The 173,266-nt window shown below is 71.4% G+C and carries 163 protein-coding genes, 4 tRNA genes, 1 pseudogene and 1 riboswitch; of the genes and pseudogenes, 90 read left to right on the top strand and 78 right to left on the bottom strand.

Going from position 1 to position 173,266, the window contains the following annotated elements:
* Positions 1-127: 127 nt before the first annotated feature.
* Positions 128-1,177: a phage portal protein gene (locus tag ACH427_RS20905; protein WP_398871145.1), complete on the top strand. Its 1,050-nt coding sequence runs from the start codon at positions 128-130 to the stop codon at positions 1,175-1,177.
* Complete coding sequence (locus ACH427_RS20900; RefSeq protein WP_398871116.1) at positions 1,174-2,013, top strand: hypothetical protein; 840 nt, start codon at positions 1,174-1,176, stop codon at positions 2,011-2,013. The genes ACH427_RS20905 and ACH427_RS20900 overlap by 4 nt, the downstream gene beginning before the upstream one ends.
* Positions 2,014-2,466: 453 nt before the next feature.
* Here the strand turns inward: ACH427_RS20900 and ACH427_RS20895 are convergent.
* A pseudogene (locus tag ACH427_RS20895) lies at positions 2,467-2,734 on the bottom strand (IS5/IS1182 family transposase); the annotation flags it as partial.
* Between the two features lie 343 nt (positions 2,735-3,077).
* Here ACH427_RS20895 and ACH427_RS20890 point away from each other — a divergent pair.
* The 25 genes from ACH427_RS20890 (at position 3,078) to ACH427_RS20770 (ending at position 25,471) form a co-directional block, all read left to right on the top strand.
* Positions 3,078-3,593: a hypothetical protein gene (locus ACH427_RS20890; protein ID WP_398871113.1), complete on the top strand. Its 516-nt coding sequence runs from the start codon at positions 3,078-3,080 to the stop codon at positions 3,591-3,593.
* Between the two features lie 12 nt (positions 3,594-3,605).
* Positions 3,606-4,577 carry a phage major capsid protein gene (locus ACH427_RS20885; RefSeq protein ID WP_398871143.1) on the top strand — a complete coding sequence of 324 codons (972 nt, stop codon included), beginning with the start codon at positions 3,606-3,608 and terminating at the stop codon, positions 4,575-4,577.
* An 80-nt stretch (positions 4,578-4,657) separates the two neighbouring features.
* Complete coding sequence (locus tag ACH427_RS20880) at positions 4,658-4,993, top strand: hypothetical protein (protein WP_311613353.1); 336 nt, start codon at positions 4,658-4,660, stop codon at positions 4,991-4,993.
* Positions 4,978-5,337: a hypothetical protein gene (locus ACH427_RS20875; RefSeq protein WP_398871111.1), complete on the top strand. Its 360-nt coding sequence runs from the start codon at positions 4,978-4,980 to the stop codon at positions 5,335-5,337. The genes ACH427_RS20880 and ACH427_RS20875 overlap by 16 nt, the downstream gene beginning before the upstream one ends.
* Before the next feature lie 36 nt (positions 5,338-5,373).
* Positions 5,374-5,688 carry an HK97 gp10 family phage protein gene (locus ACH427_RS20870; RefSeq protein WP_311613355.1) on the top strand — a complete coding sequence of 105 codons (315 nt, stop codon included), beginning with the start codon at positions 5,374-5,376 and terminating at the stop codon, positions 5,686-5,688.
* Positions 5,688-6,074, top strand: coding sequence for a hypothetical protein (locus tag ACH427_RS20865; protein ID WP_398871109.1), 387 nt, complete (start codon positions 5,688-5,690; stop codon positions 6,072-6,074). The genes ACH427_RS20870 and ACH427_RS20865 overlap by 1 nt, the downstream gene beginning before the upstream one ends.
* Before the next feature lie 63 nt (positions 6,075-6,137).
* The gene (locus ACH427_RS20860; RefSeq protein WP_311613357.1) at positions 6,138-6,737 is read left to right on the top strand and encodes a phage tail protein; all 600 of its coding nucleotides are present in this window, start codon (positions 6,138-6,140) and stop codon (positions 6,735-6,737) included.
* Between the two features lie 74 nt (positions 6,738-6,811).
* Positions 6,812-7,156 carry a hypothetical protein gene (locus ACH427_RS20855; RefSeq protein WP_311613358.1) on the top strand — a complete coding sequence of 115 codons (345 nt, stop codon included), beginning with the start codon at positions 6,812-6,814 and terminating at the stop codon, positions 7,154-7,156.
* 83 nt (positions 7,157-7,239) lie between these two features.
* Positions 7,240-7,572, top strand: a complete 333-nt coding sequence (locus tag ACH427_RS20850; protein ID WP_311613359.1) for a hypothetical protein — start codon at positions 7,240-7,242, stop codon at positions 7,570-7,572.
* Between the two features lie 45 nt (positions 7,573-7,617).
* Entirely contained in the window at positions 7,618-12,444 is a 4,827-nt protein-coding gene (locus ACH427_RS20845) for a hypothetical protein (protein WP_398871106.1), read from the top strand.
* 49 nt (positions 12,445-12,493) lie between these two features.
* Positions 12,494-14,059: a hypothetical protein gene (locus tag ACH427_RS20840; protein WP_398871104.1), complete on the top strand. Its 1,566-nt coding sequence runs from the start codon at positions 12,494-12,496 to the stop codon at positions 14,057-14,059.
* Positions 13,954-15,249, top strand: coding sequence for a siphovirus ReqiPepy6 Gp37-like family protein (locus ACH427_RS20835; RefSeq protein WP_398871102.1), 1,296 nt, complete (start codon positions 13,954-13,956; stop codon positions 15,247-15,249). The genes ACH427_RS20840 and ACH427_RS20835 overlap by 106 nt, the downstream gene beginning before the upstream one ends.
* A gap of 216 nt (positions 15,250-15,465) precedes the next feature.
* Entirely contained in the window at positions 15,466-15,915 is a 450-nt protein-coding gene (locus ACH427_RS20830) for a hypothetical protein (RefSeq protein ID WP_398871100.1), read from the top strand.
* A gap of 13 nt (positions 15,916-15,928) precedes the next feature.
* On the top strand, positions 15,929-16,891 hold the full coding sequence (locus ACH427_RS20825) for a hypothetical protein (protein WP_398871098.1): 963 nt from the start codon (positions 15,929-15,931) through the stop codon (positions 16,889-16,891).
* A 103-nt stretch (positions 16,892-16,994) separates the two neighbouring features.
* Positions 16,995-17,843, top strand: a complete 849-nt coding sequence (locus ACH427_RS20820; RefSeq protein WP_398871096.1) for a peptidoglycan-binding protein — start codon at positions 16,995-16,997, stop codon at positions 17,841-17,843.
* Complete coding sequence (locus ACH427_RS20815) at positions 17,780-19,159, top strand: DNA cytosine methyltransferase (RefSeq protein WP_398871094.1); 1,380 nt, start codon at positions 17,780-17,782, stop codon at positions 19,157-19,159. Before ACH427_RS20820 ends, ACH427_RS20815 begins: the two co-directional genes overlap by 64 nt.
* Before the next feature lie 30 nt (positions 19,160-19,189).
* A complete protein-coding gene (locus ACH427_RS20810; RefSeq protein WP_398871092.1) occupies positions 19,190-19,438 on the top strand; it encodes a hypothetical protein in 249 nt (82 codons plus the stop codon).
* The gene (locus ACH427_RS20805) at positions 19,435-19,692 is read left to right on the top strand and encodes a hypothetical protein (RefSeq protein WP_398871090.1); all 258 of its coding nucleotides are present in this window, start codon (positions 19,435-19,437) and stop codon (positions 19,690-19,692) included. The genes ACH427_RS20810 and ACH427_RS20805 overlap by 4 nt, the downstream gene beginning before the upstream one ends.
* Positions 19,693-19,826: 134 nt before the next feature.
* The gene (locus ACH427_RS20800) at positions 19,827-21,038 is read left to right on the top strand and encodes a helix-turn-helix domain-containing protein (protein WP_398871141.1); all 1,212 of its coding nucleotides are present in this window, start codon (positions 19,827-19,829) and stop codon (positions 21,036-21,038) included.
* Between the two features lie 93 nt (positions 21,039-21,131).
* Entirely contained in the window at positions 21,132-21,599 is a 468-nt protein-coding gene (locus ACH427_RS20795; RefSeq protein WP_398871088.1) for a hypothetical protein, read from the top strand.
* Positions 21,600-21,978: 379 nt separating this feature from the next.
* Positions 21,979-22,239, top strand: coding sequence for a hypothetical protein (locus tag ACH427_RS20790; RefSeq protein ID WP_398871086.1), 261 nt, complete (start codon positions 21,979-21,981; stop codon positions 22,237-22,239).
* Between the two features lie 38 nt (positions 22,240-22,277).
* Positions 22,278-22,814, top strand: coding sequence for a hypothetical protein (locus tag ACH427_RS20785; RefSeq protein ID WP_398871084.1), 537 nt, complete (start codon positions 22,278-22,280; stop codon positions 22,812-22,814).
* Positions 22,815-22,994: 180 nt separating this feature from the next.
* Complete coding sequence (locus tag ACH427_RS20780) at positions 22,995-23,156, top strand: hypothetical protein (RefSeq protein ID WP_311613370.1); 162 nt, start codon at positions 22,995-22,997, stop codon at positions 23,154-23,156.
* Positions 23,157-23,222: 66 nt separating this feature from the next.
* The gene (locus ACH427_RS20775; protein ID WP_398871082.1) at positions 23,223-24,797 is read left to right on the top strand and encodes an asparagine synthase; all 1,575 of its coding nucleotides are present in this window, start codon (positions 23,223-23,225) and stop codon (positions 24,795-24,797) included.
* Positions 24,798-24,898: 101 nt separating this feature from the next.
* The gene (locus ACH427_RS20770) at positions 24,899-25,471 is read left to right on the top strand and encodes a GNAT family N-acetyltransferase (RefSeq protein WP_398871079.1); all 573 of its coding nucleotides are present in this window, start codon (positions 24,899-24,901) and stop codon (positions 25,469-25,471) included.
* Positions 25,472-25,561: 90 nt separating this feature from the next.
* Here ACH427_RS20770 and ACH427_RS20765 read toward each other — a convergent pair whose 3' ends face one another.
* On the bottom strand, positions 25,562-25,774 hold the full coding sequence (locus ACH427_RS20765) for a GntR family transcriptional regulator (protein WP_398871077.1): 213 nt from the start codon (positions 25,772-25,774) through the stop codon (positions 25,562-25,564).
* A 227-nt stretch (positions 25,775-26,001) separates the two neighbouring features.
* Between ACH427_RS20765 and ACH427_RS20760 the strand changes: the two genes are divergently transcribed.
* The gene (locus ACH427_RS20760) at positions 26,002-26,388 is read left to right on the top strand and encodes a hypothetical protein (protein WP_398871075.1); all 387 of its coding nucleotides are present in this window, start codon (positions 26,002-26,004) and stop codon (positions 26,386-26,388) included.
* Between the two features lie 623 nt (positions 26,389-27,011).
* Here ACH427_RS20760 and ACH427_RS20755 read toward each other — a convergent pair.
* Together ACH427_RS20755 and ACH427_RS20750 are read right to left on the bottom strand one after the other, a co-directional pair.
* Positions 27,012-28,172: a cystathionine gamma-lyase gene (locus ACH427_RS20755; protein ID WP_398871073.1), complete on the bottom strand. Its 1,161-nt coding sequence runs from the start codon at positions 28,170-28,172 to the stop codon at positions 27,012-27,014.
* A gap of 77 nt (positions 28,173-28,249) precedes the next feature.
* Entirely contained in the window at positions 28,250-28,630 is a 381-nt protein-coding gene (locus tag ACH427_RS20750) for a phage holin family protein (RefSeq protein ID WP_398871071.1), read from the bottom strand.
* A 95-nt stretch (positions 28,631-28,725) separates the two neighbouring features.
* Between ACH427_RS20750 and ACH427_RS20745 the strand changes: the two genes are divergently transcribed.
* The 3 genes from ACH427_RS20745 to ACH427_RS20735 all read left to right on the top strand — a co-directional run bounded on the left by ACH427_RS20745 (position 28,726) and on the right by ACH427_RS20735 (position 30,177).
* Positions 28,726-29,043 (top strand): cupin domain-containing protein, encoded by a 318-nt coding sequence (locus tag ACH427_RS20745; protein WP_361519351.1) that lies wholly within the window; start codon positions 28,726-28,728, stop codon positions 29,041-29,043.
* A gap of 161 nt (positions 29,044-29,204) precedes the next feature.
* Entirely contained in the window at positions 29,205-29,423 is a 219-nt protein-coding gene (locus ACH427_RS20740) for a DUF5326 family protein (protein ID WP_366004562.1), read from the top strand.
* 307 nt (positions 29,424-29,730) lie between these two features.
* On the top strand, positions 29,731-30,177 hold the full coding sequence (locus ACH427_RS20735) for an SsgA family sporulation/cell division regulator (RefSeq protein WP_361519345.1): 447 nt from the start codon (positions 29,731-29,733) through the stop codon (positions 30,175-30,177).
* On the opposite strand, the gene ACH427_RS20730 is transcribed toward ACH427_RS20735, so the two are convergent.
* The 3 genes from ACH427_RS20730 to ACH427_RS20720 form a co-directional block, all read right to left on the bottom strand.
* Positions 30,174-31,742: an SPFH domain-containing protein gene (locus ACH427_RS20730; protein WP_398871067.1), complete on the bottom strand. Its 1,569-nt coding sequence runs from the start codon at positions 31,740-31,742 to the stop codon at positions 30,174-30,176. The genes ACH427_RS20735 and ACH427_RS20730 overlap by 4 nt on opposite strands.
* A gap of 146 nt (positions 31,743-31,888) precedes the next feature.
* Positions 31,889-32,089, bottom strand: a complete 201-nt coding sequence (locus ACH427_RS20725; protein WP_398871064.1) for a hypothetical protein — start codon at positions 32,087-32,089, stop codon at positions 31,889-31,891.
* A gap of 22 nt (positions 32,090-32,111) precedes the next feature.
* The gene (locus ACH427_RS20720) at positions 32,112-33,467 is read right to left on the bottom strand and encodes a YibE/F family protein (protein ID WP_398871139.1); all 1,356 of its coding nucleotides are present in this window, start codon (positions 33,465-33,467) and stop codon (positions 32,112-32,114) included.
* A gap of 53 nt (positions 33,468-33,520) precedes the next feature.
* A riboswitch (TPP riboswitch) is annotated at positions 33,521-33,661 on the top strand.
* Here ACH427_RS20720 and thiC point away from each other — a divergent pair.
* Entirely contained in the window at positions 33,655-35,412 is a 1,758-nt protein-coding gene (gene thiC / locus ACH427_RS20715) for a phosphomethylpyrimidine synthase ThiC (RefSeq protein WP_398871062.1), read from the top strand. (Overlaps the previous riboswitch by 7 nt.)
* A gap of 181 nt (positions 35,413-35,593) precedes the next feature.
* Here thiC and ACH427_RS20710 read toward each other — a convergent pair whose 3' ends face one another.
* From ACH427_RS20710 to ACH427_RS20700, 3 genes are all read right to left on the bottom strand, one after another.
* Positions 35,594-36,472, bottom strand: a complete 879-nt coding sequence (locus tag ACH427_RS20710; RefSeq protein ID WP_398871060.1) for a hypothetical protein — start codon at positions 36,470-36,472, stop codon at positions 35,594-35,596.
* A gap of 181 nt (positions 36,473-36,653) precedes the next feature.
* Positions 36,654-37,742 (bottom strand): metallophosphoesterase, encoded by a 1,089-nt coding sequence (locus ACH427_RS20705; protein ID WP_398871058.1) that lies wholly within the window; start codon positions 37,740-37,742, stop codon positions 36,654-36,656.
* Between the two features lie 276 nt (positions 37,743-38,018).
* The gene (locus ACH427_RS20700; protein WP_398871056.1) at positions 38,019-39,119 is read right to left on the bottom strand and encodes a LacI family DNA-binding transcriptional regulator; all 1,101 of its coding nucleotides are present in this window, start codon (positions 39,117-39,119) and stop codon (positions 38,019-38,021) included.
* 377 nt (positions 39,120-39,496) lie between these two features.
* Between ACH427_RS20700 and hisC the strand changes: the two genes are divergently transcribed.
* The 6 genes from hisC (at position 39,497) to ACH427_RS20670 (ending at position 50,191) form a co-directional block, all read left to right on the top strand.
* Complete coding sequence (gene hisC, locus ACH427_RS20695; protein ID WP_398871054.1) at positions 39,497-40,576, top strand: histidinol-phosphate transaminase; 1,080 nt, start codon at positions 39,497-39,499, stop codon at positions 40,574-40,576.
* A 375-nt stretch (positions 40,577-40,951) separates the two neighbouring features.
* Positions 40,952-42,532: a cytochrome ubiquinol oxidase subunit I gene (locus tag ACH427_RS20690; protein ID WP_398871052.1), complete on the top strand. Its 1,581-nt coding sequence runs from the start codon at positions 40,952-40,954 to the stop codon at positions 42,530-42,532.
* Positions 42,533-42,560: 28 nt separating this feature from the next.
* Positions 42,561-43,568 (top strand): cytochrome d ubiquinol oxidase subunit II, encoded by a 1,008-nt coding sequence (gene cydB, locus ACH427_RS20685; protein WP_398871050.1) that lies wholly within the window; start codon positions 42,561-42,563, stop codon positions 43,566-43,568.
* Between the two features lie 12 nt (positions 43,569-43,580).
* Positions 43,581-47,129: a thiol reductant ABC exporter subunit CydD gene (gene cydD, locus ACH427_RS20680; RefSeq protein WP_398871048.1), complete on the top strand. Its 3,549-nt coding sequence runs from the start codon at positions 43,581-43,583 to the stop codon at positions 47,127-47,129.
* A gap of 158 nt (positions 47,130-47,287) precedes the next feature.
* Positions 47,288-48,976: a GAF domain-containing sensor histidine kinase gene (locus ACH427_RS20675; protein ID WP_398871137.1), complete on the top strand. Its 1,689-nt coding sequence runs from the start codon at positions 47,288-47,290 to the stop codon at positions 48,974-48,976.
* 105 nt (positions 48,977-49,081) lie between these two features.
* Positions 49,082-50,191 carry a M23 family metallopeptidase gene (locus ACH427_RS20670; RefSeq protein WP_398871046.1) on the top strand — a complete coding sequence of 370 codons (1,110 nt, stop codon included), beginning with the start codon at positions 49,082-49,084 and terminating at the stop codon, positions 50,189-50,191.
* 35 nt (positions 50,192-50,226) lie between these two features.
* On the opposite strand, the gene ACH427_RS20665 is transcribed toward ACH427_RS20670, so the two are convergent.
* Positions 50,227-51,090, bottom strand: a complete 864-nt coding sequence (locus tag ACH427_RS20665) for a Cof-type HAD-IIB family hydrolase (RefSeq protein WP_398871043.1) — start codon at positions 51,088-51,090, stop codon at positions 50,227-50,229.
* 151 nt (positions 51,091-51,241) lie between these two features.
* On the opposite strand from ACH427_RS20665, the gene ACH427_RS20660 reads away from it, so the two are divergent.
* The 3 genes from ACH427_RS20660 (at position 51,242) to ACH427_RS20650 (ending at position 53,955) form a co-directional block, all read left to right on the top strand.
* Positions 51,242-52,141: an LLM class flavin-dependent oxidoreductase gene (locus ACH427_RS20660; RefSeq protein ID WP_398871041.1), complete on the top strand. Its 900-nt coding sequence runs from the start codon at positions 51,242-51,244 to the stop codon at positions 52,139-52,141.
* A 233-nt stretch (positions 52,142-52,374) separates the two neighbouring features.
* A complete protein-coding gene (gene htpX / locus ACH427_RS20655; RefSeq protein WP_398871038.1) occupies positions 52,375-53,277 on the top strand; it encodes a zinc metalloprotease HtpX in 903 nt (300 codons plus the stop codon).
* Between the two features lie 90 nt (positions 53,278-53,367).
* Positions 53,368-53,955, top strand: a complete 588-nt coding sequence (locus ACH427_RS20650) for a hypothetical protein (protein ID WP_398871035.1) — start codon at positions 53,368-53,370, stop codon at positions 53,953-53,955.
* Positions 53,956-53,962: 7 nt separating this feature from the next.
* Here ACH427_RS20650 and ACH427_RS20645 read toward each other — a convergent pair whose 3' ends face one another.
* Positions 53,963-54,490, bottom strand: coding sequence for a PadR family transcriptional regulator (locus ACH427_RS20645; protein ID WP_398871033.1), 528 nt, complete (start codon positions 54,488-54,490; stop codon positions 53,963-53,965).
* A gap of 124 nt (positions 54,491-54,614) precedes the next feature.
* On the opposite strand from ACH427_RS20645, the gene ACH427_RS20640 reads away from it, so the two are divergent.
* The gene (locus ACH427_RS20640) at positions 54,615-55,175 is read left to right on the top strand and encodes a hypothetical protein (RefSeq protein WP_398871031.1); all 561 of its coding nucleotides are present in this window, start codon (positions 54,615-54,617) and stop codon (positions 55,173-55,175) included.
* A 17-nt stretch (positions 55,176-55,192) separates the two neighbouring features.
* Here ACH427_RS20640 and ACH427_RS20635 read toward each other — a convergent pair whose 3' ends face one another.
* The 4 genes from ACH427_RS20635 to ACH427_RS20620 form a co-directional block, all read right to left on the bottom strand.
* A complete protein-coding gene (locus tag ACH427_RS20635; RefSeq protein WP_398871135.1) occupies positions 55,193-56,173 on the bottom strand; it encodes a MerR family transcriptional regulator in 981 nt (326 codons plus the stop codon).
* A gap of 122 nt (positions 56,174-56,295) precedes the next feature.
* Complete coding sequence (locus ACH427_RS20630) at positions 56,296-57,210, bottom strand: metal-dependent hydrolase (RefSeq protein ID WP_398871029.1); 915 nt, start codon at positions 57,208-57,210, stop codon at positions 56,296-56,298.
* Between the two features lie 24 nt (positions 57,211-57,234).
* Entirely contained in the window at positions 57,235-59,049 is a 1,815-nt protein-coding gene (locus ACH427_RS20625) for an SDR family oxidoreductase (protein WP_398871027.1), read from the bottom strand.
* Complete coding sequence (locus ACH427_RS20620) at positions 59,046-59,894, bottom strand: M24 family metallopeptidase (protein WP_398871025.1); 849 nt, start codon at positions 59,892-59,894, stop codon at positions 59,046-59,048. Before ACH427_RS20620 ends, ACH427_RS20625 begins: the two co-directional genes overlap by 4 nt.
* A 271-nt stretch (positions 59,895-60,165) precedes the next feature.
* Between ACH427_RS20620 and ACH427_RS20615 the strand changes: the two genes are divergently transcribed.
* From ACH427_RS20615 to ACH427_RS20600, 4 genes are read left to right on the top strand one after another with little or no spacing between them, the layout of a single operon-like run.
* Entirely contained in the window at positions 60,166-61,143 is a 978-nt protein-coding gene (locus tag ACH427_RS20615; protein ID WP_398871133.1) for an ABC transporter ATP-binding protein, read from the top strand.
* Positions 61,133-62,032, top strand: a complete 900-nt coding sequence (locus ACH427_RS20610; RefSeq protein WP_398871023.1) for an ABC transporter permease subunit — start codon at positions 61,133-61,135, stop codon at positions 62,030-62,032. Before ACH427_RS20615 ends, ACH427_RS20610 begins: the two co-directional genes overlap by 11 nt.
* Positions 62,033-62,081: 49 nt before the next feature.
* Positions 62,082-62,993: an ABC transporter ATP-binding protein gene (locus tag ACH427_RS20605; RefSeq protein ID WP_398871021.1), complete on the top strand. Its 912-nt coding sequence runs from the start codon at positions 62,082-62,084 to the stop codon at positions 62,991-62,993.
* 16 nt (positions 62,994-63,009) lie between these two features.
* Entirely contained in the window at positions 63,010-63,729 is a 720-nt protein-coding gene (locus ACH427_RS20600; protein WP_398871018.1) for an ABC transporter permease, read from the top strand.
* Between the two features lie 69 nt (positions 63,730-63,798).
* Here the strand turns inward: ACH427_RS20600 and ACH427_RS20595 are convergent, their stop codons facing one another.
* The 3 genes from ACH427_RS20595 to ACH427_RS20585 all read right to left on the bottom strand — a co-directional run bounded on the left by ACH427_RS20595 (position 63,799) and on the right by ACH427_RS20585 (position 66,868).
* Positions 63,799-64,755: an aminoglycoside phosphotransferase family protein gene (locus ACH427_RS20595; protein ID WP_398871017.1), complete on the bottom strand. Its 957-nt coding sequence runs from the start codon at positions 64,753-64,755 to the stop codon at positions 63,799-63,801.
* A gap of 61 nt (positions 64,756-64,816) precedes the next feature.
* Positions 64,817-66,103: a CynX/NimT family MFS transporter gene (locus tag ACH427_RS20590; protein ID WP_398871015.1), complete on the bottom strand. Its 1,287-nt coding sequence runs from the start codon at positions 66,101-66,103 to the stop codon at positions 64,817-64,819.
* A gap of 54 nt (positions 66,104-66,157) precedes the next feature.
* Positions 66,158-66,868 (bottom strand): FadR/GntR family transcriptional regulator, encoded by a 711-nt coding sequence (locus ACH427_RS20585; RefSeq protein ID WP_398871013.1) that lies wholly within the window; start codon positions 66,866-66,868, stop codon positions 66,158-66,160.
* A 119-nt stretch (positions 66,869-66,987) separates the two neighbouring features.
* Here ACH427_RS20585 and ACH427_RS20580 point away from each other — a divergent pair, with 119 nt between their 5' ends.
* Positions 66,988-67,665: a rhomboid-like protein gene (locus ACH427_RS20580; RefSeq protein WP_398871131.1), complete on the top strand. Its 678-nt coding sequence runs from the start codon at positions 66,988-66,990 to the stop codon at positions 67,663-67,665.
* Between the two features lie 58 nt (positions 67,666-67,723).
* Here the strand turns inward: ACH427_RS20580 and ACH427_RS20575 are convergent, their stop codons facing one another.
* The 9 genes from ACH427_RS20575 to ACH427_RS20535 all read right to left on the bottom strand — a co-directional run bounded on the left by ACH427_RS20575 (position 67,724) and on the right by ACH427_RS20535 (position 77,651).
* Positions 67,724-68,527, bottom strand: a complete 804-nt coding sequence (locus ACH427_RS20575; RefSeq protein WP_398871011.1) for an HAD family hydrolase — start codon at positions 68,525-68,527, stop codon at positions 67,724-67,726.
* A gap of 114 nt (positions 68,528-68,641) precedes the next feature.
* The gene (gene serS, locus ACH427_RS20570) at positions 68,642-69,919 is read right to left on the bottom strand and encodes a serine--tRNA ligase (RefSeq protein WP_398871009.1); all 1,278 of its coding nucleotides are present in this window, start codon (positions 69,917-69,919) and stop codon (positions 68,642-68,644) included.
* A 605-nt stretch (positions 69,920-70,524) separates the two neighbouring features.
* Positions 70,525-71,469 carry a prephenate dehydratase gene (gene pheA / locus ACH427_RS20565; RefSeq protein ID WP_398871128.1) on the bottom strand — a complete coding sequence of 315 codons (945 nt, stop codon included), beginning with the start codon at positions 71,467-71,469 and terminating at the stop codon, positions 70,525-70,527.
* A 104-nt stretch (positions 71,470-71,573) separates the two neighbouring features.
* The gene (gene efeB / locus ACH427_RS20560) at positions 71,574-72,812 is read right to left on the bottom strand and encodes an iron uptake transporter deferrochelatase/peroxidase subunit (RefSeq protein WP_398871007.1); all 1,239 of its coding nucleotides are present in this window, start codon (positions 72,810-72,812) and stop codon (positions 71,574-71,576) included.
* Positions 72,812-74,668, bottom strand: coding sequence for a FixH family protein (locus ACH427_RS20555; protein ID WP_398871005.1), 1,857 nt, complete (start codon positions 74,666-74,668; stop codon positions 72,812-72,814). Before ACH427_RS20555 ends, efeB begins: the two co-directional genes overlap by 1 nt.
* Positions 74,669-74,674: 6 nt before the next feature.
* Entirely contained in the window at positions 74,675-75,151 is a 477-nt protein-coding gene (locus tag ACH427_RS20550; RefSeq protein WP_398871003.1) for a copper chaperone PCu(A)C, read from the bottom strand.
* A complete protein-coding gene (locus ACH427_RS20545; protein WP_398871001.1) occupies positions 75,151-75,807 on the bottom strand; it encodes an SCO family protein in 657 nt (218 codons plus the stop codon). The genes ACH427_RS20550 and ACH427_RS20545 overlap by 1 nt, the downstream gene beginning before the upstream one ends.
* Positions 75,808-75,972: 165 nt before the next feature.
* Positions 75,973-76,686 carry a YcnI family protein gene (locus tag ACH427_RS20540; RefSeq protein ID WP_398870999.1) on the bottom strand — a complete coding sequence of 238 codons (714 nt, stop codon included), beginning with the start codon at positions 76,684-76,686 and terminating at the stop codon, positions 75,973-75,975.
* 170 nt (positions 76,687-76,856) lie between these two features.
* Positions 76,857-77,651 carry a hypothetical protein gene (locus ACH427_RS20535; RefSeq protein WP_398870997.1) on the bottom strand — a complete coding sequence of 265 codons (795 nt, stop codon included), beginning with the start codon at positions 77,649-77,651 and terminating at the stop codon, positions 76,857-76,859.
* A 212-nt stretch (positions 77,652-77,863) separates the two neighbouring features.
* On the opposite strand from ACH427_RS20535, the gene ACH427_RS20530 reads away from it, so the two are divergent.
* The gene (locus tag ACH427_RS20530; RefSeq protein WP_398870995.1) at positions 77,864-78,340 is read left to right on the top strand and encodes an ATP-binding protein; all 477 of its coding nucleotides are present in this window, start codon (positions 77,864-77,866) and stop codon (positions 78,338-78,340) included.
* Positions 78,341-78,438: 98 nt separating this feature from the next.
* On the top strand, positions 78,439-79,200 hold the full coding sequence (locus ACH427_RS20525) for an SDR family oxidoreductase (protein WP_398870993.1): 762 nt from the start codon (positions 78,439-78,441) through the stop codon (positions 79,198-79,200).
* Positions 79,201-79,253: 53 nt separating this feature from the next.
* Here ACH427_RS20525 and ACH427_RS20520 read toward each other — a convergent pair whose 3' ends face one another.
* The gene (locus ACH427_RS20520; protein WP_398870991.1) at positions 79,254-80,717 is read right to left on the bottom strand and encodes an aminopeptidase P family protein; all 1,464 of its coding nucleotides are present in this window, start codon (positions 80,715-80,717) and stop codon (positions 79,254-79,256) included.
* Between the two features lie 135 nt (positions 80,718-80,852).
* On the bottom strand, positions 80,853-82,403 hold the full coding sequence (locus tag ACH427_RS20515; RefSeq protein WP_398870989.1) for a SpoIIE family protein phosphatase: 1,551 nt from the start codon (positions 82,401-82,403) through the stop codon (positions 80,853-80,855).
* Between the two features lie 834 nt (positions 82,404-83,237).
* Here ACH427_RS20515 and ACH427_RS20510 point away from each other — a divergent pair.
* Together ACH427_RS20510 and ACH427_RS20505 are read left to right on the top strand one after the other, a co-directional pair.
* Positions 83,238-83,969, top strand: coding sequence for a bifunctional DNA primase/polymerase (locus ACH427_RS20510; protein WP_398870987.1), 732 nt, complete (start codon positions 83,238-83,240; stop codon positions 83,967-83,969).
* A 358-nt stretch (positions 83,970-84,327) separates the two neighbouring features.
* Entirely contained in the window at positions 84,328-84,945 is a 618-nt protein-coding gene (locus ACH427_RS20505; protein ID WP_398870985.1) for a hypothetical protein, read from the top strand.
* Positions 84,946-85,480: 535 nt separating this feature from the next.
* Here the strand turns inward: ACH427_RS20505 and ACH427_RS20500 are convergent.
* From ACH427_RS20500 to ACH427_RS20490, 3 genes are all read right to left on the bottom strand, one after another.
* Positions 85,481-86,449: a DUF5926 family protein gene (locus tag ACH427_RS20500; RefSeq protein WP_398870983.1), complete on the bottom strand. Its 969-nt coding sequence runs from the start codon at positions 86,447-86,449 to the stop codon at positions 85,481-85,483.
* A 594-nt stretch (positions 86,450-87,043) separates the two neighbouring features.
* On the bottom strand, positions 87,044-87,517 hold the full coding sequence (locus tag ACH427_RS20495) for an ATP-binding protein (protein ID WP_398871126.1): 474 nt from the start codon (positions 87,515-87,517) through the stop codon (positions 87,044-87,046).
* A gap of 181 nt (positions 87,518-87,698) precedes the next feature.
* Positions 87,699-88,523 (bottom strand): glycerophosphodiester phosphodiesterase, encoded by an 825-nt coding sequence (locus ACH427_RS20490; RefSeq protein ID WP_398870981.1) that lies wholly within the window; start codon positions 88,521-88,523, stop codon positions 87,699-87,701.
* Positions 88,524-88,763: 240 nt separating this feature from the next.
* Between ACH427_RS20490 and ACH427_RS20485 the strand changes: the two genes are divergently transcribed.
* The 3 genes from ACH427_RS20485 to ACH427_RS20475 all read left to right on the top strand — a co-directional run bounded on the left by ACH427_RS20485 (position 88,764) and on the right by ACH427_RS20475 (position 91,493).
* On the top strand, positions 88,764-90,368 hold the full coding sequence (locus ACH427_RS20485) for a S1C family serine protease (protein WP_398870979.1): 1,605 nt from the start codon (positions 88,764-88,766) through the stop codon (positions 90,366-90,368).
* A gap of 94 nt (positions 90,369-90,462) precedes the next feature.
* Positions 90,463-90,549, top strand: a tRNA-Ser gene (locus ACH427_RS20480).
* Between the two features lie 155 nt (positions 90,550-90,704).
* A complete protein-coding gene (locus ACH427_RS20475) occupies positions 90,705-91,493 on the top strand; it encodes a GntR family transcriptional regulator (RefSeq protein WP_398870977.1) in 789 nt (262 codons plus the stop codon).
* A 344-nt stretch (positions 91,494-91,837) separates the two neighbouring features.
* Here the strand turns inward: ACH427_RS20475 and ACH427_RS20470 are convergent, their stop codons facing one another.
* Positions 91,838-92,515: a hypothetical protein gene (locus ACH427_RS20470; RefSeq protein ID WP_398870975.1), complete on the bottom strand. Its 678-nt coding sequence runs from the start codon at positions 92,513-92,515 to the stop codon at positions 91,838-91,840.
* A 349-nt stretch (positions 92,516-92,864) separates the two neighbouring features.
* Between ACH427_RS20470 and ACH427_RS20465 the strand changes: the two genes are divergently transcribed.
* The 9 genes from ACH427_RS20465 to ACH427_RS20425 all read left to right on the top strand — a co-directional run bounded on the left by ACH427_RS20465 (position 92,865) and on the right by ACH427_RS20425 (position 102,250).
* Positions 92,865-93,317, top strand: a complete 453-nt coding sequence (locus ACH427_RS20465) for a hypothetical protein (protein WP_398870973.1) — start codon at positions 92,865-92,867, stop codon at positions 93,315-93,317.
* Between the two features lie 18 nt (positions 93,318-93,335).
* Positions 93,336-94,685 (top strand): DUF2993 domain-containing protein, encoded by a 1,350-nt coding sequence (locus ACH427_RS20460; RefSeq protein ID WP_398870971.1) that lies wholly within the window; start codon positions 93,336-93,338, stop codon positions 94,683-94,685.
* A gap of 1,271 nt (positions 94,686-95,956) precedes the next feature.
* The gene (locus ACH427_RS20455; RefSeq protein WP_398870969.1) at positions 95,957-96,265 is read left to right on the top strand and encodes a hypothetical protein; all 309 of its coding nucleotides are present in this window, start codon (positions 95,957-95,959) and stop codon (positions 96,263-96,265) included.
* Positions 96,266-96,443: 178 nt separating this feature from the next.
* The gene (locus ACH427_RS20450) at positions 96,444-97,364 is read left to right on the top strand and encodes a bifunctional MaoC family dehydratase N-terminal/OB-fold nucleic acid binding domain-containing protein (RefSeq protein ID WP_398870967.1); all 921 of its coding nucleotides are present in this window, start codon (positions 96,444-96,446) and stop codon (positions 97,362-97,364) included.
* Positions 97,361-97,756 carry a MaoC family dehydratase gene (locus ACH427_RS20445; protein ID WP_398870965.1) on the top strand — a complete coding sequence of 132 codons (396 nt, stop codon included), beginning with the start codon at positions 97,361-97,363 and terminating at the stop codon, positions 97,754-97,756. The genes ACH427_RS20450 and ACH427_RS20445 overlap by 4 nt, the downstream gene beginning before the upstream one ends.
* Complete coding sequence (locus ACH427_RS20440; protein ID WP_398870963.1) at positions 97,753-98,919, top strand: lipid-transfer protein; 1,167 nt, start codon at positions 97,753-97,755, stop codon at positions 98,917-98,919. Before ACH427_RS20445 ends, ACH427_RS20440 begins: the two co-directional genes overlap by 4 nt.
* 53 nt (positions 98,920-98,972) lie before the next feature.
* The gene (locus ACH427_RS20435) at positions 98,973-99,809 is read left to right on the top strand and encodes a glycoside hydrolase domain-containing protein (protein ID WP_398870961.1); all 837 of its coding nucleotides are present in this window, start codon (positions 98,973-98,975) and stop codon (positions 99,807-99,809) included.
* A 118-nt stretch (positions 99,810-99,927) separates the two neighbouring features.
* A complete protein-coding gene (locus tag ACH427_RS20430) occupies positions 99,928-100,464 on the top strand; it encodes a SigE family RNA polymerase sigma factor (protein ID WP_398870959.1) in 537 nt (178 codons plus the stop codon).
* Between the two features lie 130 nt (positions 100,465-100,594).
* Entirely contained in the window at positions 100,595-102,250 is a 1,656-nt protein-coding gene (locus ACH427_RS20425) for a long-chain fatty acid--CoA ligase (RefSeq protein ID WP_398870957.1), read from the top strand.
* Positions 102,251-102,552: 302 nt separating this feature from the next.
* Here ACH427_RS20425 and ACH427_RS20420 read toward each other — a convergent pair whose 3' ends face one another.
* Both ACH427_RS20420 and ACH427_RS20415 read right to left on the bottom strand, forming a co-directional pair.
* Positions 102,553-103,755 (bottom strand): acyl-CoA dehydrogenase family protein, encoded by a 1,203-nt coding sequence (locus tag ACH427_RS20420; protein WP_398870955.1) that lies wholly within the window; start codon positions 103,753-103,755, stop codon positions 102,553-102,555.
* 22 nt (positions 103,756-103,777) lie between these two features.
* Complete coding sequence (locus ACH427_RS20415) at positions 103,778-104,257, bottom strand: flavin reductase family protein (protein ID WP_398870953.1); 480 nt, start codon at positions 104,255-104,257, stop codon at positions 103,778-103,780.
* Positions 104,258-104,373: 116 nt separating this feature from the next.
* Here ACH427_RS20415 and ACH427_RS20410 point away from each other — a divergent pair, with 116 nt between their 5' ends.
* Positions 104,374-105,108: a FadR/GntR family transcriptional regulator gene (locus ACH427_RS20410; protein WP_398870951.1), complete on the top strand. Its 735-nt coding sequence runs from the start codon at positions 104,374-104,376 to the stop codon at positions 105,106-105,108.
* 153 nt (positions 105,109-105,261) lie between these two features.
* On the opposite strand, the gene ACH427_RS20405 is transcribed toward ACH427_RS20410, so the two are convergent.
* On the bottom strand, positions 105,262-106,119 hold the full coding sequence (locus tag ACH427_RS20405) for a class I SAM-dependent methyltransferase (RefSeq protein ID WP_398870949.1): 858 nt from the start codon (positions 106,117-106,119) through the stop codon (positions 105,262-105,264).
* A 132-nt stretch (positions 106,120-106,251) separates the two neighbouring features.
* Here ACH427_RS20405 and ACH427_RS20400 point away from each other — a divergent pair, with 132 nt between their 5' ends.
* Entirely contained in the window at positions 106,252-107,040 is a 789-nt protein-coding gene (locus ACH427_RS20400) for a helix-turn-helix transcriptional regulator (protein ID WP_398870947.1), read from the top strand.
* A gap of 590 nt (positions 107,041-107,630) precedes the next feature.
* Here ACH427_RS20400 and ACH427_RS20395 read toward each other — a convergent pair.
* The 5 genes from ACH427_RS20395 to ACH427_RS20375 form a co-directional block, all read right to left on the bottom strand.
* The gene (locus ACH427_RS20395) at positions 107,631-108,440 is read right to left on the bottom strand and encodes a hypothetical protein (protein ID WP_398870945.1); all 810 of its coding nucleotides are present in this window, start codon (positions 108,438-108,440) and stop codon (positions 107,631-107,633) included.
* 255 nt (positions 108,441-108,695) lie between these two features.
* Positions 108,696-108,944 carry a DUF397 domain-containing protein gene (locus tag ACH427_RS20390; RefSeq protein ID WP_398870943.1) on the bottom strand — a complete coding sequence of 83 codons (249 nt, stop codon included), beginning with the start codon at positions 108,942-108,944 and terminating at the stop codon, positions 108,696-108,698.
* Positions 108,941-109,756, bottom strand: coding sequence for a helix-turn-helix domain-containing protein (locus ACH427_RS20385; protein ID WP_398870941.1), 816 nt, complete (start codon positions 109,754-109,756; stop codon positions 108,941-108,943). The genes ACH427_RS20390 and ACH427_RS20385 overlap by 4 nt, the downstream gene beginning before the upstream one ends.
* A 112-nt stretch (positions 109,757-109,868) precedes the next feature.
* Positions 109,869-115,007, bottom strand: a complete 5,139-nt coding sequence (locus ACH427_RS20380; protein ID WP_398870939.1) for a PAS domain-containing protein — start codon at positions 115,005-115,007, stop codon at positions 109,869-109,871.
* Between the two features lie 222 nt (positions 115,008-115,229).
* Positions 115,230-115,673 (bottom strand): SSI family serine proteinase inhibitor, encoded by a 444-nt coding sequence (locus ACH427_RS20375; protein WP_398870937.1) that lies wholly within the window; start codon positions 115,671-115,673, stop codon positions 115,230-115,232.
* Positions 115,674-115,930: 257 nt separating this feature from the next.
* Between ACH427_RS20375 and ACH427_RS20370 the strand changes: the two genes are divergently transcribed.
* The 3 genes from ACH427_RS20370 (at position 115,931) to ACH427_RS20360 (ending at position 116,446) form a co-directional block, all read left to right on the top strand.
* Positions 115,931-116,021 (top strand) — tRNA-Ser (locus ACH427_RS20370).
* Between the two features lie 230 nt (positions 116,022-116,251).
* Positions 116,252-116,324, top strand: a tRNA-Arg gene (locus tag ACH427_RS20365).
* 48 nt (positions 116,325-116,372) lie between these two features.
* Positions 116,373-116,446: transfer RNA gene (locus ACH427_RS20360), tRNA-Met, on the top strand.
* A 55-nt stretch (positions 116,447-116,501) separates the two neighbouring features.
* Here the strand turns inward: ACH427_RS20360 and ACH427_RS20355 are convergent.
* Positions 116,502-117,383 carry a TIGR03620 family F420-dependent LLM class oxidoreductase gene (locus ACH427_RS20355; RefSeq protein WP_398870935.1) on the bottom strand — a complete coding sequence of 294 codons (882 nt, stop codon included), beginning with the start codon at positions 117,381-117,383 and terminating at the stop codon, positions 116,502-116,504.
* A 94-nt stretch (positions 117,384-117,477) separates the two neighbouring features.
* Between ACH427_RS20355 and ACH427_RS20350 the strand changes: the two genes are divergently transcribed.
* From ACH427_RS20350 to ACH427_RS20325, 6 genes are all read left to right on the top strand, one after another.
* Positions 117,478-118,221 carry a response regulator transcription factor gene (locus ACH427_RS20350; protein ID WP_398870933.1) on the top strand — a complete coding sequence of 248 codons (744 nt, stop codon included), beginning with the start codon at positions 117,478-117,480 and terminating at the stop codon, positions 118,219-118,221.
* A gap of 170 nt (positions 118,222-118,391) precedes the next feature.
* On the top strand, positions 118,392-119,852 hold the full coding sequence (locus ACH427_RS20345) for a sensor histidine kinase (RefSeq protein WP_398871124.1): 1,461 nt from the start codon (positions 118,392-118,394) through the stop codon (positions 119,850-119,852).
* 39 nt (positions 119,853-119,891) lie between these two features.
* Positions 119,892-121,154: a glycosyltransferase gene (locus ACH427_RS20340; RefSeq protein ID WP_398870931.1), complete on the top strand. Its 1,263-nt coding sequence runs from the start codon at positions 119,892-119,894 to the stop codon at positions 121,152-121,154.
* A gap of 44 nt (positions 121,155-121,198) precedes the next feature.
* Complete coding sequence (locus tag ACH427_RS20335; protein ID WP_398870929.1) at positions 121,199-123,421, top strand: ArnT family glycosyltransferase; 2,223 nt, start codon at positions 121,199-121,201, stop codon at positions 123,419-123,421.
* Positions 123,422-123,515: 94 nt separating this feature from the next.
* Positions 123,516-125,006, top strand: a complete 1,491-nt coding sequence (locus ACH427_RS20330) for an MFS transporter (protein ID WP_398871121.1) — start codon at positions 123,516-123,518, stop codon at positions 125,004-125,006.
* A gap of 288 nt (positions 125,007-125,294) precedes the next feature.
* Positions 125,295-126,050: a TetR/AcrR family transcriptional regulator gene (locus ACH427_RS20325; RefSeq protein WP_398870927.1), complete on the top strand. Its 756-nt coding sequence runs from the start codon at positions 125,295-125,297 to the stop codon at positions 126,048-126,050.
* Positions 126,051-126,238: 188 nt separating this feature from the next.
* Here ACH427_RS20325 and ACH427_RS20320 read toward each other — a convergent pair whose 3' ends face one another.
* Together ACH427_RS20320 and ACH427_RS20315 are read right to left on the bottom strand one after the other, a co-directional pair.
* Positions 126,239-127,882, bottom strand: a complete 1,644-nt coding sequence (locus ACH427_RS20320) for an MDR family MFS transporter (RefSeq protein WP_398870926.1) — start codon at positions 127,880-127,882, stop codon at positions 126,239-126,241.
* Positions 127,883-127,945: 63 nt separating this feature from the next.
* The gene (locus tag ACH427_RS20315; RefSeq protein WP_398870925.1) at positions 127,946-128,395 is read right to left on the bottom strand and encodes a MarR family winged helix-turn-helix transcriptional regulator; all 450 of its coding nucleotides are present in this window, start codon (positions 128,393-128,395) and stop codon (positions 127,946-127,948) included.
* 208 nt (positions 128,396-128,603) lie between these two features.
* On the opposite strand from ACH427_RS20315, the gene ACH427_RS20310 reads away from it, so the two are divergent.
* On the top strand, positions 128,604-128,822 hold the full coding sequence (locus ACH427_RS20310) for a hypothetical protein (protein WP_398870923.1): 219 nt from the start codon (positions 128,604-128,606) through the stop codon (positions 128,820-128,822).
* Between the two features lie 55 nt (positions 128,823-128,877).
* Here ACH427_RS20310 and ACH427_RS20305 read toward each other — a convergent pair whose 3' ends face one another.
* The 5 genes from ACH427_RS20305 to ACH427_RS20285 form a co-directional block, all read right to left on the bottom strand.
* Entirely contained in the window at positions 128,878-129,396 is a 519-nt protein-coding gene (locus ACH427_RS20305; protein WP_398870922.1) for a hypothetical protein, read from the bottom strand.
* Positions 129,397-129,499: 103 nt separating this feature from the next.
* A complete protein-coding gene (locus tag ACH427_RS20300; RefSeq protein ID WP_116212976.1) occupies positions 129,500-130,333 on the bottom strand; it encodes an RNA polymerase sigma factor SigF in 834 nt (277 codons plus the stop codon).
* 186 nt (positions 130,334-130,519) lie between these two features.
* Positions 130,520-131,446 carry an RNA polymerase sigma factor SigF gene (locus tag ACH427_RS20295; protein ID WP_398870920.1) on the bottom strand — a complete coding sequence of 309 codons (927 nt, stop codon included), beginning with the start codon at positions 131,444-131,446 and terminating at the stop codon, positions 130,520-130,522.
* A 186-nt stretch (positions 131,447-131,632) separates the two neighbouring features.
* Positions 131,633-131,926: a Dabb family protein gene (locus ACH427_RS20290; protein WP_366006963.1), complete on the bottom strand. Its 294-nt coding sequence runs from the start codon at positions 131,924-131,926 to the stop codon at positions 131,633-131,635.
* Positions 131,927-131,936: 10 nt separating this feature from the next.
* The gene (locus ACH427_RS20285; RefSeq protein WP_361532767.1) at positions 131,937-132,101 is read right to left on the bottom strand and encodes a hypothetical protein; all 165 of its coding nucleotides are present in this window, start codon (positions 132,099-132,101) and stop codon (positions 131,937-131,939) included.
* A gap of 571 nt (positions 132,102-132,672) precedes the next feature.
* On the opposite strand from ACH427_RS20285, the gene ACH427_RS20280 reads away from it, so the two are divergent.
* Entirely contained in the window at positions 132,673-133,044 is a 372-nt protein-coding gene (locus ACH427_RS20280; RefSeq protein ID WP_398870919.1) for an anti-sigma factor antagonist, read from the top strand.
* A gap of 191 nt (positions 133,045-133,235) precedes the next feature.
* Here ACH427_RS20280 and ACH427_RS20275 read toward each other — a convergent pair whose 3' ends face one another.
* From ACH427_RS20275 to ACH427_RS20250, 6 genes are all read right to left on the bottom strand, one after another.
* Positions 133,236-133,553 carry a cupin domain-containing protein gene (locus tag ACH427_RS20275; protein ID WP_398870918.1) on the bottom strand — a complete coding sequence of 106 codons (318 nt, stop codon included), beginning with the start codon at positions 133,551-133,553 and terminating at the stop codon, positions 133,236-133,238.
* Positions 133,550-133,840 carry a hypothetical protein gene (locus ACH427_RS20270; RefSeq protein ID WP_398870917.1) on the bottom strand — a complete coding sequence of 97 codons (291 nt, stop codon included), beginning with the start codon at positions 133,838-133,840 and terminating at the stop codon, positions 133,550-133,552. The genes ACH427_RS20275 and ACH427_RS20270 overlap by 4 nt, the downstream gene beginning before the upstream one ends.
* Positions 133,837-134,907: a type III polyketide synthase gene (locus tag ACH427_RS20265; protein WP_398870916.1), complete on the bottom strand. Its 1,071-nt coding sequence runs from the start codon at positions 134,905-134,907 to the stop codon at positions 133,837-133,839. The genes ACH427_RS20270 and ACH427_RS20265 overlap by 4 nt, the downstream gene beginning before the upstream one ends.
* A gap of 155 nt (positions 134,908-135,062) precedes the next feature.
* Positions 135,063-135,776 (bottom strand): SDR family oxidoreductase, encoded by a 714-nt coding sequence (locus ACH427_RS20260; RefSeq protein ID WP_398870915.1) that lies wholly within the window; start codon positions 135,774-135,776, stop codon positions 135,063-135,065.
* Positions 135,773-136,180: a 5-carboxymethyl-2-hydroxymuconate Delta-isomerase gene (locus ACH427_RS20255; protein ID WP_398870914.1), complete on the bottom strand. Its 408-nt coding sequence runs from the start codon at positions 136,178-136,180 to the stop codon at positions 135,773-135,775. The genes ACH427_RS20260 and ACH427_RS20255 overlap by 4 nt, the downstream gene beginning before the upstream one ends.
* Positions 136,181-136,422: 242 nt before the next feature.
* Positions 136,423-137,886, bottom strand: a complete 1,464-nt coding sequence (locus ACH427_RS20250) for an MFS transporter (RefSeq protein WP_398870913.1) — start codon at positions 137,884-137,886, stop codon at positions 136,423-136,425.
* A 187-nt stretch (positions 137,887-138,073) separates the two neighbouring features.
* Between ACH427_RS20250 and ACH427_RS20245 the strand changes: the two genes are divergently transcribed.
* A complete protein-coding gene (locus ACH427_RS20245; RefSeq protein ID WP_398870912.1) occupies positions 138,074-138,439 on the top strand; it encodes an ArsR/SmtB family transcription factor in 366 nt (121 codons plus the stop codon).
* On the opposite strand, the gene ACH427_RS20240 is transcribed toward ACH427_RS20245, so the two are convergent.
* From ACH427_RS20240 to ACH427_RS20180, 13 genes are all read right to left on the bottom strand, one after another.
* Entirely contained in the window at positions 138,342-139,727 is a 1,386-nt protein-coding gene (locus ACH427_RS20240; RefSeq protein WP_398870911.1) for a hypothetical protein, read from the bottom strand. The genes ACH427_RS20245 and ACH427_RS20240 overlap by 98 nt on opposite strands.
* Before the next feature lie 2 nt (positions 139,728-139,729).
* Complete coding sequence (locus tag ACH427_RS20235; protein WP_398870910.1) at positions 139,730-140,632, bottom strand: FAH family protein; 903 nt, start codon at positions 140,630-140,632, stop codon at positions 139,730-139,732.
* Between the two features lie 122 nt (positions 140,633-140,754).
* Positions 140,755-142,503 (bottom strand): thiamine pyrophosphate-binding protein, encoded by a 1,749-nt coding sequence (locus tag ACH427_RS20230; protein ID WP_398870909.1) that lies wholly within the window; start codon positions 142,501-142,503, stop codon positions 140,755-140,757.
* The gene (locus ACH427_RS20225; protein WP_398870908.1) at positions 142,500-143,684 is read right to left on the bottom strand and encodes an enolase C-terminal domain-like protein; all 1,185 of its coding nucleotides are present in this window, start codon (positions 143,682-143,684) and stop codon (positions 142,500-142,502) included. Before ACH427_RS20225 ends, ACH427_RS20230 begins: the two co-directional genes overlap by 4 nt.
* Entirely contained in the window at positions 143,677-144,555 is an 879-nt protein-coding gene (locus tag ACH427_RS20220; protein ID WP_398870907.1) for an alpha/beta hydrolase, read from the bottom strand. Before ACH427_RS20220 ends, ACH427_RS20225 begins: the two co-directional genes overlap by 8 nt.
* A gap of 18 nt (positions 144,556-144,573) precedes the next feature.
* Positions 144,574-146,238 carry a GH3 auxin-responsive promoter family protein gene (locus ACH427_RS20215; protein ID WP_398870906.1) on the bottom strand — a complete coding sequence of 555 codons (1,665 nt, stop codon included), beginning with the start codon at positions 146,236-146,238 and terminating at the stop codon, positions 144,574-144,576.
* Between the two features lie 202 nt (positions 146,239-146,440).
* Complete coding sequence (locus ACH427_RS20210; RefSeq protein WP_398871118.1) at positions 146,441-147,430, bottom strand: aldo/keto reductase; 990 nt, start codon at positions 147,428-147,430, stop codon at positions 146,441-146,443.
* Between the two features lie 184 nt (positions 147,431-147,614).
* Entirely contained in the window at positions 147,615-147,797 is a 183-nt protein-coding gene (locus ACH427_RS20205; RefSeq protein WP_398870905.1) for a hypothetical protein, read from the bottom strand.
* Positions 147,794-148,513, bottom strand: coding sequence for an OvmZ protein (locus ACH427_RS20200; protein ID WP_398870904.1), 720 nt, complete (start codon positions 148,511-148,513; stop codon positions 147,794-147,796). The genes ACH427_RS20205 and ACH427_RS20200 overlap by 4 nt, the downstream gene beginning before the upstream one ends.
* A 217-nt stretch (positions 148,514-148,730) precedes the next feature.
* Positions 148,731-149,348, bottom strand: a complete 618-nt coding sequence (locus tag ACH427_RS20195) for a TetR family transcriptional regulator (protein WP_398870903.1) — start codon at positions 149,346-149,348, stop codon at positions 148,731-148,733.
* A gap of 676 nt (positions 149,349-150,024) precedes the next feature.
* Positions 150,025-150,702: an HAD family hydrolase gene (locus tag ACH427_RS20190; protein WP_398870902.1), complete on the bottom strand. Its 678-nt coding sequence runs from the start codon at positions 150,700-150,702 to the stop codon at positions 150,025-150,027.
* Positions 150,699-151,838: an acyl-CoA dehydrogenase family protein gene (locus tag ACH427_RS20185; RefSeq protein WP_398870901.1), complete on the bottom strand. Its 1,140-nt coding sequence runs from the start codon at positions 151,836-151,838 to the stop codon at positions 150,699-150,701. The genes ACH427_RS20190 and ACH427_RS20185 overlap by 4 nt, the downstream gene beginning before the upstream one ends.
* Complete coding sequence (locus ACH427_RS20180; protein WP_398870899.1) at positions 151,832-152,914, bottom strand: ScbA/BarX family gamma-butyrolactone biosynthesis protein; 1,083 nt, start codon at positions 152,912-152,914, stop codon at positions 151,832-151,834. Before ACH427_RS20180 ends, ACH427_RS20185 begins: the two co-directional genes overlap by 7 nt.
* Positions 152,915-153,109: 195 nt before the next feature.
* Between ACH427_RS20180 and ACH427_RS20175 the strand changes: the two genes are divergently transcribed.
* Positions 153,110-153,736: a ScbR family autoregulator-binding transcription factor gene (locus ACH427_RS20175; RefSeq protein ID WP_398870898.1), complete on the top strand. Its 627-nt coding sequence runs from the start codon at positions 153,110-153,112 to the stop codon at positions 153,734-153,736.
* A gap of 604 nt (positions 153,737-154,340) precedes the next feature.
* Here ACH427_RS20175 and ACH427_RS20170 read toward each other — a convergent pair.
* Positions 154,341-155,027 carry an alpha/beta hydrolase gene (locus ACH427_RS20170; RefSeq protein ID WP_398870897.1) on the bottom strand — a complete coding sequence of 229 codons (687 nt, stop codon included), beginning with the start codon at positions 155,025-155,027 and terminating at the stop codon, positions 154,341-154,343.
* A 91-nt stretch (positions 155,028-155,118) separates the two neighbouring features.
* On the opposite strand from ACH427_RS20170, the gene ACH427_RS20165 reads away from it, so the two are divergent.
* Positions 155,119-155,742 carry a LysE family translocator gene (locus ACH427_RS20165; protein ID WP_398870896.1) on the top strand — a complete coding sequence of 208 codons (624 nt, stop codon included), beginning with the start codon at positions 155,119-155,121 and terminating at the stop codon, positions 155,740-155,742.
* A 63-nt stretch (positions 155,743-155,805) separates the two neighbouring features.
* On the opposite strand, the gene ACH427_RS20160 is transcribed toward ACH427_RS20165, so the two are convergent.
* A complete protein-coding gene (locus tag ACH427_RS20160) occupies positions 155,806-156,759 on the bottom strand; it encodes an aromatase/cyclase (protein ID WP_398870895.1) in 954 nt (317 codons plus the stop codon).
* A gap of 225 nt (positions 156,760-156,984) precedes the next feature.
* Between ACH427_RS20160 and ACH427_RS20155 the strand changes: the two genes are divergently transcribed.
* From ACH427_RS20155 to ACH427_RS20145, 3 genes are read left to right on the top strand one after another with little or no spacing between them, the layout of a single operon-like run.
* Positions 156,985-158,250 (top strand): beta-ketoacyl-[acyl-carrier-protein] synthase family protein, encoded by a 1,266-nt coding sequence (locus ACH427_RS20155; protein WP_398870893.1) that lies wholly within the window; start codon positions 156,985-156,987, stop codon positions 158,248-158,250.
* Positions 158,247-159,470: a ketosynthase chain-length factor gene (locus tag ACH427_RS20150; RefSeq protein WP_398870892.1), complete on the top strand. Its 1,224-nt coding sequence runs from the start codon at positions 158,247-158,249 to the stop codon at positions 159,468-159,470. The genes ACH427_RS20155 and ACH427_RS20150 overlap by 4 nt, the downstream gene beginning before the upstream one ends.
* Before the next feature lie 34 nt (positions 159,471-159,504).
* Entirely contained in the window at positions 159,505-159,759 is a 255-nt protein-coding gene (locus ACH427_RS20145; protein WP_398870891.1) for an acyl carrier protein, read from the top strand.
* 102 nt (positions 159,760-159,861) lie between these two features.
* On the opposite strand, the gene ACH427_RS20140 is transcribed toward ACH427_RS20145, so the two are convergent.
* A complete protein-coding gene (locus ACH427_RS20140) occupies positions 159,862-160,893 on the bottom strand; it encodes an LLM class flavin-dependent oxidoreductase (RefSeq protein ID WP_398870890.1) in 1,032 nt (343 codons plus the stop codon).
* Positions 160,894-161,096: 203 nt separating this feature from the next.
* Here ACH427_RS20140 and ACH427_RS20135 point away from each other — a divergent pair, with 203 nt between their 5' ends.
* Both ACH427_RS20135 and ACH427_RS20130 read left to right on the top strand, forming a co-directional pair.
* On the top strand, positions 161,097-161,831 hold the full coding sequence (locus ACH427_RS20135; RefSeq protein ID WP_398870889.1) for a glucose 1-dehydrogenase: 735 nt from the start codon (positions 161,097-161,099) through the stop codon (positions 161,829-161,831).
* On the top strand, positions 161,828-162,988 hold the full coding sequence (locus tag ACH427_RS20130; RefSeq protein ID WP_398870888.1) for an acyltransferase family protein: 1,161 nt from the start codon (positions 161,828-161,830) through the stop codon (positions 162,986-162,988). Before ACH427_RS20135 ends, ACH427_RS20130 begins: the two co-directional genes overlap by 4 nt.
* Positions 162,989-163,059: 71 nt before the next feature.
* Here ACH427_RS20130 and ACH427_RS20125 read toward each other — a convergent pair whose 3' ends face one another.
* Both ACH427_RS20125 and ACH427_RS20120 read right to left on the bottom strand, forming a co-directional pair.
* On the bottom strand, positions 163,060-163,554 hold the full coding sequence (locus tag ACH427_RS20125; RefSeq protein WP_398870887.1) for a cupin domain-containing protein: 495 nt from the start codon (positions 163,552-163,554) through the stop codon (positions 163,060-163,062).
* Between the two features lie 77 nt (positions 163,555-163,631).
* Positions 163,632-165,098, bottom strand: a complete 1,467-nt coding sequence (locus tag ACH427_RS20120) for an MFS transporter (protein WP_398870886.1) — start codon at positions 165,096-165,098, stop codon at positions 163,632-163,634.
* A 152-nt stretch (positions 165,099-165,250) separates the two neighbouring features.
* Here ACH427_RS20120 and ACH427_RS20115 point away from each other — a divergent pair, with 152 nt between their 5' ends.
* Positions 165,251-165,586, top strand: coding sequence for an ArsR/SmtB family transcription factor (locus tag ACH427_RS20115; RefSeq protein WP_398870885.1), 336 nt, complete (start codon positions 165,251-165,253; stop codon positions 165,584-165,586).
* A 214-nt stretch (positions 165,587-165,800) separates the two neighbouring features.
* Here ACH427_RS20115 and ACH427_RS20110 read toward each other — a convergent pair whose 3' ends face one another.
* The 3 genes from ACH427_RS20110 to fabG all read right to left on the bottom strand — a co-directional run bounded on the left by ACH427_RS20110 (position 165,801) and on the right by fabG (position 168,790).
* Complete coding sequence (locus ACH427_RS20110; protein ID WP_398870884.1) at positions 165,801-166,943, bottom strand: acyl-CoA dehydrogenase family protein; 1,143 nt, start codon at positions 166,941-166,943, stop codon at positions 165,801-165,803.
* Positions 166,944-167,021: 78 nt separating this feature from the next.
* Complete coding sequence (locus ACH427_RS20105) at positions 167,022-167,972, bottom strand: 3-hydroxyacyl-CoA dehydrogenase NAD-binding domain-containing protein (protein WP_398870883.1); 951 nt, start codon at positions 167,970-167,972, stop codon at positions 167,022-167,024.
* 32 nt (positions 167,973-168,004) lie between these two features.
* On the bottom strand, positions 168,005-168,790 hold the full coding sequence (gene fabG, locus ACH427_RS20100; protein ID WP_398870882.1) for a 3-oxoacyl-ACP reductase FabG: 786 nt from the start codon (positions 168,788-168,790) through the stop codon (positions 168,005-168,007).
* A gap of 176 nt (positions 168,791-168,966) precedes the next feature.
* On the opposite strand from fabG, the gene ACH427_RS20095 reads away from it, so the two are divergent.
* Positions 168,967-169,398, top strand: a complete 432-nt coding sequence (locus ACH427_RS20095) for a nuclear transport factor 2 family protein (RefSeq protein ID WP_398870881.1) — start codon at positions 168,967-168,969, stop codon at positions 169,396-169,398.
* 9 nt (positions 169,399-169,407) lie between these two features.
* The gene (locus tag ACH427_RS20090) at positions 169,408-170,193 is read left to right on the top strand and encodes a hypothetical protein (protein WP_398870880.1); all 786 of its coding nucleotides are present in this window, start codon (positions 169,408-169,410) and stop codon (positions 170,191-170,193) included.
* A gap of 440 nt (positions 170,194-170,633) precedes the next feature.
* On the opposite strand, the gene ACH427_RS20085 is transcribed toward ACH427_RS20090, so the two are convergent.
* On the bottom strand, positions 170,634-171,137 hold the full coding sequence (locus ACH427_RS20085) for a flavin reductase family protein (RefSeq protein ID WP_398870879.1): 504 nt from the start codon (positions 171,135-171,137) through the stop codon (positions 170,634-170,636).
* A gap of 191 nt (positions 171,138-171,328) precedes the next feature.
* Here ACH427_RS20085 and ACH427_RS20080 point away from each other — a divergent pair, with 191 nt between their 5' ends.
* The 3 genes from ACH427_RS20080 to ACH427_RS20070 all read left to right on the top strand — a co-directional run.
* The gene (locus ACH427_RS20080) at positions 171,329-172,930 is read left to right on the top strand and encodes an acyl-CoA carboxylase subunit beta (protein WP_398870878.1); all 1,602 of its coding nucleotides are present in this window, start codon (positions 171,329-171,331) and stop codon (positions 172,928-172,930) included.
* Complete coding sequence (locus ACH427_RS20075) at positions 172,927-173,139, top strand: acyl-CoA carboxylase epsilon subunit (protein WP_398870877.1); 213 nt, start codon at positions 172,927-172,929, stop codon at positions 173,137-173,139. Before ACH427_RS20080 ends, ACH427_RS20075 begins: the two co-directional genes overlap by 4 nt.
* A gap of 34 nt (positions 173,140-173,173) precedes the next feature.
* On the top strand, positions 173,174-173,266 hold a 93-nt coding region (locus ACH427_RS20070; RefSeq protein ID WP_351219746.1), incomplete at its 3' end, for a biotin carboxylase N-terminal domain-containing protein.

Below are 173,266 nucleotides of genomic sequence, written 5' to 3'. Positions count from 1 at the left end.
AGACTCCGTGAAATCCAGTACCGCAGCGAAATCATCGACGGCTGCCTCACCGGAACCGGACTCACCCTCACGACACCACACCAACAAAGTCAGTAACGACCTGGACAATGAATCCCAGTTGGCCCACGTGGACGCCCTGATCTACGGCAGGTCCTACCTGGCGGTGGGCGTGGGCGATGACGGGGCCCCGCTGCTGTCGGTGGAATCGCCGCAGCACATGAGCGTGGACTACGACGTCCGTACCCGCACCCTGCGCGCAGCCTTGCGCTTGGTGTCCGCTGGTTCCCAGCGATCGGCGACGCTCTACCTGCCCGACCAGACCGTCTACCTGGAAGGCTCCGGGACCGGCTGGTCGGTGACCGACCGCCGACCGCATCAGCTCGGCGTCGTCCCGGTCGTCCGCCTCGCCAACCGCCAGAGGACTGCCGACCGCGCAGGCTCCTCCGAGATCACCGAGGAGGTGCGCGCCCTCACCGACGCCGCGTGCCGAACTCTCCTCGGCCAAGAGGTCGCTAGAGAATTCTTTGCCGCCCCGCAACGCTACGTACTGGGCGCGTCGGAAGGCTCGTTCCAGGGGCCGGACGGCACCCAGCGGAGCGCGTGGGAGACCTACATAGGCCGCTACCTCGCGCTGGAGCGCGACGAGGACGGCGCGGTCCCCGAGGTCGGGCAGTTCCCCGCCTACGACCCGGCCGTCTACGGCCGCATCATCGACACGTACGCCCGCCTCATGGCTGGGGCGACCGCGCTACCCGCGCACATGCTCGGCTATACCACCGACAACCCCGCGTCGGCGGAGGCCATCCGCTCCTCGGAGGCCCGGTTGATCAAGAAGGCCGAGCGTCGGCAGCGGGCTTTCTCCGCCCCCTGGTCGCAGGCTATGCGCCTGGCCCTACGGCTGACCGGCGCCGAGCAGGTGCCGGTGGTCGAGGTGCAGTGGCGCGACGCCGCTACCCCCACGGTGGCCGCGCAGGCGGACGCCACGACGAAGCTGGTGTCCGCGGGCATCCTGCCGGCGGAGTCCGAGGTCACCCTTGAACGTGCCGGGATCGACCGTGCCCAGCGCCTGCGGATCGTCCACGACCGCCGCCGCGCCGCCGGGAACGCCGTACTTGAGGACCTGGCCCGCACCTTCACCACCGATGGCCCCCGGCCGGACCAGGCGGAGGCAGCGTGACGAAGGTCCGCGCCCTGGCCCTGATCCACCGGCGCCAGCAAACCGCGCTCCTACGGCTGATGCGGACCGAGTTCGACGCCGCGCGGCGACGCTACGACGCCGCACCGGCCGGCGCCCGGACCGAGCAGGCGTGGACAGCCACCCTCGCCCACCTGGTCCACCGGTTCGGCACTGCCTCCGCCTCGCTGGCCGCCGAGTCCTATGAACAGATGCGCCGCGCCGCAGGCCACCGGACCCCGTTCACCGTGCTGGTTGCCGACCCCCCGCCGCTGGCCCAGATCGCCGCCGCCCGCCGGTGGGCAGCGAACGAGGCCCGGAGGGCCGCCGACCGGGCAGAGGCGGCAGAGCGGAAGGCCGGGGCCGACGAAGCCACGGCCGCCGCCGCCCGCACCGCTCCCGACCTGCTCCGCAAAGCCCACGACCGCGAGGCCGCCGCGATGCAACGCCTAGCCGCACTGCCCGGCCGCCGCACCATCGAAAAGGCCACCCGCATGGACCCGGCCGCCCTCGGCTGGGCCCGGATCACCGAGGGCCCGTGCTGCTCGTTCTGCGCCGTCCTGATCCTGCGCGGCCCGGTCTACGCCAACCGGCAAAGCGCGGAGACCACGGTCGGCGGCGACCCGTACCACGACCGGTGCGACTGCACGGCCGAACCGGTCTTCAAAGGCCAGAGGTGGACGCCCACGCCCGAGGCCGCCGAGTGGGAAGCCCTCTACAACTCCGCCACGCGCGGCGTCTACGGCGCCGACATCCTCCGCGCCTTCCGCCGTGCCTTCGACGCCGAACACCGCCAGCGCGAGCCGGCGGACGTCACCGCCGCGCCCATGTCCACCTAAGGCGTGTCCGGCGGGTCGTGGGGATCAAGTCGCTGTCGTTGCTGGTCAAGCTAAGGCCAGGAGCTGATCGTTTCATCACACCCATTCGGATGGTGCGATGCTTGCGCACGTTGCTGCGTAGCCAAGCCTGGCGTTGTACAGCTTCCAATCGGCAGTGCATGAAAGGAAGATCGTGCAACGTCACTCTCTCCGCAGCGTAGCCGTCGCCGTTGGGACCGCCGTGCTTATCGGGCTCGCAGCCCCGGCAGCCAGCGCCAGTCCCCTTCCGTCCGAGGTCGGCTCAACCGTGTCCGGCTTGGGTCAAACTGGTGGGGAAGTCCCATCGGCGGTATCTGGCCTCCTCCAGCAGCTCCAGAAGCCCGGCAGCCCCATCGGCACGCTCCTCAACGCACTGTTCGGCTAGCCGAAGTCACTGTGGCGCGTGCTGGGCTGTCCGGCCTGCCGTCGCCGGAGTCATAGCCGGATCGCTGCCAGGGTGAGTGCGCCATGAAAGACGTAGGCCCCTTTGGCGTATCTCGTTGCCACAGCTCGGGAGCTCTTGAACGCGTTGATCGTCCGTTCGCCTCGTTCTTGCGCGCGTGCTGTGAAGGGGTGAACCTGTGGGTCGGCCGCCGTGACTGCCACGGCTCTGGCGGTTGGCCCGCTGGTTCCTGCGTTCCGGAATGGTGTGCTTGATCTGCTGGCGGCGTAGGTGCCACCGGTTGCGGCGGGAGTTCTCAGCGGGACCTTATCCATCCGGGCGAGCCCCGCCCCACCTATCCGGGCGACCGGCCCGGCCGCTACCCAGCGCACGGCTCCTACGTTCAGGGCGCGCCAATCGGTATCCGGCTACGGAGTGATCACGACTCCGCACAGGCCCTAAAAGTGTCCTGAAGATCTTGAAAATGCCCCCACCTTGCCCCAGTTCATGTCGATTGATATTTGCTGACAATCCGTGGCGCGTCGGGTGGCCAGAGCAAGATCTTCATCAGTCTTCTAATGCTGGCTGCTCCCGCTCCCCCCCCTGCTCACGAGTCCCGTCACCTCTGTGGCGGGCCTCTCGCACGCCCAGAGGTACCCCCGCGATGACTCACCCCGAACCGCCCGCCGCAGCGGAGACCGCCGACCCGCAGGAACGTTCCGCCCAGCCGTGGGAGGACCCGGCCGCCGCACGCACGGAGATCGAACGGCTTACCGCCGAACTCGCCGCCCGCGCCGCCAAGGTCGCCGAGCTGGAACCGGCCGCCGCCGAACTGCACCAGATGCGCGAGGTGGGCAAGTCCGACTCCCAGCGACTGGCCGAACGGGCCGAGGCCGCCGAACGGCTCGCCGACCAGGCCCGCGCGGAACTGGTCCGCGCGCAGGTCGCCCACGCCAAGGGCCTGACCCCCGGGCAGGCCGCACGGCTGATCGGCACGACCCGCGAGGAGCTGGAGGCGGACGCCGACGCCTTCCTGTCCGACCTAACGCCCGTCGCCGATGCGAACCCCGGCCGGCCCCTGATGCAGCCGGACCCCACTCAGGGTTCCTCCGGCCAGCGGGCAGCAGCCGACCCGGCACAGATGTTCGCCGGAATCCTCCACAACTCCCTGCACCACTAAGGACGTTCGCTCATCTCTACCGCCGTCGCCCCCATCCAGACCGGAAGCATCCCCGCCCAGCTCCTCCCCCCGGAGATCACCGGGCCGATCTTCACCAAGGCGGTGGAGAACTCGGCCGTCATGCAGCTCGCCCGTAAGGTCCCTCTGCCCCTCAATTCCTCGACCGCCATCCCCGTTCCTGGCGACGTCCCCATGGCCGACTGGGTGGACGAAGGCGGCGCGAAGCCGCTGGGTACCAGCGGTATCGGCATGCGCAAGATGCGGGGCAAGAAGGTCGCCGTCCTCGTTGCCGTGTCGCATGAGGTCGCCATGACCAACGCGGCCGGCTTGTACGAACAGCTCCAGCACGATCTACCCACCGCGCTGGGCCGCGCCTTCGACCGCGCGGCCATCCACGGCAAGACCATGAGCGGCGCACGGGGCCCGTTCGAGGACTACCTGACCGCCACCCCGAACACCATGGCCCTGGGGACAACTGCCCAGGCCAAGGGCGGCATTTACGCCGACGTGGTCACCGGCACCAAGCTTGTCGCCGCCGCCGGCCATGACACCACCGGTTTCATCGCAGACCCGCTGCTGAAGCCCGAAATGCAGCTCGCCACCGACACCACCGGCAGGCCCATCTTCGTACAGGACCCGGCCGGCCCGGGAACCGTCTCACGCGGCACCCTTATCGGCTACCCCATCGCCTACAACCGGGGCGTGGGCGGCAAGCTGGCCCGGCAGTCCACGACCACTGATACCGGCCTCCGCGCGATCGCTGGTGACTGGGACCAGGCCATTTACGGCTCGGGCATGGACATCACGATCAAGACCACCGACGTGGGCACCTACGTCGACGCGGACGGGCACGTCCATTCGGCCTTCCAGGAGAACTTGATCCTTCTGCTGGCCGAGGCACATTTCGGTTTCGCGATCGGCGATACGAGCGCCTTCGTGACCTACACCGCCCCCGGCAGCACCCCCACGCCGCCCAAGAGCTAGCGCGCGGAGCAGGCGAAAGGCGGTGATCCGTCATCGCCACCGTCACACCGCAAGACCTCGCCGACATCCTCGGCCAAGACGTGCAGGACGACCGCGCCCGGCTGATCATCGCCCAGGCCGATGCCCTGTGCCGGGCGGTCGTCACTCCGCTGCCGGAAGGCGCCGGAGCCGTCGTTCTCTCCGTCGCCGCCCGCACCTACGCAAATCCCATGGGGCTCAGCGCGGAGACGATCGGCCCGTACCAGGTGCAGCGACCTGCCAGTCAGGCCGGACTCTTCCTGACACGCGACGAACGCCGTTCCCTGCGGCTCATGGCGGGGCGGGGTGGCGCGTTCACCGTGAACCCCACTCCGGCCGACGCCGGCCCCCCACCGGGCTACCCCGGCTCCTGGGGCATGCCGTGGTGGTACGAGTGATCGCCCTACCGCCACCAGCGTTCGGCGAGGTCGTCACCGTGCTGCGGCCCGGCCCTGCCGTGCTCGACATCTACGGCAACGACACCCCCGGCAGCGACCACGAGCACCCCCTTCACGGGTGCGTCGTCGCCCCCGCGCCCGGGACCGAAACGCTCGGCGGACAGAACACGGTCACCGACCGCGTCGTGATCTACGCCCCCGCTGGCTCCGACGTCCGCCCCACCGACCGACTCCGCGTCCGCGGCGTCGTGTTCACCGTCCACGGACCAGCGGAGGTCTTCCGGTCCCCACTGACCGGCACCCACGCAGGCGTGCAGATCGCCGCCCAGTGCGTCACTGGCTGAACCCCACCCGGGCGGCCCGACGAAAGTAGAGGTGACGTGGCTGCACCGAAGGTGAAGATCAACCGGTCAGGTATCCGCCAGCTCCTCAACTCCTCCATGATCACGGCCGCATTGGTGTCGCACGCGGAGGAGATCAAGGCGGTGGCCGAAGCTACCGCCCCGGTGGACTCCGGCACCTACAAGGCGTCGTTCGAGGTGTGGGCCCGGCGCCGGATGGGCGTGCGCAAAGACCGCACGGGCGCCGTGGTGCTGAACACCGCGCGCCACGCCCGGTTCGTGGAGTATGGAGGTGACGGCGCCCCGGCACATCACATCCTTCTACGGGCCGCAACCAGCCGCCGGGACATGTGATGTGGCCGGATGCCGAAGCCGCGTTGATCGCCTGGCTCACACCACGCCTGGGCGTCCGGGTGTGCACCGACGCCCCCGCCGACCTGGACCACGCCGTCCCCCTCCTGCGCCTCCAGCGGATCGGGGGCGGCGACGACGGGTTCCGCGTCGACCTGGCCGTGGTCGATATCGACGCCTTCGCCGCAACCAGGGCCCAGGCCGCCGACTTGGCCGCCCGTACCCGTGACGCGCTCCTGGGCAACCTGCCCGGGGCTATCGCGCCGATGGCCGCCGCGGTGTTCACCGCCGCCTCTACCGTCTCCGCCCCGGCTTGGCGCGCGTGGGAGAACCCGGCCGTGACGCGGATCGGCGCCACCTACGCGATCCGCCTGCACCGGCACCCCTGAACTACCGCTGCGCCCCGCCTCCCCACCTTGGCGGCGGCCTGCCCTTTCGAAGGAAGACCCCTCTTGATTCAGATCACCCGTGCGGCCGACCTGGCCATGGTCGGCGCGAACGGCGGCGGTTGGGTCGCGCCGGAAGGCACCGCCGGCCCGATCGCCCTCGGCGTCCCCGCCGCCCCCTGGGCGGGCCTGGGCGCCATCTCCGACGACGGACTCAAATACGGCATCGACGAGGACTCGAAGGAGTTCACCCCATGGGGCGTGACCTCCGCTTTCCGTACCCAGGTCACCAAGTCGGTGCGGACTTTCGGCGTGACGATGTGGGAAACGAAGAGCCCTGTCGTCAAGAGTTTGATGTTCCGCATCCCCGCCGCTGACCTCGCCCCCGGCCCTGACGGTGTGGCCAAGTTCGCGGAGACCGCATCCCCGTCGCCCGACCGTCGGTCGTTCTACTTCATCGTGGCCGACGGCGACTCGCTCGAAGGTTTCTACGTGCCGTCGGGCGAGGTCACCGACCGGTCGGATGTCCAGTACAAAGGCGAGGACATGGTGGGCTACGAGGTGAAGATCACCGCTTACCCGGACGCGGCGAACAACACCGTGTACCACCAGTTCACGGCGAAGGCCCCGGTCGTGCCGAAGGATCTGCCGACCACCAAGAGCTGACCCGCCCCGGCGGTCCGCGCCCGCTTCTCCTTCTCACACCACCCTGGCTCAGCCGGCTGAACCTCTAAGGACCCATGACCGTGACCACGACCGCCCCGTCCACGACCAACCGCGCCACGACGGGGCAGGAGACCGACGCCACCACCGACTACGTGCCGGTGGAGCTGGCCGGCTACCCCGTGCGCGCCCTGCCCTCGCAGCGCTGGCGCGCCTCCCACCTGCGCGCCCTGAATTCCGGTGACCTCGACCGCTTCGCCGAAGGCGTGCTTCACCCTGACGACGTCGACGCCTGGTACGAGGGCGACCCGACGCAGGACGAGATCGGCGAGTGGGTCGCGCAGGTCGCCGAGACCAGCGGCGAGGCGCTGGGAAAGTCCAGTGGACGCACCAGGTCCTCGAAGAGCACGCGGAAGCGGTAGAAGCGGATCTTCGCCGCTACTACCCCGGTACGGACCTGTTGGACCTGCACAGGGGCCGTCTCACCTGGCGGCAGGTACGCGTGATGATCGAGCACCTGCCACCCGAGGCAGCGACCATGACCGCCCTGCGCAACAACGCGGCGCTGGCCGACCTCGACGCGCAGACCGAGGGCGCCGATCCGTCGCGGGGCCGCTGGTCACAGACTGATCTGCTCCTCGCGCAGACCATCGACGCGGTCAATCGCCTCACGCACTACTACGCCCTGGTCAACACCAGCGGCGGCAAGCGGCCAGACCCGCCCTCACCGGTCCCGCGTCCCGGCGTTCCCCGCACCCGAGAACACCGCCCGCGCATGAGTGATGCGGCGGCGCAGACGCTGTTGCAGATCATCAACGGCACCCCCGACCCCGCGTAACGCCCGCCTGATCGGCGGCCACTCCCGAACGTAAGGAGGGCCGCCGTGGCGATCGTCGTCGGCTCCGTCGAGGTCCAGGTCATCCCCAACACTCGGGGAATCGGCCAGCGTCTGCGGACCGCACTTGCCGAACCGGCCACGAGTGCCGGGCAGGAAGCCGGACGCCTAGCTGGCCGCGCCTTCACGCAGGCCATGACCGCCGGGGTCGGCGGCGGCGCACAGATCGGCACCACCCTCGGCCGCGACATCGCCGCCGCGCTCGTTCCCGCGATCCGCAACGCCATCCCCGACGCCGTCCGGCAGGGCGGCACCCGGGCCCGCCGCGACGCCACCCGCGAAGGCAGCGAGACCGGCGGGGCGTTCGCCCGGTCGCTGAAGACCCGGCTCGAAGCCGCGTTCCGGACGCTGCCGAAGATCACCATCGGCGCGGACACCGACGAGGCCGATGCCGATCTTCAGGCCCTGCGGGTGCGCATGGAGGCCCTGGCCGGCAAGACGGTCGGAGTCGATATCGACGCGACGGCGGCCCGTGCAGAGGCGGAGGCCCTGGAAGCCGAGCTTCTGCGCCTGGGCGCCGCACACCCGGACGTCACGGTCCGCGCGGACACCGCCGCTGCCCGTGCCCACCTTGCCGCGGTCCGCGAGGAGATCGACCGCATCACCGCCCGGCCTGGCGTCATCCGCCTGGAGACCGACGGCGGTTTCGGCGGGCGCCTGCGGGCCCAGGTCCAGGCCGCGCAGGCCGCGTTGCCCGAGATCAACATCAGCGCGGACACCGCCCCTGCCCGCGCCGAGCTGGCCGCACTGCGCGCCCAGCTCACCACGCTTGCCACGGCCCGGATCGGCATCGATGTCGACGCCGGCGCGGCCATGGCGCAGATCGACACGGTCCAGGCCCGGCTGGCCGCCCTGTCCGCGTCGGATGCGGACATCGACGTCAGGGTCGACGCCGCGCAGGCATCCGCCGCCCTCGCCGCCGTCCGCGCGCAGGCCGACGCCCTCGACGGCAAGCGCATCGACTTCGATTTCTCCCCGGCCCTCCTGGGGACGCTGGGCCTGACCCTCGCCCTGGCCGGTCTCGCCGCCGTCCCGGGCGCGGAGATCCTCGCCGGGCAGGTCGCCGGCCTCGCCGCCGCAACCGTCGTCGCCGCCTCCGGCTTCGCTGTCCTTGGTGCCGTCGCGGCTCCGGCGATCATCGGCATTGCCCAGGCCCTCCAGGCCAAGAAAGCGGCGGAGGACGCGGCTACGCAGGCCAGCGACAACGGCGCTCGAGCCGCCACCGCGGCCACCCAGCGCGCCGCCCAGCAGGAGAGTGCCGTTCGCGCGCTGGCCGCGGCCCAGCGCAACGCCGCCGACCAGATCGCCGCCGCACACCGGCAGGTCGCCCAGGCCGAAGACGGCGTCCGCCGCGCCGAACAGCAGCTCACCCGCGCCCAGGACGACGAGCGCCGCGCACAGCAGGCCCTGACCAGCGCCCGCGCGGACGCCGTCCGGCAGCTGGAGGACCTGACCGACCAGCTCGCCGACTCCGCCCTGAACGAGCGGGCGGCCACCCTGCGCTTGACGCAGGCCAAGCAGGACCTCGCCAAGGTCCGCGCCGACCCGGCTGCCTCGCAACTGGAGCGGGATCAGGCCCAACTCACCTACGACCAGGCCGTGCAGGGCCTGAAGGAACAGTCCCTCGCGCACAAGCGCCTGGAGGCCGACACCCGCAAGGCGAACGCCGCCGGCGTCGACGGCGCGGACGGGGTCCGGCGCGCACAGGACGCCGCAGCCCAGGCCCACGAACGGGTTGCCGATCAGGCCCGCGCCGTTGCTGACGCACAGGCCGGGGTCGGCGACGCCGTCCGGAATGTGGCCAAGGCCCAGGCCGCAGCGGCGGACGCCATTGCGAACGCCGAGCGGCAGGTGGCCGCCGCGCAGATGCAGACCGCCGACGCCACGTCGGCAGCCGACACTGCCGCACAGAAGTACCGCCGTGCGCTCGATGCCCTGTCGCCCTCGGCCCGCGACACCTTCGATGCCTTCGTTGCGCTGAAGAGCGCGTTCAAGGACTGGTCCGCCGCCCTTCAGCCGGAGGTGATGCCGCTTTTCACCCGCGGCCTCAACGGCGCGCGCGCATCCCTGCCCGCGTTCACGCCGCTGGTGCGGGAAGCGGCAGCCGGTACCCGGGAGCTGATGGACGCCACTGCGGCGGACTTCAAAACCCCTTTCTGGAACCGCTTTCGCGATGACCTGACGCACGCCATCCGGCCTGCCATCCGCAACACCGGGATCGCCCTCGGGTACTTCTTCAAGGGCTTTGCCGGCGCCCTGGACGCGGCCCTTCCCCACACGGAAAGCTTCACTCAGCGCCTGGTCGATCAGGCGAAACGGTTCTCTGAATGGGGAGACCGCCTCCGCGACTCACCCGGCTTCGCCGCCTTCCTCGCGCGAATTCGCGAGAACGGGCCGATAGTTGGCGGAATCCTCCGGGATATCGGCACGACGCTGGGCAACGTCTGGACGGCGATGGCGCCGATGTCCGGCGTCACGCTGCTGTTCGTCGGTGACCTTGCCCGCCTCGTCTCCCTGGTCCCGCCGGGAGTCCTGGAGGCCATCGGGGTTGCGTTGATCACTGTCAGCCTCGGCCTGCGAGCCGTCGCGCTGGCGGAATGGCTGGTCAACGGGGCTACGGCCGCGCTGGCGCTCCTCGTGCAGGCCACGCCCATCGGCTGGACGATGGACGTGATCCTGCTGGTGATCGGCGCCCTCGTCGCCTTGGGTCTGGCCGTCGTCTACCTCTGGCAGCGGTTCGGCTGGTTCCGCGACGGGGTGATGGCGGTCTGGGACGCCATCAAGGCGGCCTGCCTGGTCGCCTGGACGACGGTCATTCAGCCGGTGTTCGGCTGGATCGTCGGCATCGTGATGGGGCAGGTGGTCCCGGCCTTCATGTGGCTGTGGAACTCCACGCTGTCCCCTTTTTTTGCCTGGATATCGGTCCAGTTTTCAACTATCTGGGCGACGGTCATTCAGCCGGCGTTCTCCTGGCTCGCCGACGTCATCATGGTCCGCGTCGCGCCGGCCGTCCTGTGGCTTTGGCAAAACGCGTTCCTTCCTGCGTTTCAGATGATCGGGCAGGTTGTGTCCGCCGTCTGGTTCGGGGTGCTTCAGCCGGTCCTTCTGGCTTTGTGGTCGGTGATCGCGAACACCTTGTTCCCGATCGTTCGCGACTTCGCCGTGGTCGTTGTCTGGCCGATGTTCCAGTTGATCGGCCAGGTCATCAAAACCGTCTGGCTGGACGTGATTTGGCCGACGCTTCAGTTGTTCTGGTCCTTCATTAAGAACATCCTGTGGCCGGTCATCGTGCTTCTCTACGACGCCGTAGTGAAGCCCACCTTCGACCTGATCGGCGCCGCGATCGTCGTCGCCTGGTCCTACGTCATCAGGCCCGCGGTGGATGCCTTCGCCTGGTTCCTGAAGAACGTGCTCGGGCCCACGATTTCGTGGCTTTACAACAGCATTGTGAAACCGGTTTGGCGGTGGATTTCTGACGCCATCGTGTGGGGCTGGGAAAACGCCATCCAGCCTGCTTTCAGTGCACTGAAGGACGGAATCAGCAGCATTTCCAGCGCCTTTGCTCATGCCAAGGACGGAATTGCTGTTGCTTGGAAGAAGATCGAAGGCGCCACGAAAGATCCGATCAATTTCGTGATCGGGACCGTCTGGAACTCCGGCGTCCTCGACATCTGGAACACGCTGACCGGCTGGATTCCCGGCATCGGTGACAAGCTGAAAATGGAGAAACTCCCTCTCCTTGCTGCCGGCGGTCCGCTCCCTGTCCGCCCCGGCGTTTTCAATCAGCCGACGGCGATCGTCGGCGAGGGCAACCCTCGCTATCCGGAATACGTCATCCCGACCGATCCGCGATACCGGGCGCGCGCCCTGGGCCTCCTCCAAGCCGCAGGCACGCAGATGCTCGCCAAGGGTGGCGTTCTCGGGTCCGCCCTCGACTGGGGCAAGGAAAGCGCCGGTAAGGCGTGGGACTGGACGAGCGACAAGGCCACCAAGGCGTGGCGCGGGGTCAAGGGCGCCGCGGACATGCTGGCCAACCCCGGCCAAGCCATGGATGCCCTGCTGAAGCCGGTGCTCGGAGACCTGGACAGCCTGGACGCGGCGAAGTGGTCGCAGATGATCGGCGAGGTGTTCCGGACGCCGGTCACGGGCTTGAAGGACACCGTCACCGACTTCGTGAAGGGCTTCTTCTCCGCAGGCGGAAGCCCGCAGATGGGAGGTGACACCGGCGGTAGCGGGGTCACCCGCTGGACGCCTCAAGTGCTCCAGGCCCTGAGCATGCTCGGGCAGCCGGCCTCTTGGCTCGACACCGTCCTCCGCCGCATGAATGATGAATCGGGCGGAAACCCAGATATTGTCAATACCTGGGATATCAATTGGCAGGACGGTACCCCGTCGGTCGGATTGATGCAGGTAATTGGGCCGACCTTCGACGCGTATGCGGGGCCCTTCCGGGATGTCGGTCCGTTCTTGTATGGAACCTCCGTTAATCCCCTTGCCAATATCTATTCTGGCTTGAATTACGCGCTGCATAGATACGGGTCGCTATCCGCCCTGGATAGGCCAGGCGGCTACGACTCCGGCGGCTATCTGCCCCCGGGTCTGTCCCTCGTTTACAACGGGCTCGGCCGCCCCGAGCCCGTTTTCACCCCCGCCCAGTGGGACCTGATCGCCGACTCCAAGGGGCTCGCCCCCTCGACTGAGACCGGCCCAACCACCGGGGCGGCGCCGGTTATTCACCTGCACGCCGTCCCCGGCATCCCCACCGAGCAGCAGATCGTGTCCGCCCTGAAATTCGCGGACGCCCTGTACGCCTGACCAGTACGGCCCACGCGCCAACTACCCATGACTGAAAGGGGGTTGGTGCGTGAGCTTACTGGCCGCGCTGAATTCCCCGTCCGCGGTCGTCTCCACCGGCGTCCTCCCCGGACCGGAGCACGCCGCAGCCGACGCCCCACCCCGCGTCACTCTGACCACCGGCAACGGCCAAGAGTTCCTTCTGACTGCGGACCTGTCCCACCAAGGGGCCTGCATCGCGATCCTCCCCGGCCCCACCGGCATGGACGCCCCGCCGGTCCAGGCCACCGTCACGGAGTACGCGGGGATGGACGGCGGCCGTGTGGTGAAGACCCGCGCCGCCTCCCGCCGCCTCCAACTGCCGCTCCTGCTGTGGGCGCCCACCCGCCCGGAGCTGCTGGCGCTGAAGCGGCGATTCGTCGCCGCCCTCGTCGCCGAGCGGGGCCCGTGCGTGCTGCGGGTGGCGGAGGCCGACGGCACGGCGCGCAGCATCCGCGTCCACTACACCGGCGGCATGGAAGGAGATGAGGGCAGCGACGGCGCCGGCCTGACCTACGTCCGGTACGGGCTCCAGCTCACCGCCCCCGACCCCTATTGGCACGGAGACGAGCGGGCCGAGACCTTCCGTGTGCACGGCGCGCCTGCGTTCTTCTCCCACCCCGCCGGGTCCTGGACAGTGCTGCTGTCCGACACCATGAACAACCCCTCCGCCTGGACCGGCGGGGCCGGAACGGTCCTCAAAGACCCCCGGGTTACGGACGGCCAGTACACCCGCCTTGCCGCCGGTATCCGGGCGGAGGCGACGACCGCGGTCCCCTATGACGGGACGAGCCTGTACCGGCTGACCGCTCGGGTCCGTCGCAGCAGTGCGGCTGCCGCCGACGCACAGACATCCGTGTCGGTCGGCCTGGTCGGCCTCACCACCGCCGGAGCGCCGGTGCCCGGCGGGGCCCGCTTCATCAGCGCCGCCGACCGTCCACTCGTGGACGCCGACGGGTGGGTGGACGTCATCGGCTACGCCCGGGGACGAGGCCACGGCAACGCCTCCCCGGTGGGCAGCGGGGCCCACCCAATGGAGTTTGACCCCGGGACGGTGCCCGGCGGCACGGCCACCGTGCGAGCGGTCATCCAGGCCGACGGCGCCCCGCTGGATGTCGACCACCTCACCCTGTCCCGCCTCGACCCCGCCACCACCGGTGAGCCGCACATCAGTCCGTTCTTTCCGATGCGGATCGCGCCGAGCGTCATCGGTGACGAGGGTCTGCCGGTTCAAGCCACCACCGACGTGGACGCGTGGCCGGTATGGCGGATCACTGGTCCCCTCGGCCAGCAGGACGCAGGCCAGCCCGTCATCCCCCTACGGCTGGCCAACCGCAGCACCGGCACGGAACTGACCTTGGCCTACGGCATCCCCGCCGGCCGAACGGTCGTGATCGACACCCGCCCCGGCATCAAGGCCGTCTACCTGGAGAACCCCGACGGCACCCGCGGCGAAAACCTCTGGCCCCACCTCGTCGGCCCGGCCTCCCTGTGGCAGCTCGTCCCCGGGGAGAACGTCATCTCCCTCACCGCCACCGGCGCGTCGGAAGAGTCCGCGGTCACCCTGACCTATCAGCCACGACACCTCGGAGCCTGACCCTGCGGCGCTACCGCGTCGACGTCCGCGACGCGGCCCTCCGCCGTGTCGGACAGATCGACTCCTACACCTCCCTGGACGTGATCGTCCGCCACCTCGACGTCGGCGCCTGGACCCTCGTCCTCCCCGCCGACCACCCCCACGCCCACCTCTTCGCCACCGGCGGCCACGGGGTGATGATCTGGTCCGACGACGCTACCGAACCCCTGCTGACCGGACCCCTCACCAGCATCCGCGACAACTGGTCGGCCACCGGCGGAACGCTGACCTTCTCCGGCGTCTGCGACAACGCCGCACTTGCCACCCGCCTCGCCTTCCCCGACCCCACCCGCGCCCCCGACACCGGCAACGGCCGCTACGCCGTCGACTACTGGTCGTCCGCGGGCCCGGCCGGCGACATCATCACCCGCCTCGTCGCCGCCAACGCCGGGCCGACTGCATTGCCGGGCCGACGCGTCCCGGGCCTGGACCCCGGCCCCACCACCGGCCTCGGCGCCCCCACGAAGATCTCTCTGCGCTTCGACACCCTGTTGTCCGCGACACAGACCCTCGCCTCCACCGCCGGCCTGACCGTGCGGGTCACCCAGCCCGACCCCACCACTCCCCGGCTCGCCCTCCAGATCGGCACCACCCGCGACCTGCGCAGCATGATCCGCTTCTCACCCGGGCTGGGGAACCTGTCCTCCTACTCGTACCAGCTCACCGCGCCCCGCACGACGCGCGCCATCATCGCCGCCCAAGGGCAGGGCAAGGACCGCTTCTTCTGGCAATGGGACACCCCCGACGCCGAAGCCGAGTGGGCCCGGGTGGGGGAGACGTTCGTGGACCAGCGCGACACCGCCATCCCGGCGCGACTGGACGCCAGCGACGACCAGTTCCGGTCTCTGCGTACCTCGGCCGCCAACGCCCTCCAGCAGGGCGGAGCGCAAGCCGACCTGTCCCTCGCGCCGATCGACACCGAGCAGTGCCAGTACGGCCGCGACTACCGGACGGGCGACACGGTCACCGTCACCACCACCGCCGGCACTGACCTCGTGTACCCCGTGCGCGAGGTGCACCTGACGGACACGGCGGACGCCAGTTCCGTACAGGCCACCGTCGGCACCGAGGCCGCCACTCAAACCCCGGCCCTCTACACCCAGGTACGACGACTGTGGCAAGCCGTGCACCAGCTCAACACCCGCTATTGAAGTTTCCGTGTAGCCAGATTGCGTGTGGCATCTTAGGTGGGCATCGAGCATGCTCTGAAAAGGTAGCCCGTGGACGCAAATTCATGCAATCGACTGGCAATCGTCCTTCTCGGTTTGTCCTTCTATTGCTGCACCCCTGAGATTATCGGTAAAGAGCGCCTTGGCAGGTGGGCGACGACTGCACGGGGATGTCTTTACGCACTCGGGAGTTGTGTCGTGGCTTTCGCTGACGACCCAAGCGCCGAGAGTCCTGGATCTCTTCGTGAGTTGGCTCGGAGGGCGGCTAGCCCGCTGGCTTGGTTTGCTCTTGCTTCTCTGTGTTTGGGCGGCTTTGGGTATCTGGCGTATCGGGTGCTCCTTCTCCGAGTGCAGGCGACGGTCGACATCGCTACAGGGAAAGGCGGATGGTTTCATTTTGCTTGGACGGTGGCACTTGGAGACCTTCTCCTTAATGTTGCTGTTCTCGCCATGTTTGCGGCTCTGATCTTCGTGTTTTTTGAAGGTGTAACTTCGGCGTGCATGATCGCGCTCTTCGTTTCGAGGAAGTTGCTTCTGCTGTTGAAGACCCATGATCTGCTGCGTAAGACCCTACTAGTGATTGGTGCCGCCTTCCTCCACTTGGCTCTCGCCCTGCAATTTGCGGCAACATATGTTGCCCCCGAGTAACGGAAAGGAAAATTTGGCCGAGTACTACTTTCCCTTCGACAGCGGCGCCGGCACGACCGTCACGAGCGAGCAGTGGTCGCAGATGACGTCCATGTGGCAGACCGACGGCATCCGCGCCCCGCGTACCAGTGACCCCGCCGACCCCCTCGCCACCACGGTCACCGGCCAGGACATGACCGTCAATGTGAACCCCGGCCACGCCACTGTCCAGGGCTTCCACTACTACTCCGACGCCGAACGCCACGTCGTGATCGCCGCCAACACCGGCACTCAGCCGCGTGTCGACCGGATCACCATCCGCCTGACCCGCACTGGGCAGCGCATCTCCGTCGCCTACCTCCAGGGCACCCCGGCAGCCCAGCCCCAGCCCCCCGCGCTCAGCCAGGGGCAGGACGGCGTCTTCGACGTCCCCCTCTGCCGAGTAGCCGTGGCCCCGCAGGCCGGCGCCATCGCCCCCCGGGACATCGTGGACGAGCGGGTGTACGCCCTGACTCAGACGGTCTACGCCAACGCCGCCGCCCGCGCAGCGTCACCGGAACGGCCAGTGCCCGGAAAGCTCGCCTACCTCCAAGCCGAAGACCGCATGGAGATCTACACCAACGCCACCTGGACGCCCTTGTCCCCCGGCCCCTGGCAGCCCCTGCCCCTCCCCTCCGACGTCGCCGCGCACGGCGGTAACCCCCGATGGCGCCTGGTGAACGGCACGATCGAGTTGAGCGGGTCCGTAGAGCGCAAGGACGGCAAGGACTTCAACGTCGCTGACAGCTGGCTGCTGGCTGTCCTGCCACCGGAGGCACGGCCGAAGTACATGCGCAGCTTCATCTGCGCCACCAGCTTCAACGCGGTCAAGAACAGCAGCATCCGCATTGACGTCACGTCCGGCACCGACCCCTACCCGGGTCAGCTACAGGCCCAGGTGCAGTCACCGGTGAAGTGGATCTATTTGGACAGCATCAGGTTCGCCATCGACGCCTGATCACCACCCGGCCGGCGCGAGCCGCCCTCACCACCTACCTTCCTCCCCGCCCCGCGCCAACATCCGGCCGGGGCTTTCTCATGCCCCAACAGGAGCCATTTGCATGCCCCTTGCACTTGATGTGATCAATACAGCCCGCGATGAGGTCGGGTACCACGAAGGCCGCGAGGACGGCGACTGGAACAACATCCAGAAGTACGCGCTGGCCGTGCCGGGCCTGGAGTGGGCCCAGGGTGAGGCTTGGTGCCACACGTTCGTGAGCTGGTGCTTTCAGGAGGCCGGAGCCGTCGACCTCGCCCCTGTCACGGCCTCCTGCTGGGAGGGGGGCCAGTGGTTCCAGGACCGCGACCGCTACACCGACTACCCCGTCATCGGCGGCATCGTCTACTTCGGCGCGGGCGGCGGCTCCCACACGGGCATCGTCGTCGCGTACACGGACGACGAGATCACCACCGTGGAAGGCAACACGAACTCGAACGGGTCTGCCGAGGGTGACGGCGTCTACCTGAAGACCCGCCCCCGCCACAGCTCCTACATCCACGGCTACGGGATTCCCGACTACCCCGAGGGCGTCGTTCTGGCGGACCCCGACTGGCGGGGCCGGTCCGGCATCACCTTCTTCGGCCACGAGGCCAGTACGGATGACATCCCGGCCGGTGACGACGGGGCCGAGCACGGGCGGGACCGCGAGACCGGTCGGTTCGAGCCGTTCCCCGGTGAGCAGTGGTTCCGCGACGTGCCCGACTCGCCGATCATCACCGCCATGGGCCGACGCCTGGTCGAGGAGGGGTGCTCCGCCTACCGTGAGGGCCCCGGGCCGCAGTGGACGTCCGCCGACCGCGCAAGCTTCCGGAAGTGGCAGCGCAAGCTCGGCGACGCGCCGCACGAATGCGACGGCTGGCCCGGCCCGCTCCAGTGGGCCGCGCTGAAGGTCCCGCGCACCACCGCGTGACCACCGGCGTTCTGACCCAGCCCCTCCCGGGCTCCCCGCACCGGAGCGGGGGCCCCGCGGATGGGGCGACTGACGGGCAGGCGCTGCGGATCGGCTCCCTGTGCTCCGGATACGGCGGCCTCGACATGGCCGTGCAGGCCGTATTCGGCGGCACCGTCACATGGGTTGCAGACCCCGACCCGGGCCCCGCCCGCATCCTCGCTCACCACTACCCCGACGTTCCCAACCTCGGCGACATCACGGCTACTGACTGGACCGGGGTCGAACCGGTCGACGTGCTCGTGGGCGGCTACCCCTGCCAGCCCTTCAGCACTGCCGGCCATCGGAAAGGAGCGAATGATCCCCGGCACATCTGGCCCCACATCGCCGCCGCCCTTGGCGTTCTACGACCCCGACTCGGGGTCTTTGAAAACGTCGCAGCTCACGTTGGCATGGGCTTCGGCGACGTCCTCGCCGATCTTGCCCGCATCGGGTTCGATGCGGAGTGGACTTGTCTACGTGCGTCCGACGTGGGCGCCCCCCACCAGAGAAACCGCCTCTTCCTCCTCACCTGGCCGACCGACCCAGGCCACCCGCCACGGCACGGCCACAGGTCAGACCACACCCGGCCGTCTGCCCGCCGCCGGCGGCACGCTGACCGGTCCGGCTGCTCCGATCCGGCCGGGCGGACGTCAGCCGCGCTGTCCGACCGCTGCCGCCCTTCTCCTGCCCACCCCATCGGCTTCCGAAGCGGCCGGGGCGGGACACCAGGGACGGGCCGGTGGCATGAACCTGCGCACCGCCGTCGACCTGCTCCTCCCCACCCCCAGAGCGTCGCCGAACGAGGACCGGCAGACGCGCCGCACCCCGTCACAGGAAGCCGGCACGCACGGCCGGTCCCTGGCCGCGGAGGTCTGCACCGTGGCCGGCCCTGCCACACCGCCCCACACCAGGAACCGCACCACCACCTCGTCGGGCACGAGGATCGGCAGGCGGCACGCGGCGCAGATGCGCCAGACCCCGCCTCCGTGCTCGCGCCGGAAGAAATCTGGGGACCGTATGCCGGGGCCGTGGCCCGATGGGCCCCTGTCATCGGCCGTACCGCTCCCCGCCCAACCGACGCTATGGGACGACTGAACCCCGGCCTAGTGGAATGGATGATGGGCCTACCTCCGGGCCACGTCACTGCCGTTCCCGGCCTCTCCCGGGCCGCCCAGCTCAAAGCCTTGGGCAACGGCGTCTTGCCGCTTCAGGCCGCGACGGCCGTCGAACACCTTGCCCAACGCGCCCACGCCCGCGGCGCTCCCATTCCCGCACTGATGGACATCGACCGCTGACCCTTGCCCCCAAAGAAAGAACCACGCCGCATGACCGACGCTACCCGTCGCACCATCCGCACGACCGTTCAGACCGCGATCACCCTTGCTGCGCTCCTGCCGGTGATCGTTGACGCCGCAGGTATCCCTGCGACCCTGCCGTGGGCGGCCGGCGCCCTTGCTGTCGCCGCCGGCCTTACCCGCATCATGGCCATCCCCGGGGTGCAGGCACTCCTGCCCCGATGGCTGCGCACCGAATCGGCCGTTCCGTCGGCCCCCGTGGACAAGGGGACCGTGTGACCGACCCGACCCCATCGGATGTTGCCCTGGAACTGGAGCGGCTCCGGGGAGTCATGGAGGTGGGATTCGCGCGCGCCGATGGCGCCCTCGCCCTTCTGGTTCAGAGGAGCGACCAGACCGACCAGCGCCTGACCGACCTCGACACCCGCCTCGACGCCGTCGAACGCGGCCGATGGCCCCTGCCATCCCTCGCTGCCTTGGTCAGCATCGCTGCGGTGATCGTGTCCATCTGGCAGGCGACCACCACCCACTGAACATTGCCCCCGGTACCGGCTTCCTGCCGGTACCGGGGGCCTTTCGTCGTTGACGCTCGGTCCATGAACCCACAGGCGTGGGCCTACCATCGGAATTGACGCCGCAGAGTTCTAGCTGACTCCCCGAGGTGACCGTGAGCAACTGGGCTGACCTGACAAACGGTAAGCGAATCAAGCACCTTCGGGGCTCTGATCTGACTCAACAGGGCCTAGCTGAGGCAGCAGGCGTATCTCTTGCCCTCGTGCAGAAGGCGGAACAGGATCGCGGCGAGCTGTCCGTCGGCTCGCTCCTCAAGCTTGCCAGCGCACTGAACACCGATGTTGGCGTGATCCTCGGGCAACAAGCCCCCCGCCGCGGCATGAACGGCAGCGACCGCGCGGCACTGCGCCAATTGTCCGATGCGGTGCATGACAGTGCCCTCGGTGAGTGGGACGGCATCGATGACCCGAGCTCGGTCGAAGAACTGGGCAGGGCTCGTGACCTCGCCTGGTCCGCCTTTTGGAAGAGCGACACCGCAGCACTTAGCACCCTTGCCTCGAAGGTGCTTATGGAGGGGCACGTCAGGTACGACAGCGCAACGGGCAGGGAACGCGAGCAGGTCGGCCTCATCCTGGCTAGCACGTACCGCGTAGCCGCATCCTGCGCTAACGGATTCGGGCAGAGGGACCTCGCATTGAGCGCACTTACGTCGGCGAAGCTGCGCGCCCGGGAGGTAGACGACCCCATCATGATGGCGCTCCTTGAATCCACGCTGTCTTGGATCTACTTGCGCGGGGCCAAAACGCCCCGAGCGGTCGCCGTGGCGGAACGCGCCGCGCTGGCGATCGAGCCGTCCTTCAGGAAGGCGTCTCGCCCCCAACTACTTGCCTATGGGCGCCTGATGATCTCGGCGGCCGTGGCGGCATCGCGTCGGGAGGACGAGGCGGCAGCCGACGACTACATTTCGCAGGCTCACGCGGCAGCCGCCCGACTCGGCCGTGACGAGAAGCTGTACGGAACCGCGTTCGGGCCAACCGCGGCGAAGACGGAGGCCGTTGGAATTCACGTGGCTCTCAAGAACTACGGGCGCGCCCTCAAGCTGGCGAACGAGAAGGACATGGCTGACATCCCCCGGCAGATGTCCACGGTTGCACGGAACAGGTACAAGCTCGACGTTGCCCTCGCCCAGTGCGCTGCTGGCCTCCACGACCAGGCGGCCAGCACCTTGATCGAGGTGGGTCTCGACGCCCCCGAGTGGGTTCGGCACCAGGCTCTGCCTGGCGTCATCGGCCAGCGCATCGCGAAGGTCTCCACGGCCAAGGTTCGCCACATCAGCGAGGTCATTGGGGTTCCCTTGATCACATGAGTCATACGGAGCATATGAGTCGTCACCCACGATCTAGCAGGGTCGTACGCTCCGTCACTTCAGCTCGGCCCCACGAGCTAGCACCATGCCTGCATGGTCAGTAACCAGAGGGCCGAACCCCAGCAGCACCCGCCGTCCGCGCGCCGGACGGAAGGCGACCGCCAACGACGGCGCACACTGGCAGACGCGGCAGCCGGCCTTACGGCGAAGGTCAAACGTTTCCGGTGCGTCATCTACCTCTCGGGTGTCGAGGGCGTCGACGTCGACCTACATCGCCAGGGGTGCCAGGAAACCGCCGAGGTCCTCGGCTGGGAGGTTGCCGCGGTGATCGTGGAGAACGATCGTCGCGCCGTCCCGCCGTGGGAGCGCGAAGGGCTGATTTCCGCCCTTGGCCTCCTTCGCCGCGGCGAAGCCGGCGCGATCCTGACCGCCTGGCGCTCGATGATCTCGCCGTCGGTTGACGAGTACAAGCGGACCCTCCGCGAGATCGACGAGGACGGCGGTTTCGTGTACGCGAAGCGGCTCACCGGTCCGGAGGAAACGAACGAGGCGACACCGTGACCCTTGGACCGAGTAAGGCACGGGCCGCCCTCGTCCGCGTCGCTACCCGCGGTGCTGACGGCGTTCTCGTGGTGAGTCGAGACATAGGGGAGTCGGCGGACGGCCCGAAGGTGATTTCTCTGCCGCACTCGTCCGGCCCGTCCGGCACCACCGTCGGCAAGGAAGTGGCTGAGTGCCCGGAGTGCGCCCGCTTGATCACTGATCGAGAGGCGGCGCGTCATGGCCAGAGGTAGACGACGCGTCATCAGGGGCACAGTCGCGGGGTGCCGCACTTGCGGTGAGATCCGCGCCGTTCAGCACGAGGCTGCCCGTCAGGGAGACGTGGTCAAGATCCAGAAGGCCACCGTCGTCCGCACCTACCACGAGAGGCAGGTGCACCATGGGTGAGGAGCGTCCCACGTTCGTGGTGTCCCGGAGCGGGACCGTGAAGTGGTCCCCGAAGATCGGCGACTTGGTGACCGACACGTCGCGCGACCGCGTAGGTAAGGCCGTCGGCTCAGACGGCGACACCGTCAGCATTGCCCCGCTGGACGGCGGGGAGACATGGCGCACCACCACCTACCGCCCCGCCAACGCGAACGACCGACTCAGGGCCCGCGTCGCACTGATCAACAGAGAACGCCGAGGGTACCTGTGGTAACCCGTGCCAGATTCCGACATGTTCAGCACCAGATCACCATGCCCCCGACCACCGTGACGTACGGCGCTGACTGCCTCGGCTGCACATGGAAGATCAAGGGGCAAAGGTCGGCTGAGCCCATGCACGAGGCGTGTGTGGAGCATGGCGGCGGCAAGTCTGGACACGTGCAGTTCCGCATCCGGGCCCAGGGCATTTCCTACGTGCTCCGCAGGCCCCCGGGCGCCCGCGAGCGGCCGAAGTTGCCGAAGGTTCACGTTCCCTCGGATGCCAGTGACCGGAACGACCCCGGCGCCGGTCGCCAGGACTCGGTGGCGACGGACAGCAACGCGGATCAAGCCGCCCGCACGATCACTGTGCATCCGGAGACGGTGACGTACAGCGCGGACTGTCTGGGCTGCCAGTGGAAGATCAGGGGCGAGGAGGAGCCTGAAGCCGTGCAGGACGCCTGCATGGCGCACGCCGCCCAGGACTGGCACCGCGACTTCCGCACGGTCGTGGTGGGCTTCGCCTATGTGCTCTCGAACGGCAGCGATGTCCCCAAGGAAGCCGTCCAGGACAGGGCCAGGAACACCTAGAGCCGCCTGCCCCTCCACCGGATGCCGGGCGACGCCGATGCGTCCGCCTGGTGAAGGGGCGGGCTCCAAGACGCCCGTCCGGCCGATCCTGGGGAGTTTCGGCCGGGCGGGTGCACCACCCGCACCACCGCACGACGGTACGGGGACGTTCCCCGTACCGCATCGCGTAGGAGGAGCACAGTGGACGAATTCCTGCCCCCGCCGAAGCGGGTACGACACGCCGAAAAGCTCTTCACGACCAAGGTGCAGCGGCGGGTCCAGTCACCGGCCGAGACCCACGAGTACAAGAAGGAATCCGGCTCGTCCGACGGCGCCATGACCTACGACACCACCAAGGTGTGACCACCACACCCTGATCACCCCGGGGCACGGCCCGCGCGGTCGTGCCCCGGACCATCTGGAGGCATCGTGATCAAGCTGCGTCTTACCCCCTACGCCGCCGACACCGGCTGGTCCTGGAACGGAAGCAGGTACACCACCGCCGACCGTTCCAGCGAGGTCACCCCCTACGCCCACCCCATGGTGGAACAGCTCGCTGTCAGCGACGGCCACCGCACCCTGCTCGTCGTCCGGGAGAGGGTGGCGGGCCGTCCCCCCTGCACCCCCGCGCCCCGCGCTGTCAGCCCCAGCGAGTACGACACGTTACGGTGCCTGACCGAGCAGTGGCCGACGGACTACGTGCTGGTGGAGACCACGCCGCAGGAGCCGGTACGGGTCACGGCTGGCGCGTGCCGGACGACACCGCTCTACCTGGCTCACGACGACACCAGCCTTCACGGGTCCTGGGACATGGCCGACCTGCGCGCCCACATCACCGGACTGAACTCCCGCGAGGTGGCGCGGCTGCTGATCTACCGGCCGCGCTACAGCAGCGACACCCCGTTCCGCGGAATCCACCGGCTCACCGAACGGGCCACCGCCCACTACGGCGGCCACCTCGTTCTGCGCTACCCCGCGCCCGCCCTGCACAGCGGACCACGCGAACTTGCCCCGGACGCCGACGTCCTGGCCGCCTTCGTCGCGACCATGGACGACGCCATGGACTTGCGCCCGCTGGACCCCGCCAAGACCGTCTTCCACCTGACGGGGGGATTCGACTCCGGCACGCTGGCGACCCGAGCCGCCGAACGCTTCCCCGGACAACTGAACACGTCAGCACTCCTGATCGGCGGCCCCGGTCGCGCCCAGCAGATTCGCCGGCGCAAGGAGATGCGCGCCGCTGTTCCCTTCGCCGCCCGGGACGACCTGATCGACGCCATGAGGGACACCCCCCTCCATCCCGACTGTGATCGGGTCCGCGGTGCCCTCATCAGTCCCTACGAGGAGCCGCTTCACTACCCGTTCACCCGCATGACCAAGGTCCTGGCCGCGGCCGGCGCCCACACCGTGGTCACCGGACTCTGCGGGGACGAAATGGTGGCCCTGTCGCAGGAGGAGTACCCGCACAAGGCCATGGGCGACCTTAAGGACGTCCACCTTCTCCCGTGGATCGGTGAGCGCGCGGAAGTGGCCCTTGAGTTCGCGGATGACGGAATCGCCCCGCCGGCAGTCGTCAACTCCATGAGCCTGCTCTCTCTGGAGACCACCGCCCCGGTTCTCCTACGCGAAGGAATCTGGCCCGTCCACCCGTTCGCCGACCCCGACATGGTCCGGCTCGGCGAGTGGCTGCCGATGGACTGGCGCGAACTCAAACAGCTCCAGCGCCGACGGCTCGCCGCACTCGGGCTCAGCGAGGACGTCACCCATCCCGCGGAGCGCGAGTCCTTCGCCGAAGTCGTCCAGCACGCCCTGACGACACACGGCCGCCCCCTCTTCGCCCGCATGCTGCACGAAGGATCACCGCTCTTCGACCACGGCCTCGTCAAGCCCGACGGCCTCCGAAAGGCCGTGCGCCGACTCAGCGAAGGGACGTACCGCGAGGACGGTGACGCGCAACTCCTTCAAGTCATCGACCTCCACCTCGCCACCCGCGCGTACCTGTAATCCCCACGGGGGTTCCGCTGCCCTCCCGGTTCGGAACCCCCCACACGCAAACCCTGACCGTGGGAGGCTGCCACAGCCCCTCGAAGATGCGGAGGTCACAGATGTTCGCCATGCGCCCGGCCACGGCCGCAGACATTCCCGGAGTCGCGGCCATGATCCGGTCCCGCTCCACGTGGCTGGAAGGCCGCGGCATGCCGTCCTGGCGCGAGAGCGCCGACAACCTGGCCGCCCAAGCCGAGAACTCCCACGGTGGCATGTGGGTGCTGGAAGAGGACGCCTCGCGGATCGTCGGCTGCACCACCGTGCAGGAGCAGACTCCGCCCTGGGGATGGACGCCCGAAGAACTCGCCGAGCCCGCCCACTACCTCTTCACCACGGTGACCGATCCGGCCTACCGTGATCAGAAGCCCGGAACCCTGATCGCCCTCTGGGCAGTGGACCACGCCGCCCGCGAGGGTAAGGAGTGGGTCCGGCGCGGCTGCATGTTCCCGGGACTGGTCCGCTACTACGAGACCCAAGGGTTCGCCCTGCTGCACGAGGTGCAGCGCACCCGCAACCGCGTCTACCTCATGGCACGCCGCGCCGAACGACTGCCCGATCTGAGCGCCCTGTTCAGCGGCCATGAGGCCAGCACGCCCACCGGCCGCCCCTGCCCCAGCGGACCCGGCCACTAAGCCGCGCCCGTTGCATTTCCGCTGATCCCGTCCGCGCCCGCAAGGCGTGCGCGGACGCGGTCTTCGCCATACCCACCGAGGGCTGACGGATCACCCCTCGCCGTCGCCGGCGCGCTTAACGAACGTGCCCTTCCCCCACTCGGTCTCGACCAGCCCGCGTTCCCGAAGCTCACGCAGCGCACGGCGGGCAGTCATCCGCGCCACCCCAAAGCGTTCGACAAGCTCAGGTTCGGACGGGAGCTTGGCGCCCGGCGCGTACTTACCCGCTTCGATCTCTGCTGCGAGCGCATCGAGCACCCGCATGTAAGGGGCGCGCGGGCTGTGGGGGTCACTTGGACGCTCAGGCATAGGCAGAGCGTAGACAAACCGGCCATTGATCGAACACTTAGACAAGCAGACAGCGCGTAACGGTGGACAGGTTAGACAAGTACGGAATAGCGTCCCCCTGAAAACGAAAAGCGCCCCGAAGGACCGTTGCGACCGGTCCGACGGGGCTTAGCCGACCAGCTACGTAGGAGCTGACCAACTCAATGCGCGATCCTATCGCCCGCGCCTTCCAATGGGTGCTTCGCTTCCTGCTGCCCACCGCCGGGAAACACCGGGCCGTCGGCGGCAGGGCCACCAGGACCACCGCCTCACCCGCCCTCACGAGGAGCGCCTCGCCCCTCCCTCCGAGCCGCCCCGTCATCTGCGCACCCCGGACCCCCATCCCGGTTCACGTCCTCGCCAGGACCATGCCCATTCCACCGAGCACGCGCCCGCTCGTCCCCCTCTTCATGCAGTACTGGCAAGTGGAGCTGGAGAAGCGGGAGCGGCAGCGGCAACGATGCGTGGCCCTCGTGGCCGGCGCGATGGGCTACGACTACGAGTACACCTACGACGGAGCCCAGGCGTACCCGGCGGCGGTGACCGCATGAACGTCTACGACGAATTGTTCCCCGAGGTGCCCGTGGACCTCCCGGCCCGCTGCTGCAACTGCGGTAGAGACACTGTGGCCCCGGTGACCGTCGCCTACGTCCCGAGCGCAAGTGGTCCCGGGTACGCCCGGGTTGCCTGCCCTGACTGCGCCCCGAAAGTCGCGCCTCGGGGCGTCACAGGCCCACGCTGATCTAACTGGGAGCCAGGAACCGCCCCGTCCGGCCGTCGTGCCGGGCGGGGCTCTGCCTTGTTCGCCCACGGGTCGGCGCCAGTTGATGAGGACGACAGACGCTGTGACGACCGCCGCCCCGGACCCGTCCGCCAGCGATCGGCCATCGCGCGGGGGGACCAGATGGCAGAACGCCCCCGGCTCGGACGTGCGGAGCGGGGGCGAAGCGGGTCCTCCCCGTGGGGAGAATCTGGGGAGAATGGGGGAGCGTTTGGGGGGCGCGAGCCCCCAAAACGCAGCGATGCGGGAAACGCTCTGAAACGCTCAAAGGCGCAGGTCAGAGGCCCTTTGAGCCGCATCCCCCCAGGTCAGTCAGGGGGAGCTAGGTTCTTGAGGGGGGAGGCTTGAGCCGTCTTCCTGCGCGGGGTCAACGCGCCTTTTTCCCGGCCTGGTTCAGGAGACCGGCGGGGCCTTCTCCGCAGGGGATCCGCTCGCGGCGGCCCGGTCCAGTGCGGTCAGCACGTCATCGACGAGGTCCTCGGTGTCCTCCACCCCCACGGAGAAGCGGATGAAGCCTTCCGGTACCGCGTCACCGCCCCAGCGGCCGCGGCGCTCGGCCGTGGACCGGACGCCGCCGAAGCTCGTGGCTTCGTCGACAAGTCGCAAGGCGCCGAGGAAACGTTCCGCGTGGGGGCGGTCCGGAAGGGCGAAGGAGACGACGCAGCCGTAGCGTCCGCCGTGCATCTGGCGCGCGGCGAGCTCGTGCGCGGGGTCCGTCGGCAGGCCGGGGTGGCGGAGGCCGGTCACCTCGGGGCGGTCGCGCAGGGCCTCGGCCAGTGCGAGCGCGCTCGCGGCCTGCCGGTCGACCCGCAACTGGAGGGTGGCCAGCGAACGGTGCGCCAGCCATGCCTCCATGGGCCCGGGGATCGCCCCGGTGACCTTGCGCCACGCCCGTACGCCCGCCGCGAGCGCGGGGGCGGGCGTGGCGACGTAGCCCAGCAGGATGTCGCCGTGGCCGGTGAGCGCCTTGGTGCCGCTGGCGACGGAGAAGTCGGCGCCCAGTTCCAGCGGGCGCTGGGCGAGCGGGGTGGCGAGGGTGTTGTCGACGGCGACGAGCGCGCCCCCGCGGTGCGCGGCCTCGGCGAGGCGGCGGATGTCGCACACGTCGAGCCCCGGGTTGGACGGCGTCTCGATCCACAGCAGCCGCGCTCCTTCCAGCGCTGCCAGTTGGGCGTCGCCGCCGGTCGGCGCGGTCCGTACGGTGATGCCGAAGCCCTCCAGCCGCTCCCGCAGCGCGGGCAGCAGCTGATAGCCGTCGCCCGGCAGCACGGCGGTGTCGCCGGGGCGCAGCAGGGACAGGAGCACGGCCGAGATCGCGGCCATGCCGGAGGGGAAGACCACGGCCTCGGCCCCGCCGCCGGGGGCCTCCAGCAGGCCGATGGCGTCCTCCAGCGCGGTCCAGGTGGGGTTGGCCTCGCGGCCGTAGGTGTACGGCCCGCCGACCTCGCCCGGCAGGTGGAAGTGGGCGGCGAAGGCGGGGCCGGGGAGGGCCGGTTCGTTCGGCCGCGGCTCCGGGAGACCTGCCCGTACGACGCGGGTGCCGTCGCCTGTCATGTGTGCTCCCTCGGGTGGTGCCTCGCGCGTGCCGCGCCCGTTCCGTCGGAGGCCGGGCGCATGCGGCGCCCCGGTCCTCAGTCCTGCTCGTCCGGCAGGATCATGTGCATCGCCCATGCCACCACCGAGATGATCACGCCGCCGACCAGGGCGCTCCAGAAGCCCGCCACATGGAAGGCCAGCCCGAGCTTGCCCGCCAGCCAGGACGTCAGCAGCAGCATCAACGCGTTGATCACTAGCGTGATGAGCCCGAGGGTCAGGATGAAGAGCGGGAAGGACAGCAGCTTCACGACCGGCTTGACGATGAAGTTGACCACGCCGAAGACGAGCGCGACGAGAATGAGCGTGAGCACCTTGCGCACGGTGTTCTCACCGGACAGCGTGATGCCCTTGAGCAGCCAGATGGCGACCGCCAGGGCCGCCGCGTTGGCGATCGTCTTGACTACGAAATTCTTCATGGTGAGATCGTTGCAGACGGGATCGGCTGCCGAGGTCCCGCGCTGCGACGCACAGCGAAGCGACAGCAAGAGACGGTCAACGAGGTGGTCGAGAGATGAAGGCGTTCCGGCTGGACGAGCTCGAGGCGGAGCGGGCCGCCAACGAGGGGGCCTATCTGCAGTTCCTGCGCGAGCGGAACATGTCCGTCGGTCTCTACGCGCTGGACGCGGGGGACACCGACCCGCAGACCCCGCACGCGCAGGACGAGGTCTACATGGTCATGAGCGGGCGTGGGGCGATCACGGTGGGGAACGAGACGACCGACGTGGCGCGGGGGAGCGTGGTCTATGTGCCCGCCGGCGTGCCGCACCGGTTCCACCACATCAGCGAGGACCTGAGGGTTCTGGTGGTCTTCTCTCCGCCTGAGAGCTGAGGGGGCACCCCGGGATCCCGTAGGGGGTCGCTCAGGGACGGACGGGGGCCGCGGGGCCCCCGCGGACCCACCGGGCCGTCCTAGCATCGAGAGCGAGGCCGGGGCAGTTCCGCTCCGGCTCCACCGAAGAGCTCCACGAAGCGGAAAGCAGGGACGACGACATGGGTGAGAAGGGGATTTTCGCAGGACTCCCGTGGTGGGTGAAGTGGATCGCCGTGCCGGTCCTCGTCCTGATGGTGTTCGGCGGCCTGATCATGACCGCGCTCGGTTTCGTCATCGCGCTGCTCTTCAAGGCGCTGCTGCTGGTGGCGCTCGTCGGTGGCCTGATCTTCGTCGTCAGGAAGTTCACGTCGTCCTCGTCGTCCAAGGGCGACTGGTAAACGCGTCCCATCGGTGTGCGGGAGACAGGAGTACGTCACCCGCACCGCCCCTCGGCAACGCCTTCCGACTGTCGCCCACGGTCGGTGTTGACGATTGAGGCGATTTCTCCGCCGTGAAACGCCCGGAACGACTCCGCCCCGTAGTCGAGTCGCTACGCTCCAGAGTCATAGAGCTCGTAAGCTCACTCTCGATCTCTATCGGTATCTGAAATATCACTCCCTGTGATCCATGGATGCCGTCGAATGACGGAGCCTATGGCCATAAGGAGCCAATCCCGGCCAAAACGACGAATCGGGGCATTGGGCGATGCGTGAAACGGTTCAGGCAGAAGTAATCATGACCTTCCTCGTCTCCGAGGAGCTGTCCTTCCGGATTCCGGTCGGGCTGGTCTACGACAGCAGTGACCCTTATGCGGTGAAATTCACCTTTCACCTGCCCGGGGACGCCCCGGTGACCTGGGCGTTCGCCAGGGAGCTGCTGCTCGACGGACTCAGCCAGCCGTCCGGCGAGGGCGATGTGCACATCGCCCCCGCCTCCACCGAGCACCTCTCGGACGTCTTCATCAGACTGCAAGTGGGCTGCGAAGGGGCCCTGTTCCGGGCCGGGGCCGCGCCTCTCGTGGCGTTCCTCGACCGGACCGACCGCATCGCGCCCCTCGGCGAGGAGCGCTCGGTCGCGGACTTCGAGTACGACCTCGCGGCCGCCCTCGACAACATCCTCGCCGGCAACCCCGAGGGGCAGAACGCTGGTTAGCGGCCCGGAACGGCACCATCGTCCTTCTCGACCGGCACCCGCTCCGGGCGGGGCGCCGCGCCCTGCGGCGCGGCCGCAGGACCCCGGCCCGCCGGGCTCCCGCCGCTGTCACCCCGGGCCGTAGCGCCGTTCGCCGCCGGGCCGCCGAGGCCGTTCGCCCCCGGGCCCTCCGTGGTGCCCATGCTCGCGAGCAGCTGCCGTGCCAGGCCCAGGCCCGTGCCACCCATCGTCAGGGCCTTCGCGAAGAGGTCGGACATCCCGTCCGCCCCGTTCAACAGCACCATATGATCGACGTTTCCGAAGGCCGCCGCCCCGGCCCGCACGATCTCCGGCCAGTTCTCGGCCAGTTGCTGGGCGACCACCGCCTCCTGGTTCTCCGCCAGGGCAGCCGCCCTGGCCTTGATCGCCTCCGCCTCGGCCAGCCCCTGCGCCCTCGCCGCCTCGGCCGCCGCCAGACCCCTGGCCTGCGCGGCCGCGGCCTCGGCCTCACCGGTCGCCCGGGTCGCCGCGGCGGCCGCGGTGCCACGTGCCTTGGTGGCCTCCGCCTCCGCGCCCGCCGCCGTCTTCACCCGCGTCGCCTCGGCGGCCGCCGCCAGCTCCGTCTCCCGGGCCTTCGCCTGCGCCGCGGAGATCCGGGCGTCACGCTCCGCCTCGGCCAGCGTCCGCTTCTCGTACGCCGCCGCGTCCGCGGGCTTGCGGACGTCCGCCTGGAGCTGCTGCTCCTTGCGCTGCGCCGCGAGCTCGGCGACCCGCGTCTCCTGGACCACGACCTCCTGCTGCGCCGCGGCCTCCGCCAGCGGGCCCGCCTGCCGGGCCTTGGCCGCCGCGCTGTCCCGCTCGGCCTGATAGCCGGCCCGGAGGATCTCGCTGTCGCGCGTCGCCTCCGACATCCGGGCCGCGGCCTGCTGCTCCGCCTCCGTGGCCAGCCGGTCCGCCTCGGCCTGGGCGATCCGGGCGTCGCGGTGGACCGCCGCCGCGTGCGGCGCGGAGAGGTTCTTGATGTAGCCCGTGGGGTCCTGGATCTCATGGATCTGCAGGGAGTCGATGATCAGACCCAGCTTCTCCATCTCGGAGCCCGAGGCGGCCCGGGTCTCACCGGTCAGCCGCTCGCGGTCGCGGATCATGTCCTCGACGGTCAACCCGCCGACGATGGAGCGCAGGTGACCCGCGAAGACGTTGTGCACCCGGTCGCCCATGTGCTTCTGCTGGTCCAGGAAGCGGCGGGCCGCGTTCGCGATCGACACGAAGTCGTCGCCCACCTTGAATATCACCACGCCGTGCACCTTGAGCGGGATGCCCTGCTGGGTGACGCAATCCACGTTCAGCTCGGCCTCGTTGAGATCCAGCGACAGCTTCCGCACCACCTGCACCCCGGGCAGCACGAGCGTGCCGCGCCCGGTGACGATCCGGAAGCCCATGCCTTCCTCAAGGCCCTCGGTGCGGTGCTTGGAGCCGGAGATGACCAGCGCCTCATTGGGCTCCGCCACCCGCCACATCAGCTTGAACAGACCGATCACGACGGCGACGCCTACGACGACGACCCCCGCCACGATGCCGATGAGCATCGCTCATCCCCCCTTTGACGGCTCCTGGGTGCGGAGCCTTGTGATCGAAAGTGTGCTCCCGCGCAGGCCGGTGGTGAAGAGGACCGGGCGTCTTGGCGCTTTCTTGACGCCCGGCGCCCCGCGAACCCCCGCTCACCCCGGGTGAATCAGCCGTAGGCGGCCGCCACATAGACCGTGCGCGGCGGCTGATACTCCACGATCACCACCACCGTGCCCCGCTCCAGGCGCTCGCCCTCCTCCATCGCATACGCCAGGAACGCCTCGGCCCCGCCCCTGACCCGCACGATCACCTCGCCGACCAGCCCCGGGCCGACCGTCCCCGTCACCCTGCCCTGCTCCCCGACCACCGGCAGCTCCCCCCTCCCGCGATCACTTCGCCCGACGGCGCCTCCCGCCCCGGGACGCCCCCCGCGCCCTCGGACCGCTCTTCGCCCTCGTCTTCGTATTGTGCCGGTCGGCACTGACAACGAGCGCCGCCAGCGCGGTCGTCACCGGCACCGAGGCCACCAAGCCGATGCTGCCGACCAGCGTGCGCACGATCTCCTCCGCGACGATCTCGCTCGTCGCGACCCGCCCGATCCCGCTGTCCGCGATCGAGAACAGCAGCATCAGCGGCAGCGACGCGCCCGCGTACGCCATCACCAGCGTATTGACCACCGACGCGATGTGGTCCCGCCCGATGCGCATCCCCGAGCCGTAGAGCTTGCGCCAACTCGCGGCCGGATCCGCCTCCTTCAGCTCCCACACCGCCGACGTCTGCGTCACCGTGACGTCGTCGAGCACGCCCAGGGAGCCGATGATGATCCCGGCGAGCAGCAGGCCGCGGATCTCGATCTCCGGATAGAGGCCGTGCACCAGGCCGGTCTGGTCGTCGGTGTCGCCCGTCAGGTGCGCCCACTGCGTGAACAGCGCGCCGAGCAGCCCGATGAGCATCAGCGACGTGAGCGTGCCGACGACCGCCACGGACGTCCGCGCGTTGAGGCCATGACACATATAGAGCGCGATCAGCATGATCGCGCTGCCGCCGACCACGGCCACCAGCAGTGGGTCCGAACCGTGCAGGATCGCCGGGAGGATGAACAGCGTCAGCACCCCGAAGCTGACCACCAGGGCGACCAGCGCGAAGACCCCGCGCAGCCGGCCGACCACCACGACGGCCAGCGCGAACAGCCCGGCGAGCAGCGCCATGGGCAGCGTCCGGTCCACGTCGGTGACCGCGTACTGGAGGTTCTTGGGCGCCTTCGGCGCGTACGCCAGGACGACCTCCTGGCCCACCGTGTAGTGCCGTGAGGCGCTCGGCTGCACGAGTTCGGTGAAGGTGCGGCCCTTGTCCGGGCCCGAGGTGACCTCGATCTCCGACTTCTCGCACGGCCCCTGCGCCGCCGGCGGGCCGCCGCCGGGCTGCGGGGACTGCTGTTGCGGCGTGGCACCCGCCTTCGCGCAGTCGATCTCCTCGATCTTCACCACCCGGCCCGACCGCGTCTGCTGGTCGAGGCCGAGCCCGGAGTGCTTGTGCGGGGGCGCTCCGCCCGGCCACATCACGACCAGCCCCGCGAGCACCGCGACGGCGAAGGGGATGAGCACGGCCGCGATCACCTTGCGCAGGTGCGCGGAGACGGGCGTGGGCGGGCCGTGGCTGTGCGAGTGGCCGTGGGAGTGCCCATGGGATCTGGGTCCGGGGAGATCGGTCGGGGTCTGCGGTTCCGTGGGGGTCACGCCTCGCATCATCGCAACCCCCTCTGGTCCTCCGTACGGGGGAAGCGCTAGCGTGGTGGCACCTTTGCAATCGCGGGAGCTCGGAGCACCGGGCTGAGAGGGCGCTGAACCTCCGTACGGCTGGCACGTACGGGAATCGCTGCGTCGACCGCCGAACCTGTTACCGGGTAATGCCGGCGTAGGGAGTTCTGGTCTCATGACCTCGCAGGATGCGCGCACGTCCGAAACCGGTCCCATCGGCTGGCACAAGGACTACGTGACCGGCTCGCGGCCGGACCTCAGGGTTCCGGTGCGGCGGGTGCATCTCACCAACGGGCAGGACGTACGGCTGTACGACACCTCCGGCCCGTACACCGACCCGGCCGTCGAGACGGACGTCCGCCGTGGCCTCCGGCCGCTGCGGGAGAGCTGGATCATCGGCCGCGGTGACACCGAGGAGTACGCGGGGCGACCGATGCGCCCCGAGGACGACGGCCTCAAGCACACCTCTCCGCGCGGGGGGCTCAAGAACCTCGACGCGGTCTTCCCCGGCCGCCCGCGCCAGCCCCGCCGGGGCCGTTCCGGCGCCGCGGTGACCCAGCTCGCGTACGCCCGGCGCGGTGAGATCACCGAGGAGATGGAGTACGTGGCCCTCCGGGAGAACGTCTCCCCGGAGACCGTCCGCGAGGAGATCGCGGCCGGCCGGGCCGTGCTCCCCGCCAATGTGAACCACCCGGAGATCGAGCCGATGATCATCGGCAAGAAGTTCCTGGTCAAGGTGAACGCCAACATCGGCAATTCCGCCGTCACCTCCTCGATCGAGGAGGAGGTCGAGAAGATGACCTGGGCGACCCGCTGGGGCGCCGACACGGTCATGGACCTCTCGACCGGCCGCAACATCCACACCACCCGCGAGTGGGTGCTGCGCAACTCCCCCGTGCCGATCGGCACCGTGCCGCTCTACCAGGCCCTGGAGAAGGTCGACGGCAAGGCCGAGGAGCTCACCTGGGAGATCTACAAGGACACGGTCATCGAGCAGGCCGAGCAGGGCGTGGACTACATGACCGTCCACGCGGGCGTGCTGCTGCGCTACGTCCCGCTGACGGCGCGCCGCAAGACCGGCATCGTCTCGCGCGGCGGCTCGATCATGGCCGCCTGGTGCCTGGCGCACCACAAGGAGTCGTTCCTCTACGAGAACTTCGAGGAGCTCTGCGAGATCCTCGCCTCGTACGACGTGACGTACTCCCTCGGCGACGGCCTGCGCCCCGGCTCCATCGCGGACGCCAACGACGAGGCGCAGTTCGCCGAGCTGCGGACGCTGGGCGAGCTCAACACGATCGCCAAGCGGCACCACGTGCAGACGATGATCGAGGGCCCGGGCCATGTCCCGATGCACAAGATCAAGGAGAACATCGACCTCCAGCAGGAGATCTGCGAGGAGGCGCCGTTCTACACGCTCGGCCCGCTGACGACCGACGTCGCGCCCGCGTACGACCACATCACCTCGGGCATCGGCGCGGCGATGATCGCCTGGTGGGGCACGGCGATGCTCTGCTACGTCACGCCCAAGGAGCACCTGGGCCTGCCGGACCGCGACGACGTCAAGACCGGTGTGATCACATACAAGATCGCGGCCCACGCGGCGGACCTCGCCAAGGGGCACCCGGGCGCGCAGGAGTGGGACGACGCGCTGTCCGACGCCCGCTTCGAGTTCCGCTGGGAGGACCAGTTCAACCTGGCGCTCGACCCGGACACGGCACGCGCCTTCCACGACGAGACGCTGCCGGCGGAGCCCGCGAAGACGGCGCACTTCTGCTCGATGTGCGGGCCCAAGTTCTGCTCGATGAAGATCTCGCAGGACATCCGCCGTGAGCACGGCGGGGAGCTCGCCGTCGACCCCGAGGCGGGCATGGCGGAGAAGTCCAAGGAGTTCGCGGCGGCGGGCAACCGCGTCTATCTGCCGATCGCCGACTAGGCGTTCGCGCCGGAGCCCGGTGCTGCACCACGCCCCGTGAGGGGCGCGGGGAACCGCGCCCGCTGTCCCGCAGCGGCCGGACCGCGCTGCCGACGGAGCGCAGGGGCGGTCAGCCGCACGGTCCGAGAGGCCCCGGCCGGTGTCGGGGCCTCTCGCATGTGCCGTGCGGTGGTCCGGTGCGTCACTCCGGTCGGCTGTCCGGGCCGCCGTAGTCCGGGCTGGTGAAGTCGGGGCTGGTGTAGCGCGGGCGGAGGTGCGGGGAGGACTCGCTGTCGGGGCTGGTGAAGCCGGGGCGCGAGTATCCCAGCGTGGGGGTGCGGCTCTGGCTCTCGTGCTGCCTCGGGACGTACGAAGACGGTGAGTTGAGCGGGGCGTTGGCCAGGGCCTCGCGGAGGAAGGGCAGTATGCCGCGGTGGAGCAGCGCCTGCCGCCATGCCTCACCGGCCCGGTCGGCCTCCTCGCTCAGCCCGGCGCCCCGGGCGTCCGTCCCCTGGCCGACGCCGTTGCGCAGGGCGGTCACCACCATGCCGATCATGGCGACGAACGCACCGGCGGCGGTGAGTCCGGCGAACCACCAGCCGATGGTGATCATCGGCTGGCCGACGGACGGGTTGGAGCCGACCGTCCGCAGGACGTAGCCGACGAGGAGGAAGATCAGGGCGGCTATCCCGGCGAGCACGGGGGCCAGCACGGCGACGACCGCGCCCGCGCCCGCGCCGGAGGACTCCACGATCTCGCTGTCCGCGGGGCCGAATCCATCGGGGGCGCTTTCATCGCCGTGCGCGCCCCCGGTGCTCACGCTTTGCGGGTGCATGCTCGCGGAGAGCGCGCGCAGAGCGTCGCGCGCCCTTACGTAGTTCTGATATTCGGTGGTCGCGCACGCCGAGATGGCGGTCATGGCATTGAGCGCCATGGTGCGCAGCTGTTCCGCATTGAGCCGCTGTCCTATCGCCGCGGCCAGTTCCGGGTCATGGTCGGCGGTACGCAACGCCTGGTCGAGAACACGCTCGAATTCCGGGCGGTCCTCGGCCAGTAGGTGCGGAGCGCTGTTCATGTGCATCCCCCGATGCTCCGTAGGGCCTTCTTGCCGGCTTACACCGGGCAGTGGGCGGAAACGGAGGAGAGCCTGCTACGGATAAGCCGATGGTAGAGCGGTACCGGCGCACGGTGACAGTGTGTTTCGTGAATTGCCCCGCGCCGGTGGAACTCCCTACCTGCCCGTGGACCTACCCCCTGAACCCTCATCCACCCAGGGGAAGTTGCACCACCAGCAGTTTTCCGGCCATGGTGACCCCTCCGTCCATCGCCAGCGCGAGCCCGTCCGCGTAGAGATGCGGGCCGTCGACGGCGGGCGTGCCGCCCTCCTCGCCGTCCGCGTCCTCCGCGCCGACCTCGCCCAGGAGATACGGAATCGGACTGTGGCCGTGCACCAGACGGCGGCCGCCGTAGGTGTCCAGCAGCTCCCGTACGGCCAGCGGTCCGGCCTCGTCGCGGAAGGCGAACCGCTTGGTGAACTTCCGGAAGAGGTCCCAGCACTCGTCGGGGTCGTTGCGCTGGAGCGCCTCGGTGACGGCGTCGTTGACGGCCTCGATGGAGTCGCCGTACTCCAGATAGGCGGTGGTGTCGGAGTGCACCAGCAGGTGCCCGTCCTCCTCCGCCATGGCGTCGAGCCGCGACATCCACTGGAGGTGGTGGTCCTCCAGGCGCTCCATGTCGGTGCGCTGGCCGCCGTTGAGCAGCCAGGCCGCCTGGAAGGAGGCTGTTCCCGCACCGGAGTTGACCGGCGTGTCGGAGAACCGCTTGGCGCCGATGATCAGCAGCTCGTGGTTGCCCATGAGGGCCTTGCAGTAGCCGCCGGCCGCCGCGGCCTCGGCGGACAGCCGCATCACGAGGTCGATCACACCGACGCCGTCCGGTCCGCGGTCGGTGAAGTCGCCGAGGAACCACAGGCGGGCGTTGCCCGCGCACCAGCTGCCGTTCGCGTCGATGAGGCCCTGGGCCTCCAGCGCGGCGTGCAGCTGGTCGAGATAGCCGTGGACGTCGCCCACGACGAAGAGCGGGCCGAGGCCGGGCCGCGGGGCCGCGTGCTGCTCGGCCAGGGGCGTCAGGGCGACGGTCGGCACGTCGTCGGGGACGGGCCGGCCGATCACGGGCAGGTCGCGCTCGGTGGGGGTGTAGCCCTCCGGTGCGTCGACCGGCGGCTGCACGGGCGGGGCCGTGTGGTCGTACGGCGGCATGGGGGCATGCGGAGGGGGCGCGGCATACCCGGGGAAGGGCGGCACCGCCGCCGTGGTCCGTGCCGCGGGTCCCTGACCGGCCCCCTGAGTCATCGACCCCTCCACCATCGCGCCGCCGTGCACCTTGTGGACCTTGCCTGGTCGACGGCGGTCCGTGGTGTCGTGCGCCCATCATAGGAATGACCGTCGCGCCTTGTGACGCACCAGGGGCCGTCAATCGGGGCGGGAGGGTGCGCGCGTCGGTCATTTCTCCCCAATTGAGTCATTCGCCCCCGGGTCTCCGCGCCCCCTGCGCCCTCCGCGCGGCTTTGGCAAAGGTGTGGCAGCCCGGAAACGGCGCGTTGACCCCGAGCGGCCCCGCGGTGCCCCTCAACCCGGGGCGGGACCGCGCGGCGGGCTGACCGTGGTGCGTGGCCTGCGGCGCTGGGAGGACGTCCGGACGATCAGTTCGGTCGGTATCACCTGCTCGACCAGGTGCCCGCTGTCGAGCCCCTCGATGGCGTCGATGAGGAGCTGGACGACCGCCGTGCCGATGCGCCGGGGCTTCAGCGACAGGGTGGTGACGGGCGGCTCGGTGGCGGCGTAGACGGTGGACTCGCTGCAGCAGACGAGCAGGAGGTCGTCCGGGACGCGCAGGCCGTAGCGCCGGGCGGCGGCGAGCAGGTCCGTGCCGTTGGGGTCGAACAGGCCGTAGACGGCGTCCGGCCGGTCGGGCCGGGCGAGCAGCCGGTCGGCCGCCACGGCGCCGGCGCAGGGGTCGTGGGCGGGGTACTTCTCGTAGACCGGGTCCTGGCCCGCCCGCTCGCACCAGTGCAGGTAGGCGTGGGTGGAGAGCCGGGTGTACGTGTCGGTGGTGGTGCCCGTCAGCAGGCCGATCCGGCGGGCGCCGGCCGCCGCGAGGTGGTCGAGGATGCCGATGACGGCGGCCTCGTGGTCGTTGTCGACCCACGCCGTGACCGGGAGGCTGCCCGCGGGCCGGCCGTCGGAGACCACCGGGATGCCCTGGCGGACCAGTTCGGAGACGACCGGGTCGTGGTCGGAGGGGTCGACGACGACGGTGCCGTCGAGGGCGACGTTGGACCACACGTCGTGACGCGAGGTGGCGGGGAGGATCACCAGGGCGTAGCCGCGGGCCAGCGCGGCGGAGGTGGCGGCCCTGGCCATCTCGGCGAAGTAGGCGAATTCGGTGAAGGTGAAAGGTTCATCCCCGTACGTGGTCACCGTCAGGCCGATGAGCCCGGACTTGCCCGTGCGGAGGGTGCGGGCCGCGGCGGAGGGGCGGTAGCCCAGCCGGTCGGCGACCTCGCGGACATGGCGGCGGGTCGCGTCCGGTAGCCGGCCCTTGCCGTTGAGCGCGTCGGAGACGGTCGTGATCGAGACGCCGGCGGCGGCGGCCACGTCCCGGATGCCCGCCCGTCCCAGCCGGCGGCCGGTGGGCCGGCTCACCTGATGCTTCCCTGCTGCTGTCATGGCGAGCCGATAGTAGGGCTCGGGTAGTGCGTGGGCGGCGTGCTCCGTTTGGCTGTTGACAGGCACGTTTCTGCAAGCGCAATTCCACTCAATGACCATGGAAATACAGAGAGTTGTCCGGATCGACGGTGAACCATTGGCCTCTGGCATATCCGCCTCCGGTTATCACCCGAAGTCTCGAAGAGGTCTCAACTCACCTTCACGGGTGATGCGCGCCACGGCGCCCGCCACCGGCGTGCAGAAGTTTCGGGAGCGCTCCCCCTGCTCTGGACGCCGCCCCGGTGAATCCTCTTAAGGTGTGCAGTATTCATGTCCGCTATTCGTGTGCGGCCTGCCCGTGCGGGTGCGAGCGCACGGGATGTCGAGGAGGACCCGCGGTGACCGAGAAGACCCCGAGGCTGCGCCCCGCCCTGGACGGCGTGCCGACCTACAAGCCGGGCCGGCCCGCGGCCGCGGACGGCCCCGTGGCGTACAAGCTGTCCTCCAACGAGAACCCCTATCCGCCGCTGCCCGGCGTGCTGGAGAAGGCGGTCGACGCGGCGGGCACCATCAACCGCTACCCCGACATGGCCTGCACGGCCTTGATGGCCGAGCTCGCGGACCGCTTCTCCGTGCCGGTGACGCACCTGGCCACCGGCACCGGCTCGGTGGGCGTCGCCCAGCAGCTGGTGCAGGCCACCTCGGGGCCGGGCGACGAGGTGATCTACGCCTGGCGGTCGTTCGAGGCGTACCCGATCATCACCCAGGTCTCCGGGGCCACTCCGGTGCAGGTCCCGCTGACGGGCGACGAGGTCCACGACCTCGACGCGATGCTGGCCGCGATCACCGACCGGACCCGGCTGATCTTCGTCTGCAACCCCAACAACCCCACCGGCACCGTGGTGCGCCGGGCCGAGCTGGAGTCCTTCCTGGACCGCGTCCCCGCCGACGTGCTGGTCGTGCTCGACGAGGCGTACATCGAGTTCGTCCGTGACACGGACGTCCCCGACGGCCTCGACCTCTACCGCGACCGTCCGAACGTCTGCGTGCTGCGCACCTTCTCCAAGGCGTACGGCCTGGCCGGGCTGCGGATCGGCTTCGCCGTCGCGCACGAGCCCGTCGCGGCGGCGCTGCGCAAGACCGCCGTCCCGTTCGGCGTGAGCCACATCGCGCAGGAGGCGGCGATCGCCTCGCTGCGGAGCGAGGACGCGCTGCGGGAGCGGGTGCAGGCGCTGGTGGAGGAGCGCGCCCGGGTCGTCGACGCGCTGGCCGGGCAGGGCTGGACCGTGCCCCAGACGCAGGCCAACTTCGTCTGGCTGCGGCTGGGGGAGCGCACGGCGGAGTTCGCGGCGGCCTGCGAGCGGGCGGGCGTGGTCGTACGGCCGTTCCCGGGCGAGGGTGTCCGGGTGACGGTCGGCGAGACGGCGGCGAACGACCTCTTCCTGGAAGTCGCGGGAGCGTTCCGCAAGGAGCTGTAGAAGGCGGGGCCTTCGGGCGGGCCGGGGTGCGCGGGGAGACCGCGCACCCCGGCCCGCCGTCGTTGTGCGGCTGCCCGGCTGCCCGGCTGCCCGGCTGCCCGGCTGCCCGGCTGCCCGGCTGCCCGGCTGCCCGGCTGCCCGCGCCGCCGGTGGCCGTCCTGTCGGTCGAAGCAAGCGTTCCGGATTTGGCCGAAGAACGTCGGGTCTCCGGCTGGGGGGACCCCCTTGTCGAGCGCGAAAACCTGTGCGTCATAATTGCTTGTGAATGTGAACGCGTTCACAAGCATGCCCTTTACCTCCCGCTTTCGTTGGGGCAAAAGGGGCATATCACCGAGGCGTGAGGCGTCGGTGACGCAAGAGGCAAGGAGAGACCGCGTGAACCTCGCTTTGGCGCCGGAGACGCTGGCGCGCTGGCAATTCGGCATCACCACCGTCTACCACTTTCTCTTCGTCCCGCTCACGATCAGTCTCGCGGCGATCACCGCCGGTCTTGAGACGGCTTGGGTCCGCACCGGCAAGGACAAGTACTTCCACGCGACGAAGTTCTGGGGAAAGCTCTTCCTGATCAACATCGCGATGGGTGTCGTCACCGGCATCGTGCAGGAGTTCCAGTTCGGCATGAACTGGTCCGACTACTCGCGCTTCGTCGGTGATGTCTTCGGCGCGCCGCTCGCGATGGAGGCGCTGCTGGCCTTCTTCTTCGAGTCCACCTTCATCGGCCTGTGGATCTTCGGCTGGGACAAGCTGCCCAAGAAGATCCACTGTGCGTGCATCTGGATCGTCGCCGTCGGCACCGTGCTCTCCTCGTACTTCATCCTGGCGGCCAACTCCTGGATGCAGCACCCGGTGGGCTACGCCATAGACAAGGCGACCGGGAAGGCGCGGCTCACCGACATCTGGGCCGTGCTCACCCAGAACACCACCATGGTCGTCGTCTTCCACACGCTCACAGCTGCGTTCCTCACCGGTGGCGCCTTCATCGTCGGCATCGCCTCCTTCCACCTGTGGCGCGCCAAGCGCAGGCAGCTGCGGGGCGAGGAGCTCGGCGAGAAGCAGCGGTCACAGGTCGGGGCCATGCGGGCCTCGCTGCGCGTCGGCCTGGTGGTCGCGGTCATCGCCGGTCTGGGCACCGCCCTCAGCGGTGACAGCCTCGGCAAGGTGATGTTCGAGCAGCAGCCGATGAAGATGGCCGCCGCCGAGGCGCTGTGGGAAACCCAGGCGCCCGCGCCCTTCTCGGTCTTCGCGGTCGGCGATGTCACCAAGGGCCACAACAGCGTGGAGATAGAGGTTCCGGGAGTCCTCTCCTTCCTCGCCCACAACAACTTCTCCGAGGCCGTCCCCGGCATCAACGACGTCGCCGCGCAGGAGGCCGCGCGGTACGGCGGCAAGCCGGAGGACTACATCCCCAGCATCTTCATGACCTTCTGGGGCTTCCGGCTGATGATCGGCTTCGGGATGACCTCCTTCGTCGCCGCGCTCATCGGCCTGTGGACCACGCGCAAGAAATTCTGGCTCGACCCCGAATACCGCACGGGTGACAACGAGGTGCCGCGGCTGATGCTCACGCGCACCCGTGAGATGAGCCCCTTCTTCACCGCCTGGTCCTGGCGCATCGGCCTGCTCACCATGGGCTTCCCGCTCATCGCCAACTCCTTCGGCTGGATCTTCACCGAGATGGGCCGCCAGCCGTGGGCCGTCTACGGGCTGATGAAGACCGGCCACGCCGTCTCCCCCGGTGTCAGCCAGACCGAAGTGCTCACCTCCATGGGCGTCTTCACCCTGCTGTACGGCGTGCTGGCGGTGGTCGAGGTCAAGCTGCTCGTGAAGTACGCCAAGGCCGGGCCCGACACGGACGAGAAGCCACCCGCGGAGGACCCGAGGCTGCGCCTGCCGTCCGGGGGAGCCGGGGCGGAGCGGCCAGAGGACGCCGACAAGCCGATGACCTTCGCGTACTGACGCGGCGGCGGAACGGAGACAACGAACCATGCACCTCCACGACTTCTGGTTCCTCGTGATCGCCGTCCTGTGGACCGGCTACTTCTTCCTCGAAGGGTTCGACTTCGGCATCGGCGTCCTGACCAAGGTCCTGGCCAAGGACCGCACCGAGCGCCGGGTGCTGATCAACACCATCGGACCCGTCTGGGACGGCAACGAGGTCTGGCTGATCACCGCGGCCGGCGCGACCTTCGCCGCCTTCCCCGACTGGTACGCCACCCTGTTCAGCGGCTTCTACCTGCCCTTCCTCGCCATCCTGGTCTGCCTGATCGTGCGGGGCGTGGCCTTCGAGTACCGCCACAAGCGGACCGATGAGCGCTGGCAGCGCAACTGGGAGCACGCGATCTTCTGGTGCTCGCTGCTGCCCGCCTTCCTGTGGGGGCTCACCTTCGCCAACATCGTCCGCGGGGTGCCGATCGGCTCGGACAAGAACTTCAACGGCACGCTCCTCGACCTCTTCGGCCCGTACGCCCTGCTGGGCGGCCTCCTCACGCTCGTGCTCTTCACCTTCCACGGCGCGGTCTTCGCCGCCCTGAAGACGACGGGGGAGATCCGCCACCGGGCCAGGTCCTACGCCACCGTGTTCGGCATGACCGCGGGCGTGCTCGCCGTGGCCTTCCTCGGCTGGACGCAGGCCGAGTCGGGCAACGGGCGCAGCCTGGCCGCCCTGATCGTCGCCGTGGTCGCCCTGGGCGCGGCGCTGGTGATGAACCACGCGGGGCGCGAGGGCTGGGCGTTCGGCTTCTCCGGGGTGACGGTCGCGGCGGCCTTCGCCCTGGTCTTCCTCGCCCTCTTCCCCGACGTCATGCCGTCCTCGGTCAACCCGGCGTGGAGCCTCACCGCGGCCGAGGCCGCCTCCAGCCCGTACACACTGAAGATCATGACGTGGGTCGCGGTCCCCATGACGCCCCTGATCATCGGCTACCAGGCGTGGACCTACTGGGTCTTCCGCAAGCGGATCGGCACCCAGCACATCCCGGCACCCGCCGGCCACTAGGACGGAACGCGCATGAAGCCCGTCGATCCCCGGCTGCTCCGGTACGCCTCCGCGACCCGCCGCTTCCTGGTCGCCTCCGTCGTGCTCGGGCTGGCGGGGGCCGGCCTGGTCATCGCGCAGGCGATGCTGATCGCCGAGGTGGTGACCGGCGCCTTCCGGCACGGCCGGTCCACCGGCGACCTGGCCGCGCAGCTGGCGCTGCTGGCCGCCGTGGCCCTGGGCCGGGCGGCCGTCACCTGGCTCACTGAGCTGACCGCGCACCGCGCGAGCGCGGCCGTGAAGTCCGAGCTGCGCACGCGGCTGCTGACGCGGGCCACCGCGCTCGGGCCCGACCGGCTGGAGACGGTGCGGACCGGTGAGCTGGCCACCCTCGCCACGCGGGGGATCGACGCGCTGGACGACTACTTCGCCCGCTATCTGCCCCAGCTCGGCCTCGCGGTCGTCGTGCCGGTGGCCGTGCTCGCGCGGATCGCCACGGCGGACTGGCTCTCCGCGCTGGTCATCGTCCTCACGCTGCCGCTCATCCCCCTCTTCATGATCCTCATCGGCTGGGCGACGCAGTCCCGGATGGACAAGCAGTGGCGGCTGCTGTCCCGGCTGTCCGGCCACTTCCTCGACGTCGTCGCGGGGCTGCCCACCCTCAAGGTCTTCGGGCGGGCCAAGGCGCAGGCCGAGTCGATCCGCGCGATCACCTCCGACTACCGGCGCGCCACGCTGCGGACGCTGCGCATCGCCTTCCTCTCCTCCTTCGCGCTGGAGCTGCTGGCCACGCTCTCGGTGGCCCTGGTCGCGGTGGGCGTCGGCATGCGGCTCGTGCACGGCGAACTCGACCTGGAGACCGGGCTGATGGTGCTGGTCCTGGCTCCCGAGGCGTATCTCCCGCTGCGGCAGGTCGGCGCGCAGTACCACGCGGCGGCGGAGGGGCTGGCGGCCGCCGACCGGGTCTTCGCGGTGCTGGAGACGGAGCCGGCGCCATCCGGCACGCTGCCCGCCCCCGACGCCGGGACCGCGACCCTGACGGTCGACCGGCTGGTGGTGCGGCACGAGGGGCGGGCCGAACCCTCCCTGCCCGAGACGTCGTTCGAGGTGCGGCCGGGGGAGACGGTCGCGCTCGTGGGACCCAGCGGCGCCGGGAAGTCGACGCTGCTGAACGTCCTGCTCGGATTCGCGCGCCCGGCGGCCGGGCGGGTGCTCGTAGGCGGTACGGATCTGTCATCGCTCTCCCCCGGAAGCTGGCGGGACCAGGTGGCCTGGGTCCCGCAACGACCCCATCTCTTCGCCGGGACGGTCGCCGAGAACGTGCGACTGGCCCGGCCCGAGGCGACGGACGCGCAGGTGCGGGAGGCACTGCGCGCGGCCGGTGCGCTCGACTTCGTCTCCATGCTGCACCACGGCACTGACACCCGCCTCGGCGAGGACGGCGCCGGGCTCTCCGCCGGGCAGCGGCAACGGATCGCGCTGGCACGGGCGTTCCTCGCCGACCGGCCCGTCCTGCTCCTCGACGAGCCCACCGCGAACCTCGACGGCGAGACCGAGGCCGCCGTGGTCGAGGCCGTGCGCCGGCTCGCCGAGGGCCGGACCGTCCTGCTGGTCGTGCACCGCCCCGCGCTGCTCGCGGTCGCGGACCGCGTCATCCGCGTCGACGCCCGGCCCCTGGAGCGGCAGGCGGCCGCCCCGGCCGTCCCGCCCGCACGGACCGAGCGGCCGGGCGCGGCGGACGAGGCGGAGGCGTACGACGTGCCGGGCGAGCCCCTGCCCGTACGCGGCGGCGGAGTGCTGGCCCGGGTGCGGGGCACCGGGAAGCCGCTCCGGGCGCGGTTCGCGCTCTCGCTGCTGCTGGGCGCCCTGGCCCTCGGCAGCGCCGTCGGCCTGATGGGCGTCTCCGGCTGGCTCATCTCGCGGGCCTCCCAACAGCCGCCCGTGCTCTATCTGATGGTGGCCGTCACCGCGACCCGCGCGTTCGGAATCGGACGCGCCGTCTTCCGCTACGCCGAGCGCCTTGTCTCCCACGACGCCGCGCTGCGCGCCCTCGCGGGGCTGCGGGTGGAGGTCTACCGGCGCCTGGAGCGGCTGGCGCCCGCCGGGCTGCGGGAGACCCGCCGGGGCGATCTGCTCTCCCGGCTGGTCGCGGACGTGGACGCCCTTCAGGACTACTTCCTGCGCTGGCTGCTGCCCGTGGGCTCGGCCGTCGCCGTGGGCACCGCCTCGGTCGCCTTCACCGCGTGGCTGCTGCCGGAGGCCGGTCTGCCGCTGGCGCTCGGGCTGCTGGCCGCCGGAGTGGCCGTACCCGCGCTGACCGGCGCGTTCGCGCGGCGCGCGGAGCGGCAATTGGCGCCCGCCCGCGGCGCGTTGTCGACCGAGGTCGTCGACGTCCTGGCGGGCACGGCGGAACTGACGGTCGCGGGCGCCCTGCCCGCCCGGCTGGCGCGGCTGCGCGAGGCCGACGGACGGCTCACCGGGATCGCCCGGCGCGCCTCGGCCGCCACCGCGCTCGGCTCCGGACTCTCCGCCCTCGCCTGCGGCCTGACCGTGGCGGCCGCGGCCTGGGCGGGCGTGAGCGCGGTGCACGACGGCCGCCTGGGCGGCGTGTGGCTCGCGGTGGTGGTGCTCATGCCGCTTGCCGTGTTCGAGGCGGTGGCCGGCCTGCCGCTCGCGGTGCAGTACCGGCAGCGTGTGCGGCGGTCCGCGGAGCGGGTGTACGAGGTGCTGGACGCGCCCGTGCCCGTACGGGAAGGGACGGACGACGCCCCCGCGTCGCCGTTCCCGCTGCGGGTGACGGGGCTGGGCGCGCGGTATCCGGGGCAGTCCGGGGCTGCCCTGGAGGGGTTCGGCATGGAGCTCGTACCGGGCCGCCGGGTCGCGGTCGTGGGCCGCTCCGGGGCGGGCAAGACGACGCTCGCCCAGGTGCTGCTGCGCTTCCTGGACGCGGAGTCCGGGACGTACACCCTGGCGGGCCGGGACACCGGGCCCATGGCGGGTGACGCCGTGCGGAAGCTGGTGGGCCTGTGCGCGCAGGACGCGCACCTCTTCGACAGCTCGGTGCGCGAGAACCTGCGCCTCGCGCGCCCCGGGGCGGACGACGCCGAACTGCGGTCCGCCCTGCGGGCCGCACGGCTGCTGGAGTGGGCCGACAGCCTCCCGGAGGGGCTCGACACGCTGGTCGGCGAGCACGGGGCGCGGATGTCCGGCGGGCAGCGGCAGCGGCTCGCGCTGGCCCGCGCGCTGCTCGCCGACTTCCCCGTGATCGTGCTGGACGAGCCCGCCGAGCATCTCGACCTGGTGACGGCCGACGCGCTCACGGCAGATCTCCTGGCGGCCACCGAGGGCCGTACGACCGTGCTGATCACCCACCGGCTGGCCGGGCTGGAGGCGGTCGACGAGGTGATCGTGCTGGAGCGCGGGCGGACCGTGCAGCGGGGCGCCTACGGGGAGCTGGTGGCCGCGGACGGGCCGTTCCGGCGGATGCTGGAGCGCGAGCGCGTGGCGGACGCCTGGGGGACGTCCGGGACGGCTGGACCGGAGGGCGCGGAGGCGGTGGCGGGGGCGCTCTCCGGTCGGTGAGCGCCCCCGCTGTGGGACGGGACACCGGTTGTGGCCACTTTCCATGACAAATAGTGCTTATTAGGCTCTGCGGTATGGCAGCCACGGCAGAACCCTCCGGCCCGCAGGACCCCTCCGGCCCGGCCGGCGCGCGGGCGCCGCAGGGCGCACAGGGCCCGATGGACCCGCTGGCCATCGCCACCGAGGCCACCCGCAGCCTCCAGGGGATGTCCACCGAGCTGACCGCGCGCGTGCCGCGGCTGCTGGAGGCCATGCGGTCGGTGGGCACCGGCCCGGAGCTGCACTCCACGCTCGACCGGATCGCCGAGACAGCCGCCGAGCTGGCCGCCGCCCGCTACGCCGCCATCGGGATCATCGACGCCAGCGGGGAGGGGCTGTCCGACTTCATCACCCATGGCGTCACCGACGAACAGCGCGAGCGCATCGGGGCGCTGCCCGACGGCCATCGCGGGCTGCTGGGCGCGCTGATCCACCAGCCGGCGCCGGTGATGCTCTCCGACCTGGCGGCCGACCCGCGCTCCGCCGGCTTCCCGCCGGAACACCCGCCGATGCGCAACTTCCTGGGGGTGCCCATCCAGGTGGAGGGGGAGATCTTCGGCAATCTCTACCTCACCGAGAAGCTCGGCGGCGGGGAGTTCAGCCTCGCGGACCTCAACATGGTGAAGATCCTCGCGACCGAGGCGGGCATCGCCATCGGTAACGCGCGCGTGTACGACGAGGGCCGCCAGCGGATGCGCTGGATCGACGGTTCCGTGGCCGTGACCACGGCCCTGCTGTCCGCCGGCGACGCCGAGGACGCGCTGTCCGTCGTCGCCGAACAGGCGCGCAGGCTCGCGGACTCGGCGGCCGGCATCGTGCTCCTGCCGGACGGCGAGGGCGGGCTGGAGATGGTCGCCGTCTCCGCGGACGACCCCACCGGGCTGCTGGGCACGGTGATGCCGCCGCACAGCCCCGTGGTGTCCCATCTGCTCGCGGGCGAGCCGGTGTTCATCGACGACTCCGCCACCGACCCGCGCATGATCACCGGGGTGGCCCCGCGCTTCGGCCCGAGCATGCTGCTGCCGCTCAAGAGCGGCGACCGCGTGCTCGGCACGCTCGCGACGCCACGCGCGCGTGGCGCACGGGGATTCACCGCGGCGGAGCGCACCCTGGCCGCCCAGTTCGCCGCGCAGGCCGCCCTCGCGCTCGTCCTGGCCGAGGCGCAGCGCGACCGGGAACGGCTCGCCGTCTACGAGGACCGCGACCGGATCGCCAGGGACCTGCACGACCTGGTGATCCAGCGGCTGTTCGCCACCGGGCTGATGCTGGAGAGCGCGCAGCGCAACGCCGAGGTGCCCGACGTCCGGACGAAGGTCGGCCAGGCCGTCGACCAGCTGGACGTGACCATCCAGGAGATCCGTACGGCCATCTTCGCGCTCCAGCAGGGGCCCGCGGAGGCGCCCGCGGGGCTGCGGACGCGGGTGCTGAGGGAGCTGGGCACGGCAGCGGTGCCGCTCGGCTTCCAGCCCTCCGCGAGCTTCGTCGGACCGGTCGACGCGAAGGTCGGCGAGCTCACCGGCAAAAACCTCGTCGCCGCGCTGCGCGAGGCGCTCTCCAACGCCTTCCGGCACGCGCGGGCCTCCCGCATCGAGGTCGTCGTCGACGCCACCGCGTCCCTGCCGGACGGCCGGGACGCGGTGCGGCTCACGGTCGCCGACGACGGCGTCGGCATCCCCGAGGGCGGCCGGCGCAGCGGGCTGCGGAACCTCGCCAAGCGGGCCGAGTCGCTGGGCGGCTCCAGCGCGTACGGGCCGGGGCTGGGGCCGGACGGGGGCGGCACGCGGGTGATGTGGGAAGCGCCCTTGTAGCGGGCGCTCAGAGCCCTCCCGGCGCCCGCCTCGTGGGGCTCCCCCGTCCTCCGATCGGACCCTCACGGGGCGCGCTCGGCTGCGCCGCGGGACACGATCGCGTTCATGGGACGCCTGTACCGCCTGCTCATATCGCGCGGACCGTGGATAACCCGCGACCGCGTGCTCTGTGTGCTGTGCGCACTCTGCACGGTGGTCTGGCCGCCGTTCGGCTCCGGCTTCCCGGCGGCCGGCAGGACCCCGCACAGGATCACCCGGGTCACCTCCGAGGTGTTCCGGCTGGCGGAGGAGGCGGGGGAGGTGAAGCAGCGGTTCGAGCGGACGCGGCGCGCGGCCGGGGAGCAGAAGGCGCGGGCCGAGGAACTCGACCGGATGCTGCGGGGCCGCGAGGTCGTCACGGCGGCCCTGCGCGACGACGCCGGGGCGGCCGCCCGCGCGCAGTACCGCACCGGCGGATTCACCGTCGAGGCCGGGGCCGAGGACGTCGAGGACCCCGTCGAACTGCTGGAGCTCCAGGAGCCCGCGGTGCGCCGCAGGGCGGCGCTGGGACGGCTGCTGGACGAGGGCGGCCGCCTGACCGGGAAGCTCGCGGCCGAGAGACGGGCCCTGGCGGCCTCCCGCCCCCTGCTGGAGCAGGACAGCGCACGGCTGAAGGCCGCGCAGCACTCGCTCACGACGCGTCTCGAGGCCGCGCGCGAGACGCTGAACACCCTGTCCCAGACGTCCGTCGCGAGCGGCCGCTGCGAGCCGCTGGACGTCGAGGACGTGCGGGTCGGCGACACCGACGGACGCGCGGCGGGCGACGAGCACGAGGAGTGGACCCGGCCCGTGCTGTCGTACGAACTCTCGGCGGGTTTCGGTGGCACCGGCGCGAACTGGGCGAACGGTCACACAGGACAGGACTTCGCCGTACCGGTCGGCACACCGGTGCGCTCGGTCGGCGCGGGAACGGTGGTCTCCGCCGGGTGCGGCGGCCCCTTCGGCATGAGCCTGGTGATCCAGCACGAAGGCGGCTGGTATTCGCAGTACGCCCACCTGTCGGCGGCGCTCGTCACGCCGGGCCGGCAGGTGCGCGCGGGCCAGTGGATCGGGCTGGCGGGGACGACGGGCAACTCCACCGGCCCGCACCTGCACTTCGAGATCCGCACGACGCCCGAGTTCGGGTCGGCGGTCGACCCGGTGGAGTGGCTGAACGCCCACGGCGTGCGGGTGTAGGCGGCGACGGCACGGTGGTGCGGCCGCCGCCGGGCTCAGCGGGAGTCCAGGATCCGCTCGATGACCGCGGCGACACCGTCCTCGGTGTTGGCGGCGGTGTGGTGCGCGGTGGCGGCGAGGACGTCCGGATGGGCGTTGGCCATCGCGTACGCGGTGCCGGCCCAGTCGAGCATCTCCAGGTCGTTGGGCATGTCGCCGAACGCCACGACCTCCTCGGGCGCGATGCCGCGCTCGGCACAACACCGGGCGAGCGTACTGGCCTTGCTGATCCCGAGGCCGCTTATCTCCAGCAGGGCGGTCGGGCTGGACCGGGTGAACTCGCCGTGCGCGCCGCCCGCTTCCCGGGCGACGGCCAGGAACTCGTCGGGCTCACGCTCGGGGTGGTGGGCGAGCAGCTTGACGATGGGGTCGGTGTAGCCGGAGTCCTCGCCCAGCAGCTTCTCCGCGGGGGCGAAGACCGCCTCCGGGTCGAGGAAGAAGGGCGGGTAGGCGGGCTCGTAGTGGGTGCTCCCGGTGCGCTCCACGGCGAACGAGGTGCCCGGAGCGGCGGCACGCAGCGCGTGCACGACGGCGAGGGCAGCGGTGCGCTCCAGCGGCCGGACCTCGACGCAGCGGCCGCCGTCGTGGAGGTCGACGACGGCGGCGCCGTTGGCGCAGATCGCCAGCCCGTGGCCGTGCACGTGGTCCCGGACGACGTCCATCCACCGGGCCGGCCGTCCCGTGACGAAGAAGACCTCGATGCCCGCCGCCTCGGCCGCGGCGAGGGCCGCGACGGTGCGCTCGGAGACCGTCTTGTCGTCGCGCAGGAGGGTGCCGTCGAGGTCGGTGGCGATCAGCCGGGGGAAGGCGGCTGGGCGGTGGACCGCCGGGGTCTCGGGCTGCTCGATAGCTGAAGTCACGGCTCCATTCTCGTTCACGGACCACAGGTGTCGCACAGGCGTGCGCAAGGGTGTGCGGCCGGGCCGGCCGGGAATCCACGGCCGCCGCGTACGCCGGATCCCGTGCCGGGGGCATGGGCTTTTGTCATACCCAGCGCTTAGGCTCGGTCCCATGCGACTGAGCACCGTGATCCTTCCCGAGCGCCGCTGGTCCGAGGGCGGCCGCGAGACGTGGCAGCGAGCCGAGGAGCTGGGCTTCCACGCGGCCTACACCTACGACCACCTGTCGTGGCGTACCTTCCGGGACGGCCCGTGGTTCGGCGCGATACCGACGCTGACGGCCGCCGCGACCGTGACCTCGCGGATGCGGCTGGGCACGCTCGTCACCTCGCCCAACTTCCGGCACCCGGTGACGCTGGCCAAGGAGCTCATCTCGCTGGACGACATCTCCGGCGGGCGCGTCACGCTGGGCATCGGTGCGGGCGGTTCCGGTTTCGACGCCACCGCGCTGCTGGGGGGCGGCCGGGAGCCGTGGACCCTACGCGAGCGCGCCGACCGCTTCGCCGAGTTCGTCCCGCTGCTGGACCGGCTGCTCACCCAGGACGTCGTCTCGTACGACGGGGAGCACTACTCCGCGTCCGAGGTGCGCAACATACCGGGCTGTGTGCAGCGCCCCCGGCTGCCCTTCGCCGTGGCCGCCACCGGCCCGCGGGGACTCCGGCTCGCCGCCCGCCATGGGCAGGCGTGGGTCACCACGGGGGACCCGAAGCTGTTCGAGACGGGCACGCCGGAGCAGTCGCTGAAGGCCGTCGCCGGGCAGATCGAGCGGCTTTCAGCCGCCTGCGCCGCGATCGACCGCGACCCCGCGGGCCTTCACAAGATCATGCTCACGGGCTTCACCCCGGACCGGCCGCTGGACTCCTTCGACGCCTTCGTCGACTTCGCGGGCTCGCACGCCGAGCTGGGCATCGACGAGATCGTGGTGCACTGGCCGATCGCCGATTCGGTCTTCGCCGCCGACCTCGCGGTCTTCGAGAAGATCGCGACGGACGGGCTCGCGCAGCTCTCCTGAGGGCGGCACGGCGGGTCCGACGGGGGCCGTTCCCGTGAGGGGTACGGCGGTCCGAGGGGCCGTTCCGGTGAGGGCGCGGCGGTCCGACGGGCCCGTGGCGATCGCCGTGCTCTCTCCACCCGCTTTCTTCACCCCGCGCTTTCTTTACCCCGCGCACAACCACTGAAGGAGGAGAATCGAGGGCAGAGGCACTCACTGGGGGCGCACACCGCGCTGAGCCTTGGAGGTACCCCATGCCACGGACCCGATTCGCTCCCGACCGGGGGCTGACCACCCGCATGGTGAGCACGATGTTCTTCATCGGGCTGCTCTACGTCGTCTTCGTGGGCGTGCTGGTGGTGCTGCTGCGCGGGGCCTGGCCGATCGTCCTGATTCTCGCTGGCGGCATGTTCATCGCCCAGTTCTGGTTCAGCGACAAGATCGCCGCCTTCAGCATGGGCGCGCGCGAGGTCACCCCCCAGGAGGCGCCGGAGCTGCACGGTGCCGTCGACCGGCTGTGCGCGCTCGCGGACATGCCCAAGCCGCGGGTGGCCATCGCCGACAGCGACGTGCCCAATGCCTTCGCCACCGGGCGCAACCAGAAGAACGCCCTGGTGTGCGCGACGACCGGTCTGCTGCGCAGGCTGGAGCCCGAGGAGCTGGAGGGCGTGCTCGCCCATGAGCTCTCCCACGTCGCCCACCGCGACGTGGCCGTGATGACCATCGCGTCCTTCCTGGGCGTGCTGGCCGGGATCATCACCCGCATCGGCCTGTGGGGCGGCTTCCGCCGCGCGGGCGGCCGCGATCAGAACACCGCGCTCCTGATGGTGCTGATCCCGCTGGTCAGCGCGGTCGTCTATGCCATCAGCTTCCTGCTCACGCGGCTGCTGTCCCGCTATCGTGAGCTGTCGGCCGACCGCGCGGGCGCCCTGCTGACGGGCAGGCCCTCGGCGCTGGCGTCCGCGCTGACCAAGGTCACCGGGCAGATGGCGCAGATCCCGACGCGCGACCTGCGGCAGGCCGAGCCGTTCAACGCCTTCTATTTCGCGCCCGCCTTCTCCAAGGACAGCCTGAGCCGGCTGCTGTCCTCGCACCCGACGCTGGAGCAGCGACTGGACCAGCTCGGCCGGATCTCGGCAGAGCTCGGCCGCGCCTGAGCGCGCCGCACGCCCTTCGGGACCTCGGAGACTCCGGAACTTCCGGAAATCTCCGCAGCCTCCGGAAACTCGGGAAAAGGAGCTTCGCCTGTGGGATTCCTGGACACCATCCTCGGCCGCAGCAAGCCGGTCCGCCCGGACCTCGACCAGCTCTTCGCCCTGCCCTCCGCCGCCGTCACCCTTCAGGCCGGCGCCGGATTCACCCCGACGGGGCTGGGATCGGTGTGCTTCGCGAGCGTGGAGGGCGGGGCGTTCGGCCGGCTTCAGCAGGACGTCCGGGAGCTGCTGGACGCCGATACGGAGCGCGGCGGGGCACCCGTGGAGTTCAGCCAGGACGGCTACGGCTACACCTGGCTGCTCGCCCGGCAGCCGGCCGACGACGTGGCGGGCCTGGTGAACGACCTGCACGCCGTCAACACCCTGCTCCAGGAAGGCGGTTTCGGACCGCAGCTGCTCTGCTCGCTGCTCGGCTTCCGGGACGATGGCGGGCGTTCGCTGGCGCTCGTCTATCTCTACAAGCGCGGCACCTTCTATCCCTTCGCGCCGATGCCGGGCGGGGGCGACAAGCGGGACAACTCTCTGGAGCTGCAGGCCCGGGCGCTGCTGACGAACGACCTGCGGATCGAGGAGGACCTGGCGCGGTGGTTCCCCGTGTGGGGTGCGCCCGGCCTCGATTGACGGTGCGTCACGTCTCCTTCGCTGCCGCGATCTCGTCGGCTGCCCAGCGGGCCCACTCCTCGCGCATCGCGGTGAAACGCAGCCCGTACTCCAGGGCCAGCCGGCCGTTGACCGACAGGGGGTCGTCGCCCCAGTCGACCTTCTTCTCCAGCTCCTCCAGTGCGCCGTGCTGCCCGGCGGCGCGGTCCGCCTCGCCGAGGAGGTAGGCCGTCGCCTCCAGCGGCGTGAGGTGGTTGAGGAAGAAGACGCGCAGCAGCGCGTCGCTCCGGCGAGCCTGCTGCGGGTCCGGCTCGGTGAGCCAGCTGTGCAGCTCGGCGCGGCCCGCTTCGGTGATGGCGTACTCCTTGCGGCCGCGGGGGCCTTCCGCCGCGACCTCCAGCAGACCGCCCTTCGCGAGCTTGCCCAGCTCGCCGTAGACCTGGCTCTGGGTCGCCGGCCAGACATTGCTGAGAGAGGTCTCGAACCGCTTCATCAGGTCGTAGCCACTGGCCGGACGGTCGGCCAGCAGTCCCAGCATCGCGTGTCTCAGGCTCATGGCCTCACTCTAACTTCCACTGGTGACCGGTCAAGGCTGGACGTTCCACTACTGACATGTCATAGTTGGAACGTCGGTTGGGCGGCCAACCGGGGGGTCCACCGCATCGGCTGAGGAGAGCTCCATGAATTACCTGCGTGGCTTCATTCCCTGGATCGCGTTGGCTGTCGTCTCGTCCTGGGGCTGGCAGTGGGGCGCGGCCGTCGGGCTGGGCGCGGGTCTCCTGCTGCTGGTCAAGGACCACAAGGCGGGGGTGGCCGCCGATTCGCTGATCCTGGAGCGCAGCACAGTCCTCTTCTTCGCCGCGCTCACCACGCTGGCCTTCGCTCTCCCGCACAGCGGGCTGCGCCACTTCGTCGGGGCTCTCTCGCTGGGCTGGCTGGCCGTCACCGCCTGGGCCACGCTGGCCGTCGGACGGCCCTTCACCACGGGGACAGCCAAGCGTCAGGCGCCGCCCGAGGTCTGGGACAGCCCGGTCTTCCGCCGGATCAACGTCGTGCTCACCTCGGTGTGGGCCGGAGCCTTCGCCCTCACCGCCGCCGCCATGACCGTGGTCGCCGCCACCGGTCTCGGCAGCGAGGTGTCGATCCCGGTCCAGGTCGCCGGATTCGTCCTCCCCGCGATATTCACCGCCCGCTACCCCGACCGGGTCCGCGCCCGGCTCAGGGCGGCAGCGGCCCACTGACGGCGCGGGCGGCGGCATCAGCCGCGCGGGAGCAGGCCGTCCATCACCCGGGCCTGCACCTCGCGCTCGGCGGCGGCGGCGACAAAGTCCGCGACGTGCTCCTCCCCGACGAGCTCGCGCACGGCTTCGAGGGTGCGGGCGGGGAGCCGAAGGCTCCGGTGGGTGTGCGGCCGGGCGGCGGGGGCGGGAAGCGGCAAGGGGGCCGGTCCCGTGTTCAGGGGCTCGGCGGCCGCATCCTCCGCCGGTTCGGCGAAGGGCTCCGATCCTCCGTGCTCCTCCAGGCGGTGGCGGAGATAGCTGGTCGCCAACGAGCGCATCGCGCGGGCCAGTTCAGCGTCCACGGTCTGCTGGGCCAGCGGGCGCAGGCGGCGGACCAGCGCGGCGGCCTCGGCCGCTTCCTCGTCGGTCGGCGGGTGGTCGAAGAACGGGTGGAAGACGTGCTCGGTCGTAAAGTCCAGGAAGCGCGCGGCTATGTGCTCGACGTGGGCGCGCAGTTCGCGCAGGTGGCCGGAGATCGCGGACAGCGGCACCCCGGCGAGGTGGAGCTCGGCGGCGACGGCGAGTTCGCGAGGGCTCGGCACCACGAACTCGTCCGGCGCGTCCGCGACCGGGACCAGCACCCCGAGCCGTACGGCCTCGGAGACGGCGTCGTCGTCCTGGGCGCCGCCGAACCTCTCGTCCAGCGTCGCGCGCGTGATCCGTTCGGCCTGTTCGTCGGTCCAGGGGCCGTCGACCTCGGCGACCAGACCGAGGACCCCGCCGAGGTCACGGCCCGCGTCCCAGGCGTCCAGGAGTTCCTTGATGCTGGCGAGGGTGTAGCCGCGGTCGAGGAGACCGGCGATCCGCTGGAGCCGCGCCAGATGGGCCTCGCCGTAGACATTGGCGCGGCCGCGCCGCTCGGGCCGGGGGAGCAGCCCCCGGTCCTGATAGGCGCGGATCGTGCGGGCGGTGGCCCCGCTGTGGTGGGCGAGGTCGTCGATCCGGTACTCGACGGCCATCCGTCCCGGCGGCTCGTCGGGGTGGGGCTGTTCGAGCACCGGACCGGGGCCCGGAGCGGGCGGCACCGGTGCCGGCCCGGACTCCGGCCTTCGCATGTGCTTCGTGGTCACAGGGGCGCTCCTTACGAGATGGCCGCGCGGCCGATCGCGCCCGCCGCGGACCGTGCCGCGGGTGAGGTCGCCAGATACTCGACGGCACGGCGCAGCGACCCCTCCTGCGAGGGATGGTACGACCGCCGCAGATACCGGGGTACGGCCGAGCCGAGCTCACGCCAGCTGGGCAGCAGGCCCTTGGCCACGGCCTTGTCGTGCTCGCGCAGCGAATAGCGCAGCCGCCCCGCGAGCTGGGGGTCGTGCCGTATCAGATAGGCGGCTCCCCAGCCCCACAGGTAGAACAGCATGGGGGCGGTGAAGGCCATGCCCAGGACCCGGCGGGCATAGCGCCCGGCCTCGGCGCCGCCGCAGTGTTCGTACATGTCGAAGGCGACCGAGCGGTGTTCGACCTCCTCCGCGCCGTGCCAGCGGAGCAGGTCCAGCATGACGGGGTCGGGTCCGGCCCGGTCCAGGCCGTCCGCGTGCAGCACCCAGTTGCCCAGCACGGCGGTGAACTGCTCGATGGCGGCGATCAGCGAGAGCCGGAAGCGCAGCCACTCCCGGGCGGTCACCGGGAGGCCGAGCGGCGGCCGGTCGCCGAGCAGCGCGTCGAAGAGGAAGTCCACATGGCGGGTGTACGGGCCGGTGTCCAGGCCCTGCCGGGCGAGGTGGCCCAGCACATAGGCGTGCTGGACGCTGTGCGTGGCCTCCTGGCCCATGAATCCCTTGACGTCCTTGAGGAGTTCCGCGTCCCGCACCAGGGGCAGGGCCTCCTTGAACACCTTGACGAACCACCGCTCCCCGGCGGGCAGCAGCAGGTGCAGGACGTTGATGACGTGGGTGGCGGTGGGTTCGTCAGGGATCCAGTGCAGGGGGGTGTCGTCCCAGTCGAAGGCGACGCGGCGCGGGGCGATGGGGTGGCCGCCGCTGTGACCGTGGTTCATCTCTGCTCCTCTGCGGGCTTTCCGCTACAGCGGTGGGTCGATCCGCGCGATGGCGCGCAGCACCCGCGGTGCGAAACGGGACATGAAGCGGACGCCGTGCGCCTCGGGGGTCACGGGGACGACGGCCTGGTCGCGGAGCACGGAGCGCAGGACGGCGTCGGCGACCTTCTCCGGGGGGTAGTTGCGCCTGCCGTACGCCCGGCTGGCCTTCTCCCGGCGGCGTCGCTGCTCCTCCTCCGGGACGCCCGTGAAGCGCGCGGTCCCGGTGATGTTGGTGTTGACCAGGCCGGGACAGATCGCGGTGACCCCGATGCCCTGGCCGGCCAGTTCGGCGCGGAGGCTCTGGCTGAGCATCAGCACGGCCGCCTTGGAGGTGCTGTAGGCCGAGAGTGTCTTGAAGGGCTGGAAGGCCGCGGCGGAGGCGGTGTTGACGATGTGGCCGCCCTGCCCGCGCTCGGCCATCTGCTTGCCGAAGATCCGGCAGCCGTGGATGACGCCCCACAGATTGACGTCGAGGACCTTCCGCCAGTCCTCCGCGGAGGTGTCCAGGAAGGCCCCGGACAGCCCGATGCCGGCGTTGTTGACCAGCACGTCCACCACGCCGTACTCGGCGGCGACCTTCGCGGCCAGCTTCTCCATGGCGTGCTCGTCCGCGACGTCGGCGCACTCGCCCCATGCCTCGGGGGCGCCGATCAGCCGTGCCATCTCGGCCGTGCGCGTGGCGCCCTCCGCGTCCAGGTCGACCGCGACGACCCGCGCGCCCGCTTCCGCGAAGGCGAAGGCGGTGGCCCGGCCGATGCCGCTGGCCGCGCCGGTCACCAGCACCAGCCGGCCGCCGAACGCCTGGGCGTAGGGGCTGCCGGCCACGGCCCGCCGCACCCCGCGCGCCACCGGGCCCCGCGCCCCGGCGGCGCCCTCGGCGCCGCCCCGCTCATGGAGGGTGACGAACTCGGCGATCCAGGCCGAGAGTTGATCGGGGCGCGTCCGCGGCACCCAGTGCTTCGCGGCCAGGGTGTGCCGGACGAGGCCCGGCGCCCACTGCTCCAGGTCGTCGTAGACCCGCACCGACAGGAAGGCGTCGCCGGTCGGGGTGATCAGCTGCACCGGCGCGTGGGCGTAGGCGTCGGTGCGCGGCCTGCGCAGGCGGGGCCGGACGTTGTCGCGGTACAGCCACGCGCCGTGCGCCGCGTCGTCGGGCAGCGAGGGCGTCGGATAGCCGTCGGAGGGGACCTTCTCCGAGCGCTCCAGGATCTTCGGCCACTGCTTCATGAACGGCCCGCGCATCACCGCCTCCGGCACGGCCGGGGCGTGCAGCGCCGAGACGTACCAGGACCGGGCGCCCTGGCCGAGCAGGTGGGCCACACGGCGCGGGGTCGGCCGGGTGAGGCGCTTCCTGAACCAGAGCGCGAGGTGGTCGAGGCCCGGGCCGGAGACGGAGGTGAAGGACGCGATCCGCCCCTCCGTGCGCCGCACCGTCACGAACTCCCAGCCCTGCACGGACCCCCAGTCGTGCCCGACCACGTGCACCGGGGCGTCCGGGCTCACCGCGTCCGCGACCGCCAGGAAGTCGTCCGTGAGCTTCTCCAGCGTGAACCCGCCGCGCAGGGGCCGCGGTGCCGTGGAACGCCCGCAGCCGCGCACGTCGTACAGCACCACGTGGAAGCGGTCCCGCAGCCGCGTGGCGACCGCCGACCAGACCTCCTTGCTGTCCGGATAGCCGTGCAGCAGCACCACCGTGGGCCGCTCGGCGTCGCCCAGCTCGGCGACGCACAGCTCGATCCCGCCCGTGCGGACCCGGCGCTCCCGCGCGCCCTCGAGTCCGGTGTCGTGTCCGGTCATGCGGCCCTCTCCCCTTGCGCGCGCCGCACGTGCGGCAGATCGTCGTCGAGCCAGAAGGCGCTCTCCTCGGGATCCCGGGAGTCGGTGACCACCAGGAGCTCCTCGAACTTCACGCCGGTGCCCCGGAAGCCGATGTGGGGCTCGACCGCCCACAGGCCCGGCCGGGGCGGGTGGTCGGAGAAGCGGTGCGGGCTCCACAGCGGCGACCAGCCCTCCCGGTGCCCGCGGACGGCGTCGGAGGCCAGCCCTTTGAGCGCCTGGGTGCCGAACCCGAAGAGCCGGGGTGACCAGCGGCGCTCCCGCGCGCGGCCCACCTTGTGGGCGATGACGCCGAAGGGATACGCGCGGTGCCGGTTGGCGTAGCCGTGGCGGACCATGAGGCGGTCCACGTTCTCGTAGATCTCGCGCAGGGAGCGCCGCTCGCGCACCTCGCGCAGGATCAGCTCGCGGTACGCCGGGAGATCCGCCGTCATCCGCTCGTGCAGCGGATCGGGCCCCAGGCAGCCCGCGTAGCCGATGTCGGCGGTGAAGCCGCCGTGCACCGGGGCCATGTCGAGGATGAACGGCATCCCCGGCTCCAGCCCGCGGTCCGTCGGGAAGAACTGGAGCGGCACCCGGAACCCGACGAACGCCGTGCGGTCTCCGAACCACGCGAAGGGCAGGTGGAACCAGTCCCGCACGCCGCGCTCGCGCAGCCACTCCCGCTGCATCCGCGCCGCCTCGCGCTCGGTCACCCCCGGCCGCAGCTGTGCCGCCACCGCCTCGGCGCAGTCGTACGCGAGGCGCTGCACCTGCCTGAACCCCCGCAACTCCGCGGTGAGTTCCCGAGCCACTGCTGAGGTCATCGTCAACCGTCCGTCCCGCCTGCCGGGGCCCCCGGACAGCAGCCGGAGGAGCGTCCGCAACTTGACACTGATGAATGTGACAATGCTCCGCGGCTGCGTCAAGGGTTGTGCACGGCCTGTGGATAACTTTCGGTAACCCCTGGGCCGTGGCTCCCCTCCCTTCGGCGCCCCCGCCTCCCCTACGGGCATGTCAGACCCGAGGACTACGCGCATCCCCTCATCTGGGCTGACGACCGCTGTGGCGCGGGCCACTAACGTCGAGGGCGTGACTGTGATCGCTACCGAAAGCCTCAGCAAGCGGTTCCCCCGGGTGACCGCGCTCGACCGGCTGTCCGTCGACATCACGCCGGGCGTGACCGGCCTGGTGGGTGCCAACGGAGCCGGCAAGTCCACGCTGATCAAGATCCTGCTCGGCCTGTCCCCGGCCACCGAGGGCCGCGCCCGGGTGCTCGGCCTCGACGTGGCGACCGAGGGCGCCGCCATCCGCGAGCGGGTCGGCTATATGCCCGAGCACGACTGCCTGCCGCCGGACGTCTCGGCGACGGAGTTCGTCGTCCACATGGCGCGGATGTCCGGGCTGCCCGCGAGCGCCGCCCGTGAGCGCACCGCCGACACCCTGCGCCACGTGGGGCTCTACGAGGAGCGGTACCGCCCCATCGGCGGCTATTCGACGGGCATGAAGCAGCGGGTCAAGCTGGCCCAGGCGCTCGTCCACGACCCCCAGCTGGTGCTGCTGGACGAGCCGACCAACGGCCTCGACCCGGTCGGCCGTGACGAGATGCTCGCCCTGATCCGCCGGGTGCACTCCGACTTCGGTATCTCGGTCCTGGTCACCTCCCACCTGCTCGGCGAGCTGGAGCGCACCTGCGAGCAGGTCGTCGTCATCGACGGCGGCAAGCTGCTGCGGTCCTCCACCACCGCCGAGTTCACCCAGGCCACGGGCTCGCTCGCGGTCGAGGTCACGGACTCCGACGCGCATCCGGACGGCACGTCCGCCCTCATCGGGGCGCTGGCGGCGGCCGGGCTGACGGTCCAGCCCGTGGGCCGCGCCGCCGAGTTCGCCGCGGCCGGCTCCGGCCATGTCGTGCTGGTCGACGTCGCCGGCGACGACACCTACGACACCGTGCGCGACGCGGTGACCGATCTCGGCCTCGGCCTGGTCCGCATGGAACAGCGCAGGCACCGCATCGCGGAGGTCTTCCAGAGCGCCGACAGCGCACACGAAAGGGGCAGCTCCGATGCCGCCTGAGAGCATCACGGCGCCCGCCCAGGACGTCATCCACAACATCGGCTACCGCAACTACTCCGGGCCCCGCCTCGGCCGCGCGTACGCGCGCCGCTCGCTCTTCTCGCAGAGCCTGCGCGGCGCCTACGGCCTCGGCCGGTCGGCGAAGTCCAAGGTCCTGCCGATGACCCTGTTCGGCGTGATGTGCGTCCCCGCCGCCATCATGGTCGCCGTCGCCGTGACGACGAAGGCGACCAAACTGCCGGTGGAGTACACGCGTTACGCGATCATCCTCCAGGCCGTCATCGGCCTCTACCTCGCCGCGCAGGCCCCGCAGTCCGTCTCGCGCGACCTGCGGTTCAAGTCGATCCCGCTCTATTTCTCGCGGCCGATCGAGCGGATCGACTACGTGGTGGCCAAGTTCGCCGCGATGGCCTCCGCCCTGTTCATCCTCACCGCGGCGCCCCTGCTGATCCTCTACGTCGGCGCCCTGCTCGCCAAGCTGGACTTCACCGCGCAGACGGAGGGTTTCGTGCAAGGGCTGGTCTCCGTGGCACTGCTGTCCCTGCTCTTCGCCGGGCTCGGCCTGGTGGTCGCCGCCGTCACACCGCGCCGCGGCTTCGGCGTCGCCGCCGTCATCGCCGTGCTGACGATCTCCTACGGCGCGGTCTCCACCGTGCAGGGCATCGCGCTCGCCCGCGACAGCACCGAGGCGATCAGCTGGATGGGCCTGTTCTCGCCGATCACCATCATCGACGGGGTCCAGACGGCGTTCCTCTCGGCCACCTCCGCCTTCCCCGGCGGCAACGGCCCCGGCACCGGAACCGGTGTCGTCTACGCCGTCGTCCTGCTCGCGCTGATCGCCGGATCGTTCGGGCTGCTGCTGCGCCGCTACCGAAAGGCCGGGCTGTGACCGCCCTCCCGCCGCCCACCGCCACCCTCCGAAGGAATGGGCCGCGCCCATGACGACTCTGCACATCGACAACGTCTCCCGCTGGTTCGGCAATGTGGTCGCCGTCAACGACGTCTCCATGACCGTCGGCCCCGGCGTCACCGGTCTGCTCGGCCCCAACGGCGCCGGGAAGTCCACCCTCATCAACATGATGGGCGGCTTCCTCGCGCCCTCCACCGGCACCGTCACCCTCGACGGGAAGACCATCTGGCGCAACGAGCAGGTCTACCGCGAGATCGGCCTCGTCCCCGAGCGCGAGGCGATGTACGACTTCCTGACCGGCCTGGAGTTCGTCCGCGCCAACGCCGAGCTGCACGGCCTGGGCGCCAAGGAGGCCCAACGGGCGCTCGCCACGGTCGAGATGGAGTACGCGCAGGACCGCAGGATCGACACGTACAGCAAGGGCATGCGCCAGCGGGTGAAGATGGCCTCCGCGCTTGTCCACGAGCCGTCCGTGCTCCTCCTCGACGAGCCGTTCAACGGCATGGACCCGCGGCAGCGCATGCAACTGATGGACCTGCTGCGCCAGATGGGCGCCGAGGGCCGCACCGTGCTGTTCTCCTCCCACATCCTGGAGGAGGTCGAGCAGCTCGCCGCCCACATCGAGGTGGTCGTCGCGGGACGGCACGCGGCCTCCGGCGACTTCCGCAAGATCCGTCGGCTGATGACGGACCGGCCGCACCGCTATCTGGTGCGCTCCAGCGACGACCGGGCCCTCGCCGCCGCGCTCATCGCCGACGCGTCGACCTCGGGCATCGAGGTGGACGTCCAGGAGGGCGCGCTGCGCGTCCAGGCCGTCGACTTCGACCGCTTCACCACGCTGCTGCCGCGGCTCGCCCGCGCGCACGGTATCCGGCTCCTGACGGTCTCGCCCTCCGACGAGTCCCTGGAATCGGTCTTCTCCTATCTCGTAGCGGCCTGAAAGGAGCCCTGGCGCCATGTATCACCCGACCGTCGCCCGGCTCACCTACCGGGGGCTCCTCGGCCGCCGCCGTGCCTTCATCCTCTTCGCGCTGCCCGCGCTCCTTATCGTCATCTCCGCCGTCATCCGCGCGCTGACCGGAGCCGACGACGACACCGCGACCAACGTCCTGGGCGGCTTCGCGCTGGCCACCATGGTGCCGCTCATCGGCGTGATCGCCGGTACGGGAGCGATCGGCCCGGAGATCGACGACGGCTCGGTGATCTATCTGCTCTCCAAGCCGGTCCCGCGCCACACGGTCATCCTCACCAAGCTGATCGTCGCCATCGGCGTCACCGTGGCCTTCTCGGCGGTGCCCACCCTGATCGCGGGCTTCTTGCTGAACGGCAACAGCCGGCAGATCGCCGTGGCCTACGCGGTGGCCGCCGCGGTCGCCTCCGTCGCCTACAGCGCGATCTTCCTGCTGCTGGGTACCGTCACCCGGCACGCCGTCGTGGCGGGTCTCGTCTACGCCCTGGTGTGGGAGTCGCTCTTCGGCAGCCTCATCCCCGGCGCCCGCACGCTCAGCGTCCAGCAGTGGTCGCTCGCCCTCGCGCAGAAGATCGGCGCGGAGGGCGCAGTCAGTTCGGATGTCGGCCTGCCCGTCGCGGTCACCTTGCTGATCGCCGTCACCGCCGCGGCGACCTGGTACGCGAGCCGGAAGCTGCGCACGCTCACGCTCGCCGGCGAGGAGTGACACCCGGACGGACGAGGTAAGGGGCGGTCTCCATAGGAGACCGCCCCTTACCTCTCGCCAAGTCGCCGCCTACACGCGCCCGTCCAGCAGCGCTCGCGCCAGGTCCAGCTGCACCGGCGAGAGCGCGACGACCTCGCCGTCCTCGGCGTCCTCTATGTCCCACAAGGCGTTCTGGAGCACCCTCCCGAGCGTCCAGCGCGCCGCGCGCCGCCGGTCCAGGCCGAGCACCTCGGTCATCAGGTCGAAGCGGCGCAGGACCGCCCGTGTCACGTCACCGGTCGCGGCGAGGTCGTCCCACCGGTCGTGCATGGCGGGCAGCAGCTCGAAGCCGGGGTCGCCCACGAGCGGCTTGGGGTCGATGGCCAGCCAGGGCTCCCGGCCGGAACCGGGCAGCGGCGCCAGCACGTTGGCGTAGTGCAGGTCCCAGTGGAGCAACCGCCCTTCGCCGGGCTCGGCGGCCACCTCCCGTACGGCGGCCGCGCAGTCGGCCATCACACGGCGCTCGGCGGCGTCGGGCACGGCGGGCAGTGCGGAGGGCACTTCGGCCAGCATCGCGGCGCTGACGTCGGCCAGAGTGCGCAGCCCGGCCGGGGCGGGGGTCTTGAGCAGCCGGGCGAGCAACTCGGAGAGCGTACGGACGGCGTCCTCGGCATCCGGCACGGACAGCAGGGAGCGGTCGGCGTCCAGCCGCTCCAGCAGCATCGTGCCGGACTCCGCGTCGTGGTCGAGGAGGGCGACGGCGCCGTCGCCGCCCCAGGCGCGCAGCGCGGCCGGTTCGTCGACGCTCTCGTCGGTGACCGGCTGGAGCTTGAGCGCGGCCCGGGAGCCGTCCGCGCGGCGTACGGGCAGGACGAGCGCGACCATGCCGTGCGAGGCCGGACCGTCGAGCCGCAGCCCCCAGCGGTCCAGGAAGTCCGCCGCGAGGTCCGGCAGGGCGGCGACCCAGGCGCGCCCCACCTCTCCGTCGAAGGTGTCGTGGAAGCCGGCGAGTTCGGCGGGGACGGTGATCCGGGAAGGCACGTACATGGGTGGCGCACTCCTCGTGACAGGTGGGAGGCCCCGGGGGCCTCCCTGTCATCCCAACGTCTCAGATCTTCCGATCGCGCCCGGCTCCCAGCCCGAGACACAGCAGACCCGCGCAGACCACGAGCAGCACCGCGATCGGTACGGTCCAGCCGCCGGTCGCCTGGTGCACGGCGCCGAGGGCGAACGGGCCGACGGCGGCCAGCAGATAGCCCCAGGTCTGGGCCATGCCCGACAGCCTGGCCGCCGTGTGCGCGTCGCGGGTGCGCAGCACCATCATCGTCAGCGCGAGCCCCAGGGCGCCGCCCTGTCCCACGCCGAGCAGCGTCGCCCAGAGCCAGGCGCCGGCGACCGGCGCCACGAGCAGGCCCGCGACACCGGCCGCCATGAACACCACGACACCGGCCGCCAGCGACCGCTGGGAGCGCATCCGGCCGGCGAGCATCGGCACCACGAACGAGCCGACGGCCTGCACCAGCGTGCTGAACGCGAAGACGAGTCCGGCCTGCGCCTTGCTCATCCCGTGGTCGGTGAAGATCGTCGGCAGCCAGGCGATGATCACGTACGCCACGAGCGACTGCGAGCCCATGAACAGCGTGATCTGCCAGGCAAGCGGGATGCGGGTCAGCCGCGGTCCGTCATCGGCCGTCCGGGGCGCCGGGGCGGCCCCTGGGCGCTCCGTCGCGGCCTGGCGGGCGGCGCCACGGGCGAGGACGGCCTGCGGGGCCCACGCGGCCGCCGCGACGGCCGCCAGCACCGCCCAGGAGGCGAGTGAGCCCTGCCAGCCGCCGAGCGCGTTCTCCAGCGGCACGGCGCCGGCGGCGGAGACGGTGGCGCCGAGGATCATCGCGGTCGAGTAGAGCGCGGTCATGCCCGCCGCCCGCTCGGGGAAGTCCCGCTTGATCAGGCCGGGCATCAGGACGTTGAGCAGGGCTATCGCGGTGCCGACGAGCGCGCAGCCGACGAACAGCGCGACGACCGGCGGCGCGATGCGCAGCAGGATGCCGCCGCACAGCAGGACGAGCGCGCCGCAGAGGACGGCCTCCGTGCCCCACCGGCGGGCCAGTTTCGGCGCGAGGATCGAGCCGAGCCCCATGAAGACGAGCGGAATGGTGGTCACCAGACTGCTCGCGGTCGCCGCCAGGTGGAAGTGGTCGCCGATCTCACCGAGCAGCGGCGACACACCGGCCAGCGCGGCCCGCATGTTGAGCGAGGCCAGGACGATGCCCAGCAGGACGAGCAGGGGGTGGGCCCGCATCCGCCGGGCGGCGGCAGCGGGTGGCGCGAACTCCCCGGCGGCCACGGCGTCTTCCGTGACGGTCAGTGGTGCTTGCGACCTCGTTTCGGACATGGGGGCCTTTCCAGGGAGTGCGGTGGTACGTGAGGGGGCGTGGTGAGCGGGCGGTCAGCTCTCCGAGAGGAGCGACTCCACCGCCTGCTTCGGACGTTCGAGCAGCAGGCGGCAGGCGTGTGCCGCCGCGTCCGGGTCGCCGGAGGCGATGGCGGTCATGAGGGCGTGGTGGTCGCCGTGGAGGACGCGCGGCATCTCGCGGTCGTCGAGTGCGGTGAGCAGGGCCTCGCGCACGGAGCTGCTGAACCACGAGTAGGTGGCGGACAGCGCGCTGTTGTGGGCGGCGTCCACGACAGCCTTGTGGAACTCGATGTCGTGGTCCGCGTAGAGCTCCAGATCGCCCGAGCCGGGCTGGCCCTCGGTGTCCTCCAGGGCCTCCTGCGCGTCCAGCGCGGCACGCATCCGTTCCAGGTCGGCGGGCTCGTGCCGGAGCGCCGCGAGCCGGGCGGCCTCCGCCTCCAGGGCGATGCGCAGCTCCAGGACGTCCCGGATGCCCGCGCGCCGCACTCCGCGCATGATCTCGGCGGGGTCGGCCATGGAGACGACGAAGGTGCCCTCGCCCTGGCGGGAGCGCAGCATCCCGGCGTGCACGAGGACGCGGACGGCCTCGCGGACGGTGTTCCGTCCGACCTGGAGCTGCTCGGCGAGCGCGTGCTCGGTCGGGATGCGCTCGCCGACCTTCCACTCCCCGGCGGCGACCTGCGCGCGCAACTGATCCACGACGGTGTCCACCAGGGACTGCCGTCCCGCCGCACGCAGTGCCATTCCGCTGCTCCTCTTGCCGTTTTCCCCGACTCAACCGGTTGCCCAGTCATCCTACAACTGCGCGCGAGCGCTCTTCGGGCTACCTTCGGAGGGTGCTCCGCAGCGAACCCTGCCTCCGGATGTACGCCCGGATGTCCGCCTGGGTGCGGTCGGCGCCCGGTACCCACATCTGGCTGCTGATCATCGGCGTCACCAGCCTCGTCATCGCCGCGGCCAGCCAGGGCCTGGAGACGTTCCTCCTGCACCGCAACAGCAGCAACATCCACGAGCTGAACAAGCACCCCGTGCAGTCGCTGCTGATCAGCGGCTTCTGGATCGAGAACCCGTCGTCGTTCCTGCTCTACGTCGTGCTCTTCGAGATCTTCCACGCCAATGTCGAACGCTGGATCGGCACCCTGCGCTGGCTCGTCACGGTCACCGTCGCGCACATCGTGGCCACGCTCGTGAGCCAGGAGGTCGTGCTGCTGTCGATCCAGGAGCACGCGCTGCCCCGCTCGATGAAGCACGTTGTCGACATAGGCGTCTCGTACGGGCTGGCGGCGGCGGCCGGGCTCCTCGTCCACCGCGTGCCGCGGCCCTGGCGGTGGCCGTGTCTGGCGGGCGTGGTGCTCTTCTTCGCGGTGCCGCTGCTGACCGGCGGGACGTACACGGACTTCGGCCACGCGATCGCGCTGGCGATCGGGCTGGCGTGCGGGCCGCTGGCGCGCGGCCGCCCGCCGTGGGACTTCGCCGCGGGCCGCGAGCATCTGCGGAGGGCCTGTGAGCCTCTCCGCGGGCGGGGGACCGGCGTCAGGTGAAGCGGGAGACCGGTCAGGGTGGAGCGGGCCGGCCTCAGGCGAGGCGCGGGACGCGCCTTCAGGCGAAGAGGCGGTCCAGGACCGTCGCGATGCCGTCGTCCTCGTTGGAGTCCGTGACCTCGTCCGCCACGGATTTCAGCTCCTGGTGAGCGTTGGCCATCGCCACACCGTGTGCCGCCCAGGCGAACATCGGGACGTCGTTCGGCATGTCGCCGAAGGCGATCGTGTCCGCCGCCTTCATGCCGAGGCGGCGCGCTGCGAGCGAGAGGCCGGTGGCCTTGCTCAGGCCCAGCGGCAGCAGCTCGACTATCCCGGCGCCCGCCATGGTCACGCCCACCAGGTCACCGGCGACGGCGCGCGCGACCTCGGCGAGGCCGTCGTCGTCCAGGTCGGGGTGCTGGAGGTAGAGCTTGTTCAGCGGCGCGGCCCACAGGCCGGCCGGGTCCGTGATCGGGACGGCCGGCAGCGGGCCCTCCTGGATGCGGTAGCCGGGGCCGACCAGGACGTCGCCGTCCATGCCGTCGCGGCTGGCCGCGAGGTAGAGCGGCCCGACCTCCGCCTCGATCTTGGCGAGCGCCAGCCCGGCGAGCTGCCGGTCCAGCGTCACCGACGTCAGCAGTCTGTGCTCACCCGCGTGATAAACCTGCGCGCCCTGCCCGCACACCGCGAGCCCCTGATAGTCCAGGGAGTCGAGGATGTGCTTCGTCCACGGGACGGAGCGCCCGGTGACGATGATGTGCGAGGCGCCCGCCGCCGTCACCCGTTCGAGCGCGGCGCGGGTGCGCTCCGAGACGGTGTCGTCGGAGCGCAGCAGCGTGCCGTCGAGATCGGTCGCGATCAGGCGGTAGGGCAGCTCAGTCACGGTGTCGTCCTCGCTCTCCCCCGGACTCCGTCCGGGGGCACCCCCATCCGCCCGCGTGGCGCAGCGGTGCGGCCATCGTCGTCGTCCACGGCCCGGCGGCCACGCGTGCGCAGCTCACCGGGCGAGAGGCTCCAGGATCTCCCGGCCGCCCAGGTACGGGCGGAGCACCTCCGGCACGCGCACGGTGCCGTCGGCCTGCTGGTGGTTCTCCAGGAGCGCCACGATCGTGCGCGGGACGGCGCAGAGCGTGCCGTTGAGCGTCGCCAGCGGCTTGACGGTCTTGCCGTCGCGCATGCGCACCGACAGGCGGCGCGACTGGAACTCGTCGCAGTTGGACGTCGACGTCAGCTCGCGGTACTTCCCCTGGGTGGGGATCCACGCCTCGCAGTCGAACTTGCGCGAGGCGGACGAGCCCAGGTCACCCGTGGCGACGTCGATCACCTGATAGGGCAGCTCCAGGCTGTTCAGCCACTGCTTCTCCCACTCCAGCAGGCGCGCGTGCTCCGCCTCGGAGTCCTCCGGCGCGACGTACGAGAACATCTCGACCTTGTCGAACTGGTGGACCCGGAAGATGCCGCGGGTGTCCTTGCCGTACGTGCCGGCCTCGCGGCGGAAGCACGGCGAGAAGCCGGCGTAGCGCAGGGGCAGCTGCGACGCGTCCAGGATCTCGTCCATGTGGTACGCCGCGAGCGGCACCTCGGAGGTGCCCACCAGATAGAAGTCGTCCTTCTCCAGGTGGTAGACGTCCTGCGCGGCCTGGCCGAGGAAGCCGGTGCCCTCCATGGCGCGCGGCTTGACCAGCGCGGGGGTGAGCATCGGCGTGAAACCGGCCGCGGTGGCCTGCGCGATGGCGGCGTTGACGAGGGCGAGCTCCAGCAGCGCGCCGACGCCCGTCAGGTAGTAGAAGCGCGAGCCGGACACCTTGGCGCCGCGCTCGACGTCGATGGCGCCGAGCGCCTGGCCGAGCTCCAGGTGGTCCTTGGGCTCGAAGCCCTCGGCGGCGAAGTCGCGGGGGGTGCCGACGGTCTCCAGGACGACGAAGTCGTCCTCGCCGCCGCGCGGGACGTCCGGGTGGACGATGTTGCCGATCCGGAGCAGAAGGCGCTGCGCCTCGGCGGCGGCCTCGTCCTGCTCGGCGTCGGCGGCCTTGACGGCGGCGGACAGCTCGCCGGCCCGCTTCAGCAGCTCGGCCTTCTCGTCACCGGCGGCCTTGGGGATGAGCTTGCCGAGCGACTTCTGCTCGGAGCGGAGTTCGTCGAAGCGGACGCTGGACGACCTGCGCCGTTCGTCGGCGGAGAGCAGCGCGTCGACGACGTCGACGTCCTCTCCACGGGCGCGCTGGGAGGCGCGCACACGGTCGGGGTCCTCACGAAGCAGGCGAAGGTCAATCACCCCACCAGGCTACCGTTGCGGGCGCGATCACTCGACGCGATATTCCCCTTCGTTGCGTTTTGTCCCATTTTGGGGAGAGTGGAAAAGGCTGTGAATAACCGGGCCCGCCGCCGTGCCGGGAAATTCCAGCGCTTTTGGCGAAATGGGGCATAGAGACGGCCCGGTGGGTCGATCGGCCTTGTGGGCAGCGGGAGTTGACGGAGCTGTTGTCCACAGGAGCCGGATCCTCCGTTTTCTTTGTCCACAGGCTGTGCGCGAAATCTGTGGACACTGGAATCGAACGTTCCATCCGGGCCTCTCCGGCACCATGAATTGCCCACCCAAACCCCGCTTAGCCACTCATTCGGGTGGTATTGCCTCGCTCTAAAGGGTTGATAGCCGGTATTCGGCTGACGAACGAGGGGTGTTGGGCACACAGGGTGCGGCTTGGCGCTGTGGATGACGGGCCTGTGGTTAGAGCGATTTGTCGACCTTGGGCGACCGGATCGCGCTTCGGGACCCTCGATCTGTCGACTTATCCCCAGGGTGGGGGGATCCTGTGGATAACCCTGTGGATCATGATCTTGGGCGGCTCTGCCGAAGATCGTCGATCATACGCGGGTCGATCAGGCCCCGTCGGCGTCGAGCCCGCCGTCCGCGCACCGCGCCAGCCACTCCGCCGCCTCCAGGAACGCGCTGTCCGACGTCCCGGGCCGCGGCGCCGGCGTCGCCTCCGTGCCCGCTCGCGGATACGAGCCCAGAAAGCGCACCTTCGGGAACGTCCGCTTGAGTCCCATCAGCGCCTCGCCCACCCGGCGGTCGGTGATGTGCCCCTCGCAGTCCACCGAGAAGCAGTAGCGGCCCATGCCCTCGCCCGTCGGCCGCGACTCGATCCGCATCAGGTTCACCCCGCGCGCCGCGAACTCCTGGAGCAGCTCCAGCAGCGCGCCCGGATGGTCGTCGCCGAGCCAGACGACCAGCGACGTGCGGTCCGAGCCGGTGCGCGCCGACGGCCGCGCCGGGCGCCCGGCGAGCACGAAGCGGGTCTGCGCATTCTGCGCGTCGTGGATGTCCTTGACCAGCGGCTCCAGCCCGTACGTCGCCGCCGCGAACTCGCCCGCGAACGCCGCGTCGTAGCGCCCCTCCCGCACCAGGCGCGCGCCGTCCGCGTTGGACGCGGAGGACTCCCACACGGCGTCCGGCAGGTGCGCGGCCAGCCACTTGCGCACCTGCGGCTGTGCCACGGGGTGGCCGGTCACCGTCTTGATGCCGGCCAGCCGCGTGCCGGGGCGCACCAGCAGCGCGAAGGCGATCCGGAGCAGCACCTCGCGGTAGATCATCAGCGGCGCGCCGGTGGCGAGTTCGTCCAGGGTCGCGGTGACCCCGCCCTCCACGGAGTTCTCGATCGGCACGAGCGCCGCCGCGGCCTCGCCGTTGCGCACGGCGTCGAGCGCGGCCGGCACGGAGACCATGGGCACGAGCTCGCGCGTGGCCGCCTCCGGCAGCGTGCGCAGGGCGGCCTCGGTGAAGGTGCCCTCGGGTCCGAGATAGGTGTAGCGGCTGGCCGGCATCACGCGTGGCGCTCCTCGCGGTGGGTACGGGGCGGGCCCCGCCACACTACCCAGGTCTCCCCGGGTGCCCCTGGGGAAGCCGGGGCACCCGGCACCGCCCGGGGTCAGCCCTCCAGCAGGCGCTGTCCGACGTACTCGCCCTCCGCGCAGCCGCCCGGCACCGCGAAGAGCGCGCTCGACTCGTGGCGCAGGAAGCGCGAGAGGCCGTCGCCCCGGTCGAGCTTGCGCTGCACCGGGACGAAGCCCTTGCGCGGGTCCGCCTGCCAGGCGATGAAGAGCAGGCCCGCGTCCGGAGCGCCGTCGTCCAGGAAGCCGTCGTGGTAGGAGAACGCCCGTCTGAGCATCGCCGCGCCCCGGTTGGACTCCGGCGCGGCCACCCGGATGTGCGCGTCCCCGGCGATGGCCAGCGAGCCGTCCGCGCCGATCTTGTTGAGGTCGACCGGCGTTGTCTCCGTGCCGCCCGACAGCGGTGCCCCGTCCGACTTGCGCCGTCCGATCACCTTCTCCTGGCGCTCCAGGGACAGGTGGTCCCAGCTGTCGAGCAGCATGCGGATGCGCCGTACGACCGCGTAGGAACCGCCCGCCATCCAGTCGCCGGAGTCGTCGGGCACGAAGATCCGGGTGCCGAAGTCGGAGTCCGACGGCTTCGGATTGTTCGTACCGTCGATCTGGCCCATCAGATTGCGCCCGGTCATCGGCTTGGCGGTGGCGCCCGGTGTCCGGTTGAAGCCGTTCATCTGCCAGCGCGTCCGGGCGGTGTCCGCGGCCTGCTTCTGGATCAGCCGGAGCGCGTGGAAGGCGACGAGCGGGTCGTCGGCGCCGATCTGCACCCACAGGTCGCCGTCGCTCCGCTTGGCGTCGAGCGCGTCCCCGGTGAAGGAGGGCAGCGGTTCCAGCGCGGCGGGCCGCTTGGCGGCGAGCCCGGTCCGGTCGAAGAACGTACTGCCGAAGCCGAAGGTGACGGTCAGGGAGGAGGGGCCGGCGTCGAGCGCGACGCCCGTGTCGTCGCCCTTCGGCGCGTTGCCCGCCGTCAGGTCGGCCGCCGTCGCCGACCAGCGCCGCAGCAGCGCCGCCGCGGCCTTGCGGTCGGCGCCGGGGGCGAGGTCGAAGGCGAGGAGGTGGCCGCACGCCTGCGCGGGGTCGGCGATGCCCGCCTGATGTTTCCCGTGAAACGGGACGGACGTGGTGCCGACCCCGGTGAGGGGCGCCGGCTTGTCCCGGGCGGCCTCGGTGGCGAAGGCGCCGCCCGCGCCGCCCACGACGAGCCCGGCGGCACCCGCCGCTCCGGCGGTGCCCAGGAGCCGGCGGCGGCTCATTCCGTGCTTCTCGGTCTGTTCAGCCATCAGTTGATCTTCACGTTCCTGAGCTCCGTGATCTGGTCGATGTCGGAGGTCCGTACGGTCAGGGTGAGCTGCCACTCGCCCGCCATGGGGAGCTGGAAGGCGGTGGCCTCCCAGCGGCCGGGGGCGATGTGCTTGAGCGTGGCGCGCAGCGGGCCGATCTTCCGCTCGGTCCGCGTGAACGACACGTCCAGCTCCGGTACCTCAACGGCGCGACCGGCCGGGTCGGTCACGGTGACGCCGACGGTGTTGTTGCCGGAGCGGGCCGGGTCGATCCGGACGGTCGCCGTGCCGCGCCCGTTCGCGCCGCCGGTGTCGTAGGGGATCTTCACCTCGGCCGGGACCGCGTTCGCTGGGGACGCGCTGCGGGCCGCCTCCTTCTGCTCGGTCTCCGCGCGGCCCGGCTGGGTGCCGGTGAGCAGGGTGGTGACGGCGAGCAGGACGACGGCGACGGCGGTCTCGGCCAGGACGGAGCGCCGCAGTCCGCTGCGGCCCTCGTCCGCGTCGCGCCGCCGCTGTCCGGCCGCCTTCGCGACCGCGGCCCGCTGCCGGGCGAGCTGGGCGGCGCGCTCGGGGGAGGCGTCGCTCTTCCTGGGCGCCTTCGCCGCGGCCTTGGGCTTCCTGGGCTCCGCACGGTCGGTGAGCCGCCCCGTCCAGCGCCGCGAGAAGTACGCGGTCCCGACGAGGAGGGCCACCAGGCCGGCCTTGACCAGCAGCAGTTGCCCGTACTCCGTGCCGGTGAGCGCGCCCCAGGAGCCGACCTGGCGCCAGGACTGGTAGAGCCCGGTCGCCACCAGTACGCACACCGAGGTGAACGCGATCGTGGAGAAGCGCCGCACGGCCGCGCGCGTGATCGCCTCGCCGGTCCACAGCGTGGCCAGCAGCGCGGCCAGCCCGCCGAGCCACGCGGCGACGCCCAGCAGGTGCAGCACGTCGACCGGCATCGCGAGCCACGGCTGGAGCCCGGCCGAGGCGTGTTCGGCCATCGCCCAGGTCGCCGCCAGCCCGATGGCGACGACGGCGCCGCCGATCGCGAGCCCGTAGGCGACGTCCCGCCGCTCCCCGGGGCCGCGGTCGTCGTCCTCGCGGGTGTACGAGCCGAAGAGGACGGCGAGGAAGACGGCCGCGGCGCTCAGCAGGAGCAGCCGCGACAGCAGCGCGGCCCCCGGTTTGGTGGCCAGCACGTCGCTGATGAGCGAGAGTTCGACGACGGCGCCCGGCCCCTTGCCGGTCGTATAGGCGCCGCGCAGCAGTATCAGCGCGGCCGTGGAGACGAAGAGGGTGATCCAGCCGCCGACCGCGATCCGCTGCACGGCCCGCGAGGAGCGGCACACCCCGGCGAAGACGCAGCCGCCGACGAGCAGGATGAACCCGGCGTACGCGGCGTAGCGCCCGATGCCGTAGAGCGTGTCCACGGTCGGGTCGATCTTGGTGGTCGCCACCTTCGCCACCGTCTTCGACGGCGCGCCGATGGAGAAGGTGAACGCCCCGGCCACCGGGTGGCTGTCCGCGGAGACGGCCTGCCACGCCACGGTGTACGTGCCGTCTGCGATCCCGCTCCGCAGGCCCACGCCCGCGGTGTCGGACTTGCCGTCCACGTGCGCGGGCCTGCCCTCGTCGACGCGCGCCCCCCGCGGGTCGAGGACCCGCAGGGAGTCGGCGTTCAGCAGGACGCCCTCGGAGAAGGTGAGCCGCACGCGCTGGGGCGCGGCCGGCACCACCGATCCGTCGGCCGGGTCGGTGGCGGTCAGCGCGGCGTGCGCCGACGCGGTGGCCGCACCCGGGCCCAGCGCGCACAGCAGCGCGGCCAGCAGCATGCCGAAGAGGGCCGGCAGCCGCCCGGTGGTCAGGGTCCTCATCGCACGTCAGCCCTCGGGGCGGAACGTCGCGGACTCGACCGGCACCTGGACCTTCACCGCGCCGGAGGTGGCGAAGTGCAGCGTGAACTCGACCTTCTCGCCGACCTTGGGCTTGTGGTCGAGCTTGCCGAGCATCAGGTGCGCGCCGCCGCGGGCCAGCTTCAGCTCGCCGTTCGCGGGCACCTCCAGCTCGCCCGCGTGCTTCATCTGCGAGCCCTCGGTGGTGTGCATGGTGATGTCACCGGAGAGGGGGCTGGTGACCGAGGTGAGCCGGTCGGCCTCGCCGCCGTCGTTCTTGACGGTGAGGTACGCGGCGGCCATGTCGGTCATCGCGGGCTGCGGGAGGTAGGCACCGCTGACGGACAGGTCGGCCTTGTCGGACTTCAGGGCGTCCTTCTCCGACTGGCAGCCGGTGATCAGCAGCAGCCCCCCGGCGAGCAGGAGCGGCATGGCGGCGGCGGTGGCGACAGTGGACTTGCGCATCACGGGTTCTCCCCCTTGACGATCTTCGGGAGATCTTTGGCGTACTGGTCGGCGGTGGTTTCCGCGGTGTAGATCCAATGGGCACCGTCGTCCTTCGGCGAGAAGCCGACGACCTCGGCGCCATGGCTGACGGTGATGGAGCCGTCCTTCTCCTTCTTCGCCTTCTCCACCAGGATGCCGAGCGGCTTGGCGGCCGCCTGGATGGTGTCGAAGTCGCCGGTCAGGCCGACGATGTCCTGGCCGCCCTGGGCGTCGAGCCACTCGCGCATCCGCTTGGGGGTGTCGCGGTCGGGGTCGGTGGTGACGAAGACGATCTTCAGCTTGTCCCGGTCGGCCTGGGGCAGCTTCTTCGCGGCCGCGGCCATGTCGGAGACGACGGTCGAGCAGACGTCGGGGCAGTAGGTGTAGCCGAAGTAGAGGAGCACGGGGTGCCCCTTGGTCTCCTGGACCAGCTCGTACTTCTTGTCGGACGTGTCGGTGAGGACCAGGTCCGGCTTGGCCTTCGGGCTGTCCAGGGTGATGGCGGCGGCCTTCTTGGGGGACGCGGAGACATCGGCGACGGCCTTGTCGCCGCCGCTGTCCGAACCACCGCCACAGGCGGTGAGGGTGAGCGCGGCGGCTATCGCCAGCGCCGCACCCAGGGTCTTGGTGCGCATGGAGCTCTTCTCCAGGGGTCGGTCAGGGGTACGGGGGCGGCGCGCTGTCGGGAGCGCCGCCCCGGTGGGGCCGTGAGTCCGGTAGCGAACCTACGCAGGGCGGACGGGTCGGGTACGTCCGGGTCTGCGCGCGGTCGGGTGCTTCGTGCCCTCGCGGGCCGGGGCTCAGGCCGCGGAACGGCGGCGTCCGGCGAGCACGCCGAAGGCCACGCCCGCGACACCGACGACGATGCCGGCGATGCCGAGCGCGCGGGCCGTGGTGTCGGAGGAGCCGTCGTTCTTGTCCGCGGCGGCCTCGGCCGTCCCGCTCTTGTCGTCCTTCGTGGCTCCGCTCGCGGCGGCCTTGTCGACGAGCTTCAGCGTCGGCGCCGGGTGCTCGGCCTCCTGGCCGTTCGGCTTGGAGGGGTCGATCCAGCGGACGACCTCGTCGTCGGAGTAGGTCTGGAGTGCCTTGAAGACCAGCGCGTCGGTGTCGGTGGGCAGCTGGCCGACCGACAGCGGGAACTGCTGGAACTGGCCCGGGTCGATCTTGCCACCGCTCCAGGTGACCTTGGTGACGGCCTCGTTGACCACCCCGTCGTCCGTCTTCACCGGCTTGTCGAGCTTGGACTTCTCGACCTTGATGTCCCAGCCCGGCACGGGCTGCGGCATCACCGAGGCGAGCGGGTGCTTGGGGTCGAGGGTGAGCTCCAGCTTCACCGTCGAGGCGTTGTCCTTCTCGTTCGGCACCTTGAGGGCGATGGTGCTGTAGCCGCCCTTCTCCGCGGTGCCGGGCTGCACGCTGACGTGCGCGAAGGCGGGCCCGGCGAGCAGCAGGACGCCACCGGCGGTGAGGCCGGCGAGGACGGGGAGGCGCAGGCGAGAGGTCTTGACGTTCATGGGAACACTCCACAGGCAGGAGGGGACAAAAGGGGAGTACGGCACGCGCGCGGTCACGGTGCGACGACTCTCCCGCCTGAAATGCCGGAATTTTTCCCGGGGGTGACGGAATCCGCGCATGCCGGACAGAGGACTGCCGGAATGCCGGATCGCTGGAGCGCGTCGCGTCGTCAGGCCGCGAGGGCGAAGCGCGGCGGTCCCCGCCTGATCACGAAGTGCTGGAGCGCCGGTTCGGCCGCCGGGCGCTCATGGTCGCCGTACGCGCCCCGGACGGGCGCCGCCGGGCGGGCGGCGTCCCGGTCCCACAGCGCGCGCACGAGCGTGAACGCGGCGCGCAGCGCCCGTACGAGCGCCGCCTCCGCGACCCCGCGCGCGGAGCGCTCCGAGAGCCCGACCACCCGCCACAGCGCGACCTCGCCGCGCCGCAGCAGCCAGCCGAGCGCGAGGGCCGCCAGCAGGTGGCCGAGCAGCATCGGCAGCGAGGGCAGCAGGGCGTGCAGCGTGGACTGCGGCTCCATGGGCATGCGTTGCGGCATGGCCATCCGCGCGGGGTGCACGGCCGGGTCGAGCCCGGCGTCCGTGATGACGCGGCGCGCCTCGGCGGCCGACATCGGGTGCGGCTGGTTGCAGATCAGGCGGGCGGCGAAATTGATCACCCGGCCCTCGGAGCCCGCCTGCCGGGTCGCCGTACCGGCGCCCCGCTGGCCGAGCCCGAAGAGCGCGTGCAGCGCGAGCTGCCCGGCGGCCAGCGCGGCCGCGATGCCCGGCAGCGAACGTTCGCGTCCCGCCAGCGGCGCGACCAGCGCGAACACCACCACGAAGCCCGCGCCCAGCGTCCACAGCGGCACGCTCGCGCAGGAAGCCAGCACATGCCCGCCCGCGGACAGCAGTACACAGGCCGCGGTGAACACCGCGGCCCGGAACAGTCGCAGATCGGCGCCGGCGCGCGCGACGGGATGAGGCATGACCGCGCCATCATCCCATCGGACTTACTCCTCCCCTACGGCAGGGGGCGCTCACAGGGGGCGCATGGGCGCACGCGGGTTCGAGCGCCATACACCGATGCACCCGCCGGGCGCGTCGTCCGAATGAGCGGTCTCACACATCCGACAGGCTTACGGGTCGATGGTGGTGGCTATACGTATCGGTATATCGAGCCGCGGCCAGGAGGCTGAGCATGAGCATTTGGTGGTCACTCCATCTGCGGCGCGAGGCCGCGAGCGTTCCGCTCGCCCGGAGACTGCTGGTCGGCACGATGGAAACGGCCGGCGTCGATCCCGACATCTCCTACGACCTGTCGGTGGCGCTCAGCGAGGCGTGTGCGAACGCGGTCGAGCACGGCGGCGACTCCTCCACCGGATATCTGGTGACGGCCTTCATCGACGGCGACACCTGCCGGATCGAGGTCACCGACTCCGGGCCGGGCTTCCCGGAGCAGCCACGCCGCCACGACCGTCGCCGCCCGCGCACCGCCCAACAGGCCCCGCAGCCCGCGGCCCCCGCCCATGACGAACACGGCAGGGGCCTCTTCCTTATCGAGTCCCTGACCGACCACGTCCGGGTCCGCAATCGCCCGGGCCACCCGGGCGCGGTCGTCAGTTTCGACAAGATCCTCAAGTGGAGAGAGGACGCGGCTCTGCTCAGGGCCTCGTGAGCGCCGGGTTCCCCTCGTGTGGGCCCTGCCCACAGGCGCGTGCCGGTAGGAGCTCCTAGCGTGGCAATACCGGCAATTCACGCGTCCAGGAGAGGCCCATGCCCAGCCCCACGCGCACGCTCAAGGACAAGGTCGTCGTCATCGGTGGCGCCTCCCGGAATCTCGGCGGCCTCATCGCCAGGGAAGTCGGCAAGGACGGCGCCAAGGTCGTCGTCCACTACAACAGGCCGTCCTCGAAGGAGGCGGCCGAGAAGACCGCGGCCGACGTCGAGAAGGCGGGCGGCGAAGCGGTCGTCCACGAGGCCGACCTGACCAAGGTGGCCGAGGTCGAGGGACTCTTCGAGGTCGCCGAGGGCGCTTTCGGCAGGATCGACTGCATGGTGAACACCGCCGGCATGGTGATCAAGAAGCCGATGACGGAGGTCACGGAGGAGGAGTACGACCGCATGTTCGCGGTCAACTCCAAGGCGGCCTACTTCATGATGCGCGAGGCCGCCAAGCGGCTCCAGGACGGCGGGAAGATCGTCACCATCGTGACCTCGCTGCTCGCCGCGTACACCGGCCTGTACTCGGTCTACGCGGGCAGCAAGGCACCGGTCGAGCACTTCACGCGGGCGCTGTCGAAGGAGCTCTTCGGGCGGAACATCTCGGTCAACAACATCGCCCCCGGGCCGATGGACACCGGCTTCTTCTACCCGGCCGAGACGGACGACTCCATCGCGTACCACAAGTCCTCGGCGATGAACGGTGACCTGACCAAGATCGAGGACATCGTGCCGTACGTGAAGTTCCTGCTCACGGACGGCTGGTGGCTGAACGGCCAGACGCTCTTCATCAACGGCGGCTACACGACGCGCTGAGACGGCCGGGGCGGACCGGTTCCCCGGTCCGCCCCGGCGCCCGAAAGGGCGGACTAGAGGGCCTTCAGGCCCGCCATCCAGGTCTCGACGTCGGCGGACGTCCGCGGCAGGCCCGCGGAGAGGTTCTCGTTGCCGTCCGCCGTGACGAGGATGTCGTCCTCGATCCGGACACCGATGCCGCGGTACTCCTCCGGCACGGTCGTGTCGTCGGCCTGGAAGTAGAGGCCGGGCTCGACCGTCAGCACCATGCCGGGCTCCAGCACGCCGTCCACGTACGTCTCCGTACGGGCCACCGCGCAGTCGTGCACGTCCAGGCCGAGCATGTGCCCGGTGCCGTGCAGCGTCCAGCGGCGCTGGAGGCCGAGCTCCAGGACGCGCTCGACCGGGCCCTCGACCAGGCCCCACTCGACGAGCTTCTCGGCGAGCACCCGCTGGGCGGCGTCGTGGAAGTCGCGGTACTTCGCGCCCGGCCGCACCGCCGCGATGCCGGCCTCCTGGGCCTCGTACACCGCGTCGTAGATCTTGCGCTGGAGCGCGGTGTACGTGCCGTTGACCGGCAGCGTGCGGGTCACGTCGGCGGTGTAGAGCGTGTGGGTCTCCACCCCCGCGTCCAGGAGCAGCAGCTCGCCGGAGCGGACCGGGCCGTCGTTGCGCACCCAGTGGAGGGTGGTGGCGTGCGGGCCGGCGGCGCAGATGGAGCCGTAGCCGATGTCGTTGCCCTCGACGCGGGCGCGCAGGAAGAACGTTCCCTCGATGAAGCGCTCCGACGTGGCCTCTGCCTTGTCGAGGACCTTCACGACGTCCTCGAAGCCGCGCACGGTGGAGTCGACGGCCTTCCGCAGCTCGCCGATCTCGAAGGCGTCCTTCACGAGCCGCTGCTCGCTGATGAAGACGCGCAGCTCCTCGTCCCGCTCGGCGGTGACCTTGTCGGTGAGGGCTTCCTCGATCACGGCGTCGTGGCCGCGCACGGCGCGGACGGGGCCGGTGGCCGCGCGCAGCGCGTCGGCGAGGTCGCGCACGTCCGCGCACGGCAGGCCGTAGAGGCGCTCGGCCTCGGTGAGGCTGTGGCGGCGCCCGACCCACAGCTCGCCCATGCCGTCGAGCCAGAACTCGCCGTTCTCACGGTTGGAGCGGGGGAGCAGGTAGAGCGTGGCCTCGTGGCCCTCGGCCCCGGCCGGCTCCAGGACGAGCACGCCGTCCTGGGTCTGGTCGCCGGTGAGGTACACGTACTCCGTGGACGCGCGGAAGCTGTACTCCGTGTCGTTGGAGCGGGTCTTCAGATTGCCGGCGGGGATCACCAGGCGCTCGCCGGGGAAGCGGGCGGAGAGCTCGGCACGGCGCCGGGCGGTGTCCGGGGCCTGGGCGATCGGCTCGAGGTCACGGAGCTCGGTGTCGGCCCAGCCGGACTTCATGTTCTCGGCAAGCTCGTCGGACACGGCCGGGTACAGACCGTTCTTCCGCTGCTTGATGGGCTCGTCACCCTCGGGGTTCTCGGGCGCGGGCTGCTGCTCGGTCACTGCTCTCCTCCTCGGACGGGGCGTTTCCATCGTATGTGCGAGGAAAAGTGAGGGAGAAGGTCAGCGGCGAAGGTTTGAACGGGAAAGCGCGCGGAAGGCAGGTCGCCGACCGGGACAATCACGTACGGAACAAGATCATTCGAAGTGCGCGGCCAGCAGGACGACGTCCTCCCTGCTGTCGCTCCCGTCCGCCGCCCGGTCGGCGTCATCGGAGTCGTCCGGGGCGGGGAGCATGGTCCGCAGTACGTGCTCCGCGATCGCGTCCGGGTCGCGCAGCGCGGCCCGCGGGACGCTCGCCGCCGCCGAGCGCAGCCGGGCGAACGCCCGGTCCATCGTGTCGCCGGTGCGGTGCAGGAGGCCGTCGCTGTAGAACAGCAGCGTCTCGCCGGGAGCGGGCTCGATCTCGACGCTCGGCGCCTCCCAGCAGGCGAGCATGCCGAGCGGTGCGGACAGGGAGGTCTCGACGTACTCCACGCGGTGCTCGCCGATGATCAGTGGCGGGCAGTGCCCGGCACCGGCCAGCACGACCTTGCTGCCCCGGCTCGCCGGACGGTCGGTCCCGGCGGGCTCGCAGTAGGCGAAGAGCGCGGTGGCGGCGCGCGCGGGCTCGGTCAGCCGCAGCAGGAGTTCGAGGTCGGAGAGCACGGCGACCGGATCCTCGCCCTCCATCACGGCGTACGCCCGCAGGGAGGCCCGCAGCCGGCCCATCGCGGCGACGGCGCTGGGCCCGGAACCCGTCACTCCGCCGACTGCCAGGCCGAGCGCGCCCTCGGGCAGCGGCAGCGCGTCGTACCAGTCGCCCCCGCCGCGCGGGCCCGACCGGTGGCGCACGGCCAGCCGGACCCCGGCGATCCGGGGCAGCCTGCTGGGGAGCAGCTCCTCGCGGAGGGTGGCCACGGTGTCCCGGGCCGCGGCCAGTTCGAGATGGCGGGCGAGGTGCTCGGTGGCGTAGTCGCGGTAGAGGCCGATCAGGTGCCGCTGGCGCCCGCTGGGCTCGGCGGGCTCGTCGTAGAGCCAGACGGCCGCGCCGATGCGGCCCGCGGCCTCGGACTCCAGGGGGAGGGCGTAGCTGGCGCCGTAGCCGAGGCGGGCCGCGACCTCGCGGTGGCGGGGGGTGAGGCCCTCCTCGGCGGCGATGTCCGGGTGGGTGACGCCGGCGCGGGAACCGGCCGGCGGAAGGTCGTCGAAGAGGCGGCCGTAGGAGTCGGCGCCGGGGGCGTGCCCTTCGCGCCGGGCGGGGGTGTGGTGCGGGATGGTCTCGAGGTGGCCGAGGTCGGCGCGGCCGAGCCCGAGTCCGACGGTGGTCGGGCGGTCCTGGCCGGGCCGGAGGGTGACCAGGCCGCGGCCGGCGCCGACGAGCGAGGACCCGGCGCGCAGCACCTCGTGCAGGGCCGCGTCGAGGGTGGCGGTGCGCGCGAGCCGTTCGGTGAGCTCCTGGAGGGTGACCAGGTCGGAGATCCAGCCCGCGAGCCGGTCCTGCACGAGGGCGTTGGGCGCCGGGAGGGACAGGCCGTCCGGGTCGGCCGGGCCGTGGGGGTCGGCGGGGGCGGCGGGGCCGTCCGGTCCGGAGGGGTCCGGGGTGGCGGGATCGCCGGGAAGGGCGGCGGAGGAGGGGGAAGGAGTCTGCGAGGGAGCGGGAAGCGGAGGGTTGATTCCAGCCACTTTCGGCAGATGTGGGGTCGTCATGGCCGTCTGCCTGGGGCGGGCCGCGCGGCGATGCGGTGGCCCGGGCTCCGGAAAGCCGCGCGCGGCATCTCGTCGAACCCTCTTGACCAGCTGGTTGGCCTGTGCTTTTTCGTCAATAGCATCGCAAACCCCCTGTCGTGTTGCGCGCTATCAGTGCTCCACATGTACACGCCTGAGTAAGCCGATGTCCAGCATTGGACCGGTGGGATTGGTGGTGTCTATGGGGTTTCGAAGTTGGCCGGAAAATGGTCCCGGGGGCATGGATTTGAGGTCGACTGGCGTTGCTCGACAGCGCGTCATATCCACCCCGGTGGGTACGTACTCGGAGAAGGGCAGGGGCAGTTGGGGTCGCCCCGGAACCCCGCGGCGGACCCGAGCGTCTTCCCCGGCAAGGCCGCGCCCGCCCCCGAGGGCGTGGGGAACCTGTTGCCGCGGACGAGGGGTGCTCAAGGCTCGGCACAAAGCGCCATGGGCGCGCCACCCCCCGCCAGGTTTCACGCTCCGCCCGTGGCGTGATGCGCTGCGTTGTAGATGCAGTGACTTTTGATCCACGTGGTGTGCCGGCCTCGAAAGGGCCACGGCGTGTTGAGCAGCGCGTGAGGTCGGAGCCGTAGTGCCATGGAAGCCGGTCGCGGCCCGACGCAGTGCCACCGCAATGCCACGCAGTCCGTACGGCCCAGGCAGTCCGGCAGCTCCTCGCAGTGCCAGGCAAGTTCACGCAGTACCGATGATTCGGTCAGTTCACGCAGTTCAGGCAGTTTCACGCAGTGCGATACGACCCTTGTCTCCGACAAGGGCCCCAACTTCGGCGTTCACGGAAAGGAACGAGCGCTCATGCGCGAGATCCTCGGAAGGCGACGCAAGCTCTCGCTACGGCGGAGCGGCCGCTCCGCGGTGCTCACCGCGGCCCTGGCCTATGCCACGGAGTGGCAGTGGCCCGTGCTCCCTGGTGTGGGGCTGCGGTCCGGCGGCGGCCGCGAGCGCGAATGCGCCTGCCCGCACCCCGACTGCGCCGCCCCCGGCGCCCACCCGTTCGACCCCGGCCTGCTCGCGGCGACGACGGACGCCCGGATGGTCCGCTGGTGGTGGACGAACCGCCCCGACGCCCCCGTCGTGCTCGCCACAGGCGGGCGCGCGCCGTGCGCCGTGAGCCTGCCGGCCGTCGCGGGCGCCCGCGCGCTGGTGGCCTTCGACCGCGCGGGCGTGCGCCTCGGGCCCGTGGTCGCCACCCCCAGCCGCTGGGCGCTGCTGGTCGCGCCCTACTCCCTGGAGGTCCTCGGCGAGCTGCTCCATGAGCAGGACTGGGTGCCCGGTTCGCTGCGCTTCCACGGTGAGGGCGGCTATGTGGCGCTGCCGCCGTCGCCCACGGGGGCCGGCCGGGTGCGCTGGGAGCGGGCGCCGCAGCCCGCGGGTCCCACCGGTGGCACGGCCCGTACGCTCCGGGCGGACCGGGGGCGTGCGGCGGTGCCCGCGCGCCCATGGCTGCCGGACATCTCCACCGTCGTCGACGTCCTCGTCGCCGAGAGCGCGGGCACGCCCGGGGGCGGCAGCAAACTCGCCTACTGACCGGCCTCACAGGCCGCGGACGGAGCGAGGAGCGGCCGCCCTTCAAGGGGCCGCCGGTACGGGAAGCGGAGAGCGCGTACGGACGGGAGACGCACGCGCTCTCACTCGTAAGGGTGTAAGCCGCTCCGAGAAGTGCGGTTACCGCCGCGCGGCCGCCCGGGAGGGGCCGTCCTGCCCGCTATGTTCTGGTGAGGGCCTGCGCCGGATGTTCTGCCGGGCGCCGTCGGCCCGGCGGGGTGTGGGAAGCCGTCCCCGCGTCTTCAGCGTTCGCGGCGAGTTGCAGGTGATCCTTATGGAGCGTCGGTCCGGTGTGCCCGGAGAAGCCAGTGCGTCCCGGCAGCAGGGGGCCGGTCTTCGGATGATCGCGCTCGCCGGCGTGGTCGCCCTGGCGATCGTGCTGCCGCTGGCCGCCGCCACGGCGGGCCCGGCGGGAACGGCGAGCCCGGAGAAGGACCGCGGCCGGACCGGGAACGGCCCCGAGGGCGAGCGGGCGCGGACCGCGGCGCCGCTCACGGCCGTGGCCGGCGCCCCTGACGCCCGGGAGCCGGGGCCGGAGCCGGCGCCCGCACCGGCGGCCGACGAGAGCGAGGGCTCCGACGGGAAGGGCTCCGGCGAGGACGGCGTGCGGGACTCCACGCGCTGCGGCCCCGAACTCGCGGCGCCCGAAGGAGTGGAGGCGCAGACCTGCGTCCTGCGGCAGGGGACCGACACCTGGGCGCGCACGTACTACCGCAACGCCACAGGCGGGCCGCTGACGGCCGTACTCACCCTCATGGACCCGACGGGCCGGACGGTCGAGGTGCAGTGCCAGATGGGGCCCTCGGACGACCCTGACGGGTGCGAGACGCCGCACGGCCGGACCGTGCGTGATCCGCGGCAGCGCGACGCGTACTCGGCGGTGGCGGAGATCGCCGGAGCCGACGGGCGGATGCTGCTGCGGTCGGGCAGCAACTCGGCGGGCGGCGGGGCGGATTAGGGCCGGTCCGGGGGCCGGGGCCGCGCACTCGGGTCCCCGGCGGCCGTGGCGGCCGGCGCGTGGGCGGGGCTACTCGCGGGACCTGCGGCGGGATTCGCGGCGCCGGGCGCGCGCGGGCATGGAAACGCCCGGTCGCTGGCGACGGGGGATGCACCAGCGACCGGGCTCCTAGAACGGTAACAAGAGATCGGCCGTTCGCAAATTCGATCGCGGATTTCCGGACGTGTATTTCCGGGCAGACAGCGGGAGTTGTGACAGGAGTCACGTAAATGGCGCCGCCGACGCACCGGAATCAACCACTCCGCCGCCCGCGACGGCTTCCGTGCGGTCGATGTGTCGACCAGAGGGTGGACGGATGCGCGGAGGGGGCGCGGACGGATGACGGACCGGCGCACGCTCGTTGTCGGCGTGCCGGTGGTGCGCTCGCGTCTGCGGGCCCGGTGCCGTCGGCGGCGGGCCGCCCCGGAACGGCCGGACGGGCCCGGCCGCAGGAGCGTTCCGCGGCCGGGCCCGTCCGTGAGAGGCCGGAGCCCGGTCAGTTCAAGGTGATCTGACGGTTGGTGAGGCCGCCGCGGGCGCGCCGCTCCTCGGCCGTCAGCGGCGCGTCGTCGGCGAGCGCCGCGGCCAGCCGCTCCGCGAACGCGGCGGCCGGCTTCTCGACGTCCTCCGCGCGTACCGCGGTCGGCAGGTCCCACACCGGCACGGTCAGGCCGTGCGCGCGGAACGAGCCCACCAGGCGGGTGCCCTCGCCCAGGGAGGACGTGCCCGCGGCGTGCAGCCGGGCCAGCGCGTCCAGCAGCTTCTCCTCCGGGTGGGTCATGACCCAGCGCAGGTGGTTCTTCTCCGGGGTCTCGCACCAGTAGGCGGCGTCGACGCCGGACAGCCGGACCGTCGGGATGGCGGCGGCGTTGGCGCGGTCCAGGGAGGCCGCGACCTCACCGGTCGCGCTCTCGGCGTTCTCGACCCAGAAGTCGAAGCCCTTGTGCACGACGGGCTCGAACGGCGCCGCCGTCTCCAGCAGGTCCTGGAGGCGCGGCCCGTCCGTACCGGTGCGCTCGGCGGCCACGGGACTGCCGGGAGGTGCCGTCAGGGCGCGCTGGAGCGTGTGGGCGAGGTCGCGGCTCAGGTCGCCGGACGCGGTGTCGTTCTGGAGGCCCAGCAGGACGGCGCCGTTGTCCCGGCGGAGCGCGGGCCAGGCCATGGGCAGCACGGTGGCCAGCGTCACCGACGGCACGCCCTCCGGCAGGCCGTCCCTGAGGGTGAGCTCCACGGTCGCGGCGGGTACGAGCTCGCGCAGCGCGACCCAGTCGGCCTCGCCCGGCAGCCCCTCGAAGGGGCGTTGGACGAGCTCGGCCACCGCGTGCGCGGCCTCGCGGCCGTGGCACGCCTTGTAGCGCCGGCCCGACCCGCACGGGCAGGGCTCACGGGCACCGACGACGGGGATCGGACCGTCGACGGCCGACGGCGTGGCGGCCTTGGTCTGGGGGCGGCGCTTCTTGGCCATGGTGAGCGGGTCTCCCGTTGGGGTGCGGATATGTGCGGCGAGCCTAGCGGCAGGCCGTGCCGCGGGGCCGCCGCGCGCCGTGTCCCCGCCGGACGGGCGCGTCCGGCGCGGTACGCGTGGCTCCAGGGCCCCGGAGCGCGGGGCTCCGCGGGGCTCCGCCCGGAAGCGGCACGGCCGCGCATGGCGGAGCCGGAGGGCGGGGCGAGGCCCGCGGGATGCGACGGCGGTGTCGCGGCCGGGCGGCGTGCGACGACGGTGTCGCGGCCGGGCGGCGGAAGAGTCGCCGACGGTCTGGAGAAGTCGCCGACGGTCTGGGGACGAGCCGTCGCCGGTGCTGCGCATGAGCCGACGCCAGGGCGGAGCAACCAGGCCGTCGCCGCCAGGCCGGAGCAGCCAAGCCGGAACCGCCAGGCCGGGGAGGAAGGAGGACCGTACGCCGACGGCGCCCATGGGAAGGCGGCCAGTGTGGTGATGGGGTGCCGTGGATCCGCGGACTTCTGACGTCCGCTCCGCGGGGCACACCGGCCGTGCGCAGGCGCTTCCGAGCGCGCCCGCTCGTGACGATCGCGCTGGTCTACGCGCGTCGCATCGTCGTCATGTCAGCTCGTCGATATCCGTGAACGCCATCTCGGGTGCCAGCTCCATCCGCGTCGTGAAGCTGTCACGCGCCGACAGCCGGGCCCATACGGTCACCTCGCCACAGGCGTCCCGTACGCCCCAGTCCTGGGAGAGGGCGCTGATGATGTTCAGGCCGCGGCCCCCGCGCGCGGTCACCGAAGGTGTGGCCGGAAGTGGCCGGGTCGGGCCTCCCCCGTCCGTGACCTCGACCGTGAGCCGGCCGTGCGCGTCGAGTCTCCAGGCGGCACGTATCCCCCCGTCCTTCTCCCCGTCTCTGTCGCCGTTCTCCGGACTCAGCGGGCGCCCGTGCCGGTACGCGTTGCTGAGCAGCTCCGAAAGGATCAATACAGCGTCGTCGATGACCGAATCCGTTACCCCGCTGATGCGCAGATCCTCACGCATCCGGTGTCTTGCCTGGCCCACACCGGTTGGACCATGGGGTACGGCCATGATCGACGACGTGGGCACCTCCTGTGCCACCACCAACGCCACCCCCGAGACCTCCTTTGCCCCACGTCAGGGGATGGATGCCCCAATGGACTGGACCGGAAACCGGCCATCCCGGAGACGGTGGGGCACTCGGAGGGGTCGAACACGCACCGAACGCGCCGGTGCACTCCATGTAATGGAGCTACGGTCGGCCGAGCTGCGAAAGCACCTGTCTGGGCCGGTTCGTGATGATCGCGTCCACTCCCGCGCGGACACACAGTTCGACGTCGGCCGGGTCGTTCACCGTCCACACGTGGACCCGGTGTCCGGCGCGGTGCACCCGCGCCACGTAGCCGGGGTCCTTCCGTACGATCCGGATGCTCGGCCCCGCGATCCGTACGCCCGCGGGCAGCCGGCCGTCGCGGTGGCGCGGGGAGACGAACTGCATCAGATAGACGGTCGGGATGCTCGGGGCGCCCGCCTGCACGCGGTGCAGGGAGCGTGCCGAGAAGCTCATCACGCGCACCGGTGAGGGCTCGCCCGCGGGCGGCTCGGTGAGGCCGAAGCGGTCCAGCAGGTCGAGCAGCTTCGCCTCGACCTGGCCCGCCCAGCGGGTCGGGTGCTTGGTCTCGATGGCCAGCTCGACGCGGCGTCCGGCGTCGACGACGAGTTCGAGGAGCCGCTCCAGGGTGAGGACGGAGGTGGCGTCCAGGTCGGGCTCCTCGTCGTCCGTGGCCATGCCCTTCCACGAACCGAAGTCGAGGGTCGAGAGATCGGCCAGTTCGAGGGAGGAGACCGCGCCGCGGCCGTTGGACGTGCGGTTGACGCGGCGGTCGTGGACGCAGACCAGATGCCCGTCGGCGGTGAGGCGCACATCGCACTCCAGCGCGTCGGCACCGTCCTCGATCGCTTTGCGGTAGGCGGACAGGGTGTGTTCCGGAGCGTCCTCGGACGCTCCGCGGTGGGCGATGACGGCGAGCGGGTGGCGCTCGGGGCGGAGGTCCCGGGCCGGGTGCGCATAGGTCACCGCGTTATGGTGCCACCGCCTGGCACAATCGCGCATGCGCACCGTTTGCCTTGTTTGCCCCGGAGTAAAGGGCGACAGGTCCGGTCACAGGCTCCGCTTACGGTGGTCTGACGTGTCATGGGAAAAGCTGGCAGCAGACCGGATCCATGGCATGAGCACAGGGGCGTGCCCGTAGCCAAGGCCGGGCCCCGCGCATGACACTGATGTGCACCTGACGATGCACGTGATGAGGAGAGAGCTGTGAGCACCGAGAACGAGGGCGCTGCCGTTCCGCCTGCGCCCGGCCCGGGTACGACGCCTGCGGCGTCGGCGGCCGAGCCGGAGCGCCCCGTTCCATCCGTACCGCCGGTGCCGAGTGCTCCGCCTGCGGCCGGTGAGGGTGCGGCTCCTTCCGCTCCGGCTTCCGCTCCCTCGGCTCCTTCCGCTCCCGCTGACGCGCCCGCTCCGGCGGAGACGGCGCAGCTTCCCGCGGTCGGTGCGGGTGAGGAGAGCGCTCCCGCTCCCGCCGAGGCCGCCGCGCCTCAGCAGCAGACCGCCGCCTTCGCGCAGGCCGGTGCGCAGGGCGCGGCGCCCGGTCAGCACCAGCCCGGCGCGCAGGGCGGCTGGTACGGCGGTGGGCCCGGCCCGCAGCAGCTGTACGGCGGCGCGCCCGCGGCCCCCGGCGGCCCGACGGGCGTGTGGGGCGCGCCGGGTGCCTACCCCCCGCCGCGCAAGCGCGCGGGCGGCCTCGTCGCCGCCGTCCTGGCGGCGGCCCTCGTCGCGGGTGGCGTCGGCGGCGGCATCGGCTTCTGGGCGGCGGACCGCAACAGCGGCGAGTCGTCGACGACGCTCACCGCGTCCGGCGACCCGAAGACGGAGAGCCGTACGCCCGGTTCCGTGGCGGACATCGCGAGCAAGGCGCTGCCCAGCGTCGTCACCATCGAGGCGCAGAGCGGCGGCGGCGAGGGTGGCACGGGCACCGGCTTCGTCTACGACAAGCAGGGCCACATCCTGACGAACAACCACGTCGTCGCGTCGGCGGCGCAGGGTGGCGGCAAGCTGACGGCGACGTTCTCCAACGGCAAGCAGTACGACGCCGAGGTGGTCGGCCGCGCGCAGGGTTACGACGTGGCCGTCATCAAGCTGAAGGACCCGGCCGGGGCGGCCCTCAACCCCATCCCGCTCGGCGACTCCGACAAGACGGCGGTCGGTGACGCGACGATCGCGATCGGCGCGCCCTTCGGCCTGTCCGGCACGGTCACCACCGGCATCGTGAGCGCGAAGAAGCGGCCGGTCGCCTCCAGCGACGGCGGCGGCACGGGCAACGCCTCGTACATGAGCGCCCTCCAGACCGACGCGTCGATCAACCCGGGCAACTCCGGTGGCCCGCTGCTCAACGCCCAGGGCGCGGTCATCGGCATCAACTCCGCCATCCAGTCCGCCAACAGCGGCGGCGGCTTCGGCGGCGGCCAGCAGCAGGCGGGCAGCATCGGCCTCGGCTTCGCGATCCCGATCAAGCAGGCCAAGTATGTCGCCGACCAGCTGATCAAGACCGGCAAGCCGGTCTACCCGGTCATCTCGGCCACCCTGAACACGCGGGAGTCCGGCAACGGCGCCAAGATCGCCTCCGGCGGCGACGGCAGCGCCCCGGCCGTCACCCCGGGCGGCCCGGCCGACAAGGCGGGCCTGAAGGCCGGCGACGTGATCACCAAGCTCGACGACACGGCGATCGACAGCGGCGCCACCCTGATCAGCGAGATCTGGACCCACCGCCCCGGCGACAAGGTCACGGTCACCTACACCCGCGACGGCAAGCAGGCGACGACGGAGATCACCCTGGGCCAGCGCGAGGGCGACCGGAACTGACATCCCACGGCCATCCCACGGCCAACCGGCCCTGCACGCACCAAATGAGCAGACGGTAGGCTGTACCCGCTCCGCAGCAGGTGGGCGGGTGCGGGGAGGCTTGCCCGAGCGGCCTAAGGGAACGGTCTTGAAAACCGTCGTGGCAGCGATGTCACCGAGGGTTCAAATCCCTCAGCCTCCGCGTTTGTGGCCGTGCGGCCAGGTGGAAGGGGCGCCCCTGATTCGGGGGCGCCCCTTCGTCGTTGAGTTTCGACTCAGCTCAGCAGAGTGCCGGCGGCGCGGCGTGTGCCGTCGGCCGTATGCTGACGCCGCCCGGCGACAGATCGGTGAGCACTTATGGCGAACGCGTACGAAAAGATCGCGGACGAGCTCAGTGAGGCCATTCGTTCAGGTCGGCTTGTGCCGGGGGAGCGGCTGCCGTCGGAGGCGGCGCTCGCCGAGCGGTACGGACGGAGCGTTCCGACCATCCGGGACGCGCTCCGGCTTCTGCGGTCCGAGGGGCTGATCGAGAAGCAGCAGGGCCGCGGCAACTTCGTTCGTAAGACGCGTACGGCTGTGCTGTGCAGCAACCTCCGGTATCAGTGGGAGAAGGACCGCGCCCGCCGACCGGAATCGGAGCGGGCCGCGACCGGGGCGACGGAGCATGACACCGGCCTCGAGGTGCGCGATCTCGTTTTCCGTACGGCCTACCGTGAGGTCAAGGCGGCCAAGGAGATCGCGGATGCTTTCGGGGTGCCGGAGGGCACGGCCCTGATCGAGCGCACGTACCGGACGCGGTACGCCGCCGAGCGTGCGCCCTTCGCGCTGGTGACCTCTTATCTCGTGCGCGACACGGTGGCGGGGAATCCAGCTCTTCTGGACGTCGCCAACGAGCCCTGGCCCGGGGGCACTCAGAACCAGCTGTACACGGTCGGGATCGAACTGGCCCGCATCGAGGAGCGCGTCACCGCCCGCCCGCCGACCCCGGAAGAGGCGGACGAGCTGGAGCTGGAGCCCGGTACCGCGGTGATTCTGCTCCGGAAGACCTCGTACGACGCCGATGGCCGCGTCGTGGAGCTGTCGGACATCACACTGCCAGGCGACCGTACGGAGATAACGTTCGTTACTCCCTTGGAAATGTGGTGAGTGGCGGGAGTGTGGCGGCGGCGACTTCCGGCTGGGCCAGCTGATTTCACGCATGACCGTAGTGGATGGCGCGGAGCGCCAGGAGCGGGTGGCCCTCCGGCACCCGTTCCGCGGAAGCGGAACCGCCCCCGTACGGCGACCGGGGCATCTTCGGCAGAAGTCCAATATTTCGGTGGCTGCTCAGGTGTGGCCGCTGCTGGTCAAGCCGGCCACCTTGGGCCTGGTGGTTCCGTTCGCCCTGCACGAAGTCGGCATACGCCGTCGTCCTCGAACGCATCTGTTGTGAACAGGCCAGCCCCGTAAGGGATTTCGGGGCGGGCCTTGTCATCCGGATTGCTCCCGGATCACTTCCAGAAGACGCCCTTGCCCAGGGTGAAGGGCTCGCCCCAGTATTCGGCCGAGGTGACCTTCACCGAGGACGAGGGGGCCAGGGCCACCGCGCAGCCCTGGGCGGTCTTGCCGCCGGTGAAACCGCTCGGGAGTGCGTCGCTCTTGCACTTGTCGAAATCGCCGATGACCATGAGGTCCTGGGCTTCGGTGCCGTCGGGCAGGTGGCCCTTCATGTGGTTCACGGCGCTGTAGGACAGGTCGGTCGTGCCGGCGTTCGTGACCGAATAGCGGATGTAGTAAGGGACCTTGCCCTTCACCTGGTCGCCGAGGTTCAGCGAGGCGAGGTCGGCCGGGTCGCCCTGGTCGATCGAGGTGACGGCCAGGGAGATCTCGCCCTTTGTCGAGCCGTAGGTGAAGGGGATCTTCGCCGCCTGCCCGAGCTTGAGGTTGTCCCCGGACTTCGCGTCCGATCCGCTTCCGCCCGCGCTGCCCGTACCCGCGCTCGACGTGCCCGGCCCGGCCGTCGAGGCCGCGCCGGTGGGGGCGCCGGGCTTGGCGGCGGGAGCGGACGAAGCCGATGAGGCGGGCTGGGCGGGCTTTTCGTCGGGACCGCAGCCGGTCAGGGCGAGCGCCCCGACGGCGACGAGTCCGCTCAGTCTCCGCGCGGCCTTGACGGTGTCGACACCGTTCATCACGTGATTCCCCCGTGGATATGGATCAATGAATGGAGAGGGGGACCGTACCGGTATTCGCCAATGGACGGTTGGCGCAAAAGCGACCTCTCATCAGGCATTGCTTCTTTTTGTGTCCGAGATCACCTGCCAGGTGTTGGATTTACGGCACGGATGGGTGACAAGGCGCGCTTTTTGATGGCCATCGGGCTGGAATCCGTATGAGCCGGGCAGAGTGGCCATGACACCCAGGCGTTGGGCTCCGTCGTGCGTGGCCCCGTGGGGGGCGCCCCGCTGGTCCGGGCCGGCTCCGGCCTTTGAAGGATCTGGCCAGGGTCGCCCCGGTTGCTCGGCGTGTACAAATGGGGGCGTGACGGTCTTCTTCTGCTCGAAGTGCGGAGCCGAGCTGACGCCCGAATTGCGGGTGCTGCCGCGCGTTCCTGATGCGCACATGGACGACAGGGGTCGTGACCATAAGACCTCGCTGGCTCCTTCGACGGTGCCTCGGGGGTGCTATGCGGTCGACCCCGAGCCCTGGGCCTCTCCTTTCGAGTCGGCCAGCGGAGGCGAGCCGGTTTCCTTAGGGCTCCGGAATTCCGTGGTCGTGCATCCTGACGACGTGCGGGATTTGCGGGTGGCCGCGCCGTCCAGCGCGCACTGGGGCTGTTGCGGGCCGCGGGGCACGGACGGGCGCAACATGGTTTGCGGCTGCGGGACGCTCGTCGCCACCCTCGTCGCCGACTGCATGGGGCCGCATGAGCTGCGGCTCGACCCGGTGCGTGTGTACGCGTACCCGACGGACCATCAGTTGGCGGGAATGTGACCATAGGTCCATGCCACGTTGCCTCGTTTTTACGACGCGCTAACAGAACTCACTTGCGTTCCAGGGGCTCGCGCGTGGTGGGATGAGACGATGCGAACCCCCATACGCATGCAACCTCGCTCCCGTAATCCGTACGACGAACTCGCCGCGCTCGCCGATCCCGATCCACTTCTCGGCGAAGCGACCCAGGAGATGCCGATACCGGAGGGCGTGGCGGGGGATTCCCTGACATCTGCGCAAACCGTCCTTCCGCTGCGGATCGAGCGTGACGAGCCGTGGTCGCCGCCCGATCACCGGCGGACCGGGAAAGGGCGGCGTGCCAAGCGAAGCCGTCGGCGGCGCCGGGGGCCGTTCGCCGCTGTGCCCCGGGCCCTGAAGCTGGTGTTCGCGTTTCTCGTGTGTGCCGGATTTCTCGTGCTGGCGGACCGGTGCGCGGCGATGTACGCGGAGAAGAAGGCACAGCGGGCGCTCCAGGAACAGCTTCATCTCGTGGCGGCCCCGCAGGTGGACATCCACGGATTTCCCTTCCTCACACAGGTGCTGGACAAGCGCCTGGAGCGCGTCGACGTCACCGTGCCGCATGTCGCCGCGGACCGGGTATCGCTCGCGAAGGTCAAGGCGAGCGCACACGACATCCGGCTGACCGGCGATCTGCCGAGTGATATCCGCGGCGCGGTCGTCGGAAATCTTGACGGCGAAGTCGTGATGTCCTTCGACGACATGAATCGCGAACTCGCGGCGTCCCAGGTGAAATTCAGCCGTCGCGACGACAATTCCATCGGCGCGGACGGGCGGCTCACGATCGCCGGGCAGGAACTGCGCGTACGGGCACAGGCCCAGCTCCGGCTCGTCGACAACCGGGAACTGTCCACCGACATCGACGGCATGAGCCTCGACGTGCCCGGCATCGCCACCTACCGTCCGGGGCGCGGCCGTGGCCTGACCCTGCACCGCGAGACGGCCGAGCGCATCAGCCGGGACGCGGCGCATGTGAAGGCGCTGCTGTCGGTGCCCGCGGTGGTCGAGCGGCTCGGGGTGCCGGCGGACGTCGTCGCGGAGGCGCTGCGGGACGAGCGGAAGCTGCACGAGCTGACGGGGGCGCCCCGGTTCGTCGATCAGCTCACCCACGTCAATCTCGTCGACGTCGTGGTCGACCGCCCCTGGCTGCTCTCGAAGATCGGCATCGACCCCAAGCTCATCGACGGCCTGATCCATATGCGGCCGCCGGAGCTTTCCGATCGTCTGTCGTTCTCCTTCTCCTTGCCGAAGGAGGCGAGGGTGCTTCAGCTGCGGGGGGTGAAGGTCGAGGAGGACGGGATCCGTGTGAGCCTTTCCGGGATGGAGCTGGCCGTCGGTAAGACCGGGTAGTCCGGAACGGGGTTCGCTTTTCTATGAATCTGCTCTGATTTCGTCATGTAGGGCCGGAACTTTCCGCTTTGTGCGGCGTCCGCCTGCGGCGGGCTTTTCCCCAGCCCCGCCCCTTCCCGAAACTGGGGCGCTGCCCCAGACCCCGAACCTCGGGTCCGTTGCCGCCTGCGGCGGGAGCGCCCTGCGGGCGCGTTCTCAATCTCCCCCAGCTAACGCTGGGAGGTGCCCCCAACGGGCTGGTTGTTCCCCAGCCCCGCCCCTCCCCGGCTGCGTCTGATGTGCGGCTCCGCCGCGTGGGGGGGGGCAAGCCCCCAGACCCTCGCGGCGTTGCGTGCCCCGGAACTGGGGCTGCGCCCCTGATCCCGCAACACGGCTTCGCCGCGTTGTCCTCAGACGCCGGACGGGCTGAAAGGGGAGACCGGCGCACCTCGAAGCCGGGGGCAAGACCCCAGGCCCCGGCACCACGCTTCGCGCGGTCAACCTCAGACGCCGGACGGGCTGAAAGGGGAGACCGGCGCACCTCGAAGCCGGGGGCAAGACCCCAGGCCCCGGCACCACGCTTCGCGCGGTGAACCTCAAACGCCGGACGGGCTGAAAGAGACGCGCACTCGGGCTGGCATGAGCGCCCCGGACAGGCTGGAAGGGGCGGCGCCCCACTGCCCCGCACTTGCTCTCCGGTGGGAGGGGGTGGGGCTGGAGGGTGGGGTTCTGGAACGCGGTGCGTCGTCACGGCACTCAATGCAAAGCACGGTGCCCGCACCGCGTTCCAGGTCCCCAGCCCGGAAGGCCCACCCCCGGCACCCACCACAAACCAAGCCCGGCCGGCGATTGAGGCCACCTGAACCGCAACCACAACGCACCCGCACCAGACCACAGCGAGCCCGGCGGGGCGCTCCCGCCGCAGGCGGCAACAGACCCGCACCCCACATACAACCCGCACCTCTCGACAGGGCCCCGCCAGCCCCAGAATGAACGTTAATCCCCACCCCCCTTACGAAAAAGCCCGAATAAAAGCCGGAACGGTTCTCCCCATGGGACGCAACGGCTCCAAGGGAAGAGCGAGCTCCCTGGGACGTGCCGGACGCACGCTGAGTGGAGTGTCGGGGTTTATTCGTGAGCGGTCATGCTTGCGAGGGAATGAGAAGCGACGGGTGGTTCGCCGGGGATTCGGTGGGCACAACATCATCAGCGACGTCGGCGACATCGCTGGGCGGTCGGCCAACTGCCCGGCACTAAGCAGTAGTTCCGTTCTGCGTTCTGGAGGAATTGACATGGCAAGCACCCGCACTGCTCGCGTCCTCGCCGCTGTTGCCGCTCTCCCGATGGCCGCTCTGCTGTTCTCCGGCATCGCCTCGGCCGATGACGGCGGCCAGCTGGCGAACCGGGGATCCAACGTGGCCGCTGCCGCGATCGTGGGCAGCGGTGTCGGGCACACCAACAACGGAAACTCCACGACGGGCCTCCAGCAGGCCACGGGTTCCGGTGCCTCGAACCAGGCCGCCACGGCGAGCGTCAACAACTCCCACGACACCGCCATCCGCCAGGACAACGTCTCCGTGACCTTCTCGAAGCTCTGGTAGCCGCTGGATCGGGGCGACACCCGTGACCGGGTGAGAGTGGACAGGGTCTGGTGATGGTTGCGCGGCGGCACTCGGTGCCGCCGCGCGGCTTTTCCCCCGGACGGCCCCCGGGGCCGCGCGCCCTTGACAGTCCGAGTTTTCCTGACGGACAGTCAGAAAAACTCGGGAAGGGGAGCCGGTGGACGACCCCGAAGACCTATCTCGGCTGCTCAAGAAGCTCAAGAGCTATGAGGGCCGGCCCGCGGGCTCCGGCCGGGGCAAGGACCCGGTCAACGCCCCGATGATCAGGCACTGGTGCGAGGCCATGGGGGACGCCAACCCGGCCTACGCGGGCACCGACCCGATCGCCCCGCCCACCATGCTCCAGGCATGGACGATGGGCGGCCTGTCCGGGCCCGCCGGCCGCGCCACCGCGTACGCCGAACTGCTCGCCCTGCTCGACTCCGCCGGCTGCACGGCCGTGGTCGCCACCGACTGCGAGCAGGAGTATCTGCGCCCGCTCCGGCCGGGAGACGTGATCACATACGAAGCGGTCATCGAGTCCGTGTCGGCGCGCAAGACCACCAAGCTGGGCACGGGGCACTTCGTCACCACGCGGATGGACGTCCGGGCAGGCGGAGAGCTCGCCGGGACGCACCGCTTCCGCATCCTCAAGTACGCGCCCGCGAAGAGTGACCGCGCGAGCGCGGCCGCCCGCCCCCGCCCCGTCGTCAACAGGGACAACGCCGGTTTCTGGGACGGCGTGGCCCAGCGGAAGCTGCTCATCCAGCGGTGCGACGCCTGCGCGGTGCTGCGGTTCCCCTGGCTGCCGGGATGCGGCGGCTGCGGGTCGCCGGAGTGGACGGCCGTCGAGGCGTCCGGCGCCGGGACGGTCTTCTCGTACGTGGTCATGCACCACCCGCCGTTCCCCGCCTTCGACCCGCCCTACGCGGTCGTGCTGATCGAACTCGCCGAAGGGGTACGGATGATCAGTAACGTCACCGGAATCGCCCCGGAACGGGTGCGGATCGGGATGCCCGTCGAGCTGGAGTTCGTCCGTGTGGACGGCGGGCAGCTCCTGCCCGTATTCCGCGCGCCGGCGGCACGGGTGGCGCGATGAGAGCGGGCGACGAACTGCCTGCGCTCACCGTCCCCGTCACCCGTACGCTCGTCGTCGCGGGTGCGCTCGCCTCGCGTGACTTCGAGGACGTACACCACGACGCAGAGGCGGCGCGGGCCAAGGGCTCTCCGGACATCTTCATGAACATCCTCACCACCAATGGACTCGTGGGCCGGTTCGTCACCGACCATTTCGGGCCGGAGGCGGTCCTGCGGCGGGTTTCGATCCGCCTCGGTGTGCCCACCTATCCCGGCGATGCGCTGGTGTTGACCGGAAGGATCGTCTCCGTGAACGACCGCACCGCCGAAGTGCTCGTCGTCGGCACGAACCGGCTGGGCCCCCATGTCACCGGTACGGTCACGGTGACCCTCCCGTCCCCGGACCCCGCGTGAGCGCCCGGCACCCCGACCGCCTCGGCGGCCTGGCGGCCGTCGTCGGGATCGGGGCGACGGAGTTCTCCAAGGACTCCGGCCGCAGCGAGCTGGCCCTGGCCGCCGAGGCCGTCCGCGCGGCCCTCGCCGACGCCGGGCTCACCCCCGCCGATGTCGACGGCCTCGTCACCTTCACCATGGACACCAGCCCCGAGATCACCGTCGCCCAGGCGACCGGCATCGGGGAGCTGTCCTTCTTCTCCCGCGTCCACTACGGAGGCGGCGCCGCCTGCGCCACCGTGCAGCAGGCCGCGCTCGCCATAGCGTCCGGCGTCGCCGAGGTCGTCGTCTGCTACCGCGCCTTCAACGAGCGCTCCGGCCGCCGCTTCGGCGCCGGGGTCCAGCGGCGCGAGCCCTCCGCCGAGGGTGCCGCGCTCGGCTGGGCGCTGCCCTTCGGGCTGCTCACCCCGGCCTCCTGGGTGGCGATGGGCGCCCGCCGCTATCTGCACACGTACGCCCTGGAGCCCGAGGTCTTCGGGCATGTCGCCGTCACCGACCGGCGCCACGCCGCGACCAACCCCGCCGCGTACTTCCACGGCAGACCGATCACCCTCGCCGACCACGCCGCCTCCCGCTGGATCGCCGAGCCGCTGCGGCTGCTGGACTGCTGCCAGGAGACCGACGGCGGCCAGGCGCTCGTCGTGACCTCCACCGAGCGGGCCCGCGCGCTCCCGCACCCGCCCGCCGTGATCGTCGCCGCCGCCCAGGGCGCGGGCCGCGCGCAGGAGCAGATGACCAGCTTCTACCGCGACGACCTGGCCGGCCTGCCCGAGATGGGAGTGGTCGCGCGGCAGCTGTGGGGCAGCAGCGGGCTGTCGCCGGCGGACATCGACGTGGGCATCCTCTACGACCACTTCACTCCGTACGTCCTGATGCAGCTGGAGGAATTCGGCTTCTGCGGGCCCGGCGAGGGCGCGGCCTTCGTCGCCTCGGACGCGCTGCCCCTGAACACCCACGGCGGCCAGCTCGGCGAGGCGTATCTGCACGGCATGAACGGCATCGCGGAGGCCGTGCGCCAGCTCCGCGGCACGGCGGTGAACCAAGTGGCCGGGGCCGGGCGGGTGCTGGTCACCGCGGGCACCGGAGTTCCCACGTCCGGGCTGCTTCTCGGGGCAGACGGATGAACCGGCGGCGTGTCAGCGGACAGGCCCACCCCCGGCCCCCTTTGACTCACGTCATGGCACGAAGAAGGAAGATCATCGGATATCTCGTCGCCCTAATGGTCGCGCTGACCCAGCTGACCTCGGGTATCGCGCCTGCCGCGGCCGGGGACCGGGGCGATCCGCGCGACGAAGGAGCCAAGATCTTCAAGGGGTGGGGCATCGACGCCTGCCAGGCCCCCTCCCTGACCGCCCTGCGCGCCTGGAAGGACTCCGACTACCGCGCCGTCGGCGTCTACTACGCCGGGCGCGCCCGCGCCTGCCCCCATCAGACCTATCTCAACGCGGGCTGGCTCAGCAGCGCCAGGGGCCTGGGCTGGAAGATCCTGCCGATCTTCGTCGGTTCGCAGTCGCCCTGCGTCCGGGCGGACAACAAGAGGACCTACGGCATCGGCGACTACCCCTACGACCAGGGCCAGGACGAGGGCCAGGAGGCGGCGAACCGCGCCTCCGCGCTCGGCATCGCCCCCCGCAGCCCGCTCTACCTCGACATGGAGGCGTACGACGACGGCGACGACGAGTGCGCCGACATCACCCTCTCCTTCATCCGCGGCTGGAGCGCCACCGTCCGCGACCTCGGCTATCTGCCCGGCTTCTACAGCAGCGCGGACTCCGGCGTACGGCACATGGACCGCGCCCGGCGCAACGGCACCTCCGGGCTGCCCGACGTGATGTGGTTCGCCCGCTGGCGCACCGACCCCACGACCGACGGCGAGCCGGCGCTGGGCCGCGGCGCCTGGACCCCGCACCGCCGTATCCACCAGTACAAGGGGAACGTCACCGAGAGTCACGGTGGCCAGAAGCTCACGGTCGACCGGAATCTGGTGGACGCACCGGTGGCGATCATCGACTAGGGCAGCGTTCTCCCCCTCTGGGAGGTGGGGGCAACCCCACACATACGACCTGAGGGGGATCGCTCTTCGGCACCTCCGGCCGATCCGCGAGGTACGGGTGCGCTCCTAGCGTTGAGGCATGACAGCTTCCGCGACGCCTGTGTGCACCAGCGCCTCCACCGCCGTGTACCCGTCGTTCACCTCGTACGTACGGACACGCGGCCCGGTGCTCCAGCGCACCGCCCGCTCGCTCACCTCGAACCCGTGCGACGCCGAGGACCTGTTGCAGACGGCGCTCACCAAGACCTACCTGGCCTGGGAGCGCATCGAGGACCACCGGGCGCTCGACGGATACGTACGGCGCGCGCTGGTGAACACGCGCACCTCGCAGTGGCGCAAGCGCAAGGTCGAGGAGTTCCCGTACGAGGAACTCCCCGAGCGCGAGTCCACCGCCCTGGACCCCGCCGAGCAGCAGTCGCTGCACGATGTGATGTGGCGGGCGGTGCGCAGGCTGCCGGACCGGCAGCGGGCCATGGTCGTCCTCAGGTATTACGAGGACCTCACCGAGGTGCAGACGGCGGAGCTGCTCGGTGTCTCCGTGGGCACGGTGAAGAGCGCGGTCTCGCGCGCGCTGGGCAAGCTGCGCGAGGATCCCGAGCTCGCGTGCGCGGCCTGACCGCGGTCCGCCGGCGAGGGGGCCCGGTGTGGCCTGCGTCTTAGCAAGTGGGTAGTGACTTACCAGGAGTTACCGCAGGAGAATCAGCGGACGATCACCATTCCGCTTTTGTCCTTCGGGAGGCCCCCCGGTGCTCAGCACGATGCAGGACGTACCGCTCACCGTCACCCGCATCCTCGTCCACGGTGCGCTCGTCCACGGGGACGCCACGGTGACGACCTGGACCGGTGACGGCGAGCCGCGGCGGCGGACCTTCCGTGAGATCGGCACGCGGTCCGTGCGGCTCGCCCACGCGCTCCGGGAGGAGCTCGGGGTCGTCGGCGACCAGCGCGTCGCCACGCTGATGTGGAACAACAGCGACCACGTGGAGGCGTATCTCGCCGTCCCCGCCATGGGCGCCGTCCTCCACACGCTCAACCTCCGCCTGCCCGCCGAGCAGCTCGCCTGGATCGTCGGGCACGCCGCCGACCGCGTCGTCATCGTCAACGGCTCCCTGCTGCCGCTGCTCGCGCCGCTGCTGCCGCACCTGGACTCCGTCGAGCACATCGTCGTCTCGGGCCCGGGCGACCTGTCCCTCCTGGCGGGCTGTCGTCCTCAGGTGCACGACTACGAGCAGCTGCTCGCCGGGCACCCCGGCGACCACTTCGACTGGCCGGAGCTGGACGAGCGCCAGGCCGCCGCCCTCTGCTACACCTCGGGCACCACGGGCGAGCCCAAGGGCGTGCTCTACAGCCACCGTTCGATCTATCTGCACGCCATGGAGGTCAACGCCGCCGCCTCCTTCGGCCTGACTCCGGACGAGATCTGCCTTCCTGTGGTCCCCATGTTCCACGTGAACGCCTGGGGGCTCCCGCACGCGGCGTTCATGGCCGGTACGTCGATGCTGATGCCCGACCGCTTCCTCCAGCCGGGTCCGCTCGCCGAGATGATCGAGGCCGAGCGGCCCACGGTCTCCGCCGGCGTCCCCACCATCTGGGCGGGGCTGCTCGCCGAGCTCGACGCGCGGCCGCGCGACATGTCCTCCCTCCGCACGGTCATCAGCGGCGGGTCCGCCTGCCCGCCCGTGCTGATGCGCGGCTTCGAGGAGCGGCACGGCGTGCGGCTCGCCCAGGCGTGGGGCATGACCGAGACCTCCCCGCTGGGCTCCGTCGCCTATCCGCCTGCCGGCGTGACCGGCGAGGACGCCTGGCCGTACCGCGTCACCCAGGGCCGCCTCCCCGCCTCCGTCGAATTCCGGCTGACCGGCCCCAGCGGCGAACTGCTGCCCTGGGACGGGAAGTCCGCGGGCGAACTGGAGGTACGCGGCCCGTGGATCGCCGGTGCCTATTACGGCGGCGCCGGGGCCGAGCCTGTACGGCCCGACGACAAATTCAGTGCTGACGGGTGGTTGCGTACGGGTGATGTCGGGACGATGTCTCCCGACGGTTATCTCACGCTGACGGACCGGGCGAAGGATGTCATCAAGTCCGGTGGTGAATGGATTTCTTCGGTCGAGCTCGAGAATCACTTGATGGCCCATCCGGAGGTGGCGGAGGCGGCTGTCGTGGCCGTGCCGGATGAGAAGTGGGGGGAGCGGCCGTTGGCGGCGGTCGTTCTCCGGGACGGGTCGGAAGTCGAGTACGAGGTGCTGCGGGCGTTCCTGGGCGAGCGGGTGGCTCGGTGGCAGGTGCCGGAGCGGTGGGTGCGGGTTTCCTCTGTGCCGAAGACTTCCGTCGGGAAGTTCGACAAGAAGGTGCTTCGGCGGCTTTATGCGGAGGGGGCGTTGGAGGTGTCGGTGCTGGGGTAGTCGGGCGGGGGCGGGTGGCTGGTGCCTGCGGCGCTTTTTCCCTACCCGCCCCTTCCCGGAACTGGGGCTCGTGCCCCAGGCCCCCCGTCTGCGGGTCCGTTGCCGCCTGCGGCGGGAGCGTCCTGCGGCCGCGTCCTCAAACGCCGGACGGGCTGGATATGGCTGAGCCCAGCCAAATCCAGCCCGTCCGGCGTTTGAGGACAACGCGGCGAAGCCGTGTTGCGGGGGTCTGGGGCACGAGTCCCGGTTCGGGAAGGGGCGGGGTGGGGGAAAAGCCCGCCGCAGGCGCAGCGGGCCCCGCCTCATACGAACGGCGTGATCCCCTCCGGCACCCCCAAAAGCACCTTTCCGTAAACCTCCGCCCCCACCACCGGCGTAGCCGACGCATGCCGCCCCGCGGCAGACGCGTCGCGCCATATCCGTTGCAGCGGATTGACCGACGCGAAAGACCCGCCCCCGTGCACATGCAGCAGTGTGTCGATCGCCGACAGCACATTCGAGATCGCGTGCCCCGTATCGGCCCGCACGCGGGCCCGGGTCAACAGGTCCAGCGATTCACCGCGCTCCGCCGCCGTGTCGATGTCGGCCGCGGCCCGGTGCAGATGCAGATGAGCCGTGTCGATTTTCATGGCCGCCTCGGCGACCTGTAGCTGCACGCCCACCGACTCCGCCTGCGTCTCGTAATACGTGTAAGGGACCGGCTTGGTCGCCGCCTTCTCCACCACGAATTTCAACGCGGCCCGGCCGAAGCCGAGTTGTGCGCCGGCGAGGCCGACGACGAGGAGGGGGGAGAAGGGGGAGCGGTAGAGGCCGGTGGGGCCGTGGTCGGCGGGGACGTCGCCTTCGATCGCGTTCGGTACGGACATCACCCGGTGCTCGGGTACGAAGACGTCCTCGGCGATCAGGCAGTTGCTGGCGGTGCCCTGGAGGCCGGAGACGAACCAGGTGTCCTCCACCTCCAGGTCGGTCCGCGGGACGAGAGCCATCGCCTGGTCGGTCACCTCGCCGCTCTCGTCGGTGAGCGGCATGCCGAGGAGGGACCAGGAGGAGTGCGAAGAGCCCGAGTTGTAGTACCAGCGGCCGGACACCCGCCAGCCGCCCTCGACCTTGCGGCTGGTGGAGGTCGGGCTGAAGACGCCGGTGACCCGCGCGTCGGGGTCGGCGCCGAAGACGTCCTCCTGGGCCTGCTCGGGGAGGAGCGAGGCGAGCCAGTTGCAGGTGTTGACCACGGCGACCACCCAGCCGGTCGAGCCGTCGCCCTCGGCGGTCGCGGCCGTGACGTCGATCAGGGTGCGTACGTCGGTCTCGTATCCGCCGAAGCGCCGGGGCACGGTCAGCTTGAAGAGGCCGGCCTCCGTCAGCGCGTCGATCACTTCGTCGGTCACGCGCCGTTCCGCCTCGATCGTGGCGGCGTGCTCGCGCAGCAGCGGTTGCAGGGCGACCGCGCGCGCGACGAGTTCGTCGCGGGTGGGGGAGAGCAGCGGTCCGGTGTGCGTGGTGGTCATGTCGGGCCTCCTGAGCTGAGGGTCACCGCGCGAAGGCGGAGTGCGTGCCGAAGGTGCGGTGGCTGTAGACGAGTGGTGCGGCGGTGGCCGTACGGACGTGTACGACGCGCCCCAGAAGCAGCAGGTGATCGCCGCCCACGACCGTCGAGCCGAGCTCGCACACGAGCCAGCCCGGTGCCTCGGTGAGGCGGGGCAGCCCGTGGTCGTGCCGCCAGGGCGCCCCGGACGCGGCGAAGCGGTCGGGCAGGCGGCGGGCGAAGGTCGTGGCCAGGGCGCCCTGGCCGTGGCCGAGGACGTTCACGCCGAAGCGGCCGGTCGCGAGGATGCGTGCGAGCACGTTCGAGGAGCGGTCCAGGGCCACCGAGACCATCGCGGGGCGCAGGGACAGCGAGGTGAAGGCGCTGACCGTGACCCCGTACGGGGCTCCGTTCTGGGCGGCCGTCACGATCGTCACCGGGGCGCAGACCCCGGCCATCGCATCGCGGAAGTCCTGCTCGATCACTGCGCCTCCTTCAATCATCATGATGATTAGGATGATCATGCAGCCGGTTTACGAAAGGCGTCAAGAGGTGCGATGCTATTCGTCATAATCAATTTCGAGCTCATGGAGGAGGCGCCATGGACACCGCGGACCCCCGCGACGTCTGCCGTCGGACGTCGCGCTACGCGGGTGAGCCGCCCGCCCTGCGGCGCGACGACTGGGAGCGCTCCTCGACGAGGTCGCGCGCGGAGGTGGCCGCCGACCGCGTCGCCGAGCGCGTCGCCCGTACGAAGCCGGGGGCACGGCTCGGCACCAAGGACGAACTGCGGGCCGAATGCGGCGTGTCCGTGGGTACGTTCAACGAGTCGCTGCGCCTGCTCCAGGCCCGCGGCCTGGTGACCGTACGCCCCGGCCCCGGCGGCGGCCTCTTCGCCGCGCGGCAGCAGTCCACCGGGCGGCTGAGTGCCTGGGCCGAGTCCCTCGACGACGGCGACCCGGCGGACGCGCGGCGTATCCGCGACGCTCTCGACCCGCTGCTGGTCGAGGACGCGCTCTGGCACGCCTCGCCCGCCGATCTCGCCGTCCTGCGCATCGACCTGGCCGCACTGGCCCAGGCGGCCGGCGCCGCCGACGCGCCCGCCTTCGCCCGTGCCGACCGGCAGTTGCGCGGCCGTCTCGCGTCCTTCAGCCCCACGGCGCTGCTGCGTTCGCTGTACGACGGTCTGCTGCCGGCCGCGGAACAGGCCGAACTGGCCGTGGACGCGGAGGGTTTGCGCGCGCGGTACGAGCGGCAGGCGGCGCTCGTCGAGGCGCTCGACATCCGCGACAAGGAGCGGGCGGTGCGGTTGGCGGCCACGCCGGTTTGTGACTGATCCACCGATTCGCTTGTCCTGATCCTCGGCCACCGGTTCATCTGACGGCACGGGGCGTGGAGGGCGAGCTGTCCGACGTGATCCGGGTGCGTGAGCGGCCGATTCCCCGCGAGGCCGGCCGCGCATCCCCGTCCGGCCCGGGCTGCGGTCCTGTCACCCGGTCGCCTCGGGTTTCCATGTCATGCGTCCCGCGTGGATCACATGGCTGTTCACCGGGTCCGCGGCGGGGACGGGGCCTTCGGCGTAGCGGGTGACCAGGACCGGGCCTGTGAGGTCTTCGGTGGTGGTCAGTTTCATCGCGTGCAGCTCGGCTGCGATGTCCTCCGGGGTGAAGCAGCTGAGCCAGGGCTCGCCGAGTTCGGCCACCATTTCGGCCGCCGCCTCGCGTACGGCGCGGAGTTCGGGTGACAGCGTCGGCGGCGCCTCGCCGTAGTAGTCGAAGACCATGCGCACCGGCGCGGGGTGGTCGGCCATGGAGCGGAGTGTGGTGAGGACGGCGTCGCGTGTGAGGTACGCCGTGACGCCGAGCCAGAGGAAGAACGCCGGGCGGGTGCGGTCCAGCCCCGCCTTGGCCAGGGCGGTGGACAGGGGGTCGCGTTCGAGGTCGGCAGGGGCGTAGGTCACCGACTCGGGGATCTCGATTCCGGCCGCCGTCAGTTGTCGGCGCTTCCACGCCTGGGTGGACGGGTGGTCGACCTCGATCACCCGGAGTTCCGCGTGGGGGTTGCGGTACGCGAAGGTGTCCAGGCCCGCGCCGAGGATCACGAGCTGCCGGGTGCCGGTGGCCACGGCGGCGGCCAGCGCGTCCTCGGCGAAGCGGCTGCGGGCGGCGAGGAAGCGGAGGCCGTAGAGGTCGAGCGGGTCGTCGGGCAGCGGCGGCAGCCCGGCGGGGTCCAGGCCCAGGATCCTGGGCGCCAGCGGGTCGGTGAGGATCCGCCGGGGGTCGGTCTGGTGGCAGGCGCGGCCGTGCGCCGCGCGCATCGCGGTGCGGCTGGGCTGACCGGTTTCCATGGGGGCTCCTGATCGTGTCGGGAATCAGCTCAGGATCGGGACGGAGGGGGTTCCGGGGACAGGGCAGGGTCTGCACTGTCCCCGGTGCCGAAGGGTTTGTCTGCTGCCGTGGCCTCCGCCGAAAATGTCCGGATGGACCGCAAGATCGCGCTGCGTGAATTCCTGGTGTTCCACCGTTCGCGGTTGAGCCCCGGAGAGGTGGGGCTGCGTGTCCATGGGCCGCGGCGGGTCGCGGGTCTGCGCCGGGAGGAGGTGGCCGGCCTGGCCTCGGTCAGCGTCGACCAGTACATCCGTCTGGAGCGGGGCCGGACCGCTCTGGTCTCGGACGGGGTTGTCGACGCGGTCGCCGGCGCGCTTCGGCTCGCGCCGGGCGAGCGGCGTTATCTGCGGGCTCTTGCCGGGCGCCCGCTCCTGGCCGATGCCGGGCCCTCGGGTGGGGAGGCCGTCCGGGAGGGGGTGCAGCGTGTTCTTGACTCCCTGCGCGAGTCCCCGGCGTATCTGGTCGGCCGTAACGGCGCCATCCTGGCCTGGAACCGGGCTGCCACCCGCGTCTTCTTCGACTTTCCCCGGATTCCGGCGCGCGATCGCTCGCTCGGGCGGTTGATGTTCACCTATCCACGGGCTCGGTCGCTGTTCCTTGACTGGGAGCGTTCTGCGCGGGAGATCGTGGCTTATTTGCGGACGGAGGTGGTGGTGCGGCCTCGTGATGCGGAACTCTCTTTGCTTGTGGGTGAGTTGCTGGCTGACAGTGGGGACTTTCGGCGATTGTGGGCTTCGCAGTTCTGTTTCGATCGTGGGCGTGGGCCTTCCAGGCTGGCCTGTCCTGAGCTTGGGACTACTTTGCGGTTGGCTTCGTCGGCGTTTCAGCCGGTGGGGTCTGCGGGTGAGTGGGTGGTCGTCTATACGGCTTGTGCGGCGTAGTTGGGTGCGGGTCGTTGTGGCTGGGGTTCGGGTGGCCTCACGCGCCGGCCGGGCTTGGGGTTGGTGGGGTTCGCCGTTGTCCGGTGTGAGTCTGTTGCCGCCTGCGGCGGGGGCGCCCTGCCGGGCTCGCTGTTGTCGGGTGCGGGTTGTGTGTGGTTTCGGTTCGGGTGGCCTCAAGCGCCGGCCGGGCTTGGTTGGTGGTGGGTGCCGGGGGTGGGTCTTCCGGGCTGGGGACCTGGAACGCGGTGCGGGTGCCGTTTCGCGTATGGAGTGCCCCGAATTCGCACCGCGTTCCAGAACCCCACCCTCCAGCCCCACCCCCTCCCACCGGAGGGCACGTGCGGGACGTGTCCGCTTCAGGGTTCGCATTCAGCCCGTTGGGGGCACCTCTGGGGGAGGTAACGGACCGGTAGCCGGGGGTCTGGGGCACGCGCGCCCCAGTTTCGGGAAGGGGCGGGTAGGGGAAAAAGCCTGCCGCAGGCGCCGACCACCCGCCGCCGGGGCTCTGGGGCACGAGCCCCCCACGCGGCGGAGCCGGACGTCAGACGCAGTCGGCAAGGTCCGCGATCAGGTCAAAGCCCCGCTCGTCCCTAGCGGCGGCGGGGGATGAATGTGCTGATGCCCGCTCTGACCGCTGCCACCTGGCGGTGGAATTCCTCGTCGAACTCCTCGCCCAGCCAGCCCTCGTTCGGGCCGTCGTCGCGGCAGGCGCGGCAGCGGCCGCCCGGGAGGGCGCGGGCAGGGGCGCCGCAGCCCTCGCATTCCGTGAGGTGGGTGGGTGGTGGCGGCGCCTGGACGCGTTGTGGGGGGAGTTTCGACTTCAGGCGGGTGCGGGCCAGCGCGCCCGGGGAGTGGACTTCCGGTGGGAGGCCCGTCGTCAGGGCGCGTACGAGTTCGGATTCGGTCGCCCCTCTGGCCAGCCATTCCTCCGCCAAGGGCGTCAGTTGGGCGCATTCCGTCGCCGACAGGGCCATGCGGGGGTCCGTGCCGCCCACGGCTGCCAGGATCCTGTACGCGGGCGGCGGCGCCTCCTCCGTAGGGGTGGGTTCCGCCTCCGCCGGGACGTCGCCCCGCAGGAAGCGGCGCCACCACGACTCGTCGCGGGCGGTCCGCGAGAAGTACGTGCGGAACACCCACTGCGTACGGCCCTCCCCGACGGTCTCGCGCCTGCGGAAGAGGTGACCGGCCCTGGTCAGGGCGTTGAGTGCGGTGCGTACGGCCTGCTGGCCGTAGGCCGCGAGCTCCTTCGCGAGGGTCTTCACGTCGATCGCCGCGCCCTCGGGGAGGCGGTCGATGTACGTCGCGATCGCCGCCTCGCGGGCGGGGAGGTGCGAGAAGTCGCCCTTGCGGCGGGGGTTCTGGGCGGGTGCGGAGCGCTTGCCGTAGCCCGCAGGGGCCATGAGAGGACTAAAGTTGGCGACAGCCACGGGGATCCCTTGTCAGATCTCTGGTGGTCAGACCCCCGTTCGGTGTTGGTAGCACCGGCGGGGGTTGCTTGTTGCTGCGCACGCTACACACCCTGCGCACACCGTCGCCACTCGGCTACCTAAAGTCATACGAGTTGTGGTACGCGGGAGTTGGGAGGGTGGGTGGGTTGAGCCTTCCACCCGTTCCTTGGGTAAGTCGCTCGGGTCTCGACCCCCGTCCCCCGAAGCTCAAGCGTCGGCCGACGCGTAGGTTATGAAATCCGCCCAGGAGTTGGTGGGTATGGAGAGTTGGGGGCTGTGGGTGAGCTTCGAGTCTCGGATGCGGATGGTGCGGGCGTGGCTTGCCACTTCGACGCAGTTACCGGTCTCGTTGTCGCTGTAGCTCGACTTCCGCCAGGAGTAGGCGATTTCGACGCAATTACCGCCCCCGTGGTCATCGCTGTGGCTGGACTTGAACCAGATCAGCTGGTTGCTCAAAGTTCCTCCATCAGATTGCCGATGAACTGCCTGGAGTCTTCCTCGTTGAGAGCCTGCATGCGAAGCATCGCGAAGCGACTCGTCATCTCGCTCACTGCTTCGCCGTCACCGTTCAGCTGTGCAGTTCGCTGGCATTCGGTGTAGACGAACTGCTCCTGCTCCGAGGTCTCAAGCAGCACGAACGGGCCGGACATGCCGGGGAAGTACCCCGGTCCCATGGGCAGGATCTGGATGAACACGTTGCGCTGTTCACCTACCGCCAGCAGGTGTCGGAGCTGCTTCTTCATCACCTCAGGGCCGCCCAGCATCGTGCGCAAGGCCGCTTCGTAGATGACGAAGTTGAACAGCACGGTCGGCTCGTCGAGTCGTTTCTGCCGATTCATGCGATACGCGACGCCCGACGCGACCTGCTCCTCCGTGCGGGGAGGGATATGCGACTGGATGAGCGTCCTCGCGTATTCCTCGGTCTGCAGCAACCCCGGGATGAGGACAAGCTCGAAGGTGTGCATGGCGACGGCCTGCTGCTCCGTAGCCATGAACTCCGGCGCATGCACTTGCACCGGCTCTGGCTGAAGATACGGGCAAGCCGCCAGCAACAGACCCTGCGCCCCGCACATCTGGTCCGCGACCTCCAGGAGGCGTCGCGTCGGTTTGCGGCGGCCCTGTTCCATCGACTTGACGGTTTCCACGCCGTAGTTGGACTCCTTGGCCAAGTCCTCGCGGCTGACGCCCGCGATCGTTCGCCATGACTTGAGTTGGTCGCCGCAGTACCGCCACGACACGGGCGGGTTGGCAATGCCACGCATCAGCATTGGGGCTCACCTCACGCTACGCACCCTTATGGTCACCGCGCAGGCTAGACCTGGCCAGAGCTTCGGAGGCTCTGTACAAGAAAAAATTCGCCCGCACGGGTGCGCGAGGTGTTCAGCCCAGCTTCGAGAGGAGATCGACGATCCGGCCCTGGACCTCCGCGCTGGTGGAGCGTTCGGCGAGGAAGAGGACCGTCTCCCCGGCCGCCAGCAGGGCGAGTTGGGTGGGGTCGGTGCTGGGGGAGGTGTAGACGACGAGCGGCGTACGGCTGAGGAGGCCGTGGCCGCGCAGCCAGTCGACGATGCCGGCGCGGCGGCGGCGGACCTGCATGAGGTCCATGACGACGAGGTTGGGGCGGAGTTCGGCGGCGAGGGTGACCGCGTCGGCGTCGCCGGTCGCGCGGGCGACCTGCATGCCGCGTCGCTCCAGGGTGGCCGTCAGGGCGTCGGCGATGGCCTCGTGCTCCTCGATGAGGAGGACGCGGGAGGGGTGCATCTCGCTGTCACGGGGGGCGAGGGCCTTGAGGAGTACGGCGGGGTCGGCGCCGTACGCCGCTTCCTTCGCGGCCTGGCCCAGACCGGCCGTGACCAGCACGGGGACCTCGGCCGCGACGGCGGCCTCGCGCAGGGACTGGAGGGCGGTGCGGGTGATCGGGCCGGTGAGGGGGTCGACGAAGAGGGCAGCCGGGTAGGCGGCGATCTGCGCGTCGACCTCCTCGCGGGAGTGGACGATCACGGGGCGGTAGCCGCGCTCGGTGAGGGCGGTGCGGGTGGAGTCGTCGGGGGCGGGCCAGACGAGCAGCCGGCGGGGGTTGTCGAGGGGCTCCGGGGGGAGCTCGTCGTCCATCGGCGGGCGGGGGGTGTTGACGACCTCGACGGCGCTGTTCGGGCCGTCGAGCGGCTCGGGGCCCTCCGAACCGTCGTCCGGGGCTCCTATGGCGAAGGCGCGGCCCTGGGGGTTGCCGGGGGTCTGCGGGCGGGGGGCGGCGGCCGAGGGGGTGGGCGTCTGGCGCTCCTCCTCGGACGGGTTGCCGAGCTTGCGGCGCCTGCCGGAACCGACGGGCGTACCGCCGGGGGGCGTCTCACCGGAACCGGGGCCCTGCCCGAGCATGCGGACGTTGATGGGACGTGCGGCATCGGCCGCGCCGGGCTCCTCGGCGAGGGCCCTCCGGGCGCGGCGGCGGCCGGTGGGAGGCGTGGGCTCGGCGTCGGCTTCGGGGTGCGGTGCCGCGCTTGGCACGGTGTTCTGAGGGCTGTCCGCGCCGGCGGGCGCGGCGGCCTCGCCCGCGGCGCCCGGCGCGGGGGCACGAGGGGCGCCTGCGGCGGGTGATGCGGGGTGGCCCTGCGGGTGGTCCGCGCCGTCGGGCGCCGCGGCTGTCCCGGGGCGGCCCGCGCCGTCGGGCGCCGCGGCTGTCCCGGGGCGGCCCGCGCCGGGACCCTGGTCGTCGGCCGGGATTGCGGCGGCGTCGTGCGGGGCCGGGCCGGCGCCCTGCGCGGGGGCGGGGCTTCCGCCCGGTCGTGCGGTGCCCCGGGTGGGGTGGTTCCGCTGGGTGCCCGCGTCGTCGGGCGCCTGGGGCCGGGCGGCTTCGCCCGCGGCGGGCCCCTGGCCGGGGGCGGCGCGGAACGCGCCGGTGCCACCGGTGTTCGGGTGACCCGCGGCGTCGTAGGGCGGTGCGTCGTCGCCGGGCGCGGGCCAGCCCGCGGTGTTCCGCGCGGGGTTGCCCTGCGGGGCGCCCGCGTCGGCGGTCGCACCGCCCTGCGCGGGCCAGCCGCCGTGCGGGACGGGGGCGTTGCCGCCGGGCGCGGAGCCCGCGCCGGGGCGCTGCGCGCCGTCCGCCGCGGGCCCTTGGTTCGGGTCGCCGTCGGCGTCGTACGGTGCCACGCCGTCGCCCGGCGCGGGCCAGGTGCCGGGCGCGGGGCTCTCGCCCGGCCGGACCTGGGTGCGCGTCGCGCTCGGCGCGGGGTGGTTCCGGGGAGTGCCGTCAGGCGCGGAGCCCGCCGCCGGGCGGCCTGCGCCGCCGTGGTCGGGGTCGCCGAGGAACGCGGCCGTACCGCCCGCGTTGTCGTACGGTGCCGCGCCGTCGCCGGGCGTGGGCCAGGTGCCGGGGGCAGGGCTCTCGCCCGGCCGGACCTGGGTGCGCGTCGCGCTGCGCGCGGGGTGGTTCCGCGGGGCGTCGGCGGCCGCGCCGGTCCCCTGGGTGTCGGAGAGGAACGCGGCGGTGCCGCCCGTGTTCGGGTCGCCTGTCGCGTCGCCCGGTGCGGGCCAGTCGCCCGGCCCGCCCTGCGCGGGGGCGGTGCCCCGCGGGGGATGGTTCGGCTGGGTGCCCGCGTTGTCGGCCGCCTGGCGCCGGTCCGCGCCGGGTCCCTGGCCGGGGCCGGTGAGGAAGGCGGCGGTGCCGCCGGTGTTCGGGTTGCCCGCCGCGTTGCCCGGCGCGGGCCAGCCGCCGGGCGGGGCCGGGGTGGCCGCCGGGTTCGCGTGGCCGCCGGGGGCGGAGCCCGTGCCGCCGCCCTGCCGCGGGGCGCCTGCCGATGGCGTGTTGCCCGGTGCGGGCCAGCCGCCGGGCGGGCCGGGGGCCGGGTTGGCGCCCGGCTGGGCCGGGTCGCCTGTCTGGGACGCGTTGCCTTCGGGCGCGGAGGCGGGCCCGCGCGCGCCGCCCGTCGTGGAGCCGTGGCCGGGGTCGCCGAGGAAGGCGGCGGTGCCGCCGCCCTGCGCACCGCCCGGCGTGGCGGGATGCCCCGGAGTGCCTGCCGACGGCGCGTTGCCCGGTGCGGGCCAGGCGCCGGCCGGGCCGGGGGGCTCGCCGGGCCCGGCCGGGGCGGCCGCCGGGTGCGCGGTGCCTTCGGGCGCGGAGCCCGGCCGGCTCGCGCCGCCGGTCTGCCGCGGGGCGCCCGCCGACGGCGCGTTGCCCGGTGCGGGCCAGCCGCCGGGCGGGGCCGGGGTGCCGTCGGGTGCGGAGCCGCCTGTCGTGGGGCCGTGGTTCGGGTCGCCGAGGAACGCCGCGGTGCCGCCCGCGGGGGCGTACGGTGCCGCGCCGTCGCCCGGCCGGGCCGGGTTGGCGTCGCCGCCGGGTGCGGAGCTCGCACCGCCCGCGGTCTCATGCGGCGGGAAGGCCGCCTGCCCCTGGTGCGGGGCGCCCGCACCGCCGGGCGCGGAGGGCGCGCTGTCCGGCGCGGCCGTGGGCATGCCGCCCTGTGCCGGGAAGGGTCCCGGCCGTACGGGCTGCCCCTGATGCGCGGCGGGCGCGCTGTCCGGTGCCGCCGTGGGCGTGCCGCCCTGTGCGGGGAAGGGTCCCGGCTGCCCCTGCTGTGGGGTCGCGGCCGCGTCCGCCGGAGTGTCCTTCTTCTCCGGCGCCGACGGGCCGGCCGGAAGCGCGAACGCCGTGCGCGGGGCGTCCGGTTCCGCGGCGGTCCGGCCCGGGACCGGGCGCTCAGGGGCCTCCGTGGCCGTGCGGCGGGCGCGGCGGCCCGTCGGCTCGGGTGTGCGGTCCGCCTCCGCGGGCGGCAGGGCGAACGCCGTGCGCGGCGCCTCGGCCTCCGCGGGCCGCTGGTCCCGCCGCGCGCGCCGCCCGGTCGGCGCCGGTGCGCCCTGCTGGGGGACGAACCCGGCGCCGTCCGTCGCCGCCGCCTCCTCGTCCGCGCACGGTCGCGCCCGGCGGCGACCCGTCGGCTGGGGCTGCTCGGGTGCCTCCTCGGGCCGCTTCGGCGCGGCCGTGCCCCGGGCCCGCTGCGCGGGCACCGGCATGACGGTCGTGGCGTTCATCGCGTCCGTGACGGGCCGCTCGGGAGTGCCGGTCACCGGGCCGTTCGCGGCCGAGACCGGCACCTCCAGGACGTAGGCGTTGCCGCCCGCACCCGGCATGTCGTGGGTCTGGAGCACGCCGCCGTGGGCCCGGACGATGCCCCGCACGATCGGCCCGTGCACCGGGTCGCCCCCCGCGAAGGGGCCGCGCACCTCGATGCGTACGACCTCCCCGCGCTGTGCCGCCGCCACGACGATCGTCGAATCCCCGGAGGAGCGGGGAGGGACCGCCGCGTGCCCCGTGGCGTCGACGCCGGCCACGTCCGCGATCAGGTGCGCGAGCGCCTGGGCGAACCGCTCCGCGTCGATCTCCGCCTCGATCGCGGGCGCGTGCACCGCGAACTGCGCGCGGCCGGGACCGATCAGCTCGACCGCCCCCTCGACACCGGCCGCCACGACCTCGTCCAGCGGGACGGTCCTCCTGGCCAGCTTGGTCTCGCCCGCGTCCAGCCGCTGATAAGCCAGGACATTGTCGACAAGGGTCGACATCCGGGCGTATCCGGCCGAAAGGTGATGGAGGATCTGATTCGCCTCGGGCCAGAGCTGTCCGGCCGGGTCGTCGGCCAGCGTGCCGAGCTCGCCGCGCAGTTGTTCCAGCGGGCCCCGCAGCGAGGAGTCCAGGACGGCGAGCAGCTGGGCGTGGCGGGCGGCCAGCGCGTCGTACGGGCGGCGGTCGGTGAAGGTCATCACCGCGCCGACGAGCTGGTCACCGTCGCGCACGGGCGCGGTCGTCAGGTCGACGGGCACCGCGCGCCCGTCCTTCGCCCACAGCACCTGCCCGCGCACCCGGTGCTTGCGCCCGGAGCGCAGGGTGTCGGCGATCGGGGACTCCTCGTACGGGAAGGGCGTGCCGTCCCCGCGGGAGTGATGGACGAGCGGATGCAGCTCCTGGCCGCCGAGATCGCTGGCGCGGTAGCCGAGGATCTGCGCGGCGGAGGGGTTGACCAGGACGACCTTGCCCTCGGTGTCGACACCGACGACGCCCTCGGCCGCCGCGCGCAGGATCATCTCCGTCTGGCGCTGCTGGCGGGCGAGTTCGGCCTCGGTGTCGAGGGTGCCGGTGAGGTCGCGGACGACGAGCATCAGCAGCTCGTCACCGGTGTACGAGGAGTGGTCGGCGTACGGCGTGCGGCCGTCCTCGAGATTGGCGCTGGTCACCTCGACGGGGAACTGCGAACCGTCCGTGCGCCGGGCGACCATCCGCGTCGGCTTGGTGCGGCCGTCGTCGCTGTCGGGCAGCCGCATCGAGCCGGGGATGCGCCGCGAGTCGAAGTCCGGCAGCAGGGAGAGCAGTCCGCGCCCCACGAGACCGGTGCCGGGGACCTCGAAGGTCTCCAGCGCTATGTGGTTGGCGTTGACGACCGTGCCGTTGCAGTTGACGAGCAACAGGGCGTCGGGCAGGGCGTCGAGTATGGCTGCGAGGCGAGCAGCGCCTCGGGATGGCCTGCTGCTCACGACGACGCTTCCTCCCTGGATACCGCAACCTTGCAGACTTCGCCGGACGGGCAGCGCCTTCTCCGGCGCCCTCCTGGCGTGTCACTGGGGGGAAGTCTACGGGCTGTGGAGGCGGGCGCGACGGCGGATGACGCGTGCGGCGGGGCGTGCGGACCGGCCGCCGTCCGGTCCTCCCCGGGCCGTTGCGGGGCGTCCCGCCGCAGGCCGGACATGCCTCTTGTGTCAGTCCTCGTCGGAGACTTCCGGGTTGCCGAGGAGCTCGGAGAACTTGTTCCACCGCGCCATTTCGCACCCGTTCGTCCGGCTGAAGTCGGCGTCGACCGGCTTGCCCGCCCAGCGCCCGGAGATGTGGGCCCGCTGCGGCCCGCCGTAGATGTCCGTGCACATCTGGGTCTTGGCCACGGGTGCGAAGAGGTCCTTGCCCCAGCGCGCCTGCTTGTCGAGCTGGGCGCACGCCTCCTTGGGGCGGTGGTGCGTGCCGCCGTCGGGGTGGCAGTAGAGCTCGTAGCGCCCGTTGAGCCGGCCGGCGTCGCTGACGGACACCGTGAGGTGATCGCCGCCGTTCTCCAGCTGCGGCAGGGGGAGGGGCGCGGCCGAGACCGCGGGGGCGGCGAGCAGGGCCGGGACCAGGGCCACGGCGGTGAGGGCGACTCTGCGGAGCAGCATGCGGAACTCCAGGGGCGACGGGGGTGCGGCCGCCGGACGACCGGGCGGGCGTACGCGCCGGAAGCGCGGCCGGTGGGCCGGAGGGGCCCGAACGGGACCCTTCACCCCTCTAACGCCTGAGGGCGCAACGCGTTGCGCGCCGGGAAACATCTTTGCCCCAGCCGGTGAAAGCCCGGTACCGTAGGGAGCGATTGGTGGCCGACCGCGAGGCTGTGTCATCATCTGCAAGCACCACCCGCGCATGCGCGGGTGAGCGTGGAGGCGTCGCCTAGTCCGGTCTATGGCGCCGCACTGCTAATGCGGTTTGGGACTTAAATCCCATCGAGGGTTCAAATCCCTCCGCCTCCGCTTGTGTGTGGCCCCGGTCGTCTTCCGAGACGGCCGGGGCTTCTGCGTTTGTGGACGGCGGTTCCGGCTCTGCGGGCCGCGGCTCCGGACGGGAGGCCCTCGATGATCTTGTTTGAGGGGTGTTTTCGCAGGTCAGGCGGCAAGTGGCTAATGGATTTCGCGTCACGGCGCAGTTCATGTAATGTTGTCCACGCAACGCCGACCGGCAAGAAAAACCGCCGGGAAGCCGAGCGCTCGTAGCTTAACGGATAGAGCACTTGACTACGGATCAAGAGGTTGCAGGTTCGAATCCTGCCGAGCGCACAGCCGAGAGACCGATCTCACATTCGCTGAAATCGTTCTTTCGTCCGTCGCGGGGTGGAGCAGCTCGGTAGCTCGCTGGGCTCATAACCCAGAGGTCGCAGGTTCAAATCCTGTCCCCGCTACTAAGACCGCAGGCCCGGCACTCTTCGGAGTGCCGGGCCTGCGGCGTTTTCGGCGTCAGCCGGTCAGTGGCAGTGCCTTGGCGAGCTCGCGCCACTCCGCGAGGGGGAGCTCGCCCGCCTTGCGGCGGGCCGGGTCCAGGACGACCTGGACCGCCACGTGGTCCGCGCCCGCCTTCAGGAAGGCGTCCACGCGGGTCCGGATCGCCGAGGCGTCGCCCAGGGCGAAGACCGCGTCGAGGAGGCGGTCGCTGCCGTCGCCCTCGAAGTCCCGCTCCGTGAAGCCGAGGCGCAGCAGGTTGTTCGTGTAGTTGGGCATCGGGAGATAGAAGGCGAGATAGTCGCGGGCCGAGCGGCGGGCGCTCGCCGGGTCGTCGTCGAGGACGACCTTCAGCTCCGGGGCGAGCAGCGGGCCCGCGCCGAGCGCCGCGCGCGCCCGCGCGGTGTGCTCGGCCGTGACGAGATACGGCACGGCGCCCGCCGCCCGGTCCCGGGCCAGCCCCAGCATGCGGGGGCCGAGCGCGGCCAGCATCCGGCGGCCCGCGTGCGGCCCGTCCGGGGCGGCGTCGAGCTCGTCCAGATACGCCTTCATCGCGGAGTACGGGCGCGCGTACCCCTCGACCATGTGCCGGTGGCTGACGCCCAGACCCACGACGAACCGCTCCCGCGCGGCCGGTGCGAGCCTCGCGTACGCGGCGGCCACCCGTGCGGCCGGGTGCTGCCAGATGCTGATGATGCTGGTCCCTACGCGGACGCGGCGGGTCGCCGCCAGCAGGTGCTCCGCCTGCGAGACGGACGGGCTGCCGCCGGCCCACAGTGTGCCGTAGCCGAGCTCCTCCAACTCCGCTGCCGCCGCGCCGATTTCATCCCCTCCGGCCGGATCGTCCAGCCGTAGTTCGTTGCTCCAGACGCCGATCCTGCCGAGCCGTGGTTTCGTCATGGGCCCCACCGTACGGAAGGAGGGCCACGGATTCTCAGACGAATCACAGGAAGCCGAAAGGCACCTCTCAGCCTGCTCGCCCAGGATCCCCCGTATGACCTCGATCTCGCCTGCCGCGCGAACGGAACTGCTGCACGACGACGGAAGTGCCGTACGGGTGCTGGTCGTCGACGACGAGGCACCGCTGGCCGAACTGCTGTGCCTGGCCCTGCGCTACGAGGGCTGGGAGGTGCGGACCGCCGCCGACGGCACGGGCGCCCTGCGCGCCGCGCGTGACTTCCGGCCCGACGCCGTCGTTCTGGACGTGATGCTGCCCGACATGGACGGGCTGACCGTCCTCAGCCGCCTGCGGAGCGAACACCCCGACGTCCCCGTCCTGTTCCTCACCGCCAAGGACTCCGTCGAGGACCGCATCGCCGGCCTCACCGCCGGTGGCGACGACTACGTCACCAAGCCGTTCAGCCTGGAGGAGGTCGTCGCCCGGCTGCGCGGGCTGCTGCGGCGCGCCCGTACGGTGGCGCCGCGCGCGGACTCCGTCCTCACCGTCGGCGACCTCGTGCTGGACGAGGACAGCCATGAGGTGTCGCGGGGCGGCACGGAGATCCATCTGACGGCGACCGAGTTCGAGCTGCTGCGGTTCCTGATGCGGAACCCTCGGCGGGTGCTCAGCAAGCCGCAGATCCTGGACCGGGTGTGGTCCTATGACTTCGGGGGGCAGGCGAATGTGGTGGAGCTCTATATCTCGTATCTGCGGCGGAAGATCGACGCCGGTCGCCCGCCGATGATCCACACTCGGCGTGGGGTGGGGTATCTGATCAAGCCGGCTGTTGTGGCGTGAGGGTGGGCGCCTGGGGCGGGCTTTTTCCCCGGTCCCGCCCCTTCCCGAAACCGGGGGCAAGCCCCCGGACTTCCGGGGGGACCCCCAAGGGCGCTCCCGCCGCAGGCGGCAACGGCGGGGCAGCCGGGGGGCCGGGGCGCGTAGCCGGCAAACCCCGGCGCGTCCGGTCGCTGCGCACGCGCCTCGTCGTGTCCACCGTCGTCCTCGTCGCCGTCGTCTGCGCGGTCATCGGGACCGTCACCACCATCGTGCTGCGCAGCTATCTCTACGGGCAGCTCGACACCCAGCTCAAGGAAGTGGCTCGGAGGGCGGCCGGGCCGCCCGGCGGGCACCGGTTCGGGCCGCGTGAGGACGATCCCCTTGAGTTCCTGCGAGGCGGCGGGCAGCCGATCGGGACCGTGGGGGCCGTCACCGACGGGGGCGCCATGCGGGACGCCGCCGTCAGTGCCGCCGGGTTCCCCCGGCCCGTACTCGATCCGCTCACCGCCGAGCAGCGCGCCGCGCTCGGGCGGCTCCGGCGGGACGGGCGGCCGCATGATGTGGAGCTGCCGGGACGGGGGGACTTCCGGGCGCTGTCGGTGGTGTCGGGGGACGGCGGGATGTCGTATCTCGTCGGCATCCCCACCGCCGTCGCCCAGGACACGCTCGACACGCTCATCCTGGTGGAGGTCTGCGTCACCGCCGCCGGGCTCGTCGCGGCGGGCATCGCCGGGGCCGCCAACGTCGGGATCGCCCTGCGGCCGCTGCGCCGCGTGGCCGCCACCGCCACCCGCGTCTCCGAACTGCCCCTGCACAGTGGTGAGGTGGCGCTGCACGAGCGCGTGCCGGACGCCGAGGCGGATCCGCGTACGGAGGTCGGGCAGGTCGGCGCGGCGCTCAACAGGATGCTGGGACACGTCGGTTCGGCACTGGCCGCACGTCAGGAGAGCGAGACGCGCGTACGGCAGTTCGTCGCCGACGCCAGCCACGAGCTCCGTACGCCGCTCGCCTCCATCCGCGGCTACGCCGAGCTCACCCGCCGGGGCGGCGAGGAGACCGGGCCCGCGACCGGACACGCGCTGGGCCGCATCGAGTCCGAGGCGCACCGGATGACCGGGCTGGTCGAGGACCTGCTGCTGCTCGCGCGCCTCGACGCGGGGCGCCCGCTGGCCCACGACGCACTCGACCTGTCGCCGCTCGCCGTCGACGCCGTGAGCGACGCCCGGGCCGCCGGGCCCGGCCACAGGTGGCGCCTGGACCTGCCCGCCGAACCCGCCGAGATCCGCGGCGACCCCGCGCGCCTGCACCAGGTGCTGGTCAACCTCCTGGCCAACGCCCGTACGCACACGCCGAAGGGCACCACCGTCACCGCCCGGGTGCGCGAGGCCGGGCCGTACGCCGTGCTGGAGATCGAGGACGACGGACCCGGCATCCCCGCGGAGCTGCTCCCGCACGTCTTCGAACGGTTCGCGCGCGGCGACGCCTCGCGGTCCCGCGCGGGCGGGGGCACCGGCCTCGGGCTCGCGATCGTGCGCGCGGTCGTCGCCGCGCACGGCGGGCGGGTGAGCGTGGCCAGCGCGCCCGGCCGTACGGTCTTCACCGTCGAACTGCCCCGGCAGGCCAGGGGCATTCACAGCCCGGCCACAGGCTGACCACACGGGTGCGACAGCGGCGGCCGGAAGGGTCGGCGCATGACCCAGCCACCTCTCGGCGCGGCCCTCCCGGCGCGCGCCCCGCTGTCCGCGGAACGGGCCGTGACGGTGCTCGACGTCGTGATCCCCGTCCACAACGAAGAGGACGACCTGGAGGGCTGCGTACGCCGCCTCCACGCGCACCTCACGGAGACCTTCCCGTACGGCTTCCGGATCACCGTCGCCGACAACGCCAGCACCGACCGCACGCCCGAGGTGTCCGCCTTCCTCGACGACACCATCGAGGAGGTCACCGCCGTCCGGCTGGAGCAGAAGGGGCGCGGGCGGGCGCTGCGCACGGTGTGGACGATGTCGGACGCGCCGGTGCTCGCCTATATGGACGTCGACCTGTCCACCGACCTCAAGGCCCTGCTCCCGCTCGTCGCCCCGCTGATCTCCGGCCACTCCGACCTGGCCATCGGGTCGCGGCTGACGGGCGGTTCGCGGGTGGTGCGGGGAACGAAGCGGGAGTTCATCTCCCGGGCCTACAACCTCATCCTGCGGACCGGGCTGGCCGCCCGCTTCTCCGACGCGCAGTGCGGCTTCAAGGCGATCCGCAAGGACGTCGCCGACCGGCTGCTGCCGCTGGTCGAGGACACCGGCTGGTTCTTCGACACGGAACTGCTCGTGCTCGCCGAGCGGGCCGGCCTGCGGATCCACGAGGTGCCCGTCGACTGGATCGACGACCCCGACAGCTCCGTGCACATCATCCGCACCGCCACCGACGACCTGCGCGGCGTCTGGCGGATCGGCCGCGCGCTGGCCACCGGCACGCTGCCGCTCGACCGGCTGCGCCGCCCCTTCGGCGACGACCCGCGCGACCGCGTGGTGCCGGGCGTGCCGCGCGGGCTGGCCCGGCAGGCGGTCGGCTTCTGCCTCGTCGGGGCGGTGAGCACCTGTCTCTATCTGGCGCTGTACTCGCTCTTCCGGACGGGCATGGGGGCGCAGGGCGCGAACGCTCTGGCGCTGCTGCTCTCCGCTGTCGCCAATACGGCCGCCAATCGGCGGCTCACGTTCGGCGTGCGTGGTCGTGACCGGGCTTTCCGGCATCAGGCGCAGGGGCTTGTCGTCTTCGCCATCGGGCTGGCGCTGACCAGCGGGTCGTTGGCGGCCCTTTCCCTGGCGAGTGGTTCGCCTTCACACGGCACGGAGGTGGCCGTGCTGATCACGGCGAATCTGGCGGCCACGGCGCTCCGGTTCCTGCTGCTGCGGGCTTGGGTTTTCGCTCCGTTTTCCGATGACGTCTCTGGGAGCTCTTGTTGAGTGCCGGGTTTTTTCCCCAGTCCCGCCCCTTCCCGGCCGCATCGATGGGGGGCTCCGCCGCGTGGGGGCGCTTGCCCCAGGCCCCCGGGTGCCGGCCGGTTCGCCGCCTGCGGCGGGGGCGACTCGCGGCCGCGTCCCCACGGGCTGATATTTCAGCCCGTCCGGCGTTCGAGGACAACGCGCGAAGCGTGTCGCGGGGGTCTGGGGGCCCGCCCCCCGTTTCGGGAAGGGGCGGGGTGGGGGAAGAGGCCCGCCGCGGGCGGGGCCGCGCCGCGCTCGGCGCGCTGCTGCTCGGCACCGCCCTCCTCTACCTCTGGGATCTCAGCTCCTCCGGCTACGCCAACGCTTTCTACGCCGCCGCCGCACAAGCGGGAAGCGCCAGCTGGAAAGCGTTCTTCTTCGGCGCCTCCGACGCCGCGAGTGCCATCACCGTCGACAAGCCGCCCGCCTCGCTCTGGCCCATGGGGCTCTCCGTGCGGATCTTCGGGCTGAGTTCGTGGGCGATCCTCGTGCCCGAGGCGCTGATGGGCGTCGCGGCCGTGGGCGTGCTCCACGCGACCGTGCGCCGGTACTTCGGGCAGGCCGCCGGGCTGCTCGCGGGGGCGGCGCTGGCGGTGACGCCGGTCGCGGCGCTGATGTTCCGGTTCGACAACCCCGACGCCCTGCTCTGCCTGCTGATGGTGTGCGCGGTGGCGTGCGTGCTGCGGGCGCTGGAGACGGCCGCGACCCGCTGGCTGCTGCTCGCGGCGTTCTGCTTCGGGCTCGGCTTCCTGACCAAGACGCTCCAGGCGTGGCTGATCCTGCCGCCCCTCGCGCTGCTCTACGCGTGCTGCGCACCGGTCGCGCCGCTGCGCCGGGCGCGTCAACTGCTGCTCGCCGGGCTGGTCCTGGTGGTCTCCGGCGGGTGGTGGGTCGCGGCCGTGGAGCTGTGGCCCGCGTCCTCCCGGCCGTACATCGGCGGCTCGCAGCACAACAGCTTCCTCGAATTGACCTTCGGCTACAACGGCCTCGGGCGCATCAACGGCGACGAGACCGGCAGCGTCGGCGGCCATGGCGGTGGCGGCGCGGGCGGCGGCCGGTGGGGGGACACGGGCATCACCCGGCTCTTCGGCACGGACATGGGCGGCCAGATCGCCTGGCTGCTGCCCGCCGCGCTGGTGCTGCTGGCGGCCGGGCTGTGGCTGCTGCGGCGCCCGGTGGGCCGGGACCGCATGCGGCGGCTCGCGTTCCTCGCGTGGGGCGGCGCGCTGCTGATGACCTTCCTGATCTTCAGCTTCATGTCCGGGATCTTCCACGAGTACTACAACATCGCGCTCGCTCCCTATGTGTCCGCGCTCTTCGCGGCGGGCGCGGCCCTGCTGTGGAAGCGCGGGGCGTATCCGCTGCTGGCGCTGGTGACGGTGGGCACGGCCGGCTGGGCGTACGTCCTGCTGGACCGTACCCCGCACTGGCTGCCGTGGCTGAAGTGGGCGGTGCTCGCCGCGGGCGTCCTCGCGGGCGGCGCGCTGCTGCTCGTACGGCGCTCGGGCAAGGGGCTCGCGCGGGGTGTCGCCGTACTGGCGGCGGGAAGCGCGCTGGCCGCGCCGATCGCGTACACGCTCGACACCGTGAACACCGCGCACGGCGGGTCCCTGGTGACGGCCGGACCGGCCGTGGGCCGCGGGCACTTCGGCGGGCGCGGCGGGCATGTCACGCCGGGGAAGATGCCTGCGGGCCGGGGCGGTGGCCCGGGTGCTCCTGGCGGTCCTGGCGGCCCTGGTGGTTCCGCTCGTTCCGCGGGCAAGGAGGGCCGCGGCGGGTCCGGCAAGACGGGCGGCGGGGTGCCCGGTGGCATGCCGGGCGGCATGGGCGGTCTGCTCGGCGGCCAGAAGGTCTCCGCCGCCGCGGCCGCCGCGCTGAAGCGGGACGCCGGCGACTACACCTGGCCCGCGGCCGCCGTCGGCTCGCAGAACGCCGCGAGCTACCAACTCGCCACGCAGGTGCCGGTGATGTCCGTCGGCGGCTTCAACGGCAGCGACCCGTCACCGACGCTCCGCCAGTTCCAGGCGTATGTGAAGGCGGGGAAGGTGCACTGGTTCATCGCCTCCGGGGAGTCGCGGGGCGGCGGCCGGGGCGGCGAGCAGGGCTTCGGGCAGGGCTTCGGGCAGGGCGGCGGGCGCGGGGGTTGGGGCGGTCCCTCGGCGGAGATCTCGTCCTGGGTGGCGGCCCACTTCACGAAGGTGACGGTCGGCACGGCCACGTTCTACGACCTCACGAAGGCCCGCTGAAAAAGCCGTTGTACAGCGTAGAGGAAGTCTTGTACGGTGCACGATGTCAGCCAGTCGTACACCGTACAAGGGGGGCCGTGTGACCGCCACGACCATGAACACCACCGACGCCGCCGGGAGAAGTCCCGAACGCAATCCCGCGCGTTGGCTCATCCTCGGCGTCATCTGCCTCGCGCAGCTCACGGTCCTCCTGGACAACACGATCCTGAACGTGGCGATCCCCTCGCTCACGGAGGAACTGCACGCCAGCACCGCGGACGTGCAGTGGATGATGAACGCCTATTCGCTCGTGCAGGCCGGTCTGCTGCTCGCCGCGGGCAATGCCGCCGACCGCTACGGCCGCAAGAAGATGCTGGCCACCGGCCTCGCCCTCTTCGGGATCGGCTCGCTCGTCGCCGGGCTCGCCTCGAACACCGGGCAGCTGATCGCCGCCCGCGCGGGCATGGGCATAGGCGGGGCGCTGCTGATGACCACGACGCTCGCCGTCGTCGTCCAGGTCTTCGACGACGAGGAGCGCACCAAGGCGATCGGCCTGTGGGGCGGAGTGAGCTCGCTCGGCTTCGCCGCCGGACCGCTCATCGGCGGCGCGCTGCTCAACCACTTCTGGTGGGGCTCGATCTTCCTGATCAACCTGCCGGTCGCGCTCATCGGCCTGGTGGCCGTGCTCAAGCTCGTACCCGAGTCGAAGAACCCCTCCGGCGACCGGCCGGACCTCCTCGGCGCGCTCCTGTCCACCATCGGCATGACCGGCATCACCTTCGCGATCATCTCCGGCCCCGTGCACGGCTGGACCTCCGGACGGGTGGTGACGGCGGCCCTCGTCGGCGCGGCCGCGCTCGCCGCCTTCGCCCTGTGGGAGCGGCGCATCCCGTTCCCGATGCTGGACATGAGCTTCTTCCGCAACAGCCGGTTCGTGGGCGCCGTCGCGGGCGGCATCCTCGTGGCCTTCGGGATGGGCGGCTCCTTCTTCCTGCTCACCCAGCACCTCCAGCTCGTCCTCGGCTACGACCCGCTGGAGACGGGCCTGCGGATGACGCCGCTCGCGCTGGTGATCGTCGTCCTCAACCTCACGGGCGTCGGCGCCCGGCTGCTGCCCAAGGTGGGCACGCCCGTCGCCATCGCCGGCGGCATGGGCCTGCTCGCCCTGGGGCTCGCGTCGATCGCGGTGCTCGGTGCGCACGGCTACGGCGGGATGTTCCTGGGCCTGGTGCTGATGGGCGTCGGCATCGCGCTCTCCATGCCGGCCATGGCCAACGCGATCATGTCCGCGATCCCGCCGGAGAAGGCGGGTGTGGGGGCCGGTGTGAACGGCACGCTCCAGGAGTGCGGCAACGGGCTGGGCGTGGCGGTGCTCGGCGCCGTCCTCAACTCGCGCTTCGCGGCGCTTGTGCCCGCGGTGGCGGCGGGGGCCGGGTCCTTGCCTGCGGCTCTTTCGCGGGTGTCGTCCTCGGAGGACCGAGCGGCCGTCCAGGACGCTTTTGCCTCCGGCGTGCAGGCGAGTCAGCTGGTGGGGGCGGCGGCTGTTCTGGCGGGTGGCGTTGTGGCGGCGGTCCTGCTGCGCAGGGCTGAGCGGCAGGTGGGGTGACGGGGGGTTTCCCCCAGGGGCGGGCGGGGCCTGCGGCGCTTTTCCCAGCCCCGCCCCTTCCCGGAACCGGGGAGACCCCGGCCCCCCAGCAACACGCTCCGCGCGTTGTCCTCGATCGCCGGACGGGCTCACATCAGCCCGTCCGGCGATCGAGGACGCGGCCGGAGGGCGCTCCCGCCGCAGGCGGCAACCGGCCCGCGGACAGACCACAACATCCGCCCGCTTCACCCGTGTCGGCATGCGCCTAGCATTCGGTACGTACCACCCCGTAAAGGAAAGGGAATCGCCATGGCGAGCAGTCGAGCCGAGAGCCCGCGGGCCAGTGTTTGGTTGTCACGGAAGGCGGTTCCCAAGCGGAAGGGGGAGGGGGACGGCGCGCTCGACCTGGAGCGGATCGTGGGGGCCACGGTGCGGCTGCTGGACGCCGAGGGGCTCGCGAGGTTCTCGATGCGGCGGCTGGCCGCCGAGCTCGGGGTGACGGCCATGTCCGTCTATTGGTACGTCGACACCAAGGACGACCTCCTGGAGATCGTCCTCGACGGGATCAACGGCTCGATGGTGGTGCCCGATGTCTCCCGGGAGGACGAGGACTGGCGCGACCAACTGCGCCTCCTCGCCATGGAGTACCGCAAGATGCTCTCCAGCCACACCTGGGTCACCCAGCTGCTGGGCCGCTATCTCAACATCGGCCCGCGCTCGATGGCCTACACCAACGCCTGCCTGGCCGTCATCCGGCGCAGCGGCGTGGAGGAGGAGCGGATCACGGGCGCGCTGTCGGCCGTCTTCCAGTTCGTCTACGGCTTCTGCACGGCCGAGGGGCTGTTCAAGGAGCGCTGCAACGCCGCGGGGCTGACCGAGGACGAATACTTCAAGCAGCTGATGGCCGAGGTCTCGGAGCGCGAGGACTACGAGGAGTCGTTCAAGGACTCCGTCGACCTGATGGACTCGCAGACCACCATGACCCGGGAGCAGCGCCGCGAGGAGGACTTCGCCTACGCCCTGGAGACGGTGATCGCGGGCATCGAGGCCATGCGCGACCGCTGACCGCCCGCCGTACCGCCCGGGCGTACGGCAAAGCCCCGGTGGTGGCGCGCAGGCCGTCCCCTGCCTTTCGCGCGCGCCGCCCACCGGGGCTCATCGCCCGGGACCGTTCATGCCGTTCCGGTCCCGGCTTCCGCCGGCAGGGGCACGCCTCCGCTCAGTGCCGTGCCCCTGCCGCCGGGGTCCTTGTGTCAGCCGGCCTGCCGGGCCGGCTCGGTGTCCGCCTGCTCGGACCCGGAGGCCGCCGCCTGCGTACCGGACTTGCTCCTCAGCGCGACCTCCTTGATGAAGAGGGTCACGATGAAGGCCAGCAGCGCGCAGGGCGCCGCGTAGAGGAAGACGTCGCCGACGCCGTGCCCGTAGGCGCTCTCGAAGACCTGACGGATCGGGGCGGGCATGTCGGACAGCTTGGGGATGTCACCGCCGGAGCTGCCCTGGCCGAGCGCCGCCGCGGCCTTCGGGCCGAGCGCGGTGATGCCGTCCTTGACGTAGTCCGGGACCCGGTTGGCGAAGACCGCGCCGAGCGCCGAGACGCCGACCGCGCCGCCGAGGGAGCGGAAGAAGGTGACGACGGAGCTGGCGGCGCCGAGGTCCTTCGGGGCGACCTGGTTCTGCGCGGCGAGCACGAGGTTCTGCATCATCATGCCCATGCCGAGGCCCATCAGCGCCATGAAGATCGCCAGGTGCCAGTACGGGGTGTCGTAGCGCATCGTGCCCAGCAGGCCCAGGCCCGCGGTCAGCAGCGCGCCACCGGAGACCAGCCACGCCTTCCAGCGGCCCGTCTTGGTGATGATCTGGCCCGAGACGGTCGACGAGATGAACAGGCCGCCGATCATCGGGATCGTCATCACACCGGACATCGTCGGCGTCTTGCCGCGGGCCAGCTGGAAGTACTGCGAGAAGAACACCGTGCCGCTGAACATCGCGACACCGACGAAGAGGCTCGCGATCGAGGCGAGGGAGATCGTCTTGTTGCGGAACAGCCGCAGCGGGATGATCGGCTCGGCCGCCTTGGACTCGACGAGGACGAAGAGCGCGCCGAGCGCGATCGAGCCGCCGACCATGACGTAGGTCTGCCAGGAGATCCAGTCGTAGTTCTTGCCGGCCAGGGTCACCCAGATCAGCAGCAGGGTGACGGAGGCGCTGATGAAGAACGCGCCCAGCCAGTCGACCTTGACGTCCCGCTTCACGACCGGGAGCTTCAGGGTCTTCTGGAGCACGATCAACGCGATGATCGCGAAGGGCACACCGACGTAGAAGCACCAGCGCCAGCCGAGCCAGTCGGTGTCGGTGATGACGCCGCCGAGCAGCGGGCCGCCGACGGTCGCGACGGCGAAGGTGGCGCCGAGATAGCCGCTGTAACGCCCGCGCTCACGCGGGGAGATCATCGCGGCCATGACGATCTGCGCGAGGGCCGAGAGACCGCCGACGCCGATGCCCTGGACGACCCGGCAGGCGATCAGCGTGGCCGTGTTCTGGGAGAGGCCGGCCACGACGGAACCACCGACGTAGACGACCAGGGCTATCTGGACCAGCAGCTTCTTGCTGAAGAGGTCCGAGAGCTTGCCCCAGAGCGGGGTGGACGCGGTCATCGCCAGCAGCGACGCCGTGACGACCCAGGTCAGGGAGGACTGGCTGCCGTGCAGATCGTGAATGATCTCCGGCAGCGCGTTGGAGACGATCGTCGACGACAGGATCGCGACGAACATGCCGAGCAGCAGCCCGGACAGCGCCTCCATGATCTGGCGGTGCGTCATGGGGGCGGCGTCGGAGCCGGAGTGGCCTCCGTGCGTGGTGTGTCCGCCCCCCACACCGGCGGGTGTGGTCTTGGCCATGGAATTCCTTTACTGCCGATCAGTACGTGTGTGGGGTTCGCGCTCCGCGCTCCGCGGCGACGGCTAGGGCTGCCCGGCGCGCATCCGGCAACCGCCGAAGCTCTCGCGGAGCCGGCCCAGCAACTCGGTGAGCCGGACGACGTCCTCGTCGGGCCAGTCGCTGAGGCAGGCGGCGAGCGCCCGGGTGTAGCGGGCGGACACCTGCTCCAGCAACTCCTCCCCCCGAGGGCTGATGCTGAGCAGCCGGGAGCGCTTGTCGAGGGGGTCGGGCTGCCGCTCGAGCCAGCCGCGCTCGGCCGCGTACGCGACATGGCGGCTGGTCACCGACATGTCGATGCCCAGCAGTTCGGCGAGACGGCCCATGCGGACCTCACCGCACTGCTTGAGCAGCGCCAGCATCATCGCCGCCGACGGCGGGCACTCCGGGGGAAGCACGCGACCCAGGTCGCGCCGGACGGTGGCGACGGCCCCCAGCTGGCGGCTGAGTTCCTCGTACTGCTCCTGTGCGGCCACTCGACGGACCCCTCCACTTCAGTTGCTCAGGGCAACCATAAGAGCAGAAGTTGGTTGCTGAAGGCAAACGAAATGGGGGCTTAACGGGTAAAGGAACCTTCAAGCTCTACTAGGTGAGGTGTAAAGCGGCAGGTGGGGGAGGTGTGGGTGCGCTTTTTGCGTGGCCCGGCGCGCGAAACGGGGGGTGCCTTCGCTAGGGTCCTGGCCTATGGCCAACCCCCATCAGCACCCGCAGCAGAACCCCGAGGGCTACGACCCGGCGGGGAGCACGCAGATGTTCCGCGCGTTCGTCGACGAGTCGCCTGGCGGCGGGCGGCGGGCGGCTCCCGCGCCGGCGGCCTCCGGGTCCCGGGTGGGGGTCACGGCCGCGGTGATCATCGCGATTGTGGTGGTTGTGGCGGCGGTGGCTTGGCTGGCGCTTTCCTGAAGCCGGCGGTTGGGCGGGGGTCTTGTTCCCCGGCCCCGCCCCACCCCAGCCACAGTCAAGACGTCGTCGCCGAAAGCAGCCGGGTCTCCACCCGCATACCCCCCGGCACCCGCCGCTCATCCGCACACACAATCCACGCCCCCTCCACCCACCGCCCCGCCCCGATAGGCGCGGGGAGTGCGGAAGAAGACGGCAGGGTCGCCCGGTCGGCGCCGGTCGCGTCGAAGACATGGGTGGCGAAGCGGACCGTGCCCGTCGTGATCGGCCGGCCGCCCGTGTTTGTGAAGGTCAGCGTGACCTTGTCGCACCAGCGGCGGCCTTCTGGGTCCGGCGCGCGGTGGAGGGGGCCGACCCGGAGAGCGGGCGGGGCGGGGCGCGAAGGGGTGGGGCGCCCGGAGGGAGAGCCGCTCGGGGAGGGCGGTAGCGGGATCAGTTCCACGCCGCCCAGTGGTGGAACCGTGCCCTCCACGGGGCCGGCCGCCGTCGCGACATAGGGGTCCCGGGAGCTGCCGCCGCAGCCCGAGAGCAGAGCGGCCAGGACGGACATCGCGGAGACGATCGTCTTCCGTCGCATCGGCCCAGTCTGGCTGACGCAACGTCAGGTGTACATATCGGTGAACGGTCCCCCGTTGAACCCGTTCTCGGTCCGTATCCCGGGACATGACCCGGTCCCTGCCTCAGTCCGCGATGAGCCCCTCGCGCAGCTGCGAGAGCGTGCGCGTGAGGAGGCGGGAGACGTGCATCTGGGAGATGCCGACCTCCTCGCCGATCTGCGACTGCGTCATATTGGCGAAGAAGCGCAGCATGATGATCTGCCGTTCCCGCGGCGGCAGCTTGGCCAGGAGCGGCTTGAGGGACTCGCGGTATTCGACGCCCTCCAGCGCGCTGTCCTCGTAACCCAGCCGGTCGGCGAGGGAGCCCTCGCCGCCGTCGTCCTCGGGGGACGGCGAGTCCAGCGAGCTGGCCGTATAAGCATTGCCGACGGCGAGGCCGTCGACCACGTCGTCCTCGGACACGCCGAGGCACAGGGCCAGTTCGGGCACGGTGGGGGAGCGGTCGAGCTTCTGGGCGAGCTCGTCGCTGGCCTTGGTGAGGGCCAGGCGCAGCTCCTGGAGCCGGCGCGGCACGCGCACCGACCAACTCGTGTCCCGGAAGAACCGTTTGATCTCGCCGACGACGGTCGGCATCGCGAAGGTCGGGAACTCCACCCCCCGTTCGCAGTCGAAACGATCGATCGCCTTGATCAGGCCGATCGTGCCGACCTGGACGATGTCCTCCATCGGCTCGTTGCGGCTGCGGAAGCGGGCAGCGGCATAGCGCACCAGCGGGAGATTGAGCTCGATGAGGGTGTCGCGGACGTACGTACGCTCCGCACTGTCCCGGTCGAGCGTGGCCAGCCGCAGGAACAGCGAGCGGGAGAGGGTGCGGGTGTCGATGGCTTCGCAGTCGTCGAGCACGGCGTGCGGTGCGTCGTTGGCGAGCACCTTCGCGCTGCCCAGGTCTACGGACATGCCACCCCCTTGAGGTCGCGGACGGGTCACAGCAACTCCCTCGTACGAGGGTTCAGCCTCCACCTGAATACCGGAGGCCGGGCTGTGGCAAACGCAGTTCCAGCAGAATGTCACATGTCGGCAACACGCTGTAGCGTCAAGTCGACATATCTGCCCGCTGGCCTCAAGGGCTGTCACCCGTGAGGGTTACGCGTCGATTCGATTTGCGGAACGCAGCCGGGCGAAGCTCCGGGAGAGCAGCCGGGACACGTGCATCTGGGATACGCCCAGCTCAGCACTGATCTGGGACTGCGTCAGATTGCTGTAGTAGCGCAGCAGCAGGATGCGCTGTTCGCGCTCCGGCAGTTGGACGAGCAGGTGGCGCACGAGGTCACGGTGTTCGACCCCGGCCAGCGCCGGGTCCTCGTAGCCCAGCCGGTCCAGCAGGCCGGGCAGGCCGTCGCCCTCCTGGGCCGCCTCCAGGGAGGTGGCGTGATACGAGCGGCCGGCCTCGATGCAGGCCAGCACCTCGTCCTCGGGGATCCGCAGCCGCTCGGCGATCTCGGCGGTGGTGGGCGTCCGCCCGTGCAGCACCGTCAGGTCCTCGCTCGCGCCGTTGACCTGCACCCACAGCTCGTGCAGCCGGCGGGGGACGTGCACGGTGCGCACGTTGTCGCGGAAGTAGCGCTTGATCTCGCCGACGACGGTCGGCATCGCGAAGGTCGGGAACTGCACCCCGCGGTCGGGGTCGAACCGGTCGATGGCGTTGATCAGGCCGATCGTGCCGACCTGGACGACGTCCTCCATGGGCTCGTTGCGGCTGCGGAAGCGGGCGGCGGCGTAGCGCACCAGCGGGAGGTTCGCCTCGATCAGGGCGGCCCGTACGCGCGTGTGTTCGGGCGTGCCGGGCTGGAGGGTCACGAACTCCTTGAAGAGCACCTGGGTCAGCGCCCTGGCGTCCGCGCCGCGGCTCCTGGGGTGGTCCTCGGACTCGTCGCCGGAGTCGTCGCGGGCGGGGGCCGCCCGCTCCTCGGGAGCGGGCGGGTGCGCCTCGGGCGAGGGCCTGTGGACCTCGGCGGAGGCGGGGGGCTGGTCGCGCTGGAGGGGGGCTTCGGGGACGGTACGGGCCGACACGGTCACGCCACCCTTCACGGTCAACTCATCCGGCAAAAGCGGTCATAGCATCACAAGACATGTGCACTGTGTGCAAGCACCGCAAAGTGCCGTGTTGAGTGGCGAAAAAGGGCCCTTCGCCGAGGTCGGCGAAGGGCCCTCTGGGCCGTGCGTGGACGGGCATCCCGGCAGGTCGGCCGGGATCCCTCAGAACGGGTAGTCGGCGATCACCCATGTGGCGAATTCGCGCCACAGCGCCACGCCCGCCTGGTGCGCGGGGTGCCCGAGGTAGCGCTGGAGCGCCTCCGCGTCGTCGACGGCGGAGTTGATGGCGAAGTCGTACGCGATCGGCCGGTCCGAGACGTTCCAGCCGCACTCCCAGAACCGCAGCTCGGGAATCTCCTTGCCGAGCTCCTCGAACGCCTGCACGCCTGCGGCGACGCGCGGGTCGTCGCGCTCGACGCCCTCGTTGAGCTTGAACAGGACGAGGTGACGGATCACGGTTCTGCCCTCAGTTGATCAGCTGGGTCATAAACTCGCCGACGCTCTTGGCGGCGTCCGAGATGCCTTCGAAGCCTATCTGCACGAGTTCCGCCGACCGCGCCGGGGAGTGGATGATCGTGTACGCCACAAAAATGATGACGGCGTAGAGCGCGATCTTCTTCGCCTGTGCCACGACCCCACAGCCTCCCCTGCTGTCCCCGGTGCCCCTATGGACGCGAGAGTCTAACCGCACGTATGGGCGAAATGCTGGGCCGGTGGCCCCGGCGGAGGCGGTTCCTCACGGCACCTTTAAGGACCAAAGGCCCACCAAGGGGGGCCCTTCGGCCGCCGGGCGGGGTCGGGCGGGGGCGGAGGATGGGGGTAAGCGCGCCGGGTCTGGCAGGAATCCGGCGGGCCAGGGACATGGGCCTCACTGCGGGGTCCGGGCCGCGATTCCCCCCGACTGCGGCCCGTACTTGGAGGACCGTGTCCTCATCGGGGGGAGGCCGGCGCCGTGACCTGGCGTCGCTTCCCCCCGTCCCTTTCCTTGCCCCCCTCCCTGTGCCCTTCCCGCCCCCGGACTTCCGCGGGACGCCGCGCGCCTCTTGTGGCGCGCCGCGCGCTTCTGTTCGTTCCCGCGCGCGCCTGTGCCCCTCAATGCCCCAAGAGCTCTCACCCTTGCGACGAAGGTGAGAAGTACGTACTGCCGGGGCACCAGAAAGGCATACGGCATATGCGGCCGAGGGAGGTCGGTGAGGGGCGACATGGGCGTGGACGAACCCGCCTTCGCCATGCGGGAGCGCGTGGCGTACGGCGCCATCATCATTGAACTGCACGGAGAAATCGACATCTTGGCGGAGCAGGTGCTCGGGCCGCGCGTGGACGCGCTGACCGAGCGGTTCCGGGGTGACGTCGTCATCGATCTTCGCCGGGTCACCTTTCTGGATGCGAGCGGGTTGCGGCTGTTGCTGCGGGCGCGGCGGCGGATGCGGGACCGGGGCGGGCGGCTCCGGGTCGTCCGGGGGGTGCCTCGGGTGTGGAAGGTGTTCCGGCTTGCCGGGCTGGAGGGGGCGTTTGCCGTGGTCGACGCGTTTCCGGCCGGGGTCGGGGCGGAGGACGGGAGCGTGCCGGCCTAAGGGTGCGGTGTGTTTCCGGGCGCGGGTGGGTGTGCCGCTGCTGGGTGCGGGTGCGTGGTGCCCGCGGCGGGCTTCTCCCCGGTCCCGCCCCTTCCCGGAACCGGGGCTCCGCCCCAGACCCCGGTCCTCGAACGCCGGACGGGCCGGCTTTGCGAACCGTGGCTCGCGAAGCCGCCCGTCCGGCGTTCGGTTCAGCCGCCTCTCGTCGTCAGGCCCAGCAGGCGGACGCGTCTTTGGCGGGTGTGGAGTTCGCCTTTCGCGCCCGGGGGGATCAGGACGACCTGGCCCGCGCGGGCGTCCACCGGAGGTGATTCCTCCAGGGAGAGGGTGATGTCGCCCTCCAGGACGATCAGGGCCGTCTCGGTGCCCGGGTCCGGGGTGAGGCGGAAGCGTTCCGCTTCGCACAGCTGCCAGTGCTCGGCGTCGTCGCACCCGGCGTGCAGGACGCCGGAGGGGACCATGCGTTCCAGGATCGCCGTGGCGGAGCCGGTCGCGGGGGCGAGGATCACTGTTCGGGCCTCCTGCTCGTGACGTCCAGGGTGACTGGAATGCAACGGTCCGGATCGCGCAGCGTGAAGAGCGTGTGCGCGCCGGTCGGTATCGGCATGTCCGGCGCCGGGCACGCGGGGTCGGCGTCCACGTGGACGACCAGCTCCGTGAACGGCGCGTAGGAACCGCTCCGTTCCGCCGCCGGGACGTCCACCAGCTCCAGGCGGCGGATCGGCCCGGACAGCAGGCCGGTCATGTCGACCGCGCCCGGACCGACCAGATCCAGCACCACAGGTCCCCCGTTCATGAGCACTCCTTCTCCTCGGTGGGCCCGCACCAGGTCGCGCGGCACGCCGCGGCCGTGAAGCCGGGGCCGAAGCCGATGAGGACGCCGGTGTTCCCGGTGGCGGGCGGTTCGTCGTACGTACGGGCCAGGACGTCGAGCACGGCCACGGCGCCGAGGTTGCCGCGCTCCTTCAGGCTCTCCCAGGAGTGGCGGGTGACCTCGGGCAGGCATTCGAGGCCGGTGGCGAGGTCCATCAGGATGCGCGGGCCGCCCGTGTGGGCGACCGTGAACTGCGGCTTCCAGGCGCCCGTGTCCGCCCCGAGCCATGCGCGCAGGTGCGGCATGAGGTCGCCCACGCCCTTGAGCGCGGCCGGGGTGCTGCCGAAGTGGAAGCCCCGGTCGTCCAGCGTCATCTCGTAGCGCTCGGTGCTGTCCGGCACGACGTACTCCCAGGTGTCGTCCACCCGGAACGCCGGCCCCGCCGGCCGGGCGCCGGAGACCACGCAGGCGCCGGCCGAGTCGCCGAACAGCGCCTTGTAGATCATCGCTTCCATGCTGTCGTCGCTGTGCTGGTAGACCGAGCTGAGGATCTCCGCGGCCACGACGAGCACGCGCTTGCCCGGGTGGGCCGCGAGGAACTCGGCGGCGCGTACGAGCGCGTGGGCGCCGCCCGCGCAGCCGAGCTGGGTCATGGGGATCCGGCTGACGGTGGAGCGCAGGCCCAGGGCGTTGACGAGGTGGACGTCCAGGCCCGGGACGGCGAACGCCGTGGCGTGGGTGGTGATCAGGCAGTCGATGTCCAGCGGGCCGAGACCGCCGGTGTCGAGGGCACCGCGCGCGGCCCGCTCGGCGAGTTCGCACAGATCGGCGTAGGCGGTCGCGTTGCTCTCCCCGGACGGCCGGTCGGCGGCCACCGTGGCGAGCGGCCGGGCGAAGCGGCGGCGCTGGACCCCGGTCGAGTCCAGGACGCGCAGGATGGCCGGGAGCCGGGGGTGGTCGGGGTGCGCGCGGACGATGTCGTCCTGGATCTCCTTGAGCGTGACCTCGTGGGGTGGCAGTGCGACGACCGGGCGGTTGACATAGATCATGGCTGCTCCGTGGTGGGAAAGGCGCCGTTGGTTCTGGGGCCGTAGGTGGTTCTCCGGGCGGTGTGAGGGTGCCGGGCTCGGGTGACCCGCACGCGCCGGACGGGCTGGATCCGCACGATCCAGCCCCTCCTGGGCGCCGCGGGTGCTGGGCGGGGTCAGGCGATCGAGCCGCCGCCGTCGATGAAGAGGGTCGTGCCGGTGGTGTACGGGTTGCCCGCCGCGAAGACGACGGCCTCCGCGATGTCCTCCGGCTCGCCCACGCGCGCGACGGGCAGCCGGCCCGTCGCGGCCTCGTACATCGCCTCGCGGTTGTGCTCGGGGAGCGTGTCCCACAGCGGCGTCCTGATCAGGCCCGGCGAGACCGCGTTGACGCGCAGCGGCGCGTACTCCAGAGCCAGGCCACGGACCAGGGCCTCCAGGGCGGCGTTGATCGCGCTCTGCAGCGCCGCGGCCTTTCCTGGGCGTACGGACAGATAGCCCGTGACGAGCGTCAGCGAGCCGGAGGGCCGGACGGACAGGGCGCGGGCCAGGCGGTACGCGCCCCAGAACTTGCTGTCCATCGCGGCGTACGCGTCCTCCAGCGGGAGGGTGTCGACCCGGCCCATGGGGGTCTCCGCCGCCGAGATGACGACGTGGTCGAACTCGCCCGCCGCCGCGGCGAATTCCTCGACGGCGGCGTTGTCCGTGATGTCGAGGGACTGCCCGGTGGCGCGCTCGCCGAGCGTGGCGACCGCCGCGTCGATCTTCTCCTTCGAACGCGAGGCGACGGTCACCTCGGCGCCGAGCGCCGCGAACCGCCGGGCGGTCGCCAGGCCGACGCCCGAGCTCCCGCCGACGACGAGGACGCGCTTTCCTTGGTATTCGGTCACGGTGCGGTGCTCTCCTGTAGAGACGGGGCCTGGAATTCCAGGTCCTCGGAACGGGAACGGGAATAGCTCTCGCGGTTCAGCTCGGTGATCTGAACCGATATGTCGCAGGACGTCTCCGACATCGTCCGGTGGAAGTGCCGGCCCAGCACGCGGAGTGCTTCCTGGCTGATCCGGCGCTTCGCTTCCGCCGGCTTCCCGGCGAAGGTGCGGATGTCGAGATTGACGAATGCCTGCTCGTAGCTGCCGTCGCCGATGAAGGCGTGCAGGCGGACGGCCCTGCTCTTGAAGTCCTGGACACGGAAGCCGCCGACTTCCGAGAGCGCGGCATGCAGTTCCTTGAAGAGGCCCTCGACGTCGACCTGTTCGCGGATGTTGCCCGAGTGTTCGAGCATGAGGTGCGGCATGCGGATTCCTTTCTTGCGGGTGGTGATGCCGGCGTCCTCCTCTTTTCGATGGCCTTGGGGCATCTACCGACGGCGGTACGCCGGCATAAGTCAGAGCGGCCGTCCCTTGGCTGGGGGCGACCGCTCTGGGGTTTGTGGGGTGCGTTGGGGGTGGACGGGTTGTTTTTCCCAGCCCCGCCCCTTCCCCAGTTTCGGGGAGGGGCGGGGACGGGGAGAAAAGACCCCCCGGCCCTGCGCCGGAGTTACTCGGCCGGAACGGCCGCCGGGGCCGGGGCCGGGGCCGGGGCCGGGGCCGGGACCGCGGCGGGAACCGGAGCCGTCTTCGCCTTGACCACCCGGTGGATGCCCAAGGCACTGAGCAGGATGCACGCGACCAGCGCCGCCACCGCCCAGCCCAGCGCCGACTGGAGGCCCGAGGTGAACGTGCCGGAGTCGGCGTGGCCGACGATCAGGCCCATGACGGCCACACCGATCAGGCCGCCGAGCTGGCGGGAGGCGTTCAGGACGCCGGAGGCGATGCCGATGTTGCCGCTGTCGACCGCGGAGAGCATGGCGTTGGTCATGGCCGGGACGACCAGGCCGATGCCGAAGCCCGCCACCAGGAACTGGATGACGATCGCGAGGTAGGAGCCGGCGTGCACGGCGGGGAGGGTCGCGAGGTAGCCGACCGCGGCCAGGGTGCTGCCGGTCATCAGGACCGTGCGGGCGCCGTAGCGCCTGGCCAGCGGGCCGCAGGCCAGGTTGGCGATCATGATCGTGGCGGTCATCGGGAGGAACGCGAGGCCGGCGACGATCGGGGAGTAGCTCCAGGCGGTCTGGAAGAAGAGGCTGAAGACGAAGATCAGGCCGTAGAAGGCGAAGTTGACCAGGACGCCGATCAGCGAGGTGGAGGTGAACGCCTTACGGCTGAAGAGGTGCAGCGGCAGCATCGGGTCGCTGCTGCGCTTCTCGGCGGCGATGAAGGCGAGGGTCGCGACGACGAAGACGACCAGGGAGGTGATGACGAAGGTGGAGCCCCAGCCCTGGCCGTTGGCCTCGATGATGGCCGCGGTGAAGGTGCCCAGCGCGATGACGGCCAGCACCTGGCCGAGGAGGTCGAAGGAGCGGCGCGGGGCGTTCGCGTCCCGGACGGTGCCGGGGGCGTTGACCTGGGTCAGCCAGATGCCGGCGATCGCGATCGGGACGTTCACGAAGAAGATCGAGCGCCAGCCGAGCTGGTCGATGAGCACACCGCCGACCACGGGGCCGAGGGCGAGCGCGAGACCGCCGGCGGCGGCCCACAGGCTCACGGACTTGGCGCGCTCGGTGGGGTCCGGGAAGGACTTGTTCACGATCGACAGCGAGGACGGGACGATCATCGCGGCGCCGAGGCCCTGGATCACACGGGAGATGATCAGTGCGACCAGGGTGGTGGAGGCGCCGCAGGCGAAGGACGCGACGGCGAAGAGCGCGAAGCCCACCTGGTAGATCCGCTTCGGGTCGAAGCGGTCTCCCAGCGAACCGGTGGACAGCAGGAACGCGGCGAAGGTGAGGGTGTAGCCGTTGATCACCCACTCCAGCCCGGAGAGGCTGCCGCCGAAGTCCTTGCTCAGCGCGTCGGTCGCGACGTTGACCACGCTGACATCGAGGATGACGACGACGAACCCGAGGCAGGCCGCGAGCAGCGACAGCTTCCTTTTCGCAGTACTGGGTTCACTCTGGGACATGCCTATTCCTAAGGTCGGTTGGAAGGGTGGGGAGAAGTCGGGACCGGGGCGGGCCGGGGGAGTACCCGCCCCGGGGTCGGCGGGAGCCGGGGACGCACGACTCGAATAGACTGTTCGACGTGAGGCGAACAAGTAAACTGTACGCAGAACATCGAACACTTTGCAATCGTTCGTCAGGAAGGCCGTCATGACCAGGGAAAACGCAGCGGCAACCGCGCCGCATCGCACTCCACCTGAGCACGTCCATCCCCGGGACGTGGCCTTGGAGACCGCGCTGGCCGCGCTCTCCGACCCCGTACGGCTCACGCTCGTGCGGGAACTGGCCGGAAGTGAGGACTGGGAACGCACCTGCGGCAGCTTCGACGTGCCCGTCCGCAAGGCCGCGCTGAGCCATCACTTCGCGGTGCTGCGCTCGGCCGGGCTCATCGAGCAGCGCGACGCGGGCGCCAAGCGGATCAACCGGCTGCGTAAGGCCGAGTTCGAGGAGTGCTTCCCCGGGCTGCTCGACCTCGTCCTGCGGGACGCTGCCGTGCGACCGGGGCAGCCGGGATAGCGACGCTGCCGTACGGCGGGCGCGGCCGCGGGTCCTCCCCGGGCGTCGCGCCGGCCGCCAGGGCGACGCGCTCGCGCAGCAGCTTCGCCGTGCCCTCCGCGACGGCGCGGTCGACGCTCGGCGTGCCGTACGACAGCGCCAGCCCGAAGGCGCCCCGGAAGGTCGAAAGGTGCAGCACCACACCGTAGTTGGCGCCCGTGCGGTTGACCACCGTACGGAATCCGGTCACGCGCTCCACGTGCGCCCCCAGTGAGGCGTCGACGGGGCCCACGTTCGTGATGCAGATACCCGGTGAGCTGTCGGCCGCCGCCGCGGCCAGGGCCGCCGCGCGGATCTCCCGGTGGTCGCGGACCACCGGCCGCCAGGCGGCGTCGGCCGCGCGGAAGCCGTCACGGTACGCCTGGGCGTGGTCCTTGAAGCCCGCGCCGTCGAGCCGCAGCGGCGCCCGTACGACGCTGATGTAGCAGCCCAGGTCGGTCAGGTGCTCCGTCTCGGCGTAGCGGCGGCGCAGCGAGACAGCGGTGAAGAAGTCGACCTCGTCGCGGCCGGTGGTCAGCGCGAAGGACTCCGCGAGCGCCGTCGCGAAGAACTGATTGATCGTCAACCCACGGCGCCGACAGTACAGTCTGACCGCCTCGGACTCCGTCGGCGACAGGTCGACGGGCACGAACGCGGCGCCTCTTTCCGGCCACGGCGCGCGGACCGCGAAGGGGATCGGGGCCACGGGCGCCTCCGGGACGGCGGCCGCCTTGGGGGTGTCCGTGGCGGGCGTGCGGTACGTCAGCTCGTCGCCGTTGCGGGAGAAGGGCTCCGGCCCGGCGTTCTCGGGGGCGCCGAAGAGCTCCTCAAGCAGCACCCGCAGGGTGCCGCCGGTGGAGTGGCCGTCGGATATCGCGTGGTTGCGGGTGAAGTAGAGGTGGGTCACCCCCGCCCGCTGATCCGCCGCCGCGCGCAGCCGCCACAGGGCGCCGCCCGTCGGCAGGACGTCGTTCAGCTCCTCGCCCTGGAGGTCCTCGGGCGCGGCCCCGGCGGGCAGCGGGCCGTGGCGCAGCTGCTCCGGCTCCGGCGCGGGACCCTCGCGGAACCACAGCGAGCCGTCCCGCTCCTCGATGCGCGCCCGCAGCAGCGGCAGCCGCCGCGCCCACCGGTGGACGGCGGCGCCCAGCTCCGCGTCACCGAACAGGGCGTCGACGCTGACCCAGGTGGTGACCTGCGTGTTTCCCTTCAGCAGGCCATGGGTGTAGGCGAAGGCCGCCTCCACGTCGCTGAGTTTGCGGATGAGCTCCACGGTCACTCCACCGGCCTTTCCGAGCCGTCCCAGGTGATCACGTTGGTCAGGGTCACCCCGTGGCTCGCCACGTCGATGGTCAGCCGGTCGCCGTCGCCGATGCGGAAGCCGGCGTGGAAGCTGCTGCGGTCCGCGCCGATGAAGACGTAGTGCACGCGGCCGGGGTGGTGCAGCGGCGGATAGGAGAAGAGGTGCCGCATCATGCCGTCGAGGCGGTAGGCGAGGGCGTCGGTGCCGGTGGTGAAGCCGCCCTCCCACGCCGTGGCGCCGTCCCGCTCGACGGAGACCTTGCCGGTGACCGAGCGCGGCGGCTCGCCGGAGAAGAACCAGGGGGAGACGGCCGCGTCGCACAGCTTGGCGTACGAGAGGTGGCCGTTGTCGCGCTTGAACCGCCCGATATCCGTGAGGTCGTTGCCGAAGGTGTAGCCGACGTAGCGGGGGACGCTGTCCTCGTCGTCGACGTAGAGGAGGACCACTTCGGCCTCCTCGCACACGGCGATGGCGGCCGCGGGCACGGTCAGCGGGTCGCCGGCGACCTTGAGGGAGGTGCCGAGGCCCTTGAAGAACCAGTTGGGCTGGGGGCGCTCCCCGCCCTCACCGGCCTCGTCGGTCACCTTGACGTTGTGGGTCTGCATAAAGCCGCTGACCAGCGCGTTCCCCAGCTCGGTGGGCAGCAGCGGCGGCAGGTGGCGGACCTCGTGGCGGCGGTCGGCCGGCACGGTGACGGCCGGCTCCTCGGCGGTGACGGCGGCGGCGAACGCGGCCGGGTCGTAGCCGTGGGCCGCCAGCCCCGCGCCGAGGTCGTCACCCGACGTCCGGTAGAGGCGCAGCGGTGCTCCGTCGGCGGGCTCGTCGAAGCCGATGAGCCGCTCGCCCTGGTACGTGCATGCGAAGAACTGTGTCACGGCGGAACGCCCTCCAAGGACGTCGGTGAACTCCCGTCGGGAGCCGGTGGGTTCGGGGGAAGAAGGGGCCCGGGGCGGGCGGTGCGAAGGGGAGGCCGCCCGCCCCGGAGACGAACCGCCACTCACTCCATGAGGATCTCCACGAGCGCGGGCCTGCCATTGGCCTTGATGAACTCGACGGCCTCGCGGACGGCCGGCGCGACGTCGGCGATGGACTCGACCCGCGGCAGCGCGTGGATGTTGTACGACCGCGCCAGCGTCACGAAGTCCACCGGGTTGTCGTAGAAGCTCGTCGCGATGTGCGCGCGGTCGATGTCGCGGTCGCGGTTCCCCGCGATCCGCCGCGCGTGCTGCGTCGAGTTCAGGTACAGGCGGTTGTTCATGACGATCGTCAGCAGCGGGACCTCGTACGCGGAGAGCGTCCACAGGGCGCTGGGGGTGTAGAGGAAGTCGCCGTCGGACTGGAGGTCGATGACGATCTGCCCGTCGTCCTTGTGGGCGAGCGCGGCGCCGACCGACGCGCCGAGGCCGTAGCCGAGGCCGCCGCCGCCGTTGAGGCCGAGGTAGCTCTGCGGGCGCTCCAGCGGCCACAGCTTCTTGACCCAGCCGTCGATGGTGAGGCTGCCGGTGTTGGCCAGCACCCAGGTCTCGTCGCGGACCGCGCGGTGGATCTCGTCCACGGCGGCCGCCACATCGATGACCTCGTTGCCCTTGGCCTCCTCGGCCTGGGCGGCCCACTCAGTGCGGGCGCGCACATGCGCGGCGGAGATCCGCTTGATCCGCTCGTCCCGCCGGGCGGTGAAGGCCGGGGTGGCGAAGGCGGCGTCCTCGACGCGCTCGCGCAGGGCGGTGACGCTGCCGAACGCGTCGGCGGCGACGGCCTGGTCGACCGGCACGAACTGCTGATAGTCCGCGGCCCACTTGCTGGTCAGCAGGTCGTTGGCGCCGATGGTGACGACGTGCGCGCCGTTCGCCGGCTTCCCGTGGTCGTCGAGCTCCAGGAACGAGCCGAGCGCGCCGGCGAGGTCCTGCACCTCCAGGGCGAGCACCAGATCCGCGTCCTTGAGGAAGCCGGCGTCCGCTCCGGAGAGGTTGAGCTCATGGGTGCTGGGGAAGTTCAGCCGGTTGCCGCGGTCGATCACGGCCAGGCCGAGGGACTCGGCGAGCGCGGTCAGCGGGGCGACCGTGCGCGGGTCCTGCCCGGAGAAGTCCGTGATCAGCACGGGCAGTTCGGCGTCCCGCAGCCGCACCGCGAGGCCGTCGGCCGACAGGGCGTCCAGCGGCGGCAGCTCCGTCGCCGCCGCGGCGGACTTCGGCAGCAGCCCTACGCCGTCCTGGAGCGGCTGCTCCTGGATGTCGAAGTCCAGGGCGACGAAGACCGGGGCCCGCATCGGCGTGTTCATCAGCTTGAAGCCGCGGTAGAGCGACTCGACCGTGGCGCGCTGGCTGGTCGGCTGGTCGCACCACTTCACATAGTCCTTGACCACGGACTCGATGTTCTGCGAGGTGTGGATCCAGTCGATCCACGGCCGCCGCTTGCCCGCGTCCAGCGGGCCGTTGCCGCCGAGGACGAACAGCGGCACCCGGTCGCACCAGGCGTTGAAGATGGCCATCGAGGCGTGCAGCAGACCGACGTTGGCGTGCACGAAGACGCCCATGTGCCGGTTGCTCGCCTTGTGGTAGCCGTGGGCGATCGCGACCGCGATCTCCTCGTGGCAGGCCATGACGATCTCCGGGGCGATCTCCGCGTTGTCCTCGTGGACGAGCGAGTCGTGGACGCCGCGGAAGGACGCCCCGGGGTTGAAGGTCACGTAGTCGATGTCCTGCTGGCGCAGGAACTCGACGATCACGTCGGAGAAATACTTGCTCATGCCTCGGCCTTCGTCGCAGCCGCCAGGGGCTGCCATCGGTCGGTGTCCCCGGCGTAGCCGAGCACTGCCCACTCATGGGCGCTGTCGTCGAGAGCCATCCCGAACCCGGCGCCGCTGACGGGCGAGAGGGTGTTGGCCGCGCGGTCCACCACGGGCGGCGGGGTGACGATCATCCGCTCGAAGAAGCGGTCCGACTGGCCCGCCTCCACGGTGATCGCGTCCCGGTGCCGGAAGGCGAGCTGCCGGCCCGCGGCGATCAGCGGCCCGGTCTCGGCGACCTGGACGCCGATCTGGAAGGCGATGCCGTGCTGCCGCGCGAGGTCGATGATCTCCACCGAGTTCAGCAGGCCGCCGCACTTGGCGACGCGGATGTTGAACGCGTCCGCCGCGCCGGTGCGCACCGCCGTGCGGGCGTCCGCCAGGGAGCACAGCGACTCGTCCAGCATGATCTCCACGCCGGTGGCGAGCCGCAGGTCACGAAGCTCCGTCCACGCGCCTTTGCGCAGCGGTTCCTCGATCAGCGTCGCGCCGCAGCCGGCGAGCAGCTCGATGTGGTGGAGCGCGTCGGCGTAGGACCAGCTCATGTTGGCGTCGACCATCACCGGGACGCCGGGGCCCAGCGCCTCGCGCAGCGCGGTGACGGTCCGGGCGTCGCGCTCGATGTCGTCGGACGCCTTGACCTTCACGAAGTGGAACGGGCCGCGGGTCGCCAGGAACTCCTCCACCCCGATGCCCAGGTCGATCACCTGGGACACGGGCAGCGGGCCCCCGGCGGCCCGGCCCGGCCCGGCCGGGCGGATCATCTCGCCCACGCCGAGCCCGAGCCGGTGGCCCAGGAGATCGAGCACCGCGGTCTCCAGCAGACAGATCAGATTGTTCCCGCCGGAGATCCCGAAGGTCCGCGCGAAGCCGTCCCGCCGCAGCAGGCCGAGGAGTTCGGCGCTGTCCTCCGTGCGCAGCCGCTCCAGCAGGCGCCGCACGGGCACCCGCTGGAGCTCCGTGCGCACGCCCTCGACGGTCTCGCCGGTGACGTACGGGCGCGGGGCGCACTCGCCGAGCCCCTCCACTCCGCCGGCCGACAGCCACAGGACGAGGCTGTCGGACCGGCGGCGGCGCGCCGCGGGGTGGTCGAAGCCCACCCGCATCGGCAGCGCCACGTGGTAAAGCCGTGCCTCATCCATGGTGGTCCAGGCCCGGGATCAGGGTGAAGGTGGACGACCAGTTGACGAGGCTGGTGCGGGCCTCGGTGTAGTGCAGGTAGTGCTGGTGGGTGGGGAATTTGATGATCCCGCCGCGCCCGCCCGTCATCTCGATGAACGTCTTGTGGGCGTCGTCGAGGTCGACGATCGGGTCGGTCAGCCCGGAGACGTAGCCCACCGGCACCGGCGGCAGCTCGCGGGCCGGGTCCATATAGAGCCTCTCCAGGCCGAGGAGCGTGGCGCGGGAGCGTCTGGTGAGCTGCCGGACGGCGAGGTCGTCGTTGTCTATGTAGTGCTGGTACTTCACGTTGTCGGTGAAGTCGGAGGACTTCAGCCCCGCGTCCCACAGCTCCGTGCTCGTCTCCTTCGCCAGCGCCTCGCGCTCCTCCTCGGAGAGGGTGGCGTGCAGCTTGCCGAGCCAGGTCGAGCAGAAGACCGCGGAGTCGTAGCGGACGTCGAAGTCCTGATGGTGCATCAGGGCCGCGAGGAACGAGCCGCCCAGGCAGTGCCCGAAGAGCTGGAGGGGCACCTCCTCGCCGATGATGCAGCGCACCGTGGCCAGGGCCGCGGCGTAGTCGCCGAGCACGGTCCCGACGTCCGGGATGTCGTTGCGCTCGCCCTCGCTGATGCCGCTGCCGCGGCGGTCGAGGACGAAGAGCGCGATGTCGTTGTTCGCGTACTGCGGGCCCACCTCCCACAACCAGCCCGCATGACTCTGCAGGCCGTGGAAATAGAAGATCGCACCCTTGAGGTTCTTCGGCCGCCACAGGTGCAGCGCGAGGTCGGCGCCGTCGCGGCGCACGTGGATGATCTCCTTGCGGGTGTTCTGCGGCGGGCGCTTCAGCTCCAGCATGTGTGCCTCTCCCCGGGGTCAGTCGCCGACGATGTCGGCCACGAAGTCGATGTCCTGCTGAAACGGCTTGTACTTGTACTGGGTCGCGTTGCCGGCGGCCCGGCGGCTCTCGACGTACGCGTTGATCGCGTCGTGCGGCACGGTGATCACCTCGATGGGCCGCAGCCGCCCGCTGTCGCGCTTGGCCGCGTACTCGATGTTGATCGTGCTGAGCTCCTGGTCGATCCGCTCCGACAGCGCGGCGTCGATGCCCTTGTCGCTGCCGTGGCTCTCGACGAGGGCGACGTAGTGCGGCGGCTCGCCCCACTTGGGGCCGCACATGTACAGCCCCATGTCGAGGCCGAGGCCCTCGACACCCTGCTGGAGGGCCTGCGTCACCTGGGCCTCGGTGATCTTCTCGCCGGTGAAGGAGTGGAAGACGCCGTCACGGCGGCGGAAGTGGATCCACGGCACGCTGCCCTCGATCCGGTCGACGTGGTAGATGTCGCCGGTCCACAGCCGGTAGAGGCCGTTGCCCTGCGACATGATCAGGTGGTAGTCCTCACCCGCCTCGACCTCGTCGAACAGCAGCGTCTCGACGGCCTCGCCGCGCTCCACCAGCTCACCGAGCGGCACGCTCGCCGGGACGAACTCGTAGAACGCCTGGTTGATCGCGAGCGGCTGGCTGAGCGGGGTGTCGTCCACCGGGATGGTGGTGACGCCCTCGGTGCCGCAGCTCATGAAGGGCAGCTTGGCGACGCCGGGGAAGACCGCGTCGAGCTTGCTCTGGTAGAGCCGGGCGGATGCCGAGAGCCAGCAGCTGTAGAGCGTCAGCGAGGGCCAGACGTCCTTGAGGCTGAAGCCGGGCTTCGCCAGCACCGCTTCGAGGTGATCGGCGGCGGCGACGTCGGGCTCGCCCCACGGCTCGCCCTCCACCGTGCCCTCGCGCAGGTCGCGCACCAGGCTCTTGCCGTGCACCTCGATGAGGTCGCGCAGCGAGATCAGGGTGCTCGGGTTGATCGACGAGATGTAGTGCAGGTTCTTGCCGAGGAGGTGGCGGATGCGGTGGTACATCCGGCCCTCGTGCGTCGTCGGCGTGTCCGGGCCGAACCAGGGCGCCTCGTACCACGGCGGGTTCCAGTCCCGGGTGTTGATCTGCGGGTGCCGGTTGCTGACGGCCTGGTGCTCCACGCCGTGCACGAAGTCGCTGACGTCCTCGCGGACCGTCTGCGTGTCGAGCGTGGCGTAGGGGTGCGCCAGCAGCTCGGGGTGGTGCTCCAGATAGGTGCCCCACATCGCCTTCATCGCCGGGATGCGGTAGGTCAGCAGCCAGTGCAGCGTGTACGGGACGCGCTTCGGGGTGCCGGTCGTGCCGCTGGTCTTGAGCCAGCGCAGCACCGGGCTGCAGGTGAGGGTGCCGCCCTTGGTGCGGGTCTCGCGCTCGATGACCTCGGCGAAGTCGTCGTAGCGCATGATCGGCACCGTCCTGCGGAAGGACGTCGCGTCCTTCGCCAGGGCGTCGTAACCCCGCTCCTTCCAGTGCAGCGAGGCCGCGCTGACACCGATGATGTCGTCGAGCACGCGCTCCTGCGCCACTTGGGGGTTCTTGAGGTCCGCGAGCAGCTGCTCATGGGCCAGCCGGCACTCCTCGATGAAGCGGCCCCGGCGCGCCTTCCAGTGTTTCTGCCAATCCGATATGGACATGTCCACTTCTCTCCGCATGGGTTCGACTGGGTGAGGGAGGGTGAATCAGGGGTCCCGCCGTCGCAGCGGCCGGGCAGGGAAAGGCCGAGCACCGGCGGTGGGGGCCGCCGGTGCTCGGGGGTACGGGGGTGGGCCGCCGGATCCGGGCCGCGCGGTGCGAGTACGGCCGGGCGGGCGCCGCGCCGTCGGGGCGCCGGGCCGGTCAGCGGTCGATGAAGGCCATCATCCGCTCGTTGTAGCGGGGACCGGCCACCTGCGAGGAGGCGACGGCGTCCTCGATCTCGCGGAGCAGCTCCGCGTCGAGCCGGACGTCGGCCGCGGCGAGGTTCTGCTCCAGGTAGGTGCGGCGCTTGGTGCCCGGGATGGGCACGATGTCGTCACCCTGGTGCAGCACCCACGCGATGGCCAGCTGCGCGGGGGTGAGCTCGTGGCGGGAGGCCAGATCCTTGATCTTCGCGGCGATCGCCATGTTGTGGTCGTAGTTCTCGCCCTGGAGCCGCGGGTCGTGGCTGCGGAAGTCGTCCTCGGGGTAGTTCTCGGCACGGTCCACGCCGCCGGTGAGGAAGCCGCGGCCGAGCGGACAGAACCCGACGAGGCCGATGCCCTCGGCACGGAGCAGCGGCAGCACGCCGTCCTCCAGATTGCGCTCCCACACGGAGTATTCGCTCTGGATCACGGACAGCGGGTGCACGGCGTGGGCGCGGCGGATGGTGTTCTCACCGGCCTCGCACAGGCCCAGATAGCGGACCTTGCCCTGCGCGACCAGCTCCGCCATCGTGCCGACGACGTCCTCGATCGGGACGCCGGGGTCGACGCGGTGCTGGTAGAGGACGTCGATGTGGTCCGTCCGGAGCCGGCGCAGCGATGCCTCGACGACCTCCACTATGTGCTCCGGGCGGCTGTTCACCGGGGCGGTGGAGCCGTCCTTCATCTTCATCGGGAAGCCGAACTTGGTGGCGATGACGACCTGGTCGCGCTTGCCCACGAGGGCCTTGCCGAGCAGCTCCTCGTTGTCGAAGGGGCCGTACGCCTCGGCGGTGTCCAGCATGGTGACGCCGAGCTCCAGGGCCCGGTGGACCGTGGCGATCGACTCCTTGTCGTCGGTGGCGCCGTACCACTGGCTCATGCCCATGCAGCCGAGACCGATCTGCGCGACCTCGAGGCCCTGGCTGCCGAGCTTGCGGTGTTCCAGCAACGTGCTTCTCCGTTCGAGAGGTTGTTCTCCGGGTGGCGGTGCGTGCCGATGACGTGCGTGCCGATGACGTGCGCGGTGGTGGGGGTGCGTACGGGTACGGGGAGGGCCCCGGTGCCGTCGGGGGAGTGCGGCACCGGGGCCGGGCGGGTCCGGCCGGCGCGGGGGAGAGCCGGCCGGAGTGTCAGGGGCGCGATCCGCGTACCAGCTCGGCGAGTTCGTCGAGGTCGTACGTGGCGCGCCGGGCGGTGCCGTAGCGGGTGATGCGCCCGCGGTGGGCCCACTGGCGGATGGTGCCCTCGGTGACCCCGAGGGCGAGGGCGGCGACTTGGGTGGGGACGCGACGGGCGCGCTCCGCGGGGGTCATACCGCCGCCACCTCCTTGCGGAGGCCGCCCAGCCGGAGCCACATGCTCGGGGGAAGCGTGTGGCCGGCGGAGCAGACCAGGCCGCGCGGTGCCGCCTTGCCGCTGCCGATCGAGGAGATCGACACCGTGCCGTGGCAGCCCGCCTCGGGGCAGTCGCCTACAGGGGCCTGCTCCACGGGGGCGGGGTCGATCACCCGGCGCATGGTGCCGACGAGCAGCATGATCTCGTCGGCCGCCTCGCCGGCGGCCGGGTGGGCCGCCAGCCAGGCGAGCTGCTCGCGCAGGAACGCGGCCAGCGCCGGGACGGTGCGTGCGGGGGGTGTGGTCAGGGACCGCTCGTCGACGACGAGTTCGGCCCAGGAGACCAGGGTGCACAGGGCGCGGTCGCGGACGCTCGCGGTGTGCGGGTCGATCGGCAGGCGGAGCGTGCGGCTTCCGGAGACGCGCGGTGACATCCAGGCCCGGCCCGGCCCGCCCAGCTCGTGGTCGCTCTCGGCGTAGAGGCCGGGGAGCTCGGCGAGCTGGTCGGCCAGGCGCTCCCGGCAGGGCCCGCAGAGGCGGGAACCCGTGCCGGTGCGCCGGGTGCGGGGGCGGGGGTCGTCGTGGTCCCGGCGGCACCGGGGCGATGCGCACAGGGGGGCGGCGAAGGCGTCCCGGTCCCTGGACACCTGGGCCGGCCGGGATTCCCGTGCGGCGGGGGCCTGCGGGTTGGTCACCAGTCCCATCTCCTGTTCATCCACTGTTAAATACCCTCCCGAAGGAATGTTTTCAGCTTGTGGGTATCCGCTGGGGAGAGTCAAGGGAATTGAGCGAAGGACGCGTTCAACGTCGGGGTCCAGAAGACACAGTGGCTCGCGAAGAAGCGTGACACATGTGCCGCCTGCCGCGCAACCCCCGATTTCCGAGTGCTCGCTGATGGCGTGTCATTCCTGCTCAAGGCGCCTCTCCCCAGGAGCCCAGGGCGAGTTGGGGGTGCGGGCTGAGCAGGTCGAGGAGCATCGCCCAGTCCTCCTCCAGCGGCGAGAGGCGCTCGTCGAGCGCCGGGGCGCCGGGTGCGTAGGGCGCGCCCCAGGCGACCGCCAGGAGCAGTCGCACGATGCGGTCCGGGGTGTACGACGCGAGGATCGCCCCCTCCTCCTGGCCGCGGCGTGCGAGCGCCGCCAGGCAGTCCCTTATCTCCGCCAGCGTCCTGGCGCCCCGGTCCGAGGCGAGCCCCCCGTCCGCCAGCAACCGCAGCGCCGCCCGCATCCGTACATCCGACTCCAGCCTCCTGGCCAGGCTCAATGCCGCCGCCAACAGCGTTGCCGGCGCGGGCCGGTCGAGATCCCCCCACGTCCTGCGGATGTCGTCCCACGCGTCCGCGAAGTGCTGGAGCAGCGCGTGCGCCAGGTCCTCCTTGGACGGGAAGTGGGCGTAGAGGGCGCCCTTCGTCATGCCGATGCGGGTGGCGACCGTCTGAAGGGCGGTATTGGCGTAGCCGCGCAGGGCGAACTCCTCGGCGGCGGCGTTGAGTACATGTTCCCTGGTGCGGCGGGCGCGTTCCTGGATCACCGGGTCCTCCGTTTCTCTTCGTGGCCCCCGTGGTTGCCCAAAAGATACCCCCTGGAAGGAATGTTTTATCCTCCCCCAACGCGGAACGGGCTGGATCTTGGGGGATCCAGCCCTTAGGGGTGCGCATTTGTTTTGTGGGTGCGGGTTGTTTGTGGCTGGGGTTCAAGTGGCCTCAAGCGTCGGCCGGGCTTGGTTTGTGGTGGGTGCCGGGGGTGGGTCTTCCGGGCTGGGGACCTGGAACGCGGTGCGGTGCGGGTCTTGCGCGTTGGGTGCCGTGATGTCGCACCGCGTTCCAGAACCCCACCCTCCAGCCCCACCCCCTCCCACCGGAGGGCAACATTCGGTTGTGGGGCGCGCCGGTCTTTTTCTTCTCAGCCCGTTGGGGTGCTCATTTCAGCCCGTCCGGCGTTTGAGGACAACGCGCGAAGCGTGTTGCGGGGTCTGGGGCGCAGCCCCCCACGCGGCGGAGCCGCATATCAGGTGCAGCCGGGAAGGGGCGGGGCTGGGGAACAAACCAGCCCGTCCGGCGATTGAGGACGCGGCCGCAGGCCGCTCCCGCCGCAGGCGGCAACGAAACCCGCACGCCGCGGGGCCTGGGGCACGCGCCCACCACGCGGCGGAGCCGCACATCGGACGCAGCCGGGGAACAAGCGCCGCAGGACAACCGGCCCGCACCCTAGAGCGGGGTCAGCGAATCCAGCGGGCCCGGCTCCGACGGAAGCCGCAACCAGCCTTCGCTCCGGGCCAGTTCCGTCAGGACAGGGTCCGCGCCCACCATCGCCGCCGTGCCCACCGCGCGGAGCAACGGGAGATCGCTCGCGTGGTCGCCATAGGCGAAGCAGTCCGCAGGGGACGCGGAAGCGGATGCCATGAGCACCGCCGCCGCCTCCCCCTTCGCCTCGCCGATCATGGGGCGGACGATCTCGCCCGTGAGGACGCCGGACTCGTCGACGCGCTGCGACGCGCACAGGATGCGGTCCGCGCCCAGGTCCGCGGCGAGCGGGGCCAGGACGGGCCAGAGGGAGCCGGAGACGAGCACGATCATGTGGCCCAGGGCGCGGTGCCGTCGCAGGGCGGTGACGGCGGGGATGACGAAGGCGTGCGGGTCCGTGCGGAAGGCCGCGTACCACTCGCGGCCCGCCGTCTGGAGCTCGTGGGCCGGTACGCCCGCGAAGCGGCGGTAGTAGGCCCGGTTCAGCTCGCTCCGGTCCTTGCCCGTGAGGGCCGCCGCCTCCAGGTCACAGGTCTCGCCCGGGGGGTGGAGCGCGTCCCACCAGTCGCGGAAGAGCAGCATGCTCTTGCCGTTCAGCAGCGTCTCGTCGACGTCGAAAAAGACCACCGGCCGTACGGTCATGACCCGTTGGCCTCCTTGTCGGTATCGGGGAAGGCGGCGTCGGCGTAGGCCGCGGCGGCCGTGTCGAAGTCCAGCGTCGCGTGCGCGGCCGCGGCGGTGGCGTCGCGCCATTTCTGTTGCAGGGGGTTGCCCTCGGCGAGCGCTCCCGCGCCGGCGCAGTGGAAGAGGCGGTCCACCACCTCCGAGCACAGGGCGGCGGCCATGGCCGCGTCGCGCCTGCACTCGGCGACCACCTCGGGCGTCACCACCGCGCCGTCCGCGCGGTGGGCCACGTCCGTCAGCAGCAGCCGGGCGGCCTTGAGCTTCGCCGAGGACTCGGCGACGAGGTGCCGGGCCGCCGGGGTGAGGGCCGCGGCCCGCCCGTCGGCCCGCTTGCGGCCCGCCGTCACGGCCGTCCACAGGCTGTGGGCGGACTCCGCCGTGCCCAGCAGCGGCGCGGCGAACTGGAGCGCCGCCACCATCGGGAACGGCACGGTGTGACACCGCGCCCCGCCCGGCCGGGGGATCAGCAACTCGCCCAGGGTGAAGGTCCGGTGGGCCGGTACGGACAGCCCGTCCGCCGTGACCGTGTTGCTTCCCGTGCCGCGCAGCCCGAGCGGCCGCCAGGTGTCGAGGACGGTCACCTCGGCCCGTGGCACGGCGAAGATCCGGTGCTCGCGACCCGCCGCGCCCTCGGTCCAGCTGGCCAGCAGGACCCAGTCCGCGTGGTCGACGCCGCTGGCGTAGGCCCAGCTCCCGGTCAGCGACCAGCCGTCCGGGCCGGGCGTCGCCTCGCCCTGCGGGGGGATGACCGACGCGGCGATCCGTACGTCAGGACCGGCGCCCCACATGTCCCGCTGCCCCTGCTCGGGGAGGTAGGAGGCGAGGCGGCCGTGGCCCGCGTACAGCGCGGCGCACCACGCGGTGGAGGCGCAGGCACCGGCGACCGAGGCGGTCGCGGTGAGGAACTCGCCGAAGGTGCCCTCGTGGCCGCCCCAGCGGCGCGGTACGAAGTGCCGGGCGAAGCCGGCGTCGCGCACGGCGTCGGCCGTGGCGGAGGTCAAGTGGTGGTGCTGCTCGGCGAGGTGCGCGTCACGGCTCGCGGTCGCCGGCACCGCCGCCGGGTCGAGCCCGGCGGGCGCGGTGGGTGTCAGCACGTGACGGCCTCCCAGTCCGCGAGGAGCGTCCAGGACGGCGCGGCGCCGATGAAACGGGCGCTCGTCAGCGTCCGGTCGCCCTGCACCGCGCTGACCTCGAACCCGGCGCGTGAGGGGCCCGGTTCCCGCACGGGGCGGACAACGATGTCGATCGGGTGGTCGAGCTCGCCGAAGCAGCTGAACTGGGCCTCCAGCGACGACACCAGCCACGGCGCCAGCCGCGACACCGCGCCGTACTCCCGTACGTACGAGGCGTGGGCCGCCTGGTTCAGCGCCTCCAGCAGCACCATGCCCGGGACGTGGTCGGAGTCGTGGTCGAAGTGGACCGGGTGGGTGCGGTCCATGCGCAGCCGCCATGTGCCCTCGGGGGCGCCCGGCGCCTGGGCGAGCAGCACGTCCCGCCCCTGGCGGCGGCCGACGGCGCCGGGGCGGAGGAGGAAGGTGCCCGCCGCGGGGTTGTCCGTCGCGCACGCCGCGTCGAGCGTGGGGCGGTTGCGCATGCGCAGCGCCTCGTACGCCTCCTGGGGGAGCACGGCCCAGCGGAAGTCGGCGCGGCCGTACCAACGGCCGTGTATGTAAAGGGAGACCGACAGCTGCATGCTGAAGCGGTTCGGCCGGGTGGACGTCCGGACGCAGGTGACGTCGAGGACCACGGGCAGGGCGGCGCCCTCGTCGAACGGCAGGCCCCGGGGGACGATGTCCGCGCTGAGGTGGCTGAGCACGAAGTGCCGGCCCTCGGTGGGAATGCCGTAGAACATGTGCGAGAGATAGATGGCCGACTGCCGCATGGACTCGATCAGCAGCGTCGGGTCGCCGGCCCCGGACGGGCCCGGGAGATAGAGCAGGTGGTCGGGGGACCAGGAGGCCGCCACGAGGAAGTGGTCGTCGCCCACTTGTTCCGCGTCGGTGAGCAGTACCTGGCTGTCGGCGGCCTTGTGGACCAGACGGCGCTCGACGGTGGGAGCGAATCTGAGCCGACGGGTGCTGCCGAGAGCGTTGTTGACGATCTCCGTCGCGTCTACGGCGGTGGTGGCCGGGCGCGGTTCGGCAGCGGAAACGGTGTGAACAGCCTGCACGATTGGACTCCCCCCCTGTGGAGCGCCGACGGGTCTGGCCTCGTCGGTGCGTGCTCCGGGTACGACACTCAGTGCTTGTGCTTGATGAATCAGAAAATATACCTGCGGGAAGGTATATTGCAAGGGAGAGGTTCGGGAGTCGTCGACCGGTCCCCCGGCCGCCTCTCTCCGCCGCTCCGATCGACAGGAGAAGAAGTGACCACCAGGCAGCGCAAGACCCCCGTCCGTGCCACTGCCGACCTCAAGCAGGACCGGGCGATCCGCACCAGGGCGCAGACCCTTCACGTGGCTGCCCAGCTCTTCGCCGAACAGGGCTTCCGGGCCACGTCGATGCAGCACGTCGCCGAGCGGCTCGGGATGACGAAGGGTGCCGTCTACTTCCACTTCCCGACGAAGGAGTCGCTCGCGGTCGCCATCGTCGAGGAGCATTACGGGCGTTGGCCCATGGTGGTGAAGGAGGTGCAGGCGGAGGGCCTGAGTCCGATGCGGACCGCCGAGGAGATCCTCAACCGCGCGGCCGTCGCCTTCCGCGACGACCCCGTCATGCAGGCGGGCGCCCGACTCCAGCTCGAACGCCCGCACATCGACGCGGAGTTGCCCACTCCGTATCTGGAGTGGACCCAGCTTCTGACGTCCTTGCTGGTCACGGCGCGCTACAGCGGCGAACTGCGCCCTGGCATCGATCCTGAGGCGGGGGCTCGGGCGTTGGTGTCGGCGTTCTTCGGGATGCAGCACATTTCTGACGTGCTTGCTCATAGGGCGGACATTGTGGAGCGGTGGAATGAGGTCAGGGATCTGACGTTTTACGCGTTGCGGGCGTAGGTGGCCGGGGGTTGGTTTGTCGCCCGGTGCGGGTTCGTTGTGCTTTCGGGTGCGGGTCCGTTGTGCTTTCGGTGGGGTGCCGGGTGCGGGTTGTGTGTGGTTGCGGTTCGTGTGGCCTCAAGCGCCGGCCGGGCTGGGTTTGTGGTGGGTGCCGGGGGTGGGTCTTCCGGGCTGGGGACCTGGAACGCGGTACGGTGCGGGTCTTGCGCGTTGGGTGCCGTGATGTCGCACCGCGTTCCAGAACCCCACCCTCCAGCCCCACCCCCTCCCGCCGGAGGGCAACGTTCGGTTGTGGGGCGCGCCGGTCCTCTCTTTCAGCCCGCCCGGGGTGCTCGTTGCCGTCCGGGCGCGCCATTCTTTTTCTTCTCAGCCCGTTGGGGGCACCTCCCAGCGGTAGCTGGGGGAGTTTGAGGACGCGGCCGCAGGGCGCTCCCGCCGCAGGCGGCGAACCGGCCCGCAGGTCGGGCGGCGCCCCCCACGCGGCGGAGCCGCACATCAGACGCAGCCGGGAAGGGGCGGGGCTGGGGAACAAGCGCCGCAGGCCAACCGGGCCGCAGCCGGGGGCTGGGGCGCGTGCCCCAGTGCGGGGAGGGCGGGTGGTGAACTACCCCACCGCCGTCACGATCGCCTCGACCGTCGCCTCGCCGCCCCGGCGCGCCGCTTCCGTCCCGCTCCGGATCACCCGGCCCGCCCCCTCGTCGTACACACCGAAGAGCACGCCCGCGTGGTCCGACGCCGGTTCCCACAGCCGTACCGGCCACCCGTGCGCGGACAGCGCGGACGCGAAGGCGCGGGAGTGGTCGGCGGCTACCGCCGTGTCGTTCGTGCCGTGCACCAAGTGGACGGGGACAGGGGGCGCGCCCGGCAGGTCGGTCAGAGGGGGTGTGCCCGTCGTGCGGGCAGGGACGTCGTAGCGGCCCGCTATGCCGATCACCGCTATGGGGCGCGGGCCGGGGCCGGCCGCCAGGGCCACCGCCGCGCCCGCTCCCGCCGACCAGCCGGCCAGCACCAGGCGGGCGGGATCCGCGCCGTGGCGTGCCGCTTCCCGGTGTACGAACTCCAGGGAGTCCAGGAGGTGTTCGGGTGCGCTCCAGTCGGGGGTGAAGACCACCGCTCCCGCCGCAGCGACCGCCTCCGCGACCGGGTACAGGATTTCCCGTTCATCCGCGCCGATGCCGTGCCAGAACAGCACCGCCGGGAGCGGCGCCCGGCCGCCGTGGGCGGGTCGGTGCGCGTCGACGGCCTTGCCGAGCGATGTGCGGGTGGTGGTGCGGGTCACTTCGGTTTCCACGGTCACGAGCTCCATTTCGCGTGCGCCTCTTCGTAATCTTCTCGTGCACGCCCCCCGCGTACCGGAGGGGCGGCACGACACGGGGAGTTCCATGGTCAGCCTTCACGCGTTTCTCGGCATCGCGGCCGTCGAGCTGGGGATGGTGCTCACCCCCGGGCCGAACATGATGTATCTCGTCTCCCGGTCGGTGACCCAGGGGCGCCGGGCGGGGCTGGTCTCGCTGCTCGGGGTGGCGGCCGGGTTCTTCGTCTATCTGCTGGCCGCGGTCGCCGGGATCGCGACGCTCTTCGCGCTCGTGCCGGCTGTTTACACCACCGTGAAGCTCGCCGGCGCCGGCTATCTCGCCTATCTCGCGTGGAAGGCGCTGAAGCCCGGTGGCGTCTCGGCGTTCGACCCGCGGCCGCTGCCTCCGGACAGGCCGCTGAAGCTCTTCACGATGGGGCTGGTCACCAACCTGCTGAACCCCAAGATCGCGATTCTGTTCATCTCGGTGCTGCCGCAGTTCGTCGAGCCCGGCCATGGTTCCGTCGCCCTGCAGAGCCTGCTGCTGGGGCTGACCCTGATCACCATCGCGATCACCGTCAACGGGCTCATCGCGATGTCCGCGGGGTCCATCGCCGGGTTCCTCAAGCGGCGGCCGCGCTGGCTGCGGACGCAGCGCTACTTCATGGGCACCATGCTCGCCGGCATTTCCCTGCGGGTCGCCACCGACTGAGGCGCGTACGTGGACAGAGCCGCCTCCCTTCTCCAGGGAGGCGGCTCTGTCGTTCGTGGGGGGTCAGCTCGCCGTGCGGCGGGCCTCCGTGTGGGCGGCGGCGTGGGCGAGCGTGGCCCGGCTGTTCGCGCCGAGGGCCTGGGTGATGTAGGCGCGGGCGTCCGCCAGTGTGCTGTCCGGGCCCAACGCCTCCTTCAGCGCGGCCGGGTTGAGTACGACGGTGTGCCGGGCGGTGACGTGCGCGCCGAGCTCGTCCTCGCTGAAGGTCCAGCTGCCGCTGTGGCCGAAGAGCAGCGCCGGGGCGGCCGTCTGCTTGTAGACGATCCGCTCACCGGGGAAGCAGAGCCGGATCGACTCGGTGGTGTGCGCGGAGCCGTCCTTCGTCACGGTGTCCATGCGCAGCCGCTGGACGCCCGGCTCCGGTTCGGTGAGGTCCACCTTGCCGACGTGCGGCAGGATCTCGGGCCAGAGATCGGCGCGGTCGATGAACTCGTACGCGTCCGCGGCCGCGCCCGGCATGTCGATGACGTCCTCGAAGGCGAAGACGATGTCGTCGACGGGGTGGCCGAGCTCGGCGATGCGCGCCAGTGCGGCGAGCTCCCTGGGGCTGTTGCGGTCCAGGCCCGCGTTGATCCACTCGATGTCGGCGGGGGCGTCGTCCGCCGTCTGGAACTCGTGGACCAGGAGAACCTCCGTACGCCCGTCGGGCAGCTCCCGGAAGAGCCACTCGCCGCCCATGGACGCGATCGGCGGGCGGCTGTGGTCCTGGGCGAAGGTGACGCGCAGGGCGTCGGGGTCCAGCGTGCGGCGCGAGGTCCAGTTGCGCACCTCGTCGCCCACGACGGCCCACAGCCGGAAGCGCTCGGCCCGGTCGCCCTTCTCGATGTGCCGCACATGGACGCTCGGCCCGAAGACCGCGGGCCAGCGGGTGACGTCGGCGACCAGGTCGTACAGGACCCGGGCCGGTGCGGCGACGACGGCGGTGTGCTCGGTGCGGTGAACGCGCAGGCCCGGCATGAGGCGCCCCTTCCCCAGAGTGGAATTCACTGACGCCGCCGACTATGCGGACCCGTTCTGGAGCGCGCCTGGAGAACCGCTACCGCGGCCCGGAACTCCCGTGGCGCCGCCCCTTATCCCGCGTCCAGGTTCCCTCCAGATGGCCGCCGCAGCCTGATCAGGCCGAGCACGCGGAAGACGGGGAAAGGACCGAACCACAATGTTCTGCACATACGGAGGCCGGGGATGACCCGGCGTGTAGTGATCACCGGTATCGGTGTGCGGGCTCCCGGAGGCAACGGGACGGAGGCGTTCTGGGACCTGCTCACGGCGGGGCGCACCGCGACCCGCGACATCTCCTTCTTCGACGCCTCGCCGTTCCGCTCCCGCATCGCCGGCGAGGTGGACTTCGACGCGGTGGCCGAGGGGTTCAGCCCGCGGGAGATCCGCCGGATGGACCGCGCGACGCAGTTCGCCGTGGCCTGCGCCAAGGAGGCCCTGGCCGACAGCGGCCTGGAGACCGGCGGCCTCGACCCGCACCGGATCGGCGTCACCCTGGGCAGCGCGGTCGCCTCCGCGACCAGCCTGGAGAACGAGTACCTGGTGATGTCGGACGCGGGCAAGGAGTGGCTGGTCGACCCCGGTCACCTGTCGCCGCACATGTTCGACTACCACAGCCCCGGCATCATGCCGGCCGAGGTCGCCTGGGCCATGGGCGCCGAGGGCCCGGTGACGATGGTGTCCGACGGCTGCACCTCCGGCCTGGACTCCGTCGGTTACGCGGCGCGCCTGATCCGCGAGGGCACCGTCGACACCGTCGTGGCGGGCGCCGCGGACACGCCGATCTCGCCGATCGTCGTGGCCTGTTTCGACGCGATCAAGGCGACGACCTCGCGCAACGATGATCCGGCGCATGCTTCCCGCCCGTTCGACGGCAGCCGCAACGGCTTTGTCCTGGCGGAGGGGGCGGCGATGTTCGTGCTGGAGGAGTACGAGGCCGCCAAGGCCCGTGGGGCGCACATCTACGCGGAGATCGGCGGTTACGCGACGCGCTGCAACGCGTACCACATGACCGGTCTGAAGAAGGACGGCCGTGAGATGGCCGAGGCCATCCGGGTCGCGCTCGATGAGGCCCGCCTGGACCGTACGGCGATCGACTATGTCAACGCGCACGGTTCCGGCACCAAGCAGAACGACCGGCACGAGACGGCCGCCTTCAAGCGCAGCCTCGGGCAGCACGCCTATGAGGTACCGGTCAGCTCGATCAAGTCGATGGTGGGTCACTCGCTGGGTGCGATCGGTTCCGTCGAGATCGCGGCGTCCTTGCTGGCGATCGAGCACGGGGTCATCCCGCCCACGGCCAACCTGCACACTCCCGATCCCGAATGCGACCTGGACTACGTGCCGTTGACCGCGCGCGAGCAGCGCGTGGACACCGTCCTGACGGTGGGCAGCGGCTTCGGCGGTTTCCAGAGCGCGATGGTCCTGCACCGCCCGGAGGTAGCGGCATGAGCCAGGCGACGGTCATCACCGGAATCGCGGTCGTGGCACCCAACGGACTGGGCGCCGAGGCGTACTGGAAGGCCCTGCTCGCGGGCGGGAACGGCATCGCCGAGATCTCCCGCTTCGACGCCTCCCGCTACGCCTCGAAGCTCGCCGGAGAGATCCGCGGCTTCGACGCCAAGGAGCACCTGCCCGGCCGGCTGCTGCCGCAGACCGACGTCTCCACCCGCTACGGGCTGGTGGCGGCGGACTGGGCGCTCGCCGACGCGGGCGTGGACGCGGAGACCCTGACCGACTACGACAAGGGCGTCGTCACCTCCAACTCCCAGGGCGGGTTCGAGTTCACCCACCGCGAGTTCCAGAAGCTGTGGAGCCAGGGGCCGGAGTTCGTCAGCGTCTATGAGTCGTTCGCCTGGTTCTACGCGGTGAACACCGGCCAGATCTCCATCCGCAACACCATGCGCGGTCCCGGCGCCGCGCTCGTCGGCGAGCAGGCCGGCGGCCTGGACGCGCTCGGCCACGCGCGCCGCACGGTCCGCTCCGGCACCAAGCTGGTGCTCTCCGGCGGCATCGACTCGGCCTTCGACCCGTGGGGCTGGGCCGCGCAGCTGTCGAGCGGCCGGGTGAGCACGGTCGCCGACCCGCGCCGCGCCTTCCTGCCCTTCGACGCCGACGCCAGTGGCTATGTGCCGGGCGAGGGCGGCGCGATGCTGATTCTGGAGGACGCCGCCTCCGCCCGTGAGCGCGGCGCCGGGCAGATCTACGGCGAGCTCGCCGGCTACGCCTCCACATTCGACCCGAAGCCCGGCTCCGGACGGCCGTCCGGGCTGCGCCGCGCGGCCGAACTCGCCCTGGCCGACGCGGGCCTCGCGCCCGGCGACATCGACGTCGTCTTCGCCGACGCCTCCGGCGTCCCGGAGCTCGACCGCGACGAGGCCGCCGCGATCCGCGGGATCTTCGGCGCGGGCGGCGTGCCCGTCACGGCCCCGAAGTCGCTCACGGGCCGCATGTACGCGGGCGGCGGCCCGGCGGACGTGGTCGCGGCCCTGCTGGCCTTCCGCGACCAGGTCATCCCGCACACCGCGCACGTCACCCGGGTGCCCGAGGAGTACGGCCTCGACGTGGTGCGGGACGCGCCGCGCGACGTCCCGGTCAAGGCTGCCCTGGTGCTCGCCCGCGGCCGCTGGGGCTTCAACTCCGCGGTCGTCGTGACCCGCCCCTCCTCCTGATCATCCGGCTCCCCAGACAAGGAAGTTGATCACCATGGCATCCCTCACCTTCTCCGACCTGTTCCGCATCCTCACCGAGTGCGCCGGGGCCGACGACACCACCGCCGTGTCGGAGGACAGCCTGGACAGCACCTTCGAGGACCTGGGCTACGACTCCCTCGCCCTGATGGAGAGCGCCGCCCGGATCAAGCAGGAGTACGGCGTCGACCTCTCCGACGACGCGCTCTACGAGATCGAGACGCCGCGCGCGCTCCTCGAGCTGATCAACGGGACCCCCGTGGCCGCCTGACGGCCTCACGCGGACAGCGGAGAGCGCCCCGCCCGGATCCTTCCGGGCGGGGCGCTCTCGTACGTGGCGGAGCGCGCCGCGTGAAGCGCGCCTGCGCGAGGCTCAGCCGACGCCCGAGACCTCCAGTGCCTCCGCCGCCAGGCGCAGGATGCGCAGCCTGCCGTCGTGGTCCGTGCGCGCCGGGGAGAGCATGATGCCCAGCGTCGTCACCCCGGCCCCGGCGAACTCCCGCATCCGCGTGGCGACCCGGGACACCGGGCCGGCCATGGCCGTGCGGTCGATGAAGCCCAGCGGCACCGCCCGCGCGGCCCCGGCCCGGTCGCCCGCCGCCAGCCGCTCCGCGAAGTGCTCCATCTCCGCCTCGTATCCCATGCGGCGCGCGAGCGAGCAGTAGAAGTTGGTGGCCGGGTCGCCGATGCCGAGCATGTAGACGTAGTGGTCGCGGAGCTGGTCCACGGCCGCCTCGACGTCGTCGGCGAAGGCCGTCGGCAGGCTGGGCAGGACGTCGAAGCCCGTCATGTCCCGGCCCGCGCGCTCCCGGCCCGCCCGGATCCCGGCGACCGCCTCGGCGACGGCCTCCGGGGAGGTGAACACCCCGATCCAGCCGTCGGCGATCTCCCCGGCCAGCTTCAGGGAGCCCGCGCCCACCGCCGCGAGGTAGACCGGGATGTGCGGCCGCGGGAGTTCCGTGGTGATGTGCAGCGGGGCGCCGGTGCGGCCCGCCGCGGGCAGCCGGAAGTGCTCCCCCTCGTAGCGCAGGGGTTCGCCGCGCAGGGCCTGGCGCACGACGTCCACGTATTCGCGGGTGCGCGCCAGCGGCTTGTCGAAGGGGACGCCGTACCAGCCGTCCGAGACATCGGGGTTGGACACCCCGAGGCCGAGCCGGAACCGGCCGCCGCTGAGCGCGTCGAGCGTGGCCGCCGTCAGCGCGGCCAGGCCCGGCGGGCGGGCGGGGATCTGCATGATCCCCGAGGCGAGGCCGATGCGGCGGGTGCGGCCGGCGGCCAGACCCAGCACGCTCACGGCGTCGTTGCGGTAGCCCTCGCCGGACAACACCACGCTGTAGTCGAGCTCTTCGGCGGCGTGCGCCAGCTCGCCCGCCCCTTGATAGACCAGATTTGCCGCGAGTCGCACCGAGAACAGCCTCCGTAGCTTGCCGTGAGCCCTCTGTGAGCCCTCCGTGAGCAGGGTGCTGTGAGCCTGCGGCACCCGGCTGTATCCCCGATGGACATTTCCTGGAGCCGCGCGGCGCGGCCGCCGTGGGCGTCTGGAGGGAATCTCCAGATGGGCTGAACACAGTGAGGGGCGATCGTCAGCCCAAGGAGAGGAACGTCGGTATGGCCGACTTGTCGGGAAAGAGGGCCCTGGTCACCGCGGCGTCGCGGGGCATCGGCCGGGGCATCGCGCTGCGGCTGGCCGCGGCCGGTGCCCGGGTCGCCGTGAACTACAGGGAGAACGCCGAGGCCGCCCAGGAGGTGGTCGACGAGATCGTCCGCGGCGGGGGCGACGCCTTCGCGGTCCGCGCGGAGATCGGCGGCCGGGCCGAGGCCGAGCGGCTCTTCGCGCGGGTGCTGGAGGAGTTCGGCGGCCTGGACATCCTGGTCAACAACGCCGGTGTGCAGGGCATGGGGCCGGTCGCCGAGGTGACCGAGGAGTTCCTCGACCGCGCCGTCGACGTCAACGTCAAGGGGACCTTCCACGCCTTCCAGCAGGCCGCGCGGCACCTCGCCGACGGCGGCAGGATCATCAGCGTCTCCACCGCCTTCACCCGCTCCCTGACGCCGGGCGCCGGTGTCTACGCGGCCACCAAGGGCGCGGTCGAGCAGCTCACCAGGACCCTCTCCCAGGAGCTGGCCGGGCGGCGGATCACGGTCAACGCCGTGCTGCCGGGGATCGTCGAGACCGACGCGACGGCCCCGCTGCGCGAGCGCTTCGCGGCCATCGCCGAGGCCACCCCGCTGGGCCGGATCGGGCAGCCGGAGGACGTCGCCGGGATCGTCGCCTTCCTCGCCGGCGAGGACGCCCGCTGGATCACGGGCCAGAGCATCGCGGCGGCGGGGGGCCGGGTATGAGCGCGTCACCGAGACCGAACCCCGGTGTGCCGGACGGCGGTTCGCGGCTTCCCTCGCTCACCGGGCTGCGCTTCGTCGCCGCCGTCCTCGTCTTCTGCTACCACCTCTCGCGCGAGGCGCCGTTCGCCTCGCCGGGCGCGGACAAGTGGCTGACGGACGTCTTCGGCAAGGCCGGTTCCATCGGCGTCAGCTTCTTCTTCATCCTGAGCGGCTTCATCCTGACGTGGACCGCGAAGCCGGGGGAGCCGCTGCGGCGGTTCTGGACCCGCCGGATCGCCAAGATCTACCCCAACCACGTGGCGACCTGGGTGCTCGCGCTCGTCCTCATCCTCTGGGCCGGGCGTCCGCTGCACGCGGGCACCGCGGTGGCGAACCTCTTCCTGGTGCACTCCTGGGTGCCGTGGATGGACGTCGCCTGGAGCATGAACGATGTCAGCTGGACGCTCGCCTGCGAGCTGCTCTTCTACCTCTGCTTCCCGCTCCTGCACCGCTGGGTGGGCCGGATCCGCGAGAACCTGCTGTGGGCCGCGGCGGGCGCCGTGGCCGCGGTCGCCTTCTGCGTCCCCGCGATCGCCGGAACGCTGCCTTCCACGCCGGACTTCGGGGGCATCTCCGCCTGGCAGGTCTGGTTCGCCTACATGCTCCCGCCGGTGCGTGCCCTGGACTTCGTCCTCGGCATCGTGATGGCGCGCGTCGTGCTCTCGGGCCGGTGGATCCGGCTGCCCGTCGTGCCCGCCGCCCTGCTGGTGATCGCCGGCTGGTACCTCGCCACGGAGCTGCCCCGCGCGTACGGCTTCGCGGCCGCCACCCTCGTACCGCTGGCCCTGCTGATCCCGGCCGTCGCCACGTCGGACCTGGAGGGCACCCCGTCCCCGCTGCGCGGCCGGGCCGCGATGTGGCTGGGGGAGATCTCGTTCGCCTTCTACCTCATCCACCGGCTGGTGCTGGTCTACGGGCACCAGGCGTTCGGCCCGCGGCACACCTGGCCGATGGCGCAGGCCCTCGGTCTGGTGGCGGTCGCGCTGGTGCTGTCGGTGCTGCTCGCCTGGGCGCTGCACCAGGCCGTGGAACAGCCGGTGATGCGCCTGGTGCGCGAGAGGGAGCGGGCGCGCGCGGAGCGGACGCGGCCGGTCGAGGCCGTCGTGCCCACCGGGTGAACTGCCCTTGTCTCCTCACGCCGATGGGCGGCCGCGTCCTGTGACACGGCCGCCCATCGGCGTTCCACGGTTCAGCGGAACCGGGTCACGCTCGGCTTCGTCCGGACCGGCCGGATCTTCGGGTAGCTGATGTGGTGCCGGGCCGCCAGCGCGACCACGTCCTCCCAGGCGGGCTTGACGTCCCCGCCCTGGAGCTCGGCCAGTTCCTCGAACATCGTCTCCGCGCCGCCGGGGGTGACGTAGCAGAGCATCGTGCCGGGCTCGTCGCTGATGTTGCGGAAGCCGTGGCCGGTGCCCCGGGGCCCGTAGAGGACGGTGCCGGGGCCGGCCGTGTGGACGGTGTCGCCGAGCTGGAACTCGTAGAGCCCGCTGGTGACGTAGAACGTCTCGTCCTCGTGGTCGTGCAGGTGCAGCGGCGGGCCGCCGCCGGGCGGAGTGGTGAACTCCATGAGGGAGAACAGTCCCCCGGTGTCCGTGCCGCGGAGCAGGAACCTGCCCTGTTCCACGGCCCAGCGGACGGGTTCGACCTCGTCCCGGACGACGATCTTTCCTGGAGTGACGGTCACGGCACTTCCCTGTTCTGACGGTGGGTCGGGTGTACTGCCGCGGGACCGGGACGAGGCGGGGTCGCTCTTCTCGTCCGTCAGGCCGCGGTCTTGGCCGCCGGCCGGTCCGCCGCCTGCCCCGCGGCCTGCCGCGCGCCGCGGTCCGCGGTCAGCCGCGGCAGCAGGGCGAAGAGGACGACGAGGACGGCGCAGAGGCCGAAGGTGATCCACAGGACGCTGCGCGAGGCGTGCGCGTAGTCGGCCAGGCCGTGGCCCGAGCCGAGCGTCGTGAAGTAGACGGCGCCGAGCGCGGCGATGCCGGTGGCGCCGGAGAACTGCTGGGTGGTGGTGAGCACGCCGGAGGCGATGCCCATCTGGTGCGGGCGCACCCCGGCCAGGACGGTGCCGATCAGCGACGGCAGGACGAAGCCGAAGCCCAGGCCGACCAGGCACAGCGGGCCCATGACATAGCCGATGGTGAGGTCGGCGCCGAGCGACTGCGCCTCCAGGGCCAGCGCCAGCATGCCGAGGCCGACGATGCCGCTGCCGAAGGCCAGCGCCTTGTTCTTGTACTTGGCGATGAACGGACGTCCGTAGATGGACGACAGCATCGACAGCACGGCGAACGGCCCGAAGGCGAGGCCCGCTTCGCTCGCGCTCAGCCCGAGGCCGGACTGGAGCAGCAGGGTGGTGGAGAACATGAAGCTGCTGAACGTGGCCATGAAGGCGACGTTGATGATCAGGCCGACGCTGAACGTACGGCTGTGGAACAGGCTCAGGTCGAGCAGCGGCTGGCCGCCCTTACGGCTGAGCCTGCCCTCGTACATCAGCGTGAGGACCATGGCGGGGACCGAGGCCACCAGCGAGATCCAGGCCCAGAGCGGCCAGCCCTCCGTACGGCCGATGATCAGCGGGGCGAGCGCGAGGCCGAGGGCCAGGGAGATGCCCACGACGCCGGCCGGGTCGAGCTTCGGCCGCTTCTCGGCGCGGGTGCGGGGGAGCAGGCGGGCCGCGAAGGCGAGGGCGGCGATGCCCACCGGGACGTTGACCAGGAAGATCGGCCGCCAGGCCCAGCCGAAGAGGTTCCCGGCGATCAGCAGGCCGCCGAGCACCTGGCCCGCGACGCCGCCGAGGCCGTACATGACGCCGAGCCAGGAGAGTGCCTTGGGCCGTTCCGACTGGTCGAAGACGGCCTGGATCAGGGAGATGCCCTGGGGTGCCATGGCGGCGGCGGTGATGCCCTGGAGCAGGCGGGCGATCACGAGCTGGGTGGGCGTCTGCGCGATGCCGCACAGCAGCGAGGCGATGGTGAAGGTGCCCATGCCGAACAGGAACATGGTGCGGTAGCCGAAGATGTCCCCGAGCCGGCCGCCGGTGACCAGGCCCGCCGCGTAGGCGAAGGCGTAACCACCGATCACCAGCTCCAGCGCGGCCTGCCCGGCGTGGAGGTCTTCCTGGAGCGAGGGCGCGGCGACGTTGACGACGTTGAAGTCGAACGACGCCATGAAGGTCGCCGAGAGGATGACCGGCAGGATCAGCCACCGGCGTGGGTCTGGGGTGGTCACAGCGTCTCCATGAGTTCGAGCGGCGAGTTCGGTGCGGCGAGTTCGACGCGGGTCCGACGGAACTTCGGGTTCGATGAACTTCGAAGTGTTCGTCGTGGATCATATGGTTCGATGGATAGCGAACTCAAGGGATGCGGAACTAGGATCGAGGCATGAGCGACATGGCATTCCATCCGAAAGCCGCCGATACGACCCTGCTCCGGATCCTCCAGGCGCTGGCCGATCCGGTGCGCCTGACGACCGTGCGCTCGCTCGGGCTGAAGGACGGGGTCTCCTGCTCCGTGGTGCAGGCCGAGGCGGGGCTGACGATCGGCAAGTCGACCATGTCGCACCACCTGAAGATCCTTCGCGAGGCCGGGGTCATCTCGATCAGCCTGGAGGGGTCCCGCCGGCTGCTGCACCTGCGGCGGGCGGACCTCGACGGGCGCTTCCCCGGCCTCCTCGACGCGGTGCTGGCCCCTCAGGAGGAGGCGGTCGGCGCCGCGTGACCGGGGTTCCCCCCGGACCCCGGTCACGCGCCCGCCGGACGGACTCGGTTTTCACCCCCGACGAGTCCGTCCGGCGGTCGCGGACAACTTCGCGACGGAGCTCGGTGGCCGGGTGCGGGTCGTCCTGTTCCGCACCACCGCCGCGCGGTGGTGTCCTCAAGCACCCCCGGACGGGCTGAATGTGGCTGGTGTGCCACGCGTTCCAGCCCGTTCCCTACTCCGGCGACCCCACCGCGTCCAACGCCAGTCCCGCGAACGCCCGTGCCGCAGGCTCGAATTGGAGGACCGTGTGGCCCGCCGCCGTGTTCACGTCGCGCCAGAAGCGCTGGAACGGCGCGCTGTCCGACTGTGAGCGCGTCCCCGCGAGCGGGGTGAGGCGGTTGACCGCGCCGGCCAGCATGTCCACCGCCAGCGCGTGGTCCAGCGAGGTGCGGGCGAGGGCGCGCTCGTCGATCGCGCCGGCGTCCGCGACCGCCGCCGCCCGGCGCAGCAGGAGTTCCGCCGCGTCGATCTCGCCCGCCGTCCTGGCCAGGGCCAGTTCGGCCGCCGCCTCGCTCGTGCCGGAGACGCGGTGCCCCGGCGCGCCCGCCGCGCGCCGCCCCGCGAGCGCCGCGGAGAACTCCCGCAGCGCCCCCTTGGCCGCGCCCAGCACCGGACCGGCGAAGGACAGCGCGCTCACCGCCTTCAGCGGCACGGCGGAGGCCGCGGGCAGCGGTGCGTCGGAGCGCCCCGCCAGCAGGTCGGCCCGCGCGAAGGAGAACCCGTACGGGACGAACACGTCCGCCAGGCGCAGGCTGTCGCTGCCCGTGCCCCGCATCCCGACCGGGAACCACGTGTCCACGATCTCGTGGGCGGAGCGCGGCACCAGCAGGAAGCGCACCTCCCGGCCGCCGCCGGGGACCGGCACCGGGCAGCAGACGAGGGCCCACTCGGCGAAGTGCACCCCGCTGAGGTACGGCCACAGGCCGCTGACGCGCCAGCCGCCGTCCACCTCGCGCGCCTCGCCGCCCGGGACGAGCGCGCAGGCGATGAACGTGTCCGGGCCCGTGCCCCAGACGGCGCGCTGGCCTTCCTCCGGGAGGAAGGCGGCCATCCGGCCCAGTGAGGCGGCGATGGACGCCACCCACGCGGCGGAGGCGTCGCCTTCGGCCACGGCGGCGGTCGCCAGCAGGGAATCGGTGACGTTCCCCTCCGTACCGCCCCAGCGGGCGGGCACGAAGTGCCGGGCGAAGCCCGCCCCGACGATCGCCCGCGCCACCTCCGGTACGAGCCGGCGGCCCGCCTCCGAGGCGGCCGCGTGGGCGGCGGCGACATCCGCCACGTCCCGGGCGGCCTTCACCAACGCGCTCCCGGTCATAGGGGAACCTCCATCTGTGGAAAAGTGAACTGGAAGGGCGATCCGGCCCGTCGGGCCCCTGGGCGGCGCCCGGGGCGGCTACTTCGGGTACTTCGGGAAGCGCGCCAGCGCGTCCAGCACGGCGTTCTGCTTCGCGTCCCGGTCGGAGGCCAGCTCCGCGTACGAGCGGCTGCCGAAGTCCTCCTCGGCGGCCGTGCTCAGGGCGTCGATCGTCGCGTCGTCCATGCGCGGCCGTCCCAGCTCCCGCCAGCTCTGCTCCAGGCCGCCGCCGCGCCGGGTGAGCCACTGACGCAGGCCGCCCTCCCCGCCGCCCAGGTGGAACGCCTGGAACGGGCCGATCACCGACCAGCGCAGCCCGACCGACTGCGTGACGATCTCGTCCAGTTCGGAAACGCTGACCACGCCCTCGCGGACCAGGTGGATGCTCTCCTGGAGCAGCGCGGACTGGAGCCGGTTGGCGACGAAGCGGGTGATCGGCTTGCGCAGGACCACGGGCGTCTTGCCCACGGACCGGAAGAACTCCACGGCCTCGGCCACGGCCTCCGGCGTCGTGGCATCGCCGCCCACGATCTCCACCAGCGGCACCAGGTGCGGGGGGTTGAGCGGGTGCCCGACGACCAGCCGGCCGCGGTCGGGCATCAGGGCCCCCATCTCGTCGGCCAGCAGCGTGGAAGACGAGGACAGGAACAGGGTGTCCGCGGGCGCGGCCGCGCCGATCCGCGCGAACAGCTCCTGCTTGAGCGCGAGGTCCTCCGGGGTGTTCTCCACCACCACGGCGGCGTCCCGCACCGCGCGCTCCATGTCGGGCTCGAACTCCAGGAGTTCCATGAGCTCCCGGGGGTCCGCCCCGCCGTGCGGGAGCGTGGGCGCGAAGAGCTCGACGCCCTTCGCCACCACGTCCGGCGCGTCGGGGCGGCGGCTGTTGACCCGCACCCGTCTGCCGTGCGCCAGGAACAGGGTGATCCAGCTCAGGCCGATGGTCCCGGCCCCGATGACGGTCACCGGCCGCACCGGTGTCTCCTCCGACATGCCTTACCGCCTCTCCCGCGACCGCGCGCGGATCAGTAGTTGCCGAGCCCGCCGCAGACGTTGAGCGCCTGCGCGGTGACCGCGGCGGCGTCGTCGCTCACGAGGTACTCGACCATCGCCGCGACCTCGCGGGGCTCGACGTAACGGCCCAGCGGCACCCGGGTGGTGATCCGCCCGTGCGTCTCCTCCTCGCTCACGCCCCAGATGGAGGCGTAGTGCTCGCGCACCCGCTCGGCCATCGGCGTCTCCACGAAGCCGGGGCAGACGGCGTTGACCGTGATGCCCGTACGGGCCAGCTCCAGGCCGAGGGCCTTGGTGAAGCCGACGACGCCGTGCTTGGAGGCGGAGTACGGGGCGGCGTGCACGACGCCCTGCTTGCCGCCGGTGGAGGCGATGCTGATGATCCGGCCGCGGTCCTTGTCGAGCATGCCGCCCGTCGTCAGGACCTCCTTGGTCATCAGGAAGACGCTGTTGAGGTTGGTGTTGATGACGTCGAGCCACAGCTCGTCGGGGATCTCGGCGGTCGCGCCGCCGCCGCTGCGGCCGGCGTTGTTGACCAGGATGTCCACCGTGCCGAAGCGCTCGACGGCCGCCGCGACGAAGCCGCGGATCTCCTCGGGGCGGCTGACGTCGCACGTCACGCCGTCGACCTCGAAACCCTTGCCCCGCAGCTCCGCGACGGTCTCCTTGAGGCGGTCGTCCTGGCGGGCGCAGATGAACACGCGCGCGCCGAGGCCGGCCAGCCGCTCGGTGATCTCCAAACCGATCCCGCTCGTGGCACCGGTGACCAACGCGACGGGGCCCGCAGCCTGGCTCATATGTCTTCCCTTGCTCGTGCCGTGAAGTGACGCGCCGATCCTCGGGCGGCCGCCTCCACGAGGTATGGAGATTTCCTGGAGAGCGCGCGCCTGGAGACCGGCTCCAGACGGCCTCCAGAGCCGGGCGGAAGCGTGGCCACGGACACCCGAACGTCACGCAGCGCCAGAGGAGAGTCATGGCCGGGCAGACCGTCACCGCGGAGCTCTACGCCGAGGTACAGCATTTCTACGCACGTCAGATGCAGGCGCTCGACAACCGCGTCTTCAAGGCGTACGCGGACTCGTTCACCGAGGACGGCACCTTCCAGCACACGCCCGGCACCGAGCCCGCCCGCACCCGCGCGGGCATCAAGGCCGAACTGGAGCGCTTCCACGAGCAGTACCGGAGCGACCCCGTGCAGAAGCGGCACTACTTCAACCAGATCGTGCTGGACGCGAACCCGGACGGCACGCTGACGTCCACCGTCTACGCGCTGGTCCTGCGCACCCGCCCCGGCGCCGACCGGCCGGAGGTCTGGCCGAGCTGCGTGGTGCACGACGTGCTCGTCCGCGACGCGGAGGGCATCCTCATCAAGTCCCGGCACATCGACTACGACCAGCAGATCTGACGGCGCGTCATGTGCGATGAGGGCGGCCCGTCCGCTTACGCCGAGGAGGCTCTGCGCGCCGTGCTGCGCGCCGCCCACGAGGGCGGCGGGGCCCTGCCGCCCGGCTCCCAGGCCACGCGGAACGCCGTCTGCGGCGCCGTCGCCGACATCTGGACCGCGGGCCGCGTGCTCGCCGCCCGCGGGCCCGACGCGCCGACCGCCCGCCACCTGCTGCCGCGCGTCCTGCTCTCCGGCACGGAGGGCCTGGCGGTCGTGCTCGGCACACGGCTCCATGGGCAGGACGCGTCGGCCCTGCGGTACGGGGAGTGCGTACGGGCGCTGACGCGGGCGGCCCGGCGGGCGGACCCCCGCCTCGCGGCGCGCGTGGCCTCGGCGCTGCCGGGCGTCGCCGACGGGGACGACCGGCTCGCGCGCCCGCTCACCGGGGTCCGGGCGTCGGCTCTGCCGGCGGTGCTCGGGCCTGTGGTCGCTGTGCTGGAGGCGGAGCGGCTGGAGTTGGCGCAAGGGTGCGGCGGCCTTGTCGAGGGCGGCGGTTCTGCCTCGCTCCTCGGTGGAGAGCGCGTCTCCGTGCTCGTGGAGCGGTACGTGTTGCTGAGCGCGGCGGCTGACTGTCTCGACGGGTGGCGTCACCGTAAGGCGGGCGCCGGGACGCTCACGGGGGATCGGGCGCGGTTGGTGGGGGCCCTGTCGAGGATCGCGGGGCGGTTGGGTCTGGGCGGGGGCCCCGCTTCGGGCTGGCGCGAGGTGGTGTTCGCGGGGGCGGTGGCTGAGCGGGTGTTCTTGGCGGTGTCATGAGGGGTGGAGGCGCCTGCGGCCCCCTTCCCGGCTGCGTCTGATGTGCGGCTCCGCCGCGTGGGGGGCGCCGCCCCACACCCCGATCTGCGGGCCGGTTCGCCGCCTGCGCCGGGAGCGGCCTGCGGGCGCGTCCTCAATCGCCGGACGGGCTGAATGCGAACCCTGAAGCGGATACCTCCCGCACGTGCCCTCCGGTGGGAGGGGGTGGGGCTGGAGGGTGGGGTTCTGGAACGCGGTGCGTTTTCAGGGTGCTCAGTGCGCGTGACCCGCAGCGCACCGCGTTCCAGGTCCCCAGCCCGGAAGACCCACCCCCGGCACCCACCACAACCCAGCCCGGCCGGCGCTTGAGGCCACCCGAACCGCAACCACAACAAACTCGCACCCGGCACCCCACCGAAAGCACAACGGACCCGCAGAAGACAACGGCGAACCCAGCGGCATCAGCGCCCCACAGAAACCGGCCCCTCCCAAGGCGTGAACGCCCCGCGATGGTAAAGCACAGGCCGCCGAGGCAGCACCCGAGCCTCCTCCACCCGCCCCAGCACGATCCAGTGATCCCCGGCCTCGATCACCGAGGTCACCACGCACTCCGCATGGGCGAGCGCCACATCCGACAGCACCGGCGCGCCCAGCGCGGCCGCCGAGGGATGCCAGGAAACCGCGTCGAACTTCCGCGAGGTACGGGTGGCGAAGGTCTTCGCCGTCTCCTGGCCGCCGTCGGCGAGGACGTTGACGACGAAGCCGCGGCCCGGTTCGAGGGAGGGCAGGGTCTGGGACTTCTTGTCGACGCAGACGAGGAGCAGGGGCGGCGTCACGGACACCGAGCAGACGGTGTTGCAGGTGAAGCCGCGGGGTTCGCCGTCGGCGTCCCGTACGGTGACGACCGACACGGCGGCGGGACAGGAACCAAAGAAGTCCCGGAAGGTGTCCGGACCCACTGGCATTCGGTGCCTCCACGATCCCGACCGGGCGCTTCCCGGTGTCTGGTAGGGAGCCTCTCCCGGGCGTCTGGACCTTTCCTGGAACACGGCTGGAGCCATGGGCCGCACGGTTCCAGCCGTGTTCCAGGGCGGCTGTAGGCGGCGATCCCATGCTCAACTCGTAACGCCCCGCGCACCGTTGAGGAAAGGCTGACATGAGCGCCGTCGAGCAGCAGACGATCTCACCGCCTCCCGCGGCGGCCGCTCCGCAGTTGCGGGAGCGGGCCGCGGAGCTGGCCGGACTGCGGGACGCGGTCCTGGCCGGGCCGAGTGCGCGGGCCACCGAGGCGCAGCATGCCAAGGGCAAGCTGACCGCCCGCGAGCGCATCGACCTCCTCTTCGACGAGGGCACGTTCACCGAGGTGGAGCCCTTCCGCCGGCACCGGGCCACCGGCTTCGGGCTGGAGGACAAGCGGCCGCACACCGACGGTGTGGTGACCGGCTGGGGCAAGGTCCACGACCGTACGGTCTTCGTCTACGCCCATGACTTCCGGATCTTCGGCGGCGCCCTGGGCGAGGCCCACGCCCAGAAGATCCACAAGCTGATGGACCTCGCGGAGGCGGCGGGCGCGCCGATCGTCGGGCTGTGCGACGGCGCCGGGGCCCGGATCCAGGAGGGCGTCACGGCGCTCGCGGGCTACGGCGGGATCTTCCAGCGCAACGTCCGCAATTCCGGGGTCATCCCGCAGATCAGCGTGATCCTCGGGCCCTGCGCGGGCGGCGCGGCCTATTCGCCCGCGCTCACCGACTTCGTCTTCATGGTGCGCGGCACCTCGCAGATGTTCATCACCGGCCCGGACGTCGTCCAGGCCGTCACCGGCGAGGTGATCACCCAGGACGAGCTGGGCGGCGCCGACGCCCACGCCGCGCTCTCGGGCGTCTCCGGCTTCGCGTACGACGACGAGGAGAGCTGCCTCGCCGACGTGCGGTTCCTGCTCTCCCTGCTGCCGCAGAACAACCGGGAGCAGCCGCCGTCCCAGCCCACCGAGGACACCCCCGGCCGGCGCACCGAGGCACTGCTCGACCTGGTGCCCGCGGACCCCAACCGCTCCTACGACATGCGCAAGGTGATCGAGGAGGTCGTCGACGACGGCGAGTTCTTCGAGGTCCACGAGCGCTGGGCGGCCAATGTGGTGTGCGCGCTGGCGCGGCTGGACGGCCATGTCGTCGGGATCGTCGCCAACCAGCCCGCCTCGCTGGCCGGGGTGCTCGACATCCACGCCTCGGAGAAGGCCGCGCGCTTCGTGCAGACCTGCGACGCGTTCAACATCCCGCTGGTGACGCTGGTGGACGTGCCGGGCTTCCTGCCCGGCGTGGACCAAGAGCACGGCGGCATCATCCGGCACGGCGCGAAGCTGCTCTACGCGTACTGCAACGCCACCGTGCCGCGCATCCAGCTCATCATGCGCAAGGCGTACGGCGGCGCGTACATCGTGATGGACTCGCGCTCCATCGGTACGGACATCTCGCTGGCCTGGCCCTCGAACGAGATCGCCGTGATGGGCGCCGAGGGCGCGGCCAACGTCATCTTCCGCAGGGAGATCGCGGCCGCCGAGGACCCGGACGCGCGCCGCGCGCAGCTGGTCAAGGAGTACAAGTCCGAGCTGATGCACCCCTATTACGCGGCGGAGCGCGGGCTGGTGGACGACGTCATCGACCCGGCCGAGACCCGGATCAGGCTGATCGGGGCGCTGGAGATGCTGCGTGCGAAGTCGGCGCCGCTGCCCAGCCGCAAGCACGGGAACCAGCCGCAGTGAGCGGCGGCGAGAGCGTCATCCGGGTGGTGCGGGGGAATCCGGACGCGGCGGAGCTGGCGGCCGTGGTGGCCCTGGTGCTGGCCGCGGGTGCGGGCCCGGGCGCACCCGCCGCGGGCCCGGCGCGGCACATCACACCGTGGGCCCGGCCCGCGGGCGCGGCCATGGGCTGGTCCGCGCGGCCGGCCCCGGCCTGGCGCCCGGCCCTCTGAATCCTCTCTGTCGTCTGAAAGGTCGAAACAGCTCGTGCGCAAGGTGCTCATCGCCAACCGTGGCGAAATCGCTGTCCGCGTCGCTCGTGCATGCCGGGACGCCGGGATCGGAAGTGTGGCGGTCTAC

Origin of the sequence: Streptomyces sp. NPDC020379, from assembly GCF_044387105.1 — a bacterium.
Lineage (GTDB): Bacteria > Actinomycetota > Actinomycetes > Streptomycetales > Streptomycetaceae > Streptomyces.
The sequence above is the reverse complement of the archived record's forward strand: the minus strand, read 5'-3'. Positions and strand labels throughout refer to the sequence as shown.

Coding starts and splice junctions, on each gene's coding strand:
- ACH427_RS20110 (WP_398870884.1), bottom strand. CDS start 166,943: ATGACCGGGAGCGCGTTGGTGAAGGCCGCCCGGGACGTGGCGGATGTC.
- ACH427_RS20865 (WP_398871109.1), top strand. CDS start 5,688: ATGTGGCCGGATGCCGAAGCCGCGTTGATCGCCTGGCTCACACCACGC.
- thiC (WP_398871062.1), top strand. CDS start 33,655: ATGACCTCGCAGGATGCGCGCACGTCCGAAACCGGTCCCATCGGCTGG.
- ACH427_RS20165 (WP_398870896.1), top strand. CDS start 155,119: ATGGTCAGCCTTCACGCGTTTCTCGGCATCGCGGCCGTCGAGCTGGGG.
- ACH427_RS20755 (WP_398871073.1), bottom strand. CDS start 28,172: ATGACAGGCGACGGCACCCGCGTCGTACGGGCAGGTCTCCCGGAGCCG.
- ACH427_RS20810 (WP_398871092.1), top strand. CDS start 19,190: ATGACCGACGCTACCCGTCGCACCATCCGCACGACCGTTCAGACCGCG.
- ACH427_RS20090 (WP_398870880.1), top strand. CDS start 169,408: ATGTGCGATGAGGGCGGCCCGTCCGCTTACGCCGAGGAGGCTCTGCGC.
- ACH427_RS20580 (WP_398871131.1), top strand. CDS start 66,988: ATGTACGCCCGGATGTCCGCCTGGGTGCGGTCGGCGCCCGGTACCCAC.
- ACH427_RS20640 (WP_398871031.1), top strand. CDS start 54,615: ATGAATTACCTGCGTGGCTTCATTCCCTGGATCGCGTTGGCTGTCGTC.
- ACH427_RS20135 (WP_398870889.1), top strand. CDS start 161,097: ATGGCCGACTTGTCGGGAAAGAGGGCCCTGGTCACCGCGGCGTCGCGG.
- ACH427_RS20305 (WP_398870922.1), bottom strand. CDS start 129,396: ATGCGACGGAAGACGATCGTCTCCGCGATGTCCGTCCTGGCCGCTCTG.
- ACH427_RS20510 (WP_398870987.1), top strand. CDS start 83,238: ATGCGCGAGATCCTCGGAAGGCGACGCAAGCTCTCGCTACGGCGGAGC.
- ACH427_RS20330 (WP_398871121.1), top strand. CDS start 123,516: ATGAACACCACCGACGCCGCCGGGAGAAGTCCCGAACGCAATCCCGCG.
- ACH427_RS20670 (WP_398871046.1), top strand. CDS start 49,082: ATGGGACGCCTGTACCGCCTGCTCATATCGCGCGGACCGTGGATAACC.
- ACH427_RS20155 (WP_398870893.1), top strand. CDS start 156,985: ATGACCCGGCGTGTAGTGATCACCGGTATCGGTGTGCGGGCTCCCGGA.
- cydD (WP_398871048.1), top strand. CDS start 43,581: ATGAAGCCCGTCGATCCCCGGCTGCTCCGGTACGCCTCCGCGACCCGC.
- ACH427_RS20740 (WP_366004562.1), top strand. CDS start 29,205: ATGGGTGAGAAGGGGATTTTCGCAGGACTCCCGTGGTGGGTGAAGTGG.
- ACH427_RS20150 (WP_398870892.1), top strand. CDS start 158,247: ATGAGCCAGGCGACGGTCATCACCGGAATCGCGGTCGTGGCACCCAAC.
- ACH427_RS20590 (WP_398871015.1), bottom strand. CDS start 66,103: ATGTCCGAAACGAGGTCGCAAGCACCACTGACCGTCACGGAAGACGCC.
- ACH427_RS20815 (WP_398871094.1), top strand. CDS start 17,780: ATGCGACGGCTGGCCCGGCCCGCTCCAGTGGGCCGCGCTGAAGGTCCC.
- ACH427_RS20700 (WP_398871056.1), bottom strand. CDS start 39,119: ATGACAGCAGCAGGGAAGCATCAGGTGAGCCGGCCCACCGGCCGCCGG.
- ACH427_RS20735 (WP_361519345.1), top strand. CDS start 29,731: ATGCGTGAAACGGTTCAGGCAGAAGTAATCATGACCTTCCTCGTCTCC.
- ACH427_RS20220 (WP_398870907.1), bottom strand. CDS start 144,555: ATGCTGGAGCTGAAGCGCCCGCCGCAGAACACCCGCAAGGAGATCATC.
- ACH427_RS20550 (WP_398871003.1), bottom strand. CDS start 75,151: ATGCGCAAGTCCACTGTCGCCACCGCCGCCGCCATGCCGCTCCTGCTC.
- fabG (WP_398870882.1), bottom strand. CDS start 168,790: ATGAGCCAGGCTGCGGGCCCCGTCGCGTTGGTCACCGGTGCCACGAGC.
- ACH427_RS20610 (WP_398871023.1), top strand. CDS start 61,133: ATGCCGCCTGAGAGCATCACGGCGCCCGCCCAGGACGTCATCCACAAC.
- ACH427_RS20405 (WP_398870949.1), bottom strand. CDS start 106,119: ATGGAAACCGGTCAGCCCAGCCGCACCGCGATGCGCGCGGCGCACGGC.
- ACH427_RS20600 (WP_398871018.1), top strand. CDS start 63,010: ATGTATCACCCGACCGTCGCCCGGCTCACCTACCGGGGGCTCCTCGGC.
- ACH427_RS20605 (WP_398871021.1), top strand. CDS start 62,082: ATGACGACTCTGCACATCGACAACGTCTCCCGCTGGTTCGGCAATGTG.
- cydB (WP_398871050.1), top strand. CDS start 42,561: ATGCACCTCCACGACTTCTGGTTCCTCGTGATCGCCGTCCTGTGGACC.
- ACH427_RS20280 (WP_398870919.1), top strand. CDS start 132,673: ATGGGCGTGGACGAACCCGCCTTCGCCATGCGGGAGCGCGTGGCGTAC.
- ACH427_RS20385 (WP_398870941.1), bottom strand. CDS start 109,756: ATGCTGATGCGTGGCATTGCCAACCCGCCCGTGTCGTGGCGGTACTGC.
- efeB (WP_398871007.1), bottom strand. CDS start 72,812: ATGGCTGAACAGACCGAGAAGCACGGAATGAGCCGCCGCCGGCTCCTG.
- ACH427_RS20705 (WP_398871058.1), bottom strand. CDS start 37,742: ATGACTCAGGGGGCCGGTCAGGGACCCGCGGCACGGACCACGGCGGCG.
- ACH427_RS20335 (WP_398870929.1), top strand. CDS start 121,199: ATGGGGGGCTCCGCCGCGTGGGGGCGCTTGCCCCAGGCCCCCGGGTGC.
- ACH427_RS20430 (WP_398870959.1), top strand. CDS start 99,928: ATGACAGCTTCCGCGACGCCTGTGTGCACCAGCGCCTCCACCGCCGTG.
- ACH427_RS20675 (WP_398871137.1), top strand. CDS start 47,288: ATGGACCCGCTGGCCATCGCCACCGAGGCCACCCGCAGCCTCCAGGGG.
- ACH427_RS20820 (WP_398871096.1), top strand. CDS start 16,995: ATGCCCCTTGCACTTGATGTGATCAATACAGCCCGCGATGAGGTCGGG.
- ACH427_RS20630 (WP_398871029.1), bottom strand. CDS start 57,210: ATGAACCACGGTCACAGCGGCGGCCACCCCATCGCCCCGCGCCGCGTC.
- ACH427_RS20595 (WP_398871017.1), bottom strand. CDS start 64,755: ATGTACGTGCCTTCCCGGATCACCGTCCCCGCCGAACTCGCCGGCTTC.
- ACH427_RS20145 (WP_398870891.1), top strand. CDS start 159,505: ATGGCATCCCTCACCTTCTCCGACCTGTTCCGCATCCTCACCGAGTGC.
- ACH427_RS20395 (WP_398870945.1), bottom strand. CDS start 108,440: ATGGCCCCTGCGGGCTACGGCAAGCGCTCCGCACCCGCCCAGAACCCC.
- ACH427_RS20420 (WP_398870955.1), bottom strand. CDS start 103,755: ATGACCACCACGCACACCGGACCGCTGCTCTCCCCCACCCGCGACGAA.
- ACH427_RS20660 (WP_398871041.1), top strand. CDS start 51,242: ATGCGACTGAGCACCGTGATCCTTCCCGAGCGCCGCTGGTCCGAGGGC.
- ACH427_RS20350 (WP_398870933.1), top strand. CDS start 117,478: ATGACCTCGATCTCGCCTGCCGCGCGAACGGAACTGCTGCACGACGAC.
- ACH427_RS20495 (WP_398871126.1), bottom strand. CDS start 87,517: ATGGCCGTACCCCATGGTCCAACCGGTGTGGGCCAGGCAAGACACCGG.
- ACH427_RS20505 (WP_398870985.1), top strand. CDS start 84,328: ATGATCGCGCTCGCCGGCGTGGTCGCCCTGGCGATCGTGCTGCCGCTG.
- ACH427_RS20470 (WP_398870975.1), bottom strand. CDS start 92,515: ATGAACGGTGTCGACACCGTCAAGGCCGCGCGGAGACTGAGCGGACTC.
- ACH427_RS20105 (WP_398870883.1), bottom strand. CDS start 167,972: ATGTCGGAGGAGACACCGGTGCGGCCGGTGACCGTCATCGGGGCCGGG.
- ACH427_RS20130 (WP_398870888.1), top strand. CDS start 161,828: ATGAGCGCGTCACCGAGACCGAACCCCGGTGTGCCGGACGGCGGTTCG.
- ACH427_RS20890 (WP_398871113.1), top strand. CDS start 3,078: ATGACTCACCCCGAACCGCCCGCCGCAGCGGAGACCGCCGACCCGCAG.
- ACH427_RS20515 (WP_398870989.1), bottom strand. CDS start 82,403: ATGACGACCCCACATCTGCCGAAAGTGGCTGGAATCAACCCTCCGCTT.
- ACH427_RS20230 (WP_398870909.1), bottom strand. CDS start 142,503: ATGAGCAAGTATTTCTCCGACGTGATCGTCGAGTTCCTGCGCCAGCAG.
- ACH427_RS20750 (WP_398871071.1), bottom strand. CDS start 28,630: ATGAAGAATTTCGTAGTCAAGACGATCGCCAACGCGGCGGCCCTGGCG.
- ACH427_RS20475 (WP_398870977.1), top strand. CDS start 90,705: ATGGCGAACGCGTACGAAAAGATCGCGGACGAGCTCAGTGAGGCCATT.
- ACH427_RS20160 (WP_398870895.1), bottom strand. CDS start 156,759: ATGCCGGGCCTGCGCGTTCACCGCACCGAGCACACCGCCGTCGTCGCC.
- ACH427_RS20375 (WP_398870937.1), bottom strand. CDS start 115,673: ATGCTGCTCCGCAGAGTCGCCCTCACCGCCGTGGCCCTGGTCCCGGCC.
- ACH427_RS20765 (WP_398871077.1), bottom strand. CDS start 25,774: ATGCGGGTGCTCGATGCGCTCGCAGCAGAGATCGAAGCGGGTAAGTAC.
- ACH427_RS20355 (WP_398870935.1), bottom strand. CDS start 117,383: ATGACGAAACCACGGCTCGGCAGGATCGGCGTCTGGAGCAACGAACTA.
- ACH427_RS20555 (WP_398871005.1), bottom strand. CDS start 74,668: ATGAGGACCCTGACCACCGGGCGGCTGCCGGCCCTCTTCGGCATGCTG.
- ACH427_RS20535 (WP_398870997.1), bottom strand. CDS start 77,651: ATGCCTCATCCCGTCGCGCGCGCCGGCGCCGATCTGCGACTGTTCCGG.
- ACH427_RS20270 (WP_398870917.1), bottom strand. CDS start 133,840: ATGAACGGGGGACCTGTGGTGCTGGATCTGGTCGGTCCGGGCGCGGTC.
- ACH427_RS20115 (WP_398870885.1), top strand. CDS start 165,251: ATGAGCGACATGGCATTCCATCCGAAAGCCGCCGATACGACCCTGCTC.
- ACH427_RS20770 (WP_398871079.1), top strand. CDS start 24,899: ATGTTCGCCATGCGCCCGGCCACGGCCGCAGACATTCCCGGAGTCGCG.
- ACH427_RS20620 (WP_398871025.1), bottom strand. CDS start 59,894: ATGACCTCAGCAGTGGCTCGGGAACTCACCGCGGAGTTGCGGGGGTTC.
- ACH427_RS20310 (WP_398870923.1), top strand. CDS start 128,604: ATGGCCAACCCCCATCAGCACCCGCAGCAGAACCCCGAGGGCTACGAC.
- ACH427_RS20190 (WP_398870902.1), bottom strand. CDS start 150,702: ATGACCGTACGGCCGGTGGTCTTTTTCGACGTCGACGAGACGCTGCTG.
- ACH427_RS20745 (WP_361519351.1), top strand. CDS start 28,726: ATGAAGGCGTTCCGGCTGGACGAGCTCGAGGCGGAGCGGGCCGCCAAC.
- ACH427_RS20320 (WP_398870926.1), bottom strand. CDS start 127,882: ATGGCCAAGACCACACCCGCCGGTGTGGGGGGCGGACACACCACGCAC.
- ACH427_RS20255 (WP_398870914.1), bottom strand. CDS start 136,180: ATGCCGCACCTCATGCTCGAACACTCGGGCAACATCCGCGAACAGGTC.
- ACH427_RS20445 (WP_398870965.1), top strand. CDS start 97,361: ATGAGAGCGGGCGACGAACTGCCTGCGCTCACCGTCCCCGTCACCCGT.
- ACH427_RS20785 (WP_398871084.1), top strand. CDS start 22,278: ATGCCCCCGACCACCGTGACGTACGGCGCTGACTGCCTCGGCTGCACA.
- ACH427_RS20080 (WP_398870878.1), top strand. CDS start 171,329: ATGAGCGCCGTCGAGCAGCAGACGATCTCACCGCCTCCCGCGGCGGCC.
- ACH427_RS20215 (WP_398870906.1), bottom strand. CDS start 146,238: ATGTCCATATCGGATTGGCAGAAACACTGGAAGGCGCGCCGGGGCCGC.
- ACH427_RS20855 (WP_311613358.1), top strand. CDS start 6,812: ATGACCGTGACCACGACCGCCCCGTCCACGACCAACCGCGCCACGACG.
- ACH427_RS20300 (WP_116212976.1), bottom strand. CDS start 130,333: ATGTCCGTAGACCTGGGCAGCGCGAAGGTGCTCGCCAACGACGCACCG.
- ACH427_RS20795 (WP_398871088.1), top strand. CDS start 21,132: ATGGTCAGTAACCAGAGGGCCGAACCCCAGCAGCACCCGCCGTCCGCG.
- ACH427_RS20710 (WP_398871060.1), bottom strand. CDS start 36,472: ATGCACATGAACAGCGCTCCGCACCTACTGGCCGAGGACCGCCCGGAA.
- ACH427_RS20340 (WP_398870931.1), top strand. CDS start 119,892: ATGACCCAGCCACCTCTCGGCGCGGCCCTCCCGGCGCGCGCCCCGCTG.
- ACH427_RS20720 (WP_398871139.1), bottom strand. CDS start 33,467: ATGCGAGGCGTGACCCCCACGGAACCGCAGACCCCGACCGATCTCCCC.
- ACH427_RS20850 (WP_311613359.1), top strand. CDS start 7,240: ATGATCGAGCACCTGCCACCCGAGGCAGCGACCATGACCGCCCTGCGC.
- ACH427_RS20530 (WP_398870995.1), top strand. CDS start 77,864: ATGAGCATTTGGTGGTCACTCCATCTGCGGCGCGAGGCCGCGAGCGTT.
- ACH427_RS20625 (WP_398871027.1), bottom strand. CDS start 59,049: ATGACCGGACACGACACCGGACTCGAGGGCGCGCGGGAGCGCCGGGTC.
- ACH427_RS20325 (WP_398870927.1), top strand. CDS start 125,295: ATGGCGAGCAGTCGAGCCGAGAGCCCGCGGGCCAGTGTTTGGTTGTCA.
- ACH427_RS20585 (WP_398871013.1), bottom strand. CDS start 66,868: ATGGCACTGCGTGCGGCGGGACGGCAGTCCCTGGTGGACACCGTCGTG.
- ACH427_RS20225 (WP_398870908.1), bottom strand. CDS start 143,684: ATGGATGAGGCACGGCTTTACCACGTGGCGCTGCCGATGCGGGTGGGC.
- pheA (WP_398871128.1), bottom strand. CDS start 71,469: ATGCCGGCCAGCCGCTACACCTATCTCGGACCCGAGGGCACCTTCACC.
- htpX (WP_398871038.1), top strand. CDS start 52,375: ATGCCACGGACCCGATTCGCTCCCGACCGGGGGCTGACCACCCGCATG.
- ACH427_RS20085 (WP_398870879.1), bottom strand. CDS start 171,137: ATGCCAGTGGGTCCGGACACCTTCCGGGACTTCTTTGGTTCCTGTCCC.
- ACH427_RS20095 (WP_398870881.1), top strand. CDS start 168,967: ATGGCCGGGCAGACCGTCACCGCGGAGCTCTACGCCGAGGTACAGCAT.
- ACH427_RS20245 (WP_398870912.1), top strand. CDS start 138,074: ATGACCAGGGAAAACGCAGCGGCAACCGCGCCGCATCGCACTCCACCT.
- ACH427_RS20790 (WP_398871086.1), top strand. CDS start 21,979: ATGGGTGAGGAGCGTCCCACGTTCGTGGTGTCCCGGAGCGGGACCGTG.
- ACH427_RS20545 (WP_398871001.1), bottom strand. CDS start 75,807: ATGCGCACCAAGACCCTGGGTGCGGCGCTGGCGATAGCCGCCGCGCTC.
- ACH427_RS20540 (WP_398870999.1), bottom strand. CDS start 76,686: ATGAACGTCAAGACCTCTCGCCTGCGCCTCCCCGTCCTCGCCGGCCTC.
- ACH427_RS20435 (WP_398870961.1), top strand. CDS start 98,973: ATGGCACGAAGAAGGAAGATCATCGGATATCTCGTCGCCCTAATGGTC.
- ACH427_RS20500 (WP_398870983.1), bottom strand. CDS start 86,449: ATGGCCAAGAAGCGCCGCCCCCAGACCAAGGCCGCCACGCCGTCGGCC.
- ACH427_RS20760 (WP_398871075.1), top strand. CDS start 26,002: ATGCGCGATCCTATCGCCCGCGCCTTCCAATGGGTGCTTCGCTTCCTG.
- ACH427_RS20730 (WP_398871067.1), bottom strand. CDS start 31,742: ATGCTCATCGGCATCGTGGCGGGGGTCGTCGTCGTAGGCGTCGCCGTC.
- ACH427_RS20525 (WP_398870993.1), top strand. CDS start 78,439: ATGCCCAGCCCCACGCGCACGCTCAAGGACAAGGTCGTCGTCATCGGT.
- ACH427_RS20265 (WP_398870916.1), bottom strand. CDS start 134,907: ATGATCTATGTCAACCGCCCGGTCGTCGCACTGCCACCCCACGAGGTC.
- ACH427_RS20205 (WP_398870905.1), bottom strand. CDS start 147,797: ATGACCCCCGCGGAGCGCGCCCGTCGCGTCCCCACCCAAGTCGCCGCC.
- ACH427_RS20635 (WP_398871135.1), bottom strand. CDS start 56,173: ATGGCCGTCGAGTACCGGATCGACGACCTCGCCCACCACAGCGGGGCC.
- ACH427_RS20410 (WP_398870951.1), top strand. CDS start 104,374: ATGGACACCGCGGACCCCCGCGACGTCTGCCGTCGGACGTCGCGCTAC.
- ACH427_RS20455 (WP_398870969.1), top strand. CDS start 95,957: ATGGCAAGCACCCGCACTGCTCGCGTCCTCGCCGCTGTTGCCGCTCTC.
- ACH427_RS20400 (WP_398870947.1), top strand. CDS start 106,252: ATGGACCGCAAGATCGCGCTGCGTGAATTCCTGGTGTTCCACCGTTCG.
- ACH427_RS20645 (WP_398871033.1), bottom strand. CDS start 54,490: ATGAGCCTGAGACACGCGATGCTGGGACTGCTGGCCGACCGTCCGGCC.
- ACH427_RS20250 (WP_398870913.1), bottom strand. CDS start 137,886: ATGTCCCAGAGTGAACCCAGTACTGCGAAAAGGAAGCTGTCGCTGCTC.